Consider the following 222,764-nt stretch of genomic DNA (forward strand, 5'->3'; position numbering starts at 1 on the left):
CGCCAGAGCCGAGTTCCCGGCCACGACGAGGGCGAGTCCGGCGCAGAGAACGATGAGCAGGGCACGGAGACGTGACGGAGCCAGCACGGGGTGGTGCTCCGATACGGCGTCTGATGAGTTCTGGTCCACAGCCCCTCCTCCAGGTAGCTCCTTTACCGAGTGTCTCCGTATCCGAGGTAGTTGTCAACTAGTATTGGCGCATGAGCGACAAGGAACGGGCGAGACGGGTCGAGGAGATCGAGCGCGGGAGGATGTCGGCGGAGGAGCTCTCCTGGGCGTTGCGCGGGGTCAATCGAGCGGCCGCCGAGGTGGATCAGGCCCTGGCGAACAGGATCGGCCTGCGCCTCGGCGATTACTCCGCGATGGGTCACGTGATGAGCCAGGAGGGAGCCCCCCTCGGACCGGTCGAGCTGGGGAACAGACTAGGAATCAGTACCGGCTCTGCGACCGAGCTCGTCGACCGGCTCGAGCGGGCGGGGCACCTGGTGCGCCTGCGGGAAGGCAAGGACCGACGACGAGTATCCCTCCGCCCCAGTGAGGAAGCAGTCGAACGGATCCTCACGGAACTGAGACCGCTCTTCGACTCCCTCGACGCGCTCACCGACGACTTCACTCCCGCCGAGCAGTCAGCGATCCACCGATACCTCCGCCGCGCCGCTCAGCAGCTGACCGACTTCGCCGATGACCTCGGCCAGCCAGTCAGAACGGAGCGGCCACAGTCGCCCCAGCGGGACCCGTGACCACCGGGTGACCTGCCGCGCGGGGGGCGCCGTCACCTCGATGGGAGGGGCGGGTTCGCAGGGGTGGCCGGAACGCCCAGTCGACCCCGTGTCCGCCACAGCAGGAACACGGTGATGACGAGCAGGGGTGCACTGATCGTCAGCTCGCTGAGGATGGAGATGCGGGAGCTGTCGCCGACGAGCCGGCCCTGCACCCGCAGGGAATCGTTGGACAGGCCGTGCATCGCGACCGCGATGATCGTCGCTCGTCCGGCGCGCTGCCAGAAATACGTGATGATGATCGTCGTCAGCACGATCTTCAGCGTGAAGGCCGTCAGGTACAGGGCGCCATCGACAAGGCCGTAGTCCAGGAAAGCGTTGTACTTCACCGGGTAGTGCCATGCGGCCCACGCCAGACCGAGCATCAGGCTGGCGACGAGGGGCGGGTATCGGCGCAGCAGGAGCGGCAGGGCATAGCCTCGCCACCCGTTCTCCTCGAACAGCGCTCCCGCGTCCAGGAAGAGTGCGATGAGCAGCGCGAGGACGAACGCCGCGATCGATGGCTGGAACGACCACCGCCACTCGGACGACGAAAACACCAGGCTGTTGATCGCTCCTGTTGCCAGGCTTGCGGCGAGGAAGAGGACGATCATCTGCAGCCACACGACGATCCCCCTACGCGCCCCGACCTCCTGGGACCAGAAGACGAACCGCCGGACCACTGCATGCCACTCGGTCCGGGCATCCCGGCGTCGCGTCACGGTGAGGAGGGCGATATCCGGAGCGGCCACCTGGAGCAGCGACAGGAAGACGCCGGTCGCGGCCGCCGGGTAGACGAGCATGAGCCGGACGGCGGTCACCAGATCGGTGTTGAATTCGAACCCGCCCCGTTCGAGGCCGCGGGTGATCGCGGCGTCGGCACCGGAGGACAGGAAGACCAGGGCGAGCAGGACATCGATGAGCGTCGCGAGGATCCAGAAGAGCAGGACCGGCCGGCGGACGTACCACCGGCCGCGCGTGGCGTGAGTGGCAGGTGCCTGAGGGGGGGGCTGNCACGAACTACGCCCTGCGCAAGAACGGCCTGCAGGAGATCGAGCCGATCCACCCCGAGCTCGAGGGTCCGCTCGAGGAGATCCTCGGCGGCACGTACGGCCTCATCGTGTACCAGGAGCAGGTGATGAGCGCCGCCCAGAAGCTGGCGAACTTCACGCTCGGCCAGGCGGACATGCTCCAAGCGTCCGGCGGATGCTGCGCACTCACATCCCGCGCGGGTATCAGCCGGCTCCCTCGCAGGAGGGATGCGTGGGACACGGGCGCTGGGATAATTGGTCAGGTGGCGACCACCGTGATTCGAGGAGCACGCTCCGTTCAGGCTGCGTCCGTCGCGGCCCTGACGCCGTTGGTCACCGGCGGGTGGTGGAGTTCGGCCCTCTACCTGGTGGTGGGGGCCGGCTTGTCGCTCCTGTCCCTGGGTGCACTGGTCGGAGGGGTCGTCCTCGGGGGTGCTACTGCCGGCGTCGGCGTCGGCGTCATCCTCATCGTCGTCGTACTGCTGGCGGCGCGCGGTCTTGCTGAAGTGGAGCGGCGGCTCATCAACGCGTTCCTCGACGCGGACATCGCTTCCCCGCGGAGGGCGATCGGGCCCGGTCACGAACGACGGGTCGTTCTCCTGCTGAAGGACGGCAGGACGTGGAGGTCACTGCTGTGGCTCCTGTTCCGCGCATGTGCCAGCACCGCGTTCCTGGTGGGGGCTGTGTCCTGTGCTGTCGCCGCCATGGCCCTGATCGCCGTTCCCTTCGTCGACGGCTATCTCTCCTGGGGTGGGTCCTGGCAGTCGGAGGCCGGCTGGGCATCTGCCTGGACCCTGCCCCTCGGCGTCCTCGCCCTCCTCGCGGTGGTCCATGCAGTGCCCCTGATCGCGCAGATCCACCAGCGAGTCGGCGCCATGCTGCTCGGACCGGACCCCGCTGATCGGCTTGCCGGGCTCCAGGAAGAGGCTGCGCGTCGTGAGAAGCAGCTGTGGCTCAGTCGGGAGCTGCATGACACGGTGGGACACGCGCTGACGCTCGTGGCAGTGCAGGCCGAGGTCGCTCGCCTGAACACAGCCGGAGACCCCGCCGCGGCTGATCGGGCACTGGTCCATATCGGTGAGACGACGCGGGCCGCACTGGGTGAGTTGGACGCCACGCTCGCCGCTCTGCGCAATGGCCCCGGTGTCCGGACATCCACAGGACCGACCCTGGGTGATCTGCCGGACCTGGTGCAGGACGTCCGGGCAACGGGCGTGCCAGTGGAGGCAGCTGCAGTCCCTCGAGGGGCCGTGGGGCATCCGGGGTCCTCGATCGCCTACCGGGTCGTGCAGGAAGGGTGCACGAACGCGCTGAAACACGCACCCGGCCAGCCGATCAGCATCGCGATCGACCGGTTGCCGGGCAGGCTCCTCGTCACCATCAGCAACCCTCTGTCGCGGCAGTCCTCCGATCCGCGAGCCGGGACGCCACGGGGTCTGGCAGGTCTCGGAGAGCGGGTGCGCCTGGCGGGCGGCAAGTTCTCCGCGGGCCGGCAGACCGACGGGCGGTGGCTCCTGTCGGCGTCGCTGCCGGATCTGGTCGATGACCACTGACGCCACGGTGAAGGCATGACCGACCCTCCCCTTCGCCTCCTCATCGCGGACGACGAGCCCCTGATCCGCGAAGGACTCACGGCACTGCTGGATGCTGAACCCGACCTTCTCGTCGTCGCCTCGGCAGCCGATGGACGGGAGGCCGTCGGCCTCGCCACGTCCCATCGCATCGACGTGGTGCTGATGGATATCCGCATGCCCGTCCTCGACGGCATCGAGGCCACCCGGCGGATCCGCGCGCTCCCCGGCACTCCTCCTCGCGTCCTGGTGCTCACCACCTTCAGCGACGACGACTTCCTGCTCGGCGCCCTCCGGGCCGGAGCCCACGGCTTCGTCCTCAAGCGCTCGTCACCGGCTGACATAGCAGGCGCCATTCGAACGGTCGCCCATGGGGACAGCCTCGTCCTGCCCGCCACCGTCCGCTCCCGGCTCGTGCCCGAGAAGGACGACCGGCACGAGCTGCGGGCCAGGAGACTGGCGCAACTGACGTCCCGCGAGACGCAGGTACTCGCGCTGCTGGCGGAGGGCCGCAGCAACGCCGAGATCGCCGGCGACCTTTTCGTGAGCTTTCAGACCGTGAAGACACACGTCGGTTCCATCCTCGCGAAACTCGACGCCCGCGACAGGACACAGGCTGCCGTCATCGCCCACGAAACCCGGCCGGGGCCAGCCTCCAGAGGGCGATGAGGCTGAGTACCCCCGTCACGGGAACCCCGAACAGCGGGATGAGGGCGAGCGGGAAGTCGGCCAGGGACGCCATGAGGGGATCTCCCAGCAGAGTGAGCGTGATGCCCGTGCCGACCGCTGTCACGAAGTCGCTGAAGCTGAAGACATGGAACGCCAGATACGCACGGTGTCCGGCACGTACGCCCAACCGAGGGGCGAGGAGGACCACACCGACCGCGAGGACGCCGGCGATCAGGTCACCGATTCCCGCAATCATGGCGAACGACGCCGGCAGCAGCCCCGCAGCGCCGTAGGCGAAGAAGACCAGTGCCGCCGGAACCCGCCAGACGTTGAAGACCGTCAGATACGGCAGTGGCGCACTCAGGAAGAGAGCCTGCATCTGCGGACTGCGCGCGACCGCCAGCAAGGGGACCAGCATCCCTACTGCGACGAACGCCGGAATCACCATCGTCGGAGCCACCTCGACCATGCCGGCGAGGACCCCGCTGGCCGACAGAACCGTCGCCGCGACGAGCCAGAGCCCCAGCGCCGACCCCCAGCGTCGCAGCAGGCGCCGCCGCTCCCGACTGCTCACCGGATGAACCACTACCTCGGACTGCATGTCACACCCCCACACAGAGTTTGAATTTCCTACTCACTCAGGATCACCCACTGGGTTGGAAAACACAACTGTCTGTCGCTAGGATTTCTCCATGGCGATCTCCCGTGTCCGTGACTGCTCGATAGCCGAGGCGCTCAGCATCGTGGGCGACCGGTGGACCCTGCTCGCGGTGCGGGAGCTGATGTTCGGTGTGACCCGGTTCAACGACATCGCCGAGCACACGGGCGCGTCCCGCGACATCCTGACGTCGAGGCTGCGCCGACTGGAATCCGAGGGCTACATCAGGCGGGAGAAATACAGCGACCGACCTCCTCGGTTCGACTACCGACTGACAGGAAGCGGCGAGCAGCTGCTCCCTCTGCTGCTGGCCTTGATGCGGTTGGGCGACGATCGCCGCGCCGACAGTCCTCCCGTGACGTGGCGCCATGGGAGGGACGACGGGGAGCACGATCTCGTCGTCGAGGTCACCTGTCACGTCTGCGGCGAACCGGCGACCCAGGGAATCCATTCACCCCATGGCATCGGCGTGCAATAAGGCATCCCCGCGGGGACAGGAGCCCGCATGGTCGGCCTGCTGCTCACCGGGCCGCGGGGACGATCCGCCTGCTGCGCCCAGGGGTGGCGACCGGCTCTTGACGCCGATCCGACCGAGCGCGCAGACTACCGAACAATTGCTCAGCGCCCACCTCGCCCCCGAGTGACGTGGGGACGAGTGACCGAAGAGGAGCCGCAGCACTGAGAGAGCTCGCCGATAACGGATGTGCCGCCGTGACCATCCGCGAGAACGCCGCTGATGCCTGCGTGAAGGCCGCTGCCACGGGCAACGGGTTGCTCGATGCTGCGATGGGCGCCCGCGGAGGACGGCGATGAGGCTTCTGTTGGCGACGGCGGGCTCCCGCGGCGATGTCGAGCCGTTCGCCGCCCTGGCAGACCGGGCGCTTGCAGCGGGGCACGAGGTGCGACTGGTTGCCCCGGAGAACTCCGGCGTCGAGCTGGGCGACCTGGACATGGTGGGCATGGGAGTCGACTACACGCGGATGATCGAGGAACAGGGCGTCTCCCTCATGGCGGCGCTCCGTAACTACCGCTCCGTCGTGCGTCCGGTGATGCGAGGCGTCATTGTCGGCAGCGCGCGAGCGGCGCTCGAGTACGAACCCGATCTGATCGTGTATCACCCGAAGGTCCTCTCGGCTCCGTTGGTGGCGGACGCCCTGGGGGTGCCACACGTCATGGTCGAGATCGTGCCGACCCTCACACCGACGAGGGTCTTCCCTGCCGCAGGCACGGTCACTCGGGGAATCGGCCCGCTGAACCGATCGACGTACCGGGCGGTGGGCACCGCATCGGTCATGTTCCGCTCTGAACTCGACGAGGTACGCAGGATGGTCGGCGGACGAACGCGCAGGTCCTCCGCCCCCGCAGCCACCCTCATGCCCATCAGCCCGGCAATACTTCAGCGCCCCCACGACTGGCCGGCATCGGTGCATCTCACCGGGCCCTGGACTCGCGCACATCGACCGGCGACCCTCGCTCCCGGGATCGCCCAGTTCATTGCGGACGGTTCATTCATCTACGCAGGTTTCGGCTCGATGGCGGCGGGAGACGCCGCAGCGCGCGGGCGCACGATCGTCGATGCGGCACGGGCTCGCGGTAGCCGCTGCCTCGTCGCTACCGGTCTCGGCGGCATCGACGTACCTCCGAACCGCCTCGGCGACGACGTCCTCGTCGTGCGGACCGTGTCGCATGCAGTGGTGCTTCCACAGGCGACTGCGGCGGTGCATCACGGCGGTATCGGCACCGTGCACGCCGCGATGACTGCCGCAACGCCGTCGGTGATCGTTCCTTTCATCGCGGATCAACCGTTCTGGGGAGCCCGTCTGGGTGAAGCGGGCCTGACGCCGGCACCGATCCCGCAACGCGCGCTGACCGTCCCCGCCCTCCACGCCGCACTCGACGAGGCGGAGCGGTGCCGTCCCCGCGTCAGGGAGGTCGCCCAGGCCATGTCCACGGAGAACGGGACACTGACGGCATTGACCGTCCTCGCATCGATCCGCTGATGAAACCTTCGGCTCCGTCGGCACCAGGCCTACGCCTCGTCGATGACCTCGCCGAGGTACTGGATGGTGAGGACCGGCGAGTCCATCTCGTCGGTGCCGGCGACCATCGCGACGTACAGCTGCTGGCCTTCGAAGCCGACGGCGATGTAGTCGAAGCTGGTCCAGGCGGGGTGCTCCGCGGCGCCGTGCCAGGCCGGGTGCAGCAGCAGGTCCTCCCATTCGGACTCCGGCGGCAGGCCGTGCAGACCGAGGGCTGCGACGACCGAGTGTTCGACGGCGACCGGACACAGGAAGTACTCGCGGGACGCGTACGGGCTGATGTCGACCAGGACACCCTCCGCGAGGGCCTTCTGGCGGGCCGGGCCCGGGTGCCTCTCGGGGACCTCGCGGCCGAGCTGGTGTTCGAGCAGATCGACCTGCTCCGTGCTGGGCATCCCCTCCGGGTGGAGATAGGGGTTGACCCGGCATGCCGGGTCGTAGGGCACGAACCAGGAAGGTTCATCCGGCTCCCTGGTGTCCGGCGGCCGCCGGTAGGCCTCCTCGAGCACGGCGGTCTCCCCGAGCAGCCCGATCATCAGGCGATCCAGGTCCACGGCTCCCAGGCCCGCACCGTACTCCGCGTCGGCGTGCCGGACCCCCTTCTTCGCGAAGCAGTAGGCCGCGAGCCCGTGCGCGAACGTGCGAGGCCCCTCCCAGCCGAGCTCGAAGTCCGAGGCCACCTCGGCAGCGACGACCGCGAGACGCTGCAGGAGAGCGGAGGTGTAGTGACGCCGGTACGACGGCGGCAACATGTCGACGACGCGCGCCCCGGCGGAGGCGATGTACTCCTGCAGGTCGCCACCGGCGGCCTCCAGGGTGCGCAGTGCGAAGATGTCGTCGAAGATCCCGCCCAGGACGATCGGGATGGACTGCCGCAGGGCCCCTCGGAGCAGCTGCGCGAGGACCAGCTGCTCCAGCCGCTCCTCGGGAGACTCGTAGTCGGACGCAGGGAGCCGGCCGTCCTCGTCGAGCTGCATGCGTCCGATGCAGTCACCCTGCAGCTCCGGACCACCGAAGTAACCGAAGATCGACAGGTGGACGCCCTCGAGCTTGCGGCCCTCGTTGATCAGTTCGATCTGCCTGGGGGCCAGGTCGTGCGGGTCGATCTCCGGTGCCATGGCTCTCCTCGGTCGACGGTGGCGCCGGACCAGCCGGGCGCCGCGGACCGTCAGGTCTCGGGTGTTCCTTCGATGGCCAGGATCGTGACGTCGACGCGTCCCACGGTCAGGCCGCTGGACTGGATCAGGTGTGCGGCGATGTCCTGCACCTCGCGCGCCAGCCCGAGGGCAGGCCTGGCGATGTTGGTCGCGACGTCGATGTGGATGTCGAGGACGCCGTCGGTCAGCGAGAGGACCAGGCCGTCACGGGTGGCGACGGTCGGGGACGCGGTGTCGGACCGCAGGGTCCTGTGCAGTTGATTGACCGAAGCGACCTTCCACCGGGTCATGACGCTGCGCACGGTCGGCTCCAGGCGCACCACCCCGGGGTGCGCGACGATGGTGCTGCCGAGCGTGTCGGCGATGCTGTCCAGGTCCACGACCCTCGCCTGGGAGGGATGCTCAGAGGTCATAGAGGTCCTCCACGAGGATGTCGATCTGCTGCATGGTGATGGAGGTCTGGGCCTGCACGATGGTCCCGACCCGTTCGCGGAGCAGTTCCATGGTGGCAGGTATTCTCACCTGCGACGAAAGAGCCACGGTGAGGGTGATCCGCACGTCCTCGACGTCGATCATCGTGGTCGCGGACGCCCCTCCCTGCGGGGCCTGGCCTGCCTGGGGTGCCTGGATGGTCCGGGGCGCGGTGACGGTGCAGCGTCGCGCGCGGACGCCGGGCAGGGTCGAGGCGGCGAAGCGGATGAGTGCGCTCAGGGCCTGTTCGCTGATATCGATGGTGCCCAGGGGCGTGGTGGCCAGCGGGGTGCGCCGGCTCCGGCGGACCTCGGCCCGGGCGACCATCATGATCGCCTCCTTCACGCGGTTACCCGGCTGCAGGGCGGGGTTGTCCCGATCACGGTCGCGCATCGATTCGGTGACCGCGACGAGGTGGTGCAGTGCTGCACGCGCGCTCTGGCAGTCGGTGCAGGTCTGTTCATGCGTGCTCGGCGGCTGGTCGATGGACGCCCACACCTCGTCGATGAGCCGTCCGCACCCCAGCCGCGGTTGGTCCTCATTCAACGCCATGGTTGCATCCCTTCTGCGAGGAGTCGTCGGGCCCGTGCAATACGTCCACGAACGGTGCTCTCGGGTTGTTGCACGATCGCGGCGATCTCAGCGTAGGAGAAGTTGTGGACTCCCCGCAGCAACCAGCACACCCGGAGGCCGGCCGGGACGGTCTGCAGGAGATCGGCTAGGGCCTGCATCTGCGCCTCGGTCTCGTGGTACACCGCCGGGTCCTGGGCGGGTCCCCCGGCCGGCATGGACAGCTGGTTCCACAGCTCACCCTCTCCTCCAGCGCCCGGCGTCCCGGGGGCGCCGTCGTCGAAGGAGACAGGGTCGGTGGGCCGTCGAAGGCTGCTGCGGAGCTGGTCGAAGCATTTGTTCGTCGCCGTCCGGTACAGCCACGGGATGAAGGCCTGTGGGGCCGAGAGGTTCGGCAGGTTGCGCCACGCGGCGATGAAGGTCTCCTGCACGATGTCCTCGGCTTCCGCGTGATCGCCCAGCATCCGGAATGCCAGCCGGAAGACTCCGCCCTGATAGGCGGAAATCAGCCATTCGAACGCGTGGAGGTCGCCGTCCTGCGCCCGGGCGACGACGGTGAGCTCATCGAGGTCGTCCAGCGACACCGCGGATCCCACTCCGTCAGGGACGGGTTCCGGCCGATGCCCCGGCCGCGGTTCGGGCCCGGATGACGGCGGGGGTGCATGACCCCGCAGCAGTTCTTCGCGGGTGCCGGGGCCCCGCCCGATCATCCGGCCCGTCGGGGCCGTCTCGACCAGGGAGACGAGGTCAGCATCCGGGCGTGCCTCGATGTCCGGCAGGGAAGGGTGTCGGGGCGGCTGCTGATCATCGTCGTGTCGGGATTCCACGGGATCTGCTTCCTCTCCAACTCGACGCGGCCGGCCTCGACGGAACCGGCCCATTTCGTTCAGCATAGGCGAGCATGTCGCGGCCGGTGCGCCCTGCCCTCTGCGGGCGCCTGTCGAGGCGAGGAGAAGTCATGCAAGAAAAGTGCACCGTCGGCGTGACGATCCGGGATCGATGGCGTCTTTAAGTGTGTACGGCAGGAACCCCTCACACAGGAGATCGATTCAGATGACAGAGGACCAGAGCACCGCAGCACGCCGGGCAGCAGTCATTCCCGCCACGGGCGAGGAGCAGAAGCGCCAGGCGGAGCAGTCCCAGGAGGTCGAGAAGACCCAGCCGGTAGGACCGCTGCAGACCCGGCTGGGCCACACCACCATCGCGGAGACCGTCGTGCAGAAGATCGCCGGCATCGCCACCCGCGAGGTTCCCGGCGTCTACGCGATGGGCAGTGCTGGGCGCAGGGCGTTCAGCAGCCTCTCCGAGCGCATCCCCGGATCCCAGACCAACGTCAGCGGCGGGGTCAGCGTCGAGAAGGGGGAACGCCAGACGGCGATCGACCTGTCGATCGTCGTGGAGCACGGCGCATCGATCGTCGAGGTCAGCCAGATGATCCGCCGCAACGTGATCTCCTCCGTCGAGGAGGCAACCGGGCTGGAAGTGATCGAAGTCAACATCAACGTCACCGATGTTCACCTGCCCGAGGACGAGGACACCGACACCCACGACGCCACCGCCCGCGCGGAACTGCAGTAGGACCCACCGGGCCATCGGGGCCATCACCGCGCCATGCTTCCGGTGATGGCCCCGGACACGGGGCGATGAGGCCTCACCCGAGCGCCTCGACCGTCATACCCCACCTGTAATCGCGCCCCGAGAAGGCGCTCAATGGAAAGGCACCCGATTATGAGCACCACAGCTATGGGCCTGCTGACCGGCCTCGTCCTGGGATGGGCGGCAGCGTTCGGCGGATTCTACGAATTCGTCCTCGTCGCGTTCTTCGGCGCCGTCGGCCTGGTTGTCGCCCGCATCATCGACGGCAAGCTCGATCTCGGGGCACTGACCGGACGATCCACCACCCGCCGGTGAGCGACGTGGACCCCACCGCCTCCCAGGCCTCGGCCCGGCACACGGGAACCGAACTTCGTCCGGGGCGCTCCCGGGCAGACTCGCCCACCCCTTCCACCCGGTCCGCCACCTCTGATCCTTCGACGAGGGGAACGCTGGTCATCGCGGAACGGGCCATCGAGAAGGTGGCGAGCAATGCCGCATCGACCGTCCCCGGCGTGAGCGGACCCACGGGGGGCTTCCTCGGGCTCGGTGCCCGCCACAAGGAGACGGCCCGGCCCAAGGCCGACGTCCAGCTCAACGGGCTCATCGCGTCCCTCCGCCTCGAGGTCGGCATCACCTACCCGGCACCGCTGAAGCAGACCACGGAGCTTCTGCGGGCAACGGTCCGCGACGACGTCTCCAGGATCTGCGGGCTCGACGTCCGGCAGGTCGACATCGACATCAACACCCTCCTCGACCCCACCCGGGGCCAGGGCCGAAGGGAGCTCGCATGAGCCACCCAAGCACCTCCCAATCCCTGCATCGCCGCTCGAGCCGGTCCCTCCCGGCAACCCTGACAGCGCTGGTCCTGCTCGCCGTCTCGGTGGCCGGAGCATGGATCGGCATCACCCGCATCACCACCGGCTCATGGCCCGGCTTCCTGGGAGCGGCGCGGGAAGGTCTCGCGCCGCTGGCGTGGAACTCGCCGCAGGTCGTGGCGGCCGCGATCATCCTGTCCGCCCTCGGACTGATCCTGCTGCTGGCCGGCATCCTCCCCGGCCAACGGGGAACCATCCGGCTCGTCGAACCGGAGAACCGCCGGGCAGGGACATCCGAAGCCGTGGTCACCCACCGCGGACTGAGCCGGATCGCGGCAGCTCACATCGACCGCACCGACGGCGTCGATCGAAGCTCCGTCTCCACCACCGCCACCCGGATGGACGTCGAGGTCCGGACGCCCCTGCACGATGCAGGTGATCTGGCCGATCGCCTGAAGGCGTCCCTCGGAACCAAGATGCAGGAGCTCGGGGTCACGCCTCAACCGGTCATCACGGTCCGGGTCCGCACCACCAACGACTAAGCACTGTCAGCCCACGGCCGCTCGATGGCCGGTCGCAGTAGAAACGGAAGTAGGAACTCATGAGGGACACCGCCGGACGGCTCAATCGCACATGGCTGGCCATCATCGGGTTGCTGGCCCTGCTCCTCGGAGCGGCCGGGATACTGCTCGCCACCGGGGCCGCCGCCACCATCACCGACTCGCTGGATCCGGGTTTCAGCGCCGCGCAGCCGGCCGACCCCGCGCTTCCGGAGTCCTTCGGGGACGTGGTCGCGGCCGATATCGCGCCAATCGTCCTGACGATCGTCGCCGTGCTCACGGGGATCCTGGCCCTGCTGTGGCTGCTCGCACAGATACCCCGCCGCCATCAGGCCCGCACCTTCCGCCTCCACGCCGAGGACGGGGCCGCCGGGTACACCCTGTGCGAGCCCAAGGTGTTCTCCGAGGCAGTCGAGAGCCATGTGCAGCGCCTTCCCGGCGTGACCGGAGCCGACGCGCTCCTGCGCGGCAGTGCCGGCGCCTGCGATCTCGCGCTCAACGTGAGGGTCGACGATCGCGCGGATGTCCAGGACCTGCTGCACCGCATCCACTCCGACGTCGCAGGGGACCTCGAAACAGCATTGGAAACACCCCTGCGGAAACTCGCCGTCCTGGTCACCGTCGGGAATCGGCAGCGCAACGACACCACGGCTGTCCTCTGACCGCCATCGCCTCCCGACCACAGCCACCGGGCAGGAGGGCTCCAACCGGTGGCGTCAGCGCCTGATCCCCTTCCAGAAGTACGCCACGGGGCCCACGAAGTTGATCGCGATGATGAGGGCCCACATGCCCTTGCTGCCGTTCACGGTGTCCCTGGGCCGTGTGGCGAGGTCCATCCAGGCGAACGCTGCGAGGGACAGCTGGAGGGCGCCGAGGACCAGCACCCTCGCCTTCTGCCCGTCCGTCAGGTCGCTCCAGCGTTTCCTGGCGGCCTTCTTCGAGTGATGGGTCGATGCCTTGCGGTCAGCCATGGGTGTCTCCCGGGTCGGAGCCGGTGCCGGAAGCGGAGCTGATGCCTCGTTCCCCGTGCACGGGCCGGGCGGAACATTCGGATGCAAGATTCCACCACGGACCGCGTCCCACCACCATGCCCGAGGCGAAATTTCCGGGACGGCGGCGAAGCACCACCCTTGACGCACCGGGAAAGCCCCGCCTACTCTTCGTATACGATTTCGTACTCGATGAGGAGCAACGGGTGGAACTGCTCGACGACGGCGTCCTGGCCGCAGCCCGCAAGGTCATCGCGGTACATGTCAACTACCCCAGCCGTGCCGCACAGCGGGGCCGCACGCCCGAGCAGCCGTCCTACTTCCTCAAGCCGGCATCCTCCCTCGCCCTGTCCGGATCCGACGTCGAACGCCCCGCGGGCTGCGAGCTGCTCGGCTTCGAGGGCGAGATCGCGCTCATCATCGGCGCCCCCGCCCGCCGGGTCTCCCCCGGGACCGCGTGGAGCCATGTCCGGTGGGTCACGGCCTCGAACGACCTCGGCGTCTACGACCTGCGCTACGCGGACAAGGGCTCGAACCTCCGGTCCAAGGGCGCGGACGGCTTCACCCCGGTGGGCCCGGGACTCCTGCCGGCCGACGCCGTCGACCCCGCCGCCCTCCGGATCCGCACCTGGCACAACGGCGCGCTCGTCCAGGACGACACCACCGACGACCTCCTCTTCCCGTTCGCGCGACTCATCGCGGACCTGTCCCAGCTCCTCACGCTCGAAGCCGGCGACATCATCCTCACCGGCACGCCGGCCGGAGCGTCGGTCGCCGGTCCGGGTGACCTGCTGGAGGTCGAGGTGACCGCGGGCGGCCTGGCCACGGGGCGGCTGGCCACGACGGTCACCGAGGGCACGACGCCGCTGGCCGCGTTCGGTGCCCGTCCGAAGGTCGACGACGTCCAGCGCGAGGAGGCCTACGGCTCCCGCGAGGCGGCCGGGCTGCCCGCGCCGGCGATCGTCCTGACACCCGCACTGAAGGCGACGCTCGAGAGTGTCTCCACCGCCACCCTCTCCTCCCAGCTGCGCAAGCGCGGGCTGAACAACGTCAGCATCGACGGCCTGACCTCCACCCAGCCGGGCCGGCGCGTCGTCGGGCTCGCCCGTACCCTCCGCTACGTGCCGAACCGCGAGGATCTCTTCGTCACCCACGGCGCCGGCTACAACGCCCAGAAGCGCGCCGTCGACACCGTCGACGAGGGCGAGATCCTCGTGATGGAGGCCCGCGGCGAGAAGGGCACCGGCACGGTCGGGGACATCCTGGCCCTCCGCGCGCAGGTGCGCGGGGCGGCGGCGATCATCACCGACGGCGGCGTCCGCGACTTCGCCGCGGTGGCCGCCATGGACATGCCCACCTTCTACGCCAACCCGCACCCCGCCGTGCTGGGTCGGCGCCACATCCCGTGGGACACCGACGTCACGATCGCCTGCGGCGGGACCACCGTCCAGCCCGGCGACATCATCGTGGCGGACGCGGACGGCATCCTCGTCATCCCTCCCGCCCTCGCAGCCGACCTGGCCGAGGACGCCGTCGCGCAGGAACGGGAGGAGGTCTTCATCGCGGAGATGGTGGCCGACGGGCACGGCGTGGACGGCCTGTACCCGATGGACGCCGCCTGGCGGGAGCGCTACGCCCGGTGGCAGGAGCGGCGCGCCGATGGCTGAGCCGGCCGCGACCACCGACGACGCCCCCGCGGCGGGCAGCAAGTCGCAGCAGGCCTACGGTGCCGTGAAGCAGCGGATCGTGGACGGCGCCTATCCGCCCGGCCATCGACTGGTCCTGGCCGCGATCGCCCAGGATCTGGGGGTCAGCGTGGTGCCCGTGCGGGAGGCCATCCGCCGGCTCGAGGCCGAGGGACTGGTGACGTTCGAGCGGAACGTCGGAGCCACGGTCGCGGGGATCGACCCCACAGAATACCTCTACACCATGCAGACCCTGAGCCTCGTCGAGGGAGCGGCGACGGCGCTGTCCGCGCCGCTGATCGGCGTCGCGGACCTCGAGCGGGCCCGGGCGGTCAACGAGGAGATGCGCGCGAGCCTGCAGGACTTCGACCCCCTCCGCTTCACCCGGCTCAATCAGGACTTCCACGCCATCCTCTTCGAGCGCTGCCCCAATCCGCACATCCTGGACCTGGTGCACCGCGGCTGGAACCGGCTCGCCTCGCTGCGCTCCTCGACCTTCCGCTTCGTGCCCGAGCGCGCCCGCGAGTCCGTCGAGGAGCACGCGCACCTGCTCGCGCTCCTCGCGGACGGGGCCGACGCCGACACCGTGGAACGGGCCGCCCGCCTCCACCGCAGCGCCACCCTCGACGCCTACCTGACGCACTTCAGCGCCACCGAAGCAGCCACCCAAGCAGCCTCCCCAGCAGCCACCCCAGCAGGCTCCGCAGCAGCACACGACCACGGTTAGGACCCACCCATGACGATCTCCGGTGCACAGCCGACCGCAGCGACCGCGCAGCACATCCCCGAGGGACTGCCGTCCTCCCTCCAGCACTACATCGACGGCCGGTTCGTCGACTCCGTGGGCGGCGGGACGTTCGATGTGCTCGACCCGGTGTCCAACACCACCTACGCCACCGCGGCGGCGGGCCGGCAGGAGGACATCGATCTCGCCGTCGCCGCCGCGCGGAAGGCCTTCACCGACGGACCGTGGCCACGGATGAAGCCCCGCGAGCGCGCCCGCGTGCTGAACCGGATCGCCGACGCCGTCGAGGCGCAGGAGGCCCGGCTCGCCGAGCTGGAGACGTTCGACACGGGCCTGCCCATCACCCAGGCGAAGGGCCAGGCCCTCCGCGCGGCCGAGAACTTCCGCTTCTTCGCGGACCTGATCGTGGCCCAGTTCGACGACGCCATGAAGGTCCCCGGCTCGCAGATCAACTACGTGAACCGGAAGCCGATCGGCGTCGCCGGACTGATCACGCCCTGGAACACGCCGTTCATGCTGGAGTCCTGGAAGCTCGCGCCCGCCCTGGCCACGGGCAACACCGTGGTCCTGAAACCCGCCGAGTTCACGCCCCTCTCCGCGTCCCTCTGGGCGCAGATCTTCAAGGACGCCGGGTTGCCCGACGGCGTCTTCAACCTCGTCAACGGCCTCGGCGAGGAGGCCGGCGACGCCCTCGTCAAGCACCCCGACGTGCCGCTGATCTCCTTCACCGGGGAGACGACCACGGGCCAGACGATCTTCCGGAACGCGGCGGCACACCTCAAGGGGCTCTCGATGGAGCTCGGCGGGAAGTCCCCGTGCATCGTCTTCGCGGACGCGGACCTCGACGCCGCCATCGATTCGGCCCTGTTCGGCGTGTTCTCCCTCAACGGGGAGCGCTGCACCGCCGGCTCCCGCATCCTGGTGGAGCGCGCCGTCTACGAGGAGTTCTGCGAGAAGTACGCGGCCCGCGCGAAGACCATCGTCGTCGGCGACCCGCACGATCCGCGGACCGAGGTCGGGGCGCTCGTGCATCCGGAGCACTACGCCAAGGTGGCCTCCTACGTGGAGATCGGCAAGACGGAGGGCCGCCTCCTCGCCGGCGGCGGACGCCCCGAGCACCTGCCCGAAGGCAACTACATCGCGCCCACGGTCTTCGCCGACGTCTCCCCCGACGCGCGGATCTTCCAGGAGGAGATCTTCGGGCCCGTCGTCGCCATCACCCCGTTCGAGGACGACGCCGAGGCCCTGGCGCTCGCCAACAACACGCGCTACGGGCTCGCGGCCTACGTGTGGACGAAGGACCTCACGCGCGCCCACACGTTCGCGCAGGACGTGGAGGCCGGGATGGTGTGGCTCAACAGCCACAACGTCCGCGACCTGCGCACGCCCTTCGGCGGCGTCAAGGCCTCCGGGCTGGGCCACGAGGGCGGCTACCGTTCCATCGACTTCTACACCGACCAGCAGGCCGTGCACATCACGCTCGGCACCGTCCACACCCCGAAGTTCGGCAGTGTCACGGACGCCGCCGCCACCGAAGGCTGAGCCTTCCTCCGTTCGCTCGACGAAGAGAGAATCCCATGACCACCCCCGTTCCCACCCCCTCGGTCCCCGCCCCGGACATCGTCCGCTGCGCCTACATGGAGATCGTGGTCACCGACCTCGCCCGCTCGCGCGAGTTCTACGTCGACGTCCTCGGCCTGCACGTCACGGAGGAGGACGAGAACGCGATCTACCTCCGCTCGCTCGAGGAGTTCATCCACCACAACCTGGTGCTGCGGCGGGGCCCGATCGCCGCCGTCGCGGCCTTCGCCTACCGGGTGAAGTCACCCGCGGAGGTGGACGCCGCCGAGGCCTACTACCGCGAACTGGGCTGCCGGACCGAACGCCGCCGGGACGGGTTCACGAAGGGCGTCGGCGACTCGGTGCGCGTCGAGGACCCGCTGGGCTTCCCGTACGAGTTCTTCTACGACGTCCAGCACGTGGAACGCCTCACCCAGCGCTACGACCTGTATTCGGCCGGCGAGCTGGTGCGCCTGGACCACTTCAACCAGGTCACCCCCGACGTGCCGCGCGGCCGCGCCTACCTGGAGGACCTCGGCTTCCGCGTCTCCGAGGACATCCAGGACTCCGACGGTGTCACCTACGCCGTCTGGATGCACCGCAAGCAGACCGTGCACGACACCGCGCTGACCGGAGGCAACGGCCCGCGCATGCACCACGTGGCGTTCGCGACCCACGAGAAGCACAACATCATCCAGATCTGCGACAAGATGGGCGCCCTGCGCATCAGCGACCGCATCGAGCGCGGACCCGGGCGGCACGGCGTCTCCAACGCCTTCTACCTCTACATCCTCGACCCGGACGGCCACCGCGTCGAGATCTACTGCCAGGACTACTACACGGGCGATCCCGACAATCCCACCATCACCTGGGACGTCCACGACAACCAGCGCCGCGACTGGTGGGGCAACCCCGTGGTGCCGTCCTGGTACTCGGAGGCGTCCCTCGTCCTGGACCTCGACGGCAACCCCCAGCCCGTCGTCGAGCGGGACGAACGCAGCGAGATGGCCGTCACCGTCGGTGCGGACGGCTTCTCCTACACGCGCAGGGACGACGACGGCGTCGAGGGCTTCAAGCTCGGCACCCAGCTCTGACGTCCGCGCCCACGAGCCACCGAAGGAACCCCGATGCTTGATCCGCAGACCATCAGCCAGATCGCCGACGAGCTCCTCGACGCCGCCCGGACGCGGACACCGGTCCCGCTGCTGACCGCCCGCTACCCGGGGATGACCGTCGAGGACTCCTACGCGGTGCAGCGGCTGTGGCGGCGGCGGAACGAGGACGCCGGCCGCACGCTCGTGGGGCGGAAGATCGGGCTCACGTCGCGGGCCATGCAGGCCGCCACGGGCATCACGGAACCGGATTACGGTGCCATCTTCGACGACATGGTGTTCGAGACCGGTTGCTCGGTGTCGTGGGACGCCTACACGCGTCCGCGGGTCGAGGTGGAACTCGCGTTCGTGCTGAAGACCGATCTCACCGGGCCCGGCTGCACCATCGTCGACGTCCTGAACGCCACCGACTACGTGGTGCCCGCCCTCGAGATCCTCGACTCGCGGATCGAGATGGAGGGGCGCACCATCGTCGACACCATCTCGGACAACGCGGCGATGGGCGCCATGGTGGTGGGCGGCAGGCCGGTGAGGCCCGACGCCGTCGATCTCCGCTGGGTGTCCGCCATCCTCTACAAGAACCAGGTGGTCGAGGAGACCGGCGTGGCCGCGGGGGTCCTCGACCATCCGGCCAGGGGCGTGCACTGGCTCGCGAACAAGATCGCCGCCCACGGGGATGGGCTGCACGCCGGGGACATCATCCTCGCCGGGTCCTTCACCCGCCCACTCTGGGTGGACAGGGGCGATACGGTCCACGCCGACTACGGACCGCTGGGAGCCGTCACATGCCGCTTCCACTAGGGGATTCCTTCCGCGACGCACTGGCCGCCGCCGACCGCCCGCTCGTGGGCATGTGGGTGTGTTCGGGCAGCCCGCTCGTCGCGGAGATCTGCGCCGACTCCGGACTGGACTGGCTGCTCGTGGACGCCGAGCACAGCCCGAACGGGCTCGAGTCGATCCTCGCGCAACTGCAGGCCGTCCACGGGTACCCGGTGCAGACGCTCGTCCGGCCGCCCGTCAACGACGCCGTGCTCATCAAGCAGTACCTGGACCTGGGCGTGCAGAACCTGCTGGTCCCCATGGTGCATTCCGTCGCGGACGCCGAGGCCGCCGTCGCCGCGACCCGCTACCCACCCGAGGGCGTGCGCGGCGTCGGGTCGGCGCTCGCGCGGGCGGCCCGCTGGAACCGGGTGCCCGGCTACCTGGCGCACGCGTCCTCGACGATCAGCGTCACCGTGCAGATCGAATCGGCGGCCGCCGTCGAGGCGGTGGCGGCCATCCTCGCCGTCGACGGCGTCGACGCGATCTTCGTCGGCCCGTCGGATCTCGCCGCGTCCATGGGCCTCCTCGGTCGGCAGGAACATCCCGAGGTGGTGGCCGCCGTCGAGCACTGCCTCGCTGCCTCGGCGCGGGCCGGGAAGCCGGCCGGAGTCAACGCCTTCACCCCGTCCGTCGCCCGGCGGTACCTGGACGGCGGAGCCGGGTTCGTCCTGGTCGGCGCCGACGTCTCCCTGCTCGCCCGCGGGTCCGAGGCCCTGGCCGCCGGGTTCATCCCGAGCTCCGACGACGGTCCGGGCACCAGCTACTGACGGCCCCGGGCGCAACAGCCGATGCCCGCGGGGGAGGCGGGGTGGTCAGCGCCGCTCCTCGGCCTCGGCGCGGTCGATGGCCCTGGCGAGCCGGTCCCGTTCCTTCCGGATCCAGCTTCCTCCGCCGTAGTTCTGCATGAACTCCTCGGCGAATGCCACGGGGTCCGTGCCGACGACGTCGCGGAGGGGCGTGCCCGCGGCGACGCCCTGCTCGAGCAGGTCGGCGAGGTCGTCCAGCATCGCCATGAGGCTCGTGCTGTCGCCGCTGGGTCCGAGGTTCAGGAGGTAGTGTTCCAGCGCGAGGGCCGCCTCACGGTAGCCCTCGGGCAGCCGGCGGACGCGCTCCCTGTACGCCCTGTACCGCTTCTTGCCGCCGAGGTCCCCGACGATCTTCTCGATCCACATGGTCACCGTCCTCCTTCGCGGAGCTGTTCGAGCCGTTCCGAGAGGAAGCTCCACGTCCTCCAGAACTCGTTGAGGTAGTCCTGTCCCTGCGCGTTGAGTGAGTAGACCTTGCGCGGTGGCCCCTTCTCGGAGGGCACCTTCTCGACGTCGACGAGGCCGCGCTGCTCGGCGCGGATCAGGAGTGCGTAGATGGTGCCCTCCGCGATGTCCGTGAAGCCCTGCTCCCTCAGCCACGCCGTGATCTCGTAGCCGTACGCCGCCCTGCCGGCCAGGAGGGCGAGGACGATTCCCTCGAGGGTGCCCTTCAGCATCTCCGTCGCCTGCTTGCCCATCGGCCCCCTCCTTCTACTCCCTCTTGCTATCTACCGGTACAAAGTAACACTGGGTACCGGTAGATAGCAAGAGGGAGTAGCGGCATCCTCCCGACGGTTCTCCCGCGCCGGAGAATTCGTTACGCTCCGAGCATGACCCCTCGCCTCCTCGCCGTCGCCCCGCGGGGGCCGGTGACCCTCGCCGCCCTCCTCCTCGCCGTCGTCGCCGCCTTCCAGGCAGCACTGGCCGCCGGTGCTCCCTGGGGGAAGGCCGCCTACGGGGGCGCGCACCGGGGCGTGCTGCCGGCGGGGTACCGGGCGTCGAGCGCCGCATCGACGCTGGCCTACGCCGCGCTGGTGGCAGTCACCCTCGGTCGGGGCCCGGGACCGACGGCGCGGCGCCGGATCCTCAGGGTGGCGTCGGGGCTGATGATGCTCGGGACGGTGATGAACCTCGCCTCCCGGTCCCGGGTCGAGCGCCTGGTGTGGACCCCGGTGGCCGGGACGCTCGCCGTCACCCTGCTGCGTGTGGCCCGCGCCTCCCGGACGGTCCCTTCCGACCCCGGGCCATCGTCCGCCCCGTCCCCTGAATCCTGACGGAGCTCACCGTCCGCACCGGATCCACCGTCGACGTCGATCGCAGCGCCTCCCTTCAGGCGCGTGACTGCTGAGGCTGCTGGTCGATGTCGTTCAGCTGGGAGAGGAGATCGGCACGGATCACCGGGTCGAGCGTCGATGTCTCGACCGCCCTCCGTGCTCGTGCCCGGTGGCCGTGAAGGGCCGGCGCATGGGTCGCCAGAGTGCCGGCCCGGGACGCGGTGATCGTGATCTCGGAGAGCATGGCGATGCTCCGACCCGCTGTCCGAGGGCCTGTGAAGGCATAGGTGACGAGTTGGTCCATGACGAGATCGAGAAGCTCCGCGAAGGAGGGAAGCGTCAGGTTCAGCCTGGCTCGATCATCGGTGTCGTACAGCGTCACGGGTCCGGTCGTCCTGGCGGTGAGGGAGCAGAGGACCGCGGAGATGTGGCTGAGCGCGTGGACCGCGGTCGTGGGGTCGTTGACGCCGGGTGAGAGGGCCTTGTCGGTGACATCGAGGAGTTGCTGCAGCCCGAACGACGGGTCCTGCGTGGCCGTGCGCTCGAAGTCGGTTCTCAGGGACCGGGACACCGCGTCCGCCAGCCCAGCCAGCCGGTCACCGTCGAGCGGACCCGCCTGTGCACTCCACACGCGGGCGACCGGCACCCCGGCGACGAGCGACGCCCCGGGCGCCACATCGAGGGACACGAAGGCTTCGAGCCGCGCTGCAGCCGACAGGAGGGCCCTGGTGTCGACGCGGGTGAGGAAGCCCGAGGACGATGCATGGACGATGTCCGGTCGGCCGCCGGGGGACGGAATGCTCGGCCGTCGTGAGTCGTGCTCGGGGAAGACACGCTCCAGGGTCTCGTCGGTCTCGCGATGCACATCACGCAACATGGTCTCGACGCGGATCTGCCGTGCCAGGTAGGCCAGGAACAGGACGAGGCCGATGACGGTGATGATCGTCAGCGCGAAAGCGGTGGTCACGGCGATCTCGGGGACGAACGCCGGCCCGGCCCTGGTCTCCACCCGGATGCTCCGCAGCACCGTGAGAGCGAAGACGAAGGTCGCAAGGAACAGGGCGAGTGTGTTGTGGACGAAGCGGTCCCGCGTGAAGGTACGCAGGAGCCGCGGGGAGAACTGGCTGCTCGCGAGCTGCAGGGTGACGACCGTCAGTGAGAAGGTCAGCGCGGTGACGGTGATGGTCGAACCGGCGATCGTCTCCAGCAGTGACCGCGCCGCCTCGGGCCCCCCGCCGAACAGGATCCCGGAAACCACCGGCGGCATGCTGTCGTCGAGGTGCCGATCAAGAGAGGGAAGAGTCTGCCCCAGGATCAGGGCGAGGACGACTGCGACCAGTGGAACGGGCCACAACTGGACACGCAGGGCTTCCCGCACGGACTCTTTACTCATATCCATGCTGCTCATTCTGGACCACTCGCACAGCGAGCCGACTGCTTGTGGGCTACACAGGAGGCCTCGTGCTTGCTTCTGACCTTTCATCGCTGCGCCGTCCGATCATCGGAGCGCCCATGGCCGGAGGGCCCTCGACACCTGAGCTGGTAGCGGCGGTCACCAATGCCGGTGGCCTGGGGTTCCTCGCCGGTGGGTACAGGTCGCCGGATCAGATCAGCCGGCAGATCCGTGCCACCCGGGCCCTCACCGACGGCCCGGTAGGGGTCAACCTCTTCGTCGTGTCCGCCACCGACCCCGACGAGGAGGAGCTCGAGGCATACCGCCAGGAGCTCCAGGTGGAGGCGGACCGGCACGGGGTCGAGCTCGGGAGGGCCCGCTGGGACGACGATGCGTGGGAGGCCAAGCTCGACGTCGTGCGCGCGGAGAGACCGGACATGGTGTCCTTCACCTTCGGCTGCCCGGCCGCCACCGTTCTGCACGAACTCGATGAGCTGGGGATCCTCACCGCGGTGACCGTCACGGATGCTGCTGAAGCACGCACCGCCGCAGGCCAGGGCGCCCGGGTCCTCGTGGTGCAGGGGCCCGGGGCCGGAGGCCACCGCGCAACCTTCGACCCCGCCGCCGAACCCGGTACACACCCGCTTCCTGCACTTCTCGCCACCATCAGGACCATGACCGACCTGCCTCTGGTAGCAGGCGGGGGCATCGGTACGCGCACCCTCGCCGGCGAGATACTCGGCGCCGGGGCGGTCGCCGTCCACGTAGGAACGGCGCTGCTGCTGGCCGACGAGGCGGGAACATCCCCTGCGCACCGCTCGGCGCTCAAGGACCCACGCTTCACGGAAACGTCGGTCACGCGCGCATTCACCGGACGACCGGCACGGAGCCTGCGCAACCGCTTCATCGACGACCACCCGATCACGAGCCATGCCTACCCCCACGTCCACCACCTGACCGCCCCCCTGCGCGCAGCCGCAGCCGCGCGCAACGATGTGCAGGCACTCCACCTCTGGGCCGGGACCGGGTACCGCCGTGCACAGCAAGGCTCCGCGGCCGACATCGTCGCCGCGCTGACCCCCTGATCCTGCCGTGGACAGGATCAGGTGCCGCCGTCGCCGATGGCCGCAGGACGTGGTGTTCTTTGCGTTGACGCAAAAGCGCGGCGGATACTGGTCGCCATGACTGAACATGGGGTGTCCGACGGTGAGATCGACGCGATGATGCGCGCGTCCCGGGTCCTGATCGCCGTGGTGGCGAAGTCTCTGGCGGAGATCGAGGACGTGGTCTCGCCGGCCCAACTGCGGGTGGTGGTGCTCATCGCCAGCCGCGGAGCACAGACCCTGGGTGCAGTGGCCGACGACCTCGGAGTGCATGCATCCAATGCGACCCGGACCTGTGATCGTCTCGTCGCCTCGGGCCTGATCGAACGCAGCGAGAACCCTTCGGACCGGCGTTTCCTGCAGCTGCGCCTGACCGATGCAGGCACGCGGTTCGTGGCGGATCTCATGGCGTATCGCAGGGCCGCGCTGGCGGAGATCATCGGCCGGATGCCGGCCCAGGACCGCCAGGGACTGCCGACCGTGATGGGTTCGTTCGCCGAAGCGGCCGGGGAGGGCTCGCAGGAAGCGCTGCCGGCAGTTCTCGGGCTCGGCTTCTGAGCCGAGACGGTCCGGCCGGGCCGCAGGAGCGGCGGTGCCGGATCGTCGACCCGGGTAACAGAGTAGTTGCGGTTTCGCAACGGTTCTTCGAACGACCGTCCCTGTGCTTGGTCAGGCAAAGACAGCCTGCTTACGATTGCCCGAAGCGCAGCGCGCCCGCGATTCCTGAGACCGAGCAAGGGACGCCGATCCCCGTCCACGACGGATCCGCGCATCCTTCTGCGACACTCTCCAGCGGATCGTCCACTGCAGACCGGGACCGCCCGGATACCTACGAAGGAGCTCTCATGCAACGCACCACGTACGGTCGTCGTCAGTCCCTGGCCCGACGTTCAGCCGCCCTGGCGGTGATGGCCGCAGTGGCGATGACCGGCTGCAGCGCTCCCGAGGAAAGCATGGATGCCATTGCCACCGGCGAGGACGGGCAGGTCGGTGTCGTGGAACTGCGCAGCATGCTCATAGTCTCTGCCGAGGAAGGCAGGCCGGGCCGCCTCCTGGGGACGCTCGACAACGAGTCCTCCGCCGCCGTCGAGGTCATGATCAGCGACTCGGACGATCAGGTGGCGGTGACGGTGCCGGCCAACGGCCAGTACCCGCTGGACACCAATGAAGAGATCCTCAGCACCGTCGAAGCGCCCCCCGGTGCGCTCACGCAGATCACTCTGGCGACGCCCTCGGAATCCGCCACACTCGATGTACCGGTGCTCGATGGCACGCTCGACCAGTACGAGCCGTATCTCCCCGACTGAGCCCCGGACCTGCGGGCGACACCCCCTGCAGCGCCGACCAGGTCTCGAGTTTCTGCCCGGGTGTCCCGTGGCCGTCGGCGTGGAGGGTGGCACTGTTGGAACAGTACTGCGGTGGTGGATCGTCACGATGCCGCGCGTCCACGCCCGCGTCCGTGGAGGGTGCAGAATCAAGGGCATGAAGATGGCTGCAAGGCGTCGGGCAGCGCGGGAGGACGGGCCTGCCTCGACGGACGTGACGGCGCGGTCGGGCAGCGCGTACGGGGAGGCGGTCCGGGCCGTCGGGGAGGGCGAGATCGACGCCGACGAGGCCGCGGATCACCTGATCGGCCTGATGACGGAGAGGGAGATCCTCGGACTGCTCGACGGCGACTCCCCCGGCCTGCTGCTCCCGCTCATCCCGACGCTGCTGGGTCGGCGGCCCTTCGTGGCCGGGGCTGTCCCGCGGCTCGGCATCCCCGGCATCCGGTTCAGCGACGGCGGCCGCGGCGTGGTGATCGGCGCATCCACGGCCTTCCCTGTGACGATGGCACGAGCCGCGACCTGGGATCCGCTGCTGGAGGAGCGGGTCGGTCACGCGATCGGTCTCGAGACCCGCGCGCGGGGAGCGAACTACTCCGCTTCCGTCTGCGTGAATCTGCTCCGCCATCCCGCGTGGGGCCGGGCGCAGGAGTGTTACGGGGAGGATCCCGTGCTCACCAGCCGGATGGGGGCGGCCCTCACGCGAGGCGTACGCGTGCACGCCATGGCATGCGTGAAACACTTCGCGCTCAACTCGATGGAGGACGAGCGCTTCGAGGTGGACGTGTCGGTCGACGACCACGCCCTGCACGAGGTGTACCTACCGCATTTCAAAGCCGTCGTGGACGCCGGCGCGGACTCCGTGATGAGTGCCTACAACCGGGTCCGGGGCGAGTACATGGACGTCAATCGCCCCTTGCTCACGGAGGTGCTGCGGCACGAGTGGGGCTTCACGGGGTTCGTGACGAGCGACTGGGTGTTCGGCGTCCACGATGCGGCCCTCAGCCTGGAGGCGGGGATGGACGTGGAGATGCCGTTGCGACTGCTGCGCGCCCGCGATCTGCCGGCCGCGCTGCGGCGCGGCGACCTGGCCCGTGCGACCGTGCTGCGGTCCGCGCACCGCATCCTGCGCACGTGCGTGCTGCACGCCGTGACCCGGGAGGCGGCGGGCCCGTCCCCCGCCCTTGTCGCGTCCCCGGCGCACCGGGCGCTTGCCCGCCAGGCCGCCGAGGAGTCGATCGTCCTGCTGAAGAACGAACCCGTCGGCGCCGTCCAGCTGCTGCCGCTGACGCCCACCACCGGGCATCTGGCCGTGATCGGACGGCTCGCGACACGGGCGAACCTCGGCGATCATGGCTCCTCCCGCGTCCGGCCTCCGTCCACGGTCTCTCCGCTGCAGGGGTTGCGTGAGGCACTTCCCCGGGTCCGGATCACGACCACCTCCGGCAGGAACGAGCGCGCAGCGGCCGCGCTGGCAGCCGCAGCGGAGACCGCGATCGTCGTCGTCGGCCTGGACCAGCACGACGAGGGCGAGTCCGTCGTCACCGGGGGCGTCGACGTGAGCGTGCTCGGCCGGGCCTTCGGCTCGGGATTCCTCCGTCGGCTGCTCATCGGTGTCGCACACGTGGCGTCACGCTTCGTCCGGGGCGGCGACCGCAGCTCCCTGGACCTGCGCCCGGCCGATGTGCGCCTCATCCACGCGGTCGTCGCTGCGAATCCCCGGACCGTCGTCGTGCTGATCGGCGGCAGCGCGATCCTCACGGAGGGATGGCGGGATCGTGTGCCGGCGCTCCTCATCGCCTGGTACGGCGGCATGGAGGGCGGCCGCGCGCTGGCGAGCGTGCTGACCGGCAGGACGGAGCCCGGCGGGCGGCTGCCGTTCGTGCTGCCGACGGACGCCGCGCATCTGCCACCGTTCGACCGCACCGCGAAGTCCGCCGTCTACGACGACGCGTGGGGTCAACGCCGGCTGGACCGCGAGGGACATGCACCCGCGTTCCCGTTCGGCTTCGGCCTGGGCTACACGACGATCGGGCACCGGCTGCTCGATCACAGGTTCGACGACTCGGGCGGCGAAGCACACGTGCTCGTGACGAATACGGGCGACCGCGAGGGCTCGACCGTCATCCAGGTGTACGGCGCGGACGTGTCCGCCCGGAGGCCGGTGGCCCAGCTCCTGGGCTTCCGGAAGGTGACCCTGCAGCCCCGCGCGGAGACAACGGTGCGGGTCGCCCTGGATGCGGGGCCCACCCTGCAGCGCGATCCGGCCACGCGGCGCTGGTCCCCCCGGGCGGGTGACTGGGCGCTGCTCGCCGGCCAGCACAGCCCGGGCAGCTGGGCGGACGCACCCCGGTTGCGACGCCCCGGAGGGCTGGAAAGACCGATGGGCGAGGAAGGCGGCGCGGACGGGCCACCTTCCTGACATCGACGGGCATCACAGCCCGCCCGCCGTCAGGGAAGGACGGGAGATGACGCCGAGAGCTCCTCGACGCGGACAGGCAGCGCGTCGTCGCCCGACAGCATGGCACGGAGCAACCGCCGCGACTCCCACCGCAGCGCCACGGGCGCTCGGTCTCTGCGCAGCACCAGACCCCCGTCTGCAGTCGCGTACCGCTTCTGCAGGTGCCCCAGCTCGCCGGCCTGCAGCAACGCGACCGTGCTCCCGGCGGCCGAGTCGACCAGACGGACCAGCGAGGCCGGTCCTGTCAGATCGGTGGCGACGACGCGCTGCTCGCTCGCGGCGAGAATCGTCTTCTGCGCCGCGCGGGTCACGACCAGCGGGCGTGACGGCCCGTCCAGCAGGCCGGCCAGCACGTCCGCCGCGGCGTCAGGGCGACCGGTGCTCCACGCAGCCGCCTGCATCCGCTGCAGGCGACCCGGCTCGCGCAGCACCTCGTCGATCCTCCAGCCGATCGTCGCGGCGGTATTGCACCGGACGGCCGCCCCCTGCTCCATCAGGTAGTCGCCGTTGCGGACCTCCTGCCCCGGGATGGGGTTCACCAGCACCATGGGCAGCCCTGCAGCCATGCACTCCGACGCCGACAGCCCGCCGGGCTTGCCCACGAACAGGTCCGCGGTACGCAGCAGCTGCGGCATCTCCGTCGTGAAACCGAGCACGCGATACCGGTCACCCGCGGGCGCCACCAGGTCCTCGATCCGCCGACGCAGCGCATCGTTGCGTCCGCACACGATCGTGGCCGTGAATGCCGAGCGCATGTGCATCGTCTGCCGTACCACCGACACCGCATAGTCGCCGCCGGTCGCGCCCGCCGAGATCAGCAGCATCGGAGGCGCGTCGGCGTCGCGCGCGGGCGCGCCGTCGCGCTGTCCGGCGATCGGGATACCCGTGGCGGCGACGCGATCAGGGGGAAGGCCGAGCGCTGTGAGCGCCACCCTCCCCTCCTCCCTCGCCACGAAGAGCGCGTGGAACGCGCCCGTGAGCCACAGGCCCTGGAAGTCGTAGTCCGTCGTCACGACAGCGGTCCTCGCATCGATCACGCCGCGGAGGAGCAATGACGCCAGCAGCTGGGCCGGCAGGAAGTGCGTGCACACGATCGCGGTCGGTCTGAACCGTTCGATCGCATCGATGACCGGGACGGCGTTCGCCCGTGTCCACGGGTCGATCGGGCCCCGGCGCCGGAACGGCGGGTCGCTGATGTCGTAGCCCCACTCCACCAGCCACGGCAGACCCTCGACCAGGACGAAGTAACCCTTCCCCAGCAACGCGCGGTACAGCGGGCTACTCACCTGCAGCACGTCGAGCACCTGCACTTCGGCGATGTCGGCGCGCGCGGCGCACGCCTGCTCCACGGCCGCCGCGGCGCTGTTGTGCCCTGCCCCCACCCCTGCGGACAGGATCAGCAGGCGCTCCCCTCCAGCGGTGTCCGACCGTCGTGCAGATGTCCTGCGCATGAGGACAGGCTAGCGGACCGCATCACCCCGGGTTCCCGCAGGAGCTTCGAGCACGTCAGGGGATAGCGTGAAGGATCACCGCACCGTCACATCGTTACCGGGGGATCCTCCTATGGCAGCCAGTCCGAGCATCGACCGAGACCCCGCGGGACGGCAGGTGACGCCCACGACTCTCGGCCAGGCGGCCTGGGCCTTGATGTTCGTGGTCGTCTACATCGCCGTCGCCGCCGGTGCGATCGTCGCCGTCGGGCTCTCGGGCATCGTCGACTTCACGCTCGCGTCCCTTCTGCCGGTCTTCCTCGTCACGGTCACGGTGGCCGCGATGCTCGCCCTCTATCTCCACCTCGTCCGCAGGAACCGCTTCACCCCGGCGGATCTCGGCTTCCGACGCCCCACCGCCCGGCTGGTCCACCTGCTCTGGCAGATTCCGGTCATCATCATCGTCTGCGGCAGCCTGCAGGGCCTCGTCCTCGTCGCGCTGACCTCCCTCGGGGTGGACACGGCGTCGGCCGGCACGGCCGATGACCCCCTCGCGGAGATCGCCGCCCTGCCCGGGCCGTGGATCGTCGTCTGCTTCCTGATCATCGCCGTCCTCACACCGCTCTGGGAGGAAGTCCTGTTCAGGGGCGCCTTCCTGGACGGTTTCACCCGGCGCTTCCGGCCCGGAGTCGCGATCACCCTGTCCGCCGCGCTCTTCGCGGCCGTCCACCTCGTCCCTCTCACGTTCGTCTACCTCTTCACCCTCGGCATCGCGCTGGCCCTCCTTCGACGGTTCCACCGGAACCTCTGGGCGCCGATACTCCTCCACGCCGCCAACAACGCCCTCGTCACCCTCGCCGTCCTCGCCGCCGTCTAGTCCAGCAGGACCCGCATCGCGGCCCGGGCCCACCGAGCGTGTTCCATGGCCCGGTCCCTTCCGGCCGCCGGGTCCTCGCCCGAATGTGTCGTCCTGAGACTCGCCCGTGTTGATCGGTCGGCCGTTCTGGGGTTCTATTCGATAGTCCGCCGGGTTCGCTCCCCAGGACAGAACCACCATCCAGAGCGGTTGAGAGACCTGGCTCGTTGAAGCCGCAGCAACCACCCCGTCGGGGCCGGTGCTACTGCCAGGACCGATGGAGATAGCCTTGTCCCCCGTTGGTGCCACCCTCGCTGAGGGGTGTGCCTGCAGCGTGCGCGGATGGGGAAGCCTCGATCACGACCGAGAGGACCGGCATGACTTCCCGCCCCGCTTCCAGCCCCGCTCCAGCCCGCAGATCCCTGCGTGTCGTCGCGATGATGGGCCTCACCGCACTGGCGCTCACTGCGTGCAGTTCCCCGTCGACCCCTCAGGCAGCGCAGGATGCCGGTACCGGTGGACCGGTCGACGGAGGGACCCTGGTCTACGCCGAGGTCACGCCCATCAACAACTGGCAGACCCAGGCGGCACGCTTCTACGAGAAGTCCAACGTCCTCAACAGCGTCCTGGACCGTCTCACCTACTTCGACGCCGAGCAGGGCGAGCTCGTTCCCTGGATCGCGTCCGAGTTCTCCGCCAACGCCGCTGCAACGGAGTTCACCTTCACGATCCGGCCGGGAGTCACCTTCAGCGACGGTTCTCCCCTGGACGCCGAGGCGGTGAAGCTGAACCTCGACGCCCTGGGGCTCGGGATCGAGTCCGCGCAGATCCAGCCGAATGTCGATTTCGCCGGCTACAGCTCGGCCGAGGTCGTCGGCGAGAACCAGGTGAAGGTCACGCTGTCCTCCCCCAACGCGAATTTCCTCCGGGCGACGTCGTCGGTCACCTCGGGGCTCGTCTCGCCGGCCACCCTGGAACTCGATGCGGCGGGACAATCCGCCATCTCGCAGATCTCCGGCTCCGGTCCCTTCACCTTCGAGTCCGAGAAGCCCGACGAGGAGGTGGTGCTCGCCAAGCGAGCCGACTATGCCTGGGCTCCGGAGACCGCGGAGAACCAGGGGGACGCCTACCTCGACAGGGTGGTCGTCAAGTACCTGCCGGAGGTCGCCCACCGCGCCGGCGCCGTGCAGTCGGGGCAGGTCGACCTGGTACGAGGCCTTCAGCCCCTCGACGAGGAGGCCCTCACGGCCAGCGGGAACCAGGTCCTCCCCGCCGAGGGTGTCGACCTCACCGTGAACATGGCCGCAGTACGGATCGGCAGTGGCAAGCTCGCCGACGAGAACGTCCGTCGGGCGCTGCAGATCGGCATCGACCGGCAGAGCATCAAGGACACCGTCCTGTCCGACAGCTATGAACTCGCCGGGTCGGTGCTGAATCATCAGGCCCCGGGCTTCGTCGACCTGTCCGAGGAGCTCGAGTACCGGCCCGACGAAGCCAGGGCGCTCCTCGACGAAGCCGGATGGGACGTCGGCACGGACGGCATCCGGGAGAAGGACGGGGTGAAGCTCGAGGTCACCGTCACGAGTTCGAACAACTCCGTGGTCATCAGACCCGCCTTCGAACTCATCGAACAGCAGTGGCGGGAGATCGGCGTCAAACTCGACAACCGGGCCGGTGACAACACGTTCCTGGCCACGGCCATGCCCGATCCCGACGTCGAGTTCTTCGGTACCCGCCAGTTCATCTACGGCGGCCTCGGCCCGATCTTCGAACCGGCCGACAACACCATGACGCACACCAGCGACGAGGACCTCAACGTCATCTTCGCGGCGGAACGCGCGGCGGCCCCGGGCCCGGAGCGTGATGACCTGCTCGCCCAGGAACAGCGGGCTTTGGTCGTCGACAAGGCCTACTCGCTGGTGCTGTGGGACGAGGTCCAGGTGTACGGCGCCCACAGCGACACGCACGTGGAGTTCACCTCCGGCACGGCTCCCGTCTTCCAGGGCGCGTGGAAGACGGGCGGATAGGACCTGTGGCACGCTACCTCGCCCAGCGGGTCGGCCAGGCACTCCTCGTGGTGTGGCTCGCCTACACCCTCGTCTTCCTCGCGGTGCAGCTCCTGCCCAGTGACCCCGTGACGATCTTCCTGACCGTCGATTCAGCGGTGGACCAGGCGGCGATCGACACCATGAAGAGTCAGTACGGCTACGACCAGCCGCTGATGGTGCAGTACCTGCACCAGCTGGCAGGGCTGTTCTCCGGAGACTTCGGCTACTCGCTGGCGTCCGGCCAGTCGGTCAGTGACCGGATCAGCGGGGTCGCCGGATCGACCGTCGCCCTGGCGGGCTCGGCGTTCGTCATCGCCGTGGTGATCGCCGTCCTCCTCGTCGCCGCCGCGACCCTCACCCGTCGGGACGCCGTCCGTCGGGTGCTGGTGAACCTGCCTCCCCTGTTCTCGGCGATCCCCGTGTTCTGGCTCGGGCTGGTGCTGCTGGAACTGCTCTCGATCCGCTGGGGCGTCATGTCGCTGTTCCCTGATGGCTCGTTCCTGTCCCTCGCAGTGCCCGTGCTGGTCCTGGCGATCATCGTCTCGGCTCCCGTCGCGCAGGTGCTGCTCAAGAGCATGAACCACGTCTACGAGCAGCCCTTCATCGACGTCCTCCGCGCGAAGGGCGCCTCACGGTCCTGGATCTTCTTCCGCCATGCGCTCAAGAACGCGGCAGGACCGGCCCTGACGATCACCGGGATCACGGTGGGAACACTGTTCGCAGGGTCCGTCATCACCGAGACCGTGTTCGCACGCTCGGGGCTTGGCTCGGTGGTCCTCCAGGCCGTCACGACCCAGGACGTGCCACTGGTGCAGGGACTGGTGCTCCTGACGGCGACGGTCTTCGTCGTCGTCAACCTGATCGTCGACCTGCTGTATCCCCTGCTGGACCCGCGCATCCTCAAGAGCAACGGGCAAGGGGCCCCGCGGGCCCTGGCCGCCTGATGCCCACCATCCGATCGAGGTATCTCCTTGGCACGCAATGATCCGCCCCTGTCCCTGACCGCTGTCGATGCGGGACCGGCAGCCGTCGCCGGTCCTGGAGCACCGGTGCAGCCGGCGCCCGCACGTGGCCCGTCGAGGCGCCCCCGGGGTCCCGCCCGCAACCCGGCCCTGTGGGTGACGGCGCTCCCGCTGACCGTGATCCTGGCCTGGGCCCTGGTGCCGGACTGGTTCACCGCGTACTCGCCCCTCGACGGCGTACCCAGCGACAACTTCCAGGCACCGAACGCCGCCCACCTCTTCGGGACGGACCACCTGGGCCGGGACGTCTTCTCCAGGGTGGTGTTCGGGACACGGCAGACCCTCCTCACCGCGGGCCTCGCCGTCCTCATCGGACTGGTCGTGGGGACGATCATCGGGCTGGTCGCCGCCACGGCGGGACGGGCGGCGGACGCCACGGCCATGCGCCTCGTCGATGTGCTGCTCGCCGTTCCCGGGTTCCTGATCTCCCTGGTCATCGTCACCGCGTTCGCACCCGGACCCGTATCGCTCGGGATAGGCGTCGGCATCGCGTCCATCGCGTCCTTCGCCCGCGTCGTACGCTCCGAGGTGCTGCGCGTCCGGAACCTCGACTTCGTGGAAGCCTCCTTCCTCAACGGCGGGACCTACCGGTCCGTCGTCGTACGCCACATCCTGCCCAACGCCGCCGGCCCCGTCCTCGCGCTGCTCGCCGTGGACCTCGGGGCCGCCATCCTCGCCATCTCCGGTCTGGGATTCCTCGGCTTCGGTGCCCCACCACCCACGCCGGAGTGGGGACTGCTGATCGCCGAAGGACGGCAGTACCTGGGCAGCGCCTGGTGGCTGACCTCGTTGCCGGGCGTCGTCATCGTGGTCACCGTCATCCTGCTGGCCGCACTGGGCCGCCAGCTGCTCAAGACCTTCCGAATCTAGCCAGGAGAACCGTGAACACCGCAGAACCACGCGCCCACCCCGACTCCCCCCGGACCCGGATGCCCCACAGCCCTGCCGAACCGCTGCTCCACGTCCGGGGACTGCGGGTCGAGTACCGCCACCACGGCACGGCCACCCCTGCCGTCGACACTGTCGACCTGACCGTCGGTCGGGGTGAGATCGTCGCCCTGGTCGGCGAATCTGGATCGGGCAAGTCCACGCTCGCGAAGTCGATCATCGGGCTGCTCCCGGCGGCGGCGCACCGGACGGCCGGCACCATCGTCCTCGGCGACACCGAGCTGACCGGCGCGAGGGAGAAGGACCTCGAGAGGATCCGCGGCCGACGGATCGGGCTGGTCCCCCAGGATCCTGGAGCGTCCCTCGACCCGGTCAGGACCATCGGTTCGCAGCTGGCCGAGGTCTTCCGCCTGCACCGGACCGGCCCGCGGCGCTCACGCGGATCGGTGCGGGACGACGTCCTCCGCCTGCTCGACCTCGTGGGCATCGACCGCGCCGAGGAACGGCTCGGGCAGTACCCGCATGAACTCTCCGGCGGCCTCAAGCAGCGCGTGCTCATCGCCATCGCGTTCAGCCTCCGGCCCGAACTGCTCATCGCGGACGAGCCGACGTCAGCACTGGACGTCACCGTGCAGGCGAGGATCCTCGAGGTCTTCGAACGCCTCGCGCGGGAGTTCGGCACCGCAGTGCTCTTCGTGACCCACGACCTCGCGGTGGCGACGGACCATGCCGCGCGCGTCGTCGTCATGCAGAAGGGCCGCATCATCGAGGACCGCCCCGTGGCGGACATCCTCGCCACCCCCGAGGAGGAGTACACGGCACGCCTGCTCGATGAGGCATCCCCCCGCCGCCGCCCGGCGGAAGCCGGCACGCATCCGAGGCCGGAGGCCCGGAACGCGCCGGCCATCGAGGTCCGGGGCCTGACGAAGGACTTCCGGGGGAAACGCGGGCAGCACCGGGCCGTCGACGGCGTGTCCTTCAGCATCGAGCAGGGCACCACCTTCTCCCTCGTCGGCGAATCGGGGTCGGGCAAATCGACGACCGCCCGCATGATCCTGCGCCTGCTCGATCCCACGTCCGGGCACATCCTCATCCACGGCGACGACGTCACCGCCGCCTCCCGCCAGGAGAAACGGGAGCTGTGGCAGAGCCTCCAACTCGTCTACCAGAACCCCGACTCGGCCCTCGATCCCCGCCTGCCGGTCAGGGACATCGTGGGCGAGCCACTGCTCAACTACCGCCTCGGCACCCGCACCGAGCGCTCCACACGCGTCGCCGAGCTCCTCGAGCAGGTCGATCTCCCGCCCGGGCTCGCGGGCAAGCGCCCGCTCGAGCTCTCGGGCGGCCAGCGCCAACGGGTGGCGATCGCCCGCGCCCTGGCTCTGGGTGCCCGGACCCTGGTGCTCGACGAGGCGCTCTCCGCACTCGACGTGCTGACCCAGGCGCAGATCCTCACGCTCCTGGCGGACCTGCAACAGGACCTCGGGCTGACCTACCTCTTCATCTCGCACGACCTCCACGTCGTCGAACGGATCTCGACCACGGTCGGTGTCATGCGGCGGGGACACCTCGTGGAGACCGGCCCCACGGCAGAGGTCTTCGGCAACCCCGCCTCGGAGTACACCAGGGCACTGCTCGCCTCCAATCCCGGACATCGCCTGCGCGCGCTCTCCGAATCCCGCAGCGAAGCCATGCGCGCCGCTCGGACGCCCCGCTCCGACCTCTCCGCCCTGTCGACCCAGTAAGGACCAATGCCATGACCGCTCCCGCCAGCACGTCGTCCCGGATCACGACCGACGCCCCGACCCTCCCCGGGGATGGAACACCTCGGATGTCCGGGGAAGCACGGTACGCGGAGCTCGCTGCGCGTTTCCGACCGGTCTTCCAGCGCATCGCCGAGGGGTCCCTCGACCGGGAGGCGCACCGCATCCTGCCCTTCGAACAGGTGGGGTGGCTGAAGGACGCCGGCTTCACGACGCTTCGCGTGCCCACCCGTCACGGGGGAGACCCCGTGAACCACGAGCACCTGTTCCGGTTGCTGATCGAACTGGCCGAGGCCGACTCGAATGTCGCCCACCTGCTCCGCTCCCACTTCTCCTTCGTCGAGACCGCCGCCCTGCAGCCCTCCGCCTTCCAGGACCGCTGGTTCCCGCGGATCGCGGACGGGCAGATCTTCGGCAACGCGGCCACGGAGCGGGGAGGGAACGCGCTCGGGACCACGCGGACCACCCTGCGGCACGAGGACGGCCGGTGGTTGCTCACCGGCGAGAAGTACTACACCACCGGCAGCATCTTCGCCGACTGGGTCGTGGTCATGGCGAGCACGCAGGGCGTCGAGGGACGCCAGTATGCACTCGTGAGGGCCGACGACGCGCGCGTCACCATCGTGGACGACTGGGACGGTTTCGGACAGCCCCTCACCGGCACCGGGACGGCGCACTTCGCCGGGGTCCCGGTGGACGCCGGGGACATCCTGCAGAGGACGGTGACGGGCACGCTCGAGCCGGCGTTCTTCCAGCTCTTCCTCCTCGCTGTCCTGGCGGGCATCGGACGCGCAGCCCTCCGCGACGTGAGGGACCTCGTCCGCGCCCGCACCCGCACCTTCAACACCGGATCCGGCGGTCTCTTCCGGGACGACCCGCAGATCCAGGAACACGTAGGACACCTGGCCTCGAAGTCCTTCGCCGCCGAGGCGATCGTGGCTGCGGCGGCCCGCGACCTCGACGCCGCCGTCGATCCGGATCTCGCGCTCTCACCCGAGGAGGCGTTCCTCCGCGCCGAACTCGCCGTCCAGCAGGCCCACGTCTCGGTCCCGCCGCTCGTGCTCGCGGCGACCAGTGAACTGTTCGACGTCACCGGCGCATCATCGGTCAGCACCGGCAAGGCGCTCGACCGCCACTGGCGCAACGCACGGACCGTCGCCACCCACAACCCCGCACTCTTCAAGGCACGCTCCGTCGGGGACCACTACCTCAACGGCACCATCCCCACCGGCCTGAACAGCATCGGCGAAGCCACCATCCCGCACCCACCCACCACCGGAGGTACCCCCTGATGTCCGTCTTCACCCAGCGCCCTCGGCTGCTCCTGAGCGCCTTCGCCATGAACACCACCAGCCACATCCTCGGCGGTCAATGGCGTCACCCGGACGCCCGGCAGCACCGCTTCAACGACCTGAAACTCTGGACCGATCTCGCCCGCACCCTCGAGGACGCCAAGTTCGACGCACTCTTCCTCGCCGACGTCGTCGGGCTGTACGGCAACCACGGCGGAGGATGGTCATCCCACGTCGACCGCGGACTCCAGGTCCCCTCCAACGACCCCCTGGTCCTGCAATCAGCGCTCGCGGCGACCACCGAACACCTCGGCCTCGCCCTGACCAGTTCCGTCGTCCAGGCCCACCCGTTCCAGTTCGCCCGCCAGCTCTCCACCCTCGACCACCTCAGCAACGGCCGTGTCGCCTGGAACATCGTCACCAGCGTGCTCGAGAATTCCTTCCGGAACTTCGGCAACGACGGGCTCGTCGAACACGACAGCCGCTACGACTGGGCCGACGAGTACCTCGAGGTCTGCTACAAGCTCTGGGAAGGGTCCTGGGACGACGGCGCACTGCTGCAGGACAAGACCACAGGACGCCATGCCGACGCCTCGAAGGTGCACAAGATCAACCACGAGGGGGCCCGCTACTCCGTCGAAGGGCCCCACCTCGTCGCGCCGTCACCCCAGCGCACGCCGCTGCTGTTCCAGGCCGGCTCATCCGGCCGCGGGCAGCACTTCGCCGCCGCGAACGCAGAAGCGGCCTTCCTCTTCGCGCCCGACGTCGGATATGCGCGGAAGACGACGGCGTCCGTCCGGGCCCTCGCCCGTCGACTGGGGCGGAGGGACGAGGACATCAAGTTCTTCGCGGGCCTGTCCTTCGTCGTCGGCTCCACGGACGCCGAGGTGAAGGCCAAGCAGGCCGACTACGACGAATACCTGGACCTCGACATGATCGTCGCGCACATCGGTGGGGGCATCGGCGTGGACCTCGGTGGACTCCCCCTCGACACCACGCTCGGCGACGTCCGCACGGACGGCGCCCGTGGGGTCCTCGAAGCGCTGTTCGCCTCGGTACCGGGAGGCAACCCGACCATCGCCGATGTGGCCCGGTACCGCGCCTACAACCAGCAGATCGCGGGCACGCCCGAGCAGATCGTCGATCAGCTCGAGTCCTGGCAGGACGCCGGAATCGACGGGATCAACATCATCAACCAGATCATTCCCGGCTCGTACCAGGACTTCATCGACGGCGTCCTGCCCGAACTGCGGCGCCGCGGACTCGCCCAGAGTGACTACCGGCCCGGCACGCTGCGGGAGAAACTCTTCGGCGAAGGACCGCAGCTGCCTGCACGCCACCCCGCCACCGCATACCGCGGATCCTTCGACCACGTGTCTGTCCCCTGACCCGGGACCAGACCGACGGCGAGCGCCACGGACGCCGGGCAGGGAGCGTCGGTCGTACAGCGGCGGGCGCCCTGGCCCGGCACCCGTGGGCCTACAGCTGGTCCTCCAGGTGGAAGACCTCCTCGAGCCGGAGGAAGCCCTCATCCGGGCGTCCCTCGAGCGCCACGAAGAACGGGCCCATCTCCGCCTGCCAGCGGGCGTTGACCTCCGTCGCCGCCATGGCGGCCTGCGACGCGGCGAAGTCCTCGCACTCCACGTACCCGACCAGCAGGCCGTCCGGGCGCAGGAACAGGGAGTAGTTGTCCCACCCGCTGTCCTTCAGCGCCCGGGCCATGTCCGGCCAGATCGCCGCATGGCGCTGCCGGTACTCGGGGATGCGCTCGGGCCGGACCTGCAGCTGGAAGCAGACGCGTTCCATGGGTCTCCGTTCGTCGTCGTGTGGTTCGTCGGTGTGTAGGTCGTCGTGCGGACAGGGATCAGAGCGCGACGTGGCGGTGCTCGACGCCGAGCAGTGACGCCGCGGCCTGCACGTCGGCGGCGCGGTGCCCCACGCACAGCGCCCAGTGGTGGCCGACCCCGGTCCGGCTCCACTCGTCCACCCAGAGCCCGGGGTCGGCCCCGAAGTCCACGCGCGACGTCGTGTTCCCGATCGCGAGCAGGGGGCCGGGGACCACGGTGCCCTCGGAGGTGACGAAGGCGTAGGAGCCGTCCGGATCCTGCCCGATGCCGAAGGTCGTCACCGGGCCCTGCCGGACGTCGAACTCCACCGAGACGCCCCATCCCCGCTTGCCGTGATAGACGCCGAGCCCGCGCAGCAGCGGCTGGGCGGCGCTGACCGCGAGGTGCGCCGGGCCGTCGTGCCCCATCTCCACCACGTCGTCGAAGAAGTTCAGCGCCTGGATCTCCGTGAAGGATCCGCCGGCGCCCATGGCCTGCGACGCGAGCATCGCGATCGAGGTCCGCAGCTCGTACTCCCCCGCCATGGGCACGCCGCGGGCCGTGAGGAGGGAGGCGCCGAGGATCATGCCCGCCCCCAGGCGTTCGTGCTGCTCCCCCGCGAGACCCCGGTGGTAGTAGGCGAGCGAGTCGAGGTCGAACTCGGTGACGAGGCGGTCGAGGCCCACCGAGACCTTCGCACCCCACGCGAAGTCGTCCTCGTCCACGGATCCGTCCACGGTGAACAGGCTGCGCGCGAGGTCCACGCGCTCCCGGACCTGGGCAGCCGTCACCTCGCCCACGAACTCGCGGAGGTCGTCGAACTCGACCACCTCCACATGGGAGCCGAACGTCGTCGAGACCGTGGTGAGATCCGTGGAGACGTCCAGCATGCCCGGATACACGTGGCCCATCAGGCCGTGGCGCGCGTGCCGGAGCCGGCCGCGCACGCCCGCCGCGTGGACCCACCGGTCGATCCGCTGCCACGCGGACTCCTGCTTCAGGTGCCCGGACACCGAGCGGAAGGGGATGCCGGCACGCCGGAAGACGTTCGCGACCTCGGGGACGGGGCACTGCCCGCAGTAGGCGAGCCACTTCCCGGTGTCGAAGTTCGCGTGGTCCATGGCCTCCGTGGGCTGCAGGTCGATCACGAGGACCGGGGTCTGCGAGCGCTGCGCGATCGGCAGCACCATGGAGGACGTCAGGTACGTGGTGAGGAAGATGACGATCAGGTCGCAGTCGGCGCGCCGGAGCTCCTCGGCGGCGGCCGCGGCTTCCCGCGCGTCGGACACGAAGCCGACGTCGGTCACGTCGGCGTCGAGCGCCTCGAAGCGGGAGGTGACGTACCGCACCGATTCCCGGAGCTGCGGCAGGAGGTCGGGGAACTGCGGCCAGTACGCCCCGAGGCCGCCGGAGACGAGCCCGAGGCGCGTGGGACGGCGACGGATCGGCTCGAGCCGGGCCGGGAGGGCCAGGGGCGTGCCGGGGGCGGCCGCGGAATCGGTGGTCATGGGTGCTCCTCGGTGGGGGTAGGAATCCCGTGGGAAGGGCGGGGCATCCGAGGAGGACGCCCCGCCCTGCTCGGCGGCTAGAAGTCGTAGTCGTCGATGTTGTCCGCGTTGAACTGCGTGGGCGGGCCGACGAGCACGATCCCGCCGTCGGCCACCTCGCGCTCGCCGAGTTCACCGGCCTCGAAGGTGTCGCCGACCTCCCCGGTGATGTCGCCGTCGGCGAGTGCCTTGCCCGCGAAGGCCGCGACGTAGCCGAGCTGCGCCGGATCCCAGAGCGCGAACTCGGTGACGGTGCCGTCCTTCACGAACGGCCGCATCTCGTTCGGCAGGCCGAGCCCGGTCAGCGCGACCTCGCCCTTGTACTCGGAGGTGGAGAGGTACCGGGCGGTCGCGGCGATGCCGACCGTGGTGGGCGAGATGATGCCCTTCAGGTCCGGGTAGGCCTGCAGGAGCCCCTGCGCCTCCTGGAAGGACTTCGTGTCGTCGTCGTCGCCGTAGACCTTGGCCACGAGTTCGATCTCCGCGTAGTCGGGGTTGGACGCCAGCTCCTCCTCCATGAACTTGATCCACTCGTTCTGGTTCGTGGCGTTCGCGGTGGCGGAGAGGATGGCGATCTCGCCCGCGCCGCCGATCTGCTCGGAGATGAGCTCGAGCTGGATCAGCGCCACCTCCTTGGCGTCCACCTGGCTGACGAAGAGGTCGCGGTAGTCGGGGTTGGTGTCGGAGTCGAACGCCACGATCTTCGCGCCGGCCGTGCGGGCCTCCTCGAGGGCGGGCCCGACGGCGTCGGGGTCATTGGCGGCGATCACGATCACGTTGGTACCGCGCTGCGTCTCGGCGTTGATGAAGGACACCTGGCTCGACGCGCTGGCGTCCAGCGGCCCGACCACCTCGGCGGACGCGAAGCCGGCCTCCGAGGCGCCGTCCTCACCGCCGCCCAGCACCACGTCGGTGTAGGGGTTGTTGAGCTGCTTGGGGATGAAGGTGATGGTCTGCTCGCCGTCCGACCCGCTGCCGCCCTCGCCGCCGCCGTCGGAGCCGGTGTCGCCGCCGCCGCAGGCACTGAGGACGAGCGCGGCGCTCGTCGCGAGGGCCGCGACGGCCATCCGCCGTCGGGTGGATCCGGAATGGATGAACCTCATTGTTTCTTCCTTTCGATGTGCGCTGGGAACCAGTCGCCGGGTGCAACCCCAGGGGGACGGCCTAGGGAAGTGGTGCGGTGCGGACACGCCTGGCGTGGCGGGCCTCACGGATGGCGGACGCGATGTTCGGCGCCACCACCGAGATGATGAGCAGGGAGCCCGTGACGATGATGAGGACCACCTCCGAGACGCGGTCCAGCTTGAGCGCGTAGTTGATGGTGCCGATCAGCAGCACCCCCGCCAGGACCCCGGGGATGGAGCCCCTGCCGCCGAAGATCGAGACCCCGCCGAGCAGCACCGCCGCGATCACCGCGAGTTCCAGGCCGCTCGCGTTGTCGCTCCGGGCGCTGGAGTACCGGAGCGTCCAGTAGATGCCGGCGAGCGCGGACACCGTGCCGGTGGCCAGGTACAGCAGGAACTTGGACCGGGCGACGTCGATACCCACGAACGTCGCGGCCTCCCTGCTGTACCCGAGGGCGAAAAGGCCCCGGCCGAAGGGCGTGAAGTGCAGGACGACGGCGAACGCGATGACGAGGACCACCACGCCGATCATGACCGTGGGGATGCCGGTGCCGCCGATCTTCGAGGTGAAGAAGGAGGTGAGCCCGGGCGGGAAGTTCGCCACCGCGTTGTCGCCGATCACCACGAGCGCGAGGCCGCGGAAGAGCGCCAGTGTGCCGATGGTGACCGCCAGGGACGGCAGCCCGAGATAGGCGATGAGCACGCCGTTGAACGCGCCGGCGACGAGTCCCGCCAGCAGGCACAGCACGAGGACGAGCGCGATCGGCATGCCGCCCTGCCACAGGACGCCCATGAGTGCGCTGGTCAGCCCGGCGATGCTCGCGACCGAGAGGTCGATCTCCCCCGAGATGATCACCAGCGTCATCGGCAGCGCGATGAGCAGGGTCGGGATGACGTCGAGGAGCAGGAACCCCACGGTGACGGGCGACGCGAACCGCGGGATGGTGAGGCTCGCGTAGAGCACGACGACGATGAGCACGTAGATCATGACGGCGTCGCGCCCGAGGAGGATCCTCGCGGCGCCCGTGCGCCCCTTCGGGATGGCGAGCACCTTCGTGGTGTCCGCCTTCCGCCCCGCCGGGCGGGCCGGCCGGGGGCGCTTCTCCTCGGGGGTCCTGGTGCCTGGGGCGGACATGCGCCTGCCTTTCGCTGGGGTGCCGTTCTCCGGCTGGTGCCCTTCGGGCGGGGTGGCGTGCTGCGGACCGGGCTGGGCGTCGAGGCGGTCAGACATTGCGGGCCTCCGCGATCCTGAGCTTGCGGGCGGATCGGACACTGGCGATGCGGTCGATGACGACGGCGGCGAGGATCAGGACGCCGACGATGGCCTGCTGCCAGAACTTGTCCACGCGCAGTGCCGTCAGGGCGCTGGTGATGGTGGTCAGCAGGAGCGCGCCGATCGCGGCGCCGAGCACGGTGCCGCTGCCACCGAAGATCGCGACGCCGCCCACCACCGCGGCGGCGACGACGTCGAGTTCGAGGCCCGCTCCCGTCGTCGCGCCCACCGAGTTGAAGCGGCTCGCGTACAGGACGCCGGCCAGTCCGGCCAGCAGCCCGTTGACCACGAAGGCGAGCAGGACGCGCCGCGTCACCGGGATGCCGAACAGCCGGGCGGCGTCGGGGTCGGATCCGATGGCGTACAGATCGCGTCCCTGCCGGGTGCCGAACATGTAGACCGCGACGACCGCGACGACGCCCACCGCGATGAGCGTGATCAGGGGGAACCCGAGGAAGGTGTCCACGGACAGGTCCCCGAACGCCTGGGGCCGGTCGCCGGCGAAGTACTGGGTACCGCCGGCCCAGGCGTTGTTGATGCCCCGGAAGATGTAGAGCGTGCCGAGGGTGATGACGAGGGCCGGGACCTTCGCGATGGTGATGAGGAGGCCGTTGAATGCCCCGAGTGCCGCGCCGAGGAGCATCCCGAGGACGAAGACCACGACGATCGGCACATCGGGCGCGGCGGCGAACATGCTGCCGGTCCCGAAGGCGACGAGCCCGAGGATGGATCCGACGGACAGGTCGATGTTCCGCGTGATGATCACGAGGGTCTGACCGACGGCCAGGATCATCAGGATGGTCGCGTTCAGCAGCAGGTCCTTGATGCCCTGCTCGCTGAGGAACAGCGGGTTCAGGGCCGCGGTAACGGCGACGAGCAGCACGAGGGCCAGGATCACCGGGAGTTCGCGGAGCTTCAGGAGCGAGGCGAGGACCGAGGTCCTCTCGTGGCCGGGGGCCGGGTGTACCGGCGCACCTACCGTGCCGTCGAGGCTCATCGCGTGGACTCCAGAGATGCTGTGGCGGCATGCATGACGGTCTCGGCGGTAGCCTCCGCGCGGTCGAGGCGGCCGGTGATCCGACCCTCCCGCATGACCAGCACGCGGTCGGCCATGCCCAGCACCTCGGGCAGTTCGGAGGAGATCATGAGGATCGCGATGCCCCGCCCCGCCAGTTCCGAGATCAGGCGGTGCACCTCGGCCTTCGTGCCGACGTCGATGCCGCGCGTCGGCTCGTCGATGATCAGGAGCTTCGGGTCCGTGGCGAGCCACTTCGCGAGGACGACCTTCTGCTGGTTGCCGCCGGACAGGGTGGAGACGGCGTGCTCGGGAGATCCCGCCTTCACCTGCAGCCGCTTGCCCCAGGTCTCGGCGGCCTCCCGCTCCGCGCTCGCCCTGATGATGCCGAACCGCGCGAGGGAGTGACGGAGTGTCAGTGCCGTGTTGCGTTCGACCGACAGGTCCATGACGAGCCCCTGTTTCCGGCGGTCCTCCGGGACGAAGCCGATCCCGGCGTCGATCGCGGCACGCGGGTCCTTGCGGCGCAGCGGCGTGCCGGACATCCGGACGGTCCCCGACTCGTAGCGGTCGATCCCGAACACGGCACGGGCCACCTCGGTGCGCCCGGCCCCCACCAGCCCGGACAGTGCGACGATCTCGCCCGCCCGCACCTCGAAGTCGATGTCGTGGAAGACGCCCGGCCGGGTCAGCCCCTCGACCGTCAGGACGACGTCGCCCGCCTCCGTCTCCGTCTTCGGGAACAGTGCGTCGATGTCGCGTCCCACCATCTCCCGGACGATCGCCTCGACGGACGTCGCCCGCGTCTCGTGGGTCGCGATGTAGGCGCCGTCCCGCATGACCGTGATGCGGTCGCACAGGCCGAAGACCTCGTCGAAGCGGTGGGAGATGAACAGGATGCCGCTGCCGGCGTCGCGCAGGCGGCGGGCGACGGCGAACAGGCGGTCCACCTCGACGCCGCTGAGCGCCGCCGTGGGCTCGTCCATGACGAGGATGCGGGCGTCGAGGGAGATGGCCTTGGCGATCTCGATGATCTGCTGGTCGGCGATGGACAGTCCCTCGGCCACGCGGTCGGGGTCGATCGGGACGCCGAGCTGGTCGAAGAGCTCCCGGGCGCGGCGCCGCATCTCGACGCGGCTGATGAGGCCGAAGCGGCCCCTGGGCTGGCGCCCGATGAAGATGTTCTCCGCGACCGTGAGATCGGGGAAGAGCGTGGGCTCCTGGTAGATGACGGAGATCCCCGCGGCCTTGCTGTCGGCGACGTTGCGGAAGCTGACGTCCTGCCCCCCGACGAGGAACTCCCCGGCATCCGGGTGGTGCACCCCCGCGAGGATCTTCACGAGCGTCGACTTCCCCGCGCCGTTCTCGCCGACCAGCGCGTGGATCTCGCCCGCCGCCAGGTCGATGGTGCCGTCGGCGAGCGCGACGACCGGGCCGAAGGTCTTCAGCGCGCCGCGGAGCGCCAGCACGGGAGCCCGCCCCGGTGCGGACGGGTCCGCGGCCTCACTGCCACGGCCATCAGGGTGCGTCACTGCAACTCCTCAGGAAGAAATGAATCGTTTCAGATTCGATGTCCTCGAATAGTAGGCGCGACCTCCGGGACCGTCAACAGGCCGAGATCGGACTGTGACCCCGGCTGACGGCGGGGCCGGCCCGTCAGCCGGCGGCGGCCACCCGCGCCCGCGTGCTGCGGCGCTCCACGAGTTCGGGGTCGAAGATCACCTGGCGACGGCGGGCCGTGGGCCCCTCGATCTCCTCGAGGAGCAGTTCGACGGCGGTGCGCCCCATGAGTTCGGTCGGCTTGCGGACGCTCGTCAGCGGGACGACGGTGGAGGCGGAGAAGTCGATGTCGTCGTACCCGATCAGGGCGAGGTCCTCGGGGATCCTGAGGCCCCGGATCAGCAGGACCGCCTGCATGACGCCGATCGCGAGGAGGTCGTTGGCGCAGAAGATGCCGTCCGGCAGCTCCCCGTGCCGGCGCTGTGCGATCGCCTCCCCGACGTCCCGGCCCGCCAGCACCGTCATGGCCTCCGCGGCGAGGACCTCGAGCACGGCGCCGTCGTGCTCCGCGATCGCCTGGCGGGCACCGGCCAGGCGATCCGCGACCTGCCGGTAGTCGGCCCTGGTCCCCACGAACGCGATCCGCCGCCGGCCCGCCTCGAGCAGGTGCCGCACGGCGATGTAGCCACCGGCGACGTCATCCACGGACACCGAGCTGCAGCGCCGCTGCGGATCCACGCGGTCCACCAGCACCACGGGCATGCCGCGCTGCCGGAGCGCCTCGACGCGCGGCCCCACGTCCCCGACGGGCGAGATGAGCATGCCCTGCACCCGCTGCTGCTCGAAGACGTCGATGTACCGGGCTTCGCGCTCGGCGTCCTGCCCGCTGTCGCCGAGCACCACGGTGCTCCCGTTCTCGGCCGCGCAGTCCTCGGCCGCCCGGGCGAGGGAGGAGAAGAAGGGGTTGGCGACGTCGAGCACGACCAGGCCGATGGTGCGGCTCTGGCCCGCCCTCAGCTGCCGGGCGGCGTCGTTCCGCACGAAGCCGAGCCCGTCGATCGCGGCCTGCACGCGCTCGCGGGTGGCCGTGGAGACGCGCGCGGGATGGTTCAGCACGTTCGAGACCGTCCCGACCGCCACCCCGGCCCTGTCCGCGACGTCCTTGATACTGACTGGTCGGCTGCTCATGGGGACTCCGGCTGTCTCGGAGGTCGCGTCGCGCGTCGGCGGGACGCCGACGGGACGGTTGACACTCGGTCTCCAGCAAGGATAGCTTTGAAACGTGCTAATGAAACGATTCAAAAGCACGGCGCATCCATGTCCCCGTCCGGGCCCCGTCCGGACGGGCGAAAGACCCCGAGAATCATCGCCGGTGGAATGAAGCACCCGGCCCGCATGCTGGAGAGAGTACATGACTGTCATCGACGACATCACGGCAGAGCTGGACCAGCTCGCCATCGAAGTGCCCTCCTGGGCCTACGGCAATTCCGGGACCCGGTTCAAGGTCTTCGCGACGCCCGGCACGCCCCGCACCGTCCACGAGAAGATCGCCGACGCGGGCATGGTCCACCGGCTGACCGGCCTCGCCCCGAGCGTGGCCCTCCACATCCCCTGGGACACGGTGGACGACTACGGGAGCCTCGCCGCCCACGCCGGAGAGCACGGCGTGCGGCTCGGCACCATCAACAGCAACACGTTCCAGGACGACGACTACAAGTTCGGCAGCCTGACGCACAGCGACGCCGCCGTGCGGAACAAGGCGATCGACCACATGTACGAGTGCATCGAGGTCATGAACGTCACCGGCTCCCGGGACCTGAAGATCTGGCTGGCTGACGGCTCCAACTACCCGGGACAGGCCGACATGCGGTCCCGGCAGGACTGGCTGCAGGACTCCCTCCGGAAGGTGTACGACCGCCTCGGCGAGGGCCAGCGGCTGGTGCTCGAGTACAAGTTCTTCGAGCCGGCCTTCTATCACACGGACGTCCCCGACTGGGGCACCTCCTACGCCCACTGCCAGCAGCTCGGCGACAAGGCCCTCGTCTGCCTCGACACGGGCCACCACGCGCCCGGGACCAACATCGAGTTCATCGTGGCGCAGCTGATCCGCCTCGGGAAGCTCGGCTCCTTCGACTTCAACTCGCGTTTCTACGCCGACGACGACCTGATCGTCGGGGCGGCGGACCCGTTCCAGCTGTTCCGCATCATGGCGGAGGTGATCCGCGGCGGCGGCCTGGCTCCGTCCAGCGGGATCGCCCTCATGCTCGACCAGTGCCACAACCTCGAGGAGAAGATCCCGGGTCAGATCCGCTCGGTGCTGAACGTGCAGGAGATGACGGCGCGCGCCCTGCTCATCGACCGCCCCGCCCTCACCGCGGCGCAGGAGGCCGGTGACGTCCTCGGCGCGAACGCCCTCATGATGGACGCCTTCTACACCGACGTCCGCCCGGCCCTTGCCCAGTGGCGGGAGTCGAAGGGGCTCCCCGCGGACCCCATGGACGCATACCGCGAGAGCGGCTACCAGGACCGGATCAACACCGAGCGGCAGGGCGGCCGCCAGGCCGGATGGGGAGCATGACAGTGACGACGACGCAGCCGACGACGGCCACCTCTACCAACAGCACGACCAACCGGACCGTGAGCGAGCTCATCGCACGCTCCAACCGGCTCGGCGCCGACAAGCGCACCACGAACTACGCCGGCGGCAACACGTCCGCCAAGGGCACGGGCGTCGATCCGGTCACGGGCGAGGACGTCGAGCTGCTCTGGGTGAAAGGGTCCGGCGGGGACCTCGGGACGCTCACGGAGTCCGGGCTCGCCGTCCTGCGCCTGGACCGCCTGCAGGCCCTGCGCTCGGTGTACCCGGGCGTGGAGCGCGAGGACGAGATGGTCGCCGCCTTCGACTACACCCTGCACGGCAAGGGCGGGGCGGCACCGTCCATCGACACGGCGATGCACGGCCTCGTCGACGCGGCCCACGTGGATCACCTGCACCCCGACTCCGGGATCGCCGTCGCGACCGCGGCGGACGGCGAGGCCCTGACCCGGACGATCTTCGGGCCCAAGGTGGTCTGGGTGCCCTGGCGCCGGCCCGGTTTCCAGCTCGGCCTCGACATCGCCACCCTCAAGGAGGCGAACCCCGAAGCCATCGGCACCATCCTCGGCGGCCACGGCATCACAGCCTGGGGCGAGACGTCCGCGGAGGCCGAGGCGAACTCCCTGTGGATCATCGAGGCGGCGGAGCGGTACATCGCCGAGCACGGCCGGGCCCAGCCCTTCGGCCCCACGCTCGAAGGGTATGCCGCGCTGCCCGAGGAGGAGCGCCGGGCGAAGGCCGCGGCCCTCGCCCCGACCATCCGCGGACTCGCCTCCACCGACAGGGCGCAGGTGGGCCACTTCACCGACGACCCCCGCGTCCTCGACTTCCTCGCCTCCACCGAACACCCGCGCCTCGGGGCGCTCGGGACCAGCTGCCCCGACCACTTCCTCCGCACCAAGGTCAAGCCGCTGATCCTCGACCTCCCAGCCGACGCCGACGTCGAGAGCTGCCTGCTGCGCCTGCGTGAACTGCACACCGCGTACCGGGCGGACTACGCCGCCTACTACGACCGCCACGCGACGCCGGACTCCCCCGCGATGCGCGGCGCGGACCCGGCGATCGTGCTGGTGCCCGGCGTCGGCATGTTCTCCTACGGCGCCACCCAGCAGACCGCCCGCGTCGCCGGGGAGTTCTACCTCAACGCCATCAATGTCATGCGGGGCGCCGAGGCCATCTCGGCCTACGCGCCGATCGAGGAGGGCGAGAAGTTCCGCATCGAGTACTGGGCCCTCGAGGAGGCCAAGCTCGCGCGGATGCCGAAACCGAAGTCCCATGCGGGACGCATCGCCCTGGTGACGGGGGCGGCGTCGGGCATCGGCAAGGCCATCGCGACGCGCCTCGCCGCGGAGGGAGCGTGCGTGGTCATCGCGGACCTCGACATCGCCAGCGCGAACGGCGTCGCCGACGCACTCGGCGGGCCCGACGTCGCCATCGGCGTGCAGGCCGACGTCACCGATCCGGCCCAGGTGCTCCGCGCCGTGAAGGCCGCCGTGCTGGCGTTCGGCGGGCTGGACCTCGTGGTCAACAACGCCGGCCTGTCCATCTCCAAGCCCCTGCTCGAGACCACGGAGAAGGACTGGGACCTGCAGCACAACGTCATGGCGAAGGGGTCCTTCCTCATGTCACAGGCCGCCGCGAAGGTGCTCATCGAGCAGGACATGGGCGGGGACATCATCTACATCTCCTCCAAGAACTCCGTGTTCGCCGGGCCCAACAACATCGCCTACAGCGCAACGAAGGCGGACCAGGCGCACCAGGTGCGGCTCCTCGCCGCCGAACTCGGGGGGTACGGGGTGCGCGTCAACGGCATCAATCCCGACGGCGTGGTCCGCGGCTCCGGGATCTTCGCCGGCGGCTGGGGCGCCAAGCGGGCCGCCGTGTACGGCGTGGAGGAGGAGAAGCTGGGCGAGTACTACGCCCAGCGCACCCTGCTCAAGCGCGAGGTGCTCCCGGAGAACGTCGCCAACGCCGTCGCGGTCCTGACCTCCGCCGAGCTCTCACACACGACGGGCCTGCACATCCCCGTGGACGCGGGCGTGGCCGCCGCGTTCCTGCGCTGACATGGCTGCCGGCACCACACCGGTGTTCGTGGCCGTCGACATCGGGGCGTCCTCCGGTCGGGTGATCCTCGGGCGGCTCACGGACGCCGGTCCGGAGCTCGACACCGTGCACCGCTTCCCCAACGGTGCGCAGTTCCTCGGCGGCGCCCTGCGGTGGGACGTCGACGCCCTGGTTGCGGAGGTGCTGGTGGGACTGCGCCGGGCGGGAGAGGCCACGGCCCGGACGGGTGCCACCGTCATGAGCATCGGCATCGATACCTGGGCCGTGGACTACGGGCTCGTCGACGACGCCGGCATGCTCCGGCACCTGCCCTTCAGCTACCGTGACGGACGCACCGCGGCGAGCATCGACGTCGTGCACGACGCCGTGCCGCCCGGGCAGCTGTACGCGCGCACCGGGCTGCAGTTCCTGCCGTTCAACACGGTGTACCAGCTCGCCGCCGAGCGGTCGCTCCAGGGCGTCCAGGCGCTGCTCATCCCCGACCTGCTCGCGTACCGGCTGACCGGCGAGCGCCGCACCGAGGCGACGAACGCCTCCACCACGGGACTGCTCGACGCCGCCACCGGCACCTGGGCGGAGGATTTCTTCGCCCCGCTCGCCCTGTCGCCGGAGCTCTTCCCGCCGCTCGTCGAACCCGGCACGCTGATCGGCCGCCTGCTGCCGGCCATCGCCTCGGAGACTGGCCTCCCGGCCGACACCGCCGTCGTCGCCGTCGGATCGCACGACACCGCCTCCGCCGTCGCCGCAGTTCCCGCGGACACCCCACACTTCGCCTACATCTCCTCGGGCACGTGGTCGCTCGTCGGCGTCGAGCTCGACGCACCCATCCTGACCGCGGAGAGCCGCACCGCGAACTTCACCAACGAACGCGGCGTGGACGGGACCATCCGCTACCTGCGCAACACCGGCGGCCTCTGGCTGCTGCAGGAGTGCCTGCGGGAATGGAGCATCGAAGGGCCTGAACCCGATCTCGCGGGGCTGCTGGCTGCGGCCGCGGACCTGCCGCCCGACGGGCCGATCATCGACGCCGACAGCACCGACTTCCTGGCGCCGGGCTCCATGCCGGCGCGCATCCGCCGGGCCGCCGGGGCGGCGCCGGGTGGCCTGCCGACGCGGGAGGCCGTGGTCCGCTGCATCCTGGACAGCCTCGCCGCGGCCTACGCCCGCACGCTGCGGGACGCCGTCCGGCTGTCAGGACACCGCATCGACGTCATCCACGTGGTGGGCGGAGGATCGCAGAACGCGCTGCTCTGCCAGTTGACCGCCGACCGCACGGGCCTGCCGGTGCTCGCCGGTCCGGTCGAGGCGACGGCGCTCGGCAACGTCCTCGTCCAGGCGCGGGCCGCCGGCCTGCTGGACGGCGGACCCGGATCGTCCGGCCCTCTCCTGGCCGGTATCCGCGCGGCCGCCCGCCGATCGGCCCGGACCGTCCGCTACGAGCCTGCTGAGCGCCCGGCCGCGACCGCGCGGGTTCCGTCAGCGACGTGAGCGAAGGGCCACTGGCCCTTTCGCCGTCGACGGGTCGACGACGGCGCCGCGCTGCACCATCTCGGCGAGGCCACGGTTCACGAGGCGGCGCGCAGCGTTCCGGGCGGGCTCGTGCAGGAGACTCCCGCCCTCCCCGTCGAGTGCCCGGGCGGCGTCCGCCGGATCGATGCCCTGTCCGCGCGGCACGCTCCGCAGACGCGTCAGGAGCCAGTCCTCGAGGGCCGCATCGATCGGCCTCACCTTGCGGGCCCGGCAGGCGTCGCTGCAGTAGAGCACCGTGTCCCAGGTCCGCTCCCACTTCTTCCGCCACTCCATGCGGCGGCCGCACGACCTGCAGTACTTCGCGTCGGTGGGAGCACCGGGGCCGGGACCCTGCGCGGGCGGCCTCACCCGCGGCGTCACGTGCGCCCGGACTCGGCGCGGAGGATGGCGAAGCCGGGCCGCACCCGGAGGTCCACGGAGCGTGCGTCGGAGGCCTGCTCGACGGCGTCGGCTGCCCGGTTCACCGGGCCCTGCTCGTCTGCGCTGCTGTCCCTGGTCACGGCGGTCCTTCCCGTCATCCCCGCCGGTCCTGCGGCGGGCCGTCGCGGGGAGGGACTGCGGTTCGGTGATTGCGTCAAGCATAGGAGACGCCGCTACGCCCTGTTCAGCCCGAGTCAGCAGGAGTCAGCAGGAGCAGCACCGGCGCGACCGTGCACCGCGCCCCGGGCGTCACCGTCGATACCGCGCGGTGATTGGACCACCGGGATCGACGACGCACCCCGCATCGTCGGCAGTCTATGGCCGGATAAGCCGACAATCGGCCGCCAGCGCAACATGACGTCCCGAGCTGCGCTACAGATCAAGGTGGATGCCGCCGAACAACATCCCTGGGCCAACACGATGAGGGGTGGTCCAGTCTTGGAGCGATGAACCAGGCTGGGACTGGGTCGAGCCGCCGTCGGCGTCGGCGTCGGCGTCGGTTGGAGCATCAGATTGTGTGAACTCGCTGTACGGCACAGGGGTCGAAGGCCTCTAGCAGAAGGTCCGCCAATAGATGGACGATCGGGGGAGACAGACCTCGATCCCCGTTGCCCGAAAACAAAGGAATCATCATGAGCGCCATACGCCCGCACGATCTAGGGGATGTCCTGTCAGCGTCGGCATCTGGGCGACCGGCTCGCGTCGACCGGGAGCGGCGTGCAGTGATAAGCCAGAATGGACTCGGTCACGTCAGGAACGTCGATATGAAGACCCTGGTAGAACGTCGGGGCGAGCGTCGACGAGAGACTGAACGAAAAATCGCTCTTCACATTTCAACGTACCGTCTCGCGCACCCCGTGGTCCCGCTTTCATAGAGATGGTCCTCGCCGGAGGACTACGTCGGCTATCCTGCGGGCAAGCGTTCTGGTGCCATCCAGGCAGTTGAAAGGTAGTCCAGAACCGACGGTCTAGATCTGAGCGGAAGACCGCATCAGCCGTCAGGAGTGCACGTTTCGGAGCCGCGGTTCCGGGAGTTGCTGGCGGTCTTGGTTTCCCTCCGGGGCCGCCGGCTGCTTGAAAGCCCGAAGAGAGTCCCACATCCTGCCAAAGGCCGGTCATGTATCCCGATCAGCCCCGGACATGAAGTCAGGGAATGTTCGGGGTAATCCCAGTATGCGCACACCATGCTCAAGAACGCCTCATCACCTGCATCACACCCTCCGCAGGAGGAAGTGATGGTCGCTCCTGACAGTGTGTACTCGGGCCGGAAGGCAACTACCGCTTCCTGCACAGCACAGCCTGTGGTCGGCGGACGTACGCGAGGCGGTAGGAACGCCGGTCGCGGTCGCCGCTCTGGGTCAGCAGCAGTTCGGTGAGGAACCACTGGTAGGAGAGCTGCCTTTGTGTAGACGTCGCAGACCACAGCCAAGTTCAAGACTGTGGGGATTGCCGACGTACTCGGGAAGCTTTGTCAGTCGGCGAGAAGCGCTTTTCGGTGCCGACACCGGCCTGGTTCAGGTATGGACGGGCGATGCCAGGAGCGGGGTATCGGTGCTCGAGGTTTCGGCTCTCTTCATTTTCAGGAAGTGCATTTCCTCCGGGGACAACCAGTGCTCTCCATGCTCGCTCAGGGAGAGACACTCGCCCATGCCAGCCTCGATCCGGTTGACGTAGGTCCGGGGCAGGACCGTCGCGCCGGGGTTCTGCAGGATCCACTGCTGCACGTTGGAGTCGAGGGTGGGCCACAGAACACTGATGCTGGTCATATTGTGAGTCTTTCTATTCTTGGGCCCGGATTTGACCGCGCCTGAATGGCGGGCTTGGGTCCTATTCCATGGAATACGGTGATGGCGTGGGCGGGTAGGGCACAACGTCCCGACCTGCCGGGCAGGAGCTGGCTTGGGACGATCGATTGTTCGACGTATCTCAGATCTTTGTGAGCGGAAAGGAGCCCAGGAGACGGGGAGCCAGGTGCGGGTGATTTTGCTCGGGATGCGGTGGGCAGCCTGTCGTCCGGCTCCGTGGTGTCCGCTATCTTGCTGGCTTCGGTGCAGAAGCACCGGTCAGAGGTGAAGCACCTTCTCGTGCACGGGAGGAGATGCACCGCTGGGAATACCCCCATCGGGGGCGAGTGGCTGCTACAGGGCCGCGAGAGCTGGGCCGGCTGGTTCGAATTCGGCGAGCCAGAGGTCGGGGCCGAAGACTTCGTATCGGATGTCTTGTGCGGGGATTCCTCGCAGAATCAGTACGCTGCGCACCATCTGCATGAAGGGCAGCGGGCCGCAGAGGTAGTACTCGGCGTCGGCAGGAAGGTCGAGCGTGCTGAGATCCATGAATCCGGTGAATTGTTCGCCGGTCAGCGGCTCCTGAGATGTAGTCGAGGATCGATCCTGGCTTATTTCCCTCAAGGGTTCCCCCGAGGGGTTCATGAACCAGGTGGTCAGTGTTGCTCCGGGCAGTTGCTGGAGGTCGGCGCGGATCTGGCCCTGCAGGGCGAAAGTGTCGGCTGAATCGTCAGCATGCAGAAGAGTCACGCGGCGGGTGGAGCATGAGCGTTCGAGGTGGGAGATCATGCCCGCCATGGGCGTGATGCCGATGCCGGCGGTGGCGAAGACGACCGGCCGGGTACCGGGTGTGAGCAGCACGTCGCCGAAGGGCACCGAGAGGACGACGTCGTCACCGACATTCGTGCTCGAGTGCAGGAGGTTGGAGACTTCCCCGTCGGGGGTGGGCAGGCCGTGGAGGCGTTTGACGGAGAACCGGCGATGCATCCCGTCATCTGCCTGAGTAAGGCTGTATTGGCGGGGCTGGTGCACGCCGTCGGGCATGAGCACTTTCAATGTCACGTACTGGCCGGGCAGGGACGGCCTCGCGACCCGTTCATCGGTGGCTGCCACGACGAACGTCACGACGTCACTCGTTTCCTGGATTTTCTCCGTGACCCGCCAGGTTTCCCAGACGGTTTCCGGGCTCAGGCCAGCCGCCGCGTACATGGTGCGCTCCTGATTCATGAGCATGTTGGCCATCAGCCAGTACACCTCGTCCCATGCCGCGGCGACCTCCGGTGTGACGGCATCGCCGAGGACATCGACGATCGCCCACATCAGGTGATCATGGACGACCTGGTACTGGTCGGCCTGTAGGCCGAGGGAGACATGCTTGTGGGAGATCCGCGACATGAGGTGATCAGGAAGTTCACCCGGTTTGTTCACCAGGAGGCCGGCGAACGCTGCGACGGAACCGGCCAAGGCCTGCTGCTGACGACCGTCTGCCTGATTCCCGCGGTTGAACAAACCGTCGAAGAGCTCGGGCCTTTCCTGGAACATGTGCGCGTAGAAGCGCCTGGCGATTTCGCCGATGTTGTCGCCGACGACCGGCAGGGTCGCCTCGATCACGGGACGGGATGTATCAGAGAGCATGGTGGGGTCCTTACGGTTGATGTCATGTGAGGGATGCGGGTACGCACCGAACACGAGAGGCGCGCATGATACGTCGAGGCCCGGGGGACCTGACATGGTGGTCCAGGAAGGCGCAGCGCTGAGCCGGCGGAAGTGTTCGGTGAACGTGGAAGTCGTGGTGGCTGCGTCGTTACCGGTGCTTGGCGACGGTGAGGAGGACAACAGAATCCTCGATGGCTTCCAGATCATGCCGTGCGTTCGGAACGATGATCAGGTCACCGGCCGAACCGTGCCATGTATCGTCGCCGGCTGTCAGTGACACGCGTCCCTGGAGGACGTGCACTGTCGCTTCTCCCGGGTTCTCGTGCTCGTGCAGGCAGCTACCGGCCTGCAAGGCGATCATGGTTTGCCGCAACGTCTTCTCATGCCCACCGTAGACGGTGTGGGCACTGCGTCCACTGGGAGCATGCAGGGCTATATCCAGCTGGTGGCGCATAAGAGCTGTCAGTGATGCTGTGTTCAACGTCTGTCCTTAGAGGAGGCCGAGAGAATCTTCGATCGTGCTTCGGGCTTCATGCCTTACCGGACGACGAGGACGTTGCCTTCTGCGTGGTGGAGGACGGCGTGGACCGTGGACCCGAGGCGGGCGCCGAGCGTGTTGGTGCCCTTCGCGCCGAGGACGACGCAGACGGCCCGGCGGGCCTGGTGGATGATGACCGCGGGCGCCGACGGTTCCGCGAAGGAGTCCTCGATGACGGTGAGGTCCGTGTCCGCGGGCAGGCGGTCCAGGGCCCGCCGGATGACCGGGTCGTGCTCCGGGTCGGGCCGCCGCATCCGGGCGTCCCGCGTGTAGGGCCGCACATGGAGCACGCGCAGCGGCGCCTGCAGGGTCCTCGCGAGGAGTGCCGCCTCGGTGACCGCGCGGTCGCTCTCGGGCGACCCGTCGACCGCGACCAGGACATCGCCCTCACCGGGCCGGTCATCGCGGATGACCGCGATGGGGCAGGAGGAGGACGCGGCGAGGTGGAGGCTGACCGACCCGATGAGCAGGCCGGCGAACCCGCCGAGCCCGCGCGTGCCGGTCACGAGCAGGGATGCCTCGGCGGAGAGCCGGGTGAGCACCTCGGAGGGGAACCCGGTGACGAGCCGCACGCTGACCTCGAGGTCGGGTTCGGCCTGCCGGGCGAGATCGAGGCCCTCGGCGCTCGTGCGCTCGGCGGCCGCCTGGAGGCCGCTGTCCTCGATGTCGGCGACCGGGCCGAGGTCCTGGGTGAAGAACGGCCAGACCCAGCAGTGCACGACGACCAGGGGCAGTCCGGCGACAGCCGCGTGGTGGGCCGCCCAGAGGACGGCGCGGCGGGAGCCGTCCGAGCCGTCATAACCGGCCAGGACGGGCCGGACCGGCGCATCGGCCGGGCTCACGCTGACGCGCCGACGGATGGCAGGGCGAAGCCCTGTCCTTCCTGTGGTCGAAGAGCACCGTGGGAGACAAGGACCGGGCACTCTGCCCGTTCTGCCACGGCCGTGCTGACGGATCCAAGGAGCAGCCCGGCGAACCCGCCATGACCACGTGAACCGACGACGATCATCGAGGCATGTGCGCTTTCCTCAAGGAGGACCTCCGCAGCAGGCCCCTGTATGAGTCGCCGCTCGAGCCCCAAGGGGATACCTTCGGGGAATGCCGCGTTCAGTGCCTCATCCAGGACCTCCCCTGCCATTTCCTCGTGATTCACGTCGACGGGCCCGTAGGCCCCGAAGGGAGGCGGGTACTGCCAGGAGGTGACCGCGTGGATGACGTCACCGGCCAGAGGGATCAGCCGGGCGGCGAGTTGCAGCGCGGCGACGGACGATGGAGAACCATCGACCCCGACAACGACGGCCCGCGGGCGCGGTGAAGGGATTGTATGCATGGTGGATCCTTGTCTGAGAGGGGGTCTTATTCGACCCTCACCGATTTTGGGTCAACTGGGTAGGGCCACACGGCCCCTCCTTGCAAGGGGACATACGGCACTGTCAGGTCTGACCGGTAGGGGTCATGCTGATAGCTGGTGTCATGAAGGATTGACGAACAGATAGTTGGATGACGTGCGAAGGTGCCGGATGCGGGCAAGCAGGATCAGCGAGTGAAGGACGTGACGGTATTCCTTCTCGATGACCACGAACTGGTACGGCGGGGATTACGGGAACTGCTGGAGACCGAGGGATGCGTGATTGTCGGAGAAACCGGCTCCGCCGAGGAAGCCACACGCCGGATCCCGGCGCTATCCCCCGACATCTCGATCCTGGATGCGAGGCTGCCGGACGGCACCGGGATCGAGGTATGCCGGAATGTGCGCTCCATCGACCCCTCCCTGTCCTGCGTCATCCTGACCAGTTACGACGACGACCAGGCGGTGCGCGGGGCGGTACTGGCCGGGGCCTCGGGATACATCCTGAAGGAGATTCTCGGCTCCGATCTGGTCGGGAAGACCCGCCGGGCCGCTGCGGGTGAGTCCCTGTTCGAGCCCGGCATGAAGGAGCGCATCATCGCCGGGCTGCACGACGCGCCGGAGGAGGATCCACGCCTTGCGGGCCTGACGGCACAGGAGAGGAAGGTCCTTACCCTGATCGGGAGGGGGCTGACGAACCGGGAGATCGGTGGCGACCTGTTCCTGTCCGAGAAGACCATCAAGAACTATGTGTCCTCGATCCTGGCGAAGCTGGGCTTTCACCGTCGGGTCCAGGCTGCCGTCTACATCTCCACGGCGGTCGACGCCTCGCCCCGTTAGGTGCGCAGGGGCACGGTGAGCACCACATTGGTGCCCTTGCTGGGCGCACTCGAGATCGACAGGGTGCCACTGCAGAGATCGGCTCGGCGACGCATGTTTGCCAGTCCGCTGCGGGACGGCGTTTCTTCGAACCCGGACCCGTCGTCGCTGATTCTCAGTTCCAGGCGGTCCGGAAGGGCCTGCAGCGTCACGGTGATGGAGTGCGCGTGGGCGTGGCGGAGCGCGTTGGAGAGCCCCTCCGAGAGGACGGCCCGTACGTGGTCGGCGCACTCAGGGTCGATGGCGGCGTCAATAGGTCCCGAGAGTTGCAGTACCGGTTGAAGGTCGTATCCGTCGAAGGCGGCCGCCACGAGAGCGAAGATGCTGGAGGTGAACGTCGAGGCGCCCTGCGGAACGGAACGCAGTGAGTAGATGGTGTCGCGCAGCTCTCGGATCGTTGAGTCCAGTTCGCCGGTGACGGTTGAGATGCGTTCAAGTGGTTCAGGGTCCGACACGAATTTGCGCAGACTCTGAATGCTCAGGCCCGCCGCGAAGAGACGCTGGATGACGAGGTCGTGAAGATCGCGTGCGATCCGGTCCCGGTCGCCGAAGACAGCTTCCTGTTCGCGCTGCCGGTGAACACGCAGTAGTTCCAGAGCCAGGGAGACGTGGGATGTGAAGGAGCGCACCATTTCCCTGTCCACAGTGGAAAACGGTGGCGATCCTGTCTGGCGTCCGATGAGCAGGAACTGCCGCTCCCCGGTCCCCGCGAGTCGTATCAGCAGTGCGGTCGACACGGTAGCCACGGGGGCTTCCGGCAGCAGCCGATCGATGTCTGCCGGTGTCAACAACAGCGGTGGTGAGAGGGCGGGCAAATCATCCAGCAGCGCCCAATGCGCCCCTGAGCGTCCCGTCACGCAAGCGGCGTTCACGCCACTGGCGGCCTCGCAGAGGAGGCCCCGCTGATGGCCGAAGTCGCGAAGAACGACGGTCAAATCGCTTTGGGACGCGTGCAAGGCGTGATGTGCGACCGATTCCAAGGGGCTGCGGACATGATCGGTTTGCTCGAGGAGCTCACGCACGGCACTCAAGCCTCCTTCGAGCCACCGCGTCCGACGCGTCGATTCGTCGTACAAACGTGAGTTCACGATGGCGACGCTGGCAGCGGCCGCCAGAGCGACGAGCAGTTCCTCATCGGTGTCGGTGAAATCCCCTCCCCCGTTCTTCTCGGTCAGATACAGATTCCCGAATACAGTGCCGTGGATACGGATAGGAACACCGAGGAACGATTTCATCTGCGGGTGATGGGCAGGGAATCCGACGGCGACATCATGCTCGCGAAGATCATGGAGACGCACCGGGTGGGGCTGGGCGATCAGCAGGCCCAGCACGCCGTGCCCCTGAGGCAACGACGGGATCCGGGAAATCTGGTCATCGTCGAGCCCCACCGTAATGAAGTTGCCGAGGGTCTGATCCGGCCCGATCACGCCCAGGGCCCCGAAGCGTGCATCAACCAATTGGCAGGACGCGGAAATGACACGTTCAAGGACCGTGTTGAGGTCTGTGTTATCCGCCATGGCAGCGAAAGCGCCAAGCAGGTTGCTGATTCCCGCGGACGCTCCGGTCACCGGATTCTTCAGCTCCATGGCTGCAGGTAAGTGCCTGGACAGGGCTACCACTAGATGCCTCCGGGAATAGTAGATTGTGCCTCGTCCCGAAGATCCACTGCTCGTCGATGGGAACCTGGGGCTGACGACGGCTGGATCACAGACGACACGCGACGTGAACCGGTTCATAGGGCCTTTCAGCCCTAGCGTCACTTTCATAGTGGCATGTATCGGGACCTAGCCCCCTCAAAAAAAGGACAACCTACTTACTTCCCGATTGTCGCCCGGATCTGTGTTCAGGCCCGGATGGACGAGGGCGCTCAGAGTGCACGAGTGCTGGGCGCCGTTGTGCCAGCCTCCCCGGTGATCACCTCGCGTCTTCGACCGCAGATCGTCTGGGAGCTTTTTCATGAGCTTCGTCTGACCCCAAGAGCGGGCGGTTCCCTCACGGCGTTGAACCAGACGGTGAACTGCGCGACACGCGGAGCCAGGACGCGAGCCGAAGTGCAGCGCGTACGTGGCCAGTGCGGTAACTGCCTGACCTCGGGACAGTGCCGCAATGCCGGAAGGGCTGATCATCCGGTTGACCGCGAGAATGATCAATCGTCCTGCTTCTACCCCAGCACCAGCGGTGGCCGGCGCACTGCATCCAGAGCGACCTCAGCCTCAGGCCCGACGGGGCCGGACTCGGGTTCGGGGAGCGTCATGACAAGCGTCGGGCAGGGCGGGCGCAAAAGCAGCGTGTGCGTGACCGAGCCAATGCCCGGCCCTGTCCCGGCACCGCGACCATGACAGCCGATGACCAGAAGGTCTGCATCCCGGCTGTGTCGCACCAGGGCCCGGGCTGGGGATCGAAGCACATCCACGATCCAGCTCACGCCCATGGACGGGTAGGTGGCGCGAATCGTCCGCAGGATCCGCGGAGGACCGATGGTCAGCGACTCCGAGGCTTGCGGGCCAGGCTTCACCGCCGCGATGACGCGTAGCGCCGCACCCGATCGGTGCGCTTCGTCAGCGGCCCGAGTCAGCGCCGCGCAGGACTCAGCAGAACCGTCGATACCAACCACTACATGGCCGTGGGCGGTACCGTTCTTGTCGCCCCCGTCTCGATGACCGATCGGAATGATCAGGACCGGTGCCAGCGACCCAAGCACCACCTGAAGGGCCACGCAGCCCTGGAATGCACCGGTGAGCGTATTCACCCGGTCCTCGCCGATGACAAGCAAGGACGCGTCGGCCGACAATCCCAGGAGGGCATGGACGACATCACCGCAGTGAAGGTGGGTGCCCACCCGCAACGTCGGGAATCGGGTCCTCCACCGCGTGGCCTCGTCCTGCAGCATTCGGCGGCCTGCAGCGACCACATCCGCGTAGCAGGTGCCCGGCGGCACCGAATCGGCGGTGGGGACAGCATGGACCAGGGTCAGCGGAAGATCCGCAGTGCGCGCTCGACGGGCAGCCCACTCAAGGGGCGGGTTGAGAGTCAAAGGACCTCGAATGGCGACCAGAATCGGCCGCTGATCTGCGGAATGCGGCGATACCGGGCCCTGGGGCTGCACGACTGTCAGCACGGGAACCGCATGATCTTGCTCCAGGACGCCAGCACTATGGCATCACGCAGCTCTGCTCCGACCGGGTGCCTGTATGAGGAGACGACCACCGCAACGATGAACGCCATTGAGAACATGGAAGCGGCCCTGGCTGCGGTGCCTGCATTACCCCACCCACCTGTCGACTCCCTGGTCGTCCCGGCTGCTGTCGTAGACGGGGCGAATGCACCGGGAGCGGGGTCAGGATCTCCGGTGTCTGGTGGTGATGTGTCGGTGCCGGTGTGCCGGGATATCATCCGTACTTTCCCTTGTGGTTGACCTCATTGGTGCGCACCCACGGGAACTTCTCGCACCTTCCCCGCATTACAAGGACCCCCTACCAGGTGGATCAGTGCACGGGCCATATCGGAGCGGGGCACTGGCTTAACCGTCGCTGGAAACAACTGTCCTGATCAGGGCCCTTCGACCCTGATCAGGACGATCATTTCTTTGTACCGTGGAAATAAGGAGACCGCTGAGCGCGCCCGGGCCGTTCAGAGTGCACATGCACCACCACATCGGTCGCCTTATCGGGCCGCTCGTAACCAGGTCTGCGCGACTCAAGGCAAAGGACGGCACCATGACCACTGCACCGAACCGGGACGCCTACTGGGAATCTCCCGGGGCCCTGCGCACCTCGGAGAAACTTTCGTCGTCTGAATGCTGGGCTCTGGCAGCGACACAACAGACGGGCCGAATCGGTTTCTTCCGCGGTGGCCTTCTGGACATTTTCCCCGTCACCTATTTCGTGATGGACGAACACGTGTACTTCCGCACCTCCGCCGATGGCACCATCGCCACCAGTTACCTGGACCACGCCGCCTTCCAGATCGACCATGTCGACAGGGACGCCCAGAACGGCTGGACCATCCTCCTCAACGGCCCCGCGACGCGGGTAGAGGATCCGGAACTCCTGACAACGCTCTGGGGAAAAGCAGTCGATGAGCCCTGGGCGCCGAACCAGCGCGACCTGTTCTACGAACTGGCCTCGACGCACGTGCGTGGCCGCCGGTTCGGCACAACCCACTAGCGGATGCCGACGCAAACCCCCGCGAGCACCTTGATCTCCTGACCGGGAATTGCTGGTTCCCACTTTCAGATCGGGGCAACGTCCCTTCCCCCTTGCTCGAGGGGCTAGGTGGAAAAACGCGGCCATCGTGTCCCGGTCCACCGGCTGCGGGGCTCCGTAGGTGCTGATCCCGTTCGCCCTAACCCACCCGGTGATGATGCCCCGATCGGCGAGCCAATACATCTCCTTGTAAGCAGTTCGTTCGCGCTGGTGTCCGCGAACGGTGGGGGGTGTATGCGGCGGCGAGGTAGTCGTGAAGGTCGGCGCCCGTTGGGTGGTCGCACGAGGGCCGGAACTTAGCCGGTAGTGGCGCGGGCGCCACCCGTGCCCGTCCGTAGCCGGTCACCTTCGTCTTGGTGCGGCCCTGCACCTGACGAAAGGTGAGCTATCGCGGTTTGTATGACCGTCCTTGGATGGGTCGGCAGCATCACTCCAGCCTTGAGACAAGCGCCCTGCTGCTGCCGTCAGAAGTGCCATTGCCAAATTCTTGCGCCTTCCAGCTCTACCGCCTCACGTTGGCGCATTGGCGCAGCAACAGGGCGATTGTCGACGCCACCTCGGCGTTTATTCACGGCAGATTCGCGTCAGTTCGAAGCGTCCGATGCCACTCTTGGTGTCACCCCGCCTATCGCGAGTCCGCGGTCTCTTGAGCGCCGTGACCCGCGTCAGGGCGCGTGCTCGTCCTTCGTTGCCAGTTCGATCTTGAGGAGGCCGCTGGCGATAACGCTCGCCCGGGCAAGGACGTCCAGTTGTGCCGGGCTGTACAGCGCTGTGAGCGATTCGACGACCGTGCTCTGGGTCACCTCGAGGCTTTTCGACAGATGCTTCCCCGGGTCCGTGAGCCACGGGTAGTCCCTGATGGCATCGGCAATGGTCGGTGCATAACGTGTTGCGAGTGCGGCGCGTACCGTTTCGTCGGCGTCAGCAGCCAATTCGTCGAACTCCCTGCTCACCGACTCCGAGTCCTCTGTGACCATTTTCCGCAGATCCTGCATCGCGTCGTCATCGTACAGCTGGGAGTAGATGAGCATCAACGACTGGTCCTGCTTGGACAGGCGAGGTGCCACGTCCTCGAACCCTGCCGGGACTCCCGTCACGGAGGTGCCCTGGAGGATTGCCTGGATCTCCGCCCTGGCACGCTGCAACCTCTCGATGCTCACCGCGAGGTCCGCGTCGATCGCTTTCAGCGCCTCGGACGACGAATCGCCATCGAGGGCCACTTCGTCGATTTGATCGAGCGGTACCCCGAGATCCCGTAGGCGTCGTATTTTCAGCAGACGGACGAGGTGCCTGACCTGGTACTGCTTGTAGCCATTGGACATCCTGTCCGGCTGCTCGAGAAGTCCGACCCGATGATAGTGACGAACGGTGTTCACCGTCGTCCCGGCCAGCTCGGCGATTCCTTGGGTGCTCCAGGCCATGCTCGTCAGTCCTTCTTCATTCATCGTCCCCAGTTCAGTCGTGACGCACCTGGTACGTGTCGGACTGTTCTTTAGAAGGAAACTCCATGTTCCCACCACACAGTCAAGATGCAGCGAGACCCCCTGCAGAACTGCAACGGAGACGGTACCGGCCAGCCCGATCGATGGCGGTGCCATCAACGAGTCCATGACGACAGATGCCCGAAATCCGGCTTCGGGTCACCGTCACCAGCCCAGAATTCCTACAAGCCCGGTTGCGAGCGCCGAGATGGCGACCGTCCACACTACGATCGCGATCGCCTGCCAGAAGAGGACCCGCTCCTTCCTGACGCCCGACGCCGCGAGGAACGTAGCGGTGAGTTGCGTGGGAAGAGCAAGGGGGGCGAGGAGGCTTGCCCCCGGCACCCCGAAGCGGGAGAGCCAGCCCTGCAGGCGCCGCTGTCCCTTCGCGCGCCGCGGTGACGGAGCGGCGGATGCAGAACCCGCCGGCCCGCCCAAGCCTCCTCGAGAGGCGACGACCTTCTCCCGGACACGGGAGCTGATGGTGACGATGGCAAGCACGCTCAGGAAGTTGCCGATCATCGCCGAGACCGCCGCCACCACCGGATTGACCCCGAGGAGAATGCCGATAGCGGCGGCACCCTCGCCCTCGATGTACGGAATCATCCCGGCGACGGCCACACCCAACGGTTGCGCCATCTCGGGTAGCTGTTGAACCCACTCCTGCATGCCCTCATACGGGTTGTCCACCATGTCCTCCTTAGAATGCATGACGGGGAGCGTGGATCGATCCACCGTCCTCACGCTTCTACGGCGGCACCGATCGCGCTCTGCCATGGCGTGGTTTGGTGTGCTGAAACCAGTGAACAGGCTGTGCCGACAACAGGGTCAAGGCCTTTGAATGAGTCGTCCGCCATACCCCTCTCGGGGGTGTCCCGATCTCGCCGTCTCGCCTAGCCGCACAGCTACCACCCCCGAGCTGAGCTGAGCTGAGCTGAGCTGAGGAAATGGTGGTTCCTGCTGCGCACCCGGTGCCGTCACCACGGGAACGTGACTCCTGCTCCTCGCCGCATCTGCCGCTTCAAAGGAGCCGGAAGCCGTCCCAGCTCCCGCCGGCGCACCTGCCGGCGGCGCCGGGGTGCTGCGCGACGCGACGAAATCCGTGAGCCGGGACCCTTGAGGTGACGCCCCCGGCACGGCAGACTGAGCACACACCAGTCTCATCCGGCACATCAGCGCCACACCATGGTCTCGTTCACGCTCCACGGTCAGCAGGACAGCGCTGCCTCGACCACCCTGGAGCCACACCATGAACGACGCCGTGATCAAGAGCGGTTCCCTGCGCCTCGCGCAGGAGAGCGACCTCATCGCCACCCTCGAAGCCGTGGAGACCAGCGCCGATCTCCCCCGTGCCGTGGCGGACGCCGCCGAGATCAGGGCGTTCGCGGAGACGCTCGGGCGGCTCGACGTCGCGTTCTGGGCAGAGGTGATCGGGCTCGACGCGCTGGCCCGCACGGACGGCGCGCCCGGCGCGCGGACACGGGGCCAGGAGATCCTCGAATGGGCCACCGAGCAGGGCGACGCGCGGCTCGCGAGCCGCTGCCACGCCCTGATCGCGATGATGGATCTCATCGCCGGCCACTCCGGCTCCGGCGCGGAGCAGGCGACGATCGCCGTCACACTGCTGGACGGCACCGAGCTGCCCCGGCTCCGGGCGAATTTCCTGACGCGTCAGGCGCTCGGCCTCCTGGTCGCGGGGCTCCTGCAGCACGGCTTCGACGTGTCCCGCCGGGCACTCGCCCTCGCGGACCAGCTGGCCGACCCCGAGCTCCTGGCCCGGATCGCGTCGAACGCGTTCCACTCCGCACTCGACGAGTCGATGCCGGACGAGGCCCGCTTCTGGATGCGGCGGCTGGAAGCCGTGATCGCCACGTCCCCGGAGCTCGAAGCCGAACTCTCGGATGTCCTCGCCCGCGGTCACCTGGCGGACAATCGTCCCTGGGATGCGCTCGAGGTACTGGAACGGGCCGGGGACGACGACGCCGCGACGTCGCAGCCGGAGACACGGGCCACCCGGATGCTCCTGCTCGCGCAGGCCCACCACGGGGTCGGCAACCTCCCCGCCGCACGGCGCGCCCTCGACCGGGCGGAACAGATCACCGTGCGTCATGCGCTGGAGGAGGTCGCCTCCACCGTCCTGGAGGAGCGCGCCGCCATCGCCGCGTCCGCGGCCGACTTCCGGCTCGCCTACGAACTCCACCGACAGTTCCACCAGGCGGCGCGGACCCGGTGGATCGAGGCCCGCCGCTCCCGGGTGGACCACCTGTTCGCCGAGCAGAACGTCACAGAGGCACTGGAACGCGCCGAACAGGCGGAGGCGGCCGTCGCCGTCGACCCCCTGACGAAGGTCCGCAACCGGCGGTGGGTCGAGGACACGCTGCCCGACGTCGTCCGGACCTGGCAGGCCGGCGGACCGTGGACGGCGTCCCTGGCCATCCTCGACCTCGACCACTTCAAGCTGGTCAACGACCGCTACGGCCACGCCGCGGGCGATGACGTGCTGGTGTCCGTCGCCGCGGCCCTCCAGGCGTGCGGCGGGGTCCAGCACGTCGCCCGGATCGGAGGCGAGGAGTTCCTGCTGGTCCTGCAGCAGGACGCCGACCAGCAGCAGGTGGCGGAGCGGGTGCTGTCCGCCATGCGGGAGCTCCGATGGCCCGAGATCGACGGCGGCCTCCGCCTCACGGTGAGCATCGGCTTCGCCGGTTGCGAACCGGGGGCGACGACGTCCGACCTGCTGCAGGAGGCCGACCTTCGCCTCTACAGCGCGAAACGCGCCGGTCGGGACAGGTCGGCGGGCCCCTGGTAGGACCGGCCTCCTGTCAGGCACGATGCGGGTCACGGGCCAGGATGAGAGGCGGTCAGGGTGCCTGGACGGGCAGGCGTAGGAGTCGATCGTCCTGGTCGGAGGGATCCCCTCGTCCGTCGGTGTTGCTGGTGAGGATCCAGAGGTCGCCGTCGGGTCCGGTGGTGACGTCTCGAAGCCTGCCGTAATCGCGGGTGAAGTAGTCCACGGACCGGCCGGGGTCGGCCGTCGGCACGGTCCGCAGCACCTGGCCGCGGAGGTTGGCGATGTAGAGGGTGCCATCCAGGTACGTCATGCCGCTGGGGCTCGCCGCCCCGGGGTCCCATTGCTGGACGGGATCGGTGAAGCCGTCCTCGCCGGCCACACCTTCGACGGCGGGCCAACCGTAGTTGGCACCGGGGGTGATGATATTCAGTTCGTCCCAGGTGTTCTGCCCGAACTCGGTGGCGAACAGCGTGCCGTCGTCGGACCAGGTCAGGCCCTGGGGGTTGCGATGCCCGTAGCTGTAGGTGAGGGAGCCGGGGAACGGATTGTCGTCAGGGACCTCCCCGTCGGGAGTCATGCGAAGGATCTTCCCGGCAAGCGAGCCACGGTCCTGGGCGGCGTCGCGGCGGCCCGCATCCCCGGTCGTCGCGTACAGCATCCCGTCGGGGCCGAAGGCGAGGCGGCCGCCGTCGTGGACGTTCGCCGACGGGATGCCGTCGAGCAGCGTCTCCGCCTCCCCCAGCGCACGCCCGCCGGCAGTCCCGGTGAGGATGAAGCGCTGGATGCGGTTGCCGTCCGTGGCCGTGGAGTAGACGTAGAGCCGCTGCTCGTCGTCGACCGCCAACCCGAGCAGGCCCCCCTCCCCTGCCCCGGCGACGCCCTCGACGGTTCCGACGACACGGGTGGAACCGTCATCGAGGACTTCGAGGATCCTGGCGCTGTCCCGCTCACTGATGAGTGTCACCCCGTCGACGACCACGACCGACCACGGCGCTTGAAGACCCGAGACGACGGTGACAGGCTCGGCAAGAGCCTGACCCTGCGACGGCGTGGCGCCCTCCGGGGACGGCGGGCCACCATCGCCTGATCCCGGGCTGCAGGAGGTGATGAGGGCCGCCGCGCCGAGACCGATCACGGCAAGGGCCACACCGCGGGGGATCCAGGTATTCATAGTGGTCATCATGCTACGGCGATCGGCGGGCAGTCGACCGTCGCCGTCGAGCCTTCCTCGAAGGTCCACAGCCGACGGTCAGGAGGAGCGGGCGAGCCAGGCCTCGAGCGCGGCCCGGACGAATTCCGCACCGCCCGGTCCGCCGTAGTTCACCGCGAACCGCGGGTCCTGGACGTACATCGCCCCGAGTCCCCGGACGTACTCGGGCAGGAGGGCCCCCTCGTCGTCGCGCGGCACGCCCGGGACGGAGGAGAGCCAGGCGACGTGGCGCGCGGCCAGCTCCTGGGCTTCGCCACCGGTCGGTGCGACACCCCGGGCCGCGGCATCGGCCCAGCCCGCATTGAGCTCCGCGACCTCCCGGCCGAATGCCTCCCTCTCCGCGTCCGTCCGTCCGCGCCACCAGGCATCGCCCTGGGCGTAGGCATCGCTGCCCCACCGCTCCTCGACCTCCTCCCGATAGCGCGTGTGGTCGAATCCGTCGAACATCTTCTCAGGCATGGGTTCCTCTCCTCGTTCCAGGGCCTCGACCGTCGCGAGGACCGCACTGATCCGGCGGTCGAGCCGTTGCTGCTCGCCGCGGAGGTGGTCGAGGTGGGACCGCAGGGCGGATACCGGGGCAACCGCACCGCCGTCGTCGAGCACCGCACGGATGGCCGGTAGCGGCAGTCCGAGGGATCGCAGCAGCAGGATGCGCTGGAGCCTCACGAGTGCCGGGCCGTCGTAGAACCGATATCCGTTGGCGCCCACGCGGGACGGCACCAGCAAGCCGACGTCACCATAGTGGCGCAGGGTCCGGCTCGTGGTGCCGGCGAGCCGAGCCACGGCGGCGATCGGGTATTCCACGTCGTCCTCCTCCTTCCACCGCACGGTGCAGCGGAAGGATTCAACAGTACGAATTGACGCTGCGTGAAGGTCAAGCGGGCCCTGTCGATGCGGGCCCGTGGCGGAGCGCGGGAGAACCGGTCAGTTGTACCAGAACCATTGCGGCGGACGCCACGATCCCGGGACGGCGTGTGCATTGAAGGTGCCGCACTCGGAGCACGTGTAGCTCGTGCTCGCGGGGAGGAGGTCGGTGGAATGGTCGGCCTGGCGTGCGGGCACGAACTCCTCGAAGATCAGGTAGTCGTCCGTGCGGCACAGGGGGCAGGAGGGGGCTTCTTCGGTGGGCGGGACTGAGACGGCGGAGCTACTGGTACGCAGGCTCCGCCCGTGATCGATTGTTGTCATGAGGTTCACCGTTTCCGTACCTGCAACCGACGCTGGGTGCAGGTACTTGGGGTACGTATACGGCGACCATAGACCTTTACTACTCGATGCGGAACCCCAGGAACCCACGTAATCACGCGGGCAGCGGGCCCGACTGGCACAATGGCCCCATGACCATCAGGGCCCCCAGATCCACGGCGGCACTTCCGCCGGAACAGGCTGCACCCCTGCGCCGCGCACTCGGCAGCAGCGCCGACGTCACGGTGTTCGTCGACGGCACCGCACACCGGCTTCCCGGGGAGGCGCAGGCCGCCGTCGTCGACCTCCTCGCCCGCCTGTCCGACGGCGACGCCGTCCAGGTGACCTCGGTCGCCGAGCTGCTCACCACCTCGCAGGCGGCCGAGCTCGCCGGGATCTCGCACAGCTACCTGCGCAAGCTGACCGACGCCGGCACCCTGCCGGTGGAATACCGCGGATCGCACCGGCGCCTGCGCCGGGCCGACGTCGAGGACTGGCTGCGCAGCCAGCTGCGCCGCTCGGACCCCTCCGCCGGGGAGCCCGGCGAGGTCTAGCATCGTCGCGCTCCGGCGACCCTAGGACTGCTCGAAGCGGGGCCGGGAGCGCCACCGGCGCGCCTTGAGCGCGAGGTGCAGTTCCAGGCGCACCGTCCCGGCGAGCGGGTCCGCGCCGATGATCGACCGGATCCTCGTCAGCCGGTTGTAGACGCTGCTGCGGTGGAGGTGGAGTTGCGCGGCCACATCCTGCACCGAACCGTTCTTGTCGTACAGCAGTTCGAGGACCGGCAGGAGCTCCTCGAGGCGGTCCGCCTCGCACAGTTCGTCGAACCGCACGCTGCCGTGCGCCGGGACCTGCCACCCCATCGCGCCGAGGAACTGGTAGACGCCGATCTCGGCGAACGCCGACACCCCGCCGAGCTGGGGATCCACGGCGTCGGCCTGGGCCGCGTGCTGGGCCTGCCGGAAGACGTCCGCGAAATCCCGTGGATCGGCGGCGGGCTCGCTGAGGCCCAGGACGAACCGGCCCGCAGGACGTCCTGTCCGCTTGACCACCTCGACCCGGCACCGGTCCACCACATGCTGGAGGGCGCTGCGGCCCACCCTGGCCTCGCACAGGAGGACGGAGTGCGTGGACGCCCCTGCGCTGAACCGGACGGGCTCGACGCCGACCGTCGCCTGCAGGGCGATGGTGCGCTGGAGCAGGGCGGCCTCGAGCGGGTCCTCCCTCCCGGCGCGGGCCGATGACTCGGACAGCTCGTGGACGAGGGCCACACGCCACGGTCCGTGCCCGCCGAGCTCACGCCAGCCGCGCAGGTCCTCCACCGCTGCGGCGACGCCGTGGCAGGCGGCGAGGAACGTGGCCTCGCGCTGCGTGCGCCGCTCCGAGGACGCCGTGTCCGTCTCGAGCAGCAGTTCGGCGAGGCGGTCGACCGTCGGCCGGACCGCGGGCAGGGCGGCGAGGATGGCCGGGGCGGGGTCCTCGCTCGAATGCTGCTGCACCCAGAGGTAGCCCACGCGGAACCCCCGGACCAGGAGCGGCACGCACACCCGTCCCAGCATCCCGAGGTCCTCGTTCGCGGGGACGGCGACCGGACGGACGGCCTGCGCGATCCCGTGGCGGAGCTGCCACTCGCTCACATCCGCCGGGACCTTCTTGCTCAGCAGGAAGTTCACCCGTACGCGGTCGGCGGAGGTCTGGTGACTGCTGTACGCAAGGAGGACGCCGTCGGGATCCTCGAGGGACAGGCCGCGCCCGAGCGTCTGCGCGAGCGACTCGACGAGGTCCTCGATCTGCTGGTTCTGCACAGCCCCACAGTAGGCGGGCAGGCCGTCAGGGGCGACACTTGCCGCTCCCGGACTCGACATCTGTCGATAGCCCCTCCAGCATCGATCTGCTAGTGGCCCAGCTCACATCCGCCGGGAAGCGCGGCGCGGCGGGCATCCGAGGCCGCGCGGCACGGCCTTCCGCACGAGGGCCACGCGGCGACCGGAAAAGCCCCGGGGGAGCGCTCCTCGCCGCTCCCTATTCTGGAGCTACCCCGTCCGCCCGATCGAACCCGTGGAGAACCCAATGATCATCGGCGTCCCCAGAGAAGTGAAGAACAACGAGTTCCGCGTCGCCATCACGGCGTCCGGCGTGCACGAGTTCCGGGCCCACGGGCACACCGTGCTCGTGGAACGCGGAGCGGGCGTCGGGTCGAACATCACGGACGCGGCCTACGAGGCCGCCGGCGCCGAGCTCGTCGATGCCGCCGACGACGTCTGGGCGCGCGCGGACATGGTCCTGAAGGTCAAGGAGCCGATCGCCGCCGAGTACCACCGCTTCCGGAAGGGCCTCATCCTCTTCACCTACCTCCACCTCGCGGCGGAACCCGAACTGACCCGCGCACTGGTGGACGCCGGCGTCACCGCGATCGCCTACGAGACCGTCCAGGACGGCCGCGCCCTGCCCCTGCTCGCCCCGATGTCCGAGGTGGCCGGCCGCCTGTCCGTCCAGGTCGGTGCGCAGGTCATGACCGCGCCGGCCGGCGGCCCCGGCCTGCTGCTCGGCGGCGTCGCAGGGGTCCGCCCCGCCAAGGTCGTGGTCCTCGGGGCCGGCGTCGCGGGCACCAACGCGACGGCGATGGCGGTCGGCACGGGCGCCGAGGTCACCATCCTCGACATCAACATCGCCCGGCTGCGGGAGATCGATGCCCTGTACGCCGGACGCGTCAAGACGATCGCCTCGAACTCCTTGGAGATCGAGACCTCCGTCCTCGACGCGGACCTGGTGATCGGATCCGTCCTGATCCCCGGCGCCCGGGCCCCGAAGCTCGTCACGAACGAGCTCGTCTCCCGGATGAAGCCGGGCAGCGTCCTCGTGGACATCGCCGTGGACCAGGGCGGGTGCTTCGAGGACTCCCGCGTCACCACGCACGAGGACCCCACCTTCACGGTGCACGGATCACTCTTCTACTGCGTGGGCAACATGCCCGGCGCCGTCCCGAACACGTCGACCTACGCGCTGACCAACGTGACGCTGCGGTACGCCGTGGCGCTGGCCGACCGGGGCGTCCGCGCCGCCTTCGACGCGGACCCCTCGCTGGCGCGCGGATTGAATGTCGCGTCGGGGCGCGTGGCGCACCACTCGGTGTCCGAGGCGCACGGCCTGGAGCTGGCGAAGGACTGGTCGGCACTGGTCTAGTACTGCCGGGCGCCTGCCCGGGCGCCTCCGCCCGGTCAGGGGCCCCGCGGCCGGAGCGGGTACGCGGCGTGGACCTCTTCGATCAGCCGCACGACGTCGAGGGCCTCGACCGCCTGCACGGGCGGCGGCCCGCCCCCGTGGACGGCCGTGACGAGTCCGGCGTAGAAGTCCGCGTACCGGCCGGGGCCGACGACGAGCGCCTCGGCGTCCGCGTCGCGCCCCATCACGCCCCGGGGCGGCACCATCAGGGCATCGGCCGCGTCCACGATGCCGTCCGGCGGCACGCCCGCCGCGAGCAGTGCCTCCTGCGGGTCCGCGCCCGTGACCGTCAGTCCGCCCTGCGCCCCGGTCACGCGGAAGCGGGGCCGGGCGAGCGGCGCCAGGCAGCCCGCGTGCAGATGGCTGGTGACCCCGCCGTCGTGCCGCAGGACGAGGAACGCCGCGTCCTCGGCCGCTCCCCCGCGGTCGCTGCGCAGTTCGGCGTACACGGGGACCGCCGGACCGAAGAGGGTGAGCGCCTGGTCGATCAGGTGTGAGCCGAGGTCGTAGAGCACGCCACCTCCGTCCGCCGGCCCGGCGTCGCGCTTCCACGGCTTGCTGATGGACGGCTTCCACGACTCCATCGCCGATTCGAAGAAGCGCACCTCGCCCAGGCCGCCCGCCGCGACCACGGCCCGCACCGTCAGGAAGTCCCCGTCCCACCGTCGGTTGTGGAACGGCACGAGGAGCCTGCCGGCCGCGCGTGCCGCGTCGATGAGCCGCCCGCCGTCGTCGGCGTGCACCACGAGGGGCTTGTCGACCACCACGTGCAGGCCCCGCGCGAGCGCCGCGGCGGCCAGCCTGTCTCTTATCCACATCTGTCTGGGTCAGGAGCTGGTAGGCATCGAGCTGGTGCAGCCCGNGGTTGTGGAACGGCACGAGGAGCCTGCCGGCCGCGCGTGCCGCGTCGATGAGCCGCCCGCCGTCGTCGGCGTGCACCACGAGGGGCTTGTCGACCACCACGTGCAGGCCCCGCGCGAGCGCCGCGGCGGCCAGCGGCGCGTGCGTGGCGTGCGGGGTGGCGATGACGGCCAGGCCGAGGTCCGGTACGGCCTGGAGCGCGTCGTCGAGCGTGGCGGCCACCAGGACGGTCGGGTAGGCGGCCCGCGCGGCCTCCCGGCGCTCCTGGCTCGGCGTGACGACGACGGCGAGATCCAGCCCGGGCTCGTGCCGGATCAGCGGTGCGTGGAAGACGCTGCCGCCGTGGCCGAAACCCACCAGCACCGTCCGGACGGGCCGGTGCGGGATGGGGCCCACGCGCGTCAGGAAGGGTCGAAGTGGGCGCGGGGGACGGTGCCGTTCAGCCCGGCGACCATGCCTGCGGCGAGCACCCGGAGCTTCACGTTGCGGGAGTTGGAGGCCCGACGCATCTTGTCGAACGCGTCCTTCTGCGAGCAGTTGTCCTGGCCCATGATGATCCCGACGGCGAGATCGATCTCGGTGCGGGTCTGCAGCACGGCGTGGAGGTCCTCCGCCGTCGCGGCGTGCTGCGCCACGCGCACAGCGAGCTTCAGGGCCTGCGACGCCTGTACCGTGAAGGCGCGGGCGACCCTCCGGTACTCCTCGCTGAACACGGAGGCGTCCTCGGCGTACAGGTTGAGGGCCGCGCGCGCCGACCCCTCGAGATCCAGCGGCAGGCAGAACATGGCACCCACGCCGTTCCGCCTGATGTGGTGCATGAACTCGGGCCAGCGCGCGTCGGTGCGGGCGTCGGCGATGAACACCTCGTCGTGCACGCGCAGGGCGTGCAGGCACGGGCCGTCGTCGTGCTCGTACTGCACCTCGTCCATGGCCCTGGCCTTCTCCCCGCTGCTGCCGACGGTGAGCTGCTCGTGGACGGAACGCTGCAGGGTGATGCCGCAGTAGGTGTCGCCCTGTGTGCCGAGGGTCTCGGCGGTGAACTCGGCCAGCTCCTGCAGGAACGTATGCACGTCCGGATGATCGACCAGCAGGTCCTGGAGGCGCGCGGCGGCCGCTTCAGGGGGGAGGGGGTCGACGTCGTCGGCCACGATGTGGAGGCGCGGGCCGGCCATGGCCTCGTCCTCGACTGCCTCACGGGAGTCGGACATCTGCTCGGGCACCTCCTCCACGCTCCACCACCTTCACTCGACGGCCGGCAGGGCGCCGGCGCTTGCCAGTCTACAAGGGCCCGCCCCCAGTGCGGCGGCGTGCTGCGTCTGCCGCGAGGGCGGAGACCAGGGCACACCATGACGCGGCCAGGCGGGCGTTCGACATGCCCCGGTGCTCCTGCAGGTGCAGCAGCAGGCCCGCGTTCAGGAAGGCCGACAGCTGGTAGGCGCCCAGTTCCGGATCCTGCACGTGCAGGCCACGCAGCAGCACGGACAGGTGCAGCCGCGTGAGTTGCTGCGTCGGATGTTCGAGGTCCGGTCCGCCCTGCTGCTCGGCCGCCCGGAGGATCTGCCCGTCGAACCGCATGCGTTCGATACTCGCCTCGCCGAACGCGATCAGCCGCTCGAGGGGTGGCGCGCCCGGCCCCAGGGGAGGAGGGCCGGCCATGAAGGCGTGCTGGAAGGAACGCCCTGCCTCGTCGGCGAGCGCGTGCATGAGGCCGGCCCTGTTGCCGAACCTCCGGAAGACGGTGCCCTTGCCCACTCCTGCCCGCCGCGCCACGGCATCCGTGGTCAGCCGCTCGGGACCACAGGTCGCGACGATCTCGGCCGCGGCATCGAGGATGAGGCGGCGGTTGCGTGCCGCATCGGTCCGCTCTCCGTCGTCGCCCGTGACCCGGAGCAATTCCTCGCCCTGCATGCCGCCACTATAACGGCGGAATAAAACGGACCGCAGTCCGCTTGCAGGAGGGGACGCACGTGTCGCAGTACCGAACGCCCGGCCGAACGGCCCCACAGCATTGGGAGAAACCATGACCACCACGATCCTGACCCTCGTCGGAAGCCTGCGCGAGGGTTCCATCAACCGCCAGCTCGCGGAGGCGGCCACCGCACATGCCCCCGAAGCCGTCGACGTCGTCACGTTCGATGCGCTGAACGACGTCCCGTTCTACAACGAGGACATCGACAACGACACGGACCGCCCCCAGGCCGCCGACGCCCTCCGTGCCGCGGCAGCCGACGCGGACGCCGTCCTGCTCGTCTCCCCCGAATACAACGGCAGCATGCCCGCGGTACTGAAGAACGCCATCGACTGGCTCTCCCGCCCCTACGGCGCCGGTGCGCTCTCGAGCAAGCCCGCCGCCGTCATCGGCTCCGCCTTCGGCCAGTACGGCGGGGTGTGGGCCCACGACGAGGCCCGCCGCTCCCTCGGCGTCGCAGGCGCCACGGTGCTCGACGAGGCCAGGCTCTCCATCGGCAGCTCGATCACGCGCTTCGCCGAGGTGCACCCGAAGGACGACGCCGAGGTCTCCGGCCTGGTCACCGGGGTCCTGATGGCCCTCGCCGGCGCGGCTGCGCCCGTCGCGGCCTGATTCGGCAGCCACCGCGCACGCCGCACCACGGGCAGTAGCAGAGGTAGCAGCACAGAAACAGCAGGACCCCGGCGCGACCCGCGCCGGGGTCCTGCTCCGTCTGCCGCGGGGTACCGCTCAGCGCCAGAGGCTGTCCGCCCAGGCGGCATCCCTCAGGTAGTCCCTGGCGGGCCCGATCTCCCAGAGCTGGCCCTGCGGGGCGAGGACGCCGTCGTTCTGCATCGACTCGACCTCCTCCGACGAACAGCCGAGAGCCTCGGAGAGGTCGGCGTCGTCCATGGCCAGCACGACGGTGTTCCTTGGGTTCATGGTGCAGTCCTTCGGTCGATGGATGGGCCGGGCTACGGGGTGGTGCGCGCCGCGCGGACCGGGCCGGCCAACGGCTCCCAGCTCCGCGCATACAACCCGAGTGCCGCCTCCTCGCGGGCAGCGAAGCCCAGGCGGTTCAGCGCCATGTGCGCCTGGTACACGGTCAGATGCTGGGCGCTGCGGCTGACGCGGACCTTGTCGGCCCGGTACAGATAGGTGTCGAGGGCGCGGAACCAGCGCCGCCGCCAGTTCTGCACGGCGGATTCGGACGCCGTGGCCGCCATGAGCGCGTGGAAGCCGGGGGCCTTCGCGGCGACCTGCGCAGCCATCGCCTCACGGACCCCCGACGCGCGTGGGCCGACGTCGGCCGTGCACGTGCGCAGGTGGCTGTCCCAGTAGAAGTCCCAGGAGAGTCGCCGGCGGTCCGGCCATCCCGCGGACCGCGGGCCGCGCATCATGCTCTGCGCGGAGTCGAAGAGGAGCAACGCCGCGAGCGCCGAACGGTTCTGCAGGCGGGGGAAGCGCTGGGTCCCCCAGAGGGCGAGTTCGGAGCCGAGTTCGAAGACTTCCTCGGCGAGGTGCAGGCCCTCCACCCCGCCGTACTTGACGAGGTTGGCCTCGAGCTGCGGATCGGCCATCTCCCGACCGCCGGAATAGTAGGTGTTGCCGGCGGGAGCGGTGAAATGCTGGCGGACCGTCAGCCGGGGTACGCTCCTGGCGCTACGGTCCTGGAGTGCCCGCTGGAAGCTGCGCAGGGGTTCGAGGACGCGGGGATGGGCATGGATGCTGAGCCTGACCTGACCCATGACGCCCGTCGACGGGTCCTCGCTCCGCGTGAAGTACCAGCGCTTGGCGCCGAGCGCCTGGGCCTGCGCCACCAGCGGGGTGACCAGTTCTTCGATGATGCCGTCCGCTACATCGAAGCCACCCGTCGAGAGGGAGAGATGCCACCACTGAGTGCTGACGACCGTCCGTGAGGCGGTACGAACGGCGGTCAGCTGGCTCATGGCTCTCTCCTTCAGGGTCTGTGATCACCCCCGCTGGGGCGGGCTCTGGGGGCGCCCTCCGGATTCTGCTCCGGGGGCACCTGTTACTTGGGCCAGTCCCAGCTGGCCGCCGTGGGCTGGCCCTTGGGCCAGTCCCAGCTGGCCGCGCTGACGGACTGGCCTGCCGGCAGAACAGCTCCCACCACGATCAACAGGCCTGCAGTTGCGCCGAGTACCTTCTTCATGGCGATCCTTCCTTGCCCGTGTCCCGGGTGGTCGAGCTGTCCCCGCACCTGCCGATCGGCACGTGCCCGATCCGCTGCGTGAAGGCCCCCCTCGGGACTTCCGCTGAACCGGCCTCATCAGAATGTCCGCCGCCGACAGGTAGTGTCCAGCAGTAGAGGTGGCCGTTTGCGGACATGGCGCGATCAGGACGCGGGAGCGCGCCGTGACGACCCGGGACAGCGGGGTCCCGGGCTCACTTCCGCGGAACGGCGGGGATCCCGGCGCTCCCGGGAGGAGCGGATTGCCCCTGTCCCGGCCGTGTCATTAACTGGACATGTCATCTTTTCCGCACGCGATTCGCCGCTGGTGCCAGCGGCCGACAAGGAGGTCTCATGCTGGGTGCGACGTCACTCGAGGTGTACCGGTACGCCGTCGGACACCCCGGCTGGACGCGTGCCGAGGCCTCCGAGGCCCTCGGGCTGACACTTCGCCGCATCGACGAGGCCGTCGGCGAGCTGTCCGACCGTCGGCTGCTCAGCCCGCAGGCCGGCAGCCCGGACGGACTCGTCGCGGTCTCACCCGACGTCGCCCTCGCCGATCTCGTCGACGCGGACGAGCGCGAGCTGCAGGAACTCAAGGCGCGCATCAGCGCCCAGCGGCGTGAACTGTCCAGCCTCCTGCCCACCTTCCTCGACGCCCGCAAGCACGTCCTCGCCAGCACGTCGGTGGAGACCCTGGAGGACCCGCATCTCATCCACCGGGTCCTCATCGACTACGGGCGCGACGTCACCGAGAAGGTGTACATCGCGCAGCCCGGCCAGGGGTCGACGGCGGACGTCCACGAGGAGAGCGTCCGGAAGGATCTCGAACTCCTCGAACACGGGGTACGACGGCGGACCCTGTACGACACGAGTACGCGCGACCATGTGCCGACCCGCAAGGCTGTCGAGGCGATCGCCGCGGGCGGTGGCGAGTTCGGCGTCCTCCCGTTCATCCCCCTGCGCATGCTCATCTTCGACGAGAAGCTGGCCCTGGTGGGCAGGCAGCTCACGCGCGACGACAAGGCCGCCCTGGTCATCAGGGACCACAGCCTGATCAACATCTTCACGCGCCTGTTCGACATCGCGTGGGAGCTCAGCGAGGCCTTCCTCTCCCCGCAGCAGGTCGGATCGCCCTTGAGTGCGATGCAGCGCTCCATCATCCAGGGCCTCGCGAACGGCCTGTCCGACGAGTCGATCGCGCGGCGCCTGGACATCAACGTGAGGACCTGCCGCCGGCACATCGCCTGGATGCTGGAGACGCTGCGGGCGGACAGCCGCTTCCAGGCGGCCCTGAAGGCGCGCGACGCGGGATGGGTCTGAGCGGCCTGCGGCGCCGCCTTCGCATGCATTGCACTCACGGGCAACACCTGTTGCCTGATGGTGAACCCACGCCTAGACTCTGGGCGTGACGTCCTCCAGCGAGACCCCGACCGACTTCCTGCCCGCCGAGACCGAAGCAGCTCTCGAACGCGCCGTCGACTCCGCCGCGCGCCACGACCGGCTCTTCTCGCTGCGCGCGGCCAATATCAAGCAGTCGGCGGTACGCGACGTCTTCGACATCTCCATCCGCCCGGGCCTCGTCTCCCTCGCGGGCGGGAGCCCGTACCTGAAGTCCCTGCCGCTCGAGGACCTCGGCCGGACCGCCCAGAAGATCATCGCGGAGCACGGGCTCGAGGCCCTGCAGTACGGCGGCGGCCAGGGCATGGACGAGCTCCGGCGGCTCGTCTGCGACGTCATGGCGGCCGAGGGGATCGAGGGCGCGAGCCCCGAGGACATCGTGATCACCACGGGCTCCCAGTCGGCGCAGGACGTCGCGGCGAAGGTCTTCTGCGACCCCGGGGACGTGATCCTCTGCGAGGACCCTACCTACGTGGGCGCCCTCAACACGTTCGAGGCCTACGAGGTCGACGTCGTCACCGTCCCCATGGACGACGCCGGGCTCATCCCCGACGAGCTCGACCGGGTCATCGGGGAGCTCCAGGCGCAGGGCCGTTCGATCAAGCTGCTGTACACGATCCCCAGCTTCAACAACCCGAGCGGCATCACGATGGCTGCGGATCGTCGCCAGCGGGTCGTCGACATCTGCCGCGACCACAACATCCTCGTCCTCGAGGACAACCCCTACGGCATGCTGCGCTTCGACGGCGAGCCGCTGAAGCCCATGCGCGCGGACAACCCCGACGACGTCATCTACCTGGGCTCCTTCTCGAAGATCTTCGCGCCCGGTGTGCGGCTCGGCTGGGCCCTGGTGCCCAGGCACCTCTACCGCCGGTTCTACCTCGCCTGCGAGGCCGTGGTGCTGTGCCCGTCCCCGCTCACGCAGATGCTCGTGAGCGCCTACCTCACCGAGTACGACTGGCGCGGGCACCTGACCTCGATGCGCAGCCTCTACCGCGAGCGGTGCGAGGCCATGCTCGGCGCCCTCGCCGAGGAGTTCCCGGAGGGCGTCCACTGGACCACACCGGACGGCGGGTTCTTCGTCTGGGTCACCCTGCCGGAGGGCATCGACACCTACCCGCTGCTCTACACGGCGATCGACGCCGGCGTCGTGTTCATCCCCGGCGCCGCCTTCACGCCGTCGGACGAGCCCTCCAACAAGCTCCGGCTGGCCTTCAGCGCCGTCTCACCGGAGGACATCGTCGAGGGCGTCCGCCGCCTGGCGCCGATCCTGCGCGGAGCGATCGAGCAGAACAGGTAATCCGCCGGTTCGCACCGCGGCTACCGCGGCGGCCGGTTCTGCTGGCGCAGCGTCACCGCGATCGAGATGAGTGCCGCGATGATCACGAGGATCGACAGCCGCGCCACCGCGCCGAGGTCGGGGAAGACCAGCTGCAGGACGCTCGACGCGAGGAAGCCGATCACCACCACGAGCAGGAGCCTGCTCAGGGGATAGCGCGGTCGCGGGCTCCTGCCCCGTTCCCCGCCGGGTAGCTGCTGGTTCATGGCCCCACCCTAGTCGAGCAGGAGGGCGGGCTCCTCGAGGATGGACGCGACGTCGGCCATGAAGCGTGCGCTCAGGTCGCCGTCCACCACGCGGTGGTCGAACGATCCACCGAGCGTGGTGATCCAGCGGGGGATGACCTCCCCGTCGAGCACCCAGGGCTTCTGCTTGATCGTGCCGAAGGCCACGATCGCCACCTCTCCCGGGTTGATGATGGGCGTCCCGGTGTCGATGCCCAGTGCCCCGATGTTCGTGATCGTCAGCGTGCCGCCCTGCATCTGGGCCGGTTGCGTCCGGCCGGCCCGGGCCGTGGTCGCGAGGTCGTTGAGTGCGAGGGCCAGCTCCTTCAGCGAGAGGTCCTGCGCGTCCTTGATGTTCGGGACCATCAGCCCCCGGGGGGTCGCGGCGGCGATGCCGAGGTTCATGAAGTGCTTGACGAGGATCTCGTCCTCGGCCCAGGTGGCGTTGACCGACGGGTTCCGCGCCGCCGCCCAGATGACGGCCTTCGCGAGGATCAGCAGCGGCGAGACGCGGATGCCCTCGAAGTCCCGGGACGCCTTGAGCCGCTTCACGAACTCCATGGTCCGGGAGGCGTCGACGTCGACGAAGATGCTCACGTGCGGTGCCGTGAACGCACTCTGCACCATGGCCTTCGCCGTCGCCCGGCGGACGCCCTTGACCGGGATCCGTTCGATGCGGCCACCCCCGAGGAGTTTACGGTCCGACCAGAAGGAGTCCGCGCCGTCCTGCTCGGCGTCGCGCTGGGACTGGTAGCTCATGAGGTCCTGCTTGGTGACCTCACCGGCGGACCCGGTGGCCGGGACGTCCGCGAGATTGATGCCGAGGTCCCGTGCGGCCTTGCGGACGGGCGGCTTCGCGAGCACGCGGCTGATGAGCTGGTTCAGCGGGTTGGTCCGCCCGGGTGCCCCGGCGGGCCGGTCGGGGTGCGATTCCGTCGGCGCACCGGCACCAGCCGCCGCGCCGGACGGCGGAGCGCTGGGCGCCGCCGGCGTGTGCGGTTCGGGCTGCGCCGGCGCGGGCGCTGCGGGGGCGGTCCGGGTGGCCGAGGTGGTGACGGGCGACGAGGACGGTTCGGCGGATGGCGTCCTGCGCGGACGGCGCTTCACGGCGTCGGCTTTCGGCCCGGTGCCCACCAGTGGCCCGGGCGAGGGCTCCGGCTCCGCTGCCCCGGGACCGGTGGCATCGACCCCGTCCTGCCGGCCGCCGGCGACGCCCCGGTCCNCTGCGGATCGGGCGGGAGCCGATCACCACGCGCACTGCATCCGTGGGCGAGTCGCTCTTCCAGGAGGAGGTCGTGGAACTCGTGGGCCACGAGGAGCGGGCCGTGATCCTGGGCAGGGAGACCGTGCCCGTCGAGCGTGTCCGGCTGGCCAGGACCACGGTGGCAGGCAGGGCCACGGTTCGGCGGATGGCGTCCTGCGCGGACGGCGCTTCACGGCGTCGGCTTTCGGCCCGGTGCCCACCAGTGGCCCGGGCGAGGGCTCCGGCTCCGCTGCCCCGGGACCGGTGGCATCGACCCCGTCCTGCCGGCCGCCGGCGAGCTCCCCGGGCATCTCGGGCGCGGGGACCGGGGCGTCGCCGGTCGGGGCGACGGAACCATCGGCTGCAGCACCGGCGGCACCGGCAGCCGCGGGATCGGCTGCACGATCTGCACGGTCTCCACGATCGGATGCAATGTCGGTCGCGGCCGACGGGCCGGGGTCGCTGCCGTTCCCGTCCTGGGCGGCCGCGTCGTCGACGGCGAAGATCGGCGTGCCGACCTCGATGGTCTCGCCCTCCGCGACGAGCAATTCGGACACGGTGCCCGCGTAGGGCGAGGAGAGTTCCACGAGCGACTTGGCGGTCTCGATCTCGCAGATGATGTCGTTGACCGCCACCGTCGCTCCCGGAGCCACCTTCCACTGCACGATCTCTGCCTCGGTGAGGCCTTCACCGACGTCGGGCAGGTTGAACGTCTTGAGCGTCATGATGGTCCTTCAGTACGCGAAGGCACGGTCGAGTGCCTCGAGGATGCGGTCGATGTCCGGCAGGTAGTGCTCTTCCACGCGGGCCACGGGGTAGGGCATGTGGAACCCGCCGACACGGATGACGGGGGCCTCGAGCGACAGGAACGCGCGCTCGGAGATCCGTGCGGCGATCTCCCCGCCGATCCCGCCGAACGTCGGCGCCTCGTGGGCGACGACCAGGCGGCCGGTGCGGGTCACCGATTCGGTGACGGTGTCGAAGTCGATCGGCGAGATGGAGCGCAGGTCGATCACCTCGACGCTGCGTCCGTCCTCCTCCGCCGCCGCGGCCGCGGCGAGGGCCACGGGTACGAGCGGGCCGTAGGCCACGATGGTCGCGTCCGTGCCGGCACGCAGGACGTGCGCGGAGAACGGGTCCCCGGCGGGCGCCGAGGTGTCCACCTCGCCCTTGAGCCAGTAGCGGCGCTTCGGCTCGAACACGATGACGGGGTCCTCGCAGCTGACCGCCTGCTGGATCATCCAGTAGGCGTCCTGCGGGTTGGACGGTGTGATGATCCGGAGCCCTGCGGTGTGCGCGAAGAGCGCCTCGGGGGACTCCGAGTGGTGCTCGACGCTGCCGATGCCGCCGCCGTAGGGGATGCGGATCACCACGGGCGCGCTCAGCATGCCGTCGCTGCGGGTGCGCAGCTTGGCGAGCTGGGTGGTGATCTGGTTGAACCCGGGGAACACGAAGCCGTCGAACTGGATCTCGCAGATGGGCCGGTAGCCGCGCAGGGCGAGACCGATCGCCGTGCCGATGATGCCGGATTCCGCGAGCGGGGAGTCGACGACGCGCATCGCCCCGAAATCCCGTTTCAGGCCGTCGGTCACGCGGTAGACACCGCCGAGCTCACCGATGTCCTCCCCCATCAGCAGCGTCCTGGGATCCTGCGTGAGGGAGGCGCGGAGCCCCTCGTTGATGGCCTTCGCGATGGTCATCGTCGCCATCAGTCGTGCTTCCCTTCATGGACGAACCCGGCCTCGTACTGCTGGAAGAAACGGAGTTCCTCCTGCACGAGGGGGTGCGGCTCGGCGTACACGCTGGCGAAGCGGCTCTCCATGTCCGGCACCGCCATGGACAGCACGGCGTCGCGGAGGGCGGTGGCCATGGAACGGGCCTCGGCGGCCAGCTCGTCGAAGAACGCGTCGTCGGCCAGGCCCTGCGTGCGCAGGTGGGCCTCCAGGCGGACCAGCGGGTCCCGCGGCTGCCATTCCTGCTCGTCGCCCGACAGCCGGTACTTCGTGGGGTCGTCCGCCGTCGTGTGCGCACTCATCCGGTAGGTGTAGGCCTCGATCAGGACGGGCCCCTTCCCGGATCGGGCGTGGTCGAGGGCCCAGCGCGTCACGGCTTCCACGGCGACGACGTCGTTGCCGTCCACGCGGACGCCGGGGAACCCGTATCCCTCGGCCCGCCGCGCGAGGGGCACCCTGGTCTGGACGGCCGCGGGGACGGAGATGGCCCACTGGTTGTTCTGGCAGAAGAACACCACGGGGGCATTGAAGGACGCCGCGAACACCATGGACTCATGGATGTCCCCCTCGGAGCTCGCGCCGTCACCGAAGTAGGCGACGGAGGCCGCCTCCGGCAGCGAGGGGTCGGCGAGCTGGTCCCGCTGGATACCCATCGCGTAGCCGACGGCGTGCAGGGACTGCGCGGCGAGGACGAGCGTGTAGAGGTGGAAGTTCCGCTCGCGGGGGTCCCACCCGCCGTTCGTCACTCCCCTGAACAGGCGGAGGATCTCCGCCGGCTCGACGCCGCGGGTCAGGGCGACGCCGTGCTCCCGGTAGGTCGGGAAGGCGTAGTCCTGGGGCTGCAGCGCGCGGCCGGACCCGATCTGCGCGGCTTCCTGGCCCGTCAGGGGCACCCAGAGCGCCAGCTGCCCCTGGCGCTGGAGGGCCGTGGATTCCTGGTCGAAGCGCCGGATCAGGAACATGTCCCGGTAGAGCGAGCGCAGGCGGGCTGCGTCAGTCGCGGCGAGATAGGGCGAGAAATCGATCATCTCGCCGTCGATCTCCGCGGTGAGGCCGCCGGCCATCGTTCCGTCGGGGGCGAGGACCTGGAGCATGTCCACCGACGCCTCCCGCTGCTCGCCGATCGCGGAGTGGGCTGCGCGCAGGACCTCCTCGACCTCGAACTCCGCTGCAGGCACACGACTGCCGCTCATAATCACTCCTCACATGACGCACTACATTCCGTTCGGGGAATGTATGTCGTAAGTCATACACGGGACAACATATGTTCCCGGGACGTACTGATCAAGACTAGTCAGGGCGGACCCGAGGGCCTATTTAAGACCGGGCGTCCCTGTCAGGGGCGGTGCGTGTACTCTCCGCACAACTCGAGGAAACGGGTGTTGGCGGCCTTCTCGCCGATGGAGACGCGGACGCCCTCCGATCCGAAGGCCCGCACGGACAGGGCCCGCTCCCCTGCCTTCGCCGCGAAGTCCTGGGTGCGCTCGCCGAGCGGGAGCCAGACGAAGTTCCCCTCGGCCTCCGGGATGCGCCAGCCCAGCTCGCGCAGCCCGGCGACGACGCGGATCCGCTCGTCGACGATCGACTGGACGCGGGCTTCGACCTCCCCGATGTGCCGGAGCGACGTCACCGCGGCGTGCTCGGCGATCTGCGATACGGCGAACGGGACGGCGCTGACGCGCAGGTGCTCGGTGAGGGCCTGCTGGGACACCGAGTAGCCCACACGGAGCCCGGCGAGTCCATGTGCCTTGGAGAAGGTCCGCAGCACGATCACGTTCGCATGCTCCCGGTACAGCTCGATGCCGTCGACGGCGTCCGGGCGCCGCACGAATTCCTGGTACGCCTCGTCGATGACGACCACCACGTGCGGAGGCACCTCCGCCAGGAAGCCGACCACCTCGTCCCGCGTGAGGATGGGCCCGGTGGGGTTGTTGGGGGTGCAGAGCAGGATGACGCGCGTGCGGTCGGTGATGGCCGCCGCCATCGCCTGCAGGTCATGCGTGCCGTCCTCCCGGACCGGGACCTGGACGCCTGCGGCCCCCGCGAGGCCCACGCTGATCGGGTAGGCCTCGAACGAGCGCCACGCGTAGATCACCTCGTCGGGTGCGTCGAAGTCGTTCTGTCCCGCGAAGGTGGCGAGGATCTGGTTCAGGGCGCCGAGGCTGCCTGCACCCGTGACGATGTCCGTCGCGGGAACGCCGAGATAGCCCGCGAGCTCGGTCCGCAGCGCCGTCGTCATCGGGTCCGGGTAGCGGTTGATCGAGGTCTCGGCGGCGATCGCGGCGAGGACCGCGGGCAGCGGTGGCAGCGGGTTCTCGTTCGAGGACAGCTTGAAACTCTCGAGCCCCTCGACCACCACGGGTGGTTTCCCCGCCGCGTAGCGGGGAAGCTTCCCGAGGACGCCGCGCGGTCGGATGCCGGCTGCGCCGGAAGCCGGGGCCGCAGGGCCTGGGGATGGTGCCGGACGGTCCTCGATCGATGTCATGGCCATAGCCTAGACCGGCCGTCCGCCTCGCGGCGCCTGCTCGCGGAGGGCGGGGTGCCGCCGGCCGGCGGAGTGTCGGTGCCGGGCGGTCGACGCGTGGCCGTGAAGGAGTAGCGCCGCGCAACGCCGCCTGCGGTGGCCAGCACCGCAGCCGCGGGGGCGAGCGACGGTGCGTCCCCGGCATCGACGAGACGCGCGCCCAGGGCATAGTTCTCGAGTTTGTGGGCCGGTCCGAGACCCCGCGGTTCCGTCGAGCCGTCGGTGCGTTCACCCGGCTCCGGCACCGGGGTGGCGAGGGTGACGGTGGTCCGGTGGCGGTCGTCACCGTTGGACGCCGCGTCGAGGGCGGGCACGGAGTCCGCCCGGTGTTCCAGGTGCAGGTACTCCGTGCCGCCGCTCGCGGACCAGCCCGTGGGCGACCCCACGGTCACGACCAGCCGGACGTCGTAGCGGCCGCCCACGCCCTCCGACTCCGCCAGGTTGACGGCGTGCAGCCCGCCCTGGCTGTACCCCGCGACCAGGAGGGCGTCCCCCTCCCCTGCGCCGGCGTGCGCGAGGGCCTGCAGGACGGCCTCCTCCGTGAAGCGGCTGTCCTCCGCGAGGGCTTCGGCGATCCCCGCCGCGTCGAAGGGATTGCTTCGCGCGGGCCCCCCGGGCCGCGACGCCTGGGTGCCCGGCAGGACGACGACGTAGACGGGCTCGTCGTCGGACCCCGCCCGGAGCACCTCGAAGGTCCCCGGGTCATCTCCCTCGACCGCGGCCAGGCGCGCCAGCACTCCACCGACCGTCCCGTCGAGCCGGACGGTTGCCCCCGTGTCGGCAGCCTGCAGCTCGATCGGACCGACGGTCAGGGCACCGCTGGCGATTGCCGCACGCGCGAGGTTCCGCGCCGCACCCTCGGACGCCCGGCGCGCGGCCTCGGTCGCGGCGGACGCGGCGTCGTCGGCCAGGCGGTAGGCGCGCAGGCCGGCACGGAGCCGCTCCTCCGCGGAGGCGAGTGCACGGGCATTCTCGAGGGAGGCGGTCCATGCGCCGTCCAGCTGCGCCAGGGCCACCTGGTACTGCGGTCCGGCCACGCCGCCGGGAAGGTGGAGATGCATGATCCGCCACGGGAGCTCACTGACGTCGCGGTCCAGGAACCCGAGGCCCACGGCGATCTCCCCCGCATCCGCGGCGAGGAGCGCCAGCACCCGGGCGGCCTCCTCCAGCTCCTCCCACTGGAACCGGATCCCGCCGACACCCCCGCGGACGACCATCTCACCGTCGTCGCCCACGACGGGGCGCAGCCCATCCGTCACAGCCCCGCCCCGCGCTGCTGGTCCTCGGCGTCCCGTACCAGACGGGCGAAGACCCCCAGTTCGTGCGCGGCGGATTCGAGCAGCTCCGCGGTGCTGCCCAGTTCCCTGCCTCGCTCCGCCAGGTAGTCACGGAAATTGCCGCCTGCGGGAGATTCCCAGGAGAGCAGGCCGACCGACAGGGCATGCCTGCGGATGTCCGCCATCTGCCCTGCGTGCCACCGGAGACGCGCGGCCATCGCGGCCACCTCGGTGCTCACCACGGCCCACGCCTCACCTGACGCCCCGCCGTGCATCCCGCCATCCATGACCAGTCCTCTCGTCCGCTCGTGCCTCAACGCTAGGAGCGGAGCGGGCGGTGGCCGGACGGCGGGGCCGGTATGTGGACACCGACGACGACGGGTCAAGGACGCGGGCGTGCCACGCCGGGTGACACCCGCCATCGGCGCCGTGAAAGGATGGGGGAATGGCTGACTCCGTGCTCTCCCGGGTTGAATTCGCTGCTCTGTCCAGAGGGGAGGGGACGTCCCTGACGCTCGGTCCGCTCGACGGCCGGTATCGGGGGGCCGTCGCCCCGCTCGTCGACTTCCTGTCGGAGGCGGCGCTCAACCGGGACCGCGTGCACGTGGAGGTCGAATGGCTGATCCACCTGACGCGGCGCTCCGTGCTGCCCGGGACCAGCCCCCTGGACGCCGACCAGGAGGCACGACTGCGCGCGGTCGTCACCTCCTTCGACGCCGGGTCCGTCGCGGAGCTCGGCGAGATCGAGGCCGTCACGGTGCACGACGTCAAGGCCGTGGAGTACTTCATCGGGCGGAGGCTGGACGGGATCGGGATCGGCCACCTGAAGCCGCTGGTCCACTTCGGCTGCACGTCGGAGGACATCAACAACCTCTCCTACGCCCTCGGCGTGAAGGGCGCGGTCCTGGACGTCTGGCTGCCGGCCGCCCGGGCGCTCGTCGCGTCGATCGCGGACCTGGCGCGCACGTCGCGGGACACCCCGATGCTCTCGCGCACGCACGGCCAGCCCGCCACCCCCACCACGCTCGGCAAGGAGATGGCCGTCGTCGCGCACCGCCTCACGCGGCAGCTCGACCGCATCGCGGCCACGGAGTTCCTCGGGAAGATCAACGGGGCCACCGGCACCTACGCCGCCCACTACGCGTCCGTCCCGCAGGCGGACTGGCAGGACGTCGCGCGGTCCTTCGTGGAGGGTCTCGGCCTGACCTGGAACCCGCTCACCACGCAGATCGAATCGCACGACTGGCAGGCGGAGCTGTACTCCGACGTCGCCCGCTTCAACCGGATCCTCCACAACTTCTGCACGGACGTGTGGAGCTACATCTCGATCGGGTACTTCGCCCAGATCCCGGTGGCAGGCGCCACGGGATCCTCGACCATGCCGCACAAGGTCAACCCGATCCGCTTCGAGAACGCGGAAGCCAACCTGGAGATCTCCTCGGGCCTGCTCGACGTCCTGGCGTCGACGCTCGTGACCTCCCGCTGGCAGCGCGACCTGACCGACTCGTCCAGCCAGCGCAACATCGGGGTGGCCCTCGGGCACTCGCTCCTGGCCGTGTCGAACGTCGCGAAGGGCCTCGCCCGGCTCGACGTCGCCGAGGACGTCCTCGCGGCGGACCTCGACGGCAACTGGGAGGTCCTCGGGGAAGCGGTGCAGATGGTCATGCGTGCGGAGGCGATTGCCGGCGTGCCGGGCCTCGACGACCCCTACGAGCGCCTCAAGGACCTGACCCGCGGACACCGCGTGGACGCCGGACGCATGCGTGAGTTCGTCAGCGGCCTCGGACTCAGCCCGGAGGCCGAACAGCGGCTCCTCGCGCTGACGCCCGGTAGCTACACGGGGATCGCGGCGGGCCTCGTGGACCACCTGCGCTGACCGGGCGCCGGCGGAGCGCCGGGCCCCAGCCGCAACGCACGTGCCGCACCGGAAGGTCTCCATGCCACGAACATCCGCATCATCCCCGTCACCCGCCCTGATCAGGGCCAGCCGTCGTTCCCTCCACGTCATGAGCTTCAACATCCGGTACGACCGCCCCGCGGCGCAGCCCGACGACGTGGACTACTGGCCGGACAGGATCGCACCCCTGCAGGACCTGCTGCGCCGGGAGGTCCCGGCCGTCCTCGGGGTGCAGGAGGCGCTGCACCACCAGCTGACGGCGATCGAGGCAGCCCTGCCGCCGAGGTACCGCCGGATCGGCGCCGGCAGGGACGGGGGCAGCCGCGGCGAGTACTCGGCCATCTTCTACGACGCCGGGCGCCTCCGGCTCATCGAATGGGACCAGTTCTGGCTGTCGGACAGCCCGAAGCTCATCGGCTCGTCCACCTGGGGCAACGGCGTGACGCGCATCGTGACGTGGGGCCGCTTCCACGACAGCGGGACGGACCGGGAGATCCTGCTCGTGAACACCCACTTCGACCACGAATCCGAGAATGCGCGGGTCCGCAGCGCCGCCGCGGTGCTCGACCTCGTGCGCTTCTTCCGCCCCGACCTGCCCGCCATCGTGATGGGCGACTTCAACTCCGACGCCGGATCCTCCTCCGCGTACCGGCGGTTCCTCGACTCGGAGGTCCTCGTCGATGCCTGGGCCCGGGCGGACGAGCACCTCACGCCCGCCTACGGCACCTATCCCCGCTACGACCGTCCCGTGGACGGGGGTGCGCGGATCGACTGGATCCTCACCACCCCCGACGTGCGGGTCCGGCAGGCGGCGGTGAACACCTCCACCCTGGACGGCAGGTATGCGAGCGACCACGCCGCCGTGCAGGCGCTCGTCGACATCCCGCCCCGACGCGAGGAGCCGGGCGCTCCGCAGCCGGTCCGCCGGCACCGGGACCCGCGGGGCCGAGGGCCGAAAGGTCCCTGACCCCCCTCCCGGGAACCGGACCCCGGGGGTCGAAACGCCCTTGACGCCCCCTCCCGGGGACCGGACGCTGAGGGGATGGAGTGGATCGCCGGGATCCTCACCGCCGAGGACTACGAAGTGGGGCGGCAGATCGCGCAGCGCGGGGTCGCCGCCGTGTACCTCATCGCGTTCCTGTCCGCCGTCGCCCAGTTCCCGGCCCTCCTCGGCGAGAAGGGCCTCATGCCTGTCCCCGTCTTCCTCGAGCGGGCCGGCAGGCGGGCAGGCCCGTCGCTCTTCCATCGCGGCTACACGGACCGCCGCCTGCGCGCCGTCGCCTGGACCGGCACGGCGGTCGCCGCGCTGCTCGTCCTCGGCGTCCCGCAGGCCGGACCACCGTGGGTCCCCCTGATCGCGTTCCTGCTGATCTGGTGGCTGTACACGTCGATCGTGAACGTGGGCCAGGCGTTCTACGGGTTCGGCTGGGAGAGCCTCCTGCTGGAGGCGGGGTTCATCGTCGCCTTCCTGGGGTCCGCGGAGATCGCACCGCCGTTCCTGGTGCTGCTGATGATCCGCTGGCTCGTCTTCCGGCTCGAATTCGGGGCCGGGATGATCAAGATGCGCGGCGACCGCTCCTGGCGTGACCTGACCGCCCTGTACTACCACCACGAGACCCAGCCCATGCCGAATCCGGCCAGCCGGCTCTTCCACCTGCTGCCGAAACCGCTGCACCGTCTCGAGGTGGCGGGGAACCACGTCACGCAGCTGATCGTCCCGTTCCTCCTCTTCACGCCGCAGCCGGTGGCGGGCGTCGCCGCGCTGGTCATCATCGCCACGCAGGGCTGGCTCGTGCTCTCCGGCAACTTCGCCTGGCTCAACACCCTGACGATCATCCTGGCCTTCGCCGCGGTGCCCGATTCCTTCTACGAGGCGGTGTTCCCTGCTCTCGACGTATCCGGCGCCTACCAGCCGACGCCGCTGTACGTGACCGTCGTCGTCCTCCTCGCGATGCTGTTCCTCGCCTACCTCGGCCGGCCGGCGCTGCTGAACCTGTTCGCCCGTCGGCAGCTCATGAACGCGAGCTTCAACCGGTGGCACCTCGGCAACGCCTACGGGGCGTTCGGGAGCGTGACGAAGGTGCGGTACGAGGTGATCGTGGAGGGAACGCTCGACCGCGTGGGCCCCGGCGCACAGTGGCGCGAGTACGAGTTCAAGGGCAAGCCCGGCGACCCGTCGCGGATGCCGCGCCAGTTCGCGCCGTACCACCTGCGGCTGGACTGGATGATGTGGTTCCTCGCCCTGGGGTCTGAGCGGGGCTGGTTCAGCCCGTTCCTGGTCAAGCTCCTCCAGGCGGACCCGCTGGTCCTGAAGCTGCTCCGCACGGACCCCTTCGACGGCGCACGGCCCCGCTACGTCCGGGCGCGCATGTTCATCTACCGTTTCTCCACCCGGGAGGAGAAACGGGCCACCGGGTTGTGGTGGATCCGCGAGCCGCAGGGCGTCCTGGTGCATCCGGCCTCATTGCGGGCCGACGTCCCCTGAGTGCGGGACTGATGCGGCCGTGGCGGGGTCAGCCCATGGTCGCTGCTGCAAACATGTCCCGCTTCTGGACCCGGCAGCGCCGAGTGCGTCGCCAGATCGAAGGCCTCCCGTGGTCCACACTTAGACCGGAGATTTCGGTAAGTAGACTCGGATGAGGCTGCGGCAAAAGATTGAAATTTGGGCATGATCCAGTCAAGGCGGAATAAAGACCATGAACTCATCGAGATCTCAGGAGTCGCGGTGAGAAGGGCCTGATTGCAGCCACTCACTGCAATCAGGCCCTTCTCCTCGACCGGCTTGTGCGTCGTCCGACCGATCGAGCACCCATCCAGCTATCGCGGACCGGATGGGACGTAGGTCTTCTGAAAACCCTCCTTCAGTGAGCAGATTTGGTGATGCCGTAAGGCGGATCGAGTTTTCAGAATCTGCGGTCAAAGAATGTGCAGTAGACAGTCCCTACTGATGCCGCCTCAGCGGGGGGTCGAGGAAGCCAACTCCGTAAGGGACCTGAGTGGCACTGACCTGGGTCTCTCCGCGGTGCTTCCCACGGATTCGGTGCTGCCGCTTGACGCCGCCCTAAGGAGCGACTCCATGACGTCGAGCACGTGGTAGGCGAGTTGCCCGTTCGCGCGGTGTTCCATACCGGATGGCGTTAGAGCCATGTCCGCGAGGCCGTATCCCCTGCCGGCTCCGATATAGCCTGCACTGGTGGGGAGCACCTTCCACGTGCTCTGCTCCCTGTTCTCGAGGTCGCAAATGGACACCTCGCCGTCGAAATAGTTGGGGTCAGGAACGGTCAAGCTGGCCCATTCACCGTGCACTTCGATGTTGGAAGCCCTCGTCTGCACGGCGTCGAAACTCATGATCAGGGTGGAGAGGGCTCCGGATTCGTGGACGAGGACTCCGGTGACATGCGTGTCGATCGAGACCGGCACAGTCTCACCCGCACGGGGCCCACCCCCGATGGTTCGCTCGTCCCTGGTGTGGCTGGCCGCACCGATGACGGACGTGACCGGGCCAAGCAGGGTGACCAGCGCGGTGACGTAGTACGGGCCCATATCCAGCAGGGGTCCGCCACCGGGGACGTAGTAGAAATCGGGGTTGGGGTGCCATCGTTCGTGTCCCGGCGTCACCATCGTGGCAGACGCCGAGATCGGGCGGCCGATCAGCCCGCGGTCGATGGCATCGCGGGCTGTCTGAATGCCCGTCCCCAGAACAGTGTCCGGTGCACACCCGACGCGGACGCCAGCCTCGTCCGCCAGGGCGAGCACCTCCTGCGCCTCGCTCGTGTTGGCCGCGAGGGGTTTCTCACCGTAGACATGCTTGCCCGCCGCGATCGCACGCTTGGCCACCTCGGCGTGCGCGGCAGGGATCGTGAGGTTCAGGACCGTGTCAATGCCGGGGTCGACTAGAAGTTCGTCCACGGTCAGCGCGCGCACGCCCTCCTGCGATGCGGCGACGGCTTCCGCTCGGCTGAAGTCCAGGTCCGCGACCGCCCTCAGATTTACCGACTCCAGCGACGGCAGGGTCTTCAGGTACTGGGCCACGATCGCTCCGCAGCCGATGATTCCGACGTTCAACGGCTCGCCCACAACAAACCCCTTTCGATGATGGTTCGGACGTTCGGATCATCGAGGATCTCGACGCGGTGACCGGGCGTCGAGACGAAGATGCGCCCCTCGCCCCACTGCCGGGTCCAGACGGCAGGGGACGTCACGGGACGGTTCCACGGGTCCCAGTCGCGGACCGCCTGGGTCGTGGTCGCGAGCACGTCGATGTAGTCGTCCGTCAGGACCCAGTACTGCTCCGTGACGAGATCGAAGTCCCCGATCCCCTGCGTGATCGGATGGTCCGCCGCAGCCGGGAGCATGTTCACTCGGTACGGCACGTAGTTGTCCGATTGCTCACCGACCCGCTCATCGGGGTGCTTGCCCGGGTGGCACGCGAACTGCCCGCCGATCAGGTGGAGGTAGTCGGACTCGTTGCGGTAGGAGTCCGCGATCCCGCCGTGCCATCCGGCGAGCCCCGTCCCGGCCTCGATCGCCGTTCGGAGCCCGGCGAATTCGTCCTTCTCGATGGTGTTCATGGTGTTGCACTGGAGGATCAGGTCCACGGCCGACAGGTAGTCCGCGTCCGCGTAGATCTTCGGTGACTCCTCGACCCGGACGGCGTATCCGTTCTCACGGAGGAACGGGATGAAACGGTCCGTGGCTTCAACGGGCTGGTGACCGTCCCACCCCCCGCGGACGACGAGTGCTTCCTTGCTGGTCATGATCCCTCTTTCGTGATGGCGTGGTCGGATGTTTCATGGGTGCTCGCGCTTCGCGCCGAGAAGGCGGCGTCGAAGGCGGCAGCGGAGGGGGCTATGCGTGCCAGCTCCCGGACGGGCGCCAACGCCTGCGGGACGCCGGTGAGCCGGTCCGTCCCGGCGTCCTCCCACTCGATGCTGGTGGGGCCCTCGTATCCGATCGAGTTGAGGGTGACGGGACGCGGTGCAATTCCGGTCAGGGCGGCCTCAGACATGCCGCCACCCCGAGTCGTTCGCTGCGCTCTGCTCGATGGCGTGCAGGACCTTCTGAACACTGAGCGCCTCGTCGAAGGACGGCGAGGGTGTGGTGCCGTCCGCGATTGCCTGCACCAGGTCCACGACCTGGTGCGTGAACCCGTGCTCGTAGCCGAGCCCGTGACCGGCTGGCCACCAATTCCCGGTGTAAGGGTGCACGGGTTCGGTGACGTTGATGGTGCTGAAGCCCGCGGTCTCGGCGGGCTGGGTGCCGTCGTAGAACTCCAGGGAGTTCATGTGCTCGAAGTCGAAGGCGAGCGAACCGAGCGTGCCGTTGACCTCGAGCCTCATGGAGTTCTTCCTGCCGAGTGCGAAGCGCGTGGCCTCGAACACCCCGATCGCCCCTGAGTCGAAGCGCGCGCTGAAGATCGCGGCGTCGTCGACCGTGACCGTTCCGGTTCCCCCGTCACTGGCGCCCTGGCCGCCCAGGCCCACGAGGGTCCCGCCGAGGGGACGCTCGTGGACGAAGGTGTTGAGGAGACCGGACACTCCCGTGACCTGCAGGCCGGAGACGTACTGCGCCGCGTCGATGCTGTGCGCTCCGATGTCCCCCAGGGCACCGGAACCGGATTGGCTCCTGTCCAGGCGCCAGGTCATCGGTGCATTCTCGTCCGACAGCCAGTCCTGGAGGTACTGTGCGCGGATGTGACGGATGGTCCCGATCCTCCCCTGCTCGACGAGCCGCCGAGCGAGGGTCAGGGCCGGCGTGCGCCGGTAGGAGAACCCGCACATGGCGAAGACCCCTTTCGCTGCGGCGGCCTTCGCGGCTGCCGCCATGCGTTCCGCCTCCTCGACCGAGTTCGCCAGCGGCTTCTCGCAGAGCACGTGCTTGCCGGCTTCCAGCGCCGCGATGGCGATCTCGGCATGCGTGTCCCCGGGGGTGCAGATGTCGATCAGGTCGACGTCGTCGCGTTCCAGCAGGGCCCGCCAGTCCGTCTCGGTGTCCCGCCAGCCCATCTTCTCGGCGGCGGTCGTCACGGCCGCCGGGTTCCGCCCGGCGAGGACGGCGAGTTCGGGATGCAGCGGGAGGTCGAAGAAGCGCGGCGCGGTGCGCCAGGCATGGGAGTGCATCGCGCCCATGAAGGCATAGCCGATCATTCCGACCCGCAGGGCGGGTTGCGACGTGGACGTCATGAGACCAGTGGTTCCTTTCGTTCACAAACCAATGCCAGCAGATTATTCCTGCCATATGCAGCAGTCGGGCTGCCTAGCTATGCGACCGTCGAAATGTTTTCGACAACAACAAACTACCCGTGAAAAGTTATCTGCATCATATTCAGCGGTCAACGGCCGCACTCTCGAGGCGTGGCCCGAAGCGCGGCTAGTTCGAGTCGCTCCCCAGGATCAGTCAGGAGCCTGTCCGGGCTTCGGAGGGTTCGGGGATGCCATCCTCAACTGCTCATCAAAGCCCTCCAGCGTCTGAAGGCTCTCGCCCCGCCCTGACAGCCACGACCGCCGACCGAACCGGAATCAGAAAGAACACCCTCACCGTGATAAACACGAAACCATCACCGACCACCGCCACTATCAGCGGCAAAATTGTCGTACGCGCCTGCCATAATCAGCCATATTGGGCAGATGGTAAGCCCCGATCACACCACCGGAACCGCCTCATGAAATATCGAGGCTAGGTGAGGCTGATAGCTGACCATGACACGGGTGGCAGCGTCACTGTGAGTGTCCCTTCGTCGACCGAGACGCCGTCGAGTGCTTTGAGGCCCACCCGGTTCTGGTCCTCGAACGTATTCTTCGCGTAAACGTCGTCATCGTGCAGGGTGAGCGCCTCGGTGATCGTGGTGGCATCAAGATCGGTGACGTCGATCGAGACTTCGATCGATTCGGTTTGGCTGCGGTTCACGAGGAACACCGCCGACGAGCCGGCCTCTACATCCATTGTTGCCACGGCGTCGACGAGGGGCGCACGGCCGTAGACGGACGTCTCGTAGGTGTCCACCTCGATGGTTGGGCGAAGGATTTCGCCTCGGGCTAGGCGTGCGGTGACCGAAAAGGGGAAGAAAGTGCTCTGACGCCATGCAGCACCACCTGGTTCGGTCATGATTGGCGCGATGACGTTGACAAGTTGTGCCAGGGACGCAGACGCGACTCTGTCGTGGTTCTTGAGCAGGGTGATCATGAGGTTGCCGAGCACTACGGCGTCGGCGACGGAATAGACGTCCTCGAGTTGGCGGGGCGCATAAGTCCACTGGTCGTTGACCTCGCCGGAGGCTTGGTGCTCGTCGAGATACCAGATGTTCCACTCGTCGAAGGATAGGTTGATGGTCTTGTCGCTGCGCAATTTGTGTTTGACGTGATCGGCGGCGGCGACAACGGCCTGGATGAAGTACTCCATGTTCAACGACGAGGCGAGGTAAGAATCGAGGTCGCCGCCGCGCTCTTGGTAGTACGCGTGGCAGGAGATGTAGTCCACGTGTTCATAGGCGTGTTCGAGCACGATGCGCTCCCAGTCGCCAAAGGTGGGCATCGAGGAGCCGGAGGATCCACAGGCTACGAGTTCCAGGGTTTTATCCGCCGCTTTCATGGCCTGTGCGGTGCGGGCAGCGATCTGACCGTAAGCGTCGGCGCTCATGTATCCGGTCTGCCAGGGTCCGTCCATCTCGTTTCCGAGACACCACATGCGGATGTCGTAGGGCTCTACAGCGCCGTTGGCGACCCGTTGGTCACTCAGTGCCGTTCCTGATGGGTGGTTGGCGTACTCCAGGAGGTCAAGGGCACTGTCGATCCCGCGGGTCCCGAGGTTCACGGCCATCATCAACTCGGATCCGGTGAGTTTGCACCAGCGAGCAAACTCGTCGATGCCCACCTGGTTCGACTCCAGAGCATGCCAAGCGAGGTCACGGCGTACCGGGCGTTGATCGCGTGGGCCCACACCGTCTTCCCACCGGTAGCCGGAGACGAAGTTGCCGCCCGGGTAGCGGATCGTGGTCGACCCGAGCTCTTTGACCAACTCGACCACGTCGAGCCGGAACCCGTCCTCGTTAGCGGTGGGATGATCTGGCTCGTGAATCCCGCCGTACACGCATCGGCCGAGGTGCTCTACGAACGAACCGAAAATCCTGCGATTCAGGGGCGCAACGACCGCCGAACGCTCAATGACAATACGGGCATTGGTCACAACATCATCCTGTCCATAGTTACGTATGAGAAAGCTTCCTCCTCGGGGCTTAGGAGCGCGGTAGAAGCACGGCTCCCAGCCCGGGCCCCTTGATCTTGGTGTGAAGCGGGGAGCTGGTCAGCGTCGATCCCTGGGACATCAACACCCAGAACCGCGCCTCCTGATCAATCCGTTCCTTCATCGACACCATGCACAACACCTCACATCGACAGGGGGTGTTGCAACGACCGACTGAACTCGCTACCGGCTTCAGGGACCACTAGGACGGCCCGATTCAGGACCATCTGACGGCTTGTCGGGTGGGTGTGGGTATGGTCTGGTTGGCACGATCACGCCAGAGTCAGCGGAATCGGACGGTGTCCGTTTCACGCCCCCGCGAGAGCGAGACCGGCGCACTCTGCCCGTCGCGCTTGATCACGTAATCACCGAAGAAACCCGTGATCGACAAGCGTGCGCCATGATCCGTGCGCATCGACGTTGGCGGCAGCCACCATTCGCCCTTAATCAGCGACCGCAGTGCGTAGAACGAGGGTTTCGGCGTACCGTCGGCGCGAACGATCCCGCCCGGCGCACCGAGCCACGATCCGTCGTCGGTGAACCCCCAGTACGTGATGGCCTGCACGGCCGGGTGGCCCACGAGTGAGCGATAGTGGCGGACGATCTCGTCCGCTTGCCTGGCCTCTCCCTCGGGCGTCGATGGCCAGGATGGGATCTGATAGTCGTTGAGGTCGATGACCTCCGGCGGCATGAGGTCCCCCGACAGCAGAGTCGTCTCGGTCAAATGGAGGGGCAGCCCGAAGCGGGCGAACCGGTCGACCATCGCGAGCATGGTCTCTTCTCCCCAATACCCCTGATGCATGTGCGTCTGCAGGCCGATCGCGTCCACGGCGATCCCCGCTTCAAGCACGCGCTCGATCAGAGCTTCGTAGTCCCTCGACAAATCGAAGTCGTTCAAGACGAGCGTCGCCGAAGGGTTCGAGGCGCGAGCTTCCTCGAACGCGAGCTGAATCATGGGCACGCGACCAATGCTCTGCGCAAGCCGGGTGATACCGTTTTCCTCTGCAGTGAACACGGGCATGATGACGACTTCGTTGATTGCATCCCACGTGTCGATGACCCCGGAAAAGTCGGTCACCTCGCGTCGGATCCTCTCGCGTTGCAGCCGCTCGATCTCCGCCACCGGTAGACCGGTGAGCCACTCGGGCGCGAGCGTGTGCCAGGTAAGCGGATGCCCCTTCACCGTCACTCCGTGCTCAGCGAACCACGAGGCGGTCCGGAGAAGTCTTCGGGTGTCAGGCTTGCCGCGGGTCGGCTCGAATCCTCGCCAGTAGAATGGAAGGGTCGCAGTGTTGAAGAGGTCGAGCCACATCGTCTCGAGCTCCGGCAGGCCGGCGAGCCCTGCCCCGCCGAAAACGGGCTCCGCCGCGGCATCCTGCTCGGTCTCCCCATTGGCTAGCGGGATGAAGTCGAAACCGATGTTGCCGAAGGCGAAGTTATGACGCTGCTGTTCGACAGTGACATCCGCGTTGCGCACAGGGTTGCCGACGGCGTCCAGCACGGTGACCTGCGCGGTCACCCGGCGGTGATCGACACTCATGAGGCACTCCGTGCGATCTCGCTGAAACTCGGGTGGAAGGCCCGGTCGAAGCCCACGACGCGGGCTCCACCGGAGAGCTGCACCGAGTGCGTGATCCGGATGTCGGTGCTCGACGCTCCGAGACCAAGGACGATCTCTCCCGGTTCGACGATCCGCTCGCCGTTTCGGCCGGTGAAGCCGGTGACATCTGCGGGAACGTGTATCGAGAGCTCGACGGATTCGCCCGGCTTCAGGTCAACGCGCCGAAAACCGACCAGACGCTGCACCGGGCGCACCACTGACGCGACCGGATCGTGGACATAAATCTGGACGACTTCTGTCCCGGAACGGTCCCCGGTGTTGCGGAGACGGAGGCCGAGGGTCGCCGTGCCGTCGACTCCGACCGTACCCGGACCGTGCTGGCCGGCGCTCCAGTCAAAGGTCGTATACCCGATCCCGTGCCCGAACGCGAAGACCGCGGTCGGGTCGATGCTCGATACTCCGTTGGAGCGCGCCAGGGGAGCGGCCAGGTAGGTGGACGGCTGCGTTCCCTCTGAGGCCGGGATGCTGACCGGCAGGCGTCCGCTCGGATTGACCCGGCCGGAGAGGATGCCGGCGAGTGCGGCAGTTCCTTCTTCTCCTGCGAAGAACGCTTGCACGATCGCGCCCGCGCCCGTGACAGCGGATCCCAGCGTGTACGGTCGTCCAGCGAGCAGGGTGACGACGGCAGGAGTCGATGTTGCCAGGACGGCGTCGAGAAGGTTCTGTTGGGCACCGGGCAGACGGAGCGACTCGACGTCGCAGCCCTCACCGCTCGTGCCGCGGCCAAAAAGCCCGGCCCGGTCGCCGAGGGCGACGATGACGACATCCGCCCGCGTTGCAGCATCCACCGCTGCGGAGATCCCGGCGGTTTCTCCTCCGTCGATCGTCGTGCCTGGCACGTATTCGATGTCGGCTTCGGGAAACTCGATGCGGAGGCTATCCAGCAGGGTAGGCAGTTTGATACCGAGGGGCGTGTCAGGATGCTGCACGCCGACATGCGCAGGGAACGAGTAGCAGCCGAGAACGGCGAAGGGGTCGTCGGTCGTCGGCCCGACGACAGCAATCCGGCGCGGGGCGGCGAGCGGAAGGGTCCCGTCGTTGCTCACAAGCACGATGGACTGTTCGGCGATCTCGCGGGCAACTGCCCGATTACCGGCGTTGTCCAGGTCGATGGTGCCGCGGATGCCTTCCGCGTTGTCCACGTCGACGTCCCGTAGCGCTTCGGGCGTGGCATCCCAGTCAGGATCGAGCAGTCCGAGTTCGACCTTCTGGCGCAGCACACGCCGGAGGGCACGATCTATGACCGCCTCGGGCAGGTCGCCCGACCGGATCGCTTCAGCCAGCGGCGCACCGAAGGTCTTCACCGTCGGCAGTTCGACGTCCACGCCCGCAGTGAGCGCGAGAGCAGCGGCCTCGCCCCACGAACCTGCGACGCCGTGAAGCAGTTTCAGGAAGGCGATCCCGAAGTAGTCGGCCACGACGGTGCCGTCGAAACCCCAGGTGTCGCGCAGGACTCCGGTGAGCAGCGACTCGTCAGCCGCCGATGGCACGCCGTCGATGTCGGTATAGGAGTGCATGACCGAACGCGGCTTGCCTTCCCGCATGACCATTTCGAACGGGACGAGCAGCACGTCAGCGAGTTCCCGCGGACCGACCGAGACCGGCGCGAGGTTACGGCCGGCTTTCGACGCCGAGTATCCGACGAAGTGCTTGAGAGTTGCGACGATTCCTGCGGACTCGAGGCCACGGACGTACGCCGTTCCGATGGTGCCGATGAGATACGGGTCCTCACCGATAGTCTCTTCGACGCGACCCCAGCGGGCATCCCGCACCACGTCGAGCACCGGGGCAAGGCCCTGGTGGATGCCGACCGAGCGCATGTCGGACCCGATGCGGTGTGACATCCGCTCAATCAGCCCCGGATTGAACGAGGCCCCCCAGGCGAGGGGCACCGGATAGGCGGTCGCCCCCCAGGTGGCGAAGCCGGCGAGGCACTCTTCATGCGCAACAGCCGGGATCCCGAACCGGTTGGATGCCGCGATCCGGCGCTGGCTGCGGAGGAGGGACAGCGCCCCGAGCGCCGGGTCGACCGGAGCCGAGCCGAACGGTCGAGTCAACTGGCCGAGCCCGTTCGGCAGGAGCGCATCGAGGTCGATGACGTCGTCCATGTCGTTCTGATGCGGGGCAACGTCCCCGCCCTCATTGGACGCGCCGACCCAGACGCCGAACAGCTGGGCGATCTTCTCCTCGAGCGTGAGCTCGGTGAGGAGTGCTTCGACGCGCTCCGAAGCGGACGCGGTGACGTCGTGCCATGCCGGCGTGGTCGTCGTGGATGTCGTGGTGCTCAAGGAAGTCCTAACCTTTGACGGCGCCGGTGAGTCCGCCGACGATGCGACGCTCGAACAGCGTGAAGAATATTAGTGCCGGAATCATGGACAGTGAGGTGAAGGCGAGCACCTTTGCCGTGTCCACCGAATACTGCGAAGCGAACGCCTGAACGCCGAGCGGCAGGGTGTACATCGCCTGGTCACCGAGGATGAACAGCGGGAGAAGATAGCTGTTCCAGCTCGCCACGAAAGCAAGGATGCCCGTCGTCACCACGCCCGGCAGCGACAAAGGAACGACCATCCGGAAGAAGAAGCCCAGCCGGCTGGTGCCGTCGATCGACGCCGCCTCTTCGATTTCATCGGGGATGGCCTTGAGGAACGGCACCAGGATGATGATCGTCACCGGCAAGCCGAAAGCGATCTGCGGGAGGATCACGCCAGCCAGGCTGTTCATCAGGCCCAGGTCCCTGACAAGGATGTAGAGCGGCGTGATCGCCACGGTCATCGGGAACATGAGCCCGGCGGCGAACAGTGAATACATCGCTCCGCGACCGGCAAACCTGTATCGCGCGAGGATGAAGCTCGCCATCAGGCCGAGCGTCACCACACCGATGGTCGTAGCGATGCCGGCAATCGCCGAGTTGCCGACCTGCTGCCAGAAGGTCGGGCTCGCGAGCACCTCAGCGTAGTTGTCGAAATTCCACGGGTTCGGGAATCCCGCGGGCGAATTGGTGATCTGCGAGTTGTCGCGGAACCCACCGAGGATGATGTAGATGACGGGTCCGAGACAGAGTGCGATGAAGACAAAGGCGATGAAGTAGGTCGCCGGGCTACCCCACTCCTGGCGGTCACTCGGTGGACGCTTCTTGTGCAGGCGCGTGGGAGCTTCGAGAACAGCCATCACTTCTTTCCTTCTGTGAGGGCACCGGCGGTGTCGCGTGAAAGAACGAACCGCTGGTAGATCAATGCGATGACAAGGGAGATCAGGAACATGACGACGGCGACAGCACTGCCGTAGCCGAAGTTGCCCGACGTGCGCCCGTTGGCGACCATGTAGGTGGCCATGGTCGAGGTCCCAGCAGTCGAGGCGACGTACTGGCCCCAGATGATGAAGACCAGGTCGAACAACTGCAGCGAGCCGATGATTGACAGAAACGCCCAGATCCGCACGGTCGGCCCGAGGAGCGGCAGCGTGATGGTGCGCTGGATCTGCCAGTAGCTGGCACCGTCGATCGCGGCCGCCTCGAACAATTCGTCTGGGATGCTCTGCAATCCGGCGAGGAAAAGGATGACGGCAAAGCCGATGTACTTCCACGAAATGATCACCATCAGGGACCAGATGGCGATGCTCGGATCAGAGAGCCAGTCCCTCTGGAAAGCTCCCAACCCGATGCTGTCGAGCAGCCCATTGACGGAACCGGATGTCTGCAGCATGAGACCCCAGCCGATCCCGACGATGACCTCGGAGATGATGTACGGGACGAAGATGAGTACGCGGATGAGCGAGCGGCCACGGATCTTCTGGTTGAGCAAGAGCGCGAGGACGATCGCAATGGGGCCCTGGAGGACCAGGGAGAGCACCAGGATGAACCCGTTGTGGCGCAGCACGTCGTGGAACGCGCTGTCCTGAAGGATGATCATGTAATTTTCGAAACCGACGAAGTCGGTAGCTGGCCCAAAGCCCTTCCAGCGGAAGAAACCGTAGTAGCCGGCGAGGACGACCGGGAGAATCACGAAACCGACAAAAACGACGATCGCCGGCCCGGCCAGAAGCGTGATCTCGAGGCGCTTGCGCCAGTCCGTTGGACGCCGCCTGGGCCGCGGCGCGGCAGGGGACGCCGCACGAGCGCCATCCCCTGCCGTTACCGTGCCCCGCGGCGGCTGCTGATCCGTCATCAACGGAGCACCCCCTGCAGGTTCAATCATGATCTGCTGCTATCCCTTGGCCGCTGCGTCGTTCACAGCGGAGACGATGTCTTCAGCTGTGCCCTGACCGGCGAACATGTCGACGGCACCCTTGTTCAGCGCGTTTCCGACGTTCTGTCCGAACAGGGTGTCGAGCCACACCGTCACGTACGGAGCGTCGTTGTACGCTTCGAGGATTGACTGGAGCGCCGGGTCAGTGACAGCTGCCTGGGCGTCCTGGTTGGCGGGGATCGTTTGGAACGCTTCCGCGTAGCCTTCCTGGTGCTCCTGCTGCATGAAGAAGTTCAGGAACGCGGTGCACTCTTCCTTCGGGGCCTGAGCGGAGCAGGTGAATCCGTCGACGCCGCCCATCATGGCGCCAGGCTCACCCTCGCCGCCGTCGACCTCAGGGAACGGGAACCAGCCCAGGTCAGGCAGCGGCTTCTCGTCAGGAGTCAGCGAAGCGATGACACCGGGGTTCCACGCCCCCATCAGCTCCATGGATGCCTTCTGGTTGGCGATGAGTCCAGCCGAGCTACCTGCACCCTGCTGCGCCGAGGTGGTGAGGAATCCGTTGTTGAACGGCTCCGTGTCGACGAATTCCTGCAGGTTATTGCCGGCCTCCAGCCAGCACGGGTCGTCAAACTCCATGGTTTCGGCGGCCGTGTTGATAGCGTCCTGCGAGCAGGCTCGAACCGCGAAGAAGTAGTACCAGTGCGCTGCAGGCCAGGCATCCTTCGCGCCGACGGCGATGGGATCGATTCCTGCACCCTTGAGCTTGTCAACGGCGGAACCGAGCTCGTCGATGGTCGCTGGTGTTCCCTCAACGCCCGCTTCGGCGAAGAGGTCTTCGCTGTAGTAGATGCCGCCAGGCAGCAAGGCCGTCGGCATTCCGTAAATCTTGCCCTCGACCGCGAAAGCGTCCAACACACTTTCGGGCACAGCGGCCCTGGTGGCGTCCTCGATGGAATCCGTGATGTCCATGGCCTGTCCGGCCGCAACGACATCCGCAAGCTTGCCGCCGCCACGCGCCATGAAGATGTCGGGTGCATCGCCGGAGTTAAGCGCCGTCTGGAGCTTCCCGTCCATCTCCTCGTTCTGGATGGACTGGATATCGATCGTAACGCCTGGGTTCGCCTCCTCGAACGCTGCGACCGTCTTCTCCCAGTGCGCCTTGCCAGCGCCGGTCGTCGAGTTGTGCCAGAACGTCATGGTGACGTCGCCACCTTCTGTTGCTCCACTGTCGGAGCCACACGCTGATAGGCCGCCAAGGGCGATTGCTGACGCCGCCCCAACGGTCAGCAGCTTCCTCATGCTCTGCTTGTTCATCTTTGAACACCTCTCGAAAGTTTCGACATTTTCGTCGAAGACACCTAGTGTGGTGTGAGCGTAACAGTGGTGGCCCGGTGAGACGCAAGTGTTTCCAGCAACAAATGAAGATTGGATCCTCATGATCGACTCAGGTCGCAAGGTCAAACTCAATGAAGTGGCCCATGAGGCCGGAGTTTCGCTCTCCACAGTTTCCAAAGTCCTCAACGGACGGTCGGACGTGTCCGCGCAGACGCGGGCAAGAATCGAGGAGCTCCTCTGCAAGCACGGATACCAACGACGCCCAGGCCTGCCCAACAGGGACACGTTGATCGAGCTCGTTTTCCCCGAACTCGAGACGGCCTGGGCCATGGAGATCATCCGCGGAGTCGAAAATGTCGCTCGCGCGAACGATTTGAGCGTCGTACTTACCGAGTCGGGTGACCGCCACTCCCCGTCCCCGGCCTGGATCGCTGGGGTTCTCCGCCGGCGCCCGGTCGGGGTGGTGCTCGTCGTCGCCGATCTCGCGGCGGAAGCGAAGGCGACCCTCCAATCCCGCGCCATTCCGTTCGTGATCATCGACCCGGCCGGAGATCCGGCTCCGGATGTCCCCGCGATCGGGTCGGCGAACTGGTCCGGCGGCCTCGTCGCCACTCGTCATCTCATCGAACTGGGACACACACGGATTGCCGCGATCACCGGTCGCGACGACATGATGTGCTCCTTCGCCCGCGTTGACGGATACCGGTCCGCCATGAACACGGCCGGCATTGAAATCGATGAACGCTTCGTGCGATTCGGTAACTTCCGGGTCGACGGTGGCTGCAGCATCGCTCTCGAACTCCTGACGCTGCCCGACCGCCCCACAGCGATCTTCGCGGGGAGCGACCTCCAGGCGCTCGGCGTCATCGAAGCTGCCAGGACCCTCGGGCTCCGGGTACCCGTTGATCTGTCCATCGTCGGTTACGACGATCTGCAGCTCGCTCAGTGGTCCAGTCCTGCGCTCACAACCGTGCATCAGCCGCTCACAGCGATGGCCGAGGAAGCGGCGCGGCTCGTGATCCGCATGAGTGAGAGCACCCTCAAAACCGTCCCCCGGATGGACCTCGCAACGCGGCTCGTCGTCCGTGATAGTACGGCAGCGCCGGCCGCGGGCTGACGGGCCGGCGGCGGAGGTGAAGCCCTTCCCTCGACGTCGCGACCCTGCGTGGGCGCGACCGCCCGCCGACTGATCGAGCAGGGCCAGCCCGCCTCCCATGTTGCCCGTGTCGTCGCGACCGCACCTCTGGTTATCCTCGTTCTGCTCATTCAGCGGCGTATCATTAGCGACCTTGCAACAGGCGGGGTCAAATGAACCACCAGGAGAAAACCATGCAGGGCTTGAAAGTACTCTTCATCGGCGGCAGCGGAATTATCAGCGCCTCCTGCACGAGACAGGCAGTCGACGCGGGGATGGACGTCTATCTACTCAACCGCGGGATCAACAACCTGCGCCAGATCCCCGAAACTGTCACCACCTTGGTCGCGGATTCCCGGGACAAGCAGGCCGTCTCCGACGCCATAACTGGTCACAACTTCGACTGCGTGGTCAGCTGGGTCAACTTCGCTCCCGAGCAGGTGAAGCAGGACATCGAGATATTCGCCGGACGCACCGGACAATACGTCTTCATCAGCTCGGCATCGGCTTATCAGACACCGCCAACACACCTGCCCGTACTGGAATCCACTCCGTTGAAGAATCCCTTCTGGGAGTACTCGCGCAACAAAATCGCCTGTGAGGACCTGCTCGTTGCGGCCTACCGCGAAGACGGATTCCCCGTCACTATCGTCCGTCCCTCTCACACCTACGACGAGACGCTGATCCCGTTCGACGGAGGATGGACAGTTGTTGAACGCATGCGCGCCGGGCGACCCGTCATCGTGCCCGGAGACGGAACATCGTTGTGGACGATCACCCACAGCCGCGATTTCGCAAAAGGTTTCACAGGTTTGCTCGGAAACACCTCCGCAATCGGTGAAGCCGTGCACATCACCGGTCAGGAGACTCCGTCGTGGAATCAGATTTACGCCCAGGTCGCGGCGGCTGCCGGCGTCCCGGACCCCTTCCTGGTCCATGTCGCCTCAGACTCCATCGCCGAAGCCGACCGTGAATGGGGCGCGGGCCTCTTGGGCGACAAATCGCACACGATGATCTTCGACAACACGAAGATCCGTTCCCTCGTTCCCGGATTCACCGCCAGCATTCCCTTCAGTCAAGGCGCTCGGGAGATGATCGCCTGGCATGACTTGGATCCGTCGCGCCGAACCGTGGACGCCCACATGGACGCCCTGATGGACCGGCTCGCCGAAGCATACGCACCGCGCCCTCTCTGACACCCCGACCGCGCTCCCCGCCGGACGCAGATCAGCGGTCTGACCTAAGGTACTTATCCTGACCTACCCGGTACGTCCCATTTGCCGTCCCCTCACGTTCATCAAAGGTTCTCTTCTGCTTTGTTGAGAATAGGCAAGGTGAGACATATTTCTGAGACAGCACCCAAAAGCAGAAGCGTCGGGTCCTTTTTGCTACCCCCTCTTTCGGTGGCACCCAGAATCAGCTTGAACGTCAGACCGCTGCCTTAACGTATGCGAGGACAGAAGACGCGCAGCTTGAGTGCATGTGGGCTTATTGAGGTCGGGTAGAGGAACTATGGATCACGAGAACGTGGGGCCACCCCCACCTGCGCCCAATCGGGCCCTGCTGAGCCACTTAAGTTCGTAGGGGCATCCACCTGTCGGCGGGTAGAGCTCTTAGCCGTCCGCCTGCGGGTGAGCATTCAGCCCCCGGTAAACACCGTCAGCTGCCCTCCGCGCGGCGGTAGGACGCGACGGGCCGGTCGAGACTCGCTGAATCCCGGACTATCAGCCTCCGAGCAGCACGAGGCGCTTTTCCTTCGCGTCCCAGCGCCGGATGATCCCCGCGTCGAGCCGCTCCGGCGGTCGGTGCCGCAGGAGATCGAGCGCGGACGCCAGCTGGTCCGCGGTGAGGCCGTGGCCGAGGGTGATGTGCGGCGTCCACGCACCGGGCACGGTGGTGGGCACGGCATCCGGTACGCCGTCGAGGGCACGCCAGATGCGGAGGTGAAGGTCCGTCAGGGCGGCGTCGGCCACCACCTGGCGGGCGAGCACGAACTTCCGCCGCGTCGGGAACACGAGGAAGCCCGCCGTCACCAGCTCCAGCGCGTCCCCCTCCGCGGCGGACGCGAGATCGACGTCGTAGCGGTCGTCGATGCGCGCCGCAGCGGCGAGCGTGATGTGCGGGGCGTTGCTGAAGGACTGGTGCTGCGACTGGTTGGGCAGGCCTGCGGCCTCCAGCGCCGCCCAGTCCTCGAACAGGAACGCCTCCGACACCGGCGCCAACAGGAGTTCGACGTCATCGGCCACGCCACACGCGCCTTCCTGCTGGTAGCCGGGTCAGGGCCGCCGCCGTCGGAAGTCCCCGACGCCGGCGGACCCGTCCACCTCGGTGGCGCCGGTCCGCGGGTTGCGCTGCGGGCGCTGGTAGGCGAGCTCGCCACCGCTGCGGCCGCCGAACGGCCGTCCGTGGTCCGCGTACTCCTCGCGGAAGAACGCGAGCGCCCACTCCCCGAACTGGATGCGCGCACCGGTGCGGAGCACGGACGGTTCCCTGCCGTTGACGCTGCCCGTGATGACGCCGTGCGGCACCAGCACGTACTCGTCGTCCTCCGTGTGGAGCACCTCGGCATGCAGCCCGTCGAGGCCGGTGAGTCGAAGCATCGCGTCCTCGCCGCTGCCGATCGTGGTGCGCTCGGCGACCAGTTCGAACTCGCGCGGCACCTGGCCGGTCCACGCCGCGGAGTTCTGCACGAAGATGAGGCGGGGACGCCCCGACCCCCGCAGGTAGTGCGTGGTGGTGATGGTCCGTCGGATCCTGCGGTTGACCGTCGGGACGAGTGGGAACGGCGTGGAGGGCGGGATGAGCGACGGCGCATCGCCCTTCTCGAGTGCGCGCCGGCCGATGCCGAGCAGGGGCGCGAGCGTGCCCGGCGAGCCGAGGCGGATGTTGGGGGAGCGCGTGATGAGCCGCTGCGCCAGGGAGGACTCCACGGCACCGATGCTCACCAGCAGGCCCTTGGGCCCGGAGACCGACACCGCGAGTCCGCGCTCCGCCAGTTGCCGGGCGATACTCCGCACCTGCCCGAGGCCGGGGAGGTTGTTCCCGCGGAAGGAGCCGGGGTCGTCGACGAAGATCTCGATGGTGGTGCCGGCCGCCCTCACGGTGCCGGACAGCCCTGCTTCCGGCTTGCCGTCGATGGCCGGCTCCCCCAGCGAGAAATCGATGTCAATGTCGAACCTGAGTGATGAGGCCATGACGCGTGCGGCGGATCAGGTGGCGTGCGGGTCGGAGCCGCCGGCGACGTTGTCGCTGGTGGTGATCCGCAGGGTGCCGTTGAACTTCCAGGTGGCGCGCGGGGCATCGGGACCGATGTCGCGCGGGACCTCGACGGTCATGTCATCCAGCGTGTAGTTGATCGCGGCGCCGCGCCCGGTCAGGTAGGACCACATCTCTTCCGCGAGGTCCGTCCAGTCGCGGATGGTGTGCGACTCGCCCGTGCTGACGCCTGAGGTGTTTTCAGTCATGTCGATTCCTTCGTCGGTGGTTCAACAATGACAGACGTCCTCTAACTCCGTCTGACGTGATAGTGCTCACCCTAGCCGAGCGTCCGGCCGTGCGGAACCCGTCCGCGGTGCGGACGGGTTCCTGGCCGGAGGATCACCACTGGGGGTGCACGGTGGCCCTGAAATGGCGGTCGTAGATATCGGCGACGGCGGCGTTCAGTTGCGCGCCGAGGTCCGTGTACTTGGCCGCTGCCGCATTGGATCCGGCCTGCTCCGGGTTGCGGGCGCCGGGGATGACGGTGCTCACGCCCTCCTGGGCGATGATCCAGGCGAGGGCCGCCTGGGCGGTCGTGACGCCGTCGGGCACGAGCTCCGCGAACTCGCGGGCGGCCTCGATGCCGGTCGCGTAGTCGACGCCCGAGAAGGTCTCCCCGACATCGAAGGCGGCGCCGTTCCGGTTGTAGTTGCGGTGGTCGTCCTCGGCGAACGCGGTGTCCTTGGTGTACTTGCCGGACAGGAGTCCTGACGCCAGGGGGACGCGCGCGATGATCCCGACGCCGCCGGCCTGTGCCGCGGGCAGGACGTCGTCGAGCGGCTTGAGGCGGAACGCGTTCAGGATGATCTGCACGCTGGCGGTGTTGCCGCGGGCGATGGCCTCGAGCGCCTCGTCGGTGCGCTCCACGCTGACGCCGTAATTCCTGATGACGCCGTCACCGACGAGGGTGTCGAGCGCGTCGTAGACCTCGTCGGAGCTGTAGACGGCGGTCGGCGGGCAGTGGAGCTGGACGAGGTCCAGGGCGTCCACGCCGAGGTTCGTCCGCGACCGGTCGACCCACTGGCGGAAGTTGGCCAGCGTGTAGTTCTCGGGGGTCTGATCGACGCGACGGCCCATCTTCGTGCCGACGAGGATGTCGTGGCCGGGGTTGTCCTTGAGGAACGCCCCGATGGTCGATTCGCTGCGCCCGTCGCCGTAGACGTCCGCGGTGTCGAAGAAGGTCACACCCGCGTCGACGGCCGCCTCGAGGACGGCGACGGCGTCCTTGTCCTCCACCTCGCCCCAGTCCGCGCCGAGCTGCCAGGTGCCGAGGCCGACGACGGAGACTGGACGGCCGGTTCTTCCAAGGGTTCTCTGTTCCATGATCCCGACTATAGGCCGGGGAGCGTGCCCTCCGTCGCCTCGGGGTCCGGCGACACGTCCGCGGGCGGGACGCCCGTCGTCGGCCCCTCTCCCGGGAGCCACCGCGCCGCCTCGTGTCGCAGTGCCGTCCGCCGCTCGGCGTCCATGCGGTCGAGGAGCACCACGCTCATGGTGGAGCGGGGGTTGCGGGCGAACAGTTCGCGGTGGTCGTCCACGAACTCCCAGTAGAGCGCGTCCCAGCTGAACCGCCACGGGCCGTCCTTGAAATCGCTCATCTTCTTGATGTAGTTGCTGCCGCTGACGTACGGCTTGGTGGTGATCATGGTTCCGGCCGCGAACTGGCTCATCGCGTACACATTGGGCACCATCACCCAGTCGTAGGCGTCGATGAACATCTCCATGAACCACGCATGGACGGCGTCCGGCTTCGCCCGCATGAGCAGGGTCGCGTTGCCCAGCACCATCAGCCGCTCGATGTGGTGGGCGTAGGCGGTGTCGAGGACGCGGGTGATGACGGAGTCCACGGGCGCCAGGCCCGTTTCACCGGTCCACCAGCCCGAGTGGAGGTCCGCCGTGAACCCGAGGGTGTTGCCGGTCCGCATCTCCCGCCCGCGGAGCACGTAGGACGCCCTGATGTACTCCCGCCATCCGATGACCTGGCGGATGAAGCCCTCCACGCTGGCGATCGGGGTGTCGTGGCGGTCGGCGAAGTCCAGCGCGAGGTCCACCACCTCGGCGGGGCTGAGCAGACCGGTGTTCATGCTGGAGCTCAGGGCCGAGTGGAAGAGGTAGGTCTGCCCCTCCGCGATCGCGTCCTCGTACGGGCCGAACAGCTCGAAGCGCTCGGTGAGGAATGCCTCGAGGGCATCGGAGGCCTGCCGGTGCGTGACGGGCCAGTTGAAGGACTCCGCGGTGCCGGGGTTGTCCGGGAACGCGCCCTGCACCCAGCTGATCGCGTCCTCCACCTCCGGCGGACGCTCGAAACGCGGCAGGTCCGGCAGCCCGATCTTCTTCGGCAGCTTTTTGCGGTTGTCGGCATCGAAGCTCCACTTCCCGCCCGTCGGCGAGCCGTCGGCCGCCACCATGATGCCGAGCCGCTTGCGCTGCCACTCGTAGAAGGTCTGCATGCGCCAGTTGTGGGAGGAGAAGTAGGTGCCGAGGACGTCCCGCGACGTGAGGAACTGCGGGGTCTCGAGGACGCGTACCGCCACGCCGGCGTCCGCGAGGGTCTGCGTGAGGCGCCGGTCCAGCCAGTCGTCGACGACGTCGTAGTAGGTCGCGTGCGAGGCACCGCGGTCCGCGAGCGCGGCCGACAGCCGCTCCTGGCTGGTGGCCTCCGCGGAGGTCTCCACATAGTCGACGCCGTAGCCCGCAGCCCGGACCCGCCGTGCGAAGAGGGTCATGGCTGCGCGGTGCAGGACGAGTTTCTGCTGGTGGAACCGCAGGCTGCGGAACATGAGGTCGTCCTCGAGGAAGACGAAGTGTGTGTCCGGGGACGCCTCGAGGTGCTCCTCGAACAGCTGGTGCGGAAGGACGAGCTGGACGTGCACGGAGGTGCCTTCCTGCAGGGGACGGTTGTCGGCAACCCTAGCGCCCGCCGCCGACAGGCCCGGATGCTTGACCGTGGCCGGGCTTGGTGGTTCGGTGGGGACCACCGACCGGCTCCGGAAGGGACCCTCATGCGATCGCTCTGGCTCGATACCGCCCCGCACATCCCGACCGACTCCCTGCCGGCCCGCGCCGCCTACGACGCGGTCGTCGTCGGGGCCGGGCTGACCGGGCTGACGACGGCGCTCCTGCTGTCCCGGGCCGGGCGCCGGGTGGCGGTCCTCGAGGCCCGGACGGCCGGCGCGGTGACCACGGGGAACACCACGGCGAAGCTCTCCCTCCTGCAGGGGACGGCCATCTCGGCGATCCTGAAGCACCACGACGTGGAGCTCGCCCGGGCCTACGTCCTCGGGAACCGCGAGGGGCAGAGCTGGCTGCTGCGTTTCTGCGACGAGAACGGTATCGGCTACCAGACCCGCGACGCCGTCGAGTACGCCACCACGGACTCGGGGGCGCGGAAGCTGACCGACGAGCACGAGGCGTGCGTCGCGGCGGGCCTCGCCACCGAGCTGGGCAGCGCCGCCACCCTCCCCTTCCCCGTGCGGAAGACGCTGCGCCTGAGGGACCAGGCCCAGTTCCATCCGCTCGAGGTGCTGGCCGGACTGGCGTCCGAGTTCAGGCGGCACGGCGGCACGCTGGTCGAGGGCGTCCGCGTCGAGGGCGTCGCGAGGACGGGGGCGCACGGCGTGGAACTGAAGACCAGCGCCGGTCCGGTGACGGCGTCGGACGTCGTCCTCGCCACGGGCATCCCCATCCTCGACCGTGGGGGCTACTTCGCCGTGCTGCAGCCCATGCGCTCGTACTGCGTGGCCCTGACCGTGGAGGGCGACGTCCCGGAGGACATGTACCTCAGCGCCGACTCCCCCACCCGGTCGCTGCGCACCGCCGTCGTCGGCGGCACCACGTACCTGGTCGTCGGCGGCAACGGCCACAAGGTGGGGCACAGCACCAACACGCAGGCGAGGGTGGACGGCCTCACGCGGTGGGCGCGCGGGTACTTCCCCACGGCGCGCCCCGCCTACGCCTGGTCGGCCCAGGACTACACGCCCGCCGCGGCCGTCCCCTACGTGGGCAGGGTCCCGGCCGGCGGCGGACACGTCTACGCGGCCACCGGCTACAACAAGTGGGGCATGACCAACGCGGTCGCGGCCTCGCTGGCCCTCTCGGGGGAGATCCTCGGCGGCAACATGCCCTGGGCCGAGACCCTGTACCGGACGAGGGTCAGCCCGGCCGACGCGCTGCAGACGGCGCAGGCGAACGCCGTGGTCGGCATGGAGATGGTGTCCGGCTGGTTGGGCGGCCTCGCGCGGTCCTCGTCCTCCACGCCAGGCGAGGGTGAGGGCCGCGTGATCCGCGAGGGCGCGCGCCCCGTCGGGGTATGCACGGTGGACGGCATACAGCACCGCGTGTCGGCCGTCTGCCCCCATCTGAAGGGGATCCTGGCCTGGAACGACGCCGAGCGGTCGTGGGACTGCCCGCTCCACGGGTCGCGCTTCACGGCGGACGGGAAGCTGCTCGAGGGGCCGTCGACATCGGACCTCGCCGATACGCGGCGCTGACGCGCCGCGCTCGATGACACCTCGCCCCGGCAGGCGCGGGCCGGAGCCCTGGCAGGCGCGGGCGGGAGCCCGGCGGGCGCGGGTCAGGCGCGTCCGCGCCGGGCCTCTCCGACGAGTTCGGCGACCGGTCGCGCGCGCCGGCTGATGAGGATCACCACGGCGCCGAAGGCCACGACGGCCACCGCGATGACGACGACGTACAGGGCCACCGAGGCGTAGCCCGACGCCGGGTCGAGGAACGGGTACGGCACCCAGCCGTCGGCGGCACCCCGCACGAGGACCACCGTCACCCAGGCCAGCGGGAAGACGAGGACGAGGCGCAGGACGCGGTAGGAGAGCGCACGGCGGTCGGCCGCGACGACCCAGTCCAGGACGGCGTAGACGGGGAATCCGACATGCATGACCCAGTTGGCCCAGGCGAGCTCCACTCCGCCCGGGAGACCGGCCAGCAGCAGGTTGTAGACGACACCGACGACGGACATGTACGTGGTGACGGCAGCACGGACGGGCAGCAGCCACTCGGGCTCGGCCGCTCCGCGGATCTGGAGCACGGCGGCGAGGAGCAGGACGCCCGCGGCCAGGAGGTTGCCCTGGATGGTGAAGAATCCGAAGAAGTTGAACGGGTTCACGGCGTCCCGGGACGCCGAGTCCAGGAAGGTGGACAGGACCGCGAGGACCACGACCACCCCCACCACCAGGCGGACGGCGGCGCGGAGGGGCAGGGTCTGCGGGCGGAGAGCACGCACGCCCGCCGGCGCCCCCGTCACGGCCGGACTCCCCTGGACGCCAGGTCCTTCAGCAGGTCCCGCATCTCCGTGAGGAGAACGGTGTCGACCGGGGTCGGCGCCTCTTCCGGGTCCTCCGGTGCGGCGAGCGCCTGCAGCCGCGCACGGGCACGGTTCATGGGCACGACGAACACGAAGTAGACCACGGCCGCCGTGATGAGGAAGGTGACCACGGCCGTGAGCACGGCACCCACGTCGACGAAGGTGGCGTCGTTGCCCTCCCGGATCCGGAAGCCGAACCCGTCGGTGTCGATCCCGCCGGCCGATGCGATGACCGGGTCGATGATGTTCGCCGTGAAGGCGCTGACGAGAGCCGTGAAGGCAGTGCCGATGACGACGGCGATCGCCAGTTCGATCACGTTGCCGCGCAGAATGAAGTCCCTGAAACCCTTGATCAACCGCTGTCCCCTCGCTGAGTGCCCGTGCCGCTGGTCCCGGCGGATCCTGCCAGTACGCCTCACTCTAGTGAGGCGCCCTCCGTCGGCCCCGTCCCGACGCCGGATGACGGGGGACGAGGCTCACCGGGACGCGGCGCCGCGCCCGCTCCGGCTGACGATGAGGTCCACGACGCCGAGCAGTTCCTCGATCTCCGCGCCGCTCGTCCGGCCTGTCCCGGCCGAGGCGAAGAAGGCGGCGTCGTAGTAGAGGCCGTCGCCGAGGAGCTTGACGGCGTGCGCCGTCGTACGGTCGCCGAGCTGGGCGTCGAGCGCGTCGAGCCACCGTTCCTGGATGTCGGCGAGGGAGGCCTTCGCCGTCGGGTGCCCCTGCTGGGCGAGGCGCGCCATGGACACGAGCGCGCGGTCGAGCGGGCTGTCCTCGAAGACGGACGTCCGGACGTAGTAGCGGGCCGCCCCGTCCGGCGCCGCCGTCATCATCTCGCGGTCCCTGTCGGCGAGGCCACGGAGGCGATCGGCCAGGCCCTCGACGAGGGCCTCCTTGGAGGGGAAGTGATAGAGCAGCCCGCCCTTGGAGACGTCGGCGGCCGCGGCCACCGCTTCCATGGTGGCGGCCCTCTCGCCGTCGCGGATCAGTGCTTTCTCGAAGCTGTCGAGGATGCGCTCGCGGGAACTGGACACTCCCTGATGATACCGGTCACGATTGTTGAACTGTACCGGCTGGACGGTATAGCTTGGATGGATGACCACGACACCCTCCTTCTCCGCACGTGCATCCGGGGTGAACCCGCGTGCCGTTCAGTCCCCCGACCCCCTGGCCGGCCGCCGCGAGTGGTTCGCCCTCGCCGTGCTGATGCTGCCGGTGCTGCTGGTCTCCGTCGACAACACCGTGCTGAGCTTCGCCCTGCCCGAGATCTCCCGCCACTTCGCCACGAGCGGGACCACCCTGCTCTGGATCGTCGACAGCTACCCCCTCGTGCTCGCCGGCCTGCTGGTGGCCATGGGCAGCTTCGGCGATCGCTTCGGCCGCCGCCGCCTGCTCATGATCGGCGCGGTGGGCTTCGCCGTCTTCTCGGTGATCGCGGCATTCGCGCCCACGGCGGCGTTCCTGGTCGCCGCCCGCGTGGGTCTCGGCGTCTTCGGCGCCATGCTCATGCCCTCGACCCTCTCGCTCATCCGCAACATCTTCATGGACCGGAACCAGCGCCGGATCGCCATCGCGGTCTGGGCCGCGGGCTTCTCGGCCGGTGCGGCGCTCGGCCCCCTGCTCGGCGGCATCCTGCTCGAACACTTCTGGTGGGGCTCCGTCTTCCTCCTCGCGGTACCCGTGCTGGTGCTCATGCTCGCGCTGACCCCCGCCCTGGTCCCCGAGTCGAAGGATTCCCACCCGGGCCTCGTGGACTACGCCGGCATCGTCCTGTCCATCGGGACCATGCTGCCGGTCGTCTACGCCATCAAGAACCTGGCGAAGGGAGGCCCGCTGCTCATCTCGGTGACAGCGGCCTTCATCGGGCTCGCCGCGGGCACCGCCTTCGTCGCCCGCCAGCTGCAGCGCCGCAACCCCATGCTCGACGTCCGCCTGTTCACGGTGCGCGCCTTCAGCGGCGCCGTCCTGGTGAACCTCTTCGCGATCTTCTCGCTCGTCGGCTTCCTGTTCTTCGTCTCGCAGCACCTCCAGCTGGTGCTCGGGTTCAGCCCGCTCGACGCCGGACTGGTCCTGCTGCCGGGCCTCCTCGTGACGATCATCGCCGGCCTCGCCGTCGTGCCGCTGGCCCGCCGGTGCCCGCCGCACGTCGTCGTCCCGGTGGCCCTGATGTTCTCGGCCGTCGCGTACGCGATGATCGCCCTGCTGGGCGAGGGCGGGTCCGCGGGCTTCCTCATGACCGCCTTCGTGATCCTCGGGATCGGTGTCGGCGCGTCCGAGACGGTCTCCAACGACCTCATCCTGTCCTCCGTCCCGGCCGCCAAGGCCGGCGCGGCATCCGCCGTGTCCGAAACCGCCTACGAGGTCGGCTCGGTCCTCGGGACCGCCGTGCTCGGCAGCATCCTGCTCGCGTCCTACCAGCGCGAGCTGACCCTCCCCGCGGGACTCAGCAGCGGCCAGGCGGAGACGTCCACCGAGACCCTCGGCGGCGCGGTCGAGGTCGCGACCCAGCTCGGCCCGACCAGCGCGGCGCTGCTCCGGGACTCGGCGTTCCACGCCTTCGACAGCGGCATCACGCTGACGTCCGGCATCGCCGCACTGCTCATGGCCGGCGCGTCCGTCCTGGCCGCCTGGAGCCTGCGCGGCACGACGGCGGAGCGCGTCGACCACTAGGCGGCAACCCCCGGGAACACGACAAGGGTCCGTTCCTGGAGGAACGGACCCTTGTCGTGTTCCCGGGCGGGCTTCGGACCCGCCAGGACCTAGTGTCCGGTGCGGTTCGGGTCGTTGACGCCCGAGGCGCCGTTGGCACGGTGATCGACGTGCTCCTTCTTGTTCTTCTTCAGCAGGCCTGCGAGGCCGAGGAGGCCGAGGAGGCCCCACAGTCCGTTGTCGCCGCTGTCGTCGCTCTCCTGGCTCTGCTCGGTCGTGGAAGCCGGCTCTTCGGCGGCGATGGAAGGGGCTGCCATTCCCGTCAGGATGGCGAGGGAGAGTGCTGCGGTAGCTGCGGTCTTGCGGATCATGACGCTCCTTGGGTCGGGGGAAGGAACCCTGCTGGGACTCCATTCATCAGCCTACTTACCATGTGTCGATCCGCGCCCTCGAAATGAGTCCCGAAAGTGCTTGCGAGGCGCGGGGACCGCGGGTACGCGGGCGCATGGACGCCGCCCGCAGAACCGCCCGCAGGAACCGTTGTCCGTCGGGGGTGCGGGTGGAACAGTGGGGTCATGGTGATCGAGGTACGCCCGGCGACGGCGTTCGAGGATGTCGCGACGATGGTGGGACCCCGGCGCGTGGACGCGACCGCCTGCTGGTGCCTCAGCTACCGCCTCCCGGGGAAGCAGAACGCCGCGCTGACGGGGCGGGACCGCGGCGATCTCGTGCAGCGCCTGTGCCAGGAGGATCCGCCGCCCGGCGTGCTCGCCTACGACGGCGACGACGTCGTCGGATGGGCCGCCGTCCACCCGCGCGCCGGGACGGCGTTCGCCCGCAGCCGCACGATCCCGCGCGTCGATGACGCCGACGTGTGGTCGGTGTGGTGCATCCGGGTGCGGCCGGGACACCGAGGCAGGGGCATCTCGCATCGACTGCTCGCCGGCGCGGTGGACTTCGCCGTGAGCCACGGGGCTCCGGCCGTCGAGGGGTACCCGGTGGACAACGCGGGCGGGAAGGTGGACACCACGATGGCCTATGTCGGCACACGCCGGCTCTTCGAGGCAGCAGGATTCACGAAGGCGGCCGACACGGCGTCGGTGGTGAGCGGGTTCCCCCGGATCCTCATGCGGCTCGAGCTGCCCTGACCACCGGAAGCGCCCTCGGTAGCGGCCACCACGGGCCCGCCCGGGCCGCCGGCACCGATGCGCACAGCGAACAGATGCGCTCACCGACGGGTGGTCCCGCCGGTATCGGGGACAATGGAAGGGTGGCCCTGCTAACCGAATCCCCCGTCCTCGACGCCGACGCCGTCCGCCGCGAGGCCGGACGCCGTCGTACCTTCGCCGTCATCTCCCACCCCGACGCCGGGAAGTCGACCCTCACGGAGGCGCTGGCGCTCCTCGCCCGGGCCATCCAGGACGCCGGTGTCACGCACGGCAAGTCGAGCCGTCACGCCACGGTGTCGGACTGGATGGGCATCGAGCAGGAGCGCGGGATCTCGATCAGCTCCGCGGCCCTCCAGCTGACCTACCGTGACACCATCCTCAACGTCGTCGACACCCCGGGCCACGCGGACTTCTCGGAGGACACCTACCGCGTCCTCGCCGCCGTCGATTCCGCGGTCATGCTGATCGACGCCGCCAAGGGCTTCGAGCCGCAGACCGTCAAGCTGCTCGCCGTGTGCAAGGCGCGGAACATCCCGATCATCACGGTCATCAACAAGTGGGACCGGCCGGGCCTCGACGCCCTCGGCCTGATCGACGACGTCGGGGAGCGCACCGGGATGACCCCGGTCCCGCTCACCTGGCCGGCCGGGATCGCCGGGGAGTTCCAGGGGCTCATCGACCTGCGGGCGGAGCGCGCGATCGCGCTGACGGCCGTGGAGGCCGGCGCCCAGGCCGCCACGGAGACCGAGGTGGACATCGACGCCCTCGACCCGCGCGACGCCGGCGCCTGGCTCGACGCGCGCGAGGAGTCGGGGCTCGTCGAGTCCTCGCACGGTTCCTTCGACCGCGAGGAGTTCGAGGCGGCCCGGCAGACGCCCGTCCTCTTCGCGGCAGCGGCCAAGAACTTCGGCGTCTCCCAGCTCCTCGACATCCTGGTGGACGTGGCGCCCTCCCCCTCCCCGCGTCCCTCGAAGGAGGACGCGCCGCGCCCCATCGACGCGCCGATGTCCGGGTTCGTGTTCAAGGTGCAGGCGGGCCAGGACAGCGCCCACCGCGACCACATCGCGTACCTGCGCATCTGCTCAGGCACGTTCGAGCGCGGCATGGTCATCACCAACCAGCGCACCGGGAAGCCCTTCGCCACCAAGTACGCGCACCGCGTCCTCGGCCGCAGCCGCGAGGTGGTGGACACCGCGTGGCCCGGCGACGTCGTCGGACTCGTGAACGCGACGAGCCTGCGCGTGGGCGACAGCCTGTTCGCCGAGGAGCCCGTGCAGTTCCCCGACATCCCGCGCTTCTCCCCCGAGCTGTTCGCGGTCGCGCGTGCCAAGGACCCGGGACGGTACAAGCAGTTCCGCCGCGGGATCGAGCAGCTCGAGCACGAGGGCGTGGTGCAGGTGCTGCGCTCGGACCTCCGCGGCGACCAGGCGCCCGTGCTCGCCGCCGTCGGGGCCCTGCAGTTCGAGGTCGCCGCCCAGCGGCTGGGCACCGAGTTCAACGCACCGACGTCGCTGGACAACCTCTCCTACACGCTCGCCATGCGCGTGGCCCCGGAGAGCCAGGGCGTCCCCGGGACCTTCCGCGGCGGCGAGATCCTCTTCCGGTCCGACGGCGAGATCGTGGCCGTGTTCGGGGACAAGTGGAAGGTGGGGCACTTCAGGAAGGACTTCCCCGACGTCGTGCTCGAGCCGATCGGCGCGGCCGTCGACCAGTAGGGCCCGCACGTCTCCTCGCGGTCAGTAGGTGCCCGATGCCCCGCCGCCGCTGAAGCCCCCGCCTCCGTTGAAGGAGGACCCCGAGGCGCTGCCCCCGGTGCCCCCGGAGTAGAGCGCGGGGTTGGCGATGTAGAGGGGGAGCCAGAGCGCCGGGTTCCCCACGGCGTCGTCGCCCCGGTGGCTGTACCGGTACTTCCGGTACGCCGCCCGCTGCTGCTCGGTCAGGCGCAGCTCCGGGTCGGCGTCCTCGGCCACCCGCAACTCCTCGTCGGATATGCGACGACGGCGGCGGGAGTCCGCGGCGAACAGCCACACGAGTCCGCCCAGGAGGACGGCGATGCCGCCCGCGACCCGACCGAAGAGCACCCAGTCGAACGGCTCCTTCACAGGACCCTGGCCTCGTGCGTAGTCGTAGATCTGCCCGACGGCCTCGGTCAGCCCGGTCGCGTACTCCTCGTCGGCGAATGCCGGCTCGAGGACGTCCTCGATGACCTGCGTGGCGTCGTCGTCGGAGAACGTCCCGCGTGCACCGTCGGCGGTCTCGATGCGCAGCTCGCGCCCCCCGGTGTCCGCAAGGATCAGCACGCCGTTGTCGGCGCCGGCGTCACCCACGCCCCAGGCGGTCGCGACGGCGCGGGCGTAGTCCTCGATGGACCCGCTCGCGTCCTCCACGGTCAGGACGGCCACGCGCGCGGTGGCGGTCCGGCTGTTCCCCCCGTCGATGAGCGCGTTCAGCTCCTGCTCTTCGGCGGCTGTCAGGACGTCGGCGGAATCCAGGACGTTGCCCGTCACCGGCGGTTCCGGCACGGAGGCGGGTTCGCCCCCGCCGCAGCCCGAGAGTGCGATCAGCATCAGGGACGCACCCGCCGTCATGACCCCGGGATGATGTCTCGTCATGGTGTTTCCTCCTGCCTGGATGGTACGTCTCCTTCCGCCCGGTCGCGGCGCAGCCCCACCAGCGGAGCACCCTCCGTCGCAGCAGGTACTCCTCGGCCTCATATCGGGCGGCGGTGAGCCGTGGGCTCCCCTCTCCGGGAGGAGTCAGTCGTTCCTGGCCATCCCCGGGCATCTCCAGGAACCGTCGAGGGCCGCGGGCCCGGGCCGGTACATCCTGAGCAGGACGAACCACGGGCTCTCCGGTGACGTCGGCAGCCAGTTCGGCTCCCGCCCAGCAGCCGGAGGATCCGGCTGGAGGTACAGCGTCAGCCCGCCGTCGTCGTCCATCCGCAGCCCGGACGCGTGGTCACCGACCGAGTACCGGTCGATGGGGTTCGCGATGAGGTTGAGGTCCGCGGCCGTGTAGGCGGTCAGGGACCAGAAGGCGTCCACCGGCGGCAGCCCGCCGGGCGGGAAGCGCAGGGTGTAGCGGTGTCCCGGGTCGAGCCGGGCGCCGTCCTCGTCCTGGAAGTTCATCAGGTACACCGATTCCGCGGGGTCGTTGGCGGCGATGCCGGCGAGTGACTGGTCCGCGGCCCGGCGGAGGAAGTCGTTGCCGAACCGCCCCTCCTCCGGGGGCGGATACCGCCAGCCGTTCACGATGGTCGCCCAGTCGCCGCTGGCGAACTGGTCCCGCAGCAGGGCCATCCCCGCGACCGCGGCACGGGCCAGGCCCTGGCGCACCGCGTCCGGCTGCGCCTCGACGTCCAGGCCTGCACCCACCCCCAGGCCGCTGAACTGTTCCAGCACCAGGGCGTGCCTGGACGACGGCGGGTTCTCGGCCAGCATCGCGTTGAGGGTCTTCCACGGCCCCAGGGGGTCCTCGGACACCGGCACGGGTGCGTAGACCTCCCGCCGGGCCGGGACCACCGCGCCGGGCGCGTTCCACGCCGCGAGGGGGATGAGCCGGTACCGGCCCTGCAGGGCGCGTGCGTTTGGCAGGTCGCCGACGCCGTTGACGGCGGTTCGGCCCAGCACCAGCGCCCAGGGGGTGGGCGAGGTCCGGACCCGCTGCACCCCCGCCGGCAGGTCGCCGTCCCAGCCGGGGCCGACGACGGCGAAGTTCCCGGCTCCGGGCCCGGTGGTGCGCTGGCCTACGTAGCCGAAGTTGTCCGAGGTGAACGAGGCGAGCTGGAAGGTGAAGTACCGCTCGCCCATGTCGGGGTGGGACAGGATGAACGGTCCGTCACCGAGGTCCAGCCAGGCCAGGGAGTACAACGAGTCGGTGCTCGGGCAGCCGCCCGCCCGGTAGGTCGCGTCCAGGATCCGGCCGGCGTGCCAGAACTCGTTGACGGCCGCAGCAGGGTGGACCGCGGGATCCTGTGTGCTGGTCACCCAGTCGTGCCGGAGCTTGGCGTTGTAGATGTAGGGGAATCCGTAGATGAAGGCCTGTACTCCCGCGGTGTAGGCGTATTCGGCGCGCCAGTCGAGCGTGCTCGCCGGTGGGGCCGGCGACGTGTCCGGTTCGGCAGTCGGGGTCTGTGTCGTCGGGGTCTGTGTTGTCGGGGTCTGGGTCATGGTGTGCTCCTCGAAGGACTGTCCGGCCGATCTCGGGAGCACGCCGGGTGGACGAGCCGGCGAGCCAATGCTCAGGGCGTGTAGTTGCTGAACGGTCCGCCCACGCGGTCGTAGGTGTTCCCGATGTCGTCCTGGAGGATGTGTGCGGTCCCGTTCTCGGGAGTGAGGACGAGGTCCTGCTCCAGTGTCACCGCGCGGAAGGACCACCCCACGGGGAGCTGCAGACGCTCACCCAGCTGCGTCATGGCGGCGTAGGTCTGGTGGGGGTCGATGATGAGGCTGACGGACTTCATCACCCACGTATCGCCGTCCGGGTCGTCCAGGATGAAGGCGGGAGATCCCCTGTTGATGCCGAACTCGGTGTCACGCCTGCCCGTGATGGGTTTGTAGGCCAGCTCCTCCTGACGGCCGCCCATCCCCTGGGGGACGTCCAGCCACATGACCCAGCGTGCCTTCAACCCGTGGAAATCCCGCTCGCTGCCGACCTTGACGTCGATCCAGTCCAGGCACCACAGGCGAGGACCGTTCTTGTACACGACGGGGGTGTCGTATTCCTGCGCGAGGGCCTGCATGTCGAGCTGATCCAGGAGAGGCTGGGGGCAGGTGTCGCCGGAACCGTCGGGATCGTTCAGGCCGATGGTGTTGTAGATGCTGCCGATCATCTCGCCGGTGTCGGCAGGTGCGATCAGGAAGATCTCGGTGTAGCGCTGCGCCCGTACTCCCTCGAAGCGCATGAGGGTCAGGTCGGCGTCGTCCTTCGGCAGTTTCACGGAGAGTGACATGGTCTTCGTCCTTGGTGTGTGGGAATGGAACCGCCCGGTGCGCCACTGGTGCGCATGACCCCCAGGTCATGCGCACCAGTGGCGGCGATCGTGTGGTGTCACGAGTGACGCGTCTGTAGCGGGCGTCAGTCGCGTCGATCGCGGCGGTCCTCGCGCCGGTCTCCTCGGTCGTCCCGGCGGTCCTCCCGGCGGTCTCCACGACGGTTGATCCCGTGGGCGACGACGATGGCCCCTCCGACGGCGGCGGCGGTCCTGCGCCTGCGGCGTGCTGCCAGTGGCATGTCAGACTCCTTCCTTCATTCCTTCGGCCGATCGGGCGTCGGCCTCGTCGGCCTGGAAGGCGGCGATGACCGCCTGGGTCGGGATCCGGCCGCTGGCCACGAGCTGGCCGCCGGCCTTGCGGACGGCCGCACCGAACGGAGCGGCCCACTGGTTCTCCCACACGAGCACCGCAGCGGAGTGGCCGGGCTCGATCGTCTCGGCCAGGTCCATGATGTCCTGCTCGGAGAGCACCATCGCAAGCTCGGCCTCGGCCATGCGCACCCCGCCGAGCTCGGTCTCGTCGAGGTCGGAGATCTCCGCCGTCTCGAGCGCGCCGTCCGCGTTCTTCCGCAGGAACGCCATGTCGAGGACCCTGACGAGTTCACGGTTGACCAGGTCGTCCAGGAACGGGGCGATCTGACCCTTGCCGAAGTCCGGCCCGGGGAACTCCACGACGAGCCAGTCCACCGGCCCTAGTTCATCCAACGTCTCAGCCATGCTGAAGACCTCCGTTTCTCAGTGTCAGGGGCGGTCCGACGGACTGCCGCAGTCTCATCCTGTGTGCCGGTCACAGGCGGCGCGTCACCCGCCCGGGGTGACCTCGCGCCGGGCCATCGCGCCCGCCGGGTGGACTGCGGAGGTGTGTCAGACGGCCGCGACGACCGGGAGCTCGGGAGCGAACGGGTACAGCTCCTGCTCGCCCTCATGCACGACGACGCAGGTGGCATCCGGCACTTCCCGCCATGCTCCTTTGAGATCCCCCAGCGGTTCGGACACCACCAGCCGCGCGTCGTCCGAGAGTTCGTGGAGCAACGGGTTGTCCGGGTACTGGGCACGGAGGGTCGCGATGTCGTTGCTGTGGAACAGCGATCGCGAGTTGCCCTCGCTGGAATAGCGGAAGGCCCAGGTGGTGTCGCCGTCGGTGGTGGCGACCGTCATCTGGATGGGGTAGTCGATGCCGTGGCGCCGTCCGGTGTCCTCGATCAGCCCCACCGCCTCGGCGACCGCCGCGCGCGGATCCCGTTCCAGCCCGAACGTGAGGGCGAGGTAGAAGAACAGCTCCGAGTCCGTGGACCCTTCGATCTCGGGATAGAGGCTGGGCTCCACCGCCAGGGCCAGATCGCGCTTCACCTTCGAGAAATCCGCGAGGACCCCGTTGTGCATCCAGAGCCATCGGCCGTGGCGGAACGGGTGGCAGTTCGTCTGCTGGACGGCCGTGCCGGTCGTGGCACGGATATGGGCGAAGACGTGGCCCGCCGAGGCATGCCCTGCGAGCTCGCGCAGGTTGCGGTCGTGCCAGGCGGGCTCCGTGCTGTGGTAGACCCCGGGCGTCGGCCCGGTCCCGTACCAGCCGACGCCGAACCCGTCCCCGTTGGTGGTCTCGACGCCCATACGGGAGTGCTTGCTCTGCATGACGAGTGAGTTGACGGGCCTGTAGAGGAGGTCGTCCAATCGCACGGGGGAACCTGAGTACGCTAGCCAACGACACATGTCGTCTCCTTCGGATCGGGCCGGATGTCCAGACCGGGCCGGAGCCAGTCCGCCGGCCTTCATGGCCGTCCCAGCCGGGCTGAGGACGACCGTTCCCATCCTGCGCACAGGCGACATGCCGCACGTCACCCGCGCGGGGTGACCTCCCGCCGCAGTCCCTGCCTACGCGGTCCGGAGTCGCTGGTAGTTGTTCTCGAGCTCGTCCAGGACGATCGTGTTCGGCGGGTCGCTGTCATACGTGGCCCGCATGACGAGCTCGTCCTCGAGCGTCCGGGCCCGGTAGATCCACCCCTCCGGCAACGCCAGTCGTTCTCCGAGGGTCGGCAGCCTGTCGACCGTGTTGCCGGGGTCCACCCTCAACGAGGCGCTCTGCATGACGAACACGATCCCCTCGGGGGACACCAGCTCGTACACCTCGGAGCCGGCCTCGAAGAACCAGGTGGTGGTGCGCCTGGAGACCGTCTCCCGGTAGGGGATCTGCTTGCCGGCGATGAACGCGTCGAAATCCGGGACCACGAAGGTGCCGTACAGGTACATGGGCAGGGGGCCCAGCATGCTGAGCCTGCCCCCGTCGAAGGCCTCCCCCTCGAACCGGTCGGCCAGGAAACGACGCGGACCGTTGAAGCGGATCCCGTCCCCGCCGTGCACCTTCCTCAACATCTCCGGATCCAACGCCAGGAAGCGCGCATCGAAGTCCTCGTCGGAGACGTCGTCGACCACCCCCAGGGAGTTGTAGTAGTTGCCCGCTCCCCCTGGCCCTTCTGCGTCCCTGCTCATGATCAGGACCTCGGCGTGGTGCCTGCCGTGCCCGTGGTCACCCGAGATGAGCACCGATTGCTGTCCCTTGTTCGCGCTCGTCGTCATCGCGCACCTCTTCCTCGTTATCACAGACGTATGAGGCCACGATTCGCCCCTTCGGACTCCCCCTGCATCCCCCGCAGGGGATGAGTGCGGTGAGCCCGCGGTGACACCTCGATGGGTCGGTGACGCGGGTGGCGCTCCGGGACGCACCGGTGCCGGACGGGTCAGGTGACGAAGTGCGTCTCGGGGAGCTGCTGGCCGATGGAGGTGACCACGGCGGCGGCGACGTCCGCCAGCTTCATGTTCCGTCCGCTGGACGCGGCCTTGAGGATGGTGATGGCCGCCTCGTGGCTGCACCGGTTCTGGCCCATGATGATGCCCGCCGCCACATCGATCGTGGTCCGCGAGTTCATCGCGGCCCGCAGGTGCTCGCCCGTGTCGGTGAGGTGGGCCACCCGGACCGCAAGGCGGAGGAACTTCGACGCCTCGGTGGCGAGCTGCACGGCCTCGGCGATGGACTCGTCGTCGAAGGCGTGGGGCTGCGGCGAGTACAGGTTCAGCCCGGCGGCCGCGAGGCCGTCGAGCGGGATCGGGACGCCGACGGCGGAGCGCATCCCGTGCTCCACGATGGCTGCCGGGTAGGCGCCGAAGCGCTTCTCCTCGAGGAAATCGTCCACGTGGTAGACCTGCCCGTCCCGGGCGGCCCGGATGCACGGTCCGTCGTCGAACGCGTACTGGACCTCGTCCATGAGCTTCGCCTGCTCGCTGCTGCTGGCCACCGTCCCGATGGACCGGCGCCGCAGGAGGGTGACGCCGGCCATCACGTCCCTGCCCGGGGTCGAGAGGGTGTCCGCGGCGAGCCTGGCAAGTCCGTCGAGGAACTCGTTGATGTCCGCGCTGTCCAGGACCAGGTCCTGCAGCATCCCTGGCAGGGACAGTTCTCCGAGGATCTGCTCGTCGGTCACAACGGGTACCTTCCGATCATCCGGGTCCGCCGAGATGCGGACCAGACCGGCTACGTTACCGAAGTGTTCTTCCGGGAGACACCGAAGCCGCCGGTGACGGTGCCACGGCGGGGGTGAACGACGACGGCGCGGCAGGACCGTGGTGGATCCTGCCGCGCCGTCGTCGGTGGGGAGTGGCTAGGAGGCGAGGCCCGGCGGCGTGATGCCACCGGAGCAGGCGGCGCCCGGCTCGCGGGTCTGCTCACCCTGGATGTACTTGGTGAGGAAGGTGGCGAGGCGCGGGTCGTCGGCGGAGTCGACCTCGAGCTGGATGCCCCAGGCACTGGCGGCCACGGGCGACTCCAGGCCGGGATACGGGCTGAGCAGCACGTAGGAGCGCTCACCCACGAGTTCGGTCAGGGTGTCGATCCCCGCCTGGCCGATGTCCGGGTTGTAGGCGATCCAGACGGCACCGTGCTCCAGCGAGTGCACGGAGTTCTCGTTCGGGAGGGGCTCGGTGTACACACCGCAGTTGGTCCAGATGGGATCGTGGTCCCCGCCGACGGGCGGCGACTGCTCGTACTCCACGGGACCGTCCACGTGCTCGAACGTGACGTCGGGGTATTCCTGGACGCCTTCGATGGGCTGGGCGGCCTGGGCGTCGCGCTCCCGGTTGTCCTGCACCTGGTTCACGATGACGATGGTCACCGCGATGATGATCGCCAGGATGACGGCGCCGATCCCGCCGAAGATGAGGGCGTTCCGCTTGCGTTCACCGGCCCGCTGCTGGGCTTGGATGGCGGCCAGGCGCGCTTGGCGGTCCTGGTTCTCCTGAGACCGTTTCTTGTTCAACGAGGTGTCCTTCGGTGCTGGGGTGGCTGCGGCGGTCGCCGCGGTTCGGTTAGCGCCGGAACCAAATGTACCGGCGAGGGCCGCCTGTCCCTGAACCGCCCGGCGGCGCGGCGGCGGGACGGGGCGGCACTACAGGGCGTCGAGCATTCTCTGCATGAGGGTGATCTCGGCCTGCTGGCCCGACTGGATCTTCGTGGACAGCGTACGGACCTGCTCCGTCTCCGCGAGCTCGGCGCCGGCCGCGGCCATGTCCACGCCCGCCTCGTGGTGGTTGATCATGAGCGTCAGGTACAGCCGCTCGGCGTCCTCGCCGCGCGCGGCACGCAACTCGTCGAGCTGGGCTCCGGTCGCCATGCCGGGCATGAGCCCGTCCGGCATGAGCATGGACCCGGCGTCGGTTCCCGAGCCCATGTCCATCCCGCCGTGGCCTTCCGAGCCCGCCATCCACTCCATGCGTGGCTGCTCGTCGCTCTGCGGCAGCCCCCACTCCTCGAGCCAGGCGTACATCTGACCCGCCTGCTGCTGCTGGGTGAGTGCGATGTCGTAGGCGACGGTGCGAAGGGTCTCGTCCTCCGCGTTGTCGCGCACGATCATGGACATCTCCACGGCCTGGTTGTGATGCACCTGCATGTCCCGGGCGAACCCGGCATCGGCGCTGTCCGCGTCGGGGTAGGTGGGCCTCGCGGAGACGCGGCCAGCAGTGAAGGCGAGGGCGAACAGCGCGACGACGGCGATCGCGGCGAGGATCACGAGGACTCGCTTCTGCCAGCCGGACAGCGAGAGGGTCATGGACGTCCTTGGGTCGAGAGTGTGCCGGTTAGCCAACGTACGGCATCCCGCTGGGTGTTCCCTCCACGGGGGAACAACGGGAGGACTTGGCCTGTTATACCCCCTAAGGGTATCGTGGACCGTATGCGAGGAGCCAATTCATGACCACCGGGACGAATGCGGAGACCACCGCGGAGCACGGCTATACGGCCGACAAGGACGCCTACCTCAAACGGTTGCGGCGCATCGAAGGCCAGGTTCGCGGCATTGCGCGGATGGTCGAGGAGGACAAGTACTGCATCGACATCCTCACGCAGGTCGCGGCCGTCAACAAGGCACTCCACGCCGTCTCGATGGGACTGCTCGAGGAGCACATCGCGCACTGCGTCGTCGGAGCCGCCCAGGACTCCCAGGTCTCCGGCAACAGCGACGCCGTGCAGGAGAAGGTCCAGGAAGCCACCGCGGCGATCGGCCGCCTCCTGCGCTAGCAGCGGACGCCGCCCGCCAACACCTACCCCACCGACTGACCCACTCACCGAGGAGAACACCATGAGCACCACCACCATCAGCATCACCGGCATGACCTGCGGCCACTGCGTCAGCGCGGTGAAGACCGAACTGTCGGAGCTTCCCGGCGTCGAGGCCGTCGACGTCGAACTCGTGAACGGCGGCACCTCCACCGCCACCATCTCCTCCTCCACACCGCTGGACGCCGCCTCGATCGACGACGCCGTCGCCGAGGCCGGCTACACCGTGGTGCCCGCCGGTTCCTGACATGTCCATCCAGCAGGTCCCGGCGCAGAGGGCCGGGCAGGAGCACCGCGTCGTCGAACTCTCGATCCAGGGCATGACCTGCGCGTCCTGTGTGGGGCGGGTCGAGCGGAAGCTCGGCAAGCTCGACGGCGTCGAGGCGAGCGTCAACCTGCCGCTGGAGAGCGCCGTCGTCCGGGTGCCGGCCACCGTGAGCGACCAGGACCTGATCGACACCGTGGTGGCCACCGGCTACGGCGCCCACGTGGTGCACCCCGAGCACCCGGGGGACGGCGGGCACGACCACACGCCCTCGCTCCTCCGGGCGCGCCTGGTCCTCGCCGCGGTCCTGTCCGTGCCGGTGCTGCTGATCTCGATGGTGCCCGGCCTCCAGTTCGCGAACTGGGGCTGGGTGGTCCTCGCGTTGTCCCTGCCGGTGGTGACGTGGTCCGCATGGCCGTTCCACCGTGCGGCGGCCATCAATGCGCGCCACCTGTCCTCCACCATGGACACGCTCGTCTCCATCGGCGTCACGGCCGCATTCCTGTTCTCGGCCGGGCAGCTCCTCGCCGATCCCGCCCTGACGCAGCACGGGGGCATGGCCGGCATGGACATGACGGAGCACTCCCTCTACTTCGAGGTGGCCGCCGTCGTCGTCACCTTCCTCCTGCTGGGGCGTTTCCTCGAGGCGTCCGCGAAGCAGCGCGCCGGGGACGCCCTGAAGTCCCTCCTGAGCCTCGGCGCGAAGGAGGCCCGCGTGCTGCGCACCGTCGACGGCGAGCGCACCGAGGTCACGCTGCCCGCCGACGCCCTGATCCCCGGGGACGCCTTCGTGGTCCGCCCCGGCGAGAAGATCGCGACGGACGGCACGGTCACCGAGGGGCACAGCGCCGTGGACACCGCCCTGCTCACGGGCGAGAGCATCCCCGTCGAGGTGGGCCCCGGCGACACCGTGACGGGCGCCACCATCAACACGTCCGGCCGGCTCGTGGTGCGCGCGACCCGCGTGGGCTCCGATACCGTGCTGTCCCAGATGGGCCGCCTCGTCAGCCAGGCCCAGAGCGGGAAGGCGCGCATCGCGCGGCTCGCCGACCGCATCAGCGCGGTCTTCGTCCCCGTGGTCCTCGTACTCGCGGTCCTCACGTTCGTGCTGTGGCTCGTGCTGACCGGCGACCTCGACGCGGCCTTCACGGCGTCCGTGACCGTGCTGGTGATCGCCTGCCCGTGCGCCCTCGGCCTCGCCACGCCCACCGCACTCCTGACCGGCACCGGCCGCGGCGCCCAGCTGGGCATCCTCATCCGCGGCCCCCAGGTCCTCGAGGACACCCGCACCGTGGACACCATCGTGCTGGACAAGACCGGCACCGTCACCACGGGCACCATGGCCGTGGACGACGTCGTCGTGCTCGCCGCTGTTCCGGCACCGGACCTGCTGCGCCTCGCCGGAGCCGTGGAGTCCGCGAGCGAGCACCCCATCGCGCAGGCCGTCGCGCGCCACGCCGCCGCCGGCGGCCGGCTGCCCGAGGCGCGAACCTTCTCCAGCGCGCCCGGGGGCGGCGTGCGCGGGGAGGTCGACGGCGTCGTCGTCACCGTGGGGCGGGCCGGCTGGCTGGAGGGCCACGGGATACGGCCGACCGACGGACAGGTGGCCACGTTCACGGCCGCGGAGGGCGCCGGGCGGACGGCCGTCTGGGTGGCGATCGGTGACGACGTCGCGGGTCTCATCACGCTCTCCGACACCGTCAAGGACGGCTCGGCGGCCGCGATCGGGCGGCTGAGGCACCTCGGGCTGCGGCCCGTCCTGCTCACCGGCGACAACCGGGCGGTCGCCCTGCAGGTGGCCGCCGTCGTCGGGATCGACGCCGCCGACGTGCGCGCCGGGGTCACGCCCGCGGGCAAGGTGGACGCCATCCGGGAACTGCAGGCCGGCGGGGCGACCGTCGCCATGGCGGGCGACGGCGTCAACGACGCCGCGGCGCTCGCGCAGGCGGACCTCGGCATCGCCATGGGCTCGGGCACGGACGTCGCGATCGAGGCGGCGGACCTCACGGTGATGGGCAACAGCCTGGAGCAGGTGGCACAGGCCATCGAGCTGTCCCGCCGCACGCTCCGCACCATCAAGGGGAACCTGTTCTGGGCGTTCTTCTACAACGCCGTCGGCATCCCCGTCGCCGCGCTCGGCCTGCTCAACCCGATGCTGGCGGGGGCGGCGATGGCCGCGAGTTCCGTGCTCGTCGTCGCGAACTCGCTGCGGCTGCGGCGCTTCGGGCGGTAGCCTTCCCGGGCGGCCGCGGCTCGGCGGGGACTGCCGGTCACGGCGCGTCGGCCGCGGGGGCTTCCTCCGCGGCGGCGCGGGCGTAGGAGGCCGACACCCGACGGTAGACCGGCGTGAGGAACGCCAGGAGCGCGGCCGCGATGATGACCATGCCGGCCACCAGGAACACGAGGGCGATGCCGCGGGAGGTGCCCTCCCCCAGCAGCGGGGCCAGCTGGGCGGCGCCCTCCTCCGAGCGCGCGTACGGGATGATCCAGAACTGGGCGATCGGCGCGATGAGGAACGCGGTGACCGGCGCTGCCGCTGACTCGAACGCCATGGCGAAGCCGAATACGCGCCCCTGCCGGGGCAGGGGGACCACCCGCTGGATGACGGTCTGCTCGGCGGCCTCGACGAACGGCACCAGGACCAGGTAGAGCCAGATGCCGAGGACGTACAGCCACCCCCATTCCCGGAGTGTGAACACCGCCCCGACGACCCCCATCACGATCACCGCGATGAGCATGGTGCGCAGGGGGTTGGCTCCGAGGCCGAACTTGCCGATCAGGGCGCCGCCCACGATGAACCCGGTGGCCCCGAGGGCGAAGTAGGTGCCCCACAGCTCCACGGAGAACAGTTCGAGGCCGTAGGGGTCCATCAACGCCATGTAGACGCCGCCCACGAAGTTGTTGAACGTGGAGAACAGGATGAGCGCGAACAGCCCGGAGATCGCGAGGACCGCGGCGACGGAGCCGCGCAGGTCGAAGCCGCCCTGCGCATCCGTGGCCGCTGCGCGCACCTCCTCGGGCATGCGGAGCGTCAGCAGGTGCGCGAAGGCGAGCGCCGTCAGCACCAGGGCCACGACGATCGTCCAGCCCATGCCCATGAGCCCGATCGACAGCCCGGAGAGCACCGACGTGATGATGAACATCAGCCCCTGCACCATGCCGACCAGCCCGTTGGCATTGGCCCTCCGGTCCGGTTCGATGAGGATGGTCACGGTCGTGGACAGCGCGATGTTGCGCATGTTCTCCACGACGGCCCCGATCAGGATGATGAGGGTGAAGATCCAGAACCACGGCTGCCCGAGGTCGAGGAGGCGGGCGGCGGGCGTCACCAGGAACATGACGCCGGCCAGCACGAACATCACGAGCGTGAAGCCGGCCGCGTAGCGCATGACGGAGAGCTTGCGGTAGCGGTCCACGAAGGTGCCGAAGCTGATGCTGGAGAGGGCGATCAGCAGCATGTACGCGCCCCCGATCACCCCGGTGGCGATCACGTTGCGCGTCTGCAGGTAGGCCCAGAACGTCAGGGCGAACCAGAGGTAGCTGGTGGTGATGTTCGCGAGCCCGGTGTTGACCAGGATGCCGAGGAAGGTCCGGTTTCGCTCCGCCGGACTGCGGAGGGACGCGGCCTGCGGAAAGTGGCCGTCCGTGTCCCCGGAGGGGCCCGCACCACCCTGGGGAACCGTAGCGGCCCCCGGCGGGGCCTGATCCTGCCCGGTCATGCCCACCAGTGTACTGGCGGTCGGCGCCCGCCTGAAGGGCGCGGGCAGCACGCCTCACCTGCCCGGTCAGGTGCCTCCGCGGTGCACGTCGACGTGCACGTGGTCGAGGTGGCGCAGGATCTCGTTGGCCGGCTCGGGGGCGTCGTAATCGCCCCACTGCGCCCGGGAGCTGTGGGCGCTCCAGAAGCGGTCGTCGAAGATGACGTACTGGATGTCGAGGTCCTCGGCGTGCGCGACGAGCCAGTGGGCCACCAGCCACCCGGCGCGCCGGTTCTCCTCGGTCACGGGGCGGAAGAAGACGTCGACGGCCCGGCCGTCGTAGTGCGTGGATTCCGCGCCGTGACCCTGCCCCACGCCGCCCGGGACGAACCCGCCCAGGCTCTGGTCGCCGAACACCTCGGCCATGGCCTCGCGGACCTGCTGGGCACGCGGCGTCAGGCCGGTGGCCGTCAGTTCCTGGACCGGGAGGTCCTCGACCGCCGAGCCGCGGCAGGCCAGCACGGGCCCGGCATCCTCGGCCGGTCCCTCCGCAAGTCGCTGCAGGACCACCTCGTCGATCCCCGTGGTATCCGGAGCCGGCACCCCTCGGGCCGTGAGCGCCACCGCCGTCGTCGCCTGCTGCGCCTCGCCCCGGGTGAGCCCGACCTCGCCCTCCGCCGTGGTCACCGTGCACTCCTGCCCCCCGAGCACCGGGCCGCCCACGGCCCGCAGCCCGCTCAGCAGGCCGGGCCCCAGGAGCACCAGCGCGGACGCGAGCACGCCGATCACGAGGAGACCCAGGAACAGGCGACGCGGCCGGCTTCGGCGTCCTCGGTCGTGCCCGGTGGCGCTGCTCACGGTACGGTGTCCTCCGATGAAGTGGCGGGGCGCCGGAAAGGACGGCGCTGCTCAAGGTTCAACCGATGGAGGCGGGGTGGGAGTTCCCGACCCGCCCTCACGGGCGCGGGATCGGCTCCACGGAACTGGGCTGGTCCAGTGCGGCCTCGAGGCCGCCGTCGGGCGCCGACCGCAGTTCGTCCACCCTGACGCAGACGACGCCGGCGACGATCAGCAGACCGCCGAGCAGCTGCACGGGACCGGGCAGCTCGCCGAGGATCAGCCAGGCCGCGAGCACCGCGAACATCACCTCGGTGAGGGCCACGAAGCTCGCCACCTTCGAGCCGAGGCGCTGTGCGGCGAGGATACCCGTCACGTAGGCGGCGACCGTCGCGACGAGGACGAGGACGGCCACCGGGACGATCCAGCTGTAGGTGCCTCCGGCCAGCCGGACGTCCGAGAACACGAAACGGAACGGCATGATGTTCGTCAGGCCGAGGACCAGGATGGTGCCCGCCGCCACCACCATGCCCCCGCCCGCCATGACGATCGGCGGCAGGCTCTCGTCCACCCGTGCGGACATCAGGAAGAACACCACGAGGCAGACGGCGGCGGCGAGCCCGAACAGCACGCCCACGGGATCCAGCCGGGCGTCGCCCGCCAGGTCGAGGACCAGCAGGAGCCCGAGGATCGCCGTCACGGACCCGATGATCGTCAACGCGTGCGGGGCCGTGCGTGAGCGCAGCCAGAGGAATCCCACGAGCAGCACGGGCGCCAGGTACTCGAGCAGCAGCGACACCCCCACGGACATGCGCTGCACCGCGTTGAAGTAGAAGAGCTGGCAGAGCGCGATCGCCGTCGTCCCGTAGATCGCGATCGTCAGCGCATTGCCGCGCAGGGTGGACCAGCGCCCGCGCAGCGCGATCAGCACGGGGACGAGCAGCACGACGGCGGCACCTCCGATGCGCAGACCGACGGCGGCCCCGGGGCTCCAGCCGATCTCGAGCAGGGACTTCGCGAACGGGCCCGAGACGCCGAACGTCGCGGCGGAGACGAGCGCTATCCAGAGGCCGGCGGCGGGGCGCAGGGACACGGCCCCTCCCTTCGGTTCGATGCTTGGTGTCAGGGGTGACAAGTGGTTATGGTCGTGACACTAGACCGGCGCAATGTCAGGAGTCAACATGTCTTTCACCTATGACACGGAGGTGGCACTCTCGACCGTGGCAGCGCTGATCAACACCGCGAAGGACGACCTCGACCCCCTGGCGACACCCGAGGGTCTCGACCGGTTCCTCGAGGAGCAGCGGTTCAGCGGCTCCCGCACCCACACCGATGCCGAGGTACGGTCCGTGCGCGCGCTGCGCGCCGAACTCGAGGTCATCTGGTTCGCGGAGGAGGACGACGCCGTCGGGCTCGTCAATGCCATCCTCCGCCGGGCCAGCGCGCTCCCCCAGCTGGTCCGCCACGACGAGTGGGACTGGCACTTCCACGCCACCGCACCCGAGGCGCCGCTCGAGGAACGGATGGCGACGGAGGCGGCCATGGCCCTCGCCGACGTCATCCGCGGACATGAGCTGGACCGCCTGCGCTCCTGTGCGGCGGAGGACTGCGACGGCGTGGTGCTCGACCTGACCCGCAACCGCTCGAAGCGGTTCTGCGATACCGGCAACTGCGCCAACCGGACGCACGTGAAGGCGTATCGTGCCCGGAAGGCAGGAAGCGCCTGACCGACGCCTCTGCGCGTCACCTCCCAGGGGTCACGCCCGGCCCTCGACCCCGCCGATGTCCTCCACGCCGTCAGCAGGGAACCCGTCCTCCGAGTAGCCGCCGTCGGCGAAGCCGGGGCCAAGGCCGGGCAGGGGTGAATAGGTGCCGGAGTACGTCACCGCCCCGGGGACCCACCCGAACGACGCCGCGCGGGACTCCGGGACTCCGACCGCCGGCTCGAGGCCGCTGCTGCCGAGCAGGCTCCGGGTCAGGGATGCGTCGTCGGCCATCAGCTCGTCCACGGCGGCCAGCAGGTGCGCGTCCGCCACGGGAGCATCATGCAGCGCGGCGGCGAGGACCGCCCGGCGCACCAGTTCCCGCGTGAAGGACGCCGTGGTGCCGGCGGTGCTGCCCGCGGCGGACCCGATGGCCTCCGCGCTGAAGGGCAGGTCCCGCGCGTAGAGCCGCAGCAGTTCGGCGCGCTCGTGCTCGGCAGGCAGGGGCACCTCGACGGCCAGGTCCACGCGCCCGGGACGCTGCGCGAGTGCCCGCTCCAGCATGTCCACGCGGTTGGTGGTCAGGACGAACGTGACATCGGCGTCGTCGTCGAGCCCGTCCATCGCATCGAGCACCTCGAACAGCAGGGGCTGGGGCCCGTGCCCGAAACTGCGGTCCTCGGCGATGAGGTCGCAGTCCTCGAGGACGACGACCGACGGCTGCAGGGCGCGGGCCATCCGCGCCGCCTCCGCGATGTGGGCGAGGGTGCCACCGGAGAGGATGATCGCCGTGGTCCCCTCCCCCGCACTCAGCAGGTACCGGACCGTGTGGGTCTTGCCGGTGCCCGGCGGGCCGTACAGCAGGATGCCGCGCTTGAGGTGCTGGCCGGCCGCGACGAGCGCCTCCCGGTGCGAGGCGATGCCCAGCGCGTGCTCGCTGACGCGCTCCAGCAGGCCGTCGGGAAGGATGACGTCGGCGGCCTCCAGGGTGGGGCGGCGGTGGAAGGTGACGCCCGCGGCGCTCGGTCCGAAGTCCTCGGTGGTCAGCGACAGGACCTGTCCCTTCATCACGCTCTCGCGCTGCATCCGCCGTCGGAACTCCGCCAGGAGGCCGGCGACGACGGCGGCATCCGCGCACAACACCTCCAGCGACGCGGCCTGCCGCCCGTACCGCGGCTCGGCCCTGCGCTGCAGGAGGGCGACGGGCACGCCGTCGCGGTGGAAGAGGTGGAGGCCGAGCGCGATCGCCTGCCGCTGCTCGTCCGGGCCGACGGGCAGGTTCGCGTAGTCCGGCTGCGAGAGCGGGAAGTTGGGGTACAGCTCCGACTGCTGGATCATGTCGCCGAGGGACATGTGGTGCCGCTGGTCGCCGCCGCCGACCCCCACGCACCGCCCGCTCCGGGCCAGCGACGCGAGGATGATGTCGGCGTCCACGAAGCGGTGGGCCGGGACGTCCTCGACCACCACCGGGAGGCCTCCCGGGTCCGCCCCGAGGTGCGCTGCGAGGGTCTCGACGAGTTCCCTACCGCGGGCGTGGTGCGGCTGCGCCTCCTGCGCGAGGCGCACCATCGTGCCGAAGTCCCTGATGAATGCCCGCAGCTCGTCGCCCATGGGGGCAGGCTAACAGCGCCGTCAAGCAGGCACCCGAGGCGTAGCGGTCAGGAATCCTGCTTCGGCAGGCGCTGCCCGTAGCGGGGCTCGCCGTCGTGCTCGGGAGCGGTCGGCGACGGCGTGGACGGAGCCTGCCCCGCCGGACCCTGGGCAGCGTGACCCTGCGCGGCCGGGCCCTTCGGGTCCGGCTTCGCGGAGGACCGGTTCACGCCGGAGCCCTTGCTGAGGTGCTCGGCGTTCGGCGTCTCCGCCATCATGAGCATCGCGCAGATCACGAGGGAGACGATGAAGGCGATCCCCGCCGCGGTCAGGCCCAGGTCCATGCGCAGCTCCCTGGTGCCGCCGCCCGTGGCGAAGATCGACGTCGCGACCCCGGCCACCACGGCCAGGACCGCCGAGAAGACGAGGGGCGCCTTGATGCCGTGGCGGAACCGTCCCTGGGTGGGTTTCCCCGGCTGGCGCTTGGCCACGGGCACTCCTTCCGGTGATGCAAATCTTCTACGAAGCGTAGAGCCCCTAGTTTACGGGGTCCGCCGGGCCCTGCGAGCCGGACCCCGGGGGTGCGCTGAGCGCTGAATCGTGCCGGTAGCTCAGGGCGGCGATGCCGAGCACGACGGCGGTGAGCAGCGCGCCGCCGCCCGTGACCCCCAGCAGGGCATGCGCGCCGAGCGGCTCGACGAACGGCAGGATGGCGCCCGTGGCGATGCCGACGACGCCGACGACGACGAGGTCCCGCGCCGCGGCATGCCCGCGCGCGGCGAGACCGCGGACCAGTTCGGCGGCTCCCGCGACGACGAGCGCCGCGGCTCCGGCGAACGCGAAGCCGGCCTCGGTCCGGAGAACGAGGACGGCCGCACCCGCGCCGAGCAGCAGCCCACCGCCGATATCCGTGAGCACCCTCGGGCCGGCACCCCAGTGCCGCATGCGGTGCGTCCAGAGGTACGCGGCACCGACCAGCAGGAAGTACAGTCCGCCGACGATGGACATCACGAGGGTGGAGGGTTCACGCCAGAAGATCGTCAGAAGGCCGAACACGCCGCTGACGACGGCACGGACCAGGAACGGCCTCCACACCGTGAACTCGGCGAGGACGGGCCTGGCGCCCTGGGCAGGCGATGCAGCAGCCATCACGGGCCTCTCTGGAAGAATGCGGGGCCGGGCGGTCTCCGGCGTGTCCAGTTTAGTCCGGCACGACGCCGGCTCCCGGCCGACGCGAGGCGCCAGGACCCCGCGCAGGCTCGCACGGGGATCCGTACCAGCTGCGCCGAGGAATGAACACAGCTGATATTGACGGGTCCACGGGGCAATGCCACTCATCAGGGGACCATACTGAAATCACCCCTGAAGATGTCCCGGATTCGTCCGCGGGCCTCCGCCGGAATACACCGACGAGCCTCGTGCACGAACGTGGGAGTCCCTTCGGTGGTCAAGCAGCCGGCCTCCGCAGGGACATCGGCAATCCGCCGGCCTCGTGACGGGTGGGCACCGCGGACCGGCGGTGTCGTCGACGATGTGGCATCGCCGACGGCGTCGTCCACCGGTCGGATGAGCTGGACCGGATCCACGGCTGCGAACGCGGCGATATCGTCCCCACCGTGGAACTCGGACTGTCCCATCGGCCGACCCCCACTCAGTCGTCGTGGGACGGCGGGGTCTCCGGCGGTATGACGAGGAGTTCCGCGATGCGCCGTCGGTCGATGCCCGTGACCTGGAGCGTGACGCCGTCGACGTCGACGGTGTCCCCCTGCACCGCGAGCCGACCGAGGCGGTCGAGGACGAAGCCGGCGACCGTGTCCCACGTCCCGCGAGGCAGCTCGATCCCGGTGGCCTCCGCGAAGTCCTGCAGATTGAGCCGACCGTCGACGACGCCTCCGCCTTCCACCAGCTTCAGGGGAGCAGCGTCGGTGTCGTACTCGTCGAAGATCTCACCGACGACTTCCTCGACGAGGTCCTCCAGGGTGACGATCCCGTCGGTGCCGCCGTATTCGTCGATCACGACCGCGATGTGGGTGTTCCGTGCACGGAGCTTCGTGAGCGTCGGCAGGACCCGGGCGGTCGCGGGCAGGTAGGGGATCGGCCGGATGACCTGGGCCAGTGGTGCGTCCGGGTCCTGCGACGCGGCGTCGTACAGGTCGCGGACATGCACGAAGCCGGTGATGTCGTCCATGGACTGATCCACGACCGGGTAGCGGGAGAACGGCAGCTCCTCGATGCGTGCGATCGCCTCGCCCACGGAGTCGGCGCTGTTGACCGCGACGACCTCCGGCCGGGGACGCATCACCTCACTGATCTGCCGATCCCGGAGTGAGAGCACGTCGTCCAGGATGCGGCGCTCGTCCTCCGGCAACCCCTCGTGGGTGGTCACGATGTCGCGGAGCTCCTCCTCGGACAGGCCCTCGCTCGTCCGGTTCGGGTCACCACCGAGGAGTCTCACCACCACGTTCGTCGACACGGACAGCAGCCAGATCACCGGCCGCATGAGGTGCGCGAAACCGTTCAGCACCGGCGCCACCGCGTAGGCGAACTGCGCGTTGCGTTGGATCGCGAGCCGTTTCGGTGCCAGCTCGCCGAGGACGAGCGACAGGTAGGCGACCACCAGGGTGAGCAGGATCGTGGCGAGAGTGAGTGCCGCCGACGCGCTCAGCCCGAGCGACACCAGCAGCGGCGCGACGGACGGCGCGATCGATGCGGCGCCGTACGCGGCCGAGGCGAACCCGGCGACCGTCACGCCGATCTGCACCGCGGACAGGAACCTGTTGGGATTACGCGCGAGTGCGGCAACCTTCTCGCCGCGCTTGCCCCGCTGGGCGATCGCATTGACCTGACTGTCGCGCAGCGTCACCAACGCCATCTCGGTCGCCGCGAACACGCCGCCGATCAGCACGAACACCACGACGAGCACGATGTTGAACAGCAACTCCCCGTTCATCGAACTGCTCCGGGAGCTCCCGGCCGGCCCGACCTCCGCCGGGCACCGGGTCTATCGCAGTCGGACGAGGTCTCAGGTGAGCGGGTCATGGTTCCACTGTAGGAAAGAACATGCAGGATGGTCGATTCGATGGCTGCGGGACAGATGCTCGACGGGCGGTGGTTCTGCGGGACGGCACCCGCACCGGAGGAGTCCCCGCCGTCACAAGAGCAGCCGGGTGCCGTGATCCCGGTGCGAGGCGTCAACGGTCGGAGCCGTCCCGGTGTCGACGAGCGCGCCTGAAGCTGAACACGCCTCCGATGACGGCCGCGAGGCCGCCGATCATGCCGCCGACGACGGCTCCCTGTGCCATCCCACCGATGAACCCCTCACCGGGGGTCACCTCGATCCGGGGGGCGGCCAGCAGCGCATGACCTGCGAAGACGGTGTACGTCATGGCCGCGAAGGTCAGTGTCATCATGGCTCCGAAGACGACGATGCTCACCATCGTCGACCGGGCTCCGGCGTTCTCGGCGAGCTTCTGCACATCGACATCCCGCCGCCTCGCGTACCAGACAGCTGCTCCCGACGGCAGGAGTGTCACCACCAGCAGGACCACCGGCAGCAGGAGGAATCCGAAGACGGACGCGACGAAGGCGCTCACGAGACCCGCATAGAGCGCGGTCGTCAGGCCGAAGGAGCTGGCCTCCATGAAGACGGCCCGTTCGCGCTCGTCGCCGTAGGCCGGGCTGTCGAGATCCATGATTCGTTCCGCAACCCGATCCAGCATGGTTGGTCTGTGCGTCATCTGCTGTCTCCCGCCTCACTGATGAAGAGTTCCTCGACGGTTCCGCCCAGGGCCCGGGCGATCCGTAGGGCCAGATAGACCGACGGGGCGTAGTCGCCCTGCTCGACAGCGATGATCGTCTGCCTGCTGACGCTCACCAGCTCAGCGAGATCGGCCTGCGTCAGCCGCTGCTCCTTCCGGCGCTCCCGCACCGGACTCGCCGAATCAGCCTCCTTGGACACCATGGGTCGATGTTAAGGATCATTGACATATGATGTCAAGAGTATTTGACACACAGCGGTGGCAGGGTCTCCTGCAGCGACCTCAGCGACCCTCCGGCGTGTTGTCGAAGCCGCCGGTGGTCCCGGCAGCGGGACGCCCCCCGATCATGGCGAGCAGACCGACGACGAGGACCGCGGGCGCCCCGTAGACCAGGGCGGTGCCGACGATCGGGGTGCGCAGCGCCCGGATCGCCTCCCCGAGGCCGGGGATGATGAACGCCTGCTCGTGGACGTGGTCCCCGTCGAGGGTCGCGATCCACGGGTCGACCGCTTCGTTGGCGTCCCCCTTCGTGCGGACCGCCGTCGTCCCGTCGGCGTTGGTGATGACCTCGATCACCCGGTGGGTTTCCACCCTGTGGTCCTCGACGACCTGCACGTCGGCGACGGGCTGTCGGGTCGTCACGACGACGTCGCTGGGCACGATGCTCGGCGCGATGCTGCCGGTGAGCATCGTCGCCGCCTGGTAGCCCAGGAAGCGAGGCCCGATGGCGAGGAACAGGAAGGCGAGGATCGCACCGATCACCAGCGAGGTGCCCACGACACTCACCGAGCGGGCCATCACCCGGCGCGCCGGGAACCGGCTTCCCGCGTCCGGAACCCGGGTGGTGTTTTGCCGGGCCCGACCCCGTCGAGGCGGGGGCGGAGGCGGGAGTCGGGATGGCGGGGAGGGGTGCCAGATCGAGGAGAGCCATGATGAGGGGGTCCTTCACGGACTGGAGGAGGAGAAGCGGGAACCCCCGGAGGGGTACTGGGACGGCCCGGCGCCCGGACCTGGACGGTCCGCGACGGCGGGCCTGTCCCAGCGGTTGTTCCCGGGCCGGTTCAGCGGTTGGTGGCGGCGCGCTGGGTGGCGGTGAAGGAGAAGTCGACAGTCCTGCTCCGGCCCTGGAAGGCGTTGTCCGCGGCGGTGGGTAGGGCGGCGGTGATGCGGAGGTTGTCGGCCTTGGCGCTGGTCATCGAGGCGAGGGTGTTCAGGACGAGGTTGGGGCCGATGATCGAGCGGGTCGCCAGGACGGTGCTGAGGATGCCGCCGCAGGTGTTGGCGGGGGCGATGCCGGCGGTGACCGTCTCGCTGGCGGAGGTCGTGGAGGTGAAGGACGTCATGGTGGTGCGTGCGGTGCGTGCCATGGTGAGACCCATTTCGTGAGAACTGCCGGGAGGAAGACCTGGAACCCGGACCGATGAACCGGCGCTTGTTCCTCTGACAGCAACTCTGCTGTCGGCGCCTGAACCCACGGCCGGCCAAACCTCGGAGTAGGACCGAAGAAACACCGAAAGCCACCCCCTGCGTGGTGGGAGCCTCAGCCGGGGGTCCCTTCCTGCTCGGAATTCAGCTCGTCCCTGCGCTTCTCCTCACGAGCCGCCCGTAGAAGCCGTATGGCTTTCGGCCCGATCCCATGGAGGGTCGCCAGCTCGCCGAGATCAGCGTCCTCCAGATCTTCCACAGTCCGTATGCCGACCTGCGCCAGGGCCCTCATGGCCGGGGCGCCGATCTTCGGCAGGGGGATTCCCCCGCTCATCGCGTGATCGTTCACGGGCTGTCTGCGCTCTCCACCGTCGCACGCGCGGGGGTGTCCGTCGGTCCGAGTCGGGTGAGGGCCCAGGGGCCGATGGCGGCGCCGGAGAGGATGATGGTGCCTGCGACGAGGCAGGCACCCTGCCACGACGTGGCGTCGTAGAGGACTCCGGCAACCGATGCTCCAACGGCCCCGCCGATCAGGGTTGCGGCTGTGTAGATCCCCAGTGCAGCCCCTACCTGGTCGGGATGCCGTTCGGTGACGACCGCCTGCTCGATCGGTATCACCATCGCCCACGCCACTCCGCACAGGATCCACAGCGCGGCGATGACCACCGGACCTCCGGTGTAGGCCAGGGAGAGGGCGAAGAGACCGCTGAGGACCGAGCCGGCCGCCATCGCCGCCCGCCGCCCGATCCTGAGGACCACGGTGTGGAGCACAGGGGGGAGGACGCCCAGCGCTATGGCCCCTGGAAGGAAGACATAGGCGATCTCGATGACACCGAGGCCCAGGTCGCGCTGAAGATGCAGGAGCAGCAGGATCCCGATCATGGTCTCTGCCAGCGCCGTCACGACGGTAGCGATGAGCATCGGACGCAGGGCCTGCGCGATGCCGCGCGTCCTGCGCGGCGCTGCCGATACCCGATCGCCTCCTCTCCGGTGCGGGTCGGATTCCGGTGGGATGCTCGTGGGGCCGAGGAAGAGGACGACGGCGCCGACCGCGCAGGCGGCGGCGCACACGAGAAGAACCGTGGCGTACGAGTCGACGTGCCCGAGGAGCAGCAGGCCCGTGACGAACGCGACCCAAGCGCCGGTCTCCTGCACCGACATCAACCGGGCGAAGACCCCTGGGTCAGCGGCAAGGTGCTCACCGATCATGGCGCGGAGGGACACCCAGAGCAGCGCGCCCCCGATGCCGCCCAGGGCAGCCGCGGCATACGCCGTGGGAAGCGAGCCCGTGAGTGCATCGGCCGACGCGTACCCGCAGCACGACAGGCCGTACAGAAGCGCACCGACGCCGGCCAGTGTCGTGCGCTCCCGGGAGTCCGCCAGCAGTCCGGCGACCGGACGGGCGATGACGGAGGCGATCAGCTCGAGGGACACGAGGAAGCCCACCTGGGACGGAGTCGCATCGAGCGCTATGCCGAGCCACAGCGGGACGATGAAATCGAGCAACTCGGCCGGCCCGTTCGTCAGTCCGGCCGCCACCAGCGCCGAACCCAGGCGCGTGCGCCCGCCTGCTCTCCCCCGATGCATGGGCCGATCCTACCGGTGGCCGGACGGAGCGGCCCGAGCTGCCACCGGCCCGCTTCCTCTCAGCGCACCGGAGATGGTGCGGCGCGCCAGAGGGTGGAAGCGGTGAGCGTCACAGCGTCGATGCTGATGAGTGCGCTATCGGCCGCCCGCAGCCGTGCTCGGGCGGGTTCGGGTAGCCACACGTCGGTGTCCTTGTGGAGCGGCAGCACGCGGAGCTCCAGCCCCGCGCCGCTTGCACCGTCGATTGCATCGAGGTCGATGTGCCAGGGCGTGCCGTCCCAGAACCTGTCGGCGACACGGACTCCTTCGACGAGAAGCTCCGCGACGTCCCCGGCCCAGTCGATACGCAGGGTGCGTCGCAGGCCCTCGGTGGCCGCACCCACATCGTCGAGGACCCAGACTCCTGCCCGCTCGGCGATCAGTTCTGCACCGGGCACCGCCGGTCGCGCCGCACGACCGCCGTACCGTTGCAGGGGATCCGCCGCCGCCCGTCGCCACGAGCCGGCGACCGGAATCGAGCCGGCACGATGCGCTGCCGCGGCATTCTCCGGCTGCACCGGGACCGGGATCCAGGCGTCCTGCCATACCCTCGGCGACGGCGGCGACGGCGCTCGCACCGAGAGGGCGCCGCCCTCGGTCCACAGTGGCTCGTCACACAGCACGAGCCTGCGGCCCTCGTCCCGGCCCTCGTCCTCGTCCTCGTCCTCGAGGACCCAGACACGAGGGGCGTCCCGGCTACCGATCACGAGCACCGACGCCGAGCCGTGAGCGCTCCTCAGCTGGAGGAGTCCACCGGCCGCGCTGCCGATCCGCGCTGCCGCGCCATCCACCTCGACGCCGTCCAGGAGGACGGTGACGTCATCGGGCAGACCGAACGACACATCGATGGCCCTCTCGGCCACCAGGACGAGCGTCGATCCGACCATGGTGAGGAGGGACGCCGTCGCCCACCCGAGGAGGATCCCGCCGATCTCGATCCCGAACGGCCAGTGGGCGATCGTCCCCCTGGGGACGGCAAGATCCCTACCGACGTGAACGGTCAGCTCCGGCAGGACGATCTCGAAGGAGACACCGGTGCGGGTCGGCAAGGGGACGTGGGGTTGGTGCCAGTTGATGAACAGCACGCCCCACGACCCATCGGAGCGCACCGTCCACCGCAGCGTCGAGGAGTCGAAGGGTATCGCGGGGAGCAGGTCGGGGAAACTGGCCGGCATCGTGGCGATCCGTGGTCCGAAGGCGCGCAGGAACGCGTGCTGCCGCCGCAGCGCCGCGTGGCTCGGCGCCAGCTGCCCTGCAGATCCGATGGCTGCATGGAAGTCGTAGTCGAACATGGGCAGGTCGTTGGGGTAGCCGGTGTCCTGCGACTCCTGGAAGCCCGTCCTCCCCCGAGGATTCGTACCTCCGGCGAACATGTAGTAGCCCTGCCAGGCCGAGCCACTGGCCAGCTTCGCGTGCGCGACGGCCGCGATGTCCTCTCCCGACGGCACGATGCGCCGGTGATACGTCGTGGCCATCCCGCCGCCCAGTTCGCAGGTGGCGGGAGGGAACGTCGCATCGCGCTCACGTGCCTCGACGGTCGTGGCGTCCACGCCCCTCACGTCCGCGCCCACCCCGGGATCATCCCACGTCGTCGACATGAAGTAGTGCTGCCTGAACGTGGCGTCCCACGGTGCGTCGGCGTCGACCCAGAACCCGTCCCCGTACCCGGAGTACAGGGGGAACACCTGGCCGGGAGGGAGGTCCGCCCCACCCCAGGCGGTTGCCGTATAGAACGGCGCCAGCAGTCCTGCGGAACGCGCGAGGTCGCGCAAGGTGACCAGATGTCCCGGCTGGTCGTACAGTTCGTTCTCCAGCTGGATCGCCAGGACGGGCCCGCCCTGGCCGCACACCCGGCCCAGGTGTTCACCGAGTGCCTCGAACCACGGCTCGACGAGGTCGAGATAGCCCGGATCATCCGTGCGGTGCCTGACGGGAGAATGCTGCACCCAGTCGGGAAAACCTCCGTTGCGCACCTCGCCGTGCACCCACGGGCCGAGGCGCAGGACAACCCGGAGACCGAGCTCGGCGCAGAGCTCGACGAATGCCGCCACGTCGAGGTCGCCGTCGAAGTCGATGGCACCCAGCTCCGGCTGGTGGTGGAGCCAGATCACATAGCAGGAAACTACATCGATACCCCCTGATCGCATGAGGAGGAGCCTCTCCCGCCATCGTCGGCGGGGCACGCGTGAGTAATGGATCTCTCCTGAGACGGGAATCCACGGTCGACCGTCCCTCGAGATGCAGCGTGATGAGATCGAGATTCCACTGGTCGATGGCACATCCGCCTGCAGCAAGGGCTCCTCGGCCGATGTCCGCCAGGGTTCATGCACCACTCGCACCAGGCCTGTGTCCGCCGAAGTCGTCACACTGCATTCTTCGTCGACGGGCGTTGACGATGGGTCGAGGCGCATTGCTGTTCTCCCGTGGACCGATGGCGGATACCAAGGATGACACGGTACAAGAATTGAGCGGGCAGCGGCGGACCGGCCCGCCCGATCGCATGGTGACCCTTCGACGTAGACGCAGTCTCCCGTTCTTGGCAACCCCTGCCCCCGGACGACGCGCAATGTTGAAGGAATGGAGTTTCCGGAGAAGTGTGAGAGGCGGCGGCCTATTGCCGCCCCTTGAGGAGGTTCCATGTTTTTCCACGTCCAGCAACTCATCAACGAGATCATTCCCGACGAGCCGGATCCGGCTGCGGCGAATGCCCTGCAGGAGGGCCTCGGCGGACAATTCGGCGAGATGCGCACCATGATGCAGTACCTGTTCCAGAGCATGAACTTCCGCGGCGCGGCGGCCAAGCCCTACCGGGACCTGATCCAGGGCATCGGCACCGAGGAGATCAGCCATGTGGAGCTGATCGGCACCACCATCGCCCGGCTCCTCGACGGCTCACCCCGCTATCAGGGCAAGATCGACGACCCCCTGGACACCCCCGGCGCCGGCGGCTCGATCCCCCTCAACCTCGCGCTGTCCGAGGGCAACATCCACCACTACCTCGTGGGCGCGCAGGGAGCCATGCCGGTGGACTCCGCCGGTAATCCGTGGAGCGGCAGCTATGTCTACAACTCCGGCAACCTCCCCCTGGATCTGCTCTACAACCTGATGCTCGAGGCCACCGGCCGCCTGCAGAAGTGCCGTATGTACGAGATGACGGACAACAAGACTGCGCGCTCCACCATCTCCTACCTGATCGTCCGCGACCAGGCCCACGAGAACGGATACGCCAAGGCCCTCGAGACCCTCGGGGTGAACTGGAAGTCTCTCCTGCCCATCCCGAAGACCAACGCCGAGCAGTTCCCCGAGGTCAAGAAGCTCCTCGACCTCGGCCTGCAGAGCAAGCAGTACACCTTCGACCTCAAGGGCCAGTCCGAGGCCGGCAAGATCTACCAGGGGTTGTCGCCGTCGAAGGACGGCACCACCCTCGACGCCAGTGAGCAGGCGCCCGAGGGCGTGCCGTCGGAGATCGCACCCGAGCGACTGGAGGAGTTCGCGCCCGGGCTGGATCCCGAGTTGCTCGCGCTGATCCAGGCCACGGCGGATATGGAGATGGCGGATATCGACGCCACCTTCGGACCGATGGGAAAGTAGCGTCCCCACCCGGAACGCACGGAGAGGGCGCCCTCGGCAGTTCACGGTGGGCGCCCTGCCCGTCTCGCAACGGCGCCATGGCGGGTTGCCCGCAGTTATCGCCCGAAATAGCCGGGCAGCGGACGTCCGAGGAGAGCGCGCCGGTAGCGCCACGCACCCCAAACCGCCAGGATCACCGTGACGGCGGCACACAGAAGCTGCCACATCCATCCGTCCGCTGGCCAGAAGACCCAGACGACGGTGAACAAATACGCTCCGCCCAAGATGGTCGACGAAAGGTAGAGGTTCACGTCCGGCTTCCACCCCGCCCAGTACGCGCGGATCAGGAAGTCGGAGACAGGTGTCGACCGGACCGGCTGCAGCGACATCGCCACCCCACCAGTGCTCGGTCCGCCCATCACGGCATCCTCCATCGTCGAGAAGCTCAGTTTCTCGCCGGCGAAGTCCCGATTGAGCGCACGCGCAAGGAACACCGTGCTCAAGGCGGCCATCGCTCCGGTCGCGACCACGAGCCACGCGAATATGCCGCCCCACACAAGGGGCATCAGGAACAGAACGGCGATCAAGGCGAGGCCCTCCGCTGGATCTGCCAACGCTCTGGCCAAACCGTCACTTGCCTGCAGCGGTCCCATATCCGAGAACGCAAGCGGCAGAGCGACCAGCGACATCCCGGCCACGACGAGGAAGAGCACCAGCCACACCGCGGTGCACAACGCATAGCCGAAGGGCCTGGCCCACAGTGATGCGGTGCTGGGCGTGGCTCGTCTCGGTGTCTTATGGTGGTTCGCCATTGTTCCGCCCGTGAGAGTGCATCGATCGCCAGAGAATTGTGAGCCGCAGCGTGCCGCTGTACGGCCGGTTGCGGTAACGCCCCTGTTCCTAGTCGGGGTCGCCCACCCAGATCTCGATCTGAAGATCCAGCGCCATGCGTTGGAGGGCCAGCGCGTCGTCGTCGCTGAAGGACCGCGGGCGGTCGTCGATGAGGCACAGCGTTCCGATCCGCCATCCGTCGGCGGTCGTGATCGGGTAGCCGGCATAGAAGCGGATGCGGGGGCCGTCGACGACGAGCGGGTGGTCACGGTATTCGGGATCGGCCCAGGCATCCGTGATGACCAGCGCCCGGGAGGCCTCGATGGTGCGCGCACAGAGGGCCACCTCGCGGGGGAGATCCTGCCCGATGGGGCCGGCGACGGACTTGATGACCTGCCGGTCCTCGGTGATCAGGGCGATCGACGAAGAGCTCACCCCGAAATGCTGCCGGGCCCGCCTCGTGTAGCGGTCGAAGCGGTCCTCCGCTCCTGTGTCCAGCAGCCCCGTCCCGTAGAGGGCGTGGCACCGCCTGTACTCGGCGTCCTCATCCTGCTCTGCGGTGCCGTCGATCTCCTGACCGTCACCAGCGACCCCGTACGGCGCCGTTGCCGCGGGCCGGTCGAATCTATGCCCGTCGGGGTCCAGGACGAGCGCACGGAGGTTGTCCCCGAAGCCGGACCCGTCGGCGACCTCGTCGGTGCTGTAATGGGCGCCGTCCACCGGGAGCCCGTGGTCGTCGATCATCGCGTTCAGCGCATGCGCAACCAGATCCCGATCCGGGGCGGGCAAGGTCCCGCTGCCCTCGAGATAGGAGACGACGTCGCGGACATCGCACGCGCCACCGAGACCCGTATAGGTGGCTCCCACGGACGACGCATCGAAGTCCGTGGTCCGAAGCGCCTGAACAGCCATCCACTGCTGCACGTCCTGGCTGATCATGTCGCCGCTTTCCGAGATCCCCATGTAATGCCCGAGTCGGCCGACAGATGCCGGTCCACCAATCACGTTACCTCGTGCAACCAATGCTCACGGCTCATGCTCATTCTCCGATCCGGGATGGACAAACGTGCACACGTGGGGGCTAGACGCTGCTCGTCACCTTCGACCTCGTGCACCTGCCCCGCACACATGGATCGCTCACCCCCGTCGACGGACGACCATGGACGTGCCGTGCGACGCGGCGTGGAGTGCGGGGCTGGATGAGGATCGGATTCCACCGTGGAGTGCTCCGCGGACACAAAGGGGATTCCGTTATGAGAGCGCCACGGGCCGTGCTGTGTATCGTCCTGATTCCGACATTCCTGGTGGGCTGCACGAATACCTCGGACAACCCCGAAAACCCCGGTCCCGGCGGCCCGAGCATTCCCTCGGAAGGAGAATCCGCCATGTCCCGTGGGACGCGGACCGGGAAGGCATCGGCAGCCGAAGCCGACGTGGCTGCTCTGACGGACCTGCGGGGGAACGGTCTGCAGATCGTTTCCCCGGACGTGACCCGCGAGGGTTTCGAAGCGGCGTCGGCGGTCCTCGAGGGCGTGTCCGTACAGCCGGCCGAATGCAGCGCCGTCGCCGCGCGGAACGCCGGGTCCGTCAACCAGTTCGCCGGCGAGGGTGTCATCGGGGCCGGGGTCGCCGACGAACAGGGCTCTGTCCTCTCGGCCGGCCTCCTCGACGGCTCCCGCGTGACCGGCCCGGCAGGAGATTTCGAAGGCACCAGAGCGCAGTTGCAGCGCTGCGCGTCCTTCACGGTCTCCGGCGCAACCCTCACCACCGTCGAGGAAATACCCCAGGATCCCATCGCTGATGCGTCCTACGCCGTCCTGATCACTCAACAACTCGGGGCCGGCCAGTTCCAGTACACGCTCTCCGTGAACGCCCGGAGCAATGATCTGATCGCGTCCGTGCAATCCGTGGGGACGGTCGAACCCGACGGCGTGCTGCAGGACGAATTGGCCGACCTGGCAACCCAGCTCCTGGAAAGCCCGGCATCCTGAATCGAAGTGCGGCGTCGCGCCGATGCCGAACGTGCATTCCCTGGTCCTCGCGACTCCTTCGGTTGCGGAAGTTCTCGTGGCCGGAAGGCGCTGGAACAAAGCCGGCATGCTCGTCGCACGCCCTTCCAGGAGATCGGAATGACATGGCACTCACGAGTGAAGACGTAATGAAGGCCCGATTCAGGCCCACCCAGTTCAGGGAAGGCTATTCACAGGACGACGTCGATGAATTCCTCGACGAGGTCGCCGTGGAGATCCAGCGACTGAACGGCATCATCAGGGCCCTCCAGGAGGGGAAGCCGGTCCCGTCCGACCACCGCGGCTAGCCCTCGGGCCCGCCGCGGCTCCGGACGAGCCCGGCGGGCCGCTACGCCTCCCGCACCACCGCGCTGCGCGTCGCCCCGGTCACCATCCAGCGATCATCCCGGACACGCCACGCCAGGGTCGCCGCGCGCGCCACCATGTAGCCGCCGCCGAACGCCAGCCACAGCCAGACGATGCCCTCTCCGCCGGTCAGGTCCGCCATCCCGACCAGGCCCAGCAGCGGCAGGTACACCACCAGGTTCACGACGCCGGCGACCGCAAGGTAGCGCGCGTCGCCCGCCCCGATCAGGACGCCGTCGAGCACGAAGACGAGCCCGCAGACGGGCTGGAACGCGGCCAGCACCCACAGGCCGGCCGCGAACGCCGCCTGGACCGACGGATCCGGGGTGAAGATCCACCCGACGAAGGGCGCCACGGCGGCCAGCAGACAGCCGGTGACAACCCCGAACGCCACTCCCCAGATGATCATGCGCCGCGTGAGCGCCGCCGCGAGCGGCCGGTTCCCGGAGCCGAGTTCCTTGCCGATCAGGGCCTGGGCGGCGATGGCCAGGGCATCGAGGGCGAAGGCGAGGAACGTGAAGACCGTCATGACGAGCTGGTGTGAGGCGAGGCTGAGGGGCCCCTGCGCGGTCGCGACGAACACGGTCGCGAGGATCGCCACGCGCAGCGACAGCGTACGCAGCATGAGCCAGGACCCGACGCCGGCCGTGCGCCGGATGCCGCGCAGGGACGGCACCAGGGGCACCCGCTGTCCCCTGGACGCGCGGACGATCATCACGAGGTAGACGGCCGCCATGCCGCACTGGGCGAGGCTCGTCCCGAGCGCGGACCCGGCCACGGACATCCCGGCACCGTAGACGAGCAGGTAGTTGAGCAGGATGTTGACACCGAACCCGGCACCCGCGACGATCAGCGGCGTGCGCGTGTCCTGCAGCCCGCGCAGCACCCCGGTCGCCGCGAGCACCACCAGCATGGCGGTCAGGCCCGGCATCGACCAGCGGAGGTAGTCGACGGCGAAGGAGTGCACCGCCCCCTCGGCGCCCATGAGCGACGCCAGCTGCGGAGCGGTGGCCCACCCCAGGACGGACAGGAGGACCCCGAGCACCACGGCGAGGCCCACGCCGTCGCGCCCGGCCGCGAGCGCCTCGGGGAGGCGTCCGGCACCGAGCAGGCGGGCGACGGCGGGCGTGGTGGAGTAGGCGAGGAAGACCATGAGCCCGACGGCGGTCTGCAGCACCGTGGAGGCGAGCCCCACGCCGGCGAGCTCCTCGACGCCGAGGTGTCCCACGATCGCCGAGTCGGCGAGCAGGAAGAGCGGCTCGGCGATGAGGGCGCCCAGGGCCGGGACGGCGAGCCGGAGGATACTGCGGCTGAGCCGGCGGTTGCTGGGCAGGGATCGACGCACCAGTCCAGCGTAGGGGTGCCGACGCCAGGGCCTAAGCTGGGATGAGCCCCGAACCGACCGCAAGGACATCCAGGGAAGTCATGAAACTCGGCGTCAAGCAGTATCTGGCAGGCCTCGCCCTGCTGTTCGTCAGCACCCTCTTCGTCCCGCAGGCGGTCTCGGACTTCGCCCGGGCCGAGTCGACGGGCACCCCGGCGCCGGCGGAGGCGCCGCTCCTCCTGGCCATCGGGTTGCTGATCATCCTCACCGCCGCGGCCTGCATCGGCTGGGGGTACTGGCTCACCCACCGCACGGGCGCACCCCGAACACCGCACCCCGAGGACGACCCCGACGAGCCGCTGCTGCGCCCCGGCTACGGCCCGGATCCCTCCGACCGCCAGGACTGGCGTGAGAATTCGCTCCGCCGGCGTGACCAGGACACCGACGGGCGCTTCTGACGCGGGCGCCCTGCTGCTGCGCCGCGGCCGGGCCCTTTCGGCCCTTGTCACGGGCTGCAGCGCTTCCTAACGTTGCACACGGCGACCGGGCGGGAGCCTGTCGGGGGGTCGCACACTGCGGGGAGGACCCACTCATGACTCGGACCGCCGGGATGCGCACCCCCCTCATCGCCCTGATGTGCGCCCTCCTGCTGGGCGTGACCGGCTGCACGGACACGGGCGGGGACGACGCCGCCGCGCCGTCGCAGATGCAGGGCGGCACCGGCCCTCCCTCCTCCGGCACGGACACCGGCACGGACACCGGCACGGGTGCAGCCGACTCGAGGGCCGAGGAGGACATGGGTATCCCCGACATCGTCGAGGCCGTGCAGCCCTCGGTGGTCACCATCTTCACCGAGGAGGGACTCGGCAGCGGGGTGATCTACACGGAGGACGGGCTCATCCTCACCAACGAGCACGTGGTCCGTGGCAACGGGGACGTCGAGGTGGCCTTCGCCGACGGTCAGCGGGTGTCCGGGACGGTCGAGGCCGCGGACGCCGTGTCCGACCTCGCCCTCGTGCAGGCAGACCGGACCGACCTCCCGGCCGCGACGTTCCAGGCCGACCTGCCGCGCATCGGTGAGCTCGCCGTCGTCATCGGTTCCCCGCTCGGTTTCGAGAACACCGCGACGGCGGGCATCGTCTCGGGACTGCACCGGGAGATCCCCGGCTCGGCGGCCACGAGCCAGTCGCTGGTGGACCTCATCCAGACGGATGCGGCCATCAGCCCCGGCAACTCCGGCGGCGCCGTCGTGAACGGGCAGGGCGAGATCATGGGCATCAGCGAGGCGTACATCCCGCCCTCTCAGGGCGCCGTCGCCCTCGGTTTCGCGATCCCCGCCTCCATCGCCTCGGAGGTGGCGGAGGAACTCCGGGCGGACGGCACGGCGGACCACGCGTTCATGGGACTGGCTCCGGGCCCGCTCACGCCGAGGATCGCCGAACAGCTGAACCTCGAGGACACCACGGGAGTGGTGGTCCTGTCCGTCCCGCCCGGCGGGCCGGCCGACGACGCCGGCATCCGCCCGGGCGACATCATCACCAGGATCGGGGACGAGGAGATCTCCGCACCGGAGGACCTCCTGGCAGCACTGCGCCAGCACGATCCGGGTGACACGGTCCCCGTGCAGCTCCGACGGGACGCGACGACGCAGACGGTGGACGTGACGCTCGCGGATCGTCCGGCGGACCGCTGAGTGGCGCGTCCGCTGCGCCCGGGTCAGTGGAGCCGCCAGGCCTTCCAGCCCGGATGGACCTCGTGCTGCATCTCCTGCGCGAGGTCGTCGAGGTCCCGGTGGTCCGAAGGGGTGAAGGGGCGGGGCGAGAGGGACATGACGCAGATCGTCCCGATCAGCCGGCCTCCGGGACCCCGCAGCGGATGGCCGGCATAGAAGCGGATGTGCGGTGCCCCGACCACGAACGGGTGGCTCCGGAACCGCGCGTCCTCCAGGGTGTCGGTCACGACGAGCGCGCCGGACGAGCGGATGGTCGCATTGCAGAACACCTGCGTCCGATCGAGGTCCTGATGCGCCTCGCCCACCGAGGACTTGATGAACTGGCGGTCCCGGGCGATCAGGGCCGGCGTCGCGATCTCACAGCCGAATCGCTCCGCCGCCCGGCGGACGATCGCATCGAACCGCTCCTCGGCAGGCGTGTCGAGGAGGTGCAGCTGTTCCAGCGACGCGAGGCGCCCGCGTTCCGCCGCCTCCGCGTCGAGGACGGCGGAACCGGCTGCGCCCAGGAGCCGGATAGAGTCCGGGATCGCGCCGTCGGCCGGACCGCCTACTGGAAGTGCAACCTCACCGGCCCCTGACCCAGGGACTCCAGGACGGACGCGGCGACGTCGCGCAGCTTGATGTTCCTGGCGCTGGACGCGGCCTTGAGGATGGACATCGCGGCATCCTGGGAGCACCGGTTCTGCCCCATGATCACGCCGACGGCGAGGTCGATCGTGGTCCGGCTCTGCATCGCGGCGCGCATGTCGGCGCTGGACTCGGTCAGTTCCGCGATGCGCACCGCCAGACGGAGCGACGCCGAGACCTCCTCCGCGAAATGGCGCGCAGCCGCGATGGCTTCCTCGCTGAAGGCATCGACCAGGGGTGAGTAGAAATTGAGGGCCGCCGTCGCGTCACCCTCGAGCGGGATGGGAACGCCCAGCGCGGACCTGACCCCGTGACCGGCGATCGCCCGGCTGTACTCCGGGAAGCGTTCCTCGGCGTCGAAATCGCGGACGTACTGGACGGCACCCTCGCGCGCGGCACGCAGGCACGGACCGTCGTCGTACTCGTACTGGACCTCGTCCAGCTTCTGGGCGTGCGGACCGTTGCTCGCGACCGTGGTCCTGGTCCGCGCCCGCAGCAACGTGACGCCGCACAGGACCTCGTCGTCGGCCGAGAGGCTGCGCCCGGCGACGGTGACGAGTTTCGTCAGGAACTCCTCGACGTCGTCGCTGTGGAGGACCATGTCCTGCAGCAGGCCCGGCACTCCCGGACGGTTGTCTCTCTGGTGATCGATCAACAGGCAACCCTTTGCATCAACCGCCTGCCGGTTGCGCGTGACGCGGGCATGGGGGAGGTGAGGGGCCGCCTGCTGCTAAACGACCAAGAGCATAGTACCCACAGAAAGCCACTCCAGGCGCCTTCCGCAACCGTCGGCAATGTCAATGCATGCGGGATGTGATCCCGGCCGGCGCCCGCTTCGAGGAGCGCAGCGCACACTGGCAGTACGCAGTGGACGGCCCGGACCGTGTCCGGGGCTGACGCTGAATACATGGACGTGCGTGCACGGACATGGGGCAGCTACCAGGGGTCAAGCAGCCGGCACCTGGTGAAGCACCTGTGGGTGGTGCGGCAGCGACAGGGACCCACCACCACGATTATCCTCGTAGTGCTCGGATCACCTCCCCGAAGGGTCGTCCCATGCACCAGCCGAACGGCCACCCCACCCCGTTCCGTCCGGACGAGAGGGAGCTCGCGGCGCGACTCCGGGCGGCAGGATGCGTGTTCGCCGAGGAGGAGGCACGACTGCTGGCGGACAGCGGGGCATCCGAGGAGGCTCTGGCCGTCATGGTCGACAGGCGCGTGGCCGGCCATCCCCTCGAACACACCCTGGGCTGGGTCGACTTCTGCGGACTGAGGCTGGCCGTGGAACCCGGCGTCTTCATTCCCCGGCAGCGGTCCGCCCTGCTCGTGCACTGCGCGGCAGAACTGACGCCGGCCGGCGCCACCGTGCTGGATCTCTGCTGTGGAAGTGGCGCGCTCGGTGCGGCACTCGCCGCCGTCGTGGAGGACCTCCAGCTTCATGCCTCCGACATCTCGGGCGCCGCCGTCGAGCTCGCGCGGCGCAATCTGGCCGGTCGGCAGGCCGCATGCTACGAGGGAGACCTCTTCGATCCGCTGCCCTCGGCACTCAGGGGCCGGATCGACACGATCCTGTGCAACACGCCCTACGTTCCCACCCATCGCCTGCCGTCGCTCCCCCGCGAGGCGAGGCTGCACGAGCCGCGGGCAAGCCTCGACGGCGGGACGGACGGGCTGGACGTCCAGCGACGGGTGGCCCGCGACGCACGGGGGTGGATGGCGCCCGGCGGTCATCTGCTGTTCGAGGTGGCCGAGGAGCAGGAACGGGGGTGCCTCCGGCTCCTCGAGGACGAGGGCTTCCAGGCCTGGCCCCGCCACCTCGAGGAGATCGGCGCGATCGTCGTGGTGGGCCGTCAGCGGTCCCGGCGCAGCGGCGGCAGCGGCGACAGTCCCTGGGGCCGACGCCCGGCGGACGCGGCGGGGCGGCCCGGCGTGGTGATCAGGCGCCCCCACCGGCCGCGGCCGGAGACCCTGCACGAGCGGTAGGCGAAGGCGCCCCGCGCCGTCGTGTCGTCGACGGCGCTGTAGGGTGCGCGGCAGCAGGCTCGGTGGCCCGTGACCTCCCGGTCGTCGAGCAGCTCGTTCACGGCCTGGGCCACGGCGTTGCGGTCGCCGAGCGGCAGGGCCATCAGCCCGTGGAGGTAGGCGTCGACCTCCAGATGGCCGGTGGGGCAGCCCAGGTTCTGGAGGTGGTCCCAGACGAGGGGCAGGGGGAGATCCGCGTGTCTCATCGCGGTATGGGTGTGCAGAGCTTGCATGGACAGATTCCTTCGGGTGGCCCGGACGGGGGCAGGACGCCGGTCGACGTGGGACGCCGGCCATCCTCGATCCGTCCATCGTGGCATCACCCGGGAAGCCGGGAAAGCAGTTTCGTCCCGTCGGGGCGGGGTTGCGCCACGGATCGCAGCCCTGTTACCAGCCCTCGATCTCACGGCTCCGCAGGCGGACGATCTCCCGGACCAGGTCCTCCGACAGCGGATGGTCGGCGGTGAAGTGGATGGTTCCCTTCGACCGGGAGTAGCCGTCGAGCCGCGGCGTCACGGCCCCGATCACCCTCGAGGAGAACGGATACAGCGACAGATGCCGGGCGGTGGCGGCCACGGCAAGCAGGGGCTTCCCGGCGAGGACGAGGGCCGGCAGACCGTAGCTCACGCCGTCGACGGCGTCCGGCCGGGCGTCACGGGCCGTCGCCACCACGGCGCGCAGGCACTCCTGGTCAGGTCCCTCCAGCGCGGCGAGCGCGTCATCCACGGATCCCATGCCGCGATCGTAGGGCATCGCCGGAGCCCGGACAGGGTCCGGCACCGGGGTCACAGCGACTCGAGCTCCCGCGCCAGGTTCATGTGCGCCCGCCCCGTCCAGTCCGCCTGCGCGGTCGCGGTGCGATAGAGCGGTTCGAGTGTGAGGAGTCGCTGCAGGACGGCACGCCGACCGTCGGTGAATGCCTGCTGTGGAATATGCCCGTACTCGGCGCGGATCGCCGCGACATAGCGCGCGTAGGCCTCCGGAGCGCCGGCGAGCACCGCGAGGTCCGCATCGCACAGGAGGTGGCCCGCGCGGTCGTCCGGCGCCGGGTCGTGCGTCGCCGTCAGGAGGACCAGGCGTTCGACGTCCCGGACGACGGCGTCGGGCACGATGCCCTGGAGGCGCTGCGCGGCGACGGATGCGGACGCGCGCTCGTCCTCCCCGGCGGTCCCCTGGTACACGGCGTCGTGGAACCAGGCCGCCAGGAGCACGGCGGCACGCAGGGGCTCATCGGCCGGCTCCAGCAGGAGGTCCAGCGCCTCGAGGACCGCCAGCAGGTGGGCGGGTGTGTGGTACTCGCGGTGCCCTTCCGCCCAGCGGTCGAGCAGTTCCCCGCCGAGCGCCGGGACCTCCGGCATCAGTGCCTCCCAGCGGGTCATCAGCACGGCGCGCAGCTTCGGAGCCCGCCGTCGGGCCGGGACCCTGAGGCCGCTGGCGATCAGGGCGCGCACCAGGTCCGCCCCGGCGACCTCCTGCGCACCCTGGGCCACGAGGTCGCGGTACCGCCGTTCCGGGACGTCGTAGTGGTCCTCGTCGAAGGCCCGGCGCGGGATGCCTGCAGTCGCTGCGAACGCATGGAGCTCCTCGAGCGACGACGTCGAGACCAGGTGGGAGAACACGGTTCCGTGCGCGGGCCAGCTCGGTGGATCGATCAGGACGGCCATGACCAGCAGTCTAGGTGCGTCCGGGCGCGGTCAGGGAGACGCCGCCTCCGGTTTCGTCGCCTTGCCGTCCAGCCACAGCTCGGTGGATGGGTCGCTGTGGACTCCACCGGTCGCCACGTGCCTGTCGCTGACGGTCGGCCCCTTCTTCAGGACGTGGACCAGCGCCATGGCGTGCCCGCGGCCGAGGTCGTAGTCCTCCTTGAGCCAGGAGACGATCTGCCCGGCCTTCGTATCGGGCGCGTCGAGACCGCGCTCTTTCGCCTGATCGACGAGTTGCCTCGGCGTCAGTCCGGTCTTCGCCTCGATGGCGTCCAGATATGCCTGGAATGACATGGGTGGTCCTTCCTAGAGGGCGCGGAGGCCGTACGAGGCCAGGACGTTGCCCTTGCTGGTGGCCGTCACGTCCTGCAGCTCCAGCCGGGTGACGGGATCCGCTGGGTCGAACAGACGGCGGCCGGCGCCGGCGACCACCGGGTGGGTCATCAGCATCAGCGAGTCCAGCAGCCCGGCGAACAGGAGCTGCCGGACCAGGGAGATACTGGCGCAGACGGCGATGTCCCCGCCGTCGGTCTCCTTCAGGGCGGTCACGAACTCCTCCAGGGGCGCGGTCATGAGCGAGGCGTTCGTCCAGCCGAGCTCGCCGCTGAGGGTGCGCGACGCCACGAACTTCTGCACCGGGTTGATGAAACTGCCGAACGGGTCGGTCGCCTCGGCCCGTGGCCAGTGGTCGGCCCACTCCTGGTACCCCTGCCGGCCGAGCAGTACGGTGTCCACCTTGCCGATCATCGCGCCCATGCCCGCGCCGAGTTCCGGGTCGAAGCTGTCGAACTGCCACAGGTGGGGGGATTCGACGACGCCGTCGACGGAGGAGAAGAGGCCTGCTGTGAGTCTGCGCATGAAGTGCTCCTGGTCCGTGGTGAGGTGTCCACACGATAGACGGTGGGGCGGGCCTGGACTCATCGGTCCCGGGAAGAAATCCGGGCCGCGCTCTCCCGCTCGTGGATCACCATGGCTAGGCTCGGGGCATGCAGCGGCCCGCCTCGTCTGCGGTGCAGGACGCAGCACCCGCAACAGCCTCGTTCGAACAGCTCCTGGAAGCGTCACGCCGCGAGCTGACCGGGTACTGCTACCGCATGCTCGGGGCGGCATCGGAGGCCGAGGACGCGGTCCAGGAGACGATGCTCAAGGCCTGGTCCAGGAAGGATTCGTTCGCCGGCCGGTCCGCCCTGCGCACCTGGCTCTTCCGGATCGCCCACAACGTCTGCGTCGACATGCTCCGCAGCCCACAGCGCCGTGCCCGCCCCATGGACCTCGGGCCGTCCACGCGCACCGCCGACGCCGTCCTGGGTGCTCCGCTCACCGAGGGTGTATTCGTGCAGCCGATCCCCGACGAGCGGGTGATCGACACCTCGGGCGACCCCGCCGTCGTCGCCGAGCTCCGCGACACCGTGCGCCTGGCCTTCGTGGCCGCCCTGCAGCACCTTCCACCCCTCCAGCGCAGCGCCCTGATCCTGTGCGAGGTGCTGCGGTGGTCGGCGGCCGAGGTCGCCGAGCTGCTCGAGGTCACCCCCGCGTCCGTCAACAGCGCCCTGCAGCGTGCGCGCAGGACGCTGGCGGACCATGCGCCCGCCCCGCACATGCCGCTGGAGAACCCGTCCCACAAGCTCCTGCTCGCGCGTTACCTGAAGGCCTTCGAGGCCTACGACATGGACCTGCTCGTCTCACTGCTGCGGGACGACGTGGTCCTCTCCATGCCGCCGTTCGACCTGTGGCTCTCCGGGCCGGCGGACGTCCGTGCCTGGTTCGTCGGCGAGGGCAGCGTCTGCGAGGGCGGTCGCCTCATCCCCATCGGCGTCAACGGTGCCGGCGGGTTCGCCAACTACCACGTCGTGGAGCCCGGTCTGTGGAAGCCCTGGGCCATCCAGGTCATCGAGACCGACGGCGGGCGCATCGTCGGCCACCACAACTTCCTCTACCCGGAGATGTTCGAGGCCTTCGGCCTGCCGGCGGTCATCGACGAGCGGCCGGCCGCGGAGGACCAGCCCGGCACCGGGTGACGCGGGAGGCTCGCGGCCTACTGGATCCGGCGGAGCGGGACGACGAGGTTGTCGACGAGCAGCAGGCATGCCGCGGCGGTCGGGATGGCGACGAGGGCTCCCGGCAGGCCCAGCAGCGTCCCGCCGGCCGTCGCCGCGATCAGCACCCACGCGCCGGGCACCTGGACGGCCTTGCTCATCACACGCGGCGTCAGGATGTAGGCCTCGACCTGCATGTAGACGAGCATGGCGATCAGGACGATGATCGCCGCGGGCAGCGAGTAGAGCAGTGCCGCAAGGGTCATGACGATGGTCGTGAGGATGGTTCCGATGAGCGGGATCAGGGTGACGAAGAACGCCGCGATCGAGATGAGCGCGGCGAACGGCACCCCGGTGAGGGTGAGGAGGATGAAACTGTACGTCGCGTTGAGGAGTGCCAGGACCACCATCCCGCTCAGGTACTTCCCGACGGAGTCGGCGATCCTCTCGGTGAGGTACACCGACGTCCTGCGCCGGGATGCCGGGAGGAGGGCGTAGAAGCCGTGCTTGATGCGCGGCAGCCCTGCCAGGAAGTAGAGGGTGAGGATGGCGATGAAGATCACCGACGAGACGACGTTCACGGCTCCCACGCCGGCCCCCACCACGCCGTTGGCGATGTTGGTCAGGGCCTCGGGGCTCACGAGCGCCTGCCCCGCGGACTCCATCCCGTCCATCAGGGCTCCGCCCGTCAGTTCGTCGATCCGCTGGAACCACTCGTCCTCGGTCACGCTGCGGATCGCTGCCGGTAGCACCTGGACGAAGGCCGCCACCTGCGTGACGACGAACGGGACGACGAGGGAGACCAGGCCTGTGGCGAGGAGGGCGACGGCAACCCCGATCACGGCGACTGCGCCGCCGCGGCGCATCCCTGCGCGGCGGAGCCTGCGCACCAGCGGGTTGAGGCCGAGAGCGAGGAACAGGGCGGCGCAGACGGACATGACGACCGAGCGCAGGGAGAACAGCACGGCGGCGAGGAGGACTGCCGTCAGGACCCCGCCCGTCACCCGGAGACCCATGCCGAACAGGGTAGGGATCCGTGGCCGCACGGGTTCCGGCGGGGCCGATTCCACCTGCTGTCCCGCAGCCGTGCCGGCCGAGCCGTCACGCGGAGCGCCGTCGGACTCCACAGCGCCTCCTCCTCCTGCGGGTGATCAGCCGGCCGACGTGCGGGGCGCGGCATCGGTCGGGAGCGTCCCGGATGCCTGCTGGAGCGAGTGCCGCTTGAGTCGCTCGAATTCTTCCTGGGTGATGGCACCCTGGCGCAGGAGTTCGTTCGCGGAGGCGACCTGCGCCGTCGGGTCGGGTGCGGGGGCTGCTGCGGTGCCGGGGTCGGCCCGGGATCCCCGGATGGTGCGGAGTGCCATCGTCTGGCCGTGGGCGAACAGGTAGGCGAGGGAGGCCAGGACGGGGAGGAGCACCAGCAGCACCACCCAGAGGGTGCGCGACAAGCCGGAGAGGGACTCGTTCCTGAAGATGTCGATGAGGACGACGAAGAGGAAGGCCAGATAGGCGGCGAACAGGGCGGCGGCGAACACCACCCACACGACTTCCCAGAGGTTGATGTCCACGGCACGTCCTGTCCTCGGCCCCCGATGTCCCAGCATGGTAGGCAGGGCCTCACCCGGCACGGAGGATCTCCCGCAGAGCTCACCCCGCACGGGTGAGGCCGGTGGGCTACCGCGCCGACACACTCCGCAGGACGCGCAGCGGCGCGGGGGTGGGCGCGAGGAGCCCGAGCTTGTCGGCCGCGGCGATGGCCTCCCGCCGCGTCCCGACCCCCAGCTTCCGATAGATGCCGCGCAGGTGCGTCTTGACCGTGTTCGTGGAGATCTGCAGATCCAGCGCCAGCTCGTCCACGGTCGCGAAGGTCGGAAGGAGTGCCACGAGTTCGATCTCCCGTGGGGTGAGCGGAGGGCCGGCGATCTCCTGGACCGGCCGGCGCCGCTGGTTCACGAGCAGGTCCACCTCCCTGGCGAAGCGCGGGTAGTGGTGCCGGTCCCTCTCGAGCGCGCTCCGCACGGTCTCACCCGCGAATCTGATCCCCCGCACCGATCCCCGCTCGGAGGCCAGGGTGAGGGCGCGATCCAGGGCTTCCCTGGCCTTGAACGGTCGGTTCTCGAGCAGCTCGAGGCGCGCGAGCATCGCGAGGGCCGTCGTCATGCCGATCCTGCTCTGGCACTTCACGTACTCGGAGGTCACCGGGGTCAGCAGTTGCCGCGAGCGGTTCAGCTGTCCGGCCAGCAGGTGCTCCCAGACCGAGATGATCTGCAGTTCGCCGCTGATGCCCTGGTATCTGCGCAGGTCGACCTTGAGCATCGTCAGGTCGTCCACCCGGCGGAGGGACAGCATCATCTCGGCCGCCTGCAACGAGCACACGGCGAGATCCTGCGGCTGTGCGCCGTGCGCGAGGTCGAAGCGGATCCTGTCCAGCAGCGCCTGGGCCACCTCGACGGGTTTGGTGGAGGAGGCGAAGGACAGCATGAGCCGGAGCTTCGCCGCGGAGTGCGCCGCCATCGGCGGGGTCGACGCCGCCCGGACCACGAATGCGTTGTGGAACCGCGCGTCGTCGTCGTCGAGCTGGTGGTACGCGCGCCACGCCAGGACGAGGTGGGCCGGGCGGAGGCGGGGGCTGTAGCGAAGCCGCTGCAGCTCCCCTTCCCGGATGGCGGTCCACGCATCCCGTGCCGCGGGCTCGAAATCCTCCATCGCCGCGGCGAGCACCGCGCGGGTGATGTGGGCATCGATGCGTGCGCCCGGGTTGTCGTCCCGCTCATCGGCAGCCGCGACGCAGGCCCTCGCGGCGTCGACGGCCTCGTCCAGGTGCGCGGCTGCGATCAGCGCCGCCGAGACGATGTTCGACACGAAGAGCCCGACGTCGGGTGGCAGAGCCTCGACGCACACTCCCCGGAGATGCTCGAGGGCTTCCTCCGGGCGCCCCCTGGCGAGTAGGAGGTGCGCCTCGAGCCCCGTCCGCAGCGCACTGAACGGCTCCGTGAGGACGCCCTCGTCCTCTGCGTGGTCGACGTGCTCGAGCCTGAGGCGGGCGCCGCCCGGGTCGCCCTTGGCGAGGGAGAGGAGGCTGTCGAGCAGACCGAGCTCCGCCGATCCCACGGATGCGAGGTCGCGCAGGACCGAGTCCAGTGCGGCGAGGTCGTTGCTCCACAGCAGGTGGAGGCCGGAGACCGCGGCGACGTCACGCAGCAGCCCGGTGTCGTCGGCCCTGCCGGCGTGGGCGAGCGCCTCCGCGTGCCGCGCCTGGCGGAGGCGACGGCGCGCCATCCGGGCGTGCACGAGGGGACGGTCGATCGCGGCGGCCCCCGATCCCCCGCCCCGGAGCCACCGTGACAGCAGGCGGTGCAGCCGGAAGGACCCCGGGGCGTCCACGGGGACGACGAGGCCCGAGACCCGGACGGCGGCGTCGAACACCCGCGGCGCGTCCGTGCTGGCGAGGGCTGCGCACAGGTCCTCCACCGTGAAGGGTTCGATCAACGCCATGACGGCGAGTGCGGCCCGGACCTCCTCGGGGAAGGAGGGGAAGAGCTGCCCGCACAGCCGGTCGAGGTAGGCCGTTCCGTCGGTGACCGCGGCGGTCGGAGCGTCGGAATCCCCCATCGCGTGCGCGAGCACGACGGCGGCGGGCCACCCCTCGGTCGCTTCGAGCAGCAGCTCCACGCCGGGGCACGCGGGAGAGAACAGTCGAGCAATCTCCCGTCGCCGCAGCATCAGCTCCTTCTGCCCCACCCGCCCCAGGGCGCCGTCGAGGTCCAGCCGATAGAACGAGGGCAGCTCCGGCAGCTGCCGACCGCAGAAGACCACGGTGAACCCCCGGGGCGCATGCTGGACCGCGTAGTCCACCTCGAGGAGCAGCCCGGTGTCGCGCAGGTGCTCGCAGTTGTCGAGGACCAGCACGGAATCCACGGTCCCCCTGCCCGCATGATCGAGAAGGGCGTCGAGCCATCCGATGCGCGCGGCCGGTGCCGCCGGTGGGGGCGGGGTCCCACGGCCAGGTGCCACCCCGTCGGAGGGCTCCAGCGCTTCGGTCACGAGGCGCCAGAAACGCCCCGGGACGTTGTCGGAGGGATCGAGGGAGACCCAGGCGACGTGGTCCCCGGATGCCACCCGCTTCCGCGCCCACTGGGCGGCGAGTGTCGTCTTGCCCGAACCCGCAGCCGCCCCGAGGGTGACGGCGCGGCACCCGGCCTCCTTGAATGCGTCCAGGCGCGCGATCAGTCGGGGTCGGTCCAGCTCGTGCGTACCGGTTCCGGGAACAGTCGTTTTCGCCCTGATGATGCTGTTCATGCCTGCCACCTGTCCGGCGTCCTCCTCCGTGCCGCGTACTCACCCGTCCAGGCGGGTGAGTATCGTCGACCTGATGGCGCCCACTTCCAAGGGTTCACCCCGAAGATGATTCCGGCCTGAGTCCAAAGTCCCCCGTCTGCCGGCCAGTCACCCCGCGCGGGTGACGATCTGCCACCCGCCCCGACGGACCATTGCAGCGTCTGTAGCCGCGACGAGCGCAGGACCCGTTGCAGCGACGAGCAGGAAACGGCCGGGCGGGGAGGGGAGTCATGAGGGTTGGCCCCGTGGACGTCCTGGTCCTGTCCGCGCCGACCCTGGACGGCGGCTCCCGGGTGGTGGACGCCCTTCGTGAGGTTCTGGACAGCGGTGCCATAGCACTGATCGACATCGTGCTGATCGCCCGTGCCACCGACGGCACCGTGTCCTTCGCCGACGCCGACGCCGGCCTGCCGGCCCCGCTCCAGGACCTCCTGGCCCATCCGTCGCCGCTGACCCTGCTCAGCGACAGGGACGTCGCCCTCGCCTCCGCCTCCGTCGCGAACGGCGAGGTAGGCCTTCTGCTCGTCCTCGAGCACCGGTGGGCGCGTCGACTGACCGAACGCATCCAGGACGAGGGCGGCATCACCCGGCTCCACGAGCGCGTCCCGCACGACGCGGTGGTCCGTGCATTCAAGGCCGACGGCGCCGCGGCCACCTGATCCGTCTCGTGAATAACACATCGACGCCCCGGAGTCGTAATTCCGATTCATCATTCGCACCCGAATGCAGAATGCGGAGATTCCTTCCGCCCGCGCCGCTTCCCGCGATACAGTCGGGACAATGGGGCAGACAATATGGACTTCGGACTACACAGGAGACAATGATGGCCCAGCGCGTACAGGTGCAATTGGTCGATGACCTCAGCGGCGAAGAGGCGCAGGAGACCGTGCGATTCGCCCTCGACGGCACTGATTACGAGATAGATCTCACGACGAAGAATGCGGAATCATTGCGTAACGCTTTGTCCGCCTATGTGGACCAGGGGCGAAAGGCGTCCTCCGGCAAGCAGCAGTCCGGCGGCCAGAAGTCGGCATCCTCCCGCTCGAAGCGCGAGGACACGCAGCAGATCCGCAAGTGGGCCCAGGATCACGGGTACAACCCCAGTTCGCGTGGGCGGATCACGCAGTCCATCATCGACGCGTACAACGAGAGCCGCTGAGGTAGTTCGTGCTCCGGGTGACGCCGTCAGGCGGACCCGGAGCACGATACTCCACGAGCCCATGCTTCCGCGTCGGAGGCGCTCTCGAAATAATGCGTCTCCGACCGCGCGTGCGCCAGGAAAGCAGCGATGACCTGGTCCACCGGTCCGGTCCCGACGAATGCCATGCGTGAGGTCAGCGATCCCTCGAGGATGACCATCCGGGCGGCCGGCGCAATCCCGCCCAGCCCCTGCAGGTGCACGACCAGCGGCAGGACATAGCCGTCGGACAGGCTGCGGATCCCCTCGTAGGCCGCCAGGACGTCGGCGAGGGTCAAGCGCGAGCCCGGCGCCCACCAGAGTACGAGCAGCCTGTCGCGCACCTCGACGCAGTGCATGCCGACGCAGTGCCGACGTGCGCGGACGGCGTGCCCGGGACCAGGACACACCCGCGGCGGCGCGGGGTTTCCGAAGTCGATCTGACGCAACGGTGCCTCCAGGTGGACGTGATATCCGCTCCCCAGCGACCGCGTCGTCCTACTCTGGCACAGCGCTCGGGCGCCTCCTCCGAATACGGACGAAAGAGGGTAGCCGGCCCTGTACAAAACGAGTGTCCGGTGGCATGGTCCCAAGTGACATGCACCACACGCGCGGTTTTCCGGCCGCTCCCATGCACGGGGGAAGACATGCAGGCTCCAGGAACCACACTCCTCGCCATCGGCACGAAGAAGGGTCTGTGGCTTGCATCGAGCACCGACCGACACGAGTGGACACTCTCCGGCCCGACCTTCCTCATGGAGGAGATCCCGAGCGTCGGGATCGACACCCGGGGTGGTCATACCCGCCTGTTCGCGGGCCGGATGTCATGGCACTTCGGTCCGTGCATCGCCCACTCCGACGACCTCGGCGAGACCTGGGCGGAACCCCGGGAGGGCGGCATCCGGTTCGGGGCGGACGACGGCGCCGCCCTCGAGCGGATCTGGCAGATCCAGCCCGACACGGAGGACCGCCCCGGCGTGGTCTGGGCCGGATGCCAGCCGATCTCCCTCTGGAAGTCCACCGACCACGGTGAGACGTTCACCCTCAACCGCGGCCTGTGGGACCACCCGCACCGCAGCGAATGGGGCGCGGGCTTCGGCGGCGCGGCCGCCCACACCGTCCTGCCGAGCCCGGCCGACGACACGCTCCACGTGGCGATGAGCACCGGTGGCGTGTACCGGTCCGACGACGGCGGGGCGTCCTGGGAACCCCGTAACAAGGGCATCAGCGCCTATTTCATGCCGGATCCCGACCCGGAGTTCGGCCAGTGCGTGCACAAGGTGGCCCGCGACGCCGTCGACCCCGACCGCCTGTTCGCCCAGAACCACCACGGCGTCTATGCGAGCACCGACCGCGGCGATTCCTGGCAGTCCATCGCCGAGGGTCTTCCGGCCGACTTCGGCTTCGTCATGCTCACCCACCCGCACCGCAGCGGTACGGCGTGGGTCATCCCCCTCAAGGCCGACGGCGAGCGCATCCCACCCGACGGGCGCCTCCAGGTGCACCGGACGGACGACGGCGGGGCCACCTGGGAGGGTAGCGGCGCCGGACTTCCGCAGGCGGAGTACAACGCGGTGCTGCGCGACGCCGCCTGCGTCGACACGGCGGAGGTCCCGGGCGTCTACTTCGGGACGCGCGGCGGGTTCGTGTACGCGAGCGCGGACGAGGGACGCACCTTCCAGGAAGTGGCAAGCCACCTGCCGGACGTGCTCTCCGTACGCGCCGCCGTCGTACCCGCCTGAGCAGGTGGCCGCGATGCCCCCGGGTCCTTCGGTGATCGTGCTCATCCCCACGCTCCTGCGCCAGTACGTGGACGGGCGCAGCGCGGTCCGCATGAGCGTGTCCGACGGCGGCGACGTGGCATCGCTGCTCGACGGGCTGGGCGAGGGACGCCCCCTGCTCGAGCAGCGCATCCGTGAGGAGACCGGCGCCTTGAGGCGTTACGTGAACATCTACGTCGACGGCGAGGACGTGCGCCGGCTGGACGGTCTGGCCACGGCCGTCCCCGCCGGCGCAACGGTCATGATCATGCAGTCCGTGGCCGGTGGCTAGGGGTGGGATTCGGCGTAACCCAGAGTTAATGGGACCCGCCGGGACCTGAAACCTGGCACTGCGTACCATGACTCAGCGCGGCGTGCCATCCCGGGTCGGCTACACCCGCAGTGTGATCCCGGGCCCAGTCCCGTCCGGTACGCCCAGGCGCTGTCACGGAAAGGACTCCCCATGGATTCTGGAAACGTCGCTTGGATTCTTGCCAGCACCGCGCTCGTCTGCCTGATGATCCCGGCGCTGGCCCTGTTCTACGGAGGAATGGTGGGGTCCCGCCGCATCCTCAACATGATGATGATGTGTTTCGGCGGGGCGAGCCTCGTCGCCGTGCTGTGGGCCCTGTTCGGCTACTCCCTCGCCTTCGGCAACTCGGTCGGTGGACTGGGGCTCATCGGGGACCCCGCGGAGTACGCGGGGCTGGGCCAGTTGCTGGCCGAGGACCCCGCGGCGCCCATTCCCCCGATCCTGTTCGCGGCCTTCCAGCTCTTCTTCGCCTGCGTGACGACGGCGCTGGTCGCCGGTGCGGCCGCCGGTCGCATGAAGTTCGGCGCCTGGATGATCTTCGCGGGCGTCTGGGCCACGCTGGTGTACTTCCCGATCGCCCACTGGGTCTTCGCCTTCAGCTCCGAGGACGGATCGGTGGTGGGCGGCTGGATCGCGAACGGTCTCGGCGCCATCGACTTCGCCGGTGGCCTCGCCGTGCACATGAACGCCGGGATCGCCGCCCTCGCCCTGTCGATGGTGCTCGGCCGTAGCCACGGCTGGCCGAAGGTGGATCACGCCAGGCCGCACAGCCGCCCGCTCGTCCTCGTGGGCGCGGGCCTGCTGTGGGTCGGCTGGTTCGGCTTCAACGCCGGCTCCGCCCTCTCCGCCGGACAGTCCGCGTCGGTGGTCTTCCTCAACACCGCGGTCGCCGCGTCGGCCGGCCTGCTGGCCTGGGCCGCCGTCGAGCGGATCCGCAATGGTGCGGCGACCAGCATGGGGGCCGCCTCCGGGCTGGTCTCGGCGCTCGTCGCCATCACCCCCGCATGCGGTGCGGTCAGCCCGATGGGCGCCCTCGCCATAGGCGCGATCGCCGGCGCGGTGTGCTCCCTCGCGATCGAACTGAAGTTCCGCCTCGGATTCGACGATTCGCTCGACGTCGTCGGCGTCCACCTCGTGGGCGGCATCCTGGGGACGCTGCTGATCGGCCTGTTCGCAACGCCGGATGCCCCCAACGGCGTCTCAGGCCTGCTCTACGGCGGCGGGTTCGAGCTGCTGGGCATCCAGGCGCTCGCGACCGTCGCGGTGCTGGCGTACTCCTTCGCCGTCACCTGGGTGATCGCGCAGATCCTGCAGCGCACCATCGGGCTGCGGATCGAGGAGGCGGACGAACTCCGCGGCATCGACCTCGCCGCGCACTCCGAGTTCGCCTATCTGACGGATGAGGATCCCGTGGAGCTGGGTGCTCCCCGCAAGTAGCCGGCACGGACGGACGCCGAGGGAGTGTGCCCGGACGGGCGCACTCCCTCGGCGCCGCGATCGCCCTAGAAGCGCAGCGCTCCCGGCTGTCCGAGGGCACCCGCGGGACCGACGGCAGCGATGCCGTGCGCAAGCGCCCAGGAGGCCAGTTCCTCCGTGATGGCGTAGGACACCCCGGACCATCGGGCGTAGGGAAGCACGTAGAGGTAGTCGACGTCGGTGTTCCCGCCCGGGTGCACGCGCAGGCCGCCGCAGCCGACCGGCTGTCCGGTGGCCAGTTCGTAGACGATCAGGAAGACGGCGACGTCAGCGCCGTCGTCGTCCGCTCCCGCGGGAGCGGAGGGCCTTCGGCCGCGGTCGGTCTCCGCACGCAGGGCCTCGCGCAGGCCCCGGCCCACGGGATTGCTCCAGGGAACCTGTCTGACCCTCAACGTCTGCACGGCATCCTCCTGTGGAAGTGGTGTGCTGTCCAACGCTATGGGGCGGGGGTTTCGGCAGGATTTCGTCCAGCGAAACTCCGTGTGCGGCCTGCAGGCCCTCCGTGGCGGACGCGGCGCCGTGGTGGGATGCGGCTGTGCCGGGTGTCCACGCCGGACATGCCGCACCCCTCGGTATCGTTCATCCGCGGCGGGGTGCAGAACCGACACACATCAGGGTTCGGAGCGGAAGCCGGTCAGTTTGTGGGAGCCGTCGCAGTAGGGCTTGAGCACCGAGGCGCCGCACCGGCAGAGGGCCACGGTGCGGCGCGTCCGCGGTAGCTCCTCCCCGTCGGCGCCGAGGAGCGTGAAGTCGCCGCGGACGAGCAGCGGCCCGTCGGTGCACGCGACGACGGACACGGGTGCTGCGGTGCCGGAGTTCAGCGGGTGGTCGGTGCGTGTGTCCTCGGTATCCTGCGCGTCCGTGCCCCTGTCCGCGTCCATCAGGCCGCCACCCCCACGGCGCGCAGGGAGGACCGCCCCGACTCCCAGGCCTCCATGATGTGCACCGTCATGAGGGTGTCGATCGCCAGACCGGCGGCCGCCCCGAACAGGACGTCCTCGAGCAGGTGCGGGTCCGACTCGACGAGCCCGCCGGCCATGTCGCGCCCGGCGATCTGCTCGTGGACGGCATCGGCCTCGACGTGCTCGTCGAAGTACTCCGTGACAGCCGGGCCGTACCCGTGGCGTTTGAAGCCGCGGGAGTACAGGCGGTTGGGCTGGGAGGAGGTCATCTCGTAGGCGGCGAGGTGCCCCACGATCGCACCCCGGAGGCGGCGGTGGAGGCCGAACAGCGACATGAGGTTGTTGACGGCGAGCGTGATCGCCGGCACGGCGTCGAGGTAGCCGCCATAGGTGTCGTCCATGCCGAGTTCGCGCATGGTCCGGGCATAGAGCGCGGAGTGCATCCGTGCCGGCAGTCCGTTGCCGTACTCGTCCGCCTGGATCTCCACCATCGCGGCCTTCGAGCGACCGGACAGCCGCGGGATCGCCCAGGTATGCGGATCGGCTTCCCGCAGCTGGTTGACCGACTTGTGGACGAGGAACTCCCGCAGTTGCTCGTCCGTCGCGGACTTCGCCACGAAACGGGACATGCTGGGACCGCCGTCCTCGCCGGTCATCCGGAACAGTTCCGCGCAGACCGCTGCGCTCGTGGGCTCGGGAGAGGTCCCGACGACGGTCTCGTCGCGGACCCTCTGCTCGAAGGCGGCCTCGATGCGGCGCCGGACCCGCAGGAGATCCGCGTCCCACTCCCAGTCGTCACCCGCCCCGTCGATGCCGCTGTAGTGCAGTTCGTACAGGCAGAAGAGCGCGAGCTGGAGATCGTCGTCCTGCAGGATGTCCGGCGTCCGGGAGATCGACTCCTCTGCGAGCGCGTCGAGCCGGGCGAGGGTATCCTGCCCTGACTGCACGGACCCGGCGATGACGGACAGGACGAGGGCGCTGAGTTCTCCGCGCGGGGAGGGCTGGTGCATCGGGGACCTCTTCTGTGGGCGGACGCGCCCCCGCTGAGCAGGGGCCGGTAATAGTAAGCATACTTCGCGTCTGGGGAGAAGGCGCCGCCGACACCTGCCAGGACACGGCGACGCCGGACCGTCCCGCGCCCTGGGGCGCACGCCGATCCGGCGTCGTCGTTCACGCATCCAGCGCGTGCAGCTCCTCCTGGCGGAAGGGCCGGGGTCAGGCGCGCTTCGAGCTCGTGCGGGTGTCGCGGCTGAGAATGAGCGCGAGGGCGATCATGCCGACCGCGAGCACGAAGTGGAGCCAGTTGTCCGCGCTGTTCACCGGAACGAAGTTCGCTGCCGACTGCCGGTCGATGATCAGTCCGTAGATCCACAGGATCGCATAGACGACACCACCGCCCAGCAGGTAGGTGCGGGCGCCCGAAACGGTCTTCGCCATCGCCAGGCCGGCGACACCGAAGAGCAGGTGGACGATGTTGTGGAGGATCGACACCTGAAAGATGCCGAGCAGCAGTGCTTCGGACTGGTGTCCGGCGAACATCATGCTGCTGTAGTTGGAGGTGACTCCCGGGATGAAGCCCAGGATCCCGACCAGCAGGAAGACGACGCCCACCGCCTGGGCGGCGCGCTGCAGGGTGGTACGGCCACCGTCCACCGTGCGGTTGTTCGTGTTCGTCATCAGAATGCCCTTCTCTCCGTAGGCCGCGAACGTCTATTCGCGGTTCAGTTTGTCCTGCAGGGTGCCCGCCATCTTCTCGACGGTGTTCGGGATCTCGGTGGTCCCGTAGAACCGTGCATCGGGGTGGGTGGCCGGCGGCATGGGGGCGCTCGTCGTCGGGCCGTCGTGGTAGGTGAACTCGCCCTTGCCGTCCGGCGTGGGGCCGGAGGCCCAGCTGCCCTCGGACGCCGCCTTGCCGTCGGAGAAGTTGAGGTACTGGTACGCGACGCTCCGCTCTTCCTTCTTGAGGGGGAAGTTGCTCGGCACGGGGAGCTCCTCCATCTTGGACTCCTGCAGCTCCCTGGCCGCGGCCAGCCACTGGTTCTGGTGCATGGTGTCGCGGGCGAGCAGGAAGGAGAGCATGTCCCGGATCCCGTGGTCGTCGGTCATGTGATAGAGACGTGCCACCTGGAGCCGGCCCTGCATCTCGGCGTTCGCGTTGGCCGTGAAGTCGGCGAGCAGGTTGCCGCTCGCGGTCACATAGCTCCCCTGCCACGGGTTGCCCATGCTGTCCACCGGGCGTGCTCCGGCACCTGCGACGATGGCGTGCTGCATGTCCGTCCCACCGAGGACGGCGGCTACGGCCGGATCGGACTGGACGGCGTCCTCGGTGATCCCGAGCGGCGCCTTCTCGAGCAGTTGGGCGATCATCGTCGCGAGCATCTCGACGTGGCCGAACTCCTCCGCGCCGATCCCGAAGAGAAGATCCCGGTACTTGCCCGGGATGTGCGCGTTCCAGGCCTGGAAGCTGTACTGCAGGGCTACGGTGATCTCGCCGTACTGACCACCGAGCACCTCCTGGAGCTTCCGGGCGTAGACGGCATCGGGCTTGTCGGGGGTGGCTTTGTACTGGAGCTCCTGCTTGTGGAAGAACACGGGTGCTCTCCTCTCGCGTCGGGGCCTCCGGGGAGGATCCGCTCCTTCTGGAAGCAGCCGCCGGAGATCCTGTCGTGTCGACGCTAGCGGCGCGTCGGCTCGTTCCGTAAGATACTAAGTCTACTTGTTTTTATCTTGCATTTTCTGGAGAAAGAGCTTGCAAGAGTGAAGCTAAGCATGCTTAGCTTCAGGGACAAGTCCAGCACGAACTGCCGGACCATCGCATCGCGAACACGATGGAGCATCCGCTTTAACGGCAATATCAACGTTAGGAACAACCATGACTACGCAGAATTGGCCGCAGGATCCCCTGGTTCCCTCCACCACCGGGCCTGAGTCGTCCACCGCGGACCTCAGCACCCACGAGCTCGGCACCACAGAATTCTCCGGCGGCACCGCCGATTCCGGCGACTCCAAGAAGTCGGCGGCCAAGGACCAGGCCAAGAAGGTGGGCCAGGACGGCAAGGAGGCGGCGAAGAACGTCGCCGGCACCGCAGCAGCCGATGCCAAGGATGTCGCCGGCACCGCAGCCACCGAAGCGAAGAACGTCGCGGCCGAGGTCGGCTCGCAGGCGAAGGATCTCCTCGGCACCGTCGCGTCCGAGGTCAAGAGCCAGGCCGGCACGCAGCAGCAGAAGATCACCGAAGGCATCCGCGGTGTCTCGGACGAACTGCGGTCCATGGCCGACAAGTCGGACAACCAGTTCGTGTCGGGTCTCGTCGAGCAGGCATCACAGCGCACGGGATCGGCCGCCAGCTGGCTCGAGAACCGCGACGCCTCGGACATCCTCGAGGACGTCAAGGCGTTCGCACGCCGCAAGCCCGGAACCTTCCTCGCCATCGCGGCGGGCACCGGCCTCGTCGTCGGCCGCCTGACCCGCGGCGCCAGGGGCAACAGCGACTCGACCGGCACCACCGGTCGCCGCCAGGACTCCCCCTCCGCAGGCACCGCCACGACGGGCGCCTACCCCGAGTACACCCAGGTCGGCTCGGACGCCTACAGCGGCGCTCCCGTCTCGTCGGGCTTCGGCGAGACGACCGGCGGACAGCACGTCGCCGGCTCCAACCCGGCCTTCGTCGATCCGACGGACGACTACCCCACCATCGCGCCAGGCACCCCTCCCGTGGGCACCCTGCCGAATGACGGGGGCCTGCGCTGATGAGTGAGGCATACACCGGCGGCGCCCACCAGGCCGCCGCCCCCCTGCCGACGGAGGCCGAGCAGCGCTCCGCCAGCGCGTCGGTGGGAGAACTGCTCGGGGAGGTGACGAAGGACCTCTCCAAGCTCATGCGCCAGGAGGTGGCCCTGGCGAAGGCCGAGGCCACCGAGTCGGCCAAGAAGGCCGGCAAGGGCGCGGGCATGTACGCCGGCGCAGCCGTCGGAGGCCACTTCGTCCTCCTGTTCCTGTCCCTCGCCCTCATGTGGGGTCTCGGTGCCTTCATGCCGCTCGGCTGGGCCGCCGTCATCGTGGCCGTCCTGTGGGGCATCGTCGCCGCGGTACTGGCCTCCAAGGGCAAGAAGGAAATGCAGCAGGTCAAGGGTCTCCCCCAGACAGCGGAGACCGTCAAAGAGATTCCGCCGACACTGAAACCAGGTGAGCACACACCATGAGCCAGACACCAGATGAGATCCGCGCAGATATCGAACGTACCCGCCAGGAACTGGGGACGGATGTCGACGCCATCGCCGACAAGGTGAACCCCGCGAACATCGCGCAGCGCCAGACCGACAAGGTCAAGCACAGCTTCAGCAACGTGAAGGAGACCGTCATGGGCAAGGCCGAGGACGTCAGGGATTCCGTGCTCGGCAAGGCCGAGGATGTCACGGGGACCGTCAAGGACAAGGCCGGACACGCCAGGGACAGGACCGGCAGCGGCTTCGACAGCGGACTGGGCAGCGCTCACTCGGCGGCCGATTCCGCCCGGGACAAGCTCCAGCACGCCGGTCACGCCGTCCAGGGAGCACCCGGACAGATCTCGACCAAGGCAGCGGGCAACCCGCTCGCCGCGGGCCTGATCGCCTTCGGCGCCGGGCTCCTCCTGGGCTCGCTGATTCCTGCCAGCCAGAAGGAGCAGGAGGCCGCCGCCCAGCTCAAGGAGCAGGTGGCACCCCTGAAGGAGAAGGTCACCGAGGCAGCCAAGCACGTTGTCGAGGAAGTCCGCGAGCCTGCTCAGGAAGCGGTGCAGTCCGTCAAGGAATCAGCGGCCGACTCCGTGCAGACCGTCAAGGACCAGGGCCAGCACGCCGTCGAGGACGTCAAGGGTGAGGGCCAGCAGGCCGCCAGTGACGTCAAGGGCAGCGCGCAGGATGCCAGGTCGAACGTCCAGCAGCGCTGATCCATCACGCACCGACGGCGGCCACCGGATCCTCTCCGGTGGCCGCCGTCGTCGTCCCACCCCGATGCGGGAGCCCGCGCGTCAGGCGAACAGGGATTCTGCCCCCACCCGGTCGAGGACAGGCTGCCGGTACCCCACGGACATGATCTCCAGCATCGCTTCGGCGTACTGCTGGTTCATGCTGCCGATCGCGTCGCGGGCGTAGCTGACCCGGAAGTCGTGGGCGAAGGCGTCGGCCCCTGTCTGCGCGACGCAGCTGTGCGTGGAGACCCCGGCGAGGACGAGGTGGTCCACGTCCGACCCGCGGAGGCGCGCCGCGAGATCGGTGCCGAAGAAGGCACTGTCGCGTGCCTTCGTCACGACATCGAGCCCGTCCACGCGCAGCCCCGCCACCGCGTCCGCCTGGTGGCTGCCGCGGAAGATGAAGCCCTGACCGTCGTCGAGCATCGACCGCGTCCAGGTCGAGCGGTCCCGCAGGTGCTCGGTGCGCGCCACGAGCACGGGAGCCCGTCCGCGGCGCGCGGCATCGATCAGCCCGTTACAGGCCGCGACGAGGGCCTCCTGCTGCACGGCGAGCGCCTCGTCCTCGAAGAAGGCGTTCTGCATGTCGATGATCAGCAGGGCGGTCCTTCCCCCACGCCCCCCGGCACCGGGCCCCGATTCAGTCCGTGGCATCCGGTGGCCCCCCGACCGCGCCCGCCGTCAGATCGATGAACGCACGTCCCTCGTCGTGGCGCAGCCCGCGGACGAGCGACGGATCGAGGCGGATCAGCGAGGCTTCCTGGACCCGGACGGGCCGGGGCGGGGATGTCGCATCTCCGAGGACGTCAGGATCGTCGGCCGGAGCCTCTGCGAGGCGTCTCAGCTCCACCTCGGACAGATCGGCTGCCAGCCCTATCTCGGCGTGCGTGAGGCCTGTGGCGAGGGCTTGCCGGATCGCCTCGCCGCAGGCGACCACCAGGCGGTCGCGCTCGAACTCGGCATTCTCCAGGTCCGCCGCGGCGATCATGACCTCATGGATGTACGGGGGGCGTGGTGCTGACATGAGTACCTTTTCACGGGGGCTCGGTGAGCCGGCCGCCCGCGTGCCAGTTAATGCTCCGGATCCTGCTCCGTCACCGGATATGCCCGGGTGACCTCCCGGCACTCGAAGCTGACGACTGCAGCGGATCCTTCGCATCGGAGGCACGGGCGAGCCGATTCGAAGAAGAGTAGGCCGGTGGCTGGACCTCCTCCCAGTGTACGGAAGCGGTCACCGCCGTGAAAGATCGTCCGTCGCCGCGAGCACCCCCACGACACGACCTACGCCGGTACTCGGTCCCCCAAAAAGCTAAGCCTACTTCCCATCGGGTACTAAGTATGCTTACTCTAGAGGCCGGTGGTCTCGGGGGCTCTTGCCCCCGGTGGAACCTCCCGGTGGAACGTACAGCCGAGAAATCCATACCCTCACAGTGAGATTACTCAGAAGGAGAAGGAAATGATTACTCAGGAAAACATCGACACCATGCTCGGCAACGGCGGCAGCGTGCTCGGGTCGGACGGCGAGAAGATCGGCTCGATCGGCCAGGTCTACCTCGACGACCAGACCGGCGAGCCCAGCTGGGTCACGGCGAAGACGGGCCTGTTCGGCACCTCCGAGTCCTTCATCCCGCTCCAGGGCGCCGACGTCGAAGGCCATGACGTCCGGGTCCCCTACAGCAAGCACCAGGTGAAGGACGCCCCGCGCATCGAGTCCGACGGCAACCTCAGCCCGGAGGAAGAGGATCGCCTCTACCGCCACTACGAGATCGGCGGCGGTACGAGCGACCACACCGACACGACCCGCACCACGACCGGCCACGCCGATACGACCCGCACCACGACCGGGACCGCGGGCCTGAACGACCGCGACGTCGACATCGACACCACCAGCCGTCACGAAGGCCGCACCGACACGGACCGCGCAACCGTGGGCCACGACGCCTCCGGCCCCACCACGGATGACGCGATGACCCGCTCCGAGGAGCAGCTGCACGTCGGGACCGAGCGCCAGGAAGCCGGCCGTGCACGCATGCGCAAGTACGTCGTCACCGAGAACGTGACGAAGACCGTCCCCGTCAGCCACGAGGAAGTCCGCGTGGAGCGCGAGCCCATCACGGACGCCAACCGCGGCGACGCGCTCGGCGGCCCGGCCATCAGCGAGGAAGAGCACGAAGTGACCCTCCACGCCGAGCGCCCGGTGGTCGAGAAGGAAGCGGTTCCCGTCGAGCGCGTGCGCCTCGACAAGGAGACCGTCACCACCAACGAGACCGTGAGCGAAGAAGTCCGCAAGGAGCAGATCGACGTCGACGGCGAAGAAGGCACGCGTCGGGGCAACAACCTCTAGCATGTGCTGATCCAGGAGGACCCGGGGCATCGCCCCGGGTCCTCCTGCCATTGGAGGGGCGTCATCCGCCGCCTCCACGAAAGATCTTTGCCCGTCGTGCAGGAATTATAATAAGCCTGCTGTCTATTTCGGGTATTGTTATCTAGAGTAAGTAGCAGGAACGAGCGGATCCACCGCTGACGACCGAGGGGAAGGACACGCTATCGTGCCTGAATTGAACGATTGGTCGACCAGCCGCCTGTTGACGACCGCGGCCCGTATCGTCGAGCACTCCTGGAACGAGAAGCTCCTGGGCATCGGCATCACCCACGCGGGACTCACGACTCTGGGAGTCCTCGAGCGCGAAGGCACGCTCACCGGCGTGCGGCTCGCCCAGCTGGTCCACGTTCAGGCGCAGACCGTGGGGCGAACCCTCGATCGTCTCGAGAAGCGGGGCCTGGTGACCCGGCTCCGCAATTCGGCCGACCGGCGCAGCCAGCGCATCACGATCACGTCGGCCGGGCTCAAGGCCCTGGAGCGGGCCAAGAACATCGAGAACGAGCTGATGGCCGAGGACGGCCTGGCTTCCGAGGACCTGCGGAACCGCCTCAAGACCGTCATCATCGAGCTCGGACCCAAGAAGGACTAGTAGCCCCCGCCGTCCGCGGCCATGTTGTTGAACCGCGAGTAGTGGCCCTGGAACCCGACGACGAGCGTCTTGGTGGGACCGTTACGGTGCTTGGCCACGATCACGTCGGCCTCGCCCGCACGGGCCGATTCCTTGTCGTACACGTCGTCGCGATGCAGCAGGATGACCATGTCGGCGTCCTGCTCGATCGATCCCGACTCGCGCAGATCCGAGACCTGCGGCCGCTTGTCCGTCCGCTGCTCGGACCCACGGTTGAGCTGCGACAGGGCGACCACGGGGACGTTGAGCTCCTTCGCCAGCAGTTTCAGGGCTCGTGAGAACTCCGAGACCTCCTGCTGGCGGGATTCCACCCGCTTGCCGGAGGACATGAGCTGCAGGTAGTCCAGCACCACGAGCTTGAGGTCGTGACGCTGCTTCAGCCGCCGGCACTTGGCCCTGATCTCCATCAGCGACATGTTCGGACTGTCATCGATGAACAGCGGGGCGTCGTTCATGCGCCCCATCGTCGTGGCGATCTTCCCCCACTGCTCGTCCTTGATCGTGCCCTTGCGCAGATCCTGCAGTCCGATGGTGGCCTCGGCGGAGAGGAGGCGCATCGCGATCTCGTTGCGACCCATCTCGAGGGAGAAGAAGACCGTGGTCATGTTGTGCTTGATCGCCGCCGACCGGGCCCAGTCCAGCGCGAAGGTCGACTTACCCATGGCGGGGCGGGCGGCGACGACGATCATCTGACCGCCGTGGAGGCCCTGGGTCAGCTCGTCCAGTTCGTAGAATCCGGTGGGCACGCCCGTCATGCCCTCGCCCTTGTGCCCCGCGGACTCGATCTCGTCCACCGTGCCCTCGATGATGTCCTTCAGCGCCACGTAGTCCTCGGCGGTGCGACGCTCCGCCACCGCATACACCTCGGCCTGTGCGGCGTTCACGAGGTCGTCCACCTCGCCGTCGTTGGAGTAGCCGAGCTGCACGATCTTGGTGCCGGCGTCGACCAGCCTGCGCAGGACGGCGCGCTCCCGCACGATCTCCGCGTAGAAGCCCGCATTCGCGGCGGTCGGCACGGACTGGATCAGCGTGTGCAGGTAGGCCGGTCCGCCGATGCGGGAGATCTCACCGCGCTTGGTGAGTTCGTCGGAGACCGTGACGGCGTCAGCCGGCTCCCCACGCCCGTAGAGGTCGATGATGGCCTCGTAGATGCTCTCGTGGGCGGGCCGGTAGAAGTCCAGTCCGCGCAGCACCTCCACGCAGTCCGCGATCGCATCCTTGGACAGCATCATGCCGCCGAGCACGGACTGCTCCGCGACGAGGTCCTGAGGCGGGGTACGCGAAAACTCGGGGCTCCGGGTGTCCGATGATGAGTCTGCATGTGCCAGGGACACTGAAGGGCCTTTCTCCTACTGTCGAAGCGGCTGCGCCGGGGCGTCAACCGGACACCCAGGGCGGGTCCGACAGGACAGGCCTATCACCCGACACCCTCACTTTCGGGAATCTGTCGCAACGCTAGCCCCCTCCCGGGGCACCGCAAAGCGCTGGACCAACAGGGGCTGTGGGTAAGTGTGAATAAGCTGTGGATTGCACGGCGTGTCTTGTGCACAGGATGGGGACAACCCTGTGGACAAAAAATTCGTTCAGGCAGGAACATGGCTCTGACCTGCGCAAACGTTGTCCACGGCCTGTGGGTGGAAATTAGTTCTGAGACGTCGGTCATCCACAGGATGGCTGTTGACAGGACGGCCGCAGGTACTGCGCAGCCTGCGTGCCGGCGTATATGCCGGCAGCGCGACCCTCACCGGGCGCCCCAGTCCGGGCAGATCCGGGCCGACGGCAGTCATATACTCCAGGGCGAACCTTCAGCCTGCTCCGGAATGACCGCATGGAGTCGCGGGCAGGCATGGATCGCGGGGTCACCACGGGAAGCATGCCCTCCTGCGGATGGTCCGGCAGGACCCCGGTGAACGGCAGGGAGCCCCCGCCGTGATGGCGGGGGCTCCCTGATGGATCCGGTGACGCTGGCGCTGGGCTGCCTAGCGCCAGGCGGCCTTCCCCGAACTCGCTTCGCTCGTCCGGGGACCCCTGGCTGCCTAGCTTGCGACGACGTCCAGATCGATGACTGCTGCGACGTCCTCGTGGAGACGGACATTGGCCTGGTACGAGCCGACCGACTTGATGTGGGCCGGGAGTTCGACCTTGCGCTTGTCGATCTTGCCGAGGCCTGCGGCCTCGACGGCCTTCGCGACGTCGTCGGCCTTGACCGTGCCGAACAGGCGGCCGGAGCCACCCGCCTTGACGGTCAGGGTGACGGGCTTCGCCGACAGTGCGGCGGCCTGACGCTGGGCGTCCTCGAGCGATGCGTGCTCGCGGGCGGAACGGGCAGCCTTGATCGACTCGACCTGCTTCTCGCCACCCTTGCTCCACATCAGGGCGAAGCCGCGGGGCAGAAGGTAGTTACGTGCGTAACCGTTCTTCACCTCGACGACGTCGCCGGCGGCACCGAGTCCGGTGACTTCCTGGGTCAGAATGAGCTTCGACATTGTATGTCCCTTTCCCTAGCCGCGGCCGGCGCCGGAGTACGGCAGGAGGGCGACTTCGCGGGCGTTCTTGATTGCCTGAGCGATCTTGCGCTGCTCCTGGACGGTCACACCGGTGACGCGACGGGCACGGATCTTTCCGCGATCGGAAATGAACTTACGCAGCAGGGCTACGTCCTTGTAGTCGATGACGGTGACGTCAGCGGCCTTCAAGGGGTTGGACTTTGGTTTGGGCTTACGGAGTTCAGCCTTAGCCATCGTGGTGCTCCTTTGTATGGTGGAGCCCGCAGAACGATTCTGCGGGATGGGACGTGCCAGTCACCTGATGGTGACTGCGGCAGGAGTCCCGGGAACGGGACCGCTGCCTGGAGAGTGCCTAGAAGGGAGGCTCGGAGTCGGAGCCGTTGCCCCAGTTCTGCGAATTCCCGCCCGAGGGAGCGCCCGAAGGAGCACCCCAGGGATCATCCGCGGGCTGCTGGGCCTGCTGGCCCCCACCCCAGCCGGATCCGGAGTTCGAACCGCCGGAGTTACCCCCGGAGCCGCCACCGGAATTGCCGCCGAAGCCACCGCTGTTCCCGCCGCCGGAGCGCTGGGTGCGGGTGACCTTCGCGGACGCATAGCGCAGGGATGGACCGATCTCGTCCACCTCCAGCTCCATGACGGTGCGCTTCTCGCCCTCTTTGGTGTCGTACGAACGTGACTTGAGTCGGCCCTGGGCAACCACACGGGTTCCCTTGGTCAGGGTCTCGGCGACGTTCTCCGCAGCCTCACGCCACACCGACGCCCGGAGGAACAGCGTTTCGCCGTCCTTCCAGTCGTTGGTCTGGCGATCGAACGTACGGGGAGTGGACGCGATGGTGAAGTTGGCGACCGCCGATCCCGACGGTGTGAACCGCAGCTCGGGGTCGTTGGTGAGGTTGCCGATCACCGTGATGACTGTCTCGCCTGCCATGGTGCCTCCTTGAGTCACTTCCCGCCGGAGCGGGGTGGATGGATGAGGGATCTACCGAGATTACTCGGCGGAAACCTTCTGCTCCTCGGGGCGGATGATCTTGGTGCGCATGATCGTCTCGTTGAGGCTCAGCTGGCGGTCGAGCTCGGAAGCCACGGCCGGGGTCGCGGTGAAGTTGACGACGGCGTAGATGCCCTCGGTCTTCTTCTGGATCTCGTACGCAAGGCGCCGGCGTCCCCAGATATCCACCTTGTCCACGGTGCCGCCGCCGTTACGGACGACATTCAGGAACTTCTCGAGTGTTGGGTCGATGGAGCGTTCCTCGACGTCGGGGTCGATGATTACCATCAATTCATATGCACGCATGTGTGAACCCACCTCCTCTGGGCTGAGCGGTCGCGGTCTTTCCGCAACAGGAGGTTCTTTTGCGTTGGTCCGGCCGCCGTCCTCGGTACTGACCGACGAAGGGCTGTGGCACAGACGTCCCAATGCTACCGGACGGACCGGCCGGGACGAACTCCTGAGGGGAAGCCGCTACTGTCCGCCGCGGAAGAATGCCCGGCTGACCTGCGCGAGGTACCCGGGATCGTCGACGCCGCAGAGCTCACGCGCCGAGTGCATCGACAGCAGAGGTGTCCCGACGTCGACCGTGCGGATCCCGAGCCTGGTGGCGGTGAGCGGTCCGATCGTCGAGCCGCACGGCATCACGTTGTTGGACACGAACTCCTGGTACGGCACGCCCGCCGCGCGGCAGAGCGCTGCCCAGTAGGCGGCACCGGGTGCGTCGGTGGTGTACCGCTGGTTGGCGTTGATCTTCAGTAGCGGACCACCATTGAGGATCGGCAGGTTGGCCGGGTCATGCCGCTCCGCGTAGTTGGGGTGCACGGCGTGGCCGGCGTCGGCGGAGACGCAGAAGGACACCGCGAGCGCCCGCAGCCGCTCCTCCGTCCCGGCGCCGAGCCCCAGGGAGATCCGCAGGAGCATGTCCTCGAGGAAGGGGCCACTCGCCCCGGACCGGGAGCCGCTGCCCACCTCCTCGTGGTCGAACGCCGCCAGGACGGCGATCGGTCCGTGCGCGGGCCCGTCCGACGCCCCGATGATCGCCGTGAGCCCGGCATGCACGGAGGAGAGGTTGTCGAGCCGCCCGGAGGCGAGGAACTCGCCCTGCGCGCCGAAGACGCGGGGGGCCTGCGTATCGGCGACGACGATGTCGAACCCGCCGACGTCGCGCGGGTCGACGTCGGCGCCCGCGGCGAGGAGCCCGAGGAGGTCGGCGCCCGCAGGCTCCCCGAGGCCCCACACCGGGTTCATGTGGCGCTGTTTGTCGAGGGCCAGGCCGTCGTTGACGGCGCGGTCGAGGTGGATCGCGAGCTGGGGGAAGCGGAGGATCGGCCCGGTGGCCACGAGGTGCTCGCTGCCGTCGTGGAGGGTGAGCCGGCCGGCGAGGGCGAGCTCCCGATCCAGCCAGGAGTTCAGGAGGGGCCCGCCGTACACCTCCACGCCGGCCTGCAGCCAGCCGTACTTCCCGGTGGTGGGTCGTGGCTTCAGCTTGAACGACGGCGAGTCCGTGTGCGCGCCGAGGATATGGAAACCGGTCGTGGGACCGGCCGCCGATGGAACGGTCCAGGCGATCAGGGCGCCGTCGCGGATGGCGAAGAAGCTGCCCGCGCCGCCCTCCCACGCGTCCTGTTCCACCAGCTGCCGGAATCCTGCGGCCGAGAGTCGCCGGCCGGCCTCCGCCACCGCGTGGAAGCTCGACGGCGACGCCGAGACATAGGCTCCGAGGTCCTGGATGTGCGCTGGTGCTGGGCTCATCCCCCGATTCAACCAGATGCCGTCATCGCCGGCGCGGTCAGGGCCCGGGCGCAGCTTCGGCTCCGCTTCACCTGCTCTTCGGTCTTCGCCCGGTCTTCGGTCTTCCTTCGCGGAGGATTCGCGGGGCATGCAGGCTGCGCTGCGGCCCGGGGCTCCAGCGTTGATACCAGAAGCGACCGGGGCCCGCTGGGGAACCGAGGACAGCAGGACTCAACCACGACAAAGGGTCTCACCACGGCACGCACCGCACGGACCTCCCGCATCACCATGAAGTCCACCTCGGGCAAGGTCCTCGCCTCCGTCGCCCTGCTCGGTGTGGCCGCGTCGGTCGCGGGCCTGGGCACCTATGGTTCCTTCACCTCCACGACCTCCGCCAGCCGGCGTCCGAAACGTCAGTGTGCCGGACCCGGCACCACGATCCCGTTCTCGTACGCGTACACCACGGCCTGCACCCGGTCCCGGAGGTCCAGCTTCGTCAGGATCCGCCGCACATGCGTCTTGATGGTTGCTTCCGACAGGAAGAACCGGGCGGCGAGTTCGGCGTTGGACAGCCCCTCGGCGATCGCCTCGAGCACTTCCCGTTCACGCGGCGTCAGCTCGGCCAGGCGACGGTCCGGTGCCGCCGTCGTTCTCTGCACCGGCGGGAGGGACCGCACGTAGGTCTCCAGGAGCCGCTGTGTGACGCGTGGCGCGACGACGGCGTCCCCGCTCGCGACCACGCGCACCGCGTGCACCAGGCCCTCGGGCGCCACGTCCTTGAGCAGGAACGCCGAGGCGCCCGCCTGCAGGCCGGCGAAGGCGTACTCGTCCAGATCGAAGGTCGTCAGGATGATGATGCGCGCGCACGACCCGGACGACGTGATCCGGCGTGTCGCCTCGATGCCGTCCCCCTGCGGCATCCGCACATCCATCAGCACCACGTCGGGTGACAGCTCGGCGGTGAGCCGGACGGCCTCGGCCCCGGTGGATGCCTCCCCGGCGATCTGCAGGTCCGGTTCGCCCTCGAGGATCAGCCGGAAGCCCATGCGCAGGAGCGGCTGATCGTCAGCGAGCAGAATCCTGATGGGCGTGGCCGGTGTGCCGTGCAGCGTGGTCATCTTTCTCTTTCCCCCGTTGGTTGCCCGTTCCGCCGGCGGCGTCGGGGACTGTCAGCCGGACCTCGACGAGCCAGCCACCCGACGGGCGGCCGCCGCACTCGACGGTGCCTGCGTAGATGGCGGCACGCTCGCGCATGCCGGCGATGCCCTGTCCGGAGCCGAGGGACGCGACGGGCCCCATGGCGCCCCGTCCGTCGTCCGTCACCCGGAGCGTCACGTCCTGACCGGTCCGGGCGATCGCGACGTCGACCAGCGTAACGCCCTTGCCGTACCGCAGTACGTTGGTGAGCGACTCCTGCAGGATCCGGTAGACCGTCAGCTGGAACGCAGGATCGTCCGGCAGCATCGGGCCGGTCGTGGTCACCCTGAGCGGCAGGCCCGCCGCGCGGAAACCGTCCAGCAGGTGTGCCAGCGAGCTCGATGCCGGCAACGGCTCGAGCGATCCGCTCACGGCCTCCGCGCGCAGGACGCCGAGCACGCGGCGCATGTCGGCGATGGCCGTGCGGCCGGTGCCCGACAGCTCGCCGAGCACGGCGGCCGCGCGCTCCGGGTCGCGCTTCATCACGACGGCGGCGCCGTCGGACAGCGCCACCATGACGGTCAGCGAATGCGCGACGACGTCGTGCATCTCGCGGGCGATCCTGTTGCGCTCCCCGGCGGAGGCCAGCTCCGCATTACGGGCAGCCCATTCGCGCAGGACGCTCTCGTGCTCCCGATCCCGCCGCACCGTGACGCCGAGGCCGACGGCGACGGCGAGGAACATCACGATGAAGCCGCTGAGGAGCCAGATCACGCCCGGTGCGTCACCGAAGGTGCTGACCGGGATGAGGAACAGGGCGCTCACCGAGAAGGCCGTCGCCACCGCGGCGGCGAGGAGCGTCTGCCGCAACGGATAGGCCACGGCCACGGTGTAGAGGGCGAACATCGTCGCGATCCCGCTGCTCCCGGCACCCTCGGTCACCACACTCACGGGGACGTCGAGGGCCGCGACGAAAGCGAGGACCAGGAGCGGCCGGTCCCGGCGGAACGCCAGCGCCACGGCGGCCAGCGCCACACCCGCGACGCCGAACCAGTTGTCGCCGTCGAGCAGGACGAGCAGGGCGTTGGGGAGGGAGAGGAGCACGAACACCAGGACCACGACGGCGTCCATGGCCCTCGGATGGCTCCGGAAGAACCGCCGGAAGGGTCCCAGCCGGCGGGCATTGAGCTCGGTGAAGGAGACCGCGGCCGTTCGTTCCGCGGTCTCCTTCACCAAGGGTCTGTCAGTCATGGCGCGGCATCACAGGCGCCGGCCGGGAGGCTTCCTAGACATCGCGCTTCTTGGTGACGACCAGGGAGGTGACGAGGAGCAGCAGCGACCATCCACCCAGCACCAGCGCCCCCTGCCACTGGTTGAGGGCGCCGTCCCGGATGGTCGTGGCGACCATCTGCTCGCCACCCGAGCTCGGGAGGAACCGTGCGGCGTCCACGACCCACTCGGTGCCGCTTCCGAAGATGGCGACGACGATCGGCAGCACGAGCAGGACACCGATCGAGGTGACGACGCCCCCTGCCGTGTTCCGGACCAGCGTGCCGATGGACATGGCGAAGACAGATACGAGCGCCAGCACCGAGCCGGTGTTCACGATGTGCAGGAGCACGCCGTCGTCACCGAGGCTGAACCCGAGGTCGGCGGACCCGAGGATGGGCTGCGCGATGAGATAGCCGAGGAGAGCGGCGCCGGCACCCACCACGAAGGAGACGACCGCCATGATGAGCTGCTTCGCCAGGAGCGCGGGGGTCCTGCGGGGTACTGCCACCATGGTGGACCGGATCATGCCCGTGGCCCATTCCGAGGCGATCAGGACGACCGCGAGGGAGGCCATGAGGAGCTGCCCGATCACGAGACCGGACCCGGGGATGTCACGGGAGATCTCCGCGGCATCCGGCGCTCCCTGCATCTGCGCGGCCATCTCGGGGTCGCTCTGTGCATCGAACAGGAAGGTCGTCTGCCATGCGAGCAGGGCTGCGATGCCGACCATGACCAGGACCGTCGAGACGATGAGGATGACGGTCGAGGGGACCGTGGTCACCTTGATCCACTCGGACTTCAGGACGCGGCCGAAGTTCACGCCGGGACCGGCCTCGGCTTCCCGGCGCGACTGCTGCCGGGAGGGGGCGGGTTGGGTCGAGGTTGCCATGGTCAGCGTCCTTCCACGGATGAGGGGGCCTCGCCGGCGGCGGGCAGGGCATGGGATTGGTACTCGACCTCGGTCTGGGTGAGCTGCATGTAGGCGTCCTCGAGGGAGACCTGCAGCGGCGTGAGTTCGTACACGAGGACACGCTCCCGGAGGGCGACCTCCGCGATGCGGCGGGGCTCCACCCCGGTGATCTCGACCAGTTCGGGTTCGAGCACCTGGGAGGTGACACCCTCGCCGGCGAGGCTGCCGAGCAGGTCCTGCGGGCGGTCCGCCCGCACCCTGACCCGGGCCTTGCCCTGACCGTCGATGATCGACTGGATGGGGGCATCCGCGATGATGCGGCCGCGACCGATCACGATGAGGTGATCCGCCGTCAGCGCCATCTCGGACATCAGGTGCGAGGAGAGGAACACCGTGCGCCCTTCGGACGCCAGACCCTTCGCGAGATGGCGGACCCACTGCACGCCCTCCGGGTCGAGGCCGTTCACGGGCTCGTCCAGGATGACCGTGTGGGGGTCGCCGAGGAGGGCGGCCGCGATACCGAGCCGCTGGCCCATGCCGAGGGAGAACCCGCCGACCCGCTTCTTCGCCACCGGACCGAGTCCGGTGAGCTCGATGACCTCCCTGACCCGGCTGTTCGGGATGCCGTGGGTCGCCGCCATGGCCCGGAGGTGGTTGTAGGCGGAGCGCTTGGTGTGGACGGCTTTCGCGTCGAGGAGCGCACCCACCTCCCGGAGCGGGGCCTTGTGCTGCGCGTAGGGCCGCCCGTTGACGGTGACCCGCCCGCCGGACGGGTTGTCGAGCCCGACGATCATGCGCATGGTGGTGGACTTGCCGGCGCCGTTCGGGCCGAGGAAGCCGGTCACCTTGCCGGGCTGGACGGTGAAGGAGACGGCGTCGACCGCCGACTTGGCGCCGTACCGCTTCGAGAGGGCCTGTGCCTCGATCATGACTGCGTCCTTTGCGTGAATCCGCGTCCGGGATGCCGCGGGCGCGGCTCCCCTACCCACAGTAGGCCCGGGCACGGTGCGGGTCACCGGCCCCAGGGATGATCGCGGGAGCGGAGCAGTACCTCTTTCGGACGACGCGGCCCTGCGCCCGGCTAGCGGCTGCTGATGGAGGCGAACTTCCGCACGCAGAGCGGTACGAAGACCACGAGCATGAGTGCGGCCCCGATCAGCACGGTCAGGAGGGCGTTCTGCATGGGCCAGGCGTCGGGCGTCGGGACGGTCCCGGTGTTGCCGAAGAGTTCACGGACCGCCTGGACCAGCGCGGAGACCGGATTCCAGTTGGCGAAGGTCTCCAGCGGCCCCGGGAGGTTCTGGGACTGGACGAAGGCGATCGAGATGAACGTGAGCGGGAACAGGATCATGAAGGAGGCGTTGTTGATGACCTCCGGGCTCTTCACCGACATGCCCAGCAGCGCCATGACCCAGCTGAAGGCGTAGGAGAAGAGCAGCAGCAGGCCGATGCCGGCGAGCACGCTGGTCGGCGGGGTGGTGACGCGCCAGCCGACCAGGAAGCCCGTGCCCATCATGATCGTCACGGAGAGCGTGTTGAGCACGAGGTCGCTGTTGGTCCGTCCGACGAGGACGGCCGACGAGCTCATGGGCAGGGTGCGGAAGCGGTCGATGATGCCGTCCTTGAGGTCCTGGGCCATTGCCGAACCGGAGAACGTGGATCCGAAGATCACCGTCTGCGCGAAGATGCCGGCCATCAGGTACTGCGTGTAGTCGCTGCCCTCCACCTGGATGGATCCGCCGTAGATCTGGCTGAAGAGGAGCACGAACATGATGGGCTGCAGCACGGCGAAGACCAGCATGTCCGGCGAGCGCTTCAGTTTGATGAGGTTCCGCTTGGTGACGGTCCATCCGTCGGAGAACCACATGGCCAGGTCGGACGCGCCGGTGGGGGCGGTGCCCTGCGGCGCCGGTGGGCCCTGGTTCTCGGGTTGCCGGTCCTCGGGTGCCAGGACGCTCATGCTGCTGCCTCCTTCTGGGGTGCTGACTGTTCGGTGGCCTCCGCGCGGTGTCCGGTCAGCTGCAGGAACACGTCGTCGAGGCTGGGGCGCCGCATGCCGGCGTCGTGCAGGGGGATGCCACCCTCCCCGAGGTCGGACAGGATGTACTGGAGGGCCCGCGGGCCCTCGGTGACGGCCACCTCGATGCTGCGGCCGTCGGCGCCGACCACGGGTACGCCCTCCCCGTGGCGCGCGAGGATCTGCGTCGCGGCGCCGGCGTCGGCCGCGTCCACGAGCGACACCACCACGCGGTGCCCGCCGATCTGCGCCTTCAACTGGTCCGAGGTGCCCTCCGCGATGGTCCTGCCGCCGTCGATCACCGCGATGTCGTCCGAGAGCTGGTCCGCCTCCTCGAGGTACTGCGTGGTCAGCAGCAGCGTGGTGCCGTCCTTGACGAGGTTCTGGATGATGCCCCACAGCGAGATCCTGCTCCGGGGATCGAGCCCCGTGGTCGGTTCGTCGAGGAAGAGGATCTTGGGGTTGATGACCAGCGCGCCGGCGAGGTCGATCCGGCGTCGCATGCCGCCGGAGAAGCCCTTGACGGGGCGGTTGCCGGCCTCCGTCAGCTCGAACTGGTCGATCAGCTCCTGCGCCCGGCGACGCGCTTCCCGGCCACCGAGGTGGTACAGCCGGCCCACCATCTCGAGGTTCTCGAGCCCGGTGAGGTTCTCGTCCACGGCCGCGTACTGGCCGGAGACGCCGATGATGCGGCGCGCTGCCTTCGGATTCCGGCGGACGTCGATGCCGTCGATGTGGGCGGTGCCCGCCGTCGGTTGGATGAGGGTGGTGAGGATCTTGACCACGGTGGTCTTCCCTGCGCCGTTCGGCCCCAGCAGGGCCTTGACTGTTCCCTGGGGGACGGAAAGATTCATGCCATCGAGGGCATGTACAGGTCCGCTCTTCGACGGATAGGTCTTCTTCAGGCCTTCTGCTTCGATGATCGCCATGGGAATCAGGGTAGGACGGATCCTCCGACGTTTCCTAGGCGATTCGGTCAGGATCTGTCCGCAATGCCTCCGGGGAGTAGGCGGTCCGCTCGCGTGCGACCGGTGCGACGAGGAAGGACGCCAGGACGGCGACCCCCACGGCGAGCAGCGCCGTGCGGATCCCGACGACATCGCCCAGGAACCCGAGGAGCGGCGGGCCGGCGAGGAATGCCGTGTACCCGATGGTGGAGACCACCGAGACCCGCGCCGCGGCATGGTCGGGGTCGTCCGCGGCGGCGGACATGCCCATCGGGAAACCGAGGGCGGCTCCCGCACCCCAGAGGATCGCGCCGGCGGCCGCCAGCGGCACGGAGGGGGCGACGACGAAGAGCACGAGTCCGGCAAGGGAGGAGCCCAGGCCGGCCTGGAGGACCCGGACCCGGCCGAACCTGTCGATCAGGGGGCCACCGACGAAGCGCAGCGCCGTCATGGCGGCGACGAAGACGGCGAACATGACGGCACCGGTGCTCTCCGTGGTCCCCAGCCCGTCCACGGTGGCCTTCGCCACCCAGTCGTTCGCGGCGCCCTCGGTCAGCGCGGCGCCCAGCACCACGAGGCCGATCAGCAGGGTCCGGGGCTCGCCCCAGGCGCCGAGGCCCCTGCCGCGAGACCGGCGCGGCACCGTGCCGTCCTCGGCCCCACCTCCGGCGGTGTCCGGCAGGAAGTAGCGGGGCGTCCACAGCGACACGGCGAGGCTGAGGACGGCGACGGCGACGAGGTGGGTGGAGAGCGGTATGTCGAGCGCCGACAGTCCTGCCCCGATCAGGGCGCCCACGAACGCGCCGCCGCTGAACGCGGCGTGGAAGCGGGGCATGATGGTCCGCCCGACCCGGCGTTCGACGTCGGCCCCCTCGATGTTCTGTCCCACGTCCCAGAGGGCGATGCCGCTCCCGAAGAGGAACAGCCCGACGGCGACCACCGGCACCGAGACGGTCACGAGGCCGAGCGCGACGGCGACCGCGGCCAGACCGGCTGCGGTCCCCCCGAGCCGGACCGTGTTGCCGGTGCCGAAACGCGCGGCGGCGAGGCCTGCCAGCGGCAGGGACAGGACCGATCCGATGGCTCCGATGAGCAGGAGGGTTCCCGTCTGGCCCGAGCCGAGGCCCAGGGTGTTCGAGGCGGCGGGGATCCGGGCGGCCCAGCTGGCGAACACGAGTCCGTTGAGCCCGAAGATCGCGTAGGTGGCGAACATGGCTGCTCGGACGGAGGGCTTCATCCTGCCACCGTAGGGGGCTCCGCCGCGCACTTCAAACGGACGCTGTCCGCGCACGGCTCCTAGCCCGGGGCCACCTCGATCGCCTCGCCCGTGACGGTCACGGTGGCGCTGATGGAGAGGGTCTGCGTGTCCTGCTCACGCTCCCAGCGAGGGGGCAGCAGGTCCTCGAACTCGGCGTTCCGCTCGTACGAGAAGGTGGCCACGGCGTCGTCGGACAGCAGGCGGTACACGCCCGGCTCGTAGGACTGCTCGAGCGTGAAGGTCGGGGCCCGGTCCAGGGTCCAGCGTGGTCCACGCACGTCCTCGGGGTTCCCGAACACGAAGGACCGGTTGGGGCACCCGTTCGGAGCGGCGTCGGTGGAGGCGGTGCACGCGTCGAGCCAGGCGGTGACCCGGGCAACGGCCTCGGCCTCGGCGGCGGGCGTCGGCGCGGCGTCGATCAGCACCCCGGACGGCGCGGCCGCCGGATCGGCCGGGACCTCGATGGACTGCGGATCGCCGTAGGAGAGGTAGGTCGACGGCGCCGGCGGCGCGACGACGTACGTGCCCGGGAGGGCCGGGAGGGCGAGCGATCGGAGCCCCGGATAAGGCCCCGCACCGCCTGCCGGGAGTTCCACCTCCGCTCCGTTGACCGTGATCGCCTCGAGGTCCTGCGGGACCACCACGCCGACGTCGCTGACGGGTGCCGGGCCGTCGAGCCGCCACGCGTCGAAGACCAGCGCGGTGGATCCGGTGCGTGTCAGGGTGAATTCCCTGGTGGCGGTGGTGCCGTCCTGGGTCAGGTCGGCCACCACGGTCGCCGCTCCTCCGTCCACGACGACGTCGCGGACCTCGTAGCCGGACACCCGGCCCTGCGCCGCACCGTATACGGCGTCGGACAGCAGAGCGGCGCGGCCCTCGCCGTCGTCAGCCCTGACCAGGGCGCGGGAGGTCTCCGCGTCACCGGCCACGAGGGCGTCGAGGTACGCCTCGACGGGCCGGTGGGGGCCGAAGAACGACTGGTTGACCAGGATGACCGCCACCACCCCGGCGACCAGTGCGAGCACGAGCACGACGGCGGCCCGGGCCGCCGCGTGGGTGTGGATGCTGCGGCGTGCGGTCCGTCTGCGCGATGCACGCGTGACGGAGGTCGCCGCGGAGGTCGTCACCGCGGGCTCCTGCAGCCCCTCCGGAACGGTGTCGCTGCCCGTCGCCGGACCGAGGTCCGTGTCGATGCCTGTACCCATGAGCCCCCCAACCGGATCGATGCGGCGCCCGGTGCTCTTCCGGTGCGCCGCCGACCACCCTACAAGGACGGCGCCCCGTGCGGAGGGCGCCCCGTCCGCCGGGGTGCCGCCGCTACTTATCCACCGGTTGGGGATAACCCTGTGGAAAGCGTGTGGAGGACGTGTGGACGAAGCTCCTAGCGGGAGCGGACGACCCTGCTCTCATCCCACACGGGCTCCTTCGTCTCGTACACCTTGCCGTCGGAACCGAAGACCAGGAAGCGGTCGAAGCTTCGGGCGAACCAGCGGTCGTGGGTGACGGCGATGACCGTCCCCTCGAAGGCATCGATGGCATGCTCCAGCGCCTCCGCCGAGTGCAGGTCCAGGTTGTCCGTCGGCTCGTCGAGCAGCAGGAGGGTGGCGCCGGAGAGCTCCAGCAGCAGGATCTGCAGCCGGGCCTGCTGGCCGCCGGACAGGGAGTCGTAGGGCTGCTCTGCCTGCGGGGCGAGCCCGTAGCGGTCCAGCACGGCGGACGCGGCCTCCCGGCCCAGCCCCGAGCGGTGCTCGTCGCCGCGGTGCAGGATGTCCACGAGGGTCCGGCCGAGGAGGTCCGGGCGGGAGTGCGTCTGCGCGAAGAAGCCGGGGCGGATCCGCGCGCCCAGCTTCACGGAGCCCTCGTGCGGCACCGCGGCGATGTCGACGTCGGAGACGGGCTGGTGTTCCTTGTCCGGGTCGGACCCGCCGGCGGCCAGCAACCGCAGGAAATGCGACTTGCCCGAGCCGTTGGAGCCCAGCACGCCCACGCGATCGCCGAACCAGATCTCGGTGCTGAAGGGCTTCATGAGGCCCGTGAGTTCGAGTTTCTGGGCGACGACGGCACGCTTCGCGGTCCGTCCGCCCGCAAGGCGCATGGACACGTTCTGCTCGAGGGGGATGGCCTCCGGCGGGCCGGCCTCGAGGAACTTCGCCAGTCGCGTCTGCGCGGCGTGATACCGGTTCGCCATGTCCGAGCGGAACGCCGCCTTGTTCTTGTACATGTTGACGAGTTCCTTGAGCTTGAGGTGCTCCTCGTCCCAGCGCTTGCGCAGTTCCTCGAACCGCGCATTGCGGTCCTCCCGCGCCTTCAGGTAGGTCTCGAACCCGCCACCGTGGGTCCACGACGACGCCCCGAGGACCCCGGGCTCCAGCGTCACGATGCGGGTGGCCGCGTTGGCGAGCAGCTCGCGGTCGTGGCTGACGAACAGCACCGACTTCTTCGACTCCCGCAGCTTCGCCTCGAGCCAGCGCTTGCCCGGCACGTCCAGGTAGTTGTCGGGCTCGTCCAGGAGCAGGAGCTCGTCGGGACCCGAGAACAAGGCCTCCAGCACGAGCCGCTTCTGCTCCCCGCCCGAGAGCGAGGACGCCGCGCGGTACTGCGCGCGATCGAACGGGACGCCGAGCGCTGCCATCGTGACCTCGTCCCAGGTGGTTTCCAGGTCGTAGCCGCCGGCATCGCCCCAGTCGGCGATCGCCTGTGCATAGGTCATCTGCGTGGGCTCGTCGTCGGCCTCCATCATGGCGAGTTCGGCGTCGTCGATCCGTTGCGCGACGGCCGCGAGCATGGGCGGCGCGGCGGAGACGAGGAGGTCGCGGACCGTCGAATCGTCGCGCACCTGGCCGACGAACTGCCGCATGATGCCCATCGTCCCCGACTGGCTCACCGACCCCTCGTCGGGCGACAGGTCCCCCGAGACGATGCGCAGGAGGGTCGTCTTGCCCGTGCCGTTGGGGCCGATCAGGGCCGTCTTGTGGCCGTCGCCGACCTTGAAGGCCACGCCGTTGAGCAGTTGCCTGCCGTCGGAGAGGAAGTAGTCGATACCGGATACGTCGAGATGAGCCACGTCCCCAGTGTTTCACCCGGCGACAAGTCGGGATCGCCCGGAGGGGTCCGCCGATCCGTAGGCGCACGTGTGCGAAGCTCCGCGGCACTGTCACCTGTGGATCGATCCGCCATGACGGCGACACCCACGTCGACCGCGAGACCACCTTCCATGATGGAATGACAAGTGTGCTTATCGAACAGGTCAAGCAGCCGGCTTGCAGATGAGCGCCCCGACGGCGTCCGGCCTTCAGCTCATACGAAGGCCGGGCGCTCTCGCGGGGCAGATCCTGCCAACGGCCGCCCCACCTCGTACGGCCCCGGGTCCGGTGCGGATCGCGTCAGAAAACCCTTGGTCTCCAGCGCCGGCAGGGTCCGGCGGAGCGTTGGCGGCTTCACCCTGATCGCCCGCGCGAGTGCAGCCTGGCTGGCGGTGCGGGTGCAACTCCATGAAGGCCCGACCGACGGCGAGGGCCGCCCGGGGCGTGGTCTCCGCAGCCGACCGATCGACGACGTCCCGGTCCACGACAGCCGCGGGGCGGTCTGCTCCTGTGTCCATGGTGCCTTCCGGCATCGGCCGGCAGGTGCGGGGAGGAACGGCGGGCCGTGCCGGAGGCCACCCGCCGAAGCGGTGTCGATCGGGTGGCCTCCGGTGTGGTGGTGCTACTTCTTGAAGGCGTCCTTGACGTTCTCGCCGGCATCCTTCAGATCGGCCTTCGACTGGTCGGCCTGGCCCTCGGCCTGAAGACGCTCATTGTCGGTGGCGTCTCCGTAGGCTTCCTTCGCCTTGCCGGTGACCTTCTCGGCTGCGTTCTTGATCTTGTCGTCGAGTCCCATGGTGTTCTCCTTCGAATGGTGTCGGATGGTGCTGTTGATGCACCGGCCCACCTGCAGGTGGGCCGGGGTCTCGATGCGGCGTCGTGGTGTCGCCGTCGGGCGGCCTGGTTGCCAGGCCTGCCGGACCGTGCCGACCGGTGGTCAGGCGTTGACCTGGGATGCTTCGACGGTGACGGAGCTGTCCCGCTTGGGGTCGGCTCGCACGTCGACCTCGATGCCGACGGACGCAGGCTCCCTGCCCAGCGTCAGGCGGAGGTCGTGGATGACGCGCTGTTCGACCTCGGCGACGACCTCGGGGATGTCGGCATGTGACGTCGTCGTGACGCGCAGGGTGACGTCGGGGGTACGGGAGGATCCGCGGAGAACCGTCCTCACGGCGGTCACGTCGGCAAGTCCTCCGACACGATCACTGATCGCCGCCTCCAGAAGCGTGGGCTTGAGGGTTGTGAGTCCGCTGTTGTCCGGGTCCTGGAGTTTCAGGGTGGAGGCTCCGTGCTTGCGCGGAACCTGGGCCAGGAGCCACAGGATGGCCAGTGTCCCCAGGATCACGCCGAGAAGGATCAGTGCGATCGCGACGGTATCCCCTTCGGCGGGCAGGGCGAGGATCGGTTGATCAGCGTCCGGTGCTTCGAATCCGCGAAGGGCGAGTCCCTCGAAGAGTCCGAGGCCGATCGCGGCTGCGGTACCCGCCCCCATGAGGAGGATCAGGCCGATGATGGTGAGCCAGACGCGGTTGAGGCGTCCTGCGGTGTGACGCATGGTGGTCCTCTTCCTAGTCCTTGAGCGTTCGGGCGTTCGTGCGGATGCGGGGGGCGTGCGTGAGGTCGAGCGCCTCGGTCCTTCTCTGCAGTCTTTCCTGCACGGCGGAGTCGATGTCGCGATGGTCCAGCGCATAGGTACCGATGCGGACCTCGGCCCTCCGGCCCTTGACGGTGGTGCGCGCCGAATCGACCCCGTCCACGACGGACGCCTGATCCTCGAGGTAGGTTCGCAGGGCTTTGGTGGTCAGGGCCGCCTCGGCCACCCCGTGGTGGTTCAGCAGGAGCGCATCGTAGCGTCCGGGGATGAGGGCGATGACGATCAGCATCAGGCCGATGGCGGCGATGATGATTGCAGGAAGATAGGCGGCCTGCGCAGACCATGCGGTGCCCGCGGCGGCGCCGATGCTGTCGACGGCAGCCGTGCTGCCTCCGGACAGGGCCGTGGTTCCCGCCCAGATGGCTGCGACGGCGATGGCCAGCAAGGCGATCGCGACGATGATTGCCGGGATGCTTCGGGTCGGTCGCCTGCGGATCGAGTGCCTGGCGGTCGTGCTGCTCATTGCAGGCTCCTGCGTGGTCGGTCCGTGGTCGTGGTGAGGGCTTTGACGGTGATGTCGATGCGGCGTACCTGCAATCCGGTGGCGGTTTCGATGCTGCCGCTCACGTGGCGGCGGATCTGTGCTGATCGTGCAGCGATGTCCGTCGGGAAATCGAGGGCGATGTCCAGGAAGACGGTGACGTTGCGGCCGCTGAGTTCGACGTCGACCTGCGGGCGGTGGTCCGTATCGGCTTTCCTGCCGACGCCCAGTACGCCCCCGCCGAGACCGGCGACGAAGGACAGCTCGTAGGCGCTCTGGGCTGCCAGCTTCTCGATGACCTTCTCGCTCATCGTGAGCGTTCCCCGATCGGCCGCGCTGCTGGTCGGCGTCGGCGCATCCTGTCGGTGCTCCCGGCTTGCCACCGTCTCCGGAGATCGATGAGCCGTCCCGCGGGACCGAAGCTGGTCCGGTGTCGTCGTGGCCACGGGGTCAGTTCTTCGTGGAACGGGAGCCGGTGAGCTCGCGGAGGTCGAGCCTGCCGTCGAGGAAACGCCCGACGACCAGGCCGACGACGGCGAAGAGAATGACGGCGAGGAACTCCAGGAACCCTCCGAAGACGGCGACGAAGCCGAGGAGGAGTCCGACGAAAAGTCCGATGGTGCTGTGTGACATGGCGTTGTCCTGACAGTGGGGAAGACGGTGGGGAAGACGGTGGGAAACAGGAAGGGGGTCCAGGATGGTGCGCGTTGCCGCCGGCACGGAGGCGTACGGATTTCTGCGCCGGCGACAACGTGGGGTCGTGGTGCGTGGACTGCTAGGCGAGGTCCTTGCCGGTGGACGATGTCTTCGTTCCGCGGCCGTTCGAATCGTCCGAGTCGTCCTCGCCGGGCAGGTGCACGTCGGAGACGTTGACGTTGACCTCGAGAACTTCGAGTCCGGTGGCGCGCTCGACACCGCTGATGATGTTCCTGCGGATGTCATTGCTGACGTCGACGATGGACGCTCCGTACTCGACGACGATCGTGACATCGATCGCGGTCTGCTTCTCGCCCTTCTCGACGCTCACTCCACCCGATGCGTTGGTCTGCGATCCGGGAATACGTTCTGCGATCTGGTTGAAAGCACGCCGTGCCGCGTTCCCCATGGCGTAGACGCCGGGAACCTCCTGCGCTGCGATGCCCGCGATCTTCTGCACCACGGTGTCCGCGATGGAGGTATTGCCGTGATCGGTGTGCAGCTCGGAGGGACGGGCACCGCCCTGTCCGCTACCCGCACCGGTTCCCGTTGTGCGGCGGGAGACCTGGTCGCCGGATGGCTGCTTGTCGGAGGTCGTACGGGTCAGGCTCTCGGCCATGGGGTTGCTTCCTTCTGGTTGGAGCGCTGTGCGCTCGCTGTGGGGTCGGACACCGCGGTCAGCGGGCACAGAGAAGAAGAAGCGAAGGGTGCGGGGGAACACTGGCTGCTTCATCGGTGTGCGCCCCCGCAGAACCGTTGATGACTTGTTTCAGACCGTACAGGGTCTCTCACAAATAGACAAGCTAGAAAAATTACCTATCGCATAATATTAATGTCAGGAAGCTGAGAAAGTCTGGGACTATGGCTAGTAGGTGCCATAGCTATGGCGGGGGAGCCTCAACGGATGGAAAAGCAGAGCATGTACGGACGAGAGACGAGAGGCCAGGAGCAGTCTGGTACGGAGAGCACGAACCTCATCGACGAGTTGATGGGCCGATTCAGCGAGATCCGGGAACTGGAGAATCAGGCGTATCGGGACCATCGTGACGCCCATCGGCTCAATGACCGGGACATGGCCACCCTCGGTTTCCTGTCGGAGGAGTGGAAGGCCGGACGGACCGTCAGTCCGCGGGATATCGCCTCGACCCTGAACATGTCGTCCGCGACGACCACCGTCATCCTGGATCGGCTGGAGGCAGAAGGCTACTTCCATCGAAGGCGGAGCACCTCGGACCGACGGGCAGTGTTTCTCGAACCGGGCGAGCAGATGAAGAGCTGGCTCGAGGACCATCCCCTGGAGATCCTGCGCAGGAGTGCCTTCGAAATCGCCTCGCGCATCGACAGCATCCAGGTCGAGCACGTCAACCGCTACCTGGGTGACGTCCTGACAAGCGCTCGCGACCGCATCAGGCACTAACCGCGACAACCGGGCCCACACCGGTGTCACCTTCAGCGCGCGGAACGAGCGCGCCCGCACCCTCCCCACCTCAACGTGAACATCGCCGCGGGCGTGGGCGAGCGAGCCCCGACCCGACGCCTCCTGCGCGGGATTCAGCGACCAGTACGATCACGGCCGCACGTAACCGATCGAGTAGCTAGGCAACCTAGGTTTACAAGAAGTAAGTCAAACGTTTATCGTGTATCTCTATTACTTGCCAACCGCTTCGCTCCACTCGAAGGATGCTCCATGCTTCCTGTTCCCCTGCCCACGCATCCGGACGATGACATCGCTGCGGTCGGGAGCCGGCGGGCGGGTGCCGGAAGGAGTCCACGCGTGACGGTCCCGCCCACGTCCACACTCCCTGGCATCGTCGCCCCACGTCGGCAGGACGTCCGGCGGCCCGGCACTGAGACGTCCACCCCATCGATCCCGTTCGATCTGGGGAGAGCGACGACTCAGCAGCTGCGGCGCTGGAGCAACCTCCTCTACAAGCAGCTCGACGCCGAGTTCCCCCCGTACGGAGCGCTCGAGGACCACGCCCGCGTAGCCGCCGAGACCGACTATCGGGAAGAAGGCCCGCGCACCGAGAAGGTGCCCGCGAAGACGACCGCCGGCCAACGGCTCAAGGTCCGTGACAACGATGTGAAGCAGCGCTTCGAGCTCTTCACCGACGGGACACTCGCGGCCTGTATCGACTACACGATGCACGCCCGTGAGGTCCGACTGCGCCGCACCCTGACGGCCGGGATCTTCGAGGGCAGCGGACTGGAGAAGGAACTGATCAGTCGCGTGCTCCTCCTCACTCACAAGCGACGCCTCGCCATCATCGCCGACTGCCCTTTCGTGCAGCACTTCCTCACCGGGAATCCCCAGTACCGGCAGTTCCTGCACTCCCCGTGAGCCCGGCCCGCCACCGGATGACCCGGGGTGGTCGCGGTCGATGCCTTCCGCTGAACGACTAGATGTCCAGGGTCAGGGTGGGAGTGAGCGCCCGGGACACGCAGGGATACATCACGCCCGGGGATCGCCTGTCGTGCTCGTCCCGGATGGAGTCCAGATGGTGGGGCGAGCCGCCGAGGACCCGGACCTCGCAGGTGCCGCACAGCCCTTCCCCGCAGGAACCGGCGATGGGGATCGCCTGGTCCTGCAGGGCGTGCAGGACGGACACGTCCGCGGGGACGTGGACCTCCTTGCCGCTCCTCCCGCAGATGATGTCCACCGGCCGGGCCGGCGTCGAGGCGTCCGCCACCAGCGGCGAGAACCGTTCGAGGTGCAGCCTGCCGGCGGGTACGAGGTCGGCGGCCTCCTCGAGCAGCGCTTCGGGACCGCAGACGTACACCTCGGTGTCGGAGCGTCTGGCGTTGATCGCGGCTGCGAGGTCGAAGCGGCCCGGGTGTTCATCACGGGCATGGAGGTGGACCTGCCGGGGATACGTGGAGGCCAGTGCGTGCTGGTAGGGCATTGCCGTCCGGGTCCGGCCGAGATGGATCAACTCCCATTCCCTGCCGGGTGGGAGGGATTCGATCATGGGCTTGAGGGGGGTGATGCCGATACCGGCGGCGATGAACAGGTAGCGCTGGGCGGGGACGAGCCGGAAATGGTTCCTCGGGCCGGAGATGTCGATGCGCCGGCCGGCCTGGGCGTGCTCGTGCAGCCATCGGCTTCCTCCCCTGGACGATTCAGCCAGCCGGACGGCGATGCTGTAGCTGTCGCGTGTGGCGGGGTCCCCGCAGAGTGAGTACTGCCGGTCGATCCCTATCGGAAGGTGGAGGGTGATGTGCGCACCGGGCTCCCAGGGCGGAAGGGGTTCGCCGTCGGCCATGCCCAACCGGATGGACAGGACTCCGTCTGCCAACGGGTGGGACGAGCGGACGACGGCGGTCCGGGGGCCTGCTCCGTCCGTCGCCCCGTCGGGTGCGGCCGGTTCCCGCCCGCGGGACGCAGCTCCCGGCGTGGATGCTGCGGTGCCCGGCGCCAGGATGCGCAGGAGGGTCGCAGCGACGAACAGGAGCACCAGCAGGATGGCTGTGAGCCGGTAGATCCAGGCACCGGTGTCGCTGCCGGAGAAGCCGGCATGGAACGACACCAGCATGACCGCCGCGTAACTGGCGTAGTGCAGTCCCTTCCAGAATCGGCGGGGCAACCGGTGCATCAGCAGGGAGGATCCCTGGACGGCTATGAGCAGATAGAACGCCACGAGCCCCAGCGCCACCGGTATGGGACGGTACTCTGCGGCGAAAGGGACGAGAAGCTCCGCGAGGGAGAAAGCAGCCCATGAGTCCAGCATGAGCGAGATCATGTGCAGGCCGGTCATGAGCAGGGCAGCACCGCTCATCCAGCGGTGCAGATCGTGCAGCCACCCGGGGTTGTCCATCGCCCGCAGGAACCGGGTGGACAGCAGGATCCCCCAGATGGCCGAGACGGTCAGCAGGGTCCAGGCCACCATGGCACTTGCACGGGTGACGTACCACCAGATCTGGGGATCGTTCACTGGAAGTCCTTCCATCCGGGTGAACACAGCGGCTTTCCGTTCCCGGGCAGAATCAGCGCCTGGCCACCGAGCGAGCTGATGAGCGCGAACGCTGCTGCGGGTTCCTCGGTGAAGGCCACCTTGGTCAGTGCCTCGGCCCGTGCGCCGCTGCCGGCGACGACGGTTGCCGTGACGGCGCCCGCGGCAGGGTTGTGTCCCGAGGAGGGATCGATCAGGTGGTGTGCCGGACCGGTGGCGGTCTCGAACCGGCGGTTCAGTCGGCTGGAGGTCGCGACAGCGCCGGCCTGCAACCGGATCGTCGCAAGGCGTGCCGTGGGATCCAGGGCGGCCGAGAGGGGGTCTTCGATGGCGATGGTCCATGCCGGACCGGTGGGCGCGTCCCCTTTGACCACCAGGTCGCCGCCGACGTCGACCAGTGCGCCCCAGGCCCCTCCGTCGAGCGCGAAGTCGACGATGAGATCCGCGGCGAGACCTTTGCCGAGGCCTCCCGGGTCCAGCGTTGTGCCCCTGGGGAGAGTGACGGTGGTGGATGTCGTGCGGATCCCGGGCACGTCGCCGGGCCAGCATGCCGAGCGGGGAAGCACTGTCTGCCTGGACGGGTCGCTCTGGCTGGTGCGGTATCCGAGCTCGAGGAGGCGGGGCAGGGTGGTCGGATCGAAGGCACCACCGGTCATCGACCAGGCGGCGACCAGTTCCACCACGAGGCGCATCGTCTCCCTGCTCACCGGCACCGGGTTGCCGACGGATCCGTTGAGCCTGGAGATCTCGCTGTCGGGCAGGAAACGGCTCCATCGGAGCTCCAGATCGCGCAGCAGCTCGAAACAGCTGTCCAACAGGGTCCAGCTCCCGCCGACCAGGGTGATCCGGGCGGTCCCTCCCATCGCCGGGCGGCGGTCCTCGATGGAGCGCGGCCTGACGGCGGACTGGGCGTACGCGGAGCGCACCGCGTCCTGGCCTATTCGGCCCGCGGTGGTGCTACCCGCCGGAACCACGGGAGGTTCCGTTCGGGACGGAGGGGGCCGGCGGGGCGTTGACGGCCGGGGGTGCCGGCGCCGGCGCCGGAGCCGGGGCTGGAACGGCGGCGGGGGGTGGGACCGGAGCGGGCGGGGCAGTGGGGACCTCCGGTGAGGCCTGCTCCGTCGGGATCGTCGGCGGCGGTGTCTCCGGATCGGCTTGTGCCTGATGTGCGGCGGTCAGGGCCGCTGTGATGCCGAGGACGGTGGATACGGAGAGGCCGGCGACGAGGATCTTCGCGTTGCGGGCCGGCGAGACGCGTGCACCGCTGACGAGCCTCCACACCCGGGACTCAGTCATCGTCATCCGACGACTCGTCGTCGGACTCATGGTCGTCCGGCCTGCTCCTGTCATCGACCCCGTGGTCATCGGCCGAGCTTGCCCCCTCGGTCGGGCGGGGAGCTGTACTGCTGTCGTCCCGGGGCGACGGGAGAGGCGTGTCGGAGGGCGCGGGGGTGACGGTGCCGGAGGGGCCGGGACCGGTCGGAGTCGTCGCGTTCTGCGGCAGGAGGACCTCATCGGAGGTGCCGGTGAAGTCCGGAGAGGGGTTCCCCAGGGTCTGGGTGTTCACCGCCAGTGCTGCAGAACCGGTGAGAAGCACGCCGGCAACGGAGAGAACCAGAGCTGTTCGTGTTTTCATGATTCAACTCTAGGAACCGCACGGAGAGGGCAGGTGCGGGGAAGATCCAAGGTCTGTCCAAGATCCGTACCGCATTCAGCCCGATCCGCGGCACACGGGCGATCGATCCTTCCCTGGCGCCCATAATCAGGTATGCAGATACTGGTGGTGGAGGACGACGAAGCGGTGGCCTCCGCGGTCGTGGAGGGGTTGACGCGGGCAGGTTTCGGGACCACCCGGGCCGGTACCGGATCTGCGGCCCTGGAAGCGGTCCGTGTCGGCGGGCCGGACTTCGTGCTCCTCGATCTCGGCCTGCCGGACATGGACGGGACCGACGTGTGCCGGGCCATCCGCGCTACGGTCGCAACCCCGATCGTCGTCGTCAGCGCCCGCGACGAGGAGATCGACCGGGTACTGGCCCTCGAGCTCGGCGCCGACGACTATCTCGTGAAGCCGTTCGGGATGCGCGAACTCATCGCCCGGATCCGGGCCGTGGCGCGCAGGACCGGCGATGATGCCGCGAACGGCGCGCGTCCCTCGGACACCACCCGGCACGTCGGGACCCTCAGCATCGACCAACGGTCCCGACGAGTCCTCCTGTCCGGCACCGAGATCCACCTGACGGCCAAGGAGTTCGACTTGCTCTACTTCATGGCGGAGGAACCCGGCACCGTGTTCCAGCGCAGTGAGATCCTGCGGGCCGTGTGGGACACCGACTGGTACGGAACCACCAAGACCCTCGATGCCCACGTCGCCGCGATCCGCAAGAAGCTCGGAGACCCCCGCTGGCTGGTCGCGGTCCGGGGGGTGGGCTTCCGTCTCGAGGTTCCCCGATGAGGCTGCAACTGATCGGGGCCTTCATGCTCATCACCCTGATGGTCGTTGCTGTGCAAGGCATCCCGTTGGGCAACTATCTGGTGCGCGTCGAACGGGACCGTCTGACGACCTCGCTGGAAAGCGATGCCTTCCTCCTCGGCGGACGAAGCGCGGAGACCCTGGCTACCTCGGGAACGATGCCCGGCGAGGCACGCGAGGACGTCCGCCGCTACGGTCGGGCCAGCGGAGCCAGGGTAGTCATCGTCAACGCCGAGGGAACAGCTGTAGCGACCTCGGACGATGACGAATCATCCACCGGCTCTTCCTACGGTTCACGGCCGGAGATAGCCGCCGCCTTGACAGGACAGATCACGTCGGGACAGCGGTACTCCGAGACGCTCGGCACCGAGTTGCTCTATGTCGCCGTCCCCGTGCTGAGCGGCGAGGACATCGTCGGCGCTGTCAGGCTGACCTTCCCCGCATCCGTCGTCGACGACGCAACGGCGAATCAGTTGCGTGCCCTGTGGACCGTCGCTGGTACGACCGTCCTGCTTGCAGGGTTGGTGGCCTTCCTCCTCGCCAGTACGGTCACGAGCAGGCTCATGCGACTCAGGAAGGCGACGGAACTGCTCGCACAGGGGGATCTGAAGGTCCGGACGGAGGAGAACGAAGGCGCTCCGGAACTCCGTGCGCTCGGAGGCGCGTTCAATCGGATGGCGGCGGAACTCGAGCACCTCCTCCTCGAGCAGCGTGGGTTCGCGTCCGATGCCTCCCATCAGCTCCGAACCCCTTTGACCGCACTTCGACTCAAGCTGGAGAACGCAGCAGACACGATCCCCACTGAACCCGACACCGGCGCCGCCATGGTGGAGGAAGCCCTCGTGGAGACGAGCAGGCTCCAACACATCATCGACGGCCTGCTGAGACTCAGTCGGGCCGAGAGCCGATCCATCGCCCTGATCGAGGCGGATCTCAGCGGAATCGCCCGGTCACGTCAGGAGCAGTGGCAGGCGCTTGCAGAGGAGACAGGGATCCGCATCAGCCTGCAGGCCCCCGCCCGGGCGATGATCGTGACCATACCGGACGCACCGGAACAGATCATCGACAACCTCATCGACAACGCTCTGGCAGTCACCCCGGCAGGATCGTGCATCCAGTTGGTGGTCGATGATCGGTCCCCGGGCGCCGTCGAGCTGCATGTGATCGATGAGGGGCCAGGGCTGTCGGCCGAGGACTGCGACCGCGCGTTCAACCGGTTCTGGCGGGGCTCCTCGGAGTCGGAAGGCAGCGGACTCGGGCTGGCGATCGTCCGCCAGTTGGCCGAGGCCGGCGGGGGGCGGGCCCGCCTGAGGTCGAGGAACGGCACCTCGGACCATGGACCATCGGGGGTGGACGCGTCCGTGCAGTTCATTGCCGCCGACGACGCGTCGAAATAGGACGTCCGCGCACCGGCGCCGGTCAGCTGCCGCTCTGCGCGCCCGCCAGTCCTGGCAGGGCATCGACGAGATGGGCGAGTTCGGGCACTTCGCGGGCATCCTGGAGCGCCTTCGTCAACGCCTGGTCATGAATCGGCTGGACGGCACCCAGGAGGTCGGCCCCGGCCTGGGTGAGCTCGGTGTAGATGCCTCGCCTGTCGTCCTCGCAGAGGATGCGCCGGAGGAGTCGGCGTTTCTCGAGGCGGGTCACCAGGCGGGTGGTCGCACTGGGACTGAGGGCTGTTGCGCGGCTCACCTGCTGCATCCTCATGTGCCATGAGCCGGGCTGGCGGCTCAGGACACTCAGCATCGTGTATTCCACCACCGACAGGCCTGCTTCCGCCTGAAGCGCCTTCTCCAGTTCGGACTCGATCCGGTTGTGCAACGCCGCCAGGGTGCGCCACCCTTGCGCGCGTACCTCGACGGAACTGTCATCGACGCTCATCCTGCCTCCACAAAGTAGTTGCTTGCGCGGCATATCTGCATGTGCAATGATAAAACCCGCGTGTGCAACTAAATCCTACCTGTGCGCCGCCGGTCTTCCCACCCAGGCCCACCGACAGTCGCTCCCTGGTCGTGGCTTCTGCCCGGCAAGGGTGCAGTGCCCTGCGCCGGATCCGCACCAGCGGCCATCCTCGTCGTCGAAGAAAGAACACCATCATGCCAATCGGTCTCATCGCTCTCGCTCTGGGCGGTTTCGGTATCGGACTCACCGAGTTCATCATCATGGGGCTGATGCCCGAGGTCGCCGGAACGTTCGGCGTCACCGAGGCGCAGGCGGGCTGGCTGATCACCGGCTACGCGCTCAGTGTTGCCGTGGGCGCGCTCGTGGTGACGGCCGCGGTGACCAGACTCCCCCGCAAGCAGGTCCTGCTGGGCCTGCTGGTGCTCTTCGTCCTCGGGAACCTGGTGGACGCGATCGCGCCCACCTATGGCGTCATGATGCTCGGACGCATCGTCGCGGCGCTGTGCCACGGTGCGTTCTTCGGCATCGGGTCGGTGGTGGCCGGAGCCATGGTGGCCCCGGAGAAGAAGGCGAGCGCCATAGCCATCATGTTCACCGGGCTCACCGTCTCCAACGTCCTCGGCGTACCCCTGGGGACGTTCCTCGGCCAGGCCTTCGGCTGGCGCTCGACGTTCTGGGCCATCACCGTCATCGGTGTCATCGCGTTCGTCGGCATCGCATTGCTCGTACCCGCGATGGAACGCGACACCGCGGCCGTGAGTCTGCGCAGGGAACTGAACGCCTTCCGCTCCGGTCAGGTCTGGGCCTCACTGACCATCACGATCCTCGGCTATGGCGGCATGTTCGGCGCCTTCACCTACATCGCATACGTCCTCACCGACGTCAGCGGCTTCCCCTCGAGCGCTGTCCCCTGGCTCCTGGTCGTCTTCGGCGTCGGGCTCTTCGTCGGGAACCTCCTGGGCGGACGCGCCGCGGACCGGGCGCTGGACCGCAGCCTGCTCATCATCCTGTCCGCACTCACCGTGGTCCTCGCCCTGTTCGCCGTCCTGGCGTACAGTCCCGTCGCCACCATCATCGCGCTGGTCCTCATGGGCGGATTCGGGTTCGCGACCGTTCCCGGCCTGCAGATGCGGGTCATGAAATACGCCGGTGAAGCCACAACCCTTGTCTCCGGCGCCAATATCGGAGCCTTCAACCTCGGGAACGCCCTCGGCGCCTGGATCGGCGGAGTCACCATCACCGCAGGCCTCGGCTACACCTCACCCATCTGGGCCGGTGCCGCCATCACGCTTGCCGCGCTCGTGGTGCTGGGCATCTCCACGACGCGGGACCGTCGGACCGGTGACGGTGCCCGGCAGGCGGTTTCGCCGGCACTCGTCGCGTAGGGGTCGGCCGGGCAGGCCGCACCAGGACCGGGCCCCGGTGTCCGGGGCGACGCCGGGTGACGCTCAGCGCCGCGCGTCCCCGGGCATCATCCGGTACCCGACGCCGCGGACGGTGCGGATGAAGCGGGGGTTGGCCATGTCCTCGCCCAGCTTCTTGCGCAGGTTGCGGATGTGCACCTCGACGAGGTGGTGGTCCTGGCTCCAGCCGTCCCCCCACACGCGGTCGAGGAGCGCTTCCCGCGTCCAGACGCGCTGCGCGCCGGCAAGGAGAGTCTCGAGCAGGTCGAATTCGATGCGGGTCAACGCCAGTTCCCGCCCGCCCAGGGTCACGGTGCGCCCCTCGACGTCCATGGTGAGATCCTCGTGCCGCAGCAGGCCGTCGCCGGGCGCCTCGACCTGCTGCGGCACGGCGGTGCGGGGACGGCGGAACATCGCCGAGACGCGCGCCGCGAACTCCCTCGGGCTGAAGGGCTTCCCGATGAAGTCGTCCGCCCCGATCTCCAGGCCGATCAGCCGGTCGATCTCGTCCTGCCGGGCAGTCACCATCACGATGTACGCGTCGCTGACGGCCCGGCACTGGCGGCAGACCTCCACGCCGTCGAGGTCCGGCAGGTTCAGGTCGAGGGTGATGAGGTCCGGTCGGTGCTCCTTCACGGCCGCCAGGCCGTCGAGCCCCGTGGACGCTTCGATGACCCTGAATCCGTTCATACGCAGGGTCGTCGCCAGCAATTCCCGGATATCCGGGTCATCCTCGACGATGAGCGCGGAGCGCTGCGACGGGGAAACGGACATGGGTCAAGACTTCCATACAATGCCGAGCCTCGGGGCGGCGGGGTTGATCGGACCGTGAGCCGAACGTGAGGAAAGGTTGAGAAGTACCCGTAGACTGCCCGGATGCAGCCGACACTCCGCACCGTTCGGGTGGACGGCCTCAGCCTCCGCATCCGCACCACCCCGGGCCCGGGATCCCCAGCCTCCCCGCGCAGCCCCTATGTCCTCGTCCACGGGCTCGGCATGACCCATCGCTACCTCGACCGGCTGCGGGCCGAACTGGCGGCCGACGCCGTCGTGCACACGGTCGATCTTCCCGGCTACGGCCCGGGCCCGCGACCCCGGATCCAGCTCGGCGTCGAAGACCATGCAGCGCTGATGGTCGAAGCACTCGGGGAGCTCGGGGTCCGGTCCGCCACGCTGGTCGGGCATTCGATGGGCGTGCAGTTCGTCACGGAAGCGGCCCTGCAATCACCGGCCCTGGCGGAACGCCTCGTCCTGATCGGGCCGGTGGTGGACCGGCTTCGCCGCACCGTGCTGCAGCAGGCCGTCTCCCTCGCCCATGACACGCTCCGCGAGAGCGCGTCCGCCAATCGGATCGTCCTCGGCGACTACCTGCAGACCGGCACGCGGTGGTACCTCCGCCAGCTCCGGTCGATGATGGACTACCCCCTGGAGCGCGCCGTCGAGCGCCTCCGCTGTCCGGTCCTGGTGGTGCGGGGCGGCAGGGACCCCGTGGCGCGGCGGGCATGGTGCCAGGAGCTCGCGACCCGCGCGCCGGACGGCGCCCTGGTCGAGATCGAAGGCCAACCGCACGTCGTGCAGCACTCCGCGGCAGCCCGGGTCGCCGCCGAGATCGTGGCCTTCAGCCGGCGCACCGCCCTCCCTTCCTAGGCTTTCTTGCCGGAAGCTTCGGACGGGGCAACGGGAAAACTTGAAGATAGAAGCGCATAGTGGATATAAGGCAGTTGATCCCGTCCCTGTACCATCGGTCGGCTGCGATGACACCACGCCCGGCCGGCGGTGACCAGCACCGGCAGGGCGTCCCCACATCTTCGGGAGGAGATCGTATGTCTGAACTGGAAGAGTGGTCGACCAGCCGCCTGCTCACCACCGCCGCCCGCCTCGTGGACCACGCGTGGAACGAGAGGCTGCTCGACATCGGAATCACCCATGCCGGCTACACCACCCTCGGCGTCCTGTCCCGCACCGGCACCATGACCGGCGCCAAGCTCGCGCTCGCCGTGCATGTCCAGGCGCAGACGATCGGCAAGACCATCGAGAAGCTGGAGCGCCAGGGATTCATCTCCCGCATCCGCGACAGCGTGGACCGTCGCAGCCAGCGCATCACGATCACGCAGTCCGGCCTCGAGGCCCTCGCGAAGGCCGAAGACATCGAGCGCACGCTCATGGTCGGTGAGGGGCTCGAATCCTTCGAGCTGCGCAAGCTCCTGCGCGGGATCATCGGGGAACTCGCCCCTCAGCGTCAGAAGCCGGCTGCCGCCGCCGTCTGAGGCCGCACCCCGAGAGAAGCACCCGGAGCGGCCGCCCGAACGGGCGGTCGCTCTTCGTGTGTCCCGGACGGACCTACCGGACAGAGCCGCCTCCGGCCCCGACCATCACGCCTGCAGTGGCCGTGCCACACCTGACCGCTCGAGCCCTGCGAGGTCGTTGAAGCTGTACAGGTGGAGCCCCGCATACCCTGCGCCGTCGAGCGCCGCCACCAGGGGCGCCGGGTCGTAGGACGCCGAGGACAGCAGCTGCCGGACCACGGACCCGGCGTCGGCACCGCCGGCGGAACGCCGGAGGAAACCGATCGACTGTCCCACGCCGATCGTGCCGGCAAGCCGGAGCAGGCGGCTGATGCGGACGGGCCCGGGAATGCCGGCCCAGACCGGCAGCGTGATCCCCTCGCTCCGCAGCCGCGGTGCGTAGGCGCGCAGGATGTCCGGGGAGAAACAGAGCTGCGTGACGCACCAGGACGCCAGGACCTGCTTCGCGAGCAGCGTCCGTGTGAGTTCCTGGTCCGTGGTGGTGGGGTGCCCCTCGGGGTAGACCGCGATGCCCTGGCGCAGCGCCCCGCCCGAGAGCTCCGCGAGGTCCTCCATGAGCGCGCCGCTCCACGCATAGGGTCCTGCGGCGTGGGCGGTGTCCCCGCCGACCACGAAGACATCCCTGATCCCGGCGTCCAGGCACCGCGCGACATACCCGGCGAGCTCGGACCGGCCGGCCACCGAGCGCGCTGCCAGGTGCGGAACGGCGGTGTACCCCGCCGCCGCGAGCCGCACAGCGGTCTCCACGGCCTCACCGGGGCCGTGGTGCGGCAGGCACGTCACGGTGACGACGGCGGGGGCGGGCAGGTGCGCCCCCAGCCGCTCCTCGAGACCGTCCCCGGGGATCACCTCGATGCGGACCGGGAGGTCAGGCACGGGCGCTCAGCACTCGACGACGTTCAGGGCCAGCCCGCCGCGCGCGGTCTCCTTGTACTTGTCCATCATGTCGGCGCCGGTGTCGCGCATGGTCTTGATGGCGACGTCGAGTGAGACGTGGTGCTGCCCGTCCCCGCGCACGGCCATCCGCGCGGCGGTGATCGCCTTCATCGCCCCGACGGCGTTCCGCTCGATGCAGGGGATCTGCACCAGCCCGCCCACGGGGTCGCAGGTCAGCCCGAGGTTGTGCTCGATCCCGATCTCGGCGGCGTTCTCGACCTGTTCCGGGGTTCCACCGAGCACTTCGGCCAGCGCCCCCGCGGCCATGGCGCACGCCGAGCCCACCTCGCCCTGGCAGCCCACCTCCGCGCCGGAGATCGACGCGTTCTTCTTGAACAGGGAACCGATGGCGGTCGCCGCGAGCAGGAACCGGACCACGCCGTCGTCGTCGGCTCCCGGGACGAAGTCCACGTAGTACTTCAGCACCGCCGGGATGATGCCCGCCGCACCATTGGTCGGCGCCGTGACCACGCGCCCGCCGGCGGCGTTCTCCTCATTGACGGCCAGCGCGAAGAGCGTCACCCACTCCATGGTGCCGAGGCGGTCGGTGGGATCGTCGGCCTTCTCGAGCAGCTGCCGCTGCCGCTCCGCCCTGCGCCGGACACTCAGCCCACCGGGCAGGATGCCGCCCGTGGTCGTGCCGCGCCGGATGGTGTCCTGCATGACCTCCCAGATGGCGAGCAGCCCCTCCCTGACCTCGGCCTCCGACCGCCAGGACAGCTCGTTCGCGAGGACGACATCCGAGAAGGACGAGCCCGTCCGTCGGCAGAGGTCCACCAGCTGGTCCGCCGTGTCGAACGGGCGGGAGACCGGGACGGGCTCCACGGCCGCCGTCTCGGAGCCGATCTCGTCCTCGTCGAGGACGAACCCGCCACCCACCGAGAAGTATTCCCTGGACAGAATAGGCTCCTCTCCTGCGGCGTATGCCGAGAAGCGCATGCCATTGGTGTGGTAGTCGAGGCGCTGGCCGCGGTGCAGCAGCACGTCGGTCTCCGGGTCGAAGGTGATCCGGCGCTCCCCGGCGAGATTGAGGGACCGGCATTCGCCGATGTACGCCACGCGGGCATCCGCCGAGGTGGGATCCACGAGGTGCGGGCGGTCCCCCTCCAGGCCGAGCAGCACGGCCTTCACGGTGCCGTGGCCGTGGCCCGTCACGCCGAGGGAACCGAAGAGGTCCACCTGCACGCGCTGCACCTCGGTCAGCAGTCCCTGCGTGCGGAGCAGGTCGGTGAACAGGTAGGCGGCGGTCATCGGTCCGCCGGTGTGCGAGCTGGAGGGGCCGATGCCGATCTTGAACAGGTCGAAGGCGCTGATCGTCACTGCGGTGTACCGGCGGCCTTCTCGCGACGGTAGAACGGCGTGGGGATCACGGTGAAGGGCTCCGGCCGGCCGCGGAGGTCCACCTGCACCTCGGTGCCGACGGCAGCGTGCGCGGCGTCCACGTAGGCGAGGGCGATCGGGTAGCCGAGCGTGGGGCTGGGCAGCCCGGAGGTGACGGTGCCGACGGCGGCCCCGTCGACGACGACGTCGTACCCGGCACGGGCGGAGCGGCGCCCTACGGCGCGCAGCCCCACGAGGCGGCGGGCCGGCTCGAGCGCCTTGAGGGGTTCGAGCACGGCGCGGCCCACGAAGTCGTCGGTCTTCTTGGTGCTGACCACGGGGCCGAGGCCGGCCTCGAAGGGGTTGGTGTCGAGGCCGAGCTCGTGCCCGTACAGCGGCATGCCGGCTTCCAGCCGGAGCGAGTCGCGGGCCGCCAGACCACATGGCAGGAGCCCGTGGGCGCCGTCGGCCTGCAGGGCGGCGTCCCAGAGGCGCACCGCGAAGCTGGTGCCGACGAAGATCTCGAAGCCGTCCTCCCCGGTGTAGCCCGTGCGGGCCAGCAGGACGGGGAGCCCCACGAGTTCCACCTCCACGGCCGCGTAGTACTTCAGCGCGCGGATGGTCCCGGCATCCTCGGGGCGCGCCAGTTCGAGGAGGACCGCCTCGGCGGTGGGTCCCTGCACGGCGATGAGGGCCGTGGTGTCGGACTGGTCCTCGACGGCGACATCGAAGCCCGCGGCGCGCTGCCGGAGCTCCTCGGCGACGACGCCCGCGTTGGAGGCATTCGGCACCACGAGGAAGGAGTCCTCGGCGAGCCGGTACGTGATGAGGTCGTCGATCACCCCGCCCTCGGCGGTGCAGATCAGGGAGTACTTGGCCTTGCCCACGGCGATCACCGCGAGGTTGCTGACCAGGGCGTAATTGAGGAAGGCGGCGGCCTGGGGTCCGCTGACGAGGACCTCGCCCATGTGGGACAGGTCGAAGAGGCCGGCGGCCCGGCGGACCGTGTGGTGCTCCTCGAGTTCGCTCCGGTACTTCAGGGGCATCTGCCACCCGCCGAAATCGGTGAAGGACGCCCCGTGCGCCGCGTGCCGGGTGTACAGGGCCGTGTGTTTGCTCTGCTCGCTCATGGTCGGCGGGTTTCCTAGTCTTCGAAGGCTTCGATGGGCGGGCAGGAGCACACGAGGTTGCGGTCGCCGTGGGCGCCGTCGATCCTGCGCACCGGCGGGAAGTACTTGTCGTGGTGCAGCGAGCGCAGCGGGTAGGCGGCGAGCTCGCGTGGGTAGGCCTGCGTCCACTCGTCGGCGACCAGGACGCGCGCGGTGTGGGGTGCCTGCCGGAGCGGGCTCTCCTCGATGCTGAAGTCGCCGGCCGCCACGCGGTCGATCTCGCCCCTGATCGCGATCATGGCGTCGACGAAGCGGTCCAGCTCGGCGAGGTCCTCGGATTCCGTCGGTTCCACCATCAGCGTCCCGGCCACGGGGAAGGACAGCGTGGGGGCGTGGAACCCGTAGTCGATGAGGCGCTTGGCGACGTCCTCGGCGGTGACGCCGGTGGAGGCCGTCAGCGGGCGGAGGTCGAGGATGCACTCGTGGGCCACGAGGCCCTGCGCTCCGGTGTAGAGCACGGGGAAGTGCTCGGTCAGGCGGGCCGCGACGTAGTTGGCGGCAAGCAGGGCGTGTGCGGTGGCGCTGGTGAGGCCTTCGGAGCCCATGAGCGCGATGTACGCCCAGGAGATCGGCAGGACGCCCGCGGAGCCGTACATGGACCCGGAGACCGGCGTGCCGCCCGCGGCTCCGGGCCCNGCTCCGGGCCCGCCGTCGGTGGCGATGTCGCGGTTCGCATCGCCGGGCAGGAACGGCGCGAGGTGCGCGGCGACGGCCACGGGTCCGACGCCGGGCCCGCCGCCGCCGTGCGGGATGCAGAACGTCTTGTGCAGGTTCAGGTGGGAGACGTCGCCGCCGAACTCACCCGGCTGCGCGAGGCCCACGAGGGCGTTGAGGTTGGCGCCGTCGATGTAGACCTGGCCGCCGGCCTCGTGCACCTTCTCGCAGACCCAGCGCACGTCCTCCTCGAACACCCCGTGGGTGGAGGGGTAGGTGATCATGATGGCCGAGAGGTTCTCGGCGTGCTGCTCGATCTTCGCGAGGAGGTCGTCGTGGTCGATGTTGCCGTTCGCGGCCGTGCCCACCACCACGACCTTCATGCCCGCGAGCACGGCCGACGCCGCGTTGGTGCCGTGGGCGGAGGACGGGATGAGGCAGATGGTGCGGTTCCCGTCGCCGCGCGAGCGGTGATAGCCGCGGATGGCGAGGAGACCGGCGAGTTCGCCCTGCGAGCCGGCGTTGGGCTGGAGGGAGACCTGCGCGTATCCGGTGATCTCGGCGAGCCGCTCCTCGAGGTCCGTGATCAGTTCACGCCACCCCTCGGTCTGGCTGTCCGGGGCGAACGGGTGGATGGACGCGAACTCGGGCCAGGAGATGGACTCCATCTCGACCGTCGCATTGAGCTTCATGGTGCAGGAGCCCAGCGGGATCATGGTGCGGTCCAGTGCGAGGTCCCTGTCCGAGAGCCGGCGCAGGTAGCGCAGCATCGCGGTCTCCGAGCGGTGCCGCGAGAACACCGGGTGCGTCATGAACGCGGAGGTGCGGCGCAGGTCGGTGGGGATCCGCTCCCCCGCGGAGTCGTCGGACGCCGTTCCGCCGAAGACGGCCGCGACGGCGGTGACGTGCTCCGGCGTCGTGGTCTCGTCGCAGGAGATGCCGAGGTGGTCGGCGTCGATGCGGCGGAGGTTGTAGCCGGCGGCCTCGGCCGCGTCCGCGAACTCGGCCGCCCTGCCGGGTACCCGGACCAGGAGGGTGTCGAAGAACGCGCCGTGGACCACGGCGGCCTCGGACCCCCGGAGGGCGGCGGCGAGGGCGACGGCGCGGCGGTGCGCGGTGCGCGCGATGGCCGTGAGGCCTTCGGGGCCGTGGTAGACGGCGTACATCGAGGCGACGATCGCCAGGAGCGCCTGCGCGGTGCAGATGTTGCTCGTGGCCTTCTCGCGGCGGATGTGCTGCTCGCGGGTCTGCAGCGCCAGGCGGTAGGCGGGGGCACCGTCGGCGTCCTTCGAGACGCCCACGAGGCGGCCGGGCAGCATGCGCTCGAGGCCCTTGCGGACCGCCATGTACGCGGCGTGCGGACCGCCGAAGAAGAGGGGGACGCCGAAGCGCTGTGCGGACCCGACGGCGATGTCGGCGCCCTGCTCGCCGGGGGCGGTGATGAGCGTCAGGGCGAGGAGGTCGGCGGCGACGGTGACGAGGGCGCCCCGCTCCTTGGCCGCGCCGATGACGGCCGCGTGGTTGCGCAGGGCACCGGAGGCGCCGGGCTGCTGCAGGACGACGCCGTTGATGTCACCCTCGGGCAGGCCGTCCGAGAGGTCCACCACCTCGACGTCGAACCCGAGCGCCTCGGCGCGGCCGCGGACCACGGCGACGGTCTGCGGGAGGGCATCGGCGTCGATCACCGTGCGGCCCTTGTTCTTGCCGGAGCGGCGCATGAGCAGGACGGCCTCGGCGACGGCGGATGCCTCGTCGAGCAGCGAGGCGTTGGCGATGTCGAGGGCCGTGAGGTCCTGCACCATGGTCTGGAAGTTGAGGAGTGCCTCGAGCCGGCCCTGGGAGATCTCCGGCTGGTAGGGCGTGTAGGCCGTGTACCAGGCGGGCGACTCGAGGACGTTGCGGCGGATGACGGGCGGCGTGACGGTGTCGAAGTAGCCCTGCCCGATCATCTGCACGGCGGTCCGGTTCCGGCCCGCCATGCGGCGGAGCTGCGCCAGGACCTCGGTCTCGCTGAGCGCGGCCGGGAGGTCCAGTCCGCGCTCGAGCCGGATGCTGGCGGGGACTGCCAGGTCCACGAGCTTGTCGAGGCTCGGGTAGCCGAGGACCTCGAGCATGTGCCCGGCGTCCGAGGTGCGTGGGCCGATATGGCGGTCGGCGAAGGTCGACGCGATGTCGGGGGAGGCAGTCATGGGAACTCCGTACGTCAGATGAGGTGCGCGGGCGCGCGGGCCTGGTCGGGTTCCTCCCCGCTCTGTAGGGGACCTGAGAGTTTCCGCAGGGCTCTACGCCTGCTTGCACCGTCGGTGAGCGCCGGACGCCGTCCGGGGCTGCTTTCCAGAGTTGCCTAGCCGCAGCGGTACTTTCGCCTGAGAGATTCCTGGGGAGGATTTGCTCCTACGGCGCCTGCCGGTGTGTGGGTCAACGGCAGAACTCTCCCGCTGCAGATCGATGGCGTATTCAGTTGGGTCGAGCGGCATGTGAGCCGTCCCACAGCGTACCGCGTGGCCCGGAGCGGAGGCAAAGGATGCAGGACGCCGCGCGGCACCCTACCCGGCCGCCCGGTTCCGCGGAAGAGTGACGGGTGCAGCGCTGCGACGGGCCTCCCGCAGGCGCCGCCACGGGGCTAGCGTGGCCACGACAGCACCATCCGCACCAGGAGCATCAATGACGATTCCTCGCCTCCGTTCCGCCCTCGCCTCCCTGGCCCTGCTCGCCGCCGTCGTGGTGCCCGCGCCGCCGGCCACCGCAGCGCCTGCCTCGTATGTCGCCCTCGGCGATTCGTACTCGTCGGGCACCGGGACCCGCACCTACCTGGCGGACGGGACGAGCTGCCAGCGGTCGGTGCACGCGTTTCCCGTCCTCATCGCGAGCGCCGGAGGGTATGCCCTGGACTTCCGCGCGTGCTCCGGCGCCACCATCGGCGACGTCGCGGCAGGTCAGCTGGGTGCGCTGACGCCGACGACGTCGTACGTGTCGGTGAGCGTCGGCGGCAACGACGCCGCGTTCGTCGCCCTCCTGACGGAGTGCGCCAAGCCGGCCTGGATGAGCAACTGCACCGCGGCGATCGACCGGGCCCGGGCCGTCATCACCGGACAGCTCCCCGAGCGCCTCGGGTCGCTGTACGGCCAGATCCGCGCCCGAGCGCCCCAGGCGTCCGTCACGGTGGCGGGCTACCCGCGGATCTTCAACGGCGAGGACTGCAACGCGGCCACGTGGTTCTCGCCCACGGAGGAGACACGCCTGAACGCGACGGCGGACCTGCTCAACCGGACGACGGCGGCGGCGGCCGCCGCGGCAGGTTTCACCTTCCGGGATCCGTCCGCCGTGTTCGGGGGGCATGCGGTGTGCGACGACGTCGAGTGGCTGAACGGCCTGGCGAGACCCATCTCCGACTCCTACCATCCCAACCGTTCCGGCCATGCCGTCGGCTACGCGCCCCTGGTGGGCCCGGCACTGACGGGTGCCCCGGTGGCGGTGACCACGGCCACCGTGCGGGCCGCCGAGCTGTCCGGTCCCACGCTGGCCCGGGACCAGCGCGCGCATGCCGCGCAGGATGCCCTGATCACCCCTGAGCGCTTCGTCCTGCCCGACCTGAAGTCCCCGGCCGCGCGGGCTGCCGCGGCACGTGCCGGCGTGGACCTCGCGGATCCGGCGAGCATCGCCCGGGCGGACCGGGCGGCGGAGGTCCTGCAGAACCGTCGCGGAGGAGACAAGTAGATACGTATGCATGGAATAACACCGGTGGAGTGCCCGTTCTACCAGCAGGCCCAGGGCGGGCCGGAACGCTGAGCACGGGAGCATCACCATGGCACGCGAACTGGAACTCGGACTCGATACCTTCGGGGACGTCACGCGCGGTGAGGACGGCACCCCCGTCCCGTACCCGCAGGTCATCCGCAACGTGATCGCGGAGGCCGTCCTCGCCGACCAGGTGGGGGTCGACTTCATCGGTCTCGGCGAGCACCACCGCGACGACTTCGCCATCTCGGCACCCGAGACCGTCCTCGCGGCCATCGCCGGGCAGACGGCGCGCATCCGCCTCGGGTCGGCCGTGACGGTGCTCAGCTCCGATGACCCCGTGCGCGTCTACCAGCGCTTCGCCACCCTCGACGCCGCGTCGAACGGCCGGGCCGAGGTCATCCTCGGGCGGGGCTCGTTCACCGAGTCCTTCCCGCTCTTCGGTTATGAGCTGTCCGACTACGAGCGATTGTTCGAGGAGAAGCTCGACCTGTTCTCGGAGCTCATCAAGGAAGGGCCGGTCACGTGGTCCGGCAGCACCCGCCCGGGCCTGAAGGACCACGAGGTCTACCCGAAGACCGAGGGCGGGCGGCTGAAGACCTGGATCGGTGTCGGCGGGAGTCCCGAATCCGTGGTGCGGGCAGCCCGCTACGGCATGCCGCTGATGCTCGCGATCATCGGCGGCGACCCCGCGCGGTTCGCCCCCTACGTGGACCTCTACCACCGCGCCCTGAACCAGCTCGGCCGGCCCACCCTGCCCATCGGCGTCCACTCGCCCGGCTACATCGCCGACTCCGATGAGCAGGCCCGGGAGGAACTCTGGCCCGACAACCGGATCATGCGCGACCGCATCGGCCGGGAGCGCGGCTGGGGCCCGACGACGCGCGAGGAGTTCGACCACGAGGCCGACTTCGGCTCCCTGTACGTCGGATCGCCGGAGACCGTCGCGCGGAAGATCGCCGCGACGGCGCAGACCCTCGGGATCGATCGTTTCGACATGAAATACAGCGCCGGACCGCTGCCCCACGACAAGCTCATGCACAGCATCGAGCTCTACGGCACGAAGGTGATCCCGATGGTCCGGGAGATGCTCGCATAGGCAGGCCGGGACCGGCCGGGCCCGACCTTCGCCCTTTCTTCGGTCTTCTTTCGCACTTGGGGCACGGCGCCTTTGAGCGGCGAGGGCCAGAGTGGACCACAGGAGCACAGTTCTCCACGATCGTCCCGCCGGTTCCGGTCCGTCCACCGGAACCGGCGGGCAGTCCCGATCGGAGCTCGTTCCGCCCGGCAACCGACAGGACCGACGTGTCACAGCTACCCGCGCTCGATCGGCAGACCCTCGAGACCCTCGGGGAGGAACTCTCCAACCCGGCGGGTGCACTGGAGTTCGCGCAGATGTTCGTCCAGATGCTCCCGCAGCGGATCGACGCCGTGGAGTCGGCCTTCGCCGCACGGGCCGCGGACGACGCCGTCGTCGCCCTGCTCAGCCTCAATGCGAGCGCCGCCATGGTGGGCGCGTGCCGGCTCGCAGCGGAATCGTCCACGGCCCTGCAGCTCATCGGGGAGCCGTCCGCGCACGGGCCGGAGATCGCGCGGCTGCGAAGTCACGCCACGGATTTTCAGTCGGCGCTGGGCGGCATCATCCTGTAGCCGACGCCGCGCACCGTCCGGATGAACCGGGGCGCCTTCGTGTCCTCGCCCAGCTTCTTCCGTAGGTTCCGGATGTGCACTTCGACGAGGTGCTGGTCGTTGACCCACCCGTCACCCCAGATGCGCGAGAGCAGGGTCTCGCGCTGCCACACCCGGCGGGGTCCGGAGACGAGCGTGGCCAGCAGGTCGAACTCGATCCGCGTGAGCGGGACCTCGACGCCGTCGAGCGATGCGATCCGGCCCTCCGTGTCGATGCTGAGGGACCCGTGGGTCAGCATCCCCGCCACAGGATCCGCTGCGACCGTGAGCGCGGGAGCCGTCGCCTGCTGCTCCGTCGCGTCCGCGCCCGCCAGGGGCTGGGAGGGGTTCCGCACGGTGGTCCGCGGACGGCGGAACATCGCGTTCACCCGCGCTCCGACCTCGCGGGGGCTGAACGGCTTCACCACGAAGTCGTCCGCCCCGATCTCGAGCCCGATGAGGCGGTCGATCTCGTCCTGCCGCGCCGTGATCATGATGACGTAGGCGTCCGTCAGCGGACGGATCTGGCGGCACACCTCCACGCCGTCGATGTCGGGGAGGTTCAGGTCCAGCGTCACGAGGTCGGGTTGTCGGTCACGGACGAGCGCGACCCCCTGGCGCCCGTTCTCGGCCTCGATCGTGGTGAAACCGTTCATGCCGAGCGTCATGACCAGCAACTGCCGCACATCGGCATCGTCTTCGATGATGAGCGCAACACGCGCATCGGGGTCAGGTGTCATGGCTAACACCCTGCCAGATGTTGCTGCCGGGACCGAGTGCATCGGAAGCGTTCTGCGTATTTTCCGGCCGAGGCGTGCCCCGGCGCCCGCTGCCTGCCGCCATCAGCGGCCCGCCGCCATGACGCGGGCCGCCAGCCAGGGTCCGACGTCGGACCCCGGGAGCGGCATGGCGAGGTGGAAGCCCTGCCCGGCATCGCAGCCGCGGTTCAGCAGTTCCTCCCGGGTCTCCTCGCCGTTGACGCCCTCCGCGACCACGCGGAGGCCCAGGCTGTGTGCCATGTCGATGATCGATCCGACGAGCGCGCCGGCGCGCGCGTCGCCCCCCATTGCCGTGACGAAGGAGCGGTCGAGCTTCAGTTCGTCGACGGGGAGGTCCCGCAGGTAGGCCAGGGAGCTGTACCCGGTGCCGAAGTCGTCGATCGAGACCTGGACGCCCGCGGCCCGCAGCTCCGCGAGGAGTCCGGCGGTCCCGGCGGGCGTGGACATCAGGACGTCCTCGGTGATCTCGAGCATGAGGCAGGACGCGGGCAGCCCGTGCTCCGCGAGCAGGCCCAGGATCTCGTGCGGGAGGCACGGCAGGATGCAGGACCCGGACATGTTCACGGCGACGACGACGTCCAGGCCTTCCGCGCGCCAGCGGGAGACGCGCCGGACGGCCCGCCGGAGGACGAGCGAGGACAGCTGCGGCATCAGGCCCGCCTCCTCGGCGAGCGGCAGGAAAGCGCTCGGGGGCAGCTGCCCGCGGGTGGGGTGGTTCCAGCGGACGAGCGCCTCCACGCCGGTCACCTCGTGGTCCGCCAGGCGGACCTTCGGCTGGTAGTGCAGCTCGAACTGGTCCTCCGCGAGCGCCGTGCGGATCTCCTGGACGGTCCGCAGCCGCAGTTCGCCGTCGTCGTCGTCCGTGGAGTCGTACACGTGGAAACCGCTGCGCTGCGCCTTCGCGCGAAACATGGCGATGTCCGCCTTCCGCATGAGCAGGCTGATGTCCGTACCGTGCCGGGGCGTCAGGGCGATCCCGATGCTGGCGCTCACCTGCAGGGCGGCGGTCCCGACCTCCACGGGGCTGGAGAGTTCGGCACCCAGCCGCCGGGCTGCGGCCACGGCCTCGCCGTCGGTCACGCCGCCGAGGTACACGGCGAACTCGTCGCCGCCGAGACGCGCGAGCAGGTCACCGGGACGCAGCTGCCGCCGGAACCGCCGGCCGACCTGCACGAGGAGCTCGTCCCCGACGTCGTGCCCGAGGGCGTCGTTCACGTGCTTGAAGCGGTCGAGGTCGATGACGAACAGGGCACCGGCGGTGCCGCCGACCAGCCGGTCGGGTACGTCGGTCAGCAGGGCGCGGCGGTTCGGCAGCTTGGTGAGCTCATCGGTCCGCGCCAGGGCCACGAGCATCCGGTTCCGGAAGGCGAGGGGCACGGACGCCAGCGCCAGCGAGGCCGCGGCGAAGACCACCGCGAGCAGCGGGATGTCCAGCCGGGAGCCGATGACGAGCACGGCGAGTGCTGATGCCGTGGACACCAGGGGCGCCGCGAGCTCCGGAACGCCACGGCTCCTGCAGCCGCGTCCGGTCCCTGCCGCGCCGTCCACCCAGGCCGCCACGGCCACCACGCCGACCACCCAGCCCGCGTCGATGAGCGAACCGGCGCTGTAGTCCTCGATGCCGAGGGCGTAGGCGACGTCGGCTGCGGAGAAGAGGATCATCCCGGCGATCAGGACCGGCCAGCGCGGCCCGATGTCGAGGCCCTTCGACGCGAGGACCCCACCCACGGCGGTGATCACCAGCAGGTCGAGGAGCGGGTAGGCGACGGTGACGGCCACCTCGAAGGCCGTGCCGCCGGCGGTGCCGGCCTGCAGGATCGGCGCCAGCAGCAGCGCCACGAGCGAGGCTGCCGCGAGCGCTCCCACGAGGCTGTCCAGCAGGATGGGCCACATCAGGCCGCGCAGCTTCCGCACGAGCACGACCCCGAGGGCGCCGAGCATGAGCGGGTAGAACGCGAGGTACGGCACGTCCGCCAGGGAGGTGAAGCCGAGCGAGTCGCCGCCGTCGAGCGATACCAGGTAGTAGGCGTCGCCGGCGGTGTAGGCGACCACCGCCCCGCCGCCGAGCAGGACCTGCGGTTCCGAGAAGCGGGTCCGTACCGCAGCACTGATACACAGGCCCACGGCGGCGAGTTCGGTGAACAGGCACAGCCAGCCGTCGGTGAACGGTTCGAACGTCTCCGGATCCCCCAGCAGGAGGCTCGCGGTGTAGACGACGAGCAGGCCCACCATCACGGCGGTCAGGACCCGCGACGGACCCCACTGCTCACCACGGCGCCCGTCGGCGGCGAGGGGTGTGTCGCGCCGCATGAAGTCCCCATCCTCTGCGCTGGCCATGGAGTTCATGGCAACGGCCAGCATAGGCAGGCCGCCTGGACCGGCGGACCGATCGGGCGCGTCCTCGCCGCATCCTGTGGAAATCCTTGGTTGGCCCTGTTGTGCACGGAGCGTATGTACCCTCGACCTATGTTGCGAATCATCCGTCAACTCCTGATGGTGCCCGAGGTCGCGCTCCTGGCGCGGCGCACTCCACGGGACCCGGCGGTGGCCTGGGAGGGCTACTGGCGCGGAATCCGTGCGACCGGCACGCAGGGCGAGGTGCTCTGGGACACCGACATCGGACCCGAGGCGGAGCAGTACGCGACGTCCATGCAGGCCACCATGGACTTCGCACTGCCGGTCCTCGACGTCGGATGCGGGAACGGACGCTGGACGCGCTGGCTCGCACCCCGCTTCCCGGCCGCCGTCGGCGTGGACGTCGCGGAGAGCGCCGTGCAGCGGGCCCGGCAGGAGGCCGATGGTGAGCACACCATCTCCTTCCGTACCCTCGACCTGACCCGGCCCGGCACCGGTCATATGCTGCATGAGGAATACGGTGATATGAACGTGTTCGTCCGTGGCGTCTTCCATGTCCTCCGCGGCCCGCAGCGCGAACACCTGGCGCGGAACCTGCATTCCGTGGCGGGCCGGCACGGGCGCGTCCTGCTGACGGAGACGAACTATCGCGGCAGCCCGCTCTCCTACATGCAGAGCCTCGGCGCGACCCCCGGCAGCATCCCGCTCCCGCTGCGCAAGGCCATCGGCGGCATCCCCGTACCGGGCCGTTTCGGCCCCGAGGAACGCCGTGCGGCGTTCCCGGAGGCAGCCTGGCAGATGGTGGCCGACGGGCCGGTCACCATCCAGGCCGTGCCGATGGGCGGCAACGCGACCACGGGCATCCCCGGATACTTCGCTACGATGAAGGCTCGCTGATCCTCGGTCTCACGGGGTGAACCCAGGGCCGCCCGGCCCGGAAGGCATCAGCGGTCTGCTCAGGAGGCCCCCATGCCCGCACAACGCATCGACGGCGACAAGGCCGGCCTGGAACTCCTGCCGAACGGCATCCTCCACCTGGCATGGGATCAGGACTGCACCATCACCGTCACGGATGCAGAGGCAGCCATGCGAGCGGTCAACTCACTCGCCGAGGCGGAGGGGCACCCGATGCTGGTGGACATGGAGACCACGAGAACCGTGACGCGCGACGCGCGGGCGGTCTTCGCCGTCCCCTGCGCCGCGTCGCGGATCGCACTCCTGGGCTCCTCTCCCGTGGACAGGATGATCGCCAACTTCTTCCTCGGTGTGAACTCCCCTCCCTGCCCCACGCGGTTCTTCACCTCGCGCCACCTCGCCGTAGCATGGCTGCAGAGCGACGCCGGCGAACTCGAGCACCCGGCCATCGCCTGACCCCTCGCGGATCCCATGGGTCCGCTCCAGGGCTGCCTCAGAGAGGTACGGGGATATCGGCCCCACCTTCGTGTGTGAGCCGTGTGCCCACCTGCACCACCGAAGGAACGGTGATGAAACCCCCCGCGACCAGGGCCTGGCCCTTCGTGAAATGGAGGACGTCGTCGAGGAGACCGGGCGAGACGTAGCCGAAGACGGAGGCCAGTTCGGCAAGATCCCGCGGTGACGACATCTTCATCAGCACGAGGTTGTCGCACTGGCTCAGGACGTTGACGGGGACTTTGGAGGGTCGCTGGGTCGACAGGAGAAGCCAGAGCCCGAATTTGCGCCCCTCCGCGGCGATCTGGGTGATCCGTTCGGTGAGCGCACGTTGGACGGGCGTGGTCGGGTCCGGGCTGCAGAGATTGTGGGCCTCGTCGATCACGATGAGGATCGGGTGGCGTTCCTCGCGCCTCTTCCACAGGTGATCGAGCACGCTGAGGGCGGCGACCTGCGGTTCGGCGGGGAACCGGAACCCGCCCAGGTCGAGGACAGTGGCGCGCGGGCGTTCGTCGATGACGTCCTCCGCGGACCGGCCGCCCCACGCCCAGAGGTCCCATTCGAGCACACCGAGATTCTCGATGCGCGTCGCGAGATTCCGCCCGGGGGCAGAGTCCTTCGCCCGCAGTTGGCCGACCAGATCGGCACGGTCCGTCACGCTCACCTCGTTCTCGAGGTGGACGAGGACGTTGTACTCCTCGCGGTCCAGGACCGGATCGAGACCCAGGACGGCGGCGCGCGACTCCAGCGGCTGGTCCAGGAACCGCACACGGACGTGGCCGGCTCCGCTCCCGGTGGCCCGGAGGACACGCACATCACCGAACGGGCCGGAACCCCCGGCGAGCGGCTCCCTGAGGTCTCCCAGGCGGACGAAGTCGGCATTCGGATCGAGGACCAGGAGCGGCAGCCGGGTGTGGAGCAACAACTGTTCGAGGACGACACCCAGCGCGTAGGTCTTCCCCGACCCACTCTGCCCGCACCAGAACGTATGGCGGTTGAACCGTGTGGCATCGAGTTCCGCGGGCGTGCGGCCGCCGTCGAGGGTGCCGATGCTCAGCTGATGGGACATGTCTTCTCCATCGTTCGTCGGTTCCGGACCGGTCTATCACATCCGACGCACCCACCAGAAGGCTCCTCCGCGGATCGGACGATGCGTCCGCGGGATCCTCT

226 protein-coding genes, 3 pseudogenes and 2 riboswitches (1 of these 231 cut by a window edge) are annotated in these 222,764 nt (G+C 69.1%); of the genes and pseudogenes, 83 read left to right on the forward strand and 146 right to left on the reverse strand.

Annotated elements, in window-relative coordinates; genetic code table 11:
- Positions 1 to 129, reverse strand: partial view of an MFS transporter gene (locus RY94_RS04655; protein WP_052273941.1) — the start only. It extends 1,530 nt beyond the left edge of the window; the window shows 129 of its 1,659 coding nt (coding positions 1-129); it begins with the start codon at positions 127 to 129; its stop codon lies off the left edge, out of view.
- A 71-nt stretch (positions 130 to 200) separates the two neighbouring features.
- On the opposite strand from RY94_RS04655, the gene RY94_RS04660 reads away from it, so the two are divergent.
- Positions 201 to 740: a MarR family winged helix-turn-helix transcriptional regulator gene (locus RY94_RS04660; RefSeq protein WP_052273942.1), complete on the forward strand. Its 540-nt coding sequence runs from the start codon at positions 201 to 203 to the stop codon at positions 738 to 740.
- A gap of 32 nt (positions 741 to 772) precedes the next feature.
- On the opposite strand, the gene RY94_RS04665 is transcribed toward RY94_RS04660, so the two are convergent.
- Complete coding sequence (locus tag RY94_RS04665) at positions 773 to 1,579, reverse strand: CPBP family intramembrane glutamic endopeptidase (RefSeq protein WP_052273943.1); 807 nt, start codon at positions 1,577 to 1,579, stop codon at positions 773 to 775.
- Between the two features lie 173 nt (positions 1,580 to 1,752).
- On the opposite strand from RY94_RS04665, the gene RY94_RS16665 reads away from it, so the two are divergent.
- Together RY94_RS16665 and RY94_RS04675 are read left to right on the forward strand one after the other, a co-directional pair.
- Entirely contained in the window at positions 1,753 to 3,342 is a 1,590-nt protein-coding gene (locus RY94_RS16665; RefSeq protein WP_052273945.1) for a sensor histidine kinase, read from the forward strand.
- Between the two features lie 15 nt (positions 3,343 to 3,357).
- The gene (locus RY94_RS04675; protein WP_043442254.1) at positions 3,358 to 4,029 is read left to right on the forward strand and encodes a response regulator; all 672 of its coding nucleotides are present in this window, start codon (positions 3,358 to 3,360) and stop codon (positions 4,027 to 4,029) included.
- On the opposite strand, the gene RY94_RS16670 is transcribed toward RY94_RS04675, so the two are convergent.
- Positions 3,983 to 4,603 (reverse strand): hypothetical protein, encoded by a 621-nt coding sequence (locus tag RY94_RS16670; RefSeq protein WP_156135018.1) that lies wholly within the window; start codon positions 4,601 to 4,603, stop codon positions 3,983 to 3,985. The two genes, RY94_RS04675 and RY94_RS16670, sit on opposite strands and share 47 nt — an antisense overlap.
- Before the next feature lie 118 nt (positions 4,604 to 4,721).
- On the opposite strand from RY94_RS16670, the gene RY94_RS04685 reads away from it, so the two are divergent.
- Together RY94_RS04685 and RY94_RS04690 are read left to right on the forward strand one after the other, a co-directional pair.
- The gene (locus RY94_RS04685) at positions 4,722 to 5,165 is read left to right on the forward strand and encodes a winged helix-turn-helix transcriptional regulator (protein ID WP_043442256.1); all 444 of its coding nucleotides are present in this window, start codon (positions 4,722 to 4,724) and stop codon (positions 5,163 to 5,165) included.
- Between the two features lie 331 nt (positions 5,166 to 5,496).
- A complete protein-coding gene (locus tag RY94_RS04690; RefSeq protein ID WP_043442258.1) occupies positions 5,497 to 6,687 on the forward strand; it encodes a glycosyltransferase in 1,191 nt (396 codons plus the stop codon).
- A gap of 29 nt (positions 6,688 to 6,716) precedes the next feature.
- Here the strand turns inward: RY94_RS04690 and RY94_RS04695 are convergent, their stop codons facing one another.
- The 4 genes from RY94_RS04695 to RY94_RS04710 are packed head-to-tail and all read right to left on the reverse strand — an operon-like array spanning position 6,717 to position 9,508.
- Positions 6,717 to 7,844 (reverse strand): hypothetical protein, encoded by a 1,128-nt coding sequence (locus tag RY94_RS04695; protein WP_043442260.1) that lies wholly within the window; start codon positions 7,842 to 7,844, stop codon positions 6,717 to 6,719.
- A 50-nt stretch (positions 7,845 to 7,894) separates the two neighbouring features.
- Positions 7,895 to 8,296 (reverse strand): hypothetical protein, encoded by a 402-nt coding sequence (locus RY94_RS04700; protein WP_043442263.1) that lies wholly within the window; start codon positions 8,294 to 8,296, stop codon positions 7,895 to 7,897.
- Entirely contained in the window at positions 8,286 to 8,906 is a 621-nt protein-coding gene (locus RY94_RS16675; RefSeq protein ID WP_052273947.1) for an Asp23/Gls24 family envelope stress response protein, read from the reverse strand. The genes RY94_RS04700 and RY94_RS16675 overlap by 11 nt, the downstream gene beginning before the upstream one ends.
- Positions 8,897 to 9,508 carry an RNA polymerase sigma factor gene (locus RY94_RS04710; protein ID WP_231554417.1) on the reverse strand — a complete coding sequence of 204 codons (612 nt, stop codon included), beginning with the start codon at positions 9,506 to 9,508 and terminating at the stop codon, positions 8,897 to 8,899. Before RY94_RS04710 ends, RY94_RS16675 begins: the two co-directional genes overlap by 10 nt.
- Positions 9,509 to 9,977: 469 nt before the next feature.
- Here RY94_RS04710 and RY94_RS04715 point away from each other — a divergent pair, with 469 nt between their 5' ends.
- The 5 genes from RY94_RS04715 to RY94_RS04735 all read left to right on the forward strand — a co-directional run bounded on the left by RY94_RS04715 (position 9,978) and on the right by RY94_RS04735 (position 12,557).
- Entirely contained in the window at positions 9,978 to 10,502 is a 525-nt protein-coding gene (locus RY94_RS04715; protein WP_052273948.1) for an Asp23/Gls24 family envelope stress response protein, read from the forward strand.
- A gap of 150 nt (positions 10,503 to 10,652) precedes the next feature.
- Positions 10,653 to 10,835, forward strand: coding sequence for a hypothetical protein (locus RY94_RS17675; RefSeq protein WP_043442268.1), 183 nt, complete (start codon positions 10,653 to 10,655; stop codon positions 10,833 to 10,835).
- The gene (locus tag RY94_RS04725) at positions 10,832 to 11,311 is read left to right on the forward strand and encodes an Asp23/Gls24 family envelope stress response protein (RefSeq protein WP_052273949.1); all 480 of its coding nucleotides are present in this window, start codon (positions 10,832 to 10,834) and stop codon (positions 11,309 to 11,311) included. The genes RY94_RS17675 and RY94_RS04725 overlap by 4 nt, the downstream gene beginning before the upstream one ends.
- Positions 11,308 to 11,877: a DUF6286 domain-containing protein gene (locus tag RY94_RS16680; RefSeq protein ID WP_052273950.1), complete on the forward strand. Its 570-nt coding sequence runs from the start codon at positions 11,308 to 11,310 to the stop codon at positions 11,875 to 11,877. The genes RY94_RS04725 and RY94_RS16680 overlap by 4 nt, the downstream gene beginning before the upstream one ends.
- Before the next feature lie 59 nt (positions 11,878 to 11,936).
- Positions 11,937 to 12,557 (forward strand): hypothetical protein, encoded by a 621-nt coding sequence (locus RY94_RS04735; protein ID WP_043442271.1) that lies wholly within the window; start codon positions 11,937 to 11,939, stop codon positions 12,555 to 12,557.
- A gap of 54 nt (positions 12,558 to 12,611) precedes the next feature.
- Here the strand turns inward: RY94_RS04735 and RY94_RS04740 are convergent, their stop codons facing one another.
- On the reverse strand, positions 12,612 to 12,866 hold the full coding sequence (locus RY94_RS04740; RefSeq protein ID WP_052273951.1) for a PLD nuclease N-terminal domain-containing protein: 255 nt from the start codon (positions 12,864 to 12,866) through the stop codon (positions 12,612 to 12,614).
- A gap of 224 nt (positions 12,867 to 13,090) precedes the next feature.
- Between RY94_RS04740 and RY94_RS04745 the strand changes: the two genes are divergently transcribed.
- Genes RY94_RS04745 through RY94_RS04770 form a run of 6 tightly spaced genes read left to right on the forward strand, consistent with a single transcriptional unit; the run spans position 13,091 to position 19,575 of the window.
- The gene (locus RY94_RS04745) at positions 13,091 to 14,551 is read left to right on the forward strand and encodes a fumarylacetoacetate hydrolase family protein (RefSeq protein ID WP_043442274.1); all 1,461 of its coding nucleotides are present in this window, start codon (positions 13,091 to 13,093) and stop codon (positions 14,549 to 14,551) included.
- The gene (locus RY94_RS04750; RefSeq protein ID WP_082046057.1) at positions 14,544 to 15,296 is read left to right on the forward strand and encodes a GntR family transcriptional regulator; all 753 of its coding nucleotides are present in this window, start codon (positions 14,544 to 14,546) and stop codon (positions 15,294 to 15,296) included. The genes RY94_RS04745 and RY94_RS04750 overlap by 8 nt, the downstream gene beginning before the upstream one ends.
- Before the next feature lie 9 nt (positions 15,297 to 15,305).
- Positions 15,306 to 16,856 (forward strand): 5-carboxymethyl-2-hydroxymuconate semialdehyde dehydrogenase, encoded by a 1,551-nt coding sequence (gene hpaE / locus RY94_RS04755; RefSeq protein ID WP_043442277.1) that lies wholly within the window; start codon positions 15,306 to 15,308, stop codon positions 16,854 to 16,856.
- Positions 16,857 to 16,891: 35 nt separating this feature from the next.
- Positions 16,892 to 17,968: a 3,4-dihydroxyphenylacetate 2,3-dioxygenase gene (gene hpaD, locus RY94_RS04760; protein WP_043442280.1), complete on the forward strand. Its 1,077-nt coding sequence runs from the start codon at positions 16,892 to 16,894 to the stop codon at positions 17,966 to 17,968.
- Positions 17,969 to 18,001: 33 nt separating this feature from the next.
- Complete coding sequence (gene hpaH / locus RY94_RS04765) at positions 18,002 to 18,787, forward strand: 2-oxo-hept-4-ene-1,7-dioate hydratase (protein WP_043442282.1); 786 nt, start codon at positions 18,002 to 18,004, stop codon at positions 18,785 to 18,787.
- Positions 18,772 to 19,575, forward strand: a complete 804-nt coding sequence (locus RY94_RS04770) for an aldolase/citrate lyase family protein (RefSeq protein ID WP_197060593.1) — start codon at positions 18,772 to 18,774, stop codon at positions 19,573 to 19,575. Before hpaH ends, RY94_RS04770 begins: the two co-directional genes overlap by 16 nt.
- A 45-nt stretch (positions 19,576 to 19,620) precedes the next feature.
- Here the strand turns inward: RY94_RS04770 and RY94_RS04775 are convergent, their stop codons facing one another.
- Together RY94_RS04775 and RY94_RS04780 are read right to left on the reverse strand one after the other, a co-directional pair.
- A complete protein-coding gene (locus tag RY94_RS04775) occupies positions 19,621 to 19,980 on the reverse strand; it encodes a DUF1048 domain-containing protein (protein WP_043442283.1) in 360 nt (119 codons plus the stop codon).
- 2 nt (positions 19,981 to 19,982) lie between these two features.
- Positions 19,983 to 20,312 (reverse strand): PadR family transcriptional regulator, encoded by a 330-nt coding sequence (locus tag RY94_RS04780; protein ID WP_043442286.1) that lies wholly within the window; start codon positions 20,310 to 20,312, stop codon positions 19,983 to 19,985.
- Positions 20,313 to 20,444: 132 nt separating this feature from the next.
- On the opposite strand from RY94_RS04780, the gene RY94_RS04785 reads away from it, so the two are divergent.
- Positions 20,445 to 20,888 carry a hypothetical protein gene (locus RY94_RS04785; protein WP_197060594.1) on the forward strand — a complete coding sequence of 148 codons (444 nt, stop codon included), beginning with the start codon at positions 20,445 to 20,447 and terminating at the stop codon, positions 20,886 to 20,888.
- Between the two features lie 55 nt (positions 20,889 to 20,943).
- Here the strand turns inward: RY94_RS04785 and RY94_RS04790 are convergent, their stop codons facing one another.
- Positions 20,944 to 22,287, reverse strand: coding sequence for a DUF2254 domain-containing protein (locus RY94_RS04790; protein WP_043442288.1), 1,344 nt, complete (start codon positions 22,285 to 22,287; stop codon positions 20,944 to 20,946).
- Between the two features lie 62 nt (positions 22,288 to 22,349).
- On the opposite strand from RY94_RS04790, the gene RY94_RS04795 reads away from it, so the two are divergent.
- From RY94_RS04795 to RY94_RS04810, 4 genes are all read left to right on the forward strand, one after another.
- Complete coding sequence (locus RY94_RS04795; protein ID WP_082046059.1) at positions 22,350 to 23,366, forward strand: nitronate monooxygenase; 1,017 nt, start codon at positions 22,350 to 22,352, stop codon at positions 23,364 to 23,366.
- 96 nt (positions 23,367 to 23,462) lie between these two features.
- Complete coding sequence (locus tag RY94_RS04800; RefSeq protein WP_043442293.1) at positions 23,463 to 23,942, forward strand: MarR family winged helix-turn-helix transcriptional regulator; 480 nt, start codon at positions 23,463 to 23,465, stop codon at positions 23,940 to 23,942.
- Positions 23,943 to 24,229: 287 nt separating this feature from the next.
- Positions 24,230 to 24,691 carry a hypothetical protein gene (locus RY94_RS04805; RefSeq protein WP_156135019.1) on the forward strand — a complete coding sequence of 154 codons (462 nt, stop codon included), beginning with the start codon at positions 24,230 to 24,232 and terminating at the stop codon, positions 24,689 to 24,691.
- 175 nt (positions 24,692 to 24,866) lie between these two features.
- Positions 24,867 to 27,131, forward strand: coding sequence for a beta-glucosidase family protein (locus RY94_RS04810; RefSeq protein ID WP_043442299.1), 2,265 nt, complete (start codon positions 24,867 to 24,869; stop codon positions 27,129 to 27,131).
- 29 nt (positions 27,132 to 27,160) lie between these two features.
- Here RY94_RS04810 and RY94_RS04815 read toward each other — a convergent pair whose 3' ends face one another.
- A complete protein-coding gene (locus tag RY94_RS04815; protein ID WP_043442301.1) occupies positions 27,161 to 28,621 on the reverse strand; it encodes an MGDG synthase family glycosyltransferase in 1,461 nt (486 codons plus the stop codon).
- A 112-nt stretch (positions 28,622 to 28,733) separates the two neighbouring features.
- Here RY94_RS04815 and RY94_RS04820 point away from each other — a divergent pair, with 112 nt between their 5' ends.
- The 7 genes from RY94_RS04820 (at position 28,734) to RY94_RS04850 (ending at position 37,857) form a co-directional block, all read left to right on the forward strand.
- Positions 28,734 to 29,477: a CPBP family intramembrane glutamic endopeptidase gene (locus RY94_RS04820; RefSeq protein WP_043442303.1), complete on the forward strand. Its 744-nt coding sequence runs from the start codon at positions 28,734 to 28,736 to the stop codon at positions 29,475 to 29,477.
- 173 nt (positions 29,478 to 29,650) lie between these two features.
- Positions 29,651 to 29,740, forward strand: a riboswitch (SAM riboswitch).
- 93 nt (positions 29,741 to 29,833) lie between these two features.
- A complete protein-coding gene (locus RY94_RS04825; protein WP_043442305.1) occupies positions 29,834 to 31,483 on the forward strand; it encodes an ABC transporter substrate-binding protein in 1,650 nt (549 codons plus the stop codon).
- Between the two features lie 5 nt (positions 31,484 to 31,488).
- The gene (locus RY94_RS04830) at positions 31,489 to 32,448 is read left to right on the forward strand and encodes an ABC transporter permease (RefSeq protein ID WP_043442307.1); all 960 of its coding nucleotides are present in this window, start codon (positions 31,489 to 31,491) and stop codon (positions 32,446 to 32,448) included.
- A 27-nt stretch (positions 32,449 to 32,475) separates the two neighbouring features.
- Positions 32,476 to 33,396, forward strand: a complete 921-nt coding sequence (locus RY94_RS04835) for an ABC transporter permease (protein WP_231554418.1) — start codon at positions 32,476 to 32,478, stop codon at positions 33,394 to 33,396.
- A gap of 11 nt (positions 33,397 to 33,407) precedes the next feature.
- Entirely contained in the window at positions 33,408 to 35,159 is a 1,752-nt protein-coding gene (locus tag RY94_RS04840; RefSeq protein ID WP_442853435.1) for a dipeptide ABC transporter ATP-binding protein, read from the forward strand.
- An 11-nt stretch (positions 35,160 to 35,170) separates the two neighbouring features.
- Positions 35,171 to 36,469, forward strand: a complete 1,299-nt coding sequence (locus RY94_RS04845; RefSeq protein WP_043442310.1) for an acyl-CoA dehydrogenase — start codon at positions 35,171 to 35,173, stop codon at positions 36,467 to 36,469.
- Positions 36,469 to 37,857 carry an NtaA/DmoA family FMN-dependent monooxygenase gene (locus RY94_RS04850; protein ID WP_052273957.1) on the forward strand — a complete coding sequence of 463 codons (1,389 nt, stop codon included), beginning with the start codon at positions 36,469 to 36,471 and terminating at the stop codon, positions 37,855 to 37,857. Before RY94_RS04845 ends, RY94_RS04850 begins: the two co-directional genes overlap by 1 nt.
- A gap of 91 nt (positions 37,858 to 37,948) precedes the next feature.
- On the opposite strand, the gene RY94_RS04855 is transcribed toward RY94_RS04850, so the two are convergent.
- The 7 genes from RY94_RS04855 to RY94_RS04885 all read right to left on the reverse strand — a co-directional run bounded on the left by RY94_RS04855 (position 37,949) and on the right by RY94_RS04885 (position 45,942).
- Positions 37,949 to 38,275: an L-rhamnose mutarotase gene (locus tag RY94_RS04855; protein WP_043442312.1), complete on the reverse strand. Its 327-nt coding sequence runs from the start codon at positions 38,273 to 38,275 to the stop codon at positions 37,949 to 37,951.
- A gap of 58 nt (positions 38,276 to 38,333) precedes the next feature.
- Entirely contained in the window at positions 38,334 to 39,803 is a 1,470-nt protein-coding gene (locus RY94_RS04860) for an L-fucose/L-arabinose isomerase family protein (protein WP_043442316.1), read from the reverse strand.
- A gap of 77 nt (positions 39,804 to 39,880) precedes the next feature.
- A complete protein-coding gene (gene rhaS, locus RY94_RS04865) occupies positions 39,881 to 40,945 on the reverse strand; it encodes a rhamnose ABC transporter substrate-binding protein (RefSeq protein ID WP_052273958.1) in 1,065 nt (354 codons plus the stop codon).
- A gap of 61 nt (positions 40,946 to 41,006) precedes the next feature.
- Positions 41,007 to 42,101, reverse strand: a complete 1,095-nt coding sequence (locus RY94_RS04870) for an ABC transporter permease (RefSeq protein WP_082046153.1) — start codon at positions 42,099 to 42,101, stop codon at positions 41,007 to 41,009.
- Between the two features lie 88 nt (positions 42,102 to 42,189).
- Positions 42,190 to 43,236 (reverse strand): ABC transporter permease, encoded by a 1,047-nt coding sequence (locus tag RY94_RS04875; protein WP_043442319.1) that lies wholly within the window; start codon positions 43,234 to 43,236, stop codon positions 42,190 to 42,192.
- Positions 43,233 to 44,786, reverse strand: coding sequence for a sugar ABC transporter ATP-binding protein (locus RY94_RS04880; protein WP_052273959.1), 1,554 nt, complete (start codon positions 44,784 to 44,786; stop codon positions 43,233 to 43,235). Before RY94_RS04880 ends, RY94_RS04875 begins: the two co-directional genes overlap by 4 nt.
- Before the next feature lie 124 nt (positions 44,787 to 44,910).
- A complete protein-coding gene (locus tag RY94_RS04885; RefSeq protein WP_043442324.1) occupies positions 44,911 to 45,942 on the reverse strand; it encodes a LacI family DNA-binding transcriptional regulator in 1,032 nt (343 codons plus the stop codon).
- Between the two features lie 223 nt (positions 45,943 to 46,165).
- Here RY94_RS04885 and rhaI point away from each other — a divergent pair, with 223 nt between their 5' ends.
- Genes rhaI through RY94_RS04900 form a run of 3 tightly spaced genes read left to right on the forward strand, consistent with a single transcriptional unit; the run spans position 46,166 to position 50,902 of the window.
- Positions 46,166 to 47,332 (forward strand): L-rhamnose isomerase, encoded by a 1,167-nt coding sequence (gene rhaI / locus RY94_RS04890; protein WP_043442326.1) that lies wholly within the window; start codon positions 46,166 to 46,168, stop codon positions 47,330 to 47,332.
- Positions 47,329 to 49,413, forward strand: a complete 2,085-nt coding sequence (locus RY94_RS04895) for a bifunctional rhamnulose-1-phosphate aldolase/short-chain dehydrogenase (RefSeq protein ID WP_052273960.1) — start codon at positions 47,329 to 47,331, stop codon at positions 49,411 to 49,413. The genes rhaI and RY94_RS04895 overlap by 4 nt, the downstream gene beginning before the upstream one ends.
- A gap of 1 nt (position 49,414) precedes the next feature.
- Positions 49,415 to 50,902, forward strand: a complete 1,488-nt coding sequence (locus tag RY94_RS04900; protein WP_043442328.1) for a rhamnulokinase — start codon at positions 49,415 to 49,417, stop codon at positions 50,900 to 50,902.
- Here RY94_RS04900 and RY94_RS18320 read toward each other — a convergent pair.
- The 7 genes from RY94_RS18320 to RY94_RS17155 all read right to left on the reverse strand — a co-directional run bounded on the left by RY94_RS18320 (position 50,891) and on the right by RY94_RS17155 (position 56,672).
- Entirely contained in the window at positions 50,891 to 51,304 is a 414-nt protein-coding gene (locus tag RY94_RS18320; RefSeq protein ID WP_331374898.1) for a DUF2256 domain-containing protein, read from the reverse strand. The two genes, RY94_RS04900 and RY94_RS18320, sit on opposite strands and share 12 nt — an antisense overlap.
- Positions 51,301 to 51,444: a hypothetical protein gene (locus tag RY94_RS18325; RefSeq protein WP_231554420.1), complete on the reverse strand. Its 144-nt coding sequence runs from the start codon at positions 51,442 to 51,444 to the stop codon at positions 51,301 to 51,303. Before RY94_RS18325 ends, RY94_RS18320 begins: the two co-directional genes overlap by 4 nt.
- Before the next feature lie 1,434 nt (positions 51,445 to 52,878).
- Positions 52,879 to 53,130: a hypothetical protein gene (locus RY94_RS04910; protein WP_052273962.1), complete on the reverse strand. Its 252-nt coding sequence runs from the start codon at positions 53,128 to 53,130 to the stop codon at positions 52,879 to 52,881.
- A 372-nt stretch (positions 53,131 to 53,502) separates the two neighbouring features.
- Positions 53,503 to 54,783, reverse strand: coding sequence for a globin domain-containing protein (locus RY94_RS04915; protein WP_043442331.1), 1,281 nt, complete (start codon positions 54,781 to 54,783; stop codon positions 53,503 to 53,505).
- A 169-nt stretch (positions 54,784 to 54,952) separates the two neighbouring features.
- Positions 54,953 to 55,258 carry a cupin domain-containing protein gene (locus RY94_RS04920; protein WP_043442333.1) on the reverse strand — a complete coding sequence of 102 codons (306 nt, stop codon included), beginning with the start codon at positions 55,256 to 55,258 and terminating at the stop codon, positions 54,953 to 54,955.
- Positions 55,259 to 55,341: 83 nt separating this feature from the next.
- Positions 55,342 to 56,184, reverse strand: a complete 843-nt coding sequence (locus RY94_RS04925) for a universal stress protein (protein WP_043442335.1) — start codon at positions 56,182 to 56,184, stop codon at positions 55,342 to 55,344.
- Entirely contained in the window at positions 56,181 to 56,672 is a 492-nt protein-coding gene (locus tag RY94_RS17155) for a universal stress protein (RefSeq protein WP_082046062.1), read from the reverse strand. The genes RY94_RS04925 and RY94_RS17155 overlap by 4 nt, the downstream gene beginning before the upstream one ends.
- Before the next feature lie 183 nt (positions 56,673 to 56,855).
- On the opposite strand from RY94_RS17155, the gene RY94_RS04935 reads away from it, so the two are divergent.
- The gene (locus tag RY94_RS04935) at positions 56,856 to 57,530 is read left to right on the forward strand and encodes a response regulator (protein WP_052273963.1); all 675 of its coding nucleotides are present in this window, start codon (positions 56,856 to 56,858) and stop codon (positions 57,528 to 57,530) included.
- Here the strand turns inward: RY94_RS04935 and RY94_RS04940 are convergent.
- Together RY94_RS04940 and RY94_RS04945 are read right to left on the reverse strand one after the other, a co-directional pair.
- Positions 57,527 to 59,155: a GAF domain-containing sensor histidine kinase gene (locus tag RY94_RS04940; RefSeq protein ID WP_043443645.1), complete on the reverse strand. Its 1,629-nt coding sequence runs from the start codon at positions 59,153 to 59,155 to the stop codon at positions 57,527 to 57,529. The genes RY94_RS04935 and RY94_RS04940 overlap by 4 nt on opposite strands.
- Positions 59,156 to 59,730: 575 nt before the next feature.
- Positions 59,731 to 60,687, reverse strand: a complete 957-nt coding sequence (locus RY94_RS04945; RefSeq protein ID WP_082046064.1) for a universal stress protein — start codon at positions 60,685 to 60,687, stop codon at positions 59,731 to 59,733.
- Between the two features lie 598 nt (positions 60,688 to 61,285).
- Here RY94_RS04945 and RY94_RS17160 point away from each other — a divergent pair.
- Complete coding sequence (locus tag RY94_RS17160; protein ID WP_197060595.1) at positions 61,286 to 61,735, forward strand: pyridoxamine 5'-phosphate oxidase family protein; 450 nt, start codon at positions 61,286 to 61,288, stop codon at positions 61,733 to 61,735.
- A 704-nt stretch (positions 61,736 to 62,439) separates the two neighbouring features.
- On the opposite strand, the gene RY94_RS04955 is transcribed toward RY94_RS17160, so the two are convergent.
- On the reverse strand, positions 62,440 to 63,195 hold the full coding sequence (locus RY94_RS04955) for a MerR family transcriptional regulator (protein ID WP_043442346.1): 756 nt from the start codon (positions 63,193 to 63,195) through the stop codon (positions 62,440 to 62,442).
- 225 nt (positions 63,196 to 63,420) lie between these two features.
- Positions 63,421 to 63,966: a small multidrug efflux protein gene (locus RY94_RS04960; protein ID WP_231554421.1), complete on the reverse strand. Its 546-nt coding sequence runs from the start codon at positions 63,964 to 63,966 to the stop codon at positions 63,421 to 63,423.
- A 538-nt stretch (positions 63,967 to 64,504) separates the two neighbouring features.
- Here RY94_RS04960 and RY94_RS04965 point away from each other — a divergent pair.
- Complete coding sequence (locus tag RY94_RS04965) at positions 64,505 to 66,061, forward strand: GGDEF domain-containing protein (protein ID WP_043442350.1); 1,557 nt, start codon at positions 64,505 to 64,507, stop codon at positions 66,059 to 66,061.
- 52 nt (positions 66,062 to 66,113) lie between these two features.
- On the opposite strand, the gene RY94_RS04970 is transcribed toward RY94_RS04965, so the two are convergent.
- The 3 genes from RY94_RS04970 to RY94_RS04980 form a co-directional block, all read right to left on the reverse strand.
- Positions 66,114 to 67,214 carry a PQQ-dependent sugar dehydrogenase gene (locus tag RY94_RS04970; protein WP_043442353.1) on the reverse strand — a complete coding sequence of 367 codons (1,101 nt, stop codon included), beginning with the start codon at positions 67,212 to 67,214 and terminating at the stop codon, positions 66,114 to 66,116.
- Positions 67,215 to 67,292: 78 nt separating this feature from the next.
- Positions 67,293 to 68,057 (reverse strand): MerR family transcriptional regulator, encoded by a 765-nt coding sequence (locus tag RY94_RS04975; RefSeq protein ID WP_043443649.1) that lies wholly within the window; start codon positions 68,055 to 68,057, stop codon positions 67,293 to 67,295.
- A gap of 120 nt (positions 68,058 to 68,177) precedes the next feature.
- Complete coding sequence (locus tag RY94_RS04980) at positions 68,178 to 68,441, reverse strand: hypothetical protein (protein ID WP_156135021.1); 264 nt, start codon at positions 68,439 to 68,441, stop codon at positions 68,178 to 68,180.
- Between the two features lie 149 nt (positions 68,442 to 68,590).
- Here RY94_RS04980 and RY94_RS04985 point away from each other — a divergent pair, with 149 nt between their 5' ends.
- Positions 68,591 to 68,992: a helix-turn-helix domain-containing protein gene (locus tag RY94_RS04985; protein ID WP_043442356.1), complete on the forward strand. Its 402-nt coding sequence runs from the start codon at positions 68,591 to 68,593 to the stop codon at positions 68,990 to 68,992.
- 21 nt (positions 68,993 to 69,013) lie between these two features.
- On the opposite strand, the gene RY94_RS04990 is transcribed toward RY94_RS04985, so the two are convergent.
- Positions 69,014 to 70,243 carry a PucR family transcriptional regulator gene (locus RY94_RS04990; RefSeq protein ID WP_043442360.1) on the reverse strand — a complete coding sequence of 410 codons (1,230 nt, stop codon included), beginning with the start codon at positions 70,241 to 70,243 and terminating at the stop codon, positions 69,014 to 69,016.
- Between the two features lie 265 nt (positions 70,244 to 70,508).
- Between RY94_RS04990 and ald the strand changes: the two genes are divergently transcribed.
- A complete protein-coding gene (gene ald / locus RY94_RS04995; RefSeq protein ID WP_043442363.1) occupies positions 70,509 to 71,621 on the forward strand; it encodes an alanine dehydrogenase in 1,113 nt (370 codons plus the stop codon).
- Positions 71,622 to 71,656: 35 nt separating this feature from the next.
- On the opposite strand, the gene RY94_RS05000 is transcribed toward ald, so the two are convergent.
- The 4 genes and pseudogenes from RY94_RS05000 to RY94_RS05015 form a co-directional block, all read right to left on the reverse strand.
- A complete protein-coding gene (locus RY94_RS05000) occupies positions 71,657 to 72,478 on the reverse strand; it encodes a Gfo/Idh/MocA family protein (protein ID WP_052273967.1) in 822 nt (273 codons plus the stop codon).
- 70 nt (positions 72,479 to 72,548) lie between these two features.
- Positions 72,549 to 72,917: pseudogene (locus RY94_RS18670) on the reverse strand (Gfo/Idh/MocA family oxidoreductase); the annotation flags it as partial.
- A 5-nt stretch (positions 72,918 to 72,922) separates the two neighbouring features.
- Positions 72,923 to 73,750, reverse strand: a complete 828-nt coding sequence (locus RY94_RS05010; protein ID WP_052273968.1) for a GAF and ANTAR domain-containing protein — start codon at positions 73,748 to 73,750, stop codon at positions 72,923 to 72,925.
- Positions 73,751 to 73,799: 49 nt separating this feature from the next.
- Entirely contained in the window at positions 73,800 to 74,429 is a 630-nt protein-coding gene (locus tag RY94_RS05015) for a TetR/AcrR family transcriptional regulator (RefSeq protein ID WP_052273969.1), read from the reverse strand.
- Positions 74,430 to 74,541: 112 nt separating this feature from the next.
- Between RY94_RS05015 and RY94_RS05020 the strand changes: the two genes are divergently transcribed.
- Positions 74,542 to 75,102, forward strand: coding sequence for an NADPH-dependent FMN reductase (locus RY94_RS05020; protein ID WP_043442370.1), 561 nt, complete (start codon positions 74,542 to 74,544; stop codon positions 75,100 to 75,102).
- Positions 75,103 to 75,219: 117 nt separating this feature from the next.
- Here the strand turns inward: RY94_RS05020 and RY94_RS17680 are convergent, their stop codons facing one another.
- From RY94_RS17680 to RY94_RS17685, 3 genes are all read right to left on the reverse strand, one after another.
- Positions 75,220 to 75,411 carry a hypothetical protein gene (locus tag RY94_RS17680; RefSeq protein ID WP_156135022.1) on the reverse strand — a complete coding sequence of 64 codons (192 nt, stop codon included), beginning with the start codon at positions 75,409 to 75,411 and terminating at the stop codon, positions 75,220 to 75,222.
- A gap of 32 nt (positions 75,412 to 75,443) precedes the next feature.
- Positions 75,444 to 76,418, reverse strand: a complete 975-nt coding sequence (locus tag RY94_RS05025) for a lantibiotic dehydratase C-terminal domain-containing protein (RefSeq protein ID WP_043442373.1) — start codon at positions 76,416 to 76,418, stop codon at positions 75,444 to 75,446.
- An 83-nt stretch (positions 76,419 to 76,501) separates the two neighbouring features.
- The gene (locus RY94_RS17685) at positions 76,502 to 76,642 is read right to left on the reverse strand and encodes a hypothetical protein (RefSeq protein WP_156135023.1); all 141 of its coding nucleotides are present in this window, start codon (positions 76,640 to 76,642) and stop codon (positions 76,502 to 76,504) included.
- Between the two features lie 372 nt (positions 76,643 to 77,014).
- Between RY94_RS17685 and RY94_RS05030 the strand changes: the two genes are divergently transcribed.
- Together RY94_RS05030 and RY94_RS05035 are read left to right on the forward strand one after the other, a co-directional pair.
- Positions 77,015 to 77,983, forward strand: coding sequence for a helix-turn-helix transcriptional regulator (locus tag RY94_RS05030; protein ID WP_043442376.1), 969 nt, complete (start codon positions 77,015 to 77,017; stop codon positions 77,981 to 77,983).
- 85 nt (positions 77,984 to 78,068) lie between these two features.
- Entirely contained in the window at positions 78,069 to 79,361 is a 1,293-nt protein-coding gene (locus RY94_RS05035; RefSeq protein ID WP_043442378.1) for an aminotransferase-like domain-containing protein, read from the forward strand.
- Between the two features lie 20 nt (positions 79,362 to 79,381).
- Here the strand turns inward: RY94_RS05035 and RY94_RS05040 are convergent, their stop codons facing one another.
- Together RY94_RS05040 and RY94_RS18675 are read right to left on the reverse strand one after the other, a co-directional pair.
- A complete protein-coding gene (locus RY94_RS05040; protein ID WP_043442380.1) occupies positions 79,382 to 79,606 on the reverse strand; it encodes a hypothetical protein in 225 nt (74 codons plus the stop codon).
- A 9-nt stretch (positions 79,607 to 79,615) separates the two neighbouring features.
- Complete coding sequence (locus RY94_RS18675) at positions 79,616 to 80,758, reverse strand: dihydrolipoamide acetyltransferase family protein (protein ID WP_442853436.1); 1,143 nt, start codon at positions 80,756 to 80,758, stop codon at positions 79,616 to 79,618.
- Between RY94_RS18675 and RY94_RS18680 the strand changes: the two genes are divergently transcribed.
- Complete coding sequence (locus RY94_RS18680) at positions 80,704 to 81,486, forward strand: DUF2382 domain-containing protein (protein WP_442853440.1); 783 nt, start codon at positions 80,704 to 80,706, stop codon at positions 81,484 to 81,486. The two genes, RY94_RS18675 and RY94_RS18680, sit on opposite strands and share 55 nt — an antisense overlap.
- Here RY94_RS18680 and RY94_RS18685 read toward each other — a convergent pair.
- From RY94_RS18685 to RY94_RS05075, 6 genes and pseudogenes are all read right to left on the reverse strand, one after another.
- Positions 81,425 to 81,592: pseudogene (locus RY94_RS18685) on the reverse strand (biotin/lipoyl-containing protein); the annotation flags it as partial. The gene RY94_RS18680 and the pseudogene RY94_RS18685 sit on opposite strands and share 62 nt — an antisense overlap.
- 9 nt (positions 81,593 to 81,601) lie before the next feature.
- A complete protein-coding gene (locus RY94_RS05055) occupies positions 81,602 to 82,576 on the reverse strand; it encodes an alpha-ketoacid dehydrogenase subunit beta (RefSeq protein WP_043442382.1) in 975 nt (324 codons plus the stop codon).
- Positions 82,576 to 83,793: a pyruvate dehydrogenase (acetyl-transferring) E1 component subunit alpha gene (gene pdhA, locus RY94_RS05060; protein ID WP_043442384.1), complete on the reverse strand. Its 1,218-nt coding sequence runs from the start codon at positions 83,791 to 83,793 to the stop codon at positions 82,576 to 82,578. Before pdhA ends, RY94_RS05055 begins: the two co-directional genes overlap by 1 nt.
- Before the next feature lie 143 nt (positions 83,794 to 83,936).
- A complete protein-coding gene (locus RY94_RS05065) occupies positions 83,937 to 85,085 on the reverse strand; it encodes a histidinol-phosphate transaminase (protein ID WP_082046155.1) in 1,149 nt (382 codons plus the stop codon).
- Positions 85,082 to 86,383 (reverse strand): hypothetical protein, encoded by a 1,302-nt coding sequence (locus tag RY94_RS16690; RefSeq protein ID WP_052273971.1) that lies wholly within the window; start codon positions 86,381 to 86,383, stop codon positions 85,082 to 85,084. Before RY94_RS16690 ends, RY94_RS05065 begins: the two co-directional genes overlap by 4 nt.
- Positions 86,380 to 86,688 (reverse strand): hypothetical protein, encoded by a 309-nt coding sequence (locus RY94_RS05075; RefSeq protein WP_156135025.1) that lies wholly within the window; start codon positions 86,686 to 86,688, stop codon positions 86,380 to 86,382. The genes RY94_RS16690 and RY94_RS05075 overlap by 4 nt, the downstream gene beginning before the upstream one ends.
- A gap of 158 nt (positions 86,689 to 86,846) precedes the next feature.
- Between RY94_RS05075 and purB the strand changes: the two genes are divergently transcribed.
- The 3 genes from purB (at position 86,847) to RY94_RS05090 (ending at position 90,783) form a co-directional block, all read left to right on the forward strand.
- Positions 86,847 to 88,277: an adenylosuccinate lyase gene (gene purB, locus RY94_RS05080; protein WP_043442388.1), complete on the forward strand. Its 1,431-nt coding sequence runs from the start codon at positions 86,847 to 86,849 to the stop codon at positions 88,275 to 88,277.
- Between the two features lie 130 nt (positions 88,278 to 88,407).
- A complete protein-coding gene (locus tag RY94_RS05085; protein ID WP_197060596.1) occupies positions 88,408 to 89,265 on the forward strand; it encodes an endonuclease/exonuclease/phosphatase family protein in 858 nt (285 codons plus the stop codon).
- A 75-nt stretch (positions 89,266 to 89,340) separates the two neighbouring features.
- Positions 89,341 to 90,783 carry a lipase maturation factor family protein gene (locus RY94_RS05090; protein ID WP_043442390.1) on the forward strand — a complete coding sequence of 481 codons (1,443 nt, stop codon included), beginning with the start codon at positions 89,341 to 89,343 and terminating at the stop codon, positions 90,781 to 90,783.
- Positions 90,784 to 91,253: 470 nt separating this feature from the next.
- Here RY94_RS05090 and RY94_RS05095 read toward each other — a convergent pair whose 3' ends face one another.
- The 10 genes and pseudogenes from RY94_RS05095 to RY94_RS05140 form a co-directional block, all read right to left on the reverse strand.
- Complete coding sequence (locus RY94_RS05095; RefSeq protein WP_043442393.1) at positions 91,254 to 92,375, reverse strand: Gfo/Idh/MocA family protein; 1,122 nt, start codon at positions 92,373 to 92,375, stop codon at positions 91,254 to 91,256.
- A complete protein-coding gene (locus RY94_RS05100) occupies positions 92,360 to 93,055 on the reverse strand; it encodes a ThuA domain-containing protein (protein WP_043442396.1) in 696 nt (231 codons plus the stop codon). Before RY94_RS05100 ends, RY94_RS05095 begins: the two co-directional genes overlap by 16 nt.
- Positions 93,052 to 93,264 (reverse strand): annotated as a pseudogene (locus RY94_RS05105) (hypothetical protein); the annotation flags it as partial. The gene RY94_RS05100 and the pseudogene RY94_RS05105, both read right to left, overlap by 4 nt.
- A 34-nt stretch (positions 93,265 to 93,298) precedes the next feature.
- Positions 93,299 to 94,480 (reverse strand): Gfo/Idh/MocA family protein, encoded by a 1,182-nt coding sequence (locus RY94_RS05110; protein ID WP_043442402.1) that lies wholly within the window; start codon positions 94,478 to 94,480, stop codon positions 93,299 to 93,301.
- 493 nt (positions 94,481 to 94,973) lie between these two features.
- Entirely contained in the window at positions 94,974 to 96,479 is a 1,506-nt protein-coding gene (gene arfA / locus RY94_RS05115; RefSeq protein WP_043442405.1) for an arabinosylfuranosidase ArfA, read from the reverse strand.
- A gap of 340 nt (positions 96,480 to 96,819) precedes the next feature.
- Positions 96,820 to 98,076, reverse strand: a complete 1,257-nt coding sequence (locus RY94_RS05120; RefSeq protein ID WP_043442408.1) for an endo-1,4-beta-xylanase — start codon at positions 98,074 to 98,076, stop codon at positions 96,820 to 96,822.
- Positions 98,073 to 100,445 carry a beta-glucosidase family protein gene (locus RY94_RS05125; protein ID WP_043442411.1) on the reverse strand — a complete coding sequence of 791 codons (2,373 nt, stop codon included), beginning with the start codon at positions 100,443 to 100,445 and terminating at the stop codon, positions 98,073 to 98,075. The genes RY94_RS05120 and RY94_RS05125 overlap by 4 nt, the downstream gene beginning before the upstream one ends.
- A 7-nt stretch (positions 100,446 to 100,452) precedes the next feature.
- Positions 100,453 to 101,325: a carbohydrate ABC transporter permease gene (locus RY94_RS05130; protein ID WP_052273972.1), complete on the reverse strand. Its 873-nt coding sequence runs from the start codon at positions 101,323 to 101,325 to the stop codon at positions 100,453 to 100,455.
- A complete protein-coding gene (locus RY94_RS05135) occupies positions 101,325 to 102,350 on the reverse strand; it encodes a carbohydrate ABC transporter permease (RefSeq protein WP_156135026.1) in 1,026 nt (341 codons plus the stop codon). The genes RY94_RS05130 and RY94_RS05135 overlap by 1 nt, the downstream gene beginning before the upstream one ends.
- Positions 102,351 to 102,359: 9 nt before the next feature.
- Positions 102,360 to 103,658 (reverse strand): ABC transporter substrate-binding protein, encoded by a 1,299-nt coding sequence (locus tag RY94_RS05140; protein WP_043442417.1) that lies wholly within the window; start codon positions 103,656 to 103,658, stop codon positions 102,360 to 102,362.
- 121 nt (positions 103,659 to 103,779) lie between these two features.
- Here RY94_RS05140 and RY94_RS05145 point away from each other — a divergent pair, with 121 nt between their 5' ends.
- A complete protein-coding gene (locus RY94_RS05145; RefSeq protein ID WP_082046067.1) occupies positions 103,780 to 104,796 on the forward strand; it encodes a LacI family DNA-binding transcriptional regulator in 1,017 nt (338 codons plus the stop codon).
- Between the two features lie 191 nt (positions 104,797 to 104,987).
- Entirely contained in the window at positions 104,988 to 106,010 is a 1,023-nt protein-coding gene (locus RY94_RS05150; protein WP_231554423.1) for an NAD-dependent epimerase/dehydratase family protein, read from the forward strand.
- Between the two features lie 528 nt (positions 106,011 to 106,538).
- On the opposite strand, the gene RY94_RS05155 is transcribed toward RY94_RS05150, so the two are convergent.
- The 5 genes from RY94_RS05155 to RY94_RS05175 all read right to left on the reverse strand — a co-directional run bounded on the left by RY94_RS05155 (position 106,539) and on the right by RY94_RS05175 (position 110,945).
- Positions 106,539 to 107,060: a 2'-5' RNA ligase family protein gene (locus RY94_RS05155; RefSeq protein WP_043442424.1), complete on the reverse strand. Its 522-nt coding sequence runs from the start codon at positions 107,058 to 107,060 to the stop codon at positions 106,539 to 106,541.
- A gap of 30 nt (positions 107,061 to 107,090) precedes the next feature.
- Entirely contained in the window at positions 107,091 to 108,008 is a 918-nt protein-coding gene (locus tag RY94_RS05160; RefSeq protein WP_043442426.1) for an FHA domain-containing protein, read from the reverse strand.
- Between the two features lie 15 nt (positions 108,009 to 108,023).
- Positions 108,024 to 108,278 (reverse strand): hypothetical protein, encoded by a 255-nt coding sequence (locus tag RY94_RS05165; RefSeq protein ID WP_043442428.1) that lies wholly within the window; start codon positions 108,276 to 108,278, stop codon positions 108,024 to 108,026.
- Positions 108,279 to 108,411: 133 nt separating this feature from the next.
- The gene (locus tag RY94_RS05170) at positions 108,412 to 109,395 is read right to left on the reverse strand and encodes an aldo/keto reductase (protein WP_043442430.1); all 984 of its coding nucleotides are present in this window, start codon (positions 109,393 to 109,395) and stop codon (positions 108,412 to 108,414) included.
- An 8-nt stretch (positions 109,396 to 109,403) separates the two neighbouring features.
- Positions 109,404 to 110,945, reverse strand: coding sequence for a cryptochrome/photolyase family protein (locus RY94_RS05175; RefSeq protein ID WP_082046068.1), 1,542 nt, complete (start codon positions 110,943 to 110,945; stop codon positions 109,404 to 109,406).
- 129 nt (positions 110,946 to 111,074) lie between these two features.
- Between RY94_RS05175 and RY94_RS05180 the strand changes: the two genes are divergently transcribed.
- Positions 111,075 to 112,562 (forward strand): FAD-dependent oxidoreductase, encoded by a 1,488-nt coding sequence (locus RY94_RS05180; RefSeq protein ID WP_043442433.1) that lies wholly within the window; start codon positions 111,075 to 111,077, stop codon positions 112,560 to 112,562.
- A gap of 83 nt (positions 112,563 to 112,645) precedes the next feature.
- Here RY94_RS05180 and RY94_RS05185 read toward each other — a convergent pair whose 3' ends face one another.
- From RY94_RS05185 to RY94_RS05195, 3 genes are all read right to left on the reverse strand, one after another.
- Positions 112,646 to 113,329, reverse strand: a complete 684-nt coding sequence (locus RY94_RS05185) for a Pr6Pr family membrane protein (RefSeq protein WP_052273973.1) — start codon at positions 113,327 to 113,329, stop codon at positions 112,646 to 112,648.
- Positions 113,326 to 113,745 carry a large conductance mechanosensitive channel protein MscL gene (gene mscL / locus RY94_RS05190; protein WP_043442436.1) on the reverse strand — a complete coding sequence of 140 codons (420 nt, stop codon included), beginning with the start codon at positions 113,743 to 113,745 and terminating at the stop codon, positions 113,326 to 113,328. The genes RY94_RS05185 and mscL overlap by 4 nt, the downstream gene beginning before the upstream one ends.
- Positions 113,746 to 113,865: 120 nt before the next feature.
- Positions 113,866 to 114,423: a TetR/AcrR family transcriptional regulator gene (locus tag RY94_RS05195; RefSeq protein ID WP_043443675.1), complete on the reverse strand. Its 558-nt coding sequence runs from the start codon at positions 114,421 to 114,423 to the stop codon at positions 113,866 to 113,868.
- 61 nt (positions 114,424 to 114,484) lie between these two features.
- Here RY94_RS05195 and RY94_RS05200 point away from each other — a divergent pair, with 61 nt between their 5' ends.
- Positions 114,485 to 116,059 (forward strand): MFS transporter, encoded by a 1,575-nt coding sequence (locus RY94_RS05200; protein WP_043442439.1) that lies wholly within the window; start codon positions 114,485 to 114,487, stop codon positions 116,057 to 116,059.
- An 89-nt stretch (positions 116,060 to 116,148) separates the two neighbouring features.
- Here the strand turns inward: RY94_RS05200 and RY94_RS05205 are convergent, their stop codons facing one another.
- Positions 116,149 to 116,409 carry a WGxxGxxG family protein gene (locus tag RY94_RS05205; RefSeq protein WP_043442441.1) on the reverse strand — a complete coding sequence of 87 codons (261 nt, stop codon included), beginning with the start codon at positions 116,407 to 116,409 and terminating at the stop codon, positions 116,149 to 116,151.
- 204 nt (positions 116,410 to 116,613) lie between these two features.
- Here RY94_RS05205 and RY94_RS05210 point away from each other — a divergent pair, with 204 nt between their 5' ends.
- Positions 116,614 to 117,186 carry a GNAT family N-acetyltransferase gene (locus tag RY94_RS05210; RefSeq protein ID WP_043442443.1) on the forward strand — a complete coding sequence of 191 codons (573 nt, stop codon included), beginning with the start codon at positions 116,614 to 116,616 and terminating at the stop codon, positions 117,184 to 117,186.
- A gap of 122 nt (positions 117,187 to 117,308) precedes the next feature.
- Entirely contained in the window at positions 117,309 to 118,922 is a 1,614-nt protein-coding gene (locus RY94_RS05215) for a peptide chain release factor 3 (RefSeq protein ID WP_231554424.1), read from the forward strand.
- Between the two features lie 21 nt (positions 118,923 to 118,943).
- Here RY94_RS05215 and RY94_RS05220 read toward each other — a convergent pair whose 3' ends face one another.
- The 10 genes from RY94_RS05220 to RY94_RS05260 all read right to left on the reverse strand — a co-directional run bounded on the left by RY94_RS05220 (position 118,944) and on the right by RY94_RS05260 (position 127,296).
- Positions 118,944 to 119,819 (reverse strand): TPM domain-containing protein, encoded by an 876-nt coding sequence (locus tag RY94_RS05220; protein WP_197060597.1) that lies wholly within the window; start codon positions 119,817 to 119,819, stop codon positions 118,944 to 118,946.
- 144 nt (positions 119,820 to 119,963) lie between these two features.
- A complete protein-coding gene (locus RY94_RS05225) occupies positions 119,964 to 121,376 on the reverse strand; it encodes a DUF1254 domain-containing protein (protein WP_052273975.1) in 1,413 nt (470 codons plus the stop codon).
- Between the two features lie 71 nt (positions 121,377 to 121,447).
- On the reverse strand, positions 121,448 to 122,158 hold the full coding sequence (locus RY94_RS05230; protein WP_043442445.1) for a hypothetical protein: 711 nt from the start codon (positions 122,156 to 122,158) through the stop codon (positions 121,448 to 121,450).
- 125 nt (positions 122,159 to 122,283) lie between these two features.
- The gene (locus RY94_RS17690; RefSeq protein WP_156135027.1) at positions 122,284 to 122,439 is read right to left on the reverse strand and encodes a hypothetical protein; all 156 of its coding nucleotides are present in this window, start codon (positions 122,437 to 122,439) and stop codon (positions 122,284 to 122,286) included.
- Position 122,440: 1 nt separating this feature from the next.
- Positions 122,441 to 122,917 carry a DUF6325 family protein gene (locus tag RY94_RS05235; RefSeq protein ID WP_043442448.1) on the reverse strand — a complete coding sequence of 159 codons (477 nt, stop codon included), beginning with the start codon at positions 122,915 to 122,917 and terminating at the stop codon, positions 122,441 to 122,443.
- Positions 122,918 to 123,064: 147 nt separating this feature from the next.
- Entirely contained in the window at positions 123,065 to 123,910 is an 846-nt protein-coding gene (locus tag RY94_RS05240) for a class II glutamine amidotransferase (protein WP_043442449.1), read from the reverse strand.
- 162 nt (positions 123,911 to 124,072) lie between these two features.
- On the reverse strand, positions 124,073 to 124,774 hold the full coding sequence (locus RY94_RS05245) for a hypothetical protein (protein ID WP_052273976.1): 702 nt from the start codon (positions 124,772 to 124,774) through the stop codon (positions 124,073 to 124,075).
- Between the two features lie 161 nt (positions 124,775 to 124,935).
- Positions 124,936 to 125,676, reverse strand: a complete 741-nt coding sequence (locus tag RY94_RS05250) for a GAF and ANTAR domain-containing protein (protein WP_043442451.1) — start codon at positions 125,674 to 125,676, stop codon at positions 124,936 to 124,938.
- A 177-nt stretch (positions 125,677 to 125,853) separates the two neighbouring features.
- Positions 125,854 to 126,507, reverse strand: coding sequence for a DUF3105 domain-containing protein (locus RY94_RS05255; protein WP_043442453.1), 654 nt, complete (start codon positions 126,505 to 126,507; stop codon positions 125,854 to 125,856).
- Positions 126,508 to 126,636: 129 nt separating this feature from the next.
- A complete protein-coding gene (locus RY94_RS05260) occupies positions 126,637 to 127,296 on the reverse strand; it encodes a DUF305 domain-containing protein (protein WP_043442455.1) in 660 nt (219 codons plus the stop codon).
- Positions 127,297 to 127,436: 140 nt separating this feature from the next.
- On the opposite strand from RY94_RS05260, the gene RY94_RS05265 reads away from it, so the two are divergent.
- The 3 genes from RY94_RS05265 to RY94_RS05275 all read left to right on the forward strand — a co-directional run bounded on the left by RY94_RS05265 (position 127,437) and on the right by RY94_RS05275 (position 130,300).
- Positions 127,437 to 127,763 (forward strand): metal-sensitive transcriptional regulator, encoded by a 327-nt coding sequence (locus RY94_RS05265; protein ID WP_043442457.1) that lies wholly within the window; start codon positions 127,437 to 127,439, stop codon positions 127,761 to 127,763.
- A gap of 61 nt (positions 127,764 to 127,824) precedes the next feature.
- A complete protein-coding gene (locus tag RY94_RS05270; RefSeq protein WP_043442459.1) occupies positions 127,825 to 128,049 on the forward strand; it encodes a heavy-metal-associated domain-containing protein in 225 nt (74 codons plus the stop codon).
- 1 nt (position 128,050) lies between these two features.
- Entirely contained in the window at positions 128,051 to 130,300 is a 2,250-nt protein-coding gene (locus RY94_RS05275; RefSeq protein ID WP_043442462.1) for a heavy metal translocating P-type ATPase, read from the forward strand.
- Between the two features lie 37 nt (positions 130,301 to 130,337).
- Here RY94_RS05275 and RY94_RS05280 read toward each other — a convergent pair whose 3' ends face one another.
- From RY94_RS05280 to RY94_RS05290, 3 genes are all read right to left on the reverse strand, one after another.
- Positions 130,338 to 131,786 (reverse strand): MFS transporter, encoded by a 1,449-nt coding sequence (locus RY94_RS05280; RefSeq protein WP_082046071.1) that lies wholly within the window; start codon positions 131,784 to 131,786, stop codon positions 130,338 to 130,340.
- 66 nt (positions 131,787 to 131,852) lie between these two features.
- Positions 131,853 to 132,623, reverse strand: a complete 771-nt coding sequence (locus RY94_RS05285) for a hypothetical protein (protein ID WP_231554425.1) — start codon at positions 132,621 to 132,623, stop codon at positions 131,853 to 131,855.
- A 97-nt stretch (positions 132,624 to 132,720) separates the two neighbouring features.
- Positions 132,721 to 133,695 (reverse strand): EamA family transporter, encoded by a 975-nt coding sequence (locus RY94_RS05290; protein WP_043442465.1) that lies wholly within the window; start codon positions 133,693 to 133,695, stop codon positions 132,721 to 132,723.
- A gap of 88 nt (positions 133,696 to 133,783) precedes the next feature.
- On the opposite strand from RY94_RS05290, the gene RY94_RS05295 reads away from it, so the two are divergent.
- Positions 133,784 to 134,329: a CGNR zinc finger domain-containing protein gene (locus RY94_RS05295; RefSeq protein ID WP_043442468.1), complete on the forward strand. Its 546-nt coding sequence runs from the start codon at positions 133,784 to 133,786 to the stop codon at positions 134,327 to 134,329.
- Positions 134,330 to 134,359: 30 nt separating this feature from the next.
- Here the strand turns inward: RY94_RS05295 and RY94_RS05300 are convergent, their stop codons facing one another.
- From RY94_RS05300 to RY94_RS05350, 11 genes are all read right to left on the reverse strand, one after another.
- A complete protein-coding gene (locus RY94_RS05300; RefSeq protein ID WP_052273977.1) occupies positions 134,360 to 135,916 on the reverse strand; it encodes an AAA family ATPase in 1,557 nt (518 codons plus the stop codon).
- A gap of 47 nt (positions 135,917 to 135,963) precedes the next feature.
- Positions 135,964 to 136,386, reverse strand: coding sequence for a hypothetical protein (locus tag RY94_RS05305; protein ID WP_043442470.1), 423 nt, complete (start codon positions 136,384 to 136,386; stop codon positions 135,964 to 135,966).
- A 46-nt stretch (positions 136,387 to 136,432) separates the two neighbouring features.
- A complete protein-coding gene (locus tag RY94_RS05310) occupies positions 136,433 to 137,044 on the reverse strand; it encodes a hypothetical protein (protein WP_156135028.1) in 612 nt (203 codons plus the stop codon).
- A gap of 502 nt (positions 137,045 to 137,546) precedes the next feature.
- Entirely contained in the window at positions 137,547 to 138,845 is a 1,299-nt protein-coding gene (locus RY94_RS05315; RefSeq protein ID WP_043442473.1) for a hemolysin family protein, read from the reverse strand.
- A gap of 241 nt (positions 138,846 to 139,086) precedes the next feature.
- Entirely contained in the window at positions 139,087 to 139,587 is a 501-nt protein-coding gene (locus tag RY94_RS05320) for a hypothetical protein (protein WP_231554426.1), read from the reverse strand.
- Between the two features lie 41 nt (positions 139,588 to 139,628).
- Positions 139,629 to 139,856 carry a helix-turn-helix transcriptional regulator gene (locus tag RY94_RS05325; RefSeq protein WP_043442478.1) on the reverse strand — a complete coding sequence of 76 codons (228 nt, stop codon included), beginning with the start codon at positions 139,854 to 139,856 and terminating at the stop codon, positions 139,629 to 139,631.
- A gap of 79 nt (positions 139,857 to 139,935) precedes the next feature.
- Positions 139,936 to 140,439, reverse strand: a complete 504-nt coding sequence (locus RY94_RS05330; protein ID WP_197060598.1) for a signal peptidase I — start codon at positions 140,437 to 140,439, stop codon at positions 139,936 to 139,938.
- A 275-nt stretch (positions 140,440 to 140,714) separates the two neighbouring features.
- Complete coding sequence (locus RY94_RS05335; RefSeq protein ID WP_156135029.1) at positions 140,715 to 141,020, reverse strand: hypothetical protein; 306 nt, start codon at positions 141,018 to 141,020, stop codon at positions 140,715 to 140,717.
- Between the two features lie 173 nt (positions 141,021 to 141,193).
- Positions 141,194 to 141,412 carry a helix-hairpin-helix domain-containing protein gene (locus RY94_RS05340; RefSeq protein WP_043442480.1) on the reverse strand — a complete coding sequence of 73 codons (219 nt, stop codon included), beginning with the start codon at positions 141,410 to 141,412 and terminating at the stop codon, positions 141,194 to 141,196.
- A gap of 11 nt (positions 141,413 to 141,423) precedes the next feature.
- A complete protein-coding gene (locus tag RY94_RS05345; RefSeq protein ID WP_082046073.1) occupies positions 141,424 to 142,665 on the reverse strand; it encodes an MFS transporter in 1,242 nt (413 codons plus the stop codon).
- Positions 142,666 to 142,724: 59 nt separating this feature from the next.
- On the reverse strand, positions 142,725 to 145,115 hold the full coding sequence (locus RY94_RS05350) for a beta-galactosidase (RefSeq protein ID WP_082046074.1): 2,391 nt from the start codon (positions 145,113 to 145,115) through the stop codon (positions 142,725 to 142,727).
- 226 nt (positions 145,116 to 145,341) lie between these two features.
- On the opposite strand from RY94_RS05350, the gene RY94_RS05355 reads away from it, so the two are divergent.
- A complete protein-coding gene (locus RY94_RS05355) occupies positions 145,342 to 146,295 on the forward strand; it encodes a manganese catalase family protein (protein ID WP_043442481.1) in 954 nt (317 codons plus the stop codon).
- A gap of 95 nt (positions 146,296 to 146,390) precedes the next feature.
- Here the strand turns inward: RY94_RS05355 and RY94_RS05360 are convergent, their stop codons facing one another.
- Positions 146,391 to 146,987 carry a hypothetical protein gene (locus tag RY94_RS05360; RefSeq protein ID WP_156135031.1) on the reverse strand — a complete coding sequence of 199 codons (597 nt, stop codon included), beginning with the start codon at positions 146,985 to 146,987 and terminating at the stop codon, positions 146,391 to 146,393.
- Between the two features lie 187 nt (positions 146,988 to 147,174).
- Entirely contained in the window at positions 147,175 to 148,044 is an 870-nt protein-coding gene (locus RY94_RS16695) for a GAF domain-containing protein (protein ID WP_197060599.1), read from the reverse strand.
- 446 nt (positions 148,045 to 148,490) lie between these two features.
- Between RY94_RS16695 and RY94_RS05370 the strand changes: the two genes are divergently transcribed.
- Together RY94_RS05370 and RY94_RS17170 are read left to right on the forward strand one after the other, a co-directional pair.
- Positions 148,491 to 149,096, forward strand: a complete 606-nt coding sequence (locus tag RY94_RS05370) for a hypothetical protein (RefSeq protein ID WP_043442486.1) — start codon at positions 148,491 to 148,493, stop codon at positions 149,094 to 149,096.
- A gap of 143 nt (positions 149,097 to 149,239) precedes the next feature.
- Positions 149,240 to 149,422, forward strand: a complete 183-nt coding sequence (locus tag RY94_RS17170; RefSeq protein ID WP_082046075.1) for a DivIVA domain-containing protein — start codon at positions 149,240 to 149,242, stop codon at positions 149,420 to 149,422.
- 41 nt (positions 149,423 to 149,463) lie between these two features.
- Here RY94_RS17170 and RY94_RS05375 read toward each other — a convergent pair whose 3' ends face one another.
- Positions 149,464 to 150,825, reverse strand: coding sequence for an MATE family efflux transporter (locus tag RY94_RS05375; RefSeq protein ID WP_231554427.1), 1,362 nt, complete (start codon positions 150,823 to 150,825; stop codon positions 149,464 to 149,466).
- Between the two features lie 80 nt (positions 150,826 to 150,905).
- Here RY94_RS05375 and RY94_RS05380 point away from each other — a divergent pair, with 80 nt between their 5' ends.
- Together RY94_RS05380 and RY94_RS05385 are read left to right on the forward strand one after the other, a co-directional pair.
- Positions 150,906 to 151,262 carry a hypothetical protein gene (locus RY94_RS05380; RefSeq protein WP_043442489.1) on the forward strand — a complete coding sequence of 119 codons (357 nt, stop codon included), beginning with the start codon at positions 150,906 to 150,908 and terminating at the stop codon, positions 151,260 to 151,262.
- A gap of 134 nt (positions 151,263 to 151,396) precedes the next feature.
- Positions 151,397 to 152,497: a S1C family serine protease gene (locus RY94_RS05385; protein ID WP_043442492.1), complete on the forward strand. Its 1,101-nt coding sequence runs from the start codon at positions 151,397 to 151,399 to the stop codon at positions 152,495 to 152,497.
- 23 nt (positions 152,498 to 152,520) lie between these two features.
- On the opposite strand, the gene RY94_RS18080 is transcribed toward RY94_RS05385, so the two are convergent.
- Positions 152,521 to 152,928 carry a GAF domain-containing protein gene (locus RY94_RS18080; protein WP_231554457.1) on the reverse strand — a complete coding sequence of 136 codons (408 nt, stop codon included), beginning with the start codon at positions 152,926 to 152,928 and terminating at the stop codon, positions 152,521 to 152,523.
- Between RY94_RS18080 and RY94_RS18085 the strand changes: the two genes are divergently transcribed.
- The gene (locus tag RY94_RS18085) at positions 152,827 to 153,114 is read left to right on the forward strand and encodes a hypothetical protein (protein WP_052273985.1); all 288 of its coding nucleotides are present in this window, start codon (positions 152,827 to 152,829) and stop codon (positions 153,112 to 153,114) included. The genes RY94_RS18080 and RY94_RS18085 overlap by 102 nt on opposite strands.
- Here RY94_RS18085 and RY94_RS05395 read toward each other — a convergent pair.
- Positions 153,084 to 153,818: a GAF and ANTAR domain-containing protein gene (locus RY94_RS05395; protein WP_231554428.1), complete on the reverse strand. Its 735-nt coding sequence runs from the start codon at positions 153,816 to 153,818 to the stop codon at positions 153,084 to 153,086. The genes RY94_RS18085 and RY94_RS05395 overlap by 31 nt on opposite strands.
- Before the next feature lie 401 nt (positions 153,819 to 154,219).
- Between RY94_RS05395 and RY94_RS05400 the strand changes: the two genes are divergently transcribed.
- Positions 154,220 to 155,146, forward strand: a complete 927-nt coding sequence (locus tag RY94_RS05400) for a putative protein N(5)-glutamine methyltransferase (RefSeq protein ID WP_082046077.1) — start codon at positions 154,220 to 154,222, stop codon at positions 155,144 to 155,146.
- Positions 155,147 to 155,572: 426 nt separating this feature from the next.
- Here RY94_RS05400 and RY94_RS05410 read toward each other — a convergent pair whose 3' ends face one another.
- From RY94_RS05410 to RY94_RS05425, 4 genes are read right to left on the reverse strand one after another with little or no spacing between them, the layout of a single operon-like run.
- Positions 155,573 to 155,920 carry an iron chaperone gene (locus RY94_RS05410; RefSeq protein ID WP_043443713.1) on the reverse strand — a complete coding sequence of 116 codons (348 nt, stop codon included), beginning with the start codon at positions 155,918 to 155,920 and terminating at the stop codon, positions 155,573 to 155,575.
- A 50-nt stretch (positions 155,921 to 155,970) separates the two neighbouring features.
- Positions 155,971 to 156,849 carry a DUF4031 domain-containing protein gene (locus RY94_RS05415; RefSeq protein ID WP_043442501.1) on the reverse strand — a complete coding sequence of 293 codons (879 nt, stop codon included), beginning with the start codon at positions 156,847 to 156,849 and terminating at the stop codon, positions 155,971 to 155,973.
- Between the two features lie 30 nt (positions 156,850 to 156,879).
- A complete protein-coding gene (locus RY94_RS05420) occupies positions 156,880 to 157,182 on the reverse strand; it encodes a DUF4287 domain-containing protein (protein WP_043442504.1) in 303 nt (100 codons plus the stop codon).
- Between the two features lie 12 nt (positions 157,183 to 157,194).
- Positions 157,195 to 157,746, reverse strand: a complete 552-nt coding sequence (locus tag RY94_RS05425) for a dihydrofolate reductase family protein (RefSeq protein ID WP_043442506.1) — start codon at positions 157,744 to 157,746, stop codon at positions 157,195 to 157,197.
- A gap of 128 nt (positions 157,747 to 157,874) precedes the next feature.
- Here RY94_RS05425 and RY94_RS05430 point away from each other — a divergent pair, with 128 nt between their 5' ends.
- Positions 157,875 to 158,906, forward strand: coding sequence for a sigma-70 family RNA polymerase sigma factor (locus tag RY94_RS05430; RefSeq protein ID WP_052273986.1), 1,032 nt, complete (start codon positions 157,875 to 157,877; stop codon positions 158,904 to 158,906).
- Between the two features lie 17 nt (positions 158,907 to 158,923).
- On the opposite strand, the gene RY94_RS05435 is transcribed toward RY94_RS05430, so the two are convergent.
- From RY94_RS05435 to RY94_RS05445, 3 genes are all read right to left on the reverse strand, one after another.
- Entirely contained in the window at positions 158,924 to 159,940 is a 1,017-nt protein-coding gene (locus RY94_RS05435) for an AI-2E family transporter (RefSeq protein WP_156135033.1), read from the reverse strand.
- Between the two features lie 135 nt (positions 159,941 to 160,075).
- The gene (locus tag RY94_RS05440; RefSeq protein WP_052273988.1) at positions 160,076 to 160,492 is read right to left on the reverse strand and encodes an SHOCT domain-containing protein; all 417 of its coding nucleotides are present in this window, start codon (positions 160,490 to 160,492) and stop codon (positions 160,076 to 160,078) included.
- Between the two features lie 106 nt (positions 160,493 to 160,598).
- Positions 160,599 to 163,223, reverse strand: coding sequence for a LuxR C-terminal-related transcriptional regulator (locus RY94_RS05445; protein ID WP_043442508.1), 2,625 nt, complete (start codon positions 163,221 to 163,223; stop codon positions 160,599 to 160,601).
- Between the two features lie 269 nt (positions 163,224 to 163,492).
- On the opposite strand from RY94_RS05445, the gene RY94_RS05450 reads away from it, so the two are divergent.
- Positions 163,493 to 163,921 (forward strand): DUF6325 family protein, encoded by a 429-nt coding sequence (locus RY94_RS05450; protein ID WP_156135034.1) that lies wholly within the window; start codon positions 163,493 to 163,495, stop codon positions 163,919 to 163,921.
- 161 nt (positions 163,922 to 164,082) lie between these two features.
- Positions 164,083 to 164,421 (forward strand): histone-like nucleoid-structuring protein Lsr2, encoded by a 339-nt coding sequence (locus tag RY94_RS05455; protein ID WP_231554429.1) that lies wholly within the window; start codon positions 164,083 to 164,085, stop codon positions 164,419 to 164,421.
- Between the two features lie 26 nt (positions 164,422 to 164,447).
- On the opposite strand, the gene RY94_RS05460 is transcribed toward RY94_RS05455, so the two are convergent.
- Positions 164,448 to 164,798 carry an STAS/SEC14 domain-containing protein gene (locus RY94_RS05460; RefSeq protein ID WP_043442513.1) on the reverse strand — a complete coding sequence of 117 codons (351 nt, stop codon included), beginning with the start codon at positions 164,796 to 164,798 and terminating at the stop codon, positions 164,448 to 164,450.
- A 288-nt stretch (positions 164,799 to 165,086) separates the two neighbouring features.
- On the opposite strand from RY94_RS05460, the gene RY94_RS05465 reads away from it, so the two are divergent.
- From RY94_RS05465 to RY94_RS05475, 3 genes are all read left to right on the forward strand, one after another.
- Positions 165,087 to 166,181 carry a sialidase family protein gene (locus RY94_RS05465; RefSeq protein WP_043442516.1) on the forward strand — a complete coding sequence of 365 codons (1,095 nt, stop codon included), beginning with the start codon at positions 165,087 to 165,089 and terminating at the stop codon, positions 166,179 to 166,181.
- Positions 166,182 to 166,194: 13 nt separating this feature from the next.
- Positions 166,195 to 166,491, forward strand: a complete 297-nt coding sequence (locus tag RY94_RS05470) for a MoaD/ThiS family protein (protein ID WP_043443724.1) — start codon at positions 166,195 to 166,197, stop codon at positions 166,489 to 166,491.
- Positions 166,492 to 166,662: 171 nt separating this feature from the next.
- Positions 166,663 to 167,949 carry an ammonium transporter gene (locus tag RY94_RS05475; RefSeq protein WP_043442519.1) on the forward strand — a complete coding sequence of 429 codons (1,287 nt, stop codon included), beginning with the start codon at positions 166,663 to 166,665 and terminating at the stop codon, positions 167,947 to 167,949.
- A gap of 65 nt (positions 167,950 to 168,014) precedes the next feature.
- Here RY94_RS05475 and RY94_RS17695 read toward each other — a convergent pair whose 3' ends face one another.
- The 5 genes from RY94_RS17695 to RY94_RS05500 form a co-directional block, all read right to left on the reverse strand.
- On the reverse strand, positions 168,015 to 168,389 hold the full coding sequence (locus RY94_RS17695; protein ID WP_156135035.1) for a GNAT family N-acetyltransferase: 375 nt from the start codon (positions 168,387 to 168,389) through the stop codon (positions 168,015 to 168,017).
- Positions 168,390 to 168,599: 210 nt separating this feature from the next.
- Positions 168,600 to 168,869, reverse strand: a complete 270-nt coding sequence (locus RY94_RS05485) for a CDGSH iron-sulfur domain-containing protein (RefSeq protein WP_082046079.1) — start codon at positions 168,867 to 168,869, stop codon at positions 168,600 to 168,602.
- Complete coding sequence (locus RY94_RS05490; protein WP_043442522.1) at positions 168,869 to 169,900, reverse strand: iron-containing redox enzyme family protein; 1,032 nt, start codon at positions 169,898 to 169,900, stop codon at positions 168,869 to 168,871. The genes RY94_RS05485 and RY94_RS05490 overlap by 1 nt, the downstream gene beginning before the upstream one ends.
- Positions 169,901 to 170,105: 205 nt before the next feature.
- A complete protein-coding gene (locus RY94_RS05495) occupies positions 170,106 to 170,567 on the reverse strand; it encodes a DUF4383 domain-containing protein (RefSeq protein ID WP_052273990.1) in 462 nt (153 codons plus the stop codon).
- 33 nt (positions 170,568 to 170,600) lie between these two features.
- On the reverse strand, positions 170,601 to 171,482 hold the full coding sequence (locus tag RY94_RS05500) for a manganese catalase family protein (protein WP_043442524.1): 882 nt from the start codon (positions 171,480 to 171,482) through the stop codon (positions 170,601 to 170,603).
- A gap of 280 nt (positions 171,483 to 171,762) precedes the next feature.
- On the opposite strand from RY94_RS05500, the gene RY94_RS05505 reads away from it, so the two are divergent.
- The 3 genes from RY94_RS05505 to RY94_RS05515 are packed head-to-tail and all read left to right on the forward strand — an operon-like array spanning position 171,763 to position 173,818.
- Positions 171,763 to 172,641, forward strand: a complete 879-nt coding sequence (locus RY94_RS05505) for a hypothetical protein (RefSeq protein ID WP_052273991.1) — start codon at positions 171,763 to 171,765, stop codon at positions 172,639 to 172,641.
- The gene (locus RY94_RS05510; RefSeq protein WP_043442526.1) at positions 172,641 to 173,093 is read left to right on the forward strand and encodes a phage holin family protein; all 453 of its coding nucleotides are present in this window, start codon (positions 172,641 to 172,643) and stop codon (positions 173,091 to 173,093) included. Before RY94_RS05505 ends, RY94_RS05510 begins: the two co-directional genes overlap by 1 nt.
- The gene (locus RY94_RS05515; protein WP_043442529.1) at positions 173,090 to 173,818 is read left to right on the forward strand and encodes a DUF3618 domain-containing protein; all 729 of its coding nucleotides are present in this window, start codon (positions 173,090 to 173,092) and stop codon (positions 173,816 to 173,818) included. Before RY94_RS05510 ends, RY94_RS05515 begins: the two co-directional genes overlap by 4 nt.
- Positions 173,819 to 173,899: 81 nt before the next feature.
- Here the strand turns inward: RY94_RS05515 and RY94_RS05520 are convergent, their stop codons facing one another.
- On the reverse strand, positions 173,900 to 174,493 hold the full coding sequence (locus RY94_RS05520) for a cysteine hydrolase family protein (protein ID WP_052273992.1): 594 nt from the start codon (positions 174,491 to 174,493) through the stop codon (positions 173,900 to 173,902).
- Positions 174,480 to 174,863, reverse strand: a complete 384-nt coding sequence (locus RY94_RS05525) for a hypothetical protein (protein WP_156135036.1) — start codon at positions 174,861 to 174,863, stop codon at positions 174,480 to 174,482. Before RY94_RS05525 ends, RY94_RS05520 begins: the two co-directional genes overlap by 14 nt.
- Before the next feature lie 432 nt (positions 174,864 to 175,295).
- On the opposite strand from RY94_RS05525, the gene RY94_RS05530 reads away from it, so the two are divergent.
- Both RY94_RS05530 and RY94_RS05535 read left to right on the forward strand, forming a co-directional pair.
- Positions 175,296 to 176,183 carry a DUF2382 domain-containing protein gene (locus RY94_RS05530; protein WP_043442536.1) on the forward strand — a complete coding sequence of 296 codons (888 nt, stop codon included), beginning with the start codon at positions 175,296 to 175,298 and terminating at the stop codon, positions 176,181 to 176,183.
- A 205-nt stretch (positions 176,184 to 176,388) separates the two neighbouring features.
- Positions 176,389 to 176,811 (forward strand): MarR family winged helix-turn-helix transcriptional regulator, encoded by a 423-nt coding sequence (locus tag RY94_RS05535; RefSeq protein WP_043442538.1) that lies wholly within the window; start codon positions 176,389 to 176,391, stop codon positions 176,809 to 176,811.
- Here the strand turns inward: RY94_RS05535 and dnaB are convergent.
- From dnaB to RY94_RS05635, 21 genes are all read right to left on the reverse strand, one after another.
- Positions 176,808 to 178,184, reverse strand: coding sequence for a replicative DNA helicase (gene dnaB, locus RY94_RS05540; protein ID WP_043442540.1), 1,377 nt, complete (start codon positions 178,182 to 178,184; stop codon positions 176,808 to 176,810). The genes RY94_RS05535 and dnaB overlap by 4 nt on opposite strands.
- Before the next feature lie 702 nt (positions 178,185 to 178,886).
- Positions 178,887 to 179,336, reverse strand: a complete 450-nt coding sequence (gene rplI, locus RY94_RS05545) for a 50S ribosomal protein L9 (protein ID WP_043442543.1) — start codon at positions 179,334 to 179,336, stop codon at positions 178,887 to 178,889.
- A gap of 15 nt (positions 179,337 to 179,351) precedes the next feature.
- On the reverse strand, positions 179,352 to 179,591 hold the full coding sequence (gene rpsR, locus RY94_RS05550; protein ID WP_005273147.1) for a 30S ribosomal protein S18: 240 nt from the start codon (positions 179,589 to 179,591) through the stop codon (positions 179,352 to 179,354).
- A gap of 118 nt (positions 179,592 to 179,709) precedes the next feature.
- Positions 179,710 to 180,285, reverse strand: a complete 576-nt coding sequence (locus RY94_RS05555; RefSeq protein WP_043442547.1) for a single-stranded DNA-binding protein — start codon at positions 180,283 to 180,285, stop codon at positions 179,710 to 179,712.
- A gap of 60 nt (positions 180,286 to 180,345) precedes the next feature.
- Complete coding sequence (gene rpsF, locus RY94_RS05560; protein ID WP_043442549.1) at positions 180,346 to 180,651, reverse strand: 30S ribosomal protein S6; 306 nt, start codon at positions 180,649 to 180,651, stop codon at positions 180,346 to 180,348.
- A gap of 168 nt (positions 180,652 to 180,819) precedes the next feature.
- Positions 180,820 to 182,100: a M18 family aminopeptidase gene (locus RY94_RS05565; protein WP_043442553.1), complete on the reverse strand. Its 1,281-nt coding sequence runs from the start codon at positions 182,098 to 182,100 to the stop codon at positions 180,820 to 180,822.
- Between the two features lie 392 nt (positions 182,101 to 182,492).
- The gene (locus RY94_RS05570; RefSeq protein ID WP_043442555.1) at positions 182,493 to 183,197 is read right to left on the reverse strand and encodes a response regulator; all 705 of its coding nucleotides are present in this window, start codon (positions 183,195 to 183,197) and stop codon (positions 182,493 to 182,495) included.
- Positions 183,145 to 184,467 (reverse strand): sensor histidine kinase, encoded by a 1,323-nt coding sequence (locus RY94_RS05575; RefSeq protein WP_082046081.1) that lies wholly within the window; start codon positions 184,465 to 184,467, stop codon positions 183,145 to 183,147. The genes RY94_RS05570 and RY94_RS05575 overlap by 53 nt, the downstream gene beginning before the upstream one ends.
- Before the next feature lie 34 nt (positions 184,468 to 184,501).
- On the reverse strand, positions 184,502 to 185,377 hold the full coding sequence (locus RY94_RS05580) for an ABC transporter permease (protein ID WP_043442558.1): 876 nt from the start codon (positions 185,375 to 185,377) through the stop codon (positions 184,502 to 184,504).
- 2 nt (positions 185,378 to 185,379) lie between these two features.
- Positions 185,380 to 186,327, reverse strand: a complete 948-nt coding sequence (locus RY94_RS05585; RefSeq protein WP_043442561.1) for an ABC transporter ATP-binding protein — start codon at positions 186,325 to 186,327, stop codon at positions 185,380 to 185,382.
- 152 nt (positions 186,328 to 186,479) lie between these two features.
- The gene (locus RY94_RS05590; RefSeq protein ID WP_082046082.1) at positions 186,480 to 187,358 is read right to left on the reverse strand and encodes an ABC transporter permease; all 879 of its coding nucleotides are present in this window, start codon (positions 187,356 to 187,358) and stop codon (positions 186,480 to 186,482) included.
- Positions 187,355 to 188,344, reverse strand: a complete 990-nt coding sequence (locus RY94_RS05595) for a daunorubicin resistance protein DrrA family ABC transporter ATP-binding protein (RefSeq protein WP_043442564.1) — start codon at positions 188,342 to 188,344, stop codon at positions 187,355 to 187,357. The genes RY94_RS05590 and RY94_RS05595 overlap by 4 nt, the downstream gene beginning before the upstream one ends.
- A gap of 34 nt (positions 188,345 to 188,378) precedes the next feature.
- Positions 188,379 to 189,599 carry an MFS transporter gene (locus RY94_RS05600; RefSeq protein WP_052273994.1) on the reverse strand — a complete coding sequence of 407 codons (1,221 nt, stop codon included), beginning with the start codon at positions 189,597 to 189,599 and terminating at the stop codon, positions 188,379 to 188,381.
- Between the two features lie 59 nt (positions 189,600 to 189,658).
- A complete protein-coding gene (locus RY94_RS05605) occupies positions 189,659 to 190,825 on the reverse strand; it encodes a hypothetical protein (RefSeq protein WP_043442568.1) in 1,167 nt (388 codons plus the stop codon).
- Between the two features lie 176 nt (positions 190,826 to 191,001).
- Entirely contained in the window at positions 191,002 to 192,684 is a 1,683-nt protein-coding gene (locus tag RY94_RS05610; RefSeq protein ID WP_043442570.1) for an ABC-F family ATP-binding cassette domain-containing protein, read from the reverse strand.
- Positions 192,685 to 193,325: 641 nt separating this feature from the next.
- Positions 193,326 to 193,499 carry a CsbD family protein gene (locus RY94_RS17180; RefSeq protein ID WP_082046084.1) on the reverse strand — a complete coding sequence of 58 codons (174 nt, stop codon included), beginning with the start codon at positions 193,497 to 193,499 and terminating at the stop codon, positions 193,326 to 193,328.
- A 141-nt stretch (positions 193,500 to 193,640) separates the two neighbouring features.
- Positions 193,641 to 194,258 (reverse strand): hypothetical protein, encoded by a 618-nt coding sequence (locus RY94_RS05615; protein ID WP_043442573.1) that lies wholly within the window; start codon positions 194,256 to 194,258, stop codon positions 193,641 to 193,643.
- A gap of 13 nt (positions 194,259 to 194,271) precedes the next feature.
- The gene (locus tag RY94_RS16710) at positions 194,272 to 194,820 is read right to left on the reverse strand and encodes a DUF6286 domain-containing protein (protein WP_052273995.1); all 549 of its coding nucleotides are present in this window, start codon (positions 194,818 to 194,820) and stop codon (positions 194,272 to 194,274) included.
- Complete coding sequence (locus tag RY94_RS05625; RefSeq protein WP_331375004.1) at positions 194,817 to 195,284, reverse strand: Asp23/Gls24 family envelope stress response protein; 468 nt, start codon at positions 195,282 to 195,284, stop codon at positions 194,817 to 194,819. Before RY94_RS05625 ends, RY94_RS16710 begins: the two co-directional genes overlap by 4 nt.
- A gap of 4 nt (positions 195,285 to 195,288) precedes the next feature.
- The gene (locus tag RY94_RS05630) at positions 195,289 to 195,471 is read right to left on the reverse strand and encodes a DUF2273 domain-containing protein (RefSeq protein ID WP_043442577.1); all 183 of its coding nucleotides are present in this window, start codon (positions 195,469 to 195,471) and stop codon (positions 195,289 to 195,291) included.
- A gap of 142 nt (positions 195,472 to 195,613) precedes the next feature.
- Positions 195,614 to 196,153 carry an Asp23/Gls24 family envelope stress response protein gene (locus RY94_RS05635; RefSeq protein WP_043442580.1) on the reverse strand — a complete coding sequence of 180 codons (540 nt, stop codon included), beginning with the start codon at positions 196,151 to 196,153 and terminating at the stop codon, positions 195,614 to 195,616.
- A 285-nt stretch (positions 196,154 to 196,438) separates the two neighbouring features.
- On the opposite strand from RY94_RS05635, the gene RY94_RS16715 reads away from it, so the two are divergent.
- Together RY94_RS16715 and RY94_RS05645 are read left to right on the forward strand one after the other, a co-directional pair.
- The gene (locus RY94_RS16715) at positions 196,439 to 196,951 is read left to right on the forward strand and encodes a MarR family winged helix-turn-helix transcriptional regulator (RefSeq protein ID WP_197060600.1); all 513 of its coding nucleotides are present in this window, start codon (positions 196,439 to 196,441) and stop codon (positions 196,949 to 196,951) included.
- Positions 196,952 to 197,308: 357 nt separating this feature from the next.
- Positions 197,309 to 197,875 (forward strand): GNAT family N-acetyltransferase, encoded by a 567-nt coding sequence (locus tag RY94_RS05645; protein WP_043442583.1) that lies wholly within the window; start codon positions 197,309 to 197,311, stop codon positions 197,873 to 197,875.
- A gap of 58 nt (positions 197,876 to 197,933) precedes the next feature.
- Here RY94_RS05645 and RY94_RS16720 read toward each other — a convergent pair whose 3' ends face one another.
- From RY94_RS16720 to RY94_RS05660, 4 genes are read right to left on the reverse strand one after another with little or no spacing between them, the layout of a single operon-like run.
- Positions 197,934 to 199,466, reverse strand: coding sequence for a 2Fe-2S iron-sulfur cluster-binding protein (locus tag RY94_RS16720; protein WP_052273997.1), 1,533 nt, complete (start codon positions 199,464 to 199,466; stop codon positions 197,934 to 197,936).
- Complete coding sequence (locus RY94_RS05655) at positions 199,463 to 200,410, reverse strand: FAD:protein FMN transferase (RefSeq protein ID WP_043442586.1); 948 nt, start codon at positions 200,408 to 200,410, stop codon at positions 199,463 to 199,465. The genes RY94_RS16720 and RY94_RS05655 overlap by 4 nt, the downstream gene beginning before the upstream one ends.
- A gap of 31 nt (positions 200,411 to 200,441) precedes the next feature.
- Positions 200,442 to 200,780 carry a hypothetical protein gene (locus RY94_RS17700; protein ID WP_197060601.1) on the reverse strand — a complete coding sequence of 113 codons (339 nt, stop codon included), beginning with the start codon at positions 200,778 to 200,780 and terminating at the stop codon, positions 200,442 to 200,444.
- Positions 200,773 to 201,120 carry a hypothetical protein gene (locus RY94_RS05660; RefSeq protein WP_156135038.1) on the reverse strand — a complete coding sequence of 116 codons (348 nt, stop codon included), beginning with the start codon at positions 201,118 to 201,120 and terminating at the stop codon, positions 200,773 to 200,775. Before RY94_RS05660 ends, RY94_RS17700 begins: the two co-directional genes overlap by 8 nt.
- Positions 201,121 to 201,252: 132 nt before the next feature.
- Here RY94_RS05660 and RY94_RS05665 point away from each other — a divergent pair, with 132 nt between their 5' ends.
- Together RY94_RS05665 and RY94_RS05670 are read left to right on the forward strand one after the other, a co-directional pair.
- Entirely contained in the window at positions 201,253 to 201,936 is a 684-nt protein-coding gene (locus tag RY94_RS05665; protein WP_043442592.1) for a response regulator transcription factor, read from the forward strand.
- A complete protein-coding gene (locus tag RY94_RS05670) occupies positions 201,933 to 203,351 on the forward strand; it encodes a sensor histidine kinase (protein ID WP_043442595.1) in 1,419 nt (472 codons plus the stop codon). Before RY94_RS05665 ends, RY94_RS05670 begins: the two co-directional genes overlap by 4 nt.
- Before the next feature lie 22 nt (positions 203,352 to 203,373).
- On the opposite strand, the gene RY94_RS05675 is transcribed toward RY94_RS05670, so the two are convergent.
- Positions 203,374 to 203,835, reverse strand: a complete 462-nt coding sequence (locus RY94_RS05675) for a MarR family winged helix-turn-helix transcriptional regulator (protein WP_043442598.1) — start codon at positions 203,833 to 203,835, stop codon at positions 203,374 to 203,376.
- A gap of 215 nt (positions 203,836 to 204,050) precedes the next feature.
- On the opposite strand from RY94_RS05675, the gene RY94_RS05680 reads away from it, so the two are divergent.
- Positions 204,051 to 205,241, forward strand: a complete 1,191-nt coding sequence (locus RY94_RS05680) for an MFS transporter (RefSeq protein WP_043442601.1) — start codon at positions 204,051 to 204,053, stop codon at positions 205,239 to 205,241.
- 63 nt (positions 205,242 to 205,304) lie between these two features.
- Here RY94_RS05680 and RY94_RS05685 read toward each other — a convergent pair whose 3' ends face one another.
- Positions 205,305 to 206,033 carry a response regulator transcription factor gene (locus RY94_RS05685; RefSeq protein ID WP_043442603.1) on the reverse strand — a complete coding sequence of 243 codons (729 nt, stop codon included), beginning with the start codon at positions 206,031 to 206,033 and terminating at the stop codon, positions 205,305 to 205,307.
- A 102-nt stretch (positions 206,034 to 206,135) separates the two neighbouring features.
- On the opposite strand from RY94_RS05685, the gene RY94_RS05690 reads away from it, so the two are divergent.
- Positions 206,136 to 206,906, forward strand: a complete 771-nt coding sequence (locus RY94_RS05690; RefSeq protein ID WP_043442605.1) for an alpha/beta fold hydrolase — start codon at positions 206,136 to 206,138, stop codon at positions 206,904 to 206,906.
- A gap of 176 nt (positions 206,907 to 207,082) precedes the next feature.
- Complete coding sequence (locus RY94_RS05695) at positions 207,083 to 207,526, forward strand: MarR family winged helix-turn-helix transcriptional regulator (RefSeq protein ID WP_052273999.1); 444 nt, start codon at positions 207,083 to 207,085, stop codon at positions 207,524 to 207,526.
- A 105-nt stretch (positions 207,527 to 207,631) separates the two neighbouring features.
- On the opposite strand, the gene RY94_RS05700 is transcribed toward RY94_RS05695, so the two are convergent.
- From RY94_RS05700 to gcvP, 4 genes are read right to left on the reverse strand one after another with little or no spacing between them, the layout of a single operon-like run.
- Positions 207,632 to 208,441, reverse strand: a complete 810-nt coding sequence (locus RY94_RS05700) for a methylenetetrahydrofolate reductase (protein ID WP_052274000.1) — start codon at positions 208,439 to 208,441, stop codon at positions 207,632 to 207,634.
- 6 nt (positions 208,442 to 208,447) lie between these two features.
- Positions 208,448 to 209,821: an L-serine ammonia-lyase gene (locus RY94_RS05705; protein WP_043442607.1), complete on the reverse strand. Its 1,374-nt coding sequence runs from the start codon at positions 209,819 to 209,821 to the stop codon at positions 208,448 to 208,450.
- Positions 209,818 to 210,951, reverse strand: a complete 1,134-nt coding sequence (gene gcvT / locus RY94_RS05710; RefSeq protein WP_043442608.1) for a glycine cleavage system aminomethyltransferase GcvT — start codon at positions 210,949 to 210,951, stop codon at positions 209,818 to 209,820. Before gcvT ends, RY94_RS05705 begins: the two co-directional genes overlap by 4 nt.
- Before the next feature lie 14 nt (positions 210,952 to 210,965).
- Entirely contained in the window at positions 210,966 to 213,833 is a 2,868-nt protein-coding gene (gene gcvP, locus RY94_RS05715; RefSeq protein WP_043442610.1) for an aminomethyl-transferring glycine dehydrogenase, read from the reverse strand.
- A gap of 155 nt (positions 213,834 to 213,988) precedes the next feature.
- A riboswitch (glycine riboswitch) is annotated at positions 213,989 to 214,092 on the reverse strand.
- Positions 214,093 to 214,308: 216 nt separating this feature from the next.
- Here gcvP and RY94_RS05720 point away from each other — a divergent pair.
- The 3 genes from RY94_RS05720 to RY94_RS16730 all read left to right on the forward strand — a co-directional run bounded on the left by RY94_RS05720 (position 214,309) and on the right by RY94_RS16730 (position 217,032).
- Positions 214,309 to 215,361 carry an SGNH/GDSL hydrolase family protein gene (locus RY94_RS05720; RefSeq protein ID WP_052274001.1) on the forward strand — a complete coding sequence of 351 codons (1,053 nt, stop codon included), beginning with the start codon at positions 214,309 to 214,311 and terminating at the stop codon, positions 215,359 to 215,361.
- An 88-nt stretch (positions 215,362 to 215,449) separates the two neighbouring features.
- Complete coding sequence (locus RY94_RS05725) at positions 215,450 to 216,481, forward strand: LLM class flavin-dependent oxidoreductase (RefSeq protein ID WP_043442612.1); 1,032 nt, start codon at positions 215,450 to 215,452, stop codon at positions 216,479 to 216,481.
- Between the two features lie 206 nt (positions 216,482 to 216,687).
- Positions 216,688 to 217,032, forward strand: coding sequence for a hypothetical protein (locus tag RY94_RS16730; RefSeq protein WP_052274002.1), 345 nt, complete (start codon positions 216,688 to 216,690; stop codon positions 217,030 to 217,032).
- Here RY94_RS16730 and RY94_RS05735 read toward each other — a convergent pair.
- Both RY94_RS05735 and RY94_RS05740 read right to left on the reverse strand, forming a co-directional pair.
- Complete coding sequence (locus tag RY94_RS05735; RefSeq protein WP_043442615.1) at positions 217,002 to 217,790, reverse strand: response regulator transcription factor; 789 nt, start codon at positions 217,788 to 217,790, stop codon at positions 217,002 to 217,004. The two genes, RY94_RS16730 and RY94_RS05735, sit on opposite strands and share 31 nt — an antisense overlap.
- Positions 217,791 to 217,892: 102 nt before the next feature.
- Positions 217,893 to 220,166, reverse strand: a complete 2,274-nt coding sequence (locus RY94_RS05740; RefSeq protein WP_052274003.1) for a putative bifunctional diguanylate cyclase/phosphodiesterase — start codon at positions 220,164 to 220,166, stop codon at positions 217,893 to 217,895.
- A 129-nt stretch (positions 220,167 to 220,295) separates the two neighbouring features.
- Here RY94_RS05740 and RY94_RS05745 point away from each other — a divergent pair, with 129 nt between their 5' ends.
- Both RY94_RS05745 and RY94_RS05750 read left to right on the forward strand, forming a co-directional pair.
- Positions 220,296 to 221,081 (forward strand): class I SAM-dependent methyltransferase, encoded by a 786-nt coding sequence (locus RY94_RS05745; protein ID WP_043442618.1) that lies wholly within the window; start codon positions 220,296 to 220,298, stop codon positions 221,079 to 221,081.
- Positions 221,082 to 221,153: 72 nt separating this feature from the next.
- Positions 221,154 to 221,555: a DUF7793 family protein gene (locus tag RY94_RS05750; protein ID WP_052274004.1), complete on the forward strand. Its 402-nt coding sequence runs from the start codon at positions 221,154 to 221,156 to the stop codon at positions 221,553 to 221,555.
- Between the two features lie 37 nt (positions 221,556 to 221,592).
- Here RY94_RS05750 and RY94_RS05755 read toward each other — a convergent pair whose 3' ends face one another.
- Complete coding sequence (locus RY94_RS05755) at positions 221,593 to 222,663, reverse strand: ATP-binding protein (protein WP_043442620.1); 1,071 nt, start codon at positions 222,661 to 222,663, stop codon at positions 221,593 to 221,595.
- Positions 222,664 to 222,764 lie beyond the last annotated feature (101 nt).

Source organism: Arthrobacter sp. L77 (genome assembly GCF_000816565.1).
In the GTDB taxonomy this organism is placed as follows: Bacteria; Actinomycetota; Actinomycetes; order Actinomycetales; family Micrococcaceae; genus Arthrobacter_D; species Arthrobacter_D antioxidans.

Bases quoted from the DNA above. Each gene is read 5' to 3' on its own strand.
- RY94_RS05580 (WP_043442558.1), bottom strand. From the start codon at position 185,377: ATGGCAACCTCGACCCAACCCGCCCCCTCCCGGCAGCAGTCGCGCCGG.
- RY94_RS05270 (WP_043442459.1), top strand. From the start codon at position 127,825: ATGAGCACCACCACCATCAGCATCACCGGCATGACCTGCGGCCACTGC.
- RY94_RS04740 (WP_052273951.1), bottom strand. From the start codon at position 12,866: ATGGCTGACCGCAAGGCATCGACCCATCACTCGAAGAAGGCCGCCAGG.
- RY94_RS05385 (WP_043442492.1), top strand. From the start codon at position 151,397: ATGACTCGGACCGCCGGGATGCGCACCCCCCTCATCGCCCTGATGTGC.
- RY94_RS05695 (WP_052273999.1), top strand. From the start codon at position 207,083: ATGTCTGAACTGGAAGAGTGGTCGACCAGCCGCCTGCTCACCACCGCC.
- RY94_RS05435 (WP_156135033.1), bottom strand. From the start codon at position 159,940: ATGGGTCTCCGGGTGACGGGCGGGGTCCTGACGGCAGTCCTCCTCGCC.
- RY94_RS04875 (WP_043442319.1), bottom strand. From the start codon at position 43,236: ATGAGCCTCGACGGCACGGTAGGTGCGCCGGTACACCCGGCCCCCGGC.
- RY94_RS05345 (WP_082046073.1), bottom strand. From the start codon at position 142,665: ATGCATCGGGGGAGAGCAGGCGGGCGCACGCGCCTGGGTTCGGCGCTG.
- RY94_RS05075 (WP_156135025.1), bottom strand. From the start codon at position 86,688: ATGGATGGCGGGATGCACGGCGGGGCGTCAGGTGAGGCGTGGGCCGTG.
- RY94_RS05630 (WP_043442577.1), bottom strand. From the start codon at position 195,471: ATGTCACACAGCACCATCGGACTTTTCGTCGGACTCCTCCTCGGCTTC.
- RY94_RS05505 (WP_052273991.1), top strand. From the start codon at position 171,763: ATGACTACGCAGAATTGGCCGCAGGATCCCCTGGTTCCCTCCACCACC.
- RY94_RS05665 (WP_043442592.1), top strand. From the start codon at position 201,253: ATGCAGATACTGGTGGTGGAGGACGACGAAGCGGTGGCCTCCGCGGTC.
- RY94_RS05490 (WP_043442522.1), bottom strand. From the start codon at position 169,900: ATGCACCAGCCCTCCCCGCGCGGAGAACTCAGCGCCCTCGTCCTGTCC.
- RY94_RS05205 (WP_043442441.1), bottom strand. From the start codon at position 116,409: ATGATCCGCAAGACCGCAGCTACCGCAGCACTCTCCCTCGCCATCCTG.
- RY94_RS05750 (WP_052274004.1), top strand. From the start codon at position 221,154: ATGCCCGCACAACGCATCGACGGCGACAAGGCCGGCCTGGAACTCCTG.
- RY94_RS05295 (WP_043442468.1), top strand. From the start codon at position 133,784: ATGTCTTTCACCTATGACACGGAGGTGGCACTCTCGACCGTGGCAGCG.
- RY94_RS05055 (WP_043442382.1), bottom strand. From the start codon at position 82,576: ATGGCGACGATGACCATCGCGAAGGCCATCAACGAGGGGCTCCGCGCC.
- RY94_RS04895 (WP_052273960.1), top strand. From the start codon at position 47,329: ATGACAGTGACGACGACGCAGCCGACGACGGCCACCTCTACCAACAGC.
- RY94_RS05135 (WP_156135026.1), bottom strand. From the start codon at position 102,350: ATGATTGAACCTGCAGGGGGTGCTCCGTTGATGACGGATCAGCAGCCG.
- RY94_RS04960 (WP_231554421.1), bottom strand. From the start codon at position 63,966: ATGCATTCTAAGGAGGACATGGTGGACAACCCGTATGAGGGCATGCAG.
- RY94_RS04800 (WP_043442293.1), top strand. From the start codon at position 23,463: ATGACTGAACATGGGGTGTCCGACGGTGAGATCGACGCGATGATGCGC.
- RY94_RS05585 (WP_043442561.1), bottom strand. From the start codon at position 186,327: ATGATCGAGGCACAGGCCCTCTCGAAGCGGTACGGCGCCAAGTCGGCG.
- RY94_RS05265 (WP_043442457.1), top strand. From the start codon at position 127,437: ATGACCACCGGGACGAATGCGGAGACCACCGCGGAGCACGGCTATACG.
- RY94_RS04700 (WP_043442263.1), bottom strand. From the start codon at position 8,296: ATGACCTCTGAGCATCCCTCCCAGGCGAGGGTCGTGGACCTGGACAGC.
- hpaD (WP_043442280.1), top strand. From the start codon at position 16,892: ATGACCACCCCCGTTCCCACCCCCTCGGTCCCCGCCCCGGACATCGTC.
- RY94_RS17700 (WP_197060601.1), bottom strand. From the start codon at position 200,780: ATGACTGAGTCCCGGGTGTGGAGGCTCGTCAGCGGTGCACGCGTCTCG.
- RY94_RS05225 (WP_052273975.1), bottom strand. From the start codon at position 121,376: ATGACCCAGACCCCGACAACACAGACCCCGACGACACAGACCCCGACT.
- RY94_RS05575 (WP_082046081.1), bottom strand. From the start codon at position 184,467: ATGACTGACAGACCCTTGGTGAAGGAGACCGCGGAACGAACGGCCGCG.
- RY94_RS05520 (WP_052273992.1), bottom strand. From the start codon at position 174,493: ATGCCACGGACTGAATCGGGGCCCGGTGCCGGGGGGCGTGGGGGAAGG.
- RY94_RS04690 (WP_043442258.1), top strand. From the start codon at position 5,497: ATGAGGCTTCTGTTGGCGACGGCGGGCTCCCGCGGCGATGTCGAGCCG.
- RY94_RS05735 (WP_043442615.1), bottom strand. From the start codon at position 217,790: ATGACACCTGACCCCGATGCGCGTGTTGCGCTCATCATCGAAGACGAT.
- RY94_RS05180 (WP_043442433.1), top strand. From the start codon at position 111,075: ATGCGATCGCTCTGGCTCGATACCGCCCCGCACATCCCGACCGACTCC.
- RY94_RS05030 (WP_043442376.1), top strand. From the start codon at position 77,015: ATGCTGGGTGCGACGTCACTCGAGGTGTACCGGTACGCCGTCGGACAC.
- RY94_RS05085 (WP_197060596.1), top strand. From the start codon at position 88,408: ATGAGCTTCAACATCCGGTACGACCGCCCCGCGGCGCAGCCCGACGAC.
- RY94_RS05590 (WP_082046082.1), bottom strand. From the start codon at position 187,358: ATGAGCGTCCTGGCACCCGAGGACCGGCAACCCGAGAACCAGGGCCCA.
- RY94_RS05355 (WP_043442481.1), top strand. From the start codon at position 145,342: ATGTTTTTCCACGTCCAGCAACTCATCAACGAGATCATTCCCGACGAG.
- RY94_RS05725 (WP_043442612.1), top strand. From the start codon at position 215,450: ATGGCACGCGAACTGGAACTCGGACTCGATACCTTCGGGGACGTCACG.
- RY94_RS18085 (WP_052273985.1), top strand. From the start codon at position 152,827: ATGCGCCTCGCCCACCGAGGACTTGATGAACTGGCGGTCCCGGGCGAT.
- RY94_RS05515 (WP_043442529.1), top strand. From the start codon at position 173,090: ATGAGCCAGACACCAGATGAGATCCGCGCAGATATCGAACGTACCCGC.
- RY94_RS05455 (WP_231554429.1), top strand. From the start codon at position 164,083: ATGATGGCCCAGCGCGTACAGGTGCAATTGGTCGATGACCTCAGCGGC.
- RY94_RS04785 (WP_197060594.1), top strand. From the start codon at position 20,445: ATGACCCCTCGCCTCCTCGCCGTCGCCCCGCGGGGGCCGGTGACCCTC.
- RY94_RS16675 (WP_052273947.1), bottom strand. From the start codon at position 8,906: ATGGCGTTGAATGAGGACCAACCGCGGCTGGGGTGCGGACGGCTCATC.
- RY94_RS05415 (WP_043442501.1), bottom strand. From the start codon at position 156,849: ATGGCCGTCCTGATCGATCCACCGAGCTGGCCCGCGCACGGAACCGTG.
- RY94_RS16710 (WP_052273995.1), bottom strand. From the start codon at position 194,820: ATGAGCAGCACGACCGCCAGGCACTCGATCCGCAGGCGACCGACCCGA.
- RY94_RS05570 (WP_043442555.1), bottom strand. From the start codon at position 183,197: ATGACCACGCTGCACGGCACACCGGCCACGCCCATCAGGATTCTGCTC.
- RY94_RS04820 (WP_043442303.1), top strand. From the start codon at position 28,734: ATGGCAGCCAGTCCGAGCATCGACCGAGACCCCGCGGGACGGCAGGTG.
- RY94_RS05110 (WP_043442402.1), bottom strand. From the start codon at position 94,480: ATGACGTCCACGTCGCAACCCGCCCTGCGGGTCGGAATGATCGGCTAT.
- RY94_RS04900 (WP_043442328.1), top strand. From the start codon at position 49,415: ATGGCTGCCGGCACCACACCGGTGTTCGTGGCCGTCGACATCGGGGCG.
- RY94_RS05690 (WP_043442605.1), top strand. From the start codon at position 206,136: ATGCAGCCGACACTCCGCACCGTTCGGGTGGACGGCCTCAGCCTCCGC.
- RY94_RS05565 (WP_043442553.1), bottom strand. From the start codon at position 182,100: ATGAGCCCAGCACCAGCGCACATCCAGGACCTCGGAGCCTATGTCTCG.
- RY94_RS05320 (WP_231554426.1), bottom strand. From the start codon at position 139,587: ATGGATCTCGACAGCCCGGCCTACGGCGACGAGCGCGAACGGGCCGTC.
- RY94_RS16715 (WP_197060600.1), top strand. From the start codon at position 196,439: ATGGAAAAGCAGAGCATGTACGGACGAGAGACGAGAGGCCAGGAGCAG.
- RY94_RS05615 (WP_043442573.1), bottom strand. From the start codon at position 194,258: ATGCGTCACACCGCAGGACGCCTCAACCGCGTCTGGCTCACCATCATC.
- rpsF (WP_043442549.1), bottom strand. From the start codon at position 180,651: ATGCGTGCATATGAATTGATGGTAATCATCGACCCCGACGTCGAGGAA.
- RY94_RS04735 (WP_043442271.1), top strand. From the start codon at position 11,937: ATGAGGGACACCGCCGGACGGCTCAATCGCACATGGCTGGCCATCATC.
- RY94_RS04770 (WP_197060593.1), top strand. From the start codon at position 18,772: ATGCCGCTTCCACTAGGGGATTCCTTCCGCGACGCACTGGCCGCCGCC.
- RY94_RS05485 (WP_082046079.1), bottom strand. From the start codon at position 168,869: ATGGACGCGGACAGGGGCACGGACGCGCAGGATACCGAGGACACACGC.
- RY94_RS04855 (WP_043442312.1), bottom strand. From the start codon at position 38,275: ATGGAACGCGTCTGCTTCCAGCTGCAGGTCCGGCCCGAGCGCATCCCC.
- gcvT (WP_043442608.1), bottom strand. From the start codon at position 210,951: ATGAGCGAGCAGAGCAAACACACGGCCCTGTACACCCGGCACGCGGCG.
- RY94_RS04940 (WP_043443645.1), bottom strand. From the start codon at position 59,155: ATGGAGCTGAAGAATCCGGTGACCGGAGCGTCCGCGGGAATCAGCAAC.
- RY94_RS05325 (WP_043442478.1), bottom strand. From the start codon at position 139,856: ATGGTGTCCAAGGAGGCTGATTCGGCGAGTCCGGTGCGGGAGCGCCGG.
- RY94_RS17170 (WP_082046075.1), top strand. From the start codon at position 149,240: ATGGCACTCACGAGTGAAGACGTAATGAAGGCCCGATTCAGGCCCACC.
- purB (WP_043442388.1), top strand. From the start codon at position 86,847: ATGGCTGACTCCGTGCTCTCCCGGGTTGAATTCGCTGCTCTGTCCAGA.
- RY94_RS17180 (WP_082046084.1), bottom strand. From the start codon at position 193,499: ATGGGACTCGACGACAAGATCAAGAACGCAGCCGAGAAGGTCACCGGC.
- RY94_RS05510 (WP_043442526.1), top strand. From the start codon at position 172,641: ATGAGTGAGGCATACACCGGCGGCGCCCACCAGGCCGCCGCCCCCCTG.
- RY94_RS05370 (WP_043442486.1), top strand. From the start codon at position 148,491: ATGTCCCGTGGGACGCGGACCGGGAAGGCATCGGCAGCCGAAGCCGAC.
- RY94_RS05445 (WP_043442508.1), bottom strand. From the start codon at position 163,223: ATGAACAGCATCATCAGGGCGAAAACGACTGTTCCCGGAACCGGTACG.
- RY94_RS04790 (WP_043442288.1), bottom strand. From the start codon at position 22,287: ATGGATATGAGTAAAGAGTCCGTGCGGGAAGCCCTGCGTGTCCAGTTG.
- RY94_RS16680 (WP_052273950.1), top strand. From the start codon at position 11,308: ATGAGCCACCCAAGCACCTCCCAATCCCTGCATCGCCGCTCGAGCCGG.
- RY94_RS05675 (WP_043442598.1), bottom strand. From the start codon at position 203,835: ATGAGCGTCGATGACAGTTCCGTCGAGGTACGCGCGCAAGGGTGGCGC.
- RY94_RS04965 (WP_043442350.1), top strand. From the start codon at position 64,505: ATGAACGACGCCGTGATCAAGAGCGGTTCCCTGCGCCTCGCGCAGGAG.
- RY94_RS17675 (WP_043442268.1), top strand. From the start codon at position 10,653: ATGAGCACCACAGCTATGGGCCTGCTGACCGGCCTCGTCCTGGGATGG.
- RY94_RS05595 (WP_043442564.1), bottom strand. From the start codon at position 188,344: ATGGCGATCATCGAAGCAGAAGGCCTGAAGAAGACCTATCCGTCGAAG.
- RY94_RS05090 (WP_043442390.1), top strand. From the start codon at position 89,341: ATGGAGTGGATCGCCGGGATCCTCACCGCCGAGGACTACGAAGTGGGG.
- RY94_RS04870 (WP_082046153.1), bottom strand. From the start codon at position 42,101: ATGTCCGCCCCAGGCACCAGGACCCCCGAGGAGAAGCGCCCCCGGCCG.
- RY94_RS17680 (WP_156135022.1), bottom strand. From the start codon at position 75,411: ATGAACCCAAGGAACACCGTCGTGCTGGCCATGGACGACGCCGACCTC.
- RY94_RS05200 (WP_043442439.1), top strand. From the start codon at position 114,485: ATGACCACGACACCCTCCTTCTCCGCACGTGCATCCGGGGTGAACCCG.
- RY94_RS05495 (WP_052273990.1), bottom strand. From the start codon at position 170,567: ATGACGAACACGAACAACCGCACGGTGGACGGTGGCCGTACCACCCTG.
- RY94_RS05120 (WP_043442408.1), bottom strand. From the start codon at position 98,076: ATGAGTGTCGATCACCGCCGGGTGACCGCGCAGGTCACCGTGCTGGAC.
- RY94_RS05745 (WP_043442618.1), top strand. From the start codon at position 220,296: ATGTTGCGAATCATCCGTCAACTCCTGATGGTGCCCGAGGTCGCGCTC.
- RY94_RS05000 (WP_052273967.1), bottom strand. From the start codon at position 72,478: ATGTGGATAAGAGACAGGCTGGCCGCCGCGGCGCTCGCGCGGGGCCTG.
- RY94_RS05340 (WP_043442480.1), bottom strand. From the start codon at position 141,412: ATGAGCGGGGGAATCCCCCTGCCGAAGATCGGCGCCCCGGCCATGAGG.
- RY94_RS05230 (WP_043442445.1), bottom strand. From the start codon at position 122,158: ATGTCACTCTCCGTGAAACTGCCGAAGGACGACGCCGACCTGACCCTC.
- RY94_RS04985 (WP_043442356.1), top strand. From the start codon at position 68,591: ATGACCATCAGGGCCCCCAGATCCACGGCGGCACTTCCGCCGGAACAG.
- RY94_RS05310 (WP_156135028.1), bottom strand. From the start codon at position 137,044: ATGGCTGCTGCATCGCCTGCCCAGGGCGCCAGGCCCGTCCTCGCCGAG.
- RY94_RS04885 (WP_043442324.1), bottom strand. From the start codon at position 45,942: ATGAGCAGCCGACCAGTCAGTATCAAGGACGTCGCGGACAGGGCCGGG.
- RY94_RS04675 (WP_043442254.1), top strand. From the start codon at position 3,358: ATGACCGACCCTCCCCTTCGCCTCCTCATCGCGGACGACGAGCCCCTG.
- rhaI (WP_043442326.1), top strand. From the start codon at position 46,166: ATGACTGTCATCGACGACATCACGGCAGAGCTGGACCAGCTCGCCATC.
- RY94_RS04715 (WP_052273948.1), top strand. From the start codon at position 9,978: ATGACAGAGGACCAGAGCACCGCAGCACGCCGGGCAGCAGTCATTCCC.
- RY94_RS05140 (WP_043442417.1), bottom strand. From the start codon at position 103,658: ATGAACAAGCAGAGCATGAGGAAGCTGCTGACCGTTGGGGCGGCGTCA.
- RY94_RS05685 (WP_043442603.1), bottom strand. From the start codon at position 206,033: ATGTCCGTTTCCCCGTCGCAGCGCTCCGCGCTCATCGTCGAGGATGAC.
- RY94_RS05220 (WP_197060597.1), bottom strand. From the start codon at position 119,819: ATGACGAGACATCATCCCGGGGTCATGACGGCGGGTGCGTCCCTGATG.
- RY94_RS04845 (WP_043442310.1), top strand. From the start codon at position 35,171: ATGACCGCTCCCGCCAGCACGTCGTCCCGGATCACGACCGACGCCCCG.
- RY94_RS05660 (WP_156135038.1), bottom strand. From the start codon at position 201,120: ATGAAAACACGAACAGCTCTGGTTCTCTCCGTTGCCGGCGTGCTTCTC.
- RY94_RS04815 (WP_043442301.1), bottom strand. From the start codon at position 28,621: ATGCGCAGGACATCTGCACGACGGTCGGACACCGCTGGAGGGGAGCGC.
- RY94_RS04810 (WP_043442299.1), top strand. From the start codon at position 24,867: ATGAAGATGGCTGCAAGGCGTCGGGCAGCGCGGGAGGACGGGCCTGCC.
- RY94_RS17685 (WP_156135023.1), bottom strand. From the start codon at position 76,642: ATGAAGAAGGTACTCGGCGCAACTGCAGGCCTGTTGATCGTGGTGGGA.
- RY94_RS05600 (WP_052273994.1), bottom strand. From the start codon at position 189,599: ATGAAGCCCTCCGTCCGAGCAGCCATGTTCGCCACCTACGCGATCTTC.
- RY94_RS05740 (WP_052274003.1), bottom strand. From the start codon at position 220,166: ATGGCCAGCGCAGAGGATGGGGACTTCATGCGGCGCGACACACCCCTC.
- RY94_RS04750 (WP_082046057.1), top strand. From the start codon at position 14,544: ATGGCTGAGCCGGCCGCGACCACCGACGACGCCCCCGCGGCGGGCAGC.
- RY94_RS05410 (WP_043443713.1), bottom strand. From the start codon at position 155,920: ATGGGATCCGTGGATGACGCGCTCGCCGCGCTGGAGGGACCTGACCAG.
- RY94_RS05400 (WP_082046077.1), top strand. From the start codon at position 154,220: ATGCACCAGCCGAACGGCCACCCCACCCCGTTCCGTCCGGACGAGAGG.
- RY94_RS05040 (WP_043442380.1), bottom strand. From the start codon at position 79,606: ATGAACCAGCAGCTACCCGGCGGGGAACGGGGCAGGAGCCCGCGACCG.
- RY94_RS05380 (WP_043442489.1), top strand. From the start codon at position 150,906: ATGAAACTCGGCGTCAAGCAGTATCTGGCAGGCCTCGCCCTGCTGTTC.
- RY94_RS04850 (WP_052273957.1), top strand. From the start codon at position 36,469: ATGTCCGTCTTCACCCAGCGCCCTCGGCTGCTCCTGAGCGCCTTCGCC.
- RY94_RS05160 (WP_043442426.1), bottom strand. From the start codon at position 108,008: ATGGCCTCATCACTCAGGTTCGACATTGACATCGATTTCTCGCTGGGG.
- ald (WP_043442363.1), top strand. From the start codon at position 70,509: ATGATCATCGGCGTCCCCAGAGAAGTGAAGAACAACGAGTTCCGCGTC.
- RY94_RS05260 (WP_043442455.1), bottom strand. From the start codon at position 127,296: ATGACCCTCTCGCTGTCCGGCTGGCAGAAGCGAGTCCTCGTGATCCTC.
- RY94_RS05605 (WP_043442568.1), bottom strand. From the start codon at position 190,825: ATGGGTACAGGCATCGACACGGACCTCGGTCCGGCGACGGGCAGCGAC.
- RY94_RS05130 (WP_052273972.1), bottom strand. From the start codon at position 101,325: ATGGCTGTTCTCGAAGCTCCCACGCGCCTGCACAAGAAGCGTCCACCG.
- RY94_RS05170 (WP_043442430.1), bottom strand. From the start codon at position 109,395: ATGGAACAGAGAACCCTTGGAAGAACCGGCCGTCCAGTCTCCGTCGTC.
- RY94_RS04775 (WP_043442283.1), bottom strand. From the start codon at position 19,980: ATGTGGATCGAGAAGATCGTCGGGGACCTCGGCGGCAAGAAGCGGTAC.
- RY94_RS05425 (WP_043442506.1), bottom strand. From the start codon at position 157,746: ATGCGCAGACTCACAGCAGGCCTCTTCTCCTCCGTCGACGGCGTCGTC.
- RY94_RS04910 (WP_052273962.1), bottom strand. From the start codon at position 53,130: ATGACCAGCATCAGTGTTCTGTGGCCCACCCTCGACTCCAACGTGCAG.
- RY94_RS05430 (WP_052273986.1), top strand. From the start codon at position 157,875: ATGCAGCGGCCCGCCTCGTCTGCGGTGCAGGACGCAGCACCCGCAACA.
- RY94_RS17155 (WP_082046062.1), bottom strand. From the start codon at position 56,672: ATGCATACAATCCCTTCACCGCGCCCGCGGGCCGTCGTTGTCGGGGTC.
- RY94_RS17690 (WP_156135027.1), bottom strand. From the start codon at position 122,439: ATGCCACTGGCAGCACGCCGCAGGCGCAGGACCGCCGCCGCCGTCGGA.
- RY94_RS04955 (WP_043442346.1), bottom strand. From the start codon at position 63,195: ATGGCCTGGAGCACCCAAGGAATCGCCGAGCTGGCCGGGACGACGGTG.
- RY94_RS05670 (WP_043442595.1), top strand. From the start codon at position 201,933: ATGAGGCTGCAACTGATCGGGGCCTTCATGCTCATCACCCTGATGGTC.
- RY94_RS05245 (WP_052273976.1), bottom strand. From the start codon at position 124,774: ATGACGACGAGCGCGAACAAGGGACAGCAATCGGTGCTCATCTCGGGT.
- RY94_RS05240 (WP_043442449.1), bottom strand. From the start codon at position 123,910: ATGTGTCGTTGGCTAGCGTACTCAGGTTCCCCCGTGCGATTGGACGAC.
- RY94_RS04980 (WP_156135021.1), bottom strand. From the start codon at position 68,441: ATGACAACAATCGATCACGGGCGGAGCCTGCGTACCAGTAGCTCCGCC.
- RY94_RS05470 (WP_043443724.1), top strand. From the start codon at position 166,195: ATGCCCCCGGGTCCTTCGGTGATCGTGCTCATCCCCACGCTCCTGCGC.
- RY94_RS05145 (WP_082046067.1), top strand. From the start codon at position 103,780: ATGATCGACTCAGGTCGCAAGGTCAAACTCAATGAAGTGGCCCATGAG.
- RY94_RS04920 (WP_043442333.1), bottom strand. From the start codon at position 55,258: ATGCGCCACCAGCTGGATATAGCCCTGCATGCTCCCAGTGGACGCAGT.
- RY94_RS05015 (WP_052273969.1), bottom strand. From the start codon at position 74,429: ATGCAGGGCGAGGAATTGCTCCGGGTCACGGGCGACGACGGAGAGCGG.
- RY94_RS04695 (WP_043442260.1), bottom strand. From the start codon at position 7,844: ATGGCACCGGAGATCGACCCGCACGACCTGGCCCCCAGGCAGATCGAA.
- RY94_RS05635 (WP_043442580.1), bottom strand. From the start codon at position 196,153: ATGGCCGAGAGCCTGACCCGTACGACCTCCGACAAGCAGCCATCCGGC.
- RY94_RS05420 (WP_043442504.1), bottom strand. From the start codon at position 157,182: ATGTCATTCCAGGCATATCTGGACGCCATCGAGGCGAAGACCGGACTG.
- RY94_RS05065 (WP_082046155.1), bottom strand. From the start codon at position 85,085: ATGACATCGATCGAGGACCGTCCGGCACCATCCCCAGGCCCTGCGGCC.
- RY94_RS05680 (WP_043442601.1), top strand. From the start codon at position 204,051: ATGCCAATCGGTCTCATCGCTCTCGCTCTGGGCGGTTTCGGTATCGGA.
- RY94_RS05460 (WP_043442513.1), bottom strand. From the start codon at position 164,798: ATGCACTGCGTCGAGGTGCGCGACAGGCTGCTCGTACTCTGGTGGGCG.
- RY94_RS04970 (WP_043442353.1), bottom strand. From the start codon at position 67,214: ATGAATACCTGGATCCCCCGCGGTGTGGCCCTTGCCGTGATCGGTCTC.
- RY94_RS05755 (WP_043442620.1), bottom strand. From the start codon at position 222,663: ATGTCCCATCAGCTGAGCATCGGCACCCTCGACGGCGGCCGCACGCCC.
- RY94_RS05150 (WP_231554423.1), top strand. From the start codon at position 104,988: ATGAACCACCAGGAGAAAACCATGCAGGGCTTGAAAGTACTCTTCATC.
- RY94_RS04805 (WP_156135019.1), top strand. From the start codon at position 24,230: ATGCAACGCACCACGTACGGTCGTCGTCAGTCCCTGGCCCGACGTTCA.
- RY94_RS05280 (WP_082046071.1), bottom strand. From the start codon at position 131,786: ATGACCGGGCAGGATCAGGCCCCGCCGGGGGCCGCTACGGTTCCCCAG.
- rpsR (WP_005273147.1), bottom strand. From the start codon at position 179,591: ATGGCTAAGGCTGAACTCCGTAAGCCCAAACCAAAGTCCAACCCCTTG.
- RY94_RS04915 (WP_043442331.1), bottom strand. From the start codon at position 54,783: ATGCTCTCTGATACATCCCGTCCCGTGATCGAGGCGACCCTGCCGGTC.
- RY94_RS05210 (WP_043442443.1), top strand. From the start codon at position 116,614: ATGGTGATCGAGGTACGCCCGGCGACGGCGTTCGAGGATGTCGCGACG.
- RY94_RS17160 (WP_197060595.1), top strand. From the start codon at position 61,286: ATGACCACTGCACCGAACCGGGACGCCTACTGGGAATCTCCCGGGGCC.
- RY94_RS05555 (WP_043442547.1), bottom strand. From the start codon at position 180,285: ATGGCAGGCGAGACAGTCATCACGGTGATCGGCAACCTCACCAACGAC.
- RY94_RS05315 (WP_043442473.1), bottom strand. From the start codon at position 138,845: ATGAACGGGGAGTTGCTGTTCAACATCGTGCTCGTCGTGGTGTTCGTG.
- RY94_RS05335 (WP_156135029.1), bottom strand. From the start codon at position 141,020: ATGGCACGCACCGCACGCACCACCATGACGTCCTTCACCTCCACGACC.
- rhaS (WP_052273958.1), bottom strand. From the start codon at position 40,945: ATGAGGTTCATCCATTCCGGATCCACCCGACGGCGGATGGCCGTCGCG.
- RY94_RS05465 (WP_043442516.1), top strand. From the start codon at position 165,087: ATGCAGGCTCCAGGAACCACACTCCTCGCCATCGGCACGAAGAAGGGT.
- RY94_RS04660 (WP_052273942.1), top strand. From the start codon at position 201: ATGAGCGACAAGGAACGGGCGAGACGGGTCGAGGAGATCGAGCGCGGG.
- RY94_RS04685 (WP_043442256.1), top strand. From the start codon at position 4,722: ATGGCGATCTCCCGTGTCCGTGACTGCTCGATAGCCGAGGCGCTCAGC.
- RY94_RS05720 (WP_052274001.1), top strand. From the start codon at position 214,309: ATGACGATTCCTCGCCTCCGTTCCGCCCTCGCCTCCCTGGCCCTGCTC.
- RY94_RS05235 (WP_043442448.1), bottom strand. From the start codon at position 122,917: ATGGCTGAGACGTTGGATGAACTAGGGCCGGTGGACTGGCTCGTCGTG.
- RY94_RS05475 (WP_043442519.1), top strand. From the start codon at position 166,663: ATGGATTCTGGAAACGTCGCTTGGATTCTTGCCAGCACCGCGCTCGTC.
- hpaE (WP_043442277.1), top strand. From the start codon at position 15,306: ATGACGATCTCCGGTGCACAGCCGACCGCAGCGACCGCGCAGCACATC.
- hpaH (WP_043442282.1), top strand. From the start codon at position 18,002: ATGCTTGATCCGCAGACCATCAGCCAGATCGCCGACGAGCTCCTCGAC.
- RY94_RS05450 (WP_156135034.1), top strand. From the start codon at position 163,493: ATGAGGGTTGGCCCCGTGGACGTCCTGGTCCTGTCCGCGCCGACCCTG.
- rplI (WP_043442543.1), bottom strand. From the start codon at position 179,336: ATGTCGAAGCTCATTCTGACCCAGGAAGTCACCGGACTCGGTGCCGCC.
- RY94_RS05525 (WP_156135036.1), bottom strand. From the start codon at position 174,863: ATGTCAGCACCACGCCCCCCGTACATCCATGAGGTCATGATCGCCGCG.
- RY94_RS05100 (WP_043442396.1), bottom strand. From the start codon at position 93,055: ATGACCAGCAAGGAAGCACTCGTCGTCCGCGGGGGGTGGGACGGTCAC.
- RY94_RS05020 (WP_043442370.1), top strand. From the start codon at position 74,542: ATGACCACCACGATCCTGACCCTCGTCGGAAGCCTGCGCGAGGGTTCC.
- RY94_RS04780 (WP_043442286.1), bottom strand. From the start codon at position 20,312: ATGGGCAAGCAGGCGACGGAGATGCTGAAGGGCACCCTCGAGGGAATC.
- RY94_RS04825 (WP_043442305.1), top strand. From the start codon at position 29,834: ATGACTTCCCGCCCCGCTTCCAGCCCCGCTCCAGCCCGCAGATCCCTG.
- RY94_RS05350 (WP_082046074.1), bottom strand. From the start codon at position 145,115: ATGCGCCTCGACCCATCGTCAACGCCCGTCGACGAAGAATGCAGTGTG.
- pdhA (WP_043442384.1), bottom strand. From the start codon at position 83,793: ATGAGCGGCAGTCGTGTGCCTGCAGCGGAGTTCGAGGTCGAGGAGGTC.
- RY94_RS04860 (WP_043442316.1), bottom strand. From the start codon at position 39,803: ATGACCACCGATTCCGCGGCCGCCCCCGGCACGCCCCTGGCCCTCCCG.
- RY94_RS05300 (WP_052273977.1), bottom strand. From the start codon at position 135,916: ATGGGCGACGAGCTGCGGGCATTCATCAGGGACTTCGGCACGATGGTG.
- RY94_RS16695 (WP_197060599.1), bottom strand. From the start codon at position 148,044: ATGATCAGCCAGGACGTGCAGCAGTGGATGGCTGTTCAGGCGCTTCGG.
- RY94_RS05275 (WP_043442462.1), top strand. From the start codon at position 128,051: ATGTCCATCCAGCAGGTCCCGGCGCAGAGGGCCGGGCAGGAGCACCGC.
- RY94_RS05530 (WP_043442536.1), top strand. From the start codon at position 175,296: ATGATTACTCAGGAAAACATCGACACCATGCTCGGCAACGGCGGCAGC.
- RY94_RS05025 (WP_043442373.1), bottom strand. From the start codon at position 76,418: ATGAGCCAGCTGACCGCCGTTCGTACCGCCTCACGGACGGTCGTCAGC.
- RY94_RS05165 (WP_043442428.1), bottom strand. From the start codon at position 108,278: ATGACTGAAAACACCTCAGGCGTCAGCACGGGCGAGTCGCACACCATC.